Here is a 230,686-nt window from a genome sequence, read left to right as displayed (position 1 = left end):
ACTGATTTTCCTTATACGTATCCTTGAGATCATCAATATTCGTAAAAATGTTCGTTAAAAATTTAACCGGTGTGTGTATAACGCTCTGCGCCCATCCAACGGAGTCTTTGATAAATTGTTCAGGTGTAGATAAATTTTCTCTATCCCGAAGTGAATAACCGATTAAAGCAACAAGAATAATGATACCAATCAAGATAATAAATAATCGTTTTTTTCGAAAAGACGGCATAAAAACACAACCTATTCAATAGTAGGACGAGATGACACATTCGGATGGCTGCGGAAATGTTGAATGTATTCTAATGATTTACCTGTACCAATTGCCACACTATCAAGCGCATCTTCCGTTACAAATACAGGCATTTTTGTCTCATCACTTATGACTTGATCTAAATTCCGTAATAATGATCCTCCACCGGTAAGGACAATCCCGCGATCCATAATATCGGCTGCGAGTTCTGGCGGTGTTTTCTCCAGTGTGCTTTTCACAGCATTCACGATTTCCTCAACCGTATCAGCTAATGAGCCAGCAATTTCCTGAGCCGTAATGGAAATGGTCTTTGGCAAACCCGTTAACATATCCCGCCCGCGTATATCCATTTCTTCATTGTCTAGAACCTCGCCAGCTGTTCCCACGTCCAGTTTAATTGATTCGGCAGATCGCTCACCGATCATTAAATTATACGTTTTTCGAATATATTGAATAATTGCTTCATCCATATCATCACCAGCGGTACGAATAGATTGGCTTGTAACAATCCCACCTAAGGAAATAACGGCAACCTCGGTCGTACCACCACCAATATCGACAATCATACTGCCAGTAGGTTCCCAAACAGGTAATCCTGATCCGATTGCTGCAGCAAATGGTTCAGCAATTGGGAAGGCATCTTTTGCACCTGCTTGTTTTGTAGCATCAATAACCGCTCGTTCTTCAACCATCGTAATACCTGATGGCACGCAAATCATCACGTTTGGCTTTTTAGCAAACATGGAGCGATTTCGCATGGCCTTTTTTATATAATATTTCATCATGACAGCTGTTGTATCATAATCGGCAATCACCCCGTCTTTCATCGGGCGAATCACAGAAATATTTCCAGGTGTTCTGCCGATCATATTGCGTGCCGAACTTCCCACCGCTTCTATTTCACCTGTTTCAATGTTCTTTGCTACAACTGATGGTTCTCTTAAAACAACACCTTTACCTTTTACAAAAACAAGTGTGTTTGCTGTTCCCAAATCTATTCCTAAATCCTGTGAAAAACTGAATCGTCCCAAAAAAATCTCCCTTTCCAAACAAGCCATTCATTAGTTGTATGTAGCTTCAACTATAGCGATTAATTTAACGTTTTGCAATGTAGACTAACCTTTATTTTAACACGTAATAATCGTGTTTAGTACATTTTTTTAATCATAATAAGCGCCAATTTCAACAACCAGATTGAAAAATGGCGCCTATTTGCGTAGTGTCTATCATATTATACGAAAAAAAACAAAAAATAGATAGTGTTATAGTAGTGAGTGTTTAAAATCCTCTAATAGGAATTCACCTACAAATAACCTTTTTCTTTTAATGACACAAACTTTCGATCTCCAATAACGATGTGGTCTAAAAGCTCAATCCCAATCATTTTTCCTGATTCAACCAATCGTCTTGTTACATGAATATCCTCTTGGGAAGGACTGGGGTCTCCGGAAGGGTGGTTATGTGCACAAATTATGGAAGCTGCTGAACGTTTAACCGCTTCCCGATAAACTTCTCTGGGGTGTACGATAGAGGCATTGAGGCTGCCGATAAAAATGGTCTGTCTATGGATAATCTGATTCTTCGTATTAAGGAATAAAACAACAAAATGTTCCTGATTTAACCCGCGCATTTCCTCCATAATGTAATCTGCCCCATCTTCTGGTGAACGGATGACATACCGATCGCTTGGCTTATATTGATTCAATCTGTTTCCTATTTCAATTGCAGAAAGAAGCAAAACACCCTTAGCTGTACCAATCCCTTTAATTGCAGTTAGTTCTTCTATCGTTGCATCCTTTAATAAACTCAATCCTTCAAAATGCATCAATAACCGTTGTGATAGGGCCATTACAGACTCTTCTCTTGTTCCACTGCCGAGTAAAATCGCAAACAATTCCTGATTGGATAGATGGCTTGCCCCAAGCTTCAATAAGCGCTCTCTTGGTCTATCTTCTTTTGGTACATCTTTAATCATAATCGATGAAGTTGTCATCATTTTTCCCCCTTATATTTAATAATCCTATATTAGCGATTATGAGGAGTTTCAACAACTTGGTAAAATTGTGATTTCATGAGGGTTTCAGCCAATAAAATCGGAATATCTACCAAGGGGAAATGACATTTTGCATCAGGCTTTATTCCCGAAAATACAAAAACAGGTATTTGCTAAAAATGTCTGTTCAAAAAGTCAGCAAATCAACGATTAAGTTAACTAGGTTCCTAGTCATCAACGGAAAGATCTGCCGTTTATCATTTGGTGATTTTTTGAACATCTTTTTTATACCTGCTTTTGTAACCATATTAATTTAACACATGCAATTCAAATTGACGCCATTGGTCTATGAGGAAAATTTGCTCATTTGCCATATTCGTACCCTCAAATTTTTTGCGCGAATCACTTATTTGCTCAAAGAACGGTGACAATTTTTCTGCCTGTTTCGGGTAACCATCAAGCAAATTTTGCCATGCTTCTGCCGATACAGTTTCTTGAGCACTTATGGTTTTTAATGATTCATGCCACAATTCAGCAAATGACGAGATCCATTCATTCCCTGGCTGAGTAAACTGTTTTTCCGTTTCCTTCGTATTCCACTCTTTTACATAAATATCAAAATCAGCAAAATTTGCTTTTAGCGACTCCGCTTGTTTCTTCGTCTCGGCAATACCTGCTAGTAAGAAAAATTGATCATCTCTTTGCCAAATAGTAGTTGGAAACCCGGCTTTCTGGTATTTTTCAGACCACTGCGATGCATTTGCTTCGGTCGAAAAAACACCTGCCTGTAACACAAAGGCATGAATTGGTTGTAACGTAATGCTAGATAAAGTTTGCTCTGAATCCTGTGTATTTGTATCCGTATTTGAAGCCGTTGTATGTTCTATTTCACTATTAGTCCCGTCATCAATTCCATCAAACATATTCAACATAATAATCCCTAAGCAAATACCAATTACAACAGCAGAAACTGCTGCAACAATAATCGGCTTAACGTTTCCCAGCTTTTTTATATTTGCTGCGTATTTTCTATCATATTCATCAAGGGAATGGTTTCTATCAAATGTCGGAATTCGTTCGTTTTTATCTGAATCTTCCAATGCGGAGGCATGTTCATGGTGAATCATACTCTTTTTCTTCAAGTCATTGTTCCTGTTTGTTTTTGTCTTTTTACCGTTCATCCGTATGATTGGTGGCTTTTTTTCAGTCATTTACTCCCCTCACTTTGCTACTTTTTTACACTCTAGCATAGGTCTGTTAAAAAGTAAGGCGAGTTTTGTCAGTCTTGTTTAAAAATGTTCAACATAAATTTGCAAAAAGCAAGAAAAGGCTAGAATAATAGAGATTTCTGCTTACAATGTCTGCAATTCTTCGTAAACAGCTACTTTATTGCGACCCTTCCGCTTTGCTCCAATATACATCGCTCGATCAGCGTGACGAATTAACTCACTGTGGGATTCACAATGTAATGGGTATGTAGCGACACCGAGACTTGCGGTAATTGATACTTCAGTACTATTATTATAGTCTAAAATATGCTCTCTAAGAATAAATGGGATCGAAGCAATATTGACACGTAATGATTCTGCAAGTTGGACTGCCTCCGTTAAATCAGTTTCCGGAAGAAAAACAACAAACTCCTCACCTCCGTAACGTGCTATTATTGCATGCTCATAAAACAATTCAGTTAGCCGATTTGCAATTTGACAAAGTATTTCATTTCCTGATTCATGACCATAGCTGTCGTTTATTGTTTTAAAATGATCAATATCCAAAATGATTAGAGAAGCTATTTCACTTTGATCTAAGGGTAGCACTTGATAATAATGTTCCATTTGATTCTCTAAATATCGATAATTATAGAGGCCTGTTAAGCTATCTCGTTCACTTTTTGATTTGGTTTCTTCATAGTTTTTAGCATTTTCAATCGCCACTCCCAAATAGTTTGTTAGGATGTCCAAAATTCGGAAATGGTATTTCTCAAATGCCTTTTTCTGTTTTGAAACAAGGGTTACGACACCAATTACGTCATTGTCATATTCCACAGGTAATGACAAAACGCTTTCTATATGTAATGGTATTTTTTCATTGTTAATCGTTGACCATTCCTTCGCCTTCCCAAAAGTAATTGGCCTTTCTATTGACCAAACCTTTCCACTAAAGACCTCGTCTCGGTCCACTCGTTCGTAATCAGCGGTTATATTCACTTTTTTATTGCCGTCATACAGCCGTTCTAATTTCAGGTATTCATTATTATTTGTTACATAAATATATGCATAGTCTACCTGTATTAAATTACCTAATTCTTGTATAAATACATCATAAACTTCTTCTATCTCTAATCGTTTTGTTAATTGGTGACCAATTTGTCCTGTTCGCTCCAAATACCTGTTAATTTGCTGATAGGAATAGAGCAGTCTTAATATAACGGAAATACTTACAATAGGGATCCCCATATAAAAAATCGCTGCCATCCCAATCTCCGTATACAACACTGCTAAAACTAATCCCACGGGTATAACAAGCAATGAAGATGTAAGTTCCCATACTAGCCCTTTATCAAAAAACCTCATTTTTTGTTTAAATAAAAAGCGACGAAATAATTTAATAATAGATTGGTTAACGATAAAAGTTGAAATAGCATATCCAAAAACAGCTATGATATCTGTACTATCACGATAATCAAATGTTTGATGATTCCCTCCAAGCAACCAAAATACTGCCGCGGATGTCACGGAGACAGCCAAAAACATAATCATATTTAATGGAATACGATAGAGTTCTTTTTTATCTACTTTTAACACTAATAAAACTGCTATTTGCGTTAAGATAATTTCTACAAACAGTCCAAATGACAGGAATACGACAATACTAATCCCATTAACGAAAAATACGGGTTGATTGTTGATTATGATAGGAAACAAAGAAACAACACACATAAAAATGGCAAATAAAATTATATCTGTCAGATGACCTTCCATATTTAAAAAATAATATTCATGTGACAACCATAATACCAACGGCCATAGTATAAGGCAAAAACCCCAGAGCATAATTGTACTTTTTCTTGTTACCATATTCGCCATGCAACTCCTATCAAGGACTGATAATCCATTTTCTCTACTAGGTATATATACTTATTAAATGAAAAATTTCTGATAATAAAAATATATCATAATGCCTAGTTTTTTACAAAATATTTCCTAACTAACGAAATAAAATGAAATGACCCAGTAATAAAATAGCAGGCATTAGAAGGTTTATTACTTATATCAGCAATTGCATTAAGCCAGTCCTTGTTTATTAATTTGTTCTTAAACGAAGCGGAATGATATAAAGCCTCCACAGATTCTGCCCTAGAATGGTCAAATGTCGTTAACGTAATTTGTGTAAAATGCGCACTCAACTGATTTAACATCCGATCCAATTCTTTATCTCTGAAACCCGCAAAAATTAAATACCTTTCTCTGTCTGCATAATTTTGTAATACAGTTTGAATAAATGATTGAATTCCCGCTGTATTATGTGCAGCATCAATAATGATCGTTGGGTTATGATGTACCAATTCAAATCTACCAGGCAGTTGTGATTGATGAATTCCAGCTAGGGCCTTATCCCAGTTAATCGAATAATCATACCTCTCTACTAATACCAATGCCATCATTGCCAGAGACGCATTCATTTGTTGGTGGTTACCATTCATGTTTAACGATACATTCATTTTGGTTGTTGTGTTGGTCCATTCAAAACGTTGTCCATAGGCTGATTGTTCAAGAGATTTCATCTTAAATTCTTTGGCAAATTGATAAAATGGTGCATGAAGTGACATCGCCTTATGCTTCATTACAGCTAATGCTTCCTGATCCATTTCACCAACAATGACAGGAATATTTCTTTTTATGATTCCTGCTTTATGATGGGCAATCTCTTTTATCGTGTCTCCTAAAAAAGCAATATGATCCCTCGCTACATTTGTTATAATGGATAACATGGGAGTGAAACAATTTGTCGTATCTTGCAAGCCTCCCATCCCTGTTTCAATTAAGGCAAAGTCAACTCGATCAACAAAATAAACAAATGCAAGTGCCGTGATAATTTCAAATTCAGTAGGATGATTATTTGCATTATCCAACTCTTGTATGGCAGGATACATTTCCTCTACTAAAGAAATAAACGTTTTTTCCGGAATTGCCTGATCATCTAATAAAACATGTCCGGTTAAACCATCAAGGCTCGGAGATGTAAAAACGCCAACATGGTAACCATTAAACCTTAATGCATCCTTTACATAATTAATGGTTGAACCTTTCCCATTAGTCCCAGCAACATGAATCGCATTCAGTTTATTTTGTGGATTGTCGAGTAATTGTAACAAACGCTTCATTCTATCAAGACCTGGTTTTATACCGAACTTTTTCCTGTTCGCAAAAAAATTTTGTACTTGCTGAAAGTTTTCAAACATATGTACACCGCTTTTCCGATAAATTATCAAATCGTATATTAAGTATACCAAAAACAATCCAATGTATAGAAAGGAAAATAATTGTTGAACAAAAACGGATGGATCATTTATAACGGACAATTGACTGGAACTAAATTTCTTGATTTTGCCAAGTGGCTACAAAGCGCGGCATCAAAACAAGGGATCAAAACGACGATATACAAAAACAGTGAACTTTTTTCCTATTTAGGAGACAACAAACTCACTATTATCGGCGAACGGTTGTTACCCGACTTTGTTATTTTTACCGATAAAGACATTTATTTAGCTAAACAATTAGAATTACTAGGTATTCGGGTTTTTAATTGTGCCAAAACAATTGAAATAAGTGACAACAAAATTGCAACGTACCAAATTTTGGCGCAACATCATTTGCCAATTCCGAAAACAATTATAGCCCCAAAACGATTTCCGGGTTCAGGAGATTTGGAACTAGACAATTTCCAACAGGTAATCGACGAATTCGGGTTTCCGATGATCCTCAAAGAAGCTTACGGATCATTTGGTGAACAAGTTTATTTGGTGCATACAAAAGCGGAAATGGTTGCTAAAATAAAAGAAATAGACGATAAGCCATTTGTCTTTCAAGAATTAATCACCACAAGTTATGGCAAGGATATGCGCTTACACGTAGTTGGCGATGAAGTTGTCGCAGCAATGACCCGACATGCGTCAGATGATTTTAGAGCGAATGTAACAGCGGGTGGTACGATGCAAGCTTATCAACCGGCTGAACGGGAAAAAGAAATAGCTGTAGCTGCAACAAAGGCGATAGGTGCCGATTTTGCAGGAGTTGATTTATTATTTGGACCAGATAATAATCCAATCATTTGTGAAATCAACTCTAATGCGCATATTCGTAATATGTATAACTGCACAAACATTGATGTTGCTGATTATATTATTAGTTATATCAAGAATACCTTTTAAAGTCCGAAAACTATTCCCGGAAACTGACTCTTTCCCATAAGCTCTTTTCAAAATGTTAATTGCTTTTTAATTTCGTAGTTGATAGAAACTGCGACGTAGAATAGGATGACGGACTGTCGTTCCGGAAATACACTTCGCTTTCCGGAACGGCGGATGAGCAATTTCTTAGTTACATCGCATTTTATTTTTTTTGTGTAAAAAACATCAATCTTTTTGAAAACATACTTTAAAAAGCCAAATGTAAAAAAAAGCGAGGCTGATTAATCGTGGAACAGACTGGTTGGCTAGTATATAGCGAAACAGATGCAGAACAGAATAGAGACTATATTAATTGGTTTATAGAAGAGGCACGCTTACAAGAAATACATCTTGAATTAATATTACGTGAGGATCTTACAATCGGTATTTTCCAAAATCAACGGGTGATACACCATAAAAATAAAACTGTTCGCTTGCCTGAGTTTACGGTGGTTCGCACTATTGACCAATTATTACGTTTGCATTTAGAAGCATGTGGAGTGACAGTATTTAACTCCTCTCATACAGCTAGAATCTGTAATAATAAGGCATTAACACATCACCATGTCATCAATCTTCATATCCCTATGGTAGATACAATATTTAGCAAAAAACATACGTTATCAACAAATCCACCTGCTTCCTTTCCTTTTGTCCTAAAAGAAACTGGTGGAAGGGGTGGAAAGCAAGTGTATTATATTCGTAATATAGAAGATTGGAAAACTAGTCTAGCTGCCCTCTCTACAGATGAAGTAATCATCCAATCCTGTGACGTTTCACTTGGAAAAGATGTACGTGTATTTGTTGTTGGCAACGAAATTGTTGGTGCTGTATTACGGGAAAACACCAATGATTTCCGTGCAAATTATAAATTAGGCGGTTCAGCAACTTGGTATATGCTAAAACCCCACGAAATTGCGTTGATCAACAAAATCATTCATTCCTTTGACTTTGGTATGGTTGGGATTGACTTTTTAATAGCCAAAGATGGCAGCCTGCTATTTAATGAAATTGAAGATGTAGTTGGATCGCGGACACTCAGTGTAGTCAGTGATATCAATATACTGAAAATCTATATAAAACACATTAAGACTAAATTAGAACAAAAGCGGAATCCCCTATAATATGAGAATTCCGCTTCTTCTTATCCTTTTAATTCAGTTAATCGTGCTTTAACTTTCGCCTGCTTTTCCAGATAATCTTGTTCTTTTTGTTTTTCTTCATCTACAACCGCTTGTGGTGCCTTGCTAACAAACCCTTTGTTTGCCAGTTTTTTCTGCACTCGTTCGACTTCCTTATTCCATTTTTCCAGTTCGCTTTCCAACCGCTTTATTTCTTTATCAAAGTCAATTAACCCTTCAAGCGGTAAAAATAATTCTGCACCGGTAACAACAGCCGACATTGCTTTTTCCGGAACATTCACATTGAGGGCAATCTGTAGTTCACTTGGATTACAGAAACGCTCTAAATAATCGCGTTCACCTTCCAGTTCTGCCAAAACGGCTTCATTCTCCGTTTGAATCAACAGACTGATTTGTTTTGACATTGGTGTATTTACTTCTGCTCGGATGTTTCTCACAGCTTTAATAATCGACACAAGTCGTTTCATTTCATCAGCAGCTTTTTCATCGTGTAGACCTGAGCGAGCTTCCGGCCATTTTGCAATGGTAATCGATGCTCCTTGATGAGGTAGTGCCTGCCATATCTCTTCGGTAATGAATGGCATATATGGGTGTAACATACGCATCGTGTTATCTAGTACATATGCTAGAACAGATCTTGTCGTTTGCTTTTTCGATTCATCATCCCCATACAATGGAATCTTGGCCATTTCAATATACCAATCACATAATTCATCCCAAATAAAATTATACAAATGGCGCCCAGCTTCACCAAATTCATACTTATTCGTATTCCTTGTTACTTGTTCAATCGTTTCATTCAATCTTGTTAAAATCCATTTATCGGCTAATGATTTTTCACCAGTTAAATCAATATCTTCATAGGAGAAATCTTCCATATTCATTAATGAAAAGCGGGATGCGTTCCATACCTTATTAGCAAAGTTCCATGTTGATTCTACTTTATCCCAATGGAAACGCAAATCCTGGCCTGGCGATGAGCCTGTCAATAAGAAATACCTTAATGAATCAGCCCCATACTTTTCAATCACATCCATTGGATCGACTCCATTACCGAGCGATTTACTCATTTTTCTTCCTTCAGCATCACGAATTAAACCATGAATTAGCACATCTTTAAATGGCCGTTTACCAGTAAATTCTTTTGATTGAAAAATCATTCGTGCAACCCAAAAGAAAATAATATCATAACCAGTCACAAGTGCATCTGTTGGAAAATATCGTTTAAAATCTTCTGCCTCTGTATCTGGCCAACCCATTGTGGAAAAAGGCCATAGCGCAGATGAAAACCATGTATCTAATACATCCTCATCCTGCTCCCAATTCTCTATATCTTCTGGTGCTTCTTTACTAACGTAAAGCTCGCCAGTTTCTTTATGATACCATGCTGGAATACGATGCCCCCACCATAATTGACGAGAAATACACCAATCGCGAATATTTTCCATCCAATGTAAATAGGTCCGTTCAAAACGCTCTGGAACAAAATTAACTTTTTCATCACTTTGTTGTAACTCAATTGCTGCATCTGCTAATGGTTGCATATTTACAAACCATTGCGTGGACAAATATGGTTCGACAACTGCTCCACTTCGCTCGGAATGTCCAACCTGATGTGTATGGTCTTCAATTTTAAATAGTACACCTAATTCTTGAAGATCTTCCACAATTTGTTTACGGCAATCGAAACGATCTAGTCCTTCGTATTTGCCAGCATTCCCATTCATTGTCCCATCTTCATGCATCACAAGAATTCGTTTTAAGTTATGCCTGTTACCAACCTCAAAGTCATTCGGATCATGTGCTGGTGTGATTTTGACGGCGCCTGAACCAAATTCCATATCTACATACTCATCAGCAACGATTTCGATTTCGCGGCCGACAATTGGCAGAATTACTTTACGGCCAATTAAATGCTTGTAACGGTCATCTTTTGGATGTACAGCAATAGCAGTATCGCCAAGCATCGTTTCCGGGCGCGTTGTAGCAATCTCAATAAATTCGTCGCTATCTTTCAATGGATAACGCAAGTGGTAAAAGTGCCCTTGCAGTTCCTGATATATAACTTCAATATCGGAAAGAGCTGTTTTGGTTTGCGGATCCCAGTTAATTATATATTCCCCGCGGTAAATGAGTCCCTTTTCATAAAGGGTAACAAAAACTTCACGAACTGCTTTTGATAGCCCTTCATCCATCGTAAAACGCTCCCGAGAATAATCAAGACCAAGACCTAACTTCTCCCATTGTTTTCGGATGAAATCGGCATATTCTTCTTTCCAATCCCACACTGTCTCCAGAAATTTTTCACGGCCCAAATCATGACGATTTTTACCTTGCTCTCTCAATTTCGCTTCAACTTTAGCCTGAGTTGCAATTCCTGCATGATCCATTCCAGGCAGCCACAACACATCATAGCCTTGCATTCGTTTCATTCGGGAAATGGTATCTTGCATGGTCGTATCCCATGCGTGACCAAGGTGTAGTTTTCCCGTTACATTTGGCGGTGGAATAACGATTGTATATGGCTCCTTGTTTTCATCACCTGTTGCCTCAAAAAACTTCCCATCAACCCAAAATTGATAACGTCCCTTTTCAATCTCCTGGGGGTTATATTTTGAAGGTAGTGACGACTTTGGTTTTTCACTCATAAGAAATCCTCCTTTTGGTAACAAAAAAATCCTTTTCATCCAATAAAGGACGAAAAGGATATATTTCCGTGGTACCACCTTTGTTTACAAGCTGTATTACACTCGTACACTCATGCTTGATAACGGACAAGATCCGGCTTTTTCTAATTCATTCAAAAAAGCTGCATCAAGGGCGACCTTCCAAATAATCTATCCTAGGAAATTCTCAGCTCATGATTTCCCTCTCTTTAGGTGATTCATCTGTACTCTTCCCAATCATCGCATTTCATTTCATTATTAACTATTCTAGCGATAATGAATAAAAAAATCAACAATTAATATACGCATTGCACAAAACAGCTTGATTTATTCATATCATATTAAGAAGGTACTAAAAAGTGATAAGAAGAAGGTGAGTAAGTTGGCTCGTTATTATCGTTATCGGCTCCCACCATGGGCAAGGCATTGTCTTTTTGTCGTTGAAAAATGCACCCTTCCAATCTTAATTTTTCAATTAGTTCGTACCCTGTTTTTCCCAACAACATTAGACGTGTTTTTATTAGGAATACTTGTCGGGCTATTTATTGCTTTTTATTTAGAATGGATTTAACTTTCCGATTCATCAATTGACTCGGTAATTGTGTCAGTATACGCTGTCCATTTTACTGCATATGATAGCTGTCGATGACAATGCTGCAATTGTTTTATCTGATCAACTTCTGAATATGCAGTTGTGTTCTTGATATATTGCTCAACTATCGTTATGTATTTTGTAGGATCTAATAAATGAATGGATAGCAAACAGAGTTCAGTCTCTGTTAACTTATTTTCTTCTATATAAGCGAAAAACATATCCACGAGATGTTCAGCTGGATCGTCATATTGTTTGGTTACATTATGAAATAATCCAGCTAAATCAACAGCTGCATTATTAAAATGGGATTTTTCCCAATTTATAATGTGTGTGTGATGGTCATAAATAATATGGGAGAAGTCAAGCTGACCATGGCATAGAGAATAATACCAAACGGATTGATTTTGTAGATCGTATACAAATTGCTCGATTCGATTCATTAATTCATCAAAAACAAACTCAAGATCACGATATTGGGTACAAACTAACAGTTCAACAGGTGACATATACCGATTCTTTTCAAATTTCTCCACATATTGTAATAGGATTAACCTATTTTTCTTAAGTTGTGCCTGATATCTTTCAAAACTATTAATAACCTTTTCGCTGTCCATAGCTAAAGACTGCCTTGTTTGAGTATGAATCGTACCAATACTTCGGTACATCCGTTCAATTTGTTGCTTGGGTTCGATTGGATTGGACGAAAGCCATGGTGTCAGATAATAGAACGTATCATTAATCTTTTCGTGTGATTTTCCTTGTTCTGTTAAGTAGACTGGTAAAATACTTGATATGTTTTGTTTATATGACTGGTGATAGACATTTTCCCAATTGACAATGGTTTCACTAGTTAATTTACTTATTTTCAAGGCATAAGAATGGTGGGAATCTGATATTTTCAACAGATTATCTGTTATATGATCTATTGTTACTGCATTAATCCGATACGACGCTAACACTTTTCTAATATTATCCATTTCTTATCGTTCCACCTTTTGACAAACTAGATACCCCTTGACATAAGAAAAGCACAAGCGCCCGGTTAGCAACGTACAAACTGGAGCACTCTGGGACTGCACTCCGTTCGCCCCACCAAAAAGACTCGCTGTGAGCTAAAGGAAACATGCCCCTTCATAGGGGTATGCCGACGTTGGACGCAAAGTCCGGTCTTAGTCGGCCTTCCTTATTATAACAGCCGATGTCGACTTATCGTAGTGGAGGAGCGTGAAGTTTGCTAGTTGCTGGGCGCTGAAGCTGGACATGGCCTACTTTGATATGAGCATAAAAGCACCTCGAATTTTACACTTTCTTATACTTGAACAAAAACGCAAGGGGTACAACGATTATAGATGTTAGATTGACAGCATATTATTCTTTGTTTTTCTTAAAAGGAATATATAATAATTGACCTTCCGATAATGTATCATTAGCTAATCGATTTTGTTTTGCCAATTGAGGTGCCGAAAGCTTATAACGATCAGCAATTGTTTCAAGCGTGTCATTTTCCTGAACAATACACACCCGCATTCTAGAAAAGTGCTCTTCATCATCTCTAAACATGTCAGATAAATAACCAACGTCTTCTAATTCATCTTGATTATCACGATTTTCGTCGCTTTCTAACTGGTTACTAGATTCATCGCTGTCCTGGTTTTCTTGATCTTGGTTGCTTTTTAGCTGAATTCCAGATTCTTCACTTTCACGACTTTCATATAAATCCTGTGAATCCACATAGTCATTAACATCTGGTGATGCATGATAGGAATCAGCAGTTGAGCTTTCCACATAAGGAGGATCAGGTTCTGATTCAGGATCCTTTTTGAAAAATTCGGCAAAACTTTGTGACTTTTTATTTTTCCAGCGGTCTGGTGAATCTGTTTCAGCCAATCCGTCCGATAATGTCGGTGTGTTAGAGTAGTCGACTGATTCTGACTTCGTTTGCATATCCAAATCTTGACTCTCTTTTATATCAAATTCGAATGTTTGATCAGTTTCTAGCTGGTAGTCTGTCTCCTCATTTTCATCTCTCGGACTTTCTTCCTGCTCACTAATTCCATGAATTGCAATGGTAGAAATAAATTTAAGTTGATTAGAATCAGGTAATTCGTAATCGAACGAATCGATACTAACTGTCACCTCATCCAAATCACCTACACGATATGTTGGAACGGATATCTCAACAGGAAATCGATGCGAAAATTCCGTTTCCCCGTCCTCTGTATCCACTACCCTCTCAACAAATCGCCTCGCATGATAATCATCTAATTCATCCACACTATCAGCCTGTTCATCCATGTCCGCTTTTACATATTCCCCTTGAAGCTCGATTACTCCTCTAATCGAAATGTACTCATGAAAAGCTTGAATCGAAATTTCTGGATCCAAGGATATCCCCATCAGCTCGCTAACTTCCTGTCCTCTTTCAAAATAGAGAGACTCGTTTAACTCAAAACTAAAAACAGCTTGATCATTTGACAAGTGATTTCCTCCCTTCAACATATATAGCCCATCTACTTATATGCCTTATCTAACTATATGAAAACAGAATAAATTATATGCTAAATAAAAAAGCTACCCAATAATGGATAGCTAAGTAACTTACTTTTCAATTTTTGCAAATGCATTTCGTACCGCTTGGATCGTTTTTTCAATGTCTTCATCCGTATGTGCAGTCGATAAGAACAATCCTTCAAATTGAGAAGGTGGTAAAAAGATGCCTTCCTCAATCATCGCCCGATAATACTGGGCAAAGTAGTCCAAGTTAGACTGTCTGGCCGTATCATAATTAATAACCGGTTCATTCGTGAAAAAGACACCAACCATGGAACCAGCACGGTTAATATGGAGCGGAATAGCAAAATCAATTGCGGCCTGTTTGTAACCTTCAACTAGACGATCTATTTTTTGATTTAATAATTCATAGGAATTTTCATCCATTGCGCTTAATGTCTCATACCCAGCAGTCATTGCCAATGGATTCCCAGATAACGTTCCTGCCTGATAGATGGTTCCAGTTGGTGCAATGCTTTCCATGATTTCCCTTTTACCGCCAAATGCGCCAACTGGTAATCCACCGCCAATTACTTTTCCTAGACAAGTTAAATCTGGTGTTACACCAAAATAACCTTGCGCACAATTATAACCAACACGGAATCCCGTCATTACCTCGTCAAAAATTAGCAATGTCCCGTTATCCTCGGTCATCTTTCTAAGATTTTGCAAAAAGTTCTCTTGCGGAGGGACAACACCCATATTTCCTGAGACAGGCTCAACGATAACTGCAGCAATTTCCTCACCATAATTAGCGAATGCCAAACGGAGACTTTCCTCATCGTTATATGGCACCGTAATTGTATTTTTGGCAATTGATTCCGGAACACCAGGAGAATCAGGCAAACCTAATGTCGCAACACCTGACCCAGCCTTAATAAGCAGTGAGTCACCATGTCCATGATAACAGCCTTCAAATTTCAAAATTTTATCCCGTCCTGTGTAACCTCTTGCTAACCGTAAAGCACTCATTGTTGCTTCTGTTCCTGAATTCACCATGCGGACAAGTTCAATCGATGGTACACGTTCTACTACAAGTTGTGCTAATTTATTTTCCATCAATGTTGGCGCACCGAAACTTGTTCCTTTTTCAGCTGTTTCCTTCAACCTATTAACAACCCGATCATCAGCATGTCCTAAGATAAGAGGTCCCCAACTTAATACATAATCAATGTACTCATTGCCGTCAATATCTGTTAGTTTCGATCCCTTTCCATGATCCATAAAAATAGGCGACATCCCGACTGATTTAAATGCCCGTACTGGTGAATTCACACCACCTGGCATAAGATCCACTGCTTCCTTGTATGCATCCACTGATTTATCGAAACGTTTCACTTTTCATCACCTCATATGTTTATTTACTCATTCAACCACTTTGCTACATCTTTGGAAAAGTACGTGATAATTAATTCTGCTCCAGCACGTTTCATTGCTGTTAATTTTTCCATCACTAGCTCACGTTCATTAATCCAACCATTTTGCGCAGCAGCTTTCACCATCGCGTATTCACCACTAACATTATAAGCAACAATCGGTGCTTTAAAATTATTACGAACATCGCGAACAATATCAAGGTAGGACATTGCTGGTTTAACAATCAAAAAGTCTGCACCCTCATCCATATCTGATTCTGCTTCACGCAATGCCTCCAATCGATTGGCAGGATCCATTTGATAGGTTTTGCGATCGCCAAACTGTGGTGTACTATTTGCCGCATCACGGAATGGGCCATAGAATGCTGATGCATATTTAACCGCGTAAGACATAATTGGTATATTTATGAATCCAGCTTCATCTAAAGCTTGACGAATTGCAATTACAAAACCGTCCATCATATTGGATGGTGCAATAATATCTGCACCAGCTTCAGCCTGTGATACAGCCGTCTTTGCCAATAATTTAAGTGATTCATCATTATCAACGTCCCCATCGTGAATTACACCACAATGACCGTGAGAGGTGAATTCGCATAGGCATGTATCGGCGATAACAAGCATTTCGGGTGTTTTATTTTTTATTTCGCGAGTCGCCTTCTGCACAATACCATGATCATGAAATGCACCTGTTCCTACTTCATCTTTCTCATTTGGTACACCAAAAAGAATAACTGCTTTTATTCCAAGTGCTTGTAATTCATTCATTTCCTCCTCTAAATAATCAAGGGAAATATGGTAAACACCAGGCATCGATGGTACTTCATTCTTCACCTTTTCACCTTCAACAACAAATAGGGGATAAATTAAATCTTCTTTGTTTACTTGATTTTCTCTTACTAATGAACGCATCGCATTTGATGAACGTAAGCGACGATGGCGTTTAAAGTTCAATGTATTTGTCATCTTCATCTATCCTTCCTGAACGATGTAATTACTAATTCTTTCTAGCATTCCTTCGATTGTAAACTGTGTTGGAATTAAGGTATTGGCAAATCCCAGTGCTTCCGCTTTTTGTTGTGTAGTTGTCCCAATACAAACACATGGCAGTCGCTTAATTTTCTCCACATGTTTCAAGTTCATTTCCATAAATGCTTCCACTGTTGACGGACTTGTAAACGTGATAAAATCAATGATCTGTTCTGAAAGCAAGCTTTGCAGTTTTGAACTGATTGCCACATTATACGTGGTTTCATATACTTCGATTGTATCAAAGGTAATATTGTTTTTATGAAACGCATCAGGCAACACGTCACGTGATCGGTTTCCCCTAACTAGTAAAACCGTTTTGTCAGCGGTAAAACTAGCTAAAAACTCTTCCGCCATGACTTCTGCATTATACGTGGAAGGAATGAAATCAGCTTCATATCCAAATTCTTTAAGTGCAACTTCTGTTTTATGACCAACAGCAGCCAACATACTTGTTGCGAGCTGTTTATCGGCGATATTATTTTCTTTCATAATTTGAAAAAAACAACGTACACCATTTGCGCTCGTGAAAAATATCCATTGATACGTATTCAATTTTTTCAATATCGTTTGATTTCCTACTGCATTCTTACACGTAATTTTCAAAAGTGGTGCCTCTACTGGTTTTCCGCCATGTTGCTTGATCATTTCGGAAAATTCCTTTGCCTGATTCTTCTCTCTTGTTATCAGGATACTTTTACCGTGTAAAGCACAGTTCATTACTCGTCAAGCTCCTCTTTCACTTCATCGACGATATCTTTTGCTCCCCGTTTAATCAGTTTTTCAGATGCTTCTCTACCAACTGCAACGGGATCTGTTCCACGAACAACTTCTTTTAATACAGTTTTACCATTTGATGTAGCAACTAATGCCGTTAAAATAACTTCATCGCCCTCTAGATAGGCATGACCGGCGATTGGAATCTGACAGCCACCCTCCAATAAATGCAGGAACGTTCGCTCTGCTGTAACCGTTTTGGTTGTATATGCATCATTTAGTTCAGTCAACAGTGCATTAACCTCTTGATCATCTTCACGGCATTCAATCGCTAAAGCACCTTGTCCTACAGCTGGAACACAAACTTCCGGATCTAAAAACTCGGTGATAAGGTCTTCGCTCCAGCCCATCCGTTTTAGACCAGCCGTTGCTAAAATAATGGCATCATAGTCCTCTTCTTCAAGCTTGCGTAACCTTGTTTCAATATTCCCTCTTACCGATTTGATTGTAACATCTGGACGCGCTGCTAAAATTTGGGCAGCTCGACGTAAACTACTTGTACCAACAATCGCCCCTTCAGGTAAGTCTTTCAGGGCTTTATGATCTTTTGCAATATATGCGTCCCGATGGTCTTCACGTTCAGGAATCGAACCAATTGTAAGTCCCTCTGGTATAATAGCAGGCATGTCTTTCATACTATGAACAGCAAAATCAATTTCTTTATCATACATTGCCTGTTCAATTTCCTTAACAAAAAGACCTTTACCACCGACTTTTGACAATGTTACATCAAGAATTCGGTCGCCTCTAGTCACTATTTTCTTTATTTCAAATTCATTCTGTATCCCTTTTTTCTTTAATTGGTCAATAACCCATTCAGTTTGTGTTACTGCCAGATTACTTTTTCTAGTTCCAACAACAATTTTACGCATTTGACAACCTCCTTAAGTATGTTAGATATGAAAATTTGATAAGAAATTAAATAAAAAGAAGTTTATTAATAAAATTAAAAACGCAGCCGTATTGTATAAAGAAATTGACTTCCCTTGATAACCCTTCATAATCCTCAAAAATAAATATACGATATATGCACCTAATACAATCAACGAGCCAATCGTTTTTAAATCGAACCAATAGAATTCTGCATTGGCAACTTCTGCCCACACAAAGCCTAATATAATGGCAATTAAAAGCAGTGGTACACCTAGTGTAATTGCCATAAAAGAATAGGTATCAAGTCGTTTTAAATCACCAAATCGCCATATCCACTTAAAGCCTTTTTTCTGTTTTAAAAAACGGTATTGCACGATATACATGATGGACAGAAGAAAAGAGATGGTAAAGAACCCGTATGACACGATGGCAAGTGTTATATGGGTAATTAACAGTTCGTTAACTATCTCAATTCCACGTTGTTGCATGCCTTCCTCTACTTTAGTTGATAGATAGAATAATAAAATAAAAAAACCAAAAACATTGGTAAAAAACACGATAAAGTGTATGGAGAATAATTTATTGATAATCAGTGAAAAAGTTACAAGTACCCATGAATAAAAGAATAGACTATCATAAATTGTAAAGACTGGAAAAGCTGCTTCAAAAAATACTTCACTTAACAAAAAAGCGGTTTGTATAACCCAAACCATACTAAGTAACCAGAAGGCAATTTGATTCACCCTCCGGTTATGTTGTATAAAGTCGATAAAGTATCCAATCAAACTTAAACCATAAATGATAAGTATGATCTCATAAAGCCATTTTGATTCAGTCATAAAGGGAATCCTTTCATCTTACTGCGCATTCAACGTTTTTAGGTTCGGAAAGGATACATTTTCATTTTGCTCTACATTATTATTTTTTTTTGCCTGTTTTTCAATCTCAGTTTTCACGTCATCTTCTATTCCAAAAATATTCATGAATAATGCCAATGTTTCATCCGCTTTTTCACTTGCAGCCATTTCTTTTGCTTGTGTAACGGGCTCTTTGAGCAATTGATTAATAATACTTTTTGTATGTTTATTCAGTACTTTTTTCTCGCGAGCTGTTAAGTCAGGCATTTTCCGCTCAATGCTTTCCATTGTACCAGCTTGAATAGCCAATGCTTTTTTCCTTAATGCTGATATGACAGGAACTACTCCTAACGTCTTTAGCCATTCATTAAATGTGACAATTTCTGCTTCTAACATTACTTCAATTGCTTCCGCTTCCGCTTTACGTGATGCCATATTTTCATCTACAATGTGTTGCAGATCATCAATATCATATAAGAAAACACTGTCTAATTCACTCAACCGTGAATCTAGATCTCTTGGAACAGCAATATCAACAAGAAATAACGGGCTGCCTTTTCGTCTTTTCTGAATCGGTTCTAAATCTTCTTTTGTTAGTACAACAGAATTCGATCCTGTTGAGCTGATTAAGATGTCAGCATCCTTCATGACTTCCAACAGGTGATCCGACTGTTCTGCCTTTGCCTGAAATTTTTCAGCCAAATGCTCAGCTTTTTCAAGAGTCCGGTTGATTACCGTTATTTCGGTTGCCCCTGAGCCATGAAGATTTTCAGCCGCTAATTCACCCATTTTACCCGCACCAAGAATGACAACATGCTTATTCTGTAAATTGCCAAAGATTTTCTTGGCTAACTCTACAGCTGCATAACTGACAGAAACTGCCTGTTCGCCAATTGCAGTTTCTTTATGTGACCGTTTAGCAAACGTGATTGCCTGTTTAAACAGCTCATTAAAAATGGTTCCTGTTGTTTGTACCTCCTGAGCAGTTAAGAATGCCTGTTTTACCTGCCCAAGGATTTGTGTTTCTCCAAGAACCATGGAATCAAGGCCAGATGCTACACGAAAAAGATGCTCAATCGCACCATCACTTTCCGCAATTCGCAAATAAGAAGAAAATTCCTCCTTATCAACTTGAAACCATTCTTCTAAAAAATGTTTTATATAATAGCGTCCTGTGTGAACTTGATCAACGACCGCATAAATTTCCGTTCGGTTACATGTCGAAACAATTACATTTTCTAAAATACTTTTCTGATCTTTTAATCGCAACATGGCACGACCAATTTCTTGTTCAGGAAATTGTAGCTTTTCCCTGATTTCAACTGGGGCTGACTTATAATTAAATCCAACCTTTATGATATGCACTTTATTACCCCCACAAAACTTAAAAAGGATATTCAAACATAATCGTTTGCATACACTTTTCTAATCTAAATCTTATTATAACATGAAAAACCCACCATATTTTTTAAAAATGTGAACAGATTTTGAAACAATATGATAGGATAAAACGTATATTCATTTAAACTCGTTTGTACTTTATCATAACTATAATAACGAAGCAAGAAATCAATCTCCGTTACTGGAAGGGAAGCATATTATGAAAAAACAAAATTCATTTGCCGGTTACTTATTAATTGGCCTTGGGGCATTTTTCTTATTGCGCGAATTAAAACTGCCAATTGTAACTGATTTTTATTCATGGACAACACTCTTGATTATTATTGGTTTGGCATTGCTTATACATAGCTATAGTTCCAAAGATTATCAAAACTTATTCACAGGAACAATTATTTTAGGGCTTGGTATCCATTTCCACGGCGTAAATCATTACACATTTTGGATCGATCATTGGGCTGTGTATCCACTTATTGTAGGAATAGCCTTTATTGTTCGTTATTTACGGACAAAAAAGGGATTGCTCCCAGGTGTCATTCTAGTGATTGTATCGTTATTACTAATTTTCTCGATACGATTGCCTGTCTGGTTTAACTGGATCTATACCATCGTTGACCTTATCGAGAGATTTTGGCCAATTATTATCATCATTATTGGTATATATTTTTTAAAGAAAAGAAAATAACGAGGCAGTCCTCAATTGGACTGCCTCGTTAATTATAAGATGGAGCTTAGAAATGCTTGTGTTCGTTCTTCTTTTGGATCATCGAATAGTTCATTCGGTGGCCCGTATTCAATGATCCTACCGTCATGCATGTAAATAACCCAATCCCCTACTTCACGAGCGAATCCCATTTCATGTGTAACAACGACCATTGTCATCCCTTCTACGGCAAGCTCCTTCATTGTAGAGAGCACTTCTCCTACCAGTTCTGGGTCAAGTGCAGATGTTGGTTCATCAAACAGCATGACTTCTGGTTTCATTGCCAGTGCGCGGGCTATTGCTACGCGTTGTTTTTGACCTCCTGACAATGTCGAAGGATACACATCATATTTATCACCAAGACCAACCTTATCCAACAGCTTTTTACCTTCTTCTATCGCTTGCTCTCGTTTAATCCCTTTCACTTGTGTTGGCGCCTCTATAACGTTACCAAGTACAGTTTTGTGGGGAAACAGGTTAAAATGTTGAAACACCATGCCAACCCGTTCACGAACCTTATTTAAATCGTGTGTATTTTTTTCAATTTGCTCGCCTTCAATACTTATTTTTCCGCTATTTTTCATTTCTAAAAAGTTTAGGCACCTTAGTAATGTACTTTTTCCTGATCCACTTGCACCAATCAACACAACGACGTCGCTTTCATTAACTGATAGATCAATATCTTTCAGTACATGCAGATTACCAAATGATTTATTTAATTTTTCCACTTTTATCATCTCTTGTTTTTCACTCATACCGGCCCTCCTCGCTTAATCACTTTCAGCCATCTTTTTCTCAAGCATGTTAACCAATACAGTTAGTACCAACACGATAATCAAGTAATAAATTGCTACAGTAAAATAATAAGGCAAGTAGTCAAAGTTGTTAGATCCTTGTGTACTAGCTACGCCAAACAACTCTTGCATACCGATGAAAGAGACAAGTGAGGAATCCTTTATACCAATAATGAATTGGTTACCAAGTGATGGGACTGCACGGCGGAATGCCTGTGGTAAAATAATTCGCCGCATCGTTAGCCCTGTCGTCATTCCAAGTGATCGGCCTGCTTCTGTTTGACCTTTATCAATTGATTGTATTGCTCCGCGGATAATCTCAGCTATGTATGCTCCACTATGAAAGGCAAGTCCAGCTACACCAGCCCAAAACTTATCAAGCAGAACAATTTCCGTTAAACCATAATAGAGAATAAATATTTGCACAATAAGTGGTGTACCTCGAACAAGCCAGATATATGCATCGGCAATCCATTGCAATACGTGCAGATTAGAAATCTTCAATATTGCAAAAAATAGGCCGATTATAAAAGCAATTAACAATGATGCCACAGATAACTTGATTGTAATCCAAAACCCGTTTAAAAATAAGTCAAAGCTATTTATAAATACATCAAAAAAGTGTGTAATTGCAGTCAACGAATTCAACTCCTTAAAGGGACAAATGTGCACTAATTATGTGCACATTTGCTTTAGTGGTAGCAGCTATTAATTTAATTCCTCAGGTTCTTCTGTAATGTCAACACCAACCCATTCCATTGCTAATTCTTTCAATTCGCCGCTTTCTTTCATTTCTTTTAGTGCTTTATTTACAGCTTCTTGTAATTTATCATTATCTTTAGCAACTGCAACCGCTTGCTCACTAACACCAAGCTGGCCTCTGTTCTCAATCTCTAATCCATTATCAATTGCCGTTTGTCCCGTAATCGAGTCCGTGATTACCGCATCATGGTGCCCTTTTGCTAACGATTGAAGTGCGACCACATCACTGTCAACTTGCGGAATATTTTCCGTGTATTCTTGAGCCATTTCCACGTATGTGGATCCTCTAGATACGGAAATCTCTTTTCCTTCCAGATCCTCAGCTGATTGAATATCACTGTCAGGTCTTGTGTAAATTACTGGTCCAGAATAATAATACGCCCCTGAAAAATCAACTTGTTTTAGTCGCTTATCCGTAATCGTGTGACTTGCAACAGCAATATCATACCGTCCCTGCTTCACACCGGTAACGATACCAGAGAATTTGGCCTTTTGTTGAACTGGTTCCAAACCTAATTTATCAGCGATCGCTTCAGCAACCGCAATATCATAGCCGATCATTTTTCCATCTTCCATGTAACTAAATGGTTTAAATTCACCTGATGCCGCAAATGTAAGCTTCCCATCTTCAATAAGGTCATACGTTTCACTACTTTTACTATTGTCATCACTTTCATTTGTTGTGTCTTCACCAGATGTTTCATCCGAACCACATGCAGCTAACACAAGCAGAAAAAATGCGATGAAAACTATAATTTTCAGTCTTTTCATAAACTAAACATCCTCTCAATTAGTGTTTTAAGCGAATAAATAATTCCCATTGCAATTATATTCTAAATTATAGCAATAATTTTAGACACGCCCTAATCGCATTGACACCTATACAAACAAATACAAGTACATTTCTATTTATTTCATATATATATCTACCGCTCCCTTATATATGCAGTTAAATACGCCTGTATACTTGAGAATGCTTTAAATTTTCAGAAAAGTGATAAACAAAAAGGCTGCCCTATGGATCAAATATCTCCTAAGAGCAGCCTTCTTTAGGCATTTATATATATGATTTTAAAATTCCCCAAGCTTCATCTTTCCCCTCTCCAGTTTCAGCAGAAAAGGGTATAACAATATCGCTTGTTTCTACTTGTAATGTTTGGATTGTCCGCTGTAAATGTTTTGCACGCTTGCCTTTAGGGATTTTATCAAGCTTTGTTGCAATCACAATAACAGGGAGCTCAAAGTGTTTCAGAAAATCGTACATTAACACATCATCTTCGCTTGGTTCATGGCGAATGTCGGTTATCAGCAAAACTGCCTTTAAGTTGTCTCTTGTCTCAAAGTATTCCTCCATCATGCCGCCCCATTTTTCCCGTTCCTTTTTTGATACCTTAGCATAGCCATAACCGGGAACATCAACAAAATAAAACATCTCATTAATCTTATAAAAATTCAATGTTTGCGTCTTACCAGGTTTAGACGATGTCCGTGCCAAGTTTTTCCGATTAATAAGTTTATTAATGAATGATGACTTTCCAACATTCGAACGGCCAGCTAGTGCTATTTCCGGAAGTTGATCTCCAGGATATTGTTTTTTACTTACAGCACTTATAACAATTTCTGCATTAGTTACTTTCATGATTCTCCTCCAACAAGCGCATGCTTTAATACAGCATCTAAGTGATCAACAGGTATAAATGTTAAATCATTACGCACACTTTCTGGGATATCATCAATATCCTTTTTATTTTCTGCCGGGATGATAATAGTAGTAATCCCAGCTCTGTGCGCACTTAATGATTTTTCCTTTAAACCTCCGATTGGTAAAACACGGCCACGTAATGTTATTTCCCCTGTCATGGCTACTTCTTTCTTTACGGCTCTGCCTGATAACGCTGACACAAGGGCAGTTGCCATCGTAATTCCTGCTGACGGACCATCTTTTGGTACAGCTCCTTCTGGAACGTGGATGTGAATATCATATTTTTCATAAAAGTCCGGTTCAATCTGAAGCTCTTCCGCTTTCGAACGTATATAACTAAACGCAGCCTGAGCCGACTCCCGCATAACATCTCCCAATTTACCTGTTAGTGTCAGCTTTCCTTTACCAGGATAATGTGAAACTTCGATTGATAAAGTGTCTCCACCTGCTGTCGTGTATGCTAGTCCAGTTGCTGCGCCTACCTGGTCCTCTGTTTCCATTTGTCCATAACGAAAGATTGTTTTTCCAAGGAATTCTTCGATATTTTTTTCTGTAATAATAACCCGCTTTTTATCCTCGGAAATGATCACTTTAGCAGCTTTCCGGCACAGTTTCGCTATTTGTCGCTCTAGTCCTCGCACCCCAGCTTCACGCGTATACTGGCGGATTAATTTCAATAGTGCATCATCACGTATTTGTAGATTACCTTTTTTTAATCCGTTTTCGTTTAATTGTTTCTGCAATAAATGTTCTTTCGCGATATGCAATTTCTCTACTTCCGTGTAACCAGCAATCGATATTAGTTCCATTCGATCTAGTAATGGTCCTGGTATATTATTCACATAATTTGCGGTAGCGATGAATAACACATTCGACAAATCATATGTCTCTTCAATAAAATGATCACTAAAATTACTATTTTGCTCAGGGTCTAGTACCTCAAGCATTGCGGATGAAGGGTCACCACGAAAGTCATTTGACATTTTATCAATTTCATCCAACAAAAATACCGGATTAATGGTCTCAGCTTTTTTCATCCCTTGAATAATTCTTCCTGGCATTGCCCCAATATAGGTTCTCCTGTGTCCTCTTATTTCTGCTTCATCTCGAATACCACCTAATGATATACGGACAAAATGACGATTGATTGATTTTGCAATCGACTTAGCTAACGAGGTTTTCCCAACACCTGGAGGTCCAACAAGACAAAGAATCGGTCCTTTAATCGATTGCGTTAATTTTTGTACAGCTAAATATTCCAAAATACGTTCCTTTACTTTATCCAATCCATAATGATCTTCCTCTAAAATCTTGTGCGCTTTTTCGATTTCAATCGTATCATCCGTTTTATTTGTCCACGGCAGGGCCAATAACCATTCTAAGTAGTTTCTAATAACGGAACTTTCTGCAGAGCTTTGCGGAACCTTTTCATATCTGTCAAGTTCCTTCAATGCTACTTCTTTAATGCGATCTGGCATATCAGAGTTCTCAATTTTATCCCTTAGATCACTTACTTCACCAGTTTTTCCATCCTTTTCACCGAGTTCATTTTGGATTGCTTTTAATTGTTCACGTAAATAATATTCTTTTTGCGTTTTCTCCATCGATGTCTTGACACGCTGTCCTATTTTTTTCTCAAGATCAAGTACTTTTTTCTCATTGGAAATCAACTCAATTAAATGATTTAAACGGTCTTTGACATTTTCCATTTCAAGAAGATCTTGCTTGTCCTTTAATTTCAGAGATAAATGTGATGCCGTAATGTCAGCAAGTCTTCCGGGTTCATCAATATCCGAAACCGTTGCAAATGTTTCTTTTGTTATCTTTCTAGAAACTTTTGTATATTGTTCAAACTGCGCCAACAATGAACGCATTAACGCCTCTTCCTCATTTGACTTTCCATGTATGTCTTCCAGTTTATTTATTTCAACTGCATATTCATCTGTTTGATCGACAAAGCGAACAATTTCACCACGATATAACCCTTCAACAAGTACTCGGATTGTTCCATTTGGTAGCTTAAGCATTTGATTTACCTTTGCCAACGTGCCTATCCGATAAATATCTGCCGGTTCTGGGTCGTCAATACTAACCTTCTTTTGCGCCGCAAGAAAAATAGTCTGATCTCCCATCATTGCCTTTTCTAAGGCTGCAACTGATTTATCTCTTCCTACATCAAGGTGCAGCACCATTGATGGGAAAACAAGCAATCCACGTAACGGTAGGAGGGGAAGTTGGTTTGTACTGTTTGTCATTATATGTACCTCCATTTTTTGTATTTATTCTATGTAGTCCTTTTTATCTTCTTAAATTTTATAGAAATCTTATCCATTTGTAAAACAGAAATCAAGTTTAGTATTACCTTTTGTTTACGAACTAAACAAATATTTCATTACATTATGTAAACATAAAAGAGACTAGCGAAAAAGCGTTGATAAACTCCCACAAAATTTACTAAAAGGAAAGGAGTAAATAAGCTTTAAGCTAGTCTCACGTTTATATGAGTTTATCGTTAAGCACTTTCTTTAGGAAATTTTTTGTCACCTTGAGTAACCGTTCCATCATTAAAAACAAGTTTTGGACTGCCATCTTCTTCTGCTACTGTATCCTTTGTAATGACACATTTCTCAATATCTTCACGGGAAGGCAGTTCAAACATGACTTCCAACATAATACTTTCAATTATGGAACGTAAGCCACGCGCTCCGGTTTTTCGTTCAATAGCACTTTTAGCTATCTCTAGAAGCGCTCCCTCTTCAAACTCTAGCTCAACTTCATCCATTTGGAATAGTTTTTCATATTGTTTTACTAAGGCGTTTTTTGGTTTAGTCAAGATTTCAACTAATGCATCTTCATCCAATGGTTCTAATGCTCCGATCACTGGAAGTCTTCCAATAAATTCCGGAATAAGTCCGTAGCGGAGTAGATCCTCAGGTAATACTTTTGACAGTAATTCCCCTTTATCTAAATCCTGCTGACTTTCATTTGAACCAAATCCGATAACTTTTTTACCAAGTCGGCGTTTGATGATCTGATCAATTCCATCAAATGCACCACCACATATAAATAATACATTGGTTGTATCGATTTGGATAAACTCTTGATGTGGGTGTTTACGTCCGCCTTGTGGTGGAACACTTGCAACAGTACCTTCAAGGATTTTTAATAATGCTTGTTGGACACCTTCACCAGACACATCTCGTGTAATTGAAGGATTCTCTGATTTGCGAGCAACTTTATCAATTTCATCGATATAAATAATCCCTTTTTCAGCTTTCTCCACATCGTAATCCGCTGATTGGATTAATTTCAACAGAATATTCTCGACATCTTCACCCACATAACCTGCTTCAGTTAAGGAAGTCGCATCTGCAATTGCAAATGGAACATTAAGAATTCGTGCCAATGTTTGGGCAAGCAATGTTTTACCACTTCCAGTTGGACCTATCATTGCTATGTTACTTTTAGCCAATTCAACATCATCGGCATTTTTTGGTGCATTAATTCGTTTGTAATGATTATAGACGGCTACTGATAAATTTTTCTTCGCTTTTTCCTGCCCAATCACATAATCATCAAGAATTTCACAAATTTCCTTTGGCTTTGGGACTTCTTTGAATTCCGTTTCTTCTTCTGTACCAAGTTCTTCTTCTACTATTTCTGTACAAAGATCAATACATTCATCACATATATAAACACCAGGCCCAGCCACTAGCTTACGAACCTGATCCTGACTCTTTCCACAAAACGAACATTTTAATTGTCCTTTTTCTTCATTAAATTTAAACATTTTTTCACCCCTAAAAGTTCACTTCACTTTGCTCCTGAGATTTTATTACGTCGGTTTCAACTTTCTTAGCCAATCATATCAGATCATAAATAGAAAACAAAATAATATCCCTTTTCCAGTTACTCATGGAAAAATAACCTTCACTTTAATCTTTATTTTTTAATTATGGAGAAATTCATAAAAATGTCAAATCATAAGCCTGTATTTACTATATGCATTGGCAAATACAATAATCTAATCAAAAGAGAAAGTCTCTCTAAATCCTTTTCCACAGACAAAAACAAATGCCTAGATTGTATTTTTTACTTCATTCCAACATTTTTTATTTTTTTAAGTGAAAACAAGGCGCGAAAACTTCGCACCTTGTTTCTATTTTTCCTTTTTTAATTGTAAATAAACGTTGTTCTTTATCGTTGTTTATACAGTTTTGCTTTGATCAACTAAGAAATCAAGTGCCTTTTGGAACTTAAGATCTTCTTTAATTGCGTCCGTGTTTCCACCCAACATTTGTTTAAGCTGTTCAACATCTGTACCGTACATAGATGCCATTTTTTCAAGTTCTGCATCTGCATCCGCATCGGTTACTTCTAGTCCTTCATTATTGAAAATAGCTTCCAATGTAAGATTTGTTTTCACACGCTTTTCTGCATCTTCTTTCATTTGTTCACGCAATGCATTTTCGTCTTGTCCAGAGAATTGGAAGTACATTTCCAATGTCATGCCTTGCATTTGCAGACGCTGTTCAAACTCTTTTAACATGCGATCAAGTTCTGTATCAACCATTGCAGACGGGATATCTACTTCTGCGTTTTCAGATGCTTTTTCAATTAATGTTTCACGCTTTTGATTTTCGGCATCTTGTTTCTTCTGTGCTTCTAATTCTTCCTTTTTCTTAGCTTTTAGTTCATCTAATGTTTCTACTTCTTCATCAACGTCTTTTGCGAATTCATCATCAAGTTCTGGTAACTCTTTTGTTTTAACTTCATGGATTGTTACTTTAAATGTGGCTTTTTTACCTGCCAATTCTTCTGCATGGTAATCTTCCGGGAATGTGACTTCAATTTCAGTATCTTCTCCCGACTCTTTACCAACTAGTTCTTCTTCAAATCCTGGAATAAACTGACCTGAACCAATTTCTAATGAATGATTTTCACCTTTTCCACCGTCAAATGCTTCACCGTCGATAAATCCTTCAAAGTCCATCACAACAGTGTCACCTTGTTCTATTTTTCCTTCTTCTTTGACAATTAGCTCTGCATGATGTTCACGTTGATGTTCTATTTCATGATCAACATCCTCATTCGTCACCGTTACATCTTGCTCTTCCACTTCAAGACCTTTATATTCACCAAGGGTCACTTCCGGTTTAACAGTAACTTTTGCTGTAAAAACAAGGTCTTTTCCTTTTTCAATTTCTTCGATATCGACTGATGGTTGTTCAATCGGTTCAATACCGGTCGTTTCCACTGCCTTCATATAGGCATCAGGTAAAACAATGTCAACTGCATCTTGATAAAGTGATTCTACGCCAAAGCGATTTTCAAAAATTTTACGAGGTATTTTCCCCTTACGAAATCCTGGAATTTGTACCTCTTTGACGACTTTCTTAAATGCTTGATCTAATGCACGATCAAATTCTTCGGCACTAACGTCAAACGTTAATACTCCTTCATTTCCCTCTTGTTTTTCCCATTTTGCTGACATACTATTCCCTCCAAAATCTATTATTCCCATTAATTAATTGTTCACAATCATTAATTTTCAAATTACATATATGCTATATGTCTTGCAAATTTACAACCATTTTATTATAACATATTTACTAACCCTTTCAAGCATTTACTAACGGTCTATTCGTCAATGATCGATAAATATAATGCTTCACACATTTTAATTTCTTCTATGTAATGTAACGTTTTGTCATTTTTTACTTCATTCTTGTCTGGTAGATTCAAATACTGTTCACCAATAGTTATCAATGCATCAGCAATTGCAGCTGCATCTCCGCCCGGTGGCATAATTGGATAACGGACATAGGCATATTGATGTAGTATTTTTTCTAGTAAATGAAATAGTGTTGGATTAGTTTGTTCCAACTCGATGATTAATAAGAACGTTTGTTTAACCATTGTGTGTATGTTTAATTCGGCAATGTCTACTGGGTTTACGGTTAGTTGCAAACCTAGTTTATGTATATCAAACGATTGCGCAATATTCATCTCCTGCAACCATTGAAAAATCGCTGTTTTTGTAACTGGATGAATCGTATCGTCGGTCAGTAGTGGAACAATCATTTTTTGTTTTGGCTGAGCCTTTATATTTCGCATATTCTCGACCAACCGCCATTGTTTCATATGATCCTGATCTTCAATTGCTTGCACAAATTCATTTATGTACTTCATCATTTTTTCATCTTTCAATTGATCATTCATTTTTTGACTCATATCGTATAACTGCTCAAATTGTTCTCGATATGGACTTGGTACTTTTTCTGTTTGAAATTCATAATCTACTTGTTCTAGTAGTAAATTATACTGGCTTGTCTGGAACAGCAAAGTTAAATAAATATGTACATATTGAAAATAATTCTCATCTTTCTGAACAAGTAGCTCCTCACACAAGTCTTGTGCTTCATCATAATAAGCTAATTCCATCAAACAAATCAATTTCCCAATAATAATTTCATGGTTATTAACGTGATAATCTAATAACTTATTTAATTTTTTTAATGCTTCATCATATCTTTTTTCTTTAAGCGCAACTAAACTCTCTTCTTCAAGTATTACTTTCCATTTAGGAAAGAGTATTACATTATCGTGTTCGTGCATCCCATCACCCCTTTCGTTTTTACTATGTTATATTATAATACGGAATATACATACCCGAACGCAATAAAAACGAAACCTATCTGCGTTTCTTTTATATGTAAAAAAAGAAACCTATCTAAATCAGTATAGGTTTCTCTTGCTCGGTGACGTCCCAGGCAGGATTCGAACCTGCGACCCACAGCTTAGAAGGCTGTTGCTCTATCCTGCTGAGCTACTGGGACATTTCAATTATGTATGGAGCGGGTGAAGGGAATCGAACCCTCATCATCAGCTTGGAAGGCTGAGGTTTTACCACTAAACTACACCCGCATTTAGTATCAATTAAATATTAAATTTTATTTACGTTCAACATGCCCCTACATCTTCTAGTTTATTCAAGGCTGTTTTGTGCTTCGGGGCAACTCGCAGTTTACTCGGTGGATGTTTTGCTCGTGGCTGAGGTTTTACCACTAAACTACACCCGCATTTAGTATCAATTAAATATTATTCGAGTTCAACGTAGCCCGGCATCTTCTAACATATCTAAGAATTAGTAACTATAGATACTTTTTTAAGAGACAAGAATTATTATATCTACTAATGGCTTTTTTGTCAATACATAAATTCAAAATAACTGTAAAGGCTTACCAATTTCAGATGTTCCTCTAGCTATTGATAAGCCTTTACACAGTTTAAAAAGTGGTGTGGTATGTAAGCTCATCCACTATTTCTCCAGCAACTGTGTAAAAAAATACAGTTACATCGTCTTCTGTGCTCCATTCCATAAGCGCATACGTTTTTTCTTGTCTACCTTTAGGAAGGCGAATACTTCCGGGATTAATAAACAATTGATCACCAGATTTCTCAGCTCCAGCAATATGGGTATGTCCAAAACAGACAACACGAGCTCCTGTTTCTTGAGCACGATACGAAAGTGGCATTAGATTTCTCTTTACTTGATACAGATGTCCATGCGTTATATAGACATTTATATTTGCTACTGTTACAAGCTGTTCATCGGGAAATCTAGTGTCAAAATCACAGTTTCCTGCTACTTTAACAAATCCTGAAAGTTCTGGCGCATCTAAATCCAGTTCAGAATCGCCACAATGGATCATATAATCAACTGCTAAGTTTTCTTTTATTTGTTCAAGTTCGTTCGTTAGACCATGGCTATCACTAACTATTAAAATTTTTGGCAATACAATCCACCTCTTTTAATACATATAATGACATCATTCTCTTGAAAAACTACGTTAAAAATCCAGGCTCTAATTGGGAAATCGCCTTCTGACGATGACTTATTTTATTTTTCTCATCTGGTGTTAATTGAGCCATTGTTTTCATATAGCCTTCGGGAATAAAAATTGGATCATAGCCGAAGCCATGTGAACCTTTAGGTGAAAGTGCGATTTTCCCTTCACAAACTCCTTTGTGAAATGTAGTTTGTTGATTTGGTCGGGCAATGGCGAGTACACAAACAAAACGTGCGCGCCGCTGATTAAGTTGGACGTTATCTAATTCCTTTAATACCTTATTAATGTTTGCTTGATCATTTTTTTCCAGTCCTGCATATCGCGCAGAGTAGATGCCTGGTTGTCCATCCAATGCATCAATCACCAATCCCGAATCATCGGCCAGAACAGGAGTCCCCATTCTGTTTGCAATAGTTTCTGCCTTTAGAGCAGCGTTTTCTTCAAAAGTAGTACCTGTTTCTTCCACATCTGGTATTGTTTCAGGCAGATCCAAGAGCGAAATTGCATTCCAGCCAAACGGCGCGAAAAAATCATTAAACTCTTTTGCTTTTCCTTGATTTTTTGTCGCAATAATTATTTGGTTCATCTGCCTGCTCCTGTAGAATTATTTGGTGCTGTCTCTCCAATTCTATTTGCTAATTCACCTAATATTTCTTTTTGTTTTTCAATAATTTCCGACAATCCATCTGATGCAAGTTCAAGCATTGTTTGCAATTGATTCATTGTAAATGTTGCCTCTTCACCTGTCCCTTGGATTTCGACAAATTCACCGGCGCCCGTCATGACTATATTCATATCAACATCTGCTTTTGCATCTTCTTCATAATTCAAATCTAATATTTCTGTCCTGTCAGGTAAAACTCCTACAGAAGTTGCAGCCAAATAATCTGTAACCGGCATTTTAGTTAACGTTTTATTCTCCAAAAGTTTACCAAAAGCTTGTACAACAGCAACAAACGCCCCTGTAATTGACGCAGTTCGTGTCCCGCCGTCTGCTTGAATAACATCACAATCCACCCAGACGGTGCGTTCCCCAATCTTTTCTAAGTCAACAACTGCTCGTAATGACCTGCCAATTAATCGTTGGATTTCCATTGTCCTGCCACTTACTTTACCCTTAGATGATTCACGAATATTCCGTCGGTCAGTGGCTCGAGGTAACATTGCATACTCTGCTGTTATCCAGCCCTTCCCCTGTCCGCGCATAAATGGAGGAACTTTGTCTTCGATGCTTGCATTACATATTACTTTCGTGTCACCAACTTGTATTAAAACGGATCCCTCCGGATGTTTTACAAAATCAGATATGATGGTAATTGGTCGTAAACTATTTGTACTACGCTGGTCATTTCTCATATAATAACTCCTCCTTGTATCAACCATTATCGTAACATATTTTTCACTATCGCAACACGATCATACATCAGAGCTGAATTAGAAATCAGTTCAACTTTTATATTTCCCTATTCTGCATACCTCTTAATTTCCAAATAAAAAAGGAGGCTGTTCAATCCAGCCATCCCTGTTTATAATTTTTCAGTTGGTGAAATCATTTCCTTGGTTACCGGTTTATTATATTCTTCCCCATTTTCATTAAATAGTTTCTCCACATTCTCTACTTTTACCTGTACAGCTTCAACATTCTGCTGTTCCGTTAGGGTTCGAACGAGCGTACCCATAACATCATTCGATATCATTGTTTTTTCCGCATCTTCCATAATTTTTTTGTTAAAAACCAATTCCAGAACTCCACTGTCTAGTGTCGGATCAGCAGTCAGAGATACGCCGGAATTAAAAACCTGTTTTGTATTGACATTATACCCCGGACCATTGAATAACGAAGTAACTATCGAACGATAAAGTTCCTCTTCATCCGCTTTTATATGTTCGGTTATTGGGACAAAGTATTTTGAATCATTATATTCAGTAGGATAATACATGGTTACTGCTTTACTATCAATCAGATCAATTGTATCTGTATCCGTTAAATTAATACCATTTGCTCTTGAATAGCCTTCCCCAATTGGCGTTCCATTTACAGGCATTTCTTCTTGAGGATATCCATTTATGCGCAACTGGATTTTATCGACACTATCAAATTGTGTTAATGTATATGTCATTGCTTGCAGTATTTTCAATTCATTTTTTGCTTCATAATCCTCAAATTCCTTCGAGACATCTACGATTAATGTGCCATTTTCTTCTAAATCCAATCCTAGAATTTCGGTTCCTACTGGCAGAACTGCTTGAAATCCATTTGGCAACAAATTAGCGACTGGACCATCTTTAACTAAATACTCCAGCGCCTGTGAAGCAACTTCTTTTGAATCGTTTTTCGGTATTTCCAATGTTTGAGGTGCAACCATTCCATTTGCATCAATCAAAAATAATTGCCGCTCAACCGTTTCTTCGGTTGCGTCCTCATTTTCATCTGCCTTATCCTTTCCATTTTCAGCCTTCCCATCTGACTTTGCATTTTCTAGGTTATTTACCTTTTCTGCATCTTGTGGCGGATCCATCTTCTCTAATGATTGTTCCCCCTCAAAACAGCCTGTCAATATGATGGAAATGCTCATTATTCCAGCCAAAAGTAATATGCCGCGCTTCTTCATGATTTTCCCTCCTACGATGGTTTGTACTATTATATATACGAGCCCATCGTAAAATTAGACCAATCATTACAGAAAAAATATCAAGATTGCATAATCTTGATATTAACTAATGACTGCTTTTTCAATTGAAACGGTTTTAAAATCACTTATGGATGTTTTAAAAATTTCTTTCGCTATTCTACTAAAAATTGTTAAATCCCCTGTCGTATAAAATTGATGATTTGGAAACCGATTACCTCTATATAACAAATTGCGGAATTCTAAAATTGTACTTATTTCCCTGGCAGTTTCTTCACTTGAGGAAATAACAGTTACATGGCTGCCTATTACTTCTTGAATAGTATTTTTAAGTAATGGATAGTGTGTACACCCAAGTATCAATGTATCCATATGATTTTTTTCTTGTAACGGTTGTAACGCTTCCTTAACGACTTGCTGTGCTTTTTTACCTGCTATTATTCCTCGCTCCACCATTGGAACAAACATCGGACATGCTAAGGCGTTCACATGGATATCTGCCCGAATGTTCTTTAAAGATTCCGGGTATGCATTACTGTTAATTGTCCCTTCTGTTCCAATTACACCAATATAGCCATTTTCCGTAGATTTGATCGCTGCCCGTGCTCCAGGCTGGATAACACCTATTACCGGAATTGGTAATTCTTCTTGTAGCTCTGTTAGTGTAAAAGCGGTAGCAGTATTACAAGCTACAACTAACATTTTTATCTTCTTCTTTAATAAAAATTCGACCATTTCCCAGGTGAATTTTTTTACTTCTTCTTTTGACCTCGGTCCATATGGGCATCTCAATGTATCACCCAGATAAATTAATTTTTCTTTTGGCAGCTGACGCATAAGCTCATGCGCAACTGTTAAGCCTCCAACTCCCGAATCAATAACTCCAATTGCCGAATCCAAAAAAATCGCCTCATCTTTGCTGTTAGTTTTCGTGTATGCTTTTCATTTGTTCATATAATATTGTTAATAGCTCGTTTAGGGCACTTGTCTGTTCAAGTGAGAAACTTTTTAAAACTTCACCTAAATACTCTTGTCGTTTCGTAATAACCTCTTCAATAATGGTTTTTCCTTTTTTTAAAACACGTATCCGTACAACACGTCGATCATTGGTATCTCGCTTTCGTTCCACTAGTTTGTTTTTTTCCATCCGATCGACTAAGTCAGTTGTCGTACTAAATGCCAATCCATTCTTTCTCGATAGTTCTCCTATTGTTAAATCACCTTCATCAATTAGCCACTGTAGAGCAATAAACTGCGGAGAGGTGATGGGATAATTCGCTAATATTTTCCGACCATTTTGCTTGATAACACCTGCTATATAACGCAATCTTTTTTCTAAATCAGCTACCGATTCTGTTGAGATTTCATTTTTCAAGTGGGTTACCTCCCGTACATATGCTCAAACTCTTTTCTTATTTTAACACAAGAATAGTATAAGCGCCCATTTAGCAACATACAAACTGCTACTGTATTACATAGGGTTGCAGTTATTACCTGCTTAAGCGGAATAACTGTTAATTTGCTGGAATATTTCTAGCTGCCATTTCAATTTGTGCTCACCGATTACATACATTTTCATAAGCTATTAATGACTAAATAATTGCCCTTCATTCTGCAGCTCTATGACAGTAAGGAGGGGTTAACATTTGAAGGACAACGAGTATAAACCGAAGCAACTATTAACAAAACGGGAAAAGGAAGTATTCGAACTCTTAGTACAAGACAAAACAACAAAAGAAATTGCCCAGGAATTGTTTATATCTGAGAAGACTGTCCGAAACCATATTTCAAATGCTATGCAAAAATTAGGAGTCAAGGGGCGTTCACAAGCAGTAGTAGAGCTCCTTCGTATGGGGGAATTAAAGCTCTAACAAAAACCGGCTTTCGCTTAACGAAAGCCGGTTTTTTGTATCAAAACTCTTTTCGTAATGTTTATTACTTTTTAATTGCGTAGTTGATATATTATGTGCAATAACTAGAAATCAAGTTCGGAGCTTTGACAACCGCTACGGGAAAACACTACGCTTTCCGCGGGCACGGCTTCAGCCTCCGAAGCGGAAAACCGCCGCTTCGAAGTCTTCAGACACGTGCTGGGGCTGCGCTAACTCGCCCCACCGAAAACCATTGTTCCCGCAGGAGTCTACGTGTTTTCCCTTCGCTAGTAGGTGCTATTACTTGATATACATGCTATATCTACACAAAAATTAGGGAACTTCTACTAGCGGAGTCAGAATACGTAGACTCCTTGAAAATACAGTTCGATTTTCTGCGTGCGATGTAATGCTGCCGAAGCATTCCTTGTCCTATGAGAACAATGGTCTTCGGTGGGGCGAGTTAGCGCAGCCCCAGCACGAGCCCGAAGACCCCGCAGGACAAGGAAAACTTCAGTGGTATTACATCGCACGCAGAAAAAGTGGTTTTCTTTTTCAAGGAAGCGCTCTTTGCTTCCGAGGAGGCTGAGGCCGTGCCCATGGAAAGCGAAGTATTCTGACGGAGCGAATCCAAGTACTCATATACCATTGGAACGGGAAGAAAGTGTCACCAAAGAGAACTTCATTACTGCGCATTATATAGCTATTGTGTAACAAACAACAAATGTTTTCGATGGGGCGAGTAATCGCAGTCCCAATCTTTTAGTAAACACTCTTTATCAACGTTTCAGTTTTTGTTTCATAGATTCAGTTAATGCAACTGGTTTACCGGTTTCTGGATGAATATGTACTAATCGTCCTCTTCCAGTCAATGTTAGTTCTTCTTTATCATCTAATGCCATATAGTGAATGTCTACAGAAGTGTTTCCAATGCTATTCGCTTTTACATACAAGTTTATCTTATCATTAAAAAACATTTGTTTATGGTAATCACATTGTAAGTCTGCGACAACTGGTATGCCATCTTCATTCTGTGCATTATTGAATAATCCAATCGACTTCAAAAATTCAATACGAGCTTCCTCGAAGTAAATAAATGGGGATACATTATTAACATGACCATACATGTCAGTCTCTGAGAAGCGGATCTTAATTGGAATAAAAAAAGAAAACGATTCTCTCCACTTTTCCATATCCTCAATGTACGAAATTGATTTCATCACTTTCTCCTTTCCAATTTTGTTGTAAAAACAGTCACTAAAAATGTAAACGGTAACTTTTTGTACACCATTTAATTTTACTCTCTAAAAAAGGCCCTTACCATTTAGAGGTAAGGACCATGGTATTTATAAACTTAAAAACTTATTATTGCGCATTGTCACTGCCAAAGAAGTTTTTGAAAGCTTGTATATTTGTTGCCCGGTTCATTGCTGCGATAGAGGTCGTCAATGGAATACCTTTAGGACATACTTGCACACAGTTTTGTGCGTTTGAACATCCTGTTACACCGCCGTCTTCCATTAATGCTTCTAGCCGTTCACTCTTGTTCATTTCTCCAGTTGGATGCGCATTATATAGACGTGGTAATGAAAGTAGTGCTGGTCCAATAAAGTCTGATTTATCGTTAACATTTGGACAAGCTTCCAGACAAACACCACAAGTCATACACTTGGACAATTCATATGCCCATTGGCGTTTTTTCTCAGGCATACGTGGTCCTGGACCTAGATCATACGTACCATCAATCGGAATCCATGCTTTGATTCGTTTTAAATCATCAAACATACGCTCGCGATCAACAATTAAATCACGAACAACCGGAAATGTACTCATTGGTTCTAAACGAATTGGTTGTTCTAGTTTATCAACCAATGCCGCACAAGATTGACGTGCTGTTCCATTTATAACCATCGAACATGCACCACAAACTTCTTCCAAACAGTTCATTTCCCAATAAACTGGTGTTGTTTTCTCCCCATTTGCATTAATCGGATTTTGCCGTATTTCCATCAACCCAGAAATAACATTCATATTTGTTTTATAAGGAATATTAAATGTTTCCTCATAAGGAGCAGAATCTGGGCTGTCTTGTCGAGTTATGATAAATGTAACTGTTTTTTGTTCAGCCATCTTTTATTTTCTCCCCTTAGTGTTTTTTAGAGTAATCCCGCAATCTCGGTTCAATTAATGAAGTATCTACTTCTTCATAAGAAATCGTTGGAGCATTGTTTTCTTTATCAAATTGTGCAATTGTTGTTTTCAACCATTCCTCATCATTACGGTCAGGGAAATCAGGTTTATAGTGTGCACCGCGACTTTCATTACGGTTGTAAGCACCCATTGTTATTACACGAGCTAAATGAAGCATATTTTTCAATTGACGTGTGAACATAACACCCTGGTTGCTCCAGCGTGATGTGTCATTAATATTAATATTGTTCCAACGCTCTTGTAGCTCTTTAATTTTTTCATTAGTTTCAAGCAATTTATCATTGTAGCGAACTACTGTAACGTTTTCTGTCATTAATTCTCCAAGCTCTTTATGAAGCTGATAAGCGTTTTCTTCGCCCTTCATGTTCATAAGCTCTTCAAATTTATCCTGTTCTTCTTTTTGTTTAGCATCAAAAAGTTCGGATGACATATCTTCTACATGTGTATCAAGTCCGTCAATATATTTAATTGCGTTTGGTCCTGCAACGGAACCGCCATAAATAGCTGACAGTAATGAGTTAGCACCTAAACGGTTTCCACCATGTTGTGAATAATCACATTCTCCACAAGCAAAAACCCCCGGAATGCTAGTCATTTGATCAAAGTCTACCCAAAGTCCACCCATTGAATAGTGAACAGCAGGGAAAATTTTCATTGGAACTTTACGCGGATCATCACCGACGAATTTTTCATAAATTTCGATGATACCACCAAGTTTAACATCTAATTCTTTTGGATCCTTATGAGATAAATCAAGGTAAACCATATTTTCACCGTTAATACCTAATTTCTGGTTTACACAAACATCAAATATTTCACGTGTTGCAATGTCGCGAGTTACCAAGTTTCCATAAGCAGGGTATTTTTCTTCTAGGAAGTACCAAGGTTCACCATCTTTATAAGTCCAAATACGACCGCCTTCACCACGTGCAGATTCACTCATTAATCGTAGTTTATCATCACCAGGAATTGCTGTCGGATGAATTTGGATAAATTCACCATTAGCATATTTTGCACCTTGTTGATACAACGTACTAGCTGCAGATCCTGTATTAATCATGGAATTCGTTGATTTACCAAAAATAATTCCAGGACCACCAGTTGCCATAATGGTTGCATCTGAAGGGAATGATTTAATTTCATGTGATTTAATATTTTGTCCGACAATTCCTTTGCCAACACCTTCGTCATCAAGGATTGCTCCAAGGAATTCCCAGTTTTCATATTTTGTTACCAAACCATCTACTTCATAGCGTCTTACTTGTTCATCTAATGCATACAATAACTGTTGTCCAGTAGTTGCCCCTGCATATGCCGTACGATGATGCTCTGTTCCGCCAAAGCGTCGGAAATCTAGTAGACCTTCTGGAGTACGGTTAAACATAACTCCCATCCGGTCAAGCATGTTTATGATACTTGGTGCAGCATCACACATAGCTTTTACAGGTGGCTGGTTTGCCAAAAAGTCGCCACCATATACTGTATCATCAAAGTGTCTCCAGGTTGAATCCCCTTCACCTTTTGTATTAACGGCACCATTTATACCGCCTTGGGCACATACAGAGTGAGAACGTTTTACAGGCACGAGAGAAAATAAATCTACACGCACACCTGCTTCAGCTGCTTTTATTGTTGCCATAAGACCAGCCAGTCCACCGCCGACAACAATGACTTTGCGATTACTCATAATTAAAACTCACTCCCTGTTAATTGTCTTAAACTCCATAAGCAAATGTAATTAAAGCGCGTACACCGATATAACTAATTAGTAAGAATACGATTAGTGTAGCATATGTAGCAATTTTTTGTGACCTTGGTGATTGTGTAATACCCCATGACACCAAAAAACTCCACAATCCGTTTGCGAAATGGAATGTAGTTGAAATAACACCCACAATATAAAACCAGAACATTGCAGGATTTGTTAAAATACCTTCCATTAGATCAAAGTTTAGCGTTGCATTGCCAAGCCAAATTTGAATACGTGTTTCCCAAACATGCCATGCAATGAAGATAAGTGTGATAATTCCACTTACACGCTGTAGCAAATACATCCAATTTCGGAAATAACCATATCTTTTCGTATTACTCTTTGTTACGAATACAATATATACCCCTAATATTGCATGAAACAAAATTGGCAGATAAATGACTACTATTTCCAGTACAATCAAGAATGGCAGACTTTCCATAAATCCTGCTGCATCGTTAAAGCTTTCTGCTCCATACACAGCAAAATGGTTCACCACTAAGTGAACAATCAAAAATAACCCGATCGGAATTACTCCTAATAGTGAGTGAAGTCTGCGATAGCCAAACTCGCGTTGTTCCGCCATGTGTTACCCCCCTTAAGTTATGTAATATTATTTTGGTCTGCACTTGTTTCTAAACAGTAATGCCATTGTTTATTAGTTGTTCCCCTTTACTGCCTAAAAATGTACAATTTGTGACACATTTATTGTACTTCTATCTACAATGACCGTCAAGAAAACAAGACATAAATTTTTCTCTCTGTGATTATTCGCATGTTTTCGGTTATGTATAGCTTGTTATTTCGATCAGCAAAAGCTCAAAAGGAATAGAAAAGAAGAAATGAACCCTTGCGCAACTCCATAATTAAATGGATAATAAAAATAAACAAATCTCATCAATTTTTGGGGTGCAAAATAGATCGCTTTTTTAGAAAGAAAGGATGACATCAATGGCAAAGGATCAAAATTCACTATCCATTACCTTACTTGACGAGTTGCAATCATCTGGTGCTGGTTATAATGTGTTAAGATACATAAGTTTACCTGAATTATTAGGCTCTGAGGCAAACACACTCCTCTATTACATAGGAAAAGATTTGGCTCGAAAACTGGAAATACAATCATTGGAAGATGTCTATCATATTTTTGAGAAATTAGGATGGGGAAGGTTGGAACTGGTAAAAGAAAAAAGAAAAGAGCTTATTTTTAATCTTATGGCTGATTCAGTTGCAAACCGATTAAATGCTCCATTTCCCACTGAGTTCCGTATTGAGGCAGGCTTTCTTGCAGAATCACTACAATTAATTAAAGGTATATCATGTGAATGCCTAGAAGAAATCAACAAGAAAATCCTGCAAGTTGAATTTTCAGTGATTTATACATGAAAATAGTTTTTAAATAGACGAAAGGTACTGTTCTTAAAAAACAGTACCACCTTTTTTAATTTTCTTGATCATTTAAACGTGTAATAATTTGTTCTGCAGTATTTTTTGGTATACCAAGTTTTGTTAAATCCTCAAGTGACGCTTGTTTGATTTCTCCAACTGATTTGAAATGGGTTAACAGCAAACGCCTTCTCTTTTCGCCAACACCTGGTATTTTGTCCAACTCAGATTGGACTAAGTTTTTCCCGCGAAGCTGTCGATGAAACGAAATCGCGAATCGGTGAACCTCATCCTGAATTCGCTGTACGAGGTAGAATTCCTGTGATTGTCTAGATAAAGGAACTACTGTTGGTGGAAAACCATATAACAATTCACTTGTTTTATGTTTATCATCTTTTGCCAATCCACACAAAGGAACATCCAACCCCAATTCATTCTCCAACACATCTAAAGCGGCACTCATCTGCCCTTTGCCTCCATCGACAATAATTAAATCAGGAAGTGGTAATTTATCTTTTAAAACACGTGAATAACGCCGGCGAATAACTTCCCTCATCGTCTCATAATCGTCTGGACCTTCAACATTTTTTATCTTGTATTTCCGATAGTCTTTTTTATTTGCGCGACCATCAATGAAAACGATCATTGCTGAAACTGGGTCAGTTCCTTGAATGTTGGAATTATCAAATGCCTCAATCCGGTGAGGCGTTTCCACATTTAAAATCTCTCCCAATTGCTCGACTGCCTTAATAGTTCTAGACTCATCACGTTCAATCAATGAGAATTTTTCTTTCAAGGAAATGCCAGCATTTTTCGTTGCCAATTCTACTAGCTCTTTCTTTCTGCCACGTAATGGTACATGGACATCAATTTCTAATAGTTCCTTTAATATATCAGTATCACTACCAACAGGAACTAAAATTTGTTTTGGTTTAGGATGATTTTGATGTAAATAAAACCTACCAATATAACTGATAAATGTTTCCTCTGGTTCATCGAAAAATGGAAAAACAGACACATCCCGTTCGATAAGTTTTCCTTGTCTTACAAAAAAGACCTGAATACACATCCAACCTTTATCAAAACTATACCCAAATATATCACGGTTCACTTGATCATTTAAGGTGATTTTCTGTTGTTCCATCACAGCCTCAATATGATGGATTTGATCGCGCATTTCTTTTGCACGTTCAAAATTCAACTGTTCACTCGCTTCTAACATTTTACGATTGAGGTCATTTTTTATTTCCTTGTGACCACCATTTAAAAAGGAGGTAATGCTTTGGACAATCTCTTTATATGTTTCTTCAGACGGAGGTGTTTCCGAGCATGCTAGACATTGACCCATATGGTAATACAAACAAAAACGACCGGACGGGTTATTGCATTTTCTCAATGGATATAATCGGTCGAGCAGCTTTTTCGTTTCCCTAGCCGCCAATACATTAGGATAAGGGCCAAAATATTTACCTTTGTCCTTTTTAACTTTCCGTGTAATAAGCAGTCGCGGATGTCGTTCATGTGTAATTTTTAAATATGGGTATGTTTTATCATCTTTCAATAAGACATTGTATTTAGGGTCATACTTTTTGATTAAATTCATTTCCAAAATAAGTGCCTCAATTTCCGATGACGTCACAATGTACTCAAAGTTTTCAATTTCTTGAACCAACCGCTGTGTTTTACGATCGTTAGCGCCTGTAAAATAAGATCGGACTCGATTTTTTAACAATTTCGATTTTCCAACATAAATAACTGTATTTTGTCTATCTTTCATTAAATAGCAACCTGGTAATGCAGGGAGAACAGCTAATTTTTCTTTTATTATTTGATTCATTATATCCCCCTCTTAAAGAACACCTAATACAAATTAGTATAACGAAAGATAATCCCTTGCCACAATCGTAACAAGGGATTTTCTATGGTATCAATCGGTATATTGTGGACACGTTAACAAAAGATAACAAGTATGCCCAGCTTTAAATTAATTTACTACTTACGCATGTTTATTAATTAGTTCAACCAATGCTTCTTTTGGCTGAAAACCAATTACTTGATCTACAACATTTCCATCTTTAAATAACAATAATGTTGGGATACTCATGACGCCAAACTTACCAGCTGTTTCCTGGTTTTCATCTACATCAAGTTTTACGATTTGCACTTTTTCGCTCATTTCGCCATCAATTTCTTCTAACACTGGTGCAATCATTTTACAAGGTCCACACCACGGAGCCCAAAAGTCAGCTAAAACTAACCCTTCAGCTGTTTCCTTTGCGAAATTTTGATCTGTTACATGTGAAATTGCCATTTTATTTTTCCTCCTCAATCAAACATTAACTCTTTTCATGAGTATAACATCGTTCGTTGAACCTTGCGAATAGTTTGCTTGTAATGCCAGTATTTATTCACATTCATACGTAATAGAGCCTTCCCAATTATTGGGCAGGCTCTATAATTAATTATACCTTAACCTTTTCGAGTTCTTCAATTAGCATTGGAATTACATCAAACAGATCCCCAACGATACCATAGTCGGCAACGTTAAATATGTTTGCCTCTGGATCTTTATTGATTGCAACGATTACTTTCGAATTGGACATCCCCGCTAAATGCTGGATTGCACCCGAGATTCCACAAGCAATGTATAAATCCGGTGTTACCACTTTCCCTGTTTGTCCAATTTGCAGAGAGTAATCACAGTACTCTGCGTCACACGCGCCACGTGATGCTCCTACCGCACCACCTAATAGGTCGGCAAGTTCCTGTAACGGTTTAAAGCCTTCTTCACTTTTCACACCGCGGCCACCAGCTACAATTACTTTGGCTTCAGATAGATCAACACCTTCCGAAGCTTTACGTATCACTTCTTTAATAACCGTGCGAACATCCGAAATGTCTACATCTTTTGCAGTGATTTCACCTGTTCTAGATTCATCACGATCAAGTGCCGGAATGTTGTTCGGGCGAATTGTAATAAACGCGGGATCACTCGTGTTAATTTTCTTTTCAAAAGCTTTTCCTGAATAAATAGGTCTTACGAAAACCGCTTTGTCCCCGTCCAATTCAATATCTGTCACATCTGAAATTAAGCCACTTTCTAATTTACTTGCAAGTTTCGGTGTTAAATCCTTCCCGATTGATGTATGACCCATTACAATTCCACTAGGTGATTCTTCATTAATCACCGCCAAAACAGCTTGACCATATCCTTCTGATGTATACATTTTTAAATCGTCGTGTTTAATCGTGATAACACGATCCGCTCCATAGTATACCATTTCCTGGGCAATTGACTCTAATTCATTATCGCCACATACAACCCCAACAATTTCACCATCTGAATTTATTTTTTTCGCTGCAGCGATTGCTTCAAATGTAACATTACGCAATGAACCATCTCTTGTTTCACCAATAACTAGTAGTTTATCACTCATAAGTTTTTCTCCTTTCTAATATAAAGGTTTACAGTACTTTTGCATCGTTTTTAAGTAAAGAAACTAATTCTTGAACTTGGGCATCAAGTTCACCTTCAAGTACCTTACCAGCCTCTTTTTCTGGTGGTAAAAATATATCGATTGTCTTTGTTTTCGGTTCCAACTCATCTTCGTCAAGGTCAAGATCATCTATCTCTAACTCTTCTAATGGTTTTTTCTTCGCTTTCATAATCCCCGGAAGTGATGGATAACGCGGATCATTCAATCCTTGTTGACATGTGACAAGAACAGGTAAAGTCGTTTCGATTTTTTCAACGTCACCTTCAACATCCTTATCAATATTTACTTTGTCACCATCAATAGTAAGGTTAGTAATAGTCGTTACATATGAAATTCCAAGACGTTCTGCTAGTCTAGGCCCAACCTGACCGCTCGCTTCATCAATCGCCACGTTCCCAGCTAAGATTAAGTCAGCATCTTTATCTTCAAAAAACGCTTCCAAAATTTTGGTTGTCGTAAATTGGTCGCCGTCTTCCAAATCATCTTCCGTATTGATTAAAACTGCTTTATCAGCGCCCATGGCAAGTGCTGTACGAAGTTGTTTCTCTGACTCTTCATCACCAATAGTCACAACTGTAACTTCTCCGCCATGTGCATCACGCTGATTGATTGCTTCTTCTACTGCATATTCATCGTAAGGATTAATAATAAATTCTGCACCATCATCTTCAATTTGACCGTTAGATACAACAATTTTTTCTTCTGTATCAAACGTCTTTTTTAATAAAACATAGATATTCATGCGATATCCTCCTCTTTAATTCGTGTTCAACCGATATTATTTATCCTGGAAATTAGGCTTACGCTTTTCGATAAACGCTTGTACGCCTTCCTTTGCATCATTAGAACCAAATATTTCGCCAAAAGCTTTCGCCTCCGCTTTCGCTCCTGTTGCAAACTGATCAACGATCGAATACGGAATTAACTTCATTATTCGATTAATTGTTAATTTACTTTTAGCTACGATTTTTTCTGCTAGTTTCATAGCTTCGGCGAAAACTTCTTCATTTTCAACTACTCGATTTACAAGGCCCAAAGCTTGAGCTTCATGCGCACGAATAGGTTCCCCAGTTAAAATCATCTCGTACGCCTTCGCAGTTCCGACATATCGTGGTAACCGCTGAGTTCCGGCAAATCCGGGAATAATTCCGAGCGTTGATTCAGGTAATCCTAGTTTAGCATTTTCCGAAGCGATTCGAATATGACAGGACATAGCAAGTTCTAAGCCCCCACCTAAAGCCGCACCATGAATTGCCGCAATTACAGGTACATGAAAATGCTCGATTCGATCAAACAATTGCTGGCCTTTTTCAGACAACGATTGATAATCCGTGGCGTCTTGTAAAGAAGTAAATTCCTTGATATCAGCGCCTGCAGAGAAAAACTTCCCTTCGCCTTTTAGAACAACTGCTTTGATTGCTTCATCCTGTTCTATTTCATCAAGTTTTTCAGCTAGATCATTTATTAATGCACTTGATAAAGCGTTCGCAGGCGGACTTTTAATTGTTAATGTTGCAATGTGATTGTCTGTTTCATAAGCTAAGGTTCCCAAAGTTTAATCCTCCCTTTCTATTACTATCATAGCAGAAAATAAAACGACTAACTAGAAAAATGTGAAAGCGCTTTTCCTATTTTACAGAAAGTCCATTTATTAATAATCGATGGACTTGTGGAGCTTGACTTACTAAATCATATTTTTGTTCCTTCATAACCCAGTTTGTTACAATTTCATCCAAGGTGCCGAAAATCATCTGTCGCACTAGTGGAAGGTTTAAACTTTCTTGAAAAATATGTTCTTCAATGCCTTCCAAAATGAGATTATCAATAACAGCTAAATAAGGTTTTAAAACACTATTAATCTTTAAACGTAAATCTGTATTTGATTGGCGTAGTTCTAATTGTGTTACAATTGCCAAATTATGATCTTGCGCAAGTTGATGAAAGTGCATTTCAATTAATGTATGCAGTTTTTCACTCGCATTATGTTTTTTATCAATACTGATGGCGATTTGTTCAACAAACTGTCCCATTTTCTCTTCAAACAAAGAAACTAAAATATCTTCTTTGTTTGCAAAATATAAATATATTGTTCCATCAGCGACGCCAGCCTTTTTGGCAATTTTAGAAACTTGTGACGCATGGTAACCGTTTTCCGCGATAACTTCAACAGCTGCTTCAATAATTTGTTTGTATTTTGGCTTATTTTTCTTCATTTCTATCTCCTTAGTGCTACCTTGGCATAAAATATGAATGAATGATCATTCATATTTTATATTGTACCGATACAAATAGATTATGTCAATATAGAACTTGTCTTATTTTTCAGGAAAAAAGGGAGCACGAAGCTCAGACAGTTTTGCTGTTTTCTTGCATTTTTTCTTTTTCTTCATCAACTAAACTTCTTCTTAAAATTTTACCAACTGCCGTTTTTGGCAATTCATCACGGAACTCGTATATTTTGGGTACTTTATATGCCGCTAGATGTTTACGGCAATATTTATTCAGATCTTCCTCTTTAAGTTTATAACCTGATTTCAATACCACGTAGGCTTTAACGGTCTCACCACGATACGCATCAGGTACACCTGCAACAACAGCTTCCTGAACACCTTCATGTTCATATAAAACTTCCTCTACTTCCCTTGGATAAATATTGTATCCTCCAGCAATTATCATATCCTTTTTACGATCGACAATATAAAAATAACCCTGTTCATCCATATAGCCGAGATCGCCTGTGAAAAGCCATCCATCCTTCAGTACCTTTTCAGTTTCTTCGGGGTTGTTCCAATAGCCTTTCATTACTTGCGGTCCCTTCACTGCTAGTTCACCAACATCACCGATTTCTGCCTCATCTAATGAATCCGGCAAGAAAATTTTAGCGTGTGTATCAGGCCATGGAATTCCAATACTTCCGTTCACACGTTCTGTCCAAACGAAATTGGCATGGGTTACAGGAGATGATTCGGTCAATCCATATCCTTCAACTAACCGGCCTTTGGTTACTTTTTCAAACTGCTCCTGTACCTCAACCGGTAGTGGAGCTGAACCACTTATACAGGCTTCTATTGATGATAGATCATATTTTTTTAAATTGGGATGATTTAATAAACCAACATAAATTGTCGGTGCTCCTGGAAATAACGTAGCTTTTTGCTTTTGGATTGTTTTTAGAACTTCTTCCGCATCGAATTTTGGTAGTAAAACCATCTTCGATCCAAACATAATCGACATGTTCATGACTGTTGTCATACCATAAACATGGAAAAATGGTAACACACCTAACACAACTTCTTTTCCTTGCTTTGCTTTGTATAACCAAGCTTGACACATTTGAACATTTGCAACGAGATTGAAGTGTGTCAACATAACACCTTTTGGATGTCCTGTCGTTCCACCAGTATATTGTAATAAAGCTAAATCTTCTTTAGGGTTTACCTCGACTTCTGTGTAGTTATCTGATGTGTTTGCAATAATATCCTTCCATACATGGGTATCCTCGGTATGCTCAACTTTAACAACCATATTATATTGCTTTTTTTGGATAAACGGATAAACAATGTTTTTTGGAAATGGCAAATAATTCTTAATAGCTGTAACGATTGTATGTTTAACAGACGTTGCTTCTTTTACGTTATTAACCCTTGGTAATAAGATATCCATGCAAACGATAAACGTAGCACCTGAATCGTTCAATTGATATTCAAGTTCCCGTTCTTTATATAAAGGATTTGTTTGTACTACGGTTGCCCCAGCCATCAATGCTCCATAATAGCTAATTACAGACTGTGGACTGTTCGGTAACATTACCGCAACACGGTCACCTTTTTTCAAACCAAGCTGCTGCATGTAATGAGCCATTTTCTTTGCTTGTAAATAGACTTCCGCAAATGAAATTTCTTTCCCCATAAAATGAAGCGCTTTCTTTTCTTTGTATCGTTTAGCACCTTCTATCAAAAAAGCGTGTAATGGCTTCTCATCATAGGAAATACTTGTTGGTATTTCCTTTGGATAATGAGAATGCCATATTTTTTCCTCCCCCATTTAATCTCCTCCTTATACTATATATTTACAGTATAACGATTCATTTGTCTTTTTTGAAATATTTTTGTTCAATTTACTGAAAATATTTAAGTTTTATAATAAATACACAACGCCTACAACAATAAAAATAACCGCTACAACAAGTAATACTTTAGCTAACGTTTCCACTCTCGTTCTCCCCTTATCCTATACTTGCCCCAATCACGAAGGATAATCCCACTGAAATCAACATGGAAATAAATCCCACTGCCTTATTTCCTTTTCCAATCTCTTTATCGATTTTTATTGTTGGTGTTAGAAATTCAAAAATGAAATAACCAACCAACAACAATAAAAATCCAAATACTCCCCAGCCGATACTTTGTAAAAGCGTATCATTGTGTTCGATGGAGTAGCGAAAAATGTTGGCAATACCAAATATTTTCCCGCCTGTTGCCATTGCTACCGCAAAATTTCCTTTCTTGATTTGTTCCCAATTCTTATAAGATGTAACTAGCTCGAACACCGCCAAAAATACAATCGTACATAAAATAACCACACTATAGCGTGCTGCAGTCTCAACAAAAACGTTTTCCCAAAAACCATTCATCTTTGAACACTCCATTCCCCACCCACGTTACGCTGTGTGTTATTGTAATTCTATGATCGTTACACCGCTTCCACCTTCACCCATCGATCCATAACGACTATTCTTGATTCTTGGATGCCGCTTCGCAAATTCCTGCACACCTGTCCGAAGTGCTCCTGTTCCTTTCCCGTGTATAATTGATACTTTCGCATAACCAGCTAGTAATACATCATCAATATACTTTTCTAAACGGAGTAGGGCTTCTTCATAGCGCTCCCCACGCAAATCAAGTTCTGGACGCACGTGATAGTTTGACCCTTTAACAGTTGTTAATGGTTTTTCCATCGTTTTCTTTTGCTTTCCAACAGCCTGAAGATCATTTCGTTTTACCTTTACCTTCATAATCCCTACCTGAACAAGGTACTCGTCTTCATTCACTTTTTCCAAAACCGTTCCTTGTTGGTTCACGGTTAGCAATTTAATCTCATCACCAGGATGCAGTACATTTTTGGACTGTTTTTTTGGTTTGTTTGCTTGTGTTGATTGCTTGGAGGAAAGGTTCGGTTTTGCCTCTTCAAGCATCTTTTTCGCTTCGATCCATTCATGCTCTTTTAAATCAGCGGCGGATTTCATGCCACGAATCTCATCGATAATAAGTTCTGCTTCTTCCCTTGCTTTTTGTAATGCTTTTTCAGCCTTTTTCTCAGCCTTTTTGTATAATTCTTCACGCTTATGTTCAAACTGCTTCCACTCTTTTTGAATTTCATTACGCAGTTCTTCACTTTTCATTAATGTCTGATGAGCTTCTTCATAGTCCTTCTCAGCTTGTATTTGTGATCGTTCCAACGAAGCAATCATATTTTCAACACTTTTCGAATCGACACCAACTTGATCTTTTGCGCGTTCTATTATGGAATCATTTAATCCTAACCGCTTAGAAATTTCAAATGCATTACTTCTTCCAGGAACACCGATTAATAATCGATAAGTCGGCTGCAATGTTTCCACATTAAATTCCACCGAGGCATTAATCACATTTTCTCTGTTATAGCCATATGCTTTTAATTCTGGATAATGAGTCGTTGCTATCACACGCGCATCCCTTGATACCACTTCATCTAAAATAGACATTGCAAGTGCTGCACCTTCTTGTGGGTCTGTTCCTGCACCAAGTTCATCAAATAATACCAATGTCTTATTATCAACTTGTTCGATAATATTAACGATGTTTGTCATGTGTGAAGAAAAAGTACTTAAGTTTTGTTCAATCGATTGTTCATCACCAATATCAGCAAAAACATTTTCAAAAACAGCCATTTCGCATCCATCATATGCAGGGATTTGCAGCCCGGATTGCGCCATTAAAGTACATAAACCAATCATCTTCAAAGTTACTGTTTTCCCACCAGTATTAGGTCCAGTAATTACGATTGATGTATAATCTTTCCCTATTTCAATATCGTTGGCAACCACATTATCAGTCGAAATCAAGGGATGATGTGCCTGCCTCATCTTAATAAAACCTTGATCATTCATCTTCGGCATTGCTGCTTTCATTTGCTTACCTAGCTTAGCGCGGGCAAACATAAAATCAATTTTAGCTAGCACAGAAACATTTTCGAGTAAAAATGTTTCGGCTCCAGCAATATATTCACTTAACTCACGCAAAATACGCTCTATTTCCTGTTTTTCTGCCACTTTAGCTTCTTGCAATTGATTATTAAGATCAACAACAGCTTTTGGTTCCATGAACAACGTTTGTCCTGATGCAGACTGATCATGCACAATCCCACCAATTGCCCCTCGGTACTCTTGCTTAACCGGCAACACATAACGGTCATTTCGAATCGTTATGATCGCGTCAGAAAGCATGTTACTATTTGATTTTGTGTAATTATCTAGTTTATCGCGAACCCTTGATTCATACGTGCGAATGGAAGAGCGAATACTACGCAATTTAACTGATGCACTGTCCATCACTTGTCCATGATCATCGATACAGCTTTTTATCTGACGTTCCAACTCACGTAAAGGTGTAATCTGTTCAACTAGTCCCTCTAAAATGGGCAGATTTTTCTCTAGTTTTATGACAAACTCTTTGACTTGTCTCCCACCATAAATCGTATTGGCAACATCAAGGCATTCACTAGTATTTAATATACCACCAATGACGCTTCGCTTAACGCTTGCCCGTATATCAGATATACCACCAAGTGGGATCGATAAATTTAGTCGTTCTACTTGTCCAGCTTCATCCGTTTCTTGTTGCAAAGTTTTCACTTCCTGCAAACCTGTTGCTGGCTTTAATAAGGACACAAGATCCTTTCCCAGTGATGTTGCGGCCTGGTTAGATAGATATTCCAATATTTTATTAAATTCAAGTACTTGGAGAATACGTTCATTCATTCCTGCTTACTCCTTTATCATTTCTTACGGCTCATAAATTCCATTAGTTTCTCTTTTGACCATGTGTTGATAATTGTTTCTTTCCGTAACCAACCGCGTCTTGCAGTACCAACGCCATACTTCATATGTTCAAGCATATGAAAGCTGTGTGCATCTGTATCTATTGCGATTGCCACACCCTGTTCCTGTGCTTTTCGTACCCATTCAGCAGATAAATCTAACCGATTTGGATTTGCGTTTATCTCCAACGCCGTCCCCGTCTCACTTGCACGTTCGATTAATTTATCAATATCAATAGCATAACCATCACGTCTGCCGATCAGTCTTCCAGTCGGATGTGCAATCAACGACACGTATGGGTTTTCCAACGCAGTATATAACCGTGCCATAATTTTTTCTTTGGACTGACTGAAGCTAGAATGGATAGCACCGATAACGAAATCCATTTCTTGCAAAAATTCATTACTAAAGTCCAGTGTCGCATCTGGTAGAATATCCATTTCTACCCCAGCAAAAATATGAATATCTGCGTATTTTTCGTTTAACTTCGCAATTTCTTCCCGTTGCTTTCGTAGTTTTGCTTCATTCAAGCCATTTGCCACACGTAAAAATTTAGAGTGATCGGTAATAGCAATATAGTCATATCCTTTTGTTCGGGCTTGATTCACCATTTCTTCTAGCGATTGCGCACCATCACTCCATGTTGTATGCATATGCAAATCACCACGAATATCCGCTAGTTGAACAAGGTCCATTTTTTTCGAGAAGGCATCAACCTCACCAGTATTCTCTCTGAGTTCTGGAGGTATGTAGGTTAATCCGAAATGCTGAAAAAATTGCTCCTCCGTTTTAAACGTCAAAATTTCACCTATTTCATCAAGTTCAATCCCATACTCATTGATTTTTTCCCCACGGGATTTTGCTAATTGTCTCATAGCAACATTATGATCTTTTGATCCGGTAAAATGGTGAAGGGTTGACGCAAATTCTTCTGGTTTCACAATTCGAAAGTCTATATTTATATCAAAAACATCATCAATGGTAACCGATACTTTGGTTTCCCCACTTGCTATTACATCCTTGATATTGTCGATTCCCAACAGTGCATCCCTAACTTCAAGTGGTTTAGTCGTTGCAATGATAAAATCTAAGTCCTTGATCGTCTCACGCATGCGTCGTAAACTCCCAGCTTGTGAAAATATTTCGATTGCTGGGATTTCTTTTAATTGTGCTTCCACTTGTTCAGCAAGTGGAAGCATTGTGGCTATTGGCAACCGTTCTGGCCGATTATTTGCGTCTTCCAATGCTTGTATAATTTTTTCAACTGACTTTTTACCAAAACCAGCAAGCTGTTCTACCTGTCCACTTACACAAGCTGTTTTTAATGAGTCAGCATCTGTCACACCAAGTTCCTGGTACAATTTCGCCAGTTTTTTACCACCAAGGCCTGGCAGGTTTAGTAGCGGTATTAATCCATTTGGAACTTCTTTTTCCAATTGACTTAGTGTTGCAGATTCTCCTTGCTCTAGAAATTCAGTTATAACATCGCCCGTACCTTTACCAATGCCTTTTATTTTCGTAAAGTCATCTATTTCAGCTAATGACCGATCGTCCCGCTCAAGAGCTTGTGCTGCTTTTCTATAGGCGGAAATCTTAAATGGATTTTCCCCCTTTAATTCTAAATATACTGCAATTTGTTCAAGTAACTTCAATACATCTTTTTTATTTTTTGTCATATTAAATTTCACCCGCTTCACTCGTTCATCTTTACGCAAAAAGACTGATTCATTTTAGGTATATCTATTGTACATGAGATACAAATGGATAGCCTAGTATTTTGAATCAGCCTCTTTATCGTCTAAAAATCAAACAAACTTTCTATGTGTGTAAACCACAAATCTTTTAATTGCTCAGATAATATTGGCGTATGTTCAATAATCAGCTGTGCAATAAATGAATTACTTATCCAAGATTGCACATTGCCAACAGGAGTTAGCGCTAATATATACAATACGATAAACAGTAGCAAATATATTTCTAGAAACCCCAAAACCGCGCCCAATATACGATTAACGGAATGCAATATAGGTAATTCGGCTACAAAATCAAGCATGGAGGCGATAATTTGCAAAATAATTTTTACTGCGAAAAAGATAATAGCAAAAGCGATTGCGTTGTAAAAAGCAACTTCAAGTGGCAGCGATTGTAAAAAAACAGCCCATGAACTATCACCGGAAAGTTCTGGATATGGTATCCAAAGTGATAATTTTGATGCCAAATCATCATAATAAATTACCGCAACAATAAATGATACAATAAAGCCGATTAAATGAAATGCTTGTAAAATGAAACCTCTTTTTAACCCGATTAAAAATCCAAAAAGTAATAATATTATTAAAATGAAATCGACCATATGTTACTTATCCTCTTTCTTATTTATTGAACCTAACAGTTTAGCGTAGTCTTCTTTTAGTTTTAAATAATCATTCATTGAATTAACTGCTGTTAAAACAGCTAATTGAGTCGTATCCAAATCTTTATTGGCCGCTTGGATTTCATGCATTTTTTGATCGACTAAACTAGCAACAAGACGAACATGGTGTGCTGGTTCAGTTCCTACAATTGTATATGATTTATTATGTATTTCGACCGTTATTCGTGTTCTATCATTCTGGGTCACACGGCTACCCCCTCAGAAAAAAATTATTCACTTTATCTTAACATGAAGAATGCATTTAGGAAACTAAAGAATAAACCTTTTAAAAATGTTAAATCCTTTGCTATAGTGGTCATAAGCAATTGAATGGAGAGATAAATATGCCACAAAGCGTTCACGTTATTCCGCTTACAACCATTAAAGAAATGCAGCAATATTATGCAAATTCAGTCACTGATACGCCACAGGGTGCTGTCTTTCGGGCTAAAACACCAAATGCAGTTATAACCGCTTACCGGTCTGGAAAGGTCCTCTTTCAGGGCAAAGATCCGGAAAAAGAATCAACAAAATGGGCGAAAGACAATGGAGAGAAATCTGCGAAAAAGAAGAAGCATATTACAAATTCAGCCCACAAAAACTCACCACCAACTAGTTTATTTAAAGCTTCCCATATTGGGTCAGACGAGGCTGGAACAGGTGACTATTTTGGTCCAATAACCGTAGCATGTGCAGCTGTTAATGCAAATCAAATTGAAAGATTAAAACAAATTGGTGTCCAAGACTCTAAAAATCTGACAGATAAAACGATTAAACGAATAGCAAAAGAAATAGTAAAGCTTGATGTTCCCTATTCACTGTTAGTATTGCGTAATGAAAAGTATAATGCACTAAAAAACAAAGGTTGGTCCCAAGGGAAAATGAAAGCCATGCTCCATCATCATGCTATTCAAAATGTATTGGAAAAAGTTGACGGATTGAAATTTGAAGGAATCCTTATCGACCAGTTTTGTGAACCAAGTTTGTATAAGAAGTATATTGCCAGTGAACAAGAAAAAATCACGGATAAGACATATTTCATGACGAAAGCTGAGTCCTATTCCATCGCAGTTGCCGCTGGCTCAATTATAGCTCGAACTAGTTTTTTAAATGAAATGGATAAACTATCCGATAAACTCGGCATCACATTGCCAAAAGGCGCTTCTAATCGTGTTGACCAAGTAATTGCTAACATAATAAACGAAAAAGGACACGATATACTAACGACTTGTGCCAAAACACATTTTATTAATACAAAGAAAGCAGAAAAATATTTATAAATCATTCAACTTTCGGAGCAATAAAATAGGATCAAACAGTTAGCTGAGGCAAAATTGGAACGTTCTAATAATTGCCTTGACAACCTTGGTAAACATAAAGATTGTTTTCTAAAAGATTGGAACTGCGATTACTCGCCCCATCGAAAGTATTTGTGGTTTTGTGCACAAAAGATATAGAATACGACACAACTTTTGCGTGACTCCCCCTCATTCTATATAAGATGAGTGCTAATCCAGCGCTGCGGAAAAATACTCGCTTTCCATGGGGAACGCTTCAGCCTCCTCGGAAGAAAACCACTTCCTTTGGTGTCTTCAGACTGTTCCTTGTTCCATTGAACTTTGAAAAGGCATCCTTGAATCTTCACCGCACGAAGAAAATGTGTATTTCATTTTCGAGGAGTCTCGCATTTTTCCGCAGCTTGGAATAGCTTTCTGTTCAAGGGAGTAAAAGTCTGTATAACATTACTTAGATTCCATGGCTTTCCCCTGTCGATAATCAGAGCACCACTACCAGCGTAGGCAGAATACGTAGACTCCTGTGGGAACAGCACGTGTCCGAAGACCCCGCAACGGCGGTTTTCCGTGAGGAGGCTGAGGCCGTGCCCACGGAAAGCGAAGTATTCTGCCGGAGCGAAAGTCCAAGCACTCAACATCATAAGAACAAAAAACGTCCCGAAAGAAAATTTTCACTGTGTCGTAGTTTATATCAAAATGTGATTAATCCAAAGTCAACTTGAGCAGTGAATCTCCATCCTTCCTCATTTTATCAAGGCTTATTTGTCCATTTCACGCTGCGAAAGTTGAGTGAAATAGATGAAAAAACCTGGTATGGGCAGTGAATTGCCCTTACCAGGTTTATTTTTTACGACCTCACATATGCATGACATGCTTCATTAACTGCTGCAACGATTGCTTGATAGGATTCTTCTACTTCTTCATCTTTCAATGTTCGTTCAGGATCCTGATAAAGCAATCGATAAGCAACCGATTTTTTCCCATCTGGTAAATGTTCTCCTGTATACACGTCAAAAATCTGAATATCTTTCACCAAATCTTGATCTGTCTTTTGAATCACGTTTACAACATCACCAGCTTGTACATCTTCATCCAATACAAAAGCAATGTCACGGACGATTGATGGATATTTTGGTATTGGTTGATAACTTTGATTGTTATCATATTCGTTAATTACTTCATCCATATTGATATCAAAAACATATGTTTCATTTAAATCCATTTGTTTTTCTTGTGTTGGATGAAGTTGACCGATAAATCCAATCACATTGTTATTCATGACAATTTTCGCACAACGACCAGGATGCATATCAGGTAATTTTGCTTGTTCAAAGGTAACTGGAACCTCTAAGAAATTAAACAGGCCTTCAATAATTCCTTTTGCCACATAAAAATCAACTAATTTCTTTTCTTGCTGCCATTCGTTTTCTTCCCAAAGGCCAGATAACACACCGGCTAAACGTAATTTTTCAGCTGGTTGTTTCGTCGTTTCTTGCTCATTTGAAATAAAAATCGAACCAAGTTCAAAATAAGCAATATCTGCCTGATTTCTAGCCAGGTTATACGATACAGTCTGTAATAACTCAGGAAGTACACTTAAACGCAAATATTTATGATCTTCACTCATCGGCATGGCCAGCTTAACTGGTGACAAATTATCATCTCTAACTTCTGGGCTGATTAACTTCGAAACATAATCATCGCTTGTCAGTGAATATGTGATGGTCTCCATCAGGCCGGCACCTTGCATGAAATTTTTAACTTGTCGTTTAAGCCATTGACGTTGTGTTAGTGCACCTGCTTGTGAGGCCCCAGCTGGTAATGTGAATGGCAAGTTATCATATCCATAAATTCGTGCCACTTCTTCAAGCATATCTTCAAAAATAGTAATGTCTCCGCGACGAGTAGGTATGTTGATATGGAAATGGTCATTTTGTTGGCCATACGAAAAACGTAATTTCGTTAAAATGTTTGCAATTTCCTCCGTTGTAATCGTTGTACCAAGTCGTTTGTTTATTTCATCCGTATTAATATCAACTTCCTTTTCCGAATGATCTAACTCGTCAACAACTACTGGACTATTTAACACAGTCCCACCTGCATATGTTTCTAAAAGTTGACATGCCCGGACACCTGCACGTTTCACACGATTTGGATCAACGCCTTTTTCATATCGTGAGCTAGACTCACCACGTAAGCCAGTCTCCTTTACAGTTTTTCTGACTGACGTAGAGGCGAAATATGCCGCTTCTAATAAAATCGTTTTCGTTTCGTTGTGTACTTCTGTGTTTGCACCACCCATTACTCCAGCAAGCGCAACTGGGTCTTCTCCATTGGTAATGACCAAATTTTCAGGTGATAATTTACGTTCTTGTTCATCTAGTGTCACAATTGTCTCATTTTCAGTTGCACGTCGAACGACAATCTCATTTGAATTCAAACGATCATAATCAAAAGCGTGTAATGGTTGACCATATTCAAGCAATACATAATTCGTAATATCAACGACATTATTGATTGGTCGTATCCCTGCTGCCATTAAATAATTGCGCATCCAAAGTGGTGATGATTGAATTTGTATGTCCTTCACGATAAAGGCACCATAAAAAGGATTCAATTCCTTATCTTCTACCTGAACCGAAACATAATCATCAGCATGTTCGTCTGCTTGATTAACTTTTTCTTCTGGCAAATGGATTGGCTTATCCAAAATGGCCGCCACTTCATAAGCAACTCCTAACATGCTTAAACAATCTGCTCTGTTAGGTGTTAATCCTAAATCTAAAATAGCATCATCAAGATTTAAAAGTGGTGTAACATCCTGGCCAATTTCTAGATGATTTGGGAAAACAAATATTCCATCTGCCACATCCTTAGGAACGTACTTCTCCTGAATTCCCAGTTCTTGCAATGAACAAATCATGCCGTTTGATTCAATGCCTCGCAATTTTACTTTTTTAATTTTGAAATTCCCAGGTAAAACGGCTCCTGGCTTTGCCACTGCAACTTTTTGTCCTTGTTGAATATTTGGTGCACCACAAATAATTTGCAGCAATTCGTCTTCACCTACATCAACTTGACAGAGATTCAATTTATCTGCGTTTGGATGTTTATCACATTCTTTCACATACCCAACAACAACATCCTTGCTTTTTTCAGCGACATATTCAATGCCTTCCACTTCAATACCGCTTTTCGTTATTTTCTCTGCAAGTTCTTCCGGTGTATTATTGTCGATATCTACATAATTTTTTAACCAATTTAATGAAACTAACACAGCTTTATACCTCCTTAAGCATTATGATATTGTTTTAAGAATCGTTTGTCATTTGTGTAAAATTGACGAATATCATCAATTCCGTATTTCAGCATTGCAATTCGTTCCGGTCCCATACCAAAAGCAAAACCAGTGTAAACGTTTGGGTCATATCCGGCCATTTCCAGTACATTTGGATGAACCATACCAGCGCCTAAAATTTCAATCCAGCCTGTGCCTTTACAAACGGAACATCCCTCACCATGACAAACTTTACAGGAAATATCCATTTCTACCGATGGCTCCGTAAACGGGAAAAAGCTTGGACGTAGGCGGATTTCTCTATCTTCCCCGAACATTTTTTTAGCAAATACATCTAAAATTCCCTTAAGATCACTCATCCGTACATCCTTATCAACATATAGTCCTTCAATTTGGGTAAATTGATGGGAGTGTGTTGCATCATCAGTGTCTCGACGATAAACTTTACCTGGACATATCATTTTAACTGATTTTTTTCCTTCATATGCCCGCATTGTTCGCGCCTGTACCGGTGACGTATGTGTTCTTAATAATAATTCGTTTGTGATATAAAATGTATCTTGCATATCGCGGGCAGGATGATCTTTAGGTAAGTTTAATGCTTCAAAGTTAAAATAATCCGTTTCTACTTCCGGACCTTCCCTTACTTCAAATCCCATACCAATAAATAAATCTTCAATTTCCTCGATCAGGTTGGTTAATAAATGTGAACCACCAACTTGAACAGGACGACCTGGCAGTGTCACATCAATTGTTTCTTTTTCCAGCTGTTGCTCTAAGGCTTGTTGTTCAAGTGTCTCACTTTTTTGCTCAATTGCCTCCGTGATTGATTCACGAACACGGTTAGCAATCTCCCCTACTACCGGACGCTCTTCCTTAGATAATTTCCCCATACCTTTTAAGATCCCTGTAATCGATCCTTTTTTTCCTAAATAAGTAACACGAATAGCTTGAAGTTCCTTGCTGTTACTCGTTTCAGCAATACGTGCTAGTGCTTCTGTTTGTAACGCTTCTAATTGTTCCTTCATTGAACAAACCTCCTTTTTAATAGCAAAAGCAAAAAAGCCTCCATCCACAAAAAGGGACGAGGCTTTGAATTCGCGGTACCACCCTTGTTGACACAATACTACTGTGTCCAACTTAAGCTTGATAACGGATAAGATCCGGTACACCTTTACTTGAGAACAAGGTCCAAGTGTCAGCTCCAGAGTGAAACATTAACAAGTAAACAGTAGAAATGCTTTCAGTCTAGACATTTCCTCCCTAAAACCGCTTTTTTCTCTTGTTAACAGGCTCTTTCATAGCTTCATTTACAAATTTCTTTTATTATAGATAAAATTTCAGGATGTTGCAATCGTTAACTCTTAATATAATACATTAATATTCCTGCTGCAACACTGGCGTTTAGGGACTCTGCTTTTCCATAAATCGGGATTTTCACACAACTATCTGCCAATTCCAGCACATCTTCATGAATACCTGATCCTTCATTTCCAATGATTAATGCTGTTTTCGGACTAGGCTTTATTTCTAAATAAGAAGATGAGTTCGTTAAAGCAGATGCCCAAACTGTGAAGCCATCCATCTTTAATTGAGGGATTTTTGTTAATAAGTTTGTTTGAAAAATGGGAATATGAAATAACGACCCTTGTGTAGAACGAACCACTTTATCATTGTACATATCAACAGTATTATCACCTAACACAACAGCATCAAACCCTGCCGCATCTGCAGTTCGGATCATTGTTCCCAAATTTCCGGGATCTTGTATGGCATCAAGAATTAACACTTGTTCGAACATTTCTTGATTGTAATTTTTCATCTTTACTACTGCTGCAATTCCTTGTGGTGTTTGCGTGTTTGAAATATGGTTAAAAACAGGTGAGCTTACAACAGCAACAGGATATTCCACTGCAAAATCAGGCATTGGTATCCCCTCTTGCAGAATGATCTCCTTTATCTCCCAGTCACTTGAATGTACTTCTTCTACCAAATGAAAACCTTCAATTAAAAATGTTTTTGTTTGGTTTCGATCTTTTTTCCTTTTCAATTTATTCCAAAGTTTTACTTTATCATTTTGCACCGACGTAATCATTCCATCGCATCCTTCATTTATTGTATGTTAATCATACATATTCCACCATAAATCGGTCAAACTATCCATAATCCTATATGAAATAAAGGGGTGAAATGATTGGATTTAAATTTACGGAAAGCTATTTTATCGAATATCGCTAAAAATGATCAAGAACAATTAGAAGCAACAATCGTTGATGCTGTTCAGAATGGCGAGGAAAAAATGCTTCCTGGTTTAGGTGTTCTCTTTGAATTAATCTGGAAACATTCAGACCAACAGGAAAAACAGGAAATGGTTGACGCTTTAGAACAAGGTGTCAAAAACGCAACCGCTACAGGTTAACATGGTGTTATATAATGATAGATGCACAAACAAGCATCTATCATTTTATTTTCTCAAAATAAATAATTAGTCCCGCAAATATCCTTCACAATCTAAAACACCTCAAAAATCACCAGCTCTTTTTAGTGCAATTTCCAATAAATTACTTAATGGCAGGTATAAAGAATTAGTTTATCATTTTTAATTCAAAATATCATAGCATCTTAAGACCTAGTTAATTTTTATTAAAATATGGAACAATTTGACCAATTTTTTTATGAATGATATATAATTATTCATACATTATTGTTATAGGCTAATTGCTTAATAATAAAATAGTAAGAGGGTAGAGAAAGCGAGGGGAATTTGTACAATGGATGAAACGTACAATGCAGAAGAAAAAAAGAAAGGGTTTTCCAAAAAAATTATTGCAATAATTGTTGCAGCGTTACTAGTAGTTGGTGGCAGTGTGGCTGCTTTCGTATTAATTACTGGTTCTGACAAAGCACAATACTTTACAGCCGAGAAAAACACAATCGAATTTATGAAGGAAAGAATAAATGAACGATATCAATCAGAATTTGATTGGCGGAAGCAAACAGAAGAAAATCCAATCGAAGCAACAATCGAATTATCAGCTGATTATAACGACCCAACTAGTGGGGGTTACGGGATGATGAACCCACAGGAAATTATCAATAATTCATCACTTACGCTGACAACACAAACAGACTTACAAGAAAATCAAGTTGCAGCTGATATTCAAGCGAACTTAGGTGAAATGGAAATTGGTGATATTAACTTTTTCCTTGATGCAGATAAGTTAATGCTCGGTCTTCCTTTTCTTCAAGAAACACTACAATTAAAAGATAAAGATTTGGGTAAGTTACTACATGAAGCAGATCCGACATTCCCAGAAGACGAAACAATTGACTTTAATTCTTTTTTTGAAATGGCAAAAGGCTTACCGGAAGATGATCAAGAGTATTTAACAGAGGAATATATCACAACCATTTATGATGAAATCCCTGACGAAGCATTTGATTCAACAGATGAAACAGTGAAGGTTGACAAAGAAAGTTTTGATACGAAGAAGATTACCCTTCACCTTTCAGAGCAAGAGGTAAAAGATATCCTATCATCAACCTTGAAAAAAGCGAAAGACGATAAACGATTAAAAAAGATCATCAAAGAGCAAATGGAAATACAACAATTTGGTTTAAGCTCAGAATTTGCTGGCGTCGACATTGATCAAGAAATCAAAAATTTTGAAAAAGATCTTGATGAAGCAATTAAAGGCCTAAAAGACGCTCATATTCCCAAAGGATTGACGTCAATTATCTGGGTCAAAAATGATTTAATTGTTAAAAGAGATTTCACGATCGGTGCAGGTCCAAATAAGGATGAAATTGGTACCCTAACAATTACAGGTACACACTTATTAAACGATGAAACGCAAAAATTCGACTATGAATTTACAGCGGGCGATGCTACAAGTAAGGAGTCCATGACTTTAACGGGAGATCTATCATGGAAGGATAATAAAGCTGACGATACTATTAAACTAGTAGCAGGAAACACAGAATTAAGCTATGATGGAACGGAGACATTAAAGGACGGTAAACGCGACTATGAACGTGTATTTTCCATAAACAGTCCGGACTTTGGAATGGGTAGCTTAAATTGGTCTGGTGTAGCAACGTATGATAATGATAAAATGAACTCAGAAAATACGTTTGCAGTTGAAGCGCCAGGTGTGACGCAGGATATGTTCAGCCTTCATGTAGCAAAAGATGCAAAAACAATTAAAAAAGTGGAAGCACCTGATAATTCCAGCTTAAAAGATCTTGGCAGTATGTCAGTAAATGAGATGATGCAATATTTTGAATCAGACGTAATGCCACAATACCAACAATGGCTTATGGGCATTTTGGGGGCTGGCGGCGGTCTTAACGGGCTTTAAGTTTTAACAAGGAAGTGGCACCATGCTGTTTATAAACCATTTATTTCTGTTTATCAAACACGATTTTAAAAAACTACGGAGGAAGTGGCCATCACTTCCTCTTCTTTTGCTTTTCCCTATTGTCATCATCACTTTATGTTCAATCATGATTGTTTCGTTTATTGACCAAGATGAAAGGGATCCGATTCAGATAGGGTTAGTCGATTTGGATCAATCCAAAGAAACGCAATTGGTTGTAAAATTAATTGAAGAATCCTCTCAATTAGGCAACTATATTTCGATTAACGCATTATCTAAAGAAAAAGCCGACAGCGATTTGAAGCAAAATAACCTTAGTGCATACATAACGTTTCCACAAGACTTTACTGAACATCTTTATCACGGTAAATCTGTTGCTTTACATATTACTGGAAACCCGAATAAACCAACGGAAAGCTTTGTGATCAAAGAACTACTTGATAGCGTTTCCCGACATATTCGAGCTGCACAGGCGAATATTTTAACCATTAATTTTTTTGCAAAACAATTACCAATGGGGACTGATGAACTTAATGACATGTTATTTGACCAATTTACTAGTTTTGTCCTTTATACAATAGGCAAAGATAAGATACTTGATGAAGAAACTGTAACCAACCGGGCAACAAATACACCATTACATTATTACGCACTCGCGAGCTGGTTTATTATCGTAACCATTTGGTTGATTGCCTTCTATTCATTTCTAACGCGTGATGACCATGTACGAATGAAACAGCGGATGCGTCTATATGGCGTTTCAGCTTTGCAACAGCTACTGGCGAAAATCATAACGACGCTTACTGTTACTGCATTTTGTGCGGCATTTGTCCTATATGCATTCCAACAATTTACAGACATTACATTATATAAAGAAGACTATGGTCGAATAGCCATCATTACACTTTTATATAGTTTCATCTTTTTACAAGGTTTGGCACTGATCGAAACGATAATCCAAACACAAAAGTTACGTTTGCTTATGCAATCACTGTTTACAGGATTTACTTTATTCATTAGTGGCGCTATTATTCCGTCATTGTATTTTCCAACCTATTTACAAACATACTTACCATACAGTTTCTCTAACCAAGCTTTCCATTGGTTACAAGAAATTGTTTTAAATGAGCGTTTTTATGCTGATTATTTGCCACTTTTATGTCTAACATTGGCTGGTTTCTTCCTTTTATCTGGTGTGTCTTTGTGGAAGGAGCGTGTTAATCGATGAAACCTATTATAGAGACACGCTTAATCCATTGGAAAAAACATTGGTTAAGCATTTTATTTTGGCTCTTGATCCCAATTGTTGCAACGGTTGGAATCACAAAGGTAACCGACACAATTAAAGATGATAGCAAAGTTCCCGTTGGCATTGTTTTAGAAAATGAAACTGATGCGGCATTGGAGTTGCTTCGTGAAATCAAAGCGACTCCATTCATAAGCGTTTCTCAATTTGACGAAGCAAACGCCTTGTACCAATTAAAAAAACATGAATTAGATAGTGTCTTTGTGATTCATGATGATTTTGAACAAAAAATTCGAAACAGTAATCGCAATCGGTTACTGACAAGTTATCAGTCTGACCTTTCATTCGCCTATACCCCTGTGAAAGAAATGATACTATCCTACGTACAGCAGGAAACAGGAAGATCAAAGGCGGCGTATGTTGTTCAGGAACTCATCGGGCATTACCAGTCAAACAAGCAGTGGACTTGGGATGAAATTGTAACAAAATCCAAAGAAATTCAAGAGGAGGAGAACTTATTAGGAACATCATTTTCCTTTGGTAACACAACCACTGTACCGACAGATAAAATGCAGACGTTAAATCTTTGGGGCTTGTGGGCTATTTTCTGCCTGTTAGCAACACTATTATTATTTGACTGGGTTATTACGGAACAACGTGCAAACGTACTACAACGGTTCGCTTTTACCCGTTATTCATGGAAAAACTATCTTACAGGAAACTTTTTTCTGTATACGATACTATTTTTCATTACCGATTTACTAAGCATTAGTCTTTTTTATATTTTGTTTCAAGAGCAAATTTCTCTGTGGAGTTTGTTGAGCTTTCGAATTATCTTGAATTTAGTAGCATTTTTACTGGCAAGTCAATTCAAACATCCATTCATTTATTATACATTCTCTTTTGCAATAACACTGTTTGTTGCAATTTTTAGTGGGGCAATCTTACCAACCACAGGCATTGTTGATAAATCGGCATGGATTCATATGTTTAACCCCATTGAACCATTTCTGACAGGTGGCGTGATGAATCTTTCATCATTGATCATCATAATACTCGCAATATGGTGGTATGTAAGGAAGGAGAAAACCGATGCTTAATATTGATTCATTATCAATGAAATACGGCAAAAAGCAAATTTTGAACGCTGTTTCTTTTTCAGTCAAACCAGGTGAAATTGTTGGGCTTGTGGGAGAGAATGGTGCAGGAAAATCAACGATGTTAAAAATTTTAGCCACCTTGCTGAATCCAACAGCTGGATCAATCAAGTTAAATCACGATACATACAAACAGAGCCGAAAAAAAGTCCGAAAACAAATTGGCTTTGTCCCGCAAGATATTGCATTATGGGATGAATTTAGTGTGGAAGAGAATATGGTCTTTTTTGAACGATTAGCCTGGAAACATAAAAACAGACAAGAGTTGAGACAGCTTTGCTTGGACATGAAATTAGAAAAATGGAAAGAACCTGTTAAAGCATTGTCTGGTGGGATGAAACGCAAATTAAACTTGGCAATCAGCTTAATCCATGACCCATCATTATTACTTTTAGATGAGCCAACCGTTGGAATTGATTTAAAATCTCGAAAAGAAATAGGTGCTTACTTAAGTGATTTGGCCAAAAAGAATGATAAGATAGTTCTTTATACATCCCATGACATGGATGAAATTATTAATCTATGTGACCATGTTTACTGTGTTGGTAATGACCCATTTTACCAGCAAGTATTACAAGAGGCTGGTAAGGAAACGATTAAATTGTAACAAAGATATTGCCTTTATCATCGTTTGAGAGTAAACTAAATATAGTTTAGAAGGGGGATTTTTAAGTATGGAAATAAACGAGTTACAAGCAATGATGCAGTACCAAGCAATGTCGATTCTCAGATCAGCTGATCATTCGTTTTCCGTTAACTCCCCTATCGTTGACTTAGCTTTTAAACAAATGTTACAAGAACAGCTAAACAACAGTGCAGAATTACGTGATAACGCAGATCGGCCAACAAATAAACCAAATTACCAACAAGCAATGTCATCTGCAACGATGGATCCATTTTCTGCTATCAATAAGAATCCCGTATCACCAGCTGATTACGATTCTCTTATTGCTACAACAGCTAAAAAGTATGGTATTGATCCAAAACTTATCCATTCTATCATCAAAGCGGAATCGAACTATAATACTAATGCCAAAAGTAATGCTGGAGCACAAGGACTAATGCAATTAATGCCGGGAACTGCCCGAGGTCTCGGTGTTACCAATCCGTACGATCCACGTCAAAATATTGAAGGCGGGACAAAATACATAAGTCAAATGCTTGAACGCTATAATGGCAACACGGAATTAGCTATTGCAGCTTATAACGCCGGACCTGGCAATGTTGATAAACATCAAGGGATCCCACCGTTTGGAGAAACGCAGAATTACGTAAAAAAGGTTATGAACTCCTATTTTGCCTAACAATGATGGTAAATAAAAAAAGATCGATAGCTGCCGATGCTATCGATCCTTTTTATTTAAGCTAAAATTATTTCGTCTACTTTATCCCGATCTAATTTTTTAATTGCTTCCACAATTAACTTAACCGCGTTTTCAAAATCATCACGGTGTAAAATTGCTGCGTGCGAATGAATATACCGTGTAGCAATCGTAATCGACAAAGATGGCACGCCATTTGCTGTTAAATGGATAGATCCAGAGTCTGTTCCGCCTCCTGCCATTGAAGTAAACTGATATGGAATATTGTTCTCATCAGCTGTGTCCACAATGAAATCACGAACACCCTTATGGGAAACCATTGATGCATCATATAAAACGATTTGTGGGCCTTCACCAAGCTTGCTGTCTGCGTCCTTATCTGAAACCCCTGGCATGTCTCCTGCAATACCAACATCAACACCAAAACCGATATCCGGATTTATTTTATGTGCCGCAGTCCGTGCACCACGTAAACCGACTTCTTCTTGAATGGTGCCAACACCATAGACAATGTTAGGATGATCTTGATCTTTTAACTGCTTTAATACTTCGATTGCTATTGCACAGCCAATTCTGTTGTCCCAAGCTTTAGCCAGCAACATTTTTTCATTTTTTAATGGTGTGAATTCAAAGTAAGGTACAATTGAATCTCCAGGACGAACACCGAAATCCATTGCTTCCTCTTTACTTACTGCACCAATATCGATAAACATATCTTTAATTTCGACAGGTTTTTTCCGAGCTTCCGCCGATAAAATATGTGGTGGTTTTGAACCAATAATTCCAGTTACATCGCCTTTACCCGACATAATTGTTACACGTTGAGCTAGCATTACTTGACTCCACCAGCCACCTGTAGTTTGAAAATATATGTAACCATTGTCATCGATTCGAGTTACCATAAAACCAACTTCATCTAAATGACCCGCAACCATTATTTTAGGACCATTTTCATCGCCTGCCTTTTTAGCAATGAGACTTCCTAAGTTATCTGTATAAACTTCATCAGCAAATGGTTTAATGTATCCTTCCATCACATCTCTTACTTCTTTTTCATTACCAGGAATTCCCCTAGCATCTGTCAGGTCTTTTAACATGGTCAATGTTTCATCTAATTTTGCCATATGTACGAAATCCTCCCTTTTTAGTATATTATTATTATAACTTTATTGTGAAAAATAACAAAACAATTTTGCTTTAATATCCTTGATCCTGTCGTTCGTAGTTTACTTCATTTTTCTTTAGATAGGCTGTATATACTGATTTTTCGTCAAATCCGATTGTTTGACCAAGTTGTAAATAACATTTGAACATGTTTTGATAATTTGTTTGTGTCGGATCCTGTTTAAATGAATTACATGCCTCAAACACTTGATTAAATTGTTCTGTTTCATTGTTTGAATTTTGCTCTGTAGCAAGCGGTTCGTATTGGTATCCACTATCGATTCCTAATGACAAAATAAAATGGAGACCATCCACATATTCAGCTAAAATAACTTCTTCTTCACTTTTTGATTTTGTACTCCAAAATTTAAAGCAGCGAGTTTCATTGGCAAGTTCACCAATTTCAACAAAAAGTGCAAGTATTTTTTCCTGAAATAAATCCTTTCCTACTACATTTTGGTTTGTTTCAATATAAGAATCCAACTGTTTTTGCATGGTAAATAATTTTTGCCAATTCATGATAGTATTACCCCTTTACACTATTTTCTACGATTGTAACACGAAATTTACGGTATTAGTGAAACCTGAATGAATTCTAATACGTACAAGATGATAACGAAGAAAGGGAGACGGGTAAAATGATTGTACTATTGTTTCGGATATTGATTCTTATCGCGCTAGCCTTTCTTGCATACACGGTTTTTCTCTATTTTCAAAATCCAATGCGTAAATTAAGGATCGCTAAGGACAATATGGGTTTTTTTATACTTGACGAGGAACAGAATAGCAAAAAGAATTTGCAATTTGTTTATAAGGGCTGTTTATTCGAAGGTGAAAAATATTTGGGGGCAACGGAACAATCATTTGAGGTTGTTGATATTCATATATCTACACCTGAACCAATCGAATTGCGTGGATTAACCCGTGATGATTTATATTTCCTGGAAAAGGAATTATTAATCCGCTACCCCTATGCCCAAATCGAATGGAAGCATCCGATTAATAAGTTACTGATAACCCCTGTAGACTAAGAACTGTCTTAAGCTACAACTTCGTAAAAAAATGCTCACATCTTGTGAGCATTTTTTTACGTGCTTACTTGGAAAAAGTCCTGCCATTTAATAATAATTTCCTTTTTTCTTAGTAAGTAAATAAGTGGTAGCAGCGCAACTAAAAATATGGAGATATATAAAGGGGATAAGCTTGCTATCCATTGGCCGATCGATGTATAAACAAATGCTAATGGAATATTTGATAGTAATGAGGATTTTGCATAGTCTTTAAAGCCCTCTGTGATTTGGATAAGACATAGTGATAGAAGATGAAAATGAATAAATGGTACAAGCCTTAACACAGCAATTTGTGAAGTTGTAAAATCCGAATGTTTCCCAATTATTTTTTGCTTCATGTTTGTAAGTCTGTTAAATGTTTTAGGCATCCGGCGAATGATTCCATAAAAGATAACACTTGATAAAGTAATCCCAATGAGCGAATATACGGTACCAGCTACGGCTCCAAATAAAACACCCCCAGAAACACAGATAAATACAACAGGAAGAAAAAATAATGGACGTAATAAATGAAAGCTAATGAATAAAATGGGGGCAAATAGTCCACCTGTTCCGATAATCGTCAGGAGATAATTGCCAAGAAGTTCCATAACCTGCCTCCTTTACAACCAAGCATATGGCATACTTTTTCCATAACGATTAGTACATGTATATGACAAGAGACGAGCCTTTATGACACGGATAGAAGAATAGCTAGCGCAACATGAAGAACGATAAAAATTGGGACACCTAGTTTAAATGAAAGATGTTTTGTTTTATGATGAAATAGCTTCATCCCAAGATAGGAACCTATAGATCCTCCAATAATGATTGTTAACCATAACATTTTTTCAGAGATCCGCCATTGGTGCTTTCTTGCCTTTTGCTTATCTAAACCCATCAAGCCAAAGCCAAATACATTTATAATGAACCAACAAACATAATATAGACTAATTTCTTCCATTTGTTTCCCCTCACATATGTAAAAATGACCAAACCCTGCAAGAGCTTGGTCATTTTCTATCATTTACTTAAGTGCTGCTTTAGCTTTATCTGCTAATTGTGTAAACGCCTGCTCATCATTAATTGCAAGATCAGAAAGCATTTTACGATTCACTTCAATCCCAGCAACTTTTAATCCGTGCATTAATTTGCTGTAAGAAATATCATTCAAACGTGCAGCAGCATTAATACGTGCGATCCAAAGTTTACGGAATTCCCGTTTCTTTTGTTTACGGTCACGATATGCATACTGACCTGATTTCATTACTTGTTGTTTCGCTGTTTTAAATAGTGTTCTTTTTGAACCATAATAACCTTTTGCTAGTTTTAATACGCGTTTACGACGTCTGCGCGTAACTGTTCCACCTTTTACACGTGGCATATGTTTACCCTCCTAATACAAATCCAATTGTATCTCAAATTTAGTTTAGATTTTCATTTGTACATCTCTTATTTATAAGGAAGCATTTGTTCAATACGTTTGTAGTCACTTGAAGATACAAGTGCAGATTTACGTAATTTGCGTTTTTGCTTTTGTGATTTATGTGCAAACATGTGACTTGTATAAGCGTGTGAACGTTTCAACTTTCCTGAACCAGTTCGTTTAAAACGTTTTTGTGAACCTTTATGGGTTTTCATTTTAGGCATATAGTTTTCCTCCTAGAATTATTTTTCATTAACTGGAGCGAGCATCATAAACATATTACGACCTTCCATTTTCGCTTTAGACTCAATTGTGGAAATATCTTTTACTTCCTCAGCTAAGCGGTCTAAAACTTCCTGGCCAAGCTCCTTATGCGTAATTGCACGACCGCGAAAGCGAACCGATGCTTTTACTTTATCGCCTTTTTCAAGGAATTTTCTAGCGTTCTTTAATTTTGTATTAAAATCATGATCACCAATTCCTGGTGTAAAGCGTACTTCTTTGACATTAATGACTTTTTGTTTCTTACGTGCTTCTTTTTCTTTTTTCTGTTGCTCATAGCGGTATTTACCATAATCCATGATTCGACATACTGGTGGTTTTGCATTTGGAGCTACAAGAACTAAATCTAAGTTTCTAGTTGAAGCAATATCCAATGCTTCATTACGTGATTTCACTCCAAGCTGATCACCATTTGCGTCAATTAAGCGTACCTCTCTAGCACGAATTTTTTCATTAACGTTCATATCTTTGCTAATAGCCAGCCACCTCCATCATATTTTTAAAGCTGATAATCGTTGACAAGTTCTGTTTACATTAAAAAAGTGCCGGTACAATATGCACCCACACGTTCTCCATTTATCTATTCAAAGAAATTCGGTACCAGTCAACAGCAATATATGCGTCGAGCAGGTGAGAAGCGGGTGCTCCTACTTGTCTCAGATCATTAAGTTTTTATTCAACTTTTATAGAATAACATCCATCATTAAGTTCGTCAACCAAAATCTTTTTATTACCCTATTGCTTAACTATAATACCATACTTTCTGCTAAAAAACAAAATAATGGGGTCCGTCCCTTCACACGAATAATTAAAACATTCATGTGATAGAAGCAAGACCCCCTCTGAATTATTTTCGTAATGTTTTCTCTGCAATTTCTGTTCTAATCAATTGTTCAAACTCATCATATGGCATTGTTTCCGATTGTTTTTCACCATATCTTCTCACGTTAACTGCATTGTTATTTACTTCATCATCCCCTACAACTAAAGCAAACGGAATTTTTTGTGTTTGAGCTTCACGTATTTTATAGCCAATCTTCTCATCACGTTCATCCGCCTCAACACGTACTCCACCAAACTTTAGTTTATCGACAACTTTTTTGGCATAGTCTAAGTGTGCTTGTGGGGATACCGGAATAACTTTTGCTTGTACTGGTGCTAGCCATGTTGGAAATGCGCCTTTGTATTCTTCTAATAAAAAGGCAACAAATCGTTCCATTGTCGAAACAACCCCACGATGGATAACGACTGGGCGATGTTCTTTTCCGTCCTCACCGATATATGTTAGATCAAAGCGTTCTGGTAACTGGTAGTCAATCTGAACAGTTGATAATGTTTCATCTTTACCAATAGCTGTTTTCACTTGTACATCAAGCTTCGGACCATAAAATGCTGCCTCACCAATTGCTTCCACATAATCGACGCCCATTTCTTCCATGGTTTCTTTCAGCATTGATTGAGCTTTTTCCCACATTTCATCATTATCGATATATTTTTCTTTATCTTCGGGATCACGGTAGGACAGGCGGAAGTAATAGTCTTCAATTCCAAAGTCTTGATAAACCTTTTGTACAAGTTCAACAACACGGACGAACTCATCTTTCAACTGATCTGGCCGGGCAAAAATATGGGCATCATTTAATGTCATGGCGCGGACTCGTTGCAAACCTGCTAAAGCACCAGACATTTCGTAGCGATGCATCGTACCCAGCTCAGCAATTCGAACAGGCAAATTACGATAACTCCACAATTGATTTTTAAATACCATCATGTGATGCGGGCAATTCATGGGACGTAACACTAATTCCTCGTTATCCATTTCCATTACAGGGAACATATCATCCTGATAATGATCCCAATGTCCGCTTGTTTTATAAAGATCGACATTAGCAAGTACTGGTGTATATACATGGTCGTAACCTAATCGCTCTTCTAGATCAACGATATACCGTTCAACTGTGCGGCGAATCGTTGCGCCTTTCGGTAGCCATAGTGGTAATCCTTGACCAACCTTTTGTGAAACTGTAAATATCCCCAATTCTTTACCTAGCTTACGGTGATCACGTTCTTTTCGTTCTTCTAACACACGTAAATATTCATCAACTTGGCTTTGTTTTTCAAAAGCTGTGCCGTAAATCCGCTGAAGTTGTTGATTGTTACTATCCCCACGCCAATAAGCCCCAGAGATGCTTAATAGCTTAAACGCTTTAATCTTGCTAGTTGATGGGACATGGACGCCGCGACATAGATCGAAGAATTCCCCTTGCTTATAAATCGTCACTTGTTCATCTTCCGGAATGGCATCAATTAATTCAAGTTTTAGATCATCGCCAATTTCACGAAACATTTCTTTTGCCTCTTGCCTAGATACTTCAACTCGCTCAATTTCTAAATTCTCATCAACAATCCGTTTCATTTCTTTCTCGATTTTCGGAAGATCTTCAGGTGTTAAGGTATGTTCCATATCCATATCATAATAAAAACCTTCCTCAATTACTGGGCCAACACCAAAATTAACATTCTTATATAGACGTTTAATTGCTTGTGCCATCAAATGTGCTGCTGAATGTCGTTCAATTTCAATTCCTTCTTGATTTTTATACGTAATAATCTCCATTGTTCCACCTTGAGATAATTCACGCTTTAAATCATACAATTTACCATCTAACTTAATGGCTAACGCCTGTTTTTTTAATCCTGGAGAAATGGAACTAGCTATTTCTTCTCCAGTTGTTCCCACGGGAAATTTTTTCTCAGCTCCATCTGGAAAAATAATTGTCATTTCTGCTGCCATGATTATCGCTCCTTTTTATCGAATTAAAAAACGCCCATCCCTCTGCACATTTGCAAAGGGACGAGCGTTGGTCACGTGGTTCCACCCTAATTCCCGTAGTTACTACGGCTTCATAAATCTTTAACGCAGATGATACGCCACTATTTACTATAGTTCAATAGCAGAGTTCAAAGGTGGTAATCATTTGGTTGTATATTGGAAGCTTTCAGCCGTTTGACTTCCATTCTCTTCTTTATACAATAATCAAACGATCATATCCTTATCGTTACTGTTTCAGTGATAAATAATATATAAATTGTATTATAGCCTTTCAACAAAGGAAAATCAAGCCCTTTTTCATCGTTTTTTCGAATGAAATGAGAATGGAAAATTTTTAACTGGCTCAAAATCCACCTTTTCCTCAAAAACATTGATTACAGTTAATGTTTTTGGTTCTGACGGATGATCGCCATATATCTTTATTTTCCGTGGTGCCATCGCTACCAATGGTGCTAAATTCAATTCATCTTCATCAAGCCCAACAATATACAAAGGCTCTTTCTGCATTAATGTACGCAGTTCCATTTGAGAGAATCGTTTTCCATTTGCTCTAAAAAACGAAAATGTACTACCTTGTAAAACATGGACAACATGATGTGCCGACTCTTTCTTTGCGATATATTCACGCAACATATTTACAAATGCTTGATGATCTTCTTCTCGTTTAAATTCATCAATTGCAAGGCCTACATAATGGACTAATTGATCTTTGAAAACCTTCAAGCGGAACTTAACAATCGAATCATAATGGATTGTTGTCGTGTTTTTTATATTTGCAATGAATAAGGAGTTTAATAATTTACTCGGATCCTTGTTTTTTCTAACCTGTAGACTATCATCATCCTCGCCAGAAAAAATCCAATGTGTTAACTCCATAATGCGCTCGATCTCGTCTGTGCTCGTATAATAATAATAATCTTCAATAATGTGTTTTATCATTGCTTGTAACCGATGAATCAGAAAAACATCAGCCATTGCTTTTGCGATTGTTTCTATTGATTCATTGCCTGGTAAATGATATTCCAGTTGTAACTGATTCCCCCAATCTTTATCTGTTTTCCAATGCAACTCAATTTGTTTGTTATAACGAAATAAATGCTCGCAAAAACTGATTACTTCTTTGTCAGAACCAAAATAAACTTCCAGCAACAACATCACCCTCACCCAAGACCAAACTGTTACATTATATGGACAAATACTTAAAAAAATGTATGATCCAGATAAACTAGTAACAATAGCAAAAGTGTCGGCTGAAAACTTTGTAATAATAAAATAAGCTAACAAGAACGGTTGTACCATTCTCTGTTAGCTTTTGCAGTTAATCACGTCGATTCTCACCAAACATGGATACTTCTTTACTCACTTGCTTAATACGCTCAATAATTCTACCGGCTTTCACTTTTTCCACACCACCACGATTAGATATCGCTAGCTGCTCACCTAATTGCTTTATACTATAATTGGACGTAAAGAAGACAGGTAACCGTTCCATCATCCGATACTGTAAAATGGATCCCAAAATTTCATCCCGGAACCAGGCAGATTGTGTTTCAGCTCCAATGTCATCAAGCATAAGAACATCCGTTTTTTTGAAAAAGTCTATTTTCTTATTAATAGAGTCATCCTTGATTGAGCCTTTCATTTCTCTAACAAACTCCGGCATATAAATGAGCATCGATGAAATGTTTGCTTCCTTTAGTTTATTTGCTATCGCCCCAAGGAAGTACGTTTTCCCAACACCAAACGGACCGGAAAAATAGATCCCTTTTGCAGGTACACCCGCGTGTATTTGATCTAAAAAATTACTTGTTTCGCGGATTGCGTCTTTTCTCGCTAGATCAAACTCGATATTTTCATATGCAGCATCAAGAATTTCTTTAGGCATGTATAAGCTCTGGATCAGATTTTGCTGATCTTTTTGCTTTTCATGTGCTACAAGTCTATAGCATTTTTCATAAGATAGATGTATTTCATTGTTTTCCACTGCCAAAATCGGCGAATATCCTTTAATCATATTGATACATTTATCAAAAGATGGACATCTGTCACATTGCTTAGATTGTGTTTTACTTTCATACAGTTTCATAAGATTTTTATTAATTTCTTTCGTTGTTAACTGGGGATTTAGTGCAATAAATTCCTTGATTTCTGGATCTGCAAGAACCTCCTGCTTAATTCTGGAATAGTTTTCTTGAAAATTTTGGTTATTCTGCAGCCATTTCTTTAAACTTGATTGAATCGGTTCCACTAACATCATCCTTGCAAATGATTATTTTTGTTGCTATTTGAATGTTTGCGTAGAAGTGCTAAAATTTCTTCTTTTTCTTTTTCATCATCAACTTGGTTCATATTCTCTTTTTGTTTTACCGGTTTTGCCTGCTTGTCTTCCCGCTCTTTAAACCAATCGGGGACGACCTCATTTGAAACGGGTTTTCGATAATTTTGCTTTTTGGAGTATCCTGTTTGGTATTTATTTTTCTCTTTCTTGGCAAATGCCATCGCTTCTTTTGCTGTTCTCAAATTTGCCCGTGACCAATGACTAGCAATCTTTTCTAAGTATGCTTTTGATAATTTCATGTTCGATTGAAGTAAAACATAATGAATGAGCACATTCATGACTGGTGATGGTAAACCTTGTGTCGTCATAATTTCACTAATTATCTTCAAATCCTGTGCTGATGCATGATTTCCGCTTGATAAATCCTCTAGTAATTGCTTTGGTGATATTGTCTCTAGCTCATGAACTAGTTGTTCTTCCTTTGTAGCTGGTTTACTATTTGCTTGATTTTCTATTGGTTGATTTAATTTGTCCGTTAATTTTACAACGGCTTGATTATGTTTTGTTTTAAACAAGTCGTGACATGCACCCTTAAATTCATCAACATCTAACCGGTTTTCGTCTGTTAAAGCCCACATTACAGCTTTTTCTACTTCATGTTCTGCTAAATCATACAATACCATCATCTGTGATATCAATTTTCGATTTACAGCCGTTAAGATATATTTTTCTGGAATCATGCGTTGCTTGAGCATTTGCTTCATCCAGGTAAAATCGAGTTGTACTTCATCTTCATTATAAGAAGCTTCGGACTTTACATGGTCAACAGGTTGAAAATGTGGTTGAAATGTTTGAAAGACATCATTAAATGAAGCAGTTATATTTTCGCCGTTTTGTTTTGCCGGCTGCTTAAAATAGTGACCTCTTAACACATGATACTTATCTTCTCCAAGGTGATGATACAATAGCTGAGTAAGCATGGGATCTTTGAAAAAATCACTTGGTGAAAATGGTTGTAAAAGTTCATACGTAAAATAATCATTTTCGTCTGTTTGATGTTTATAAGTCTTTAAGAGCCCAATTCCCTCTAGCTTTCGTCTTGCTCGATAAATATCGTCTAACGGTAAATCTAAATAATTCATTAATGTATGATGAGTTTGTGGCTCATGATCTTGTTGCAACTCTATTTCATGCAGAAGTGTCTGGTACAACATGACAGCAGTTATCCCAATCAGAGGTTGGTATAAATGGGTTAATGATTTTGCATACCCTTCCGGCAAATCCCCTTTTTGCAAAACAATATACCCTTCAATAGGCAAAATCTTTCCAATAAAACTCAATCCTCTCACCTCTATAAACAGACAAATAGAAAAGCTCCAAGTCGCTTTTCTATTTGTCTGTCTTAATTAAATCTTTTAGTTCATCTAAGAAAACACTTATATCTTTGAATTGGCGATAGACAGAAGCAAAGCGCACATATGCTACTTCATCAACTTTTGAAAGCCGGTCCATAACCATTTCTCCAATATCATTACTAGGAATTTCAGAAACCCCTGAGTGACGCAATTCTCTTTCCACTTCAATTGCAATACCCTCGATTTTCTCTAGTGGTACCGGTCGCTTTTCGCATGCCTTGATTAATCCACGAATTAGCTTTTCCCTACTAAATTCTTGTCTTGCTCCGTCCTTTTTCACAACAATTAATGGAACTTCCTCAATTCGTTCAAATGTCGTAAAACGAAATCCACACTGTTCGCACTCTCTGCGCCTGCGAATAGATTGCCCTTCCTCGATTGGTCGCGAATCTAAAACCTTGGTACTTTTATTTTGGCAATTTGAACACCGCATCTAGTTCAACCTCATTTCGATAGACCTATTCTCATAATTTATTCGATTAATGGAAATATTTCATTAAACTCATTATATAATCGTTGAATTAATCTTGAACTATATGCAAAATCAAAAGGCAATAAAGACTCTGTTGTAACGGAGAAATCAATGGCAGTCTGATAAGGTCTAACCATAATGATCGTCACAACAATAAACGCTTTTTTCCCTTTTACTACTGATACACTTAATTCTCCATGCTCTTTAGAGACTGCGTTAATTTTAAAAGCGTCAGATTGCATAAAAAATTGTTCAACCGTATCCAATCCTTTATCTTTCGTCGTTTTATAATAATGGGTTTGTAGTAATGAATCCCAATGGTTTTCACTTGTTTCTGCATGATTGTTAAAATATTTAACTACTCTCTGTTTAAATGACATCATTACACCCCATTTTAAACGATAACGTATCACTTAGAAATTCTATATTACCTTTTATTTTAACATGTTTTATGAAAATCGACTATCAAAAATCATAAATAAAAAGTTGATCACACATCAGGATGATCAACCCTATTTTATAAATCAGTATTATTTTGTACAAAGCAGCGAAATTGATTTACCTTAACAGGACCCATTCCACGCGAAATTTCCAATTTTTCATATGTTTTTGCTTCCAACGATTCAACAATATGAAGTACTGCAACATTTGGGTCAATAATGCTACCACATGTATAGACGTCAATACTTGCATAACCATGTTCCGGAAAACTATGAATGGTTAAGTGTGACTCAGAGATAATCACAGCCCCACTTACACCATGAGGCGCAAATTTATGAAAAGTAACTTCGCGAATCTCTGCTCCTGCTTTTAATGCTGCATCAACAAAAATTTGTTCAATAAGACCCATGTCATTTAATTTATCAATATTGCATTCCCATAATTCAGCAATTACATGCCTACCCATTGTATCCATAATTAATTTTCCCCTCAAAACATATATGGTTAAAAAGACTCCTATATGTTATAAACATCCTGCCACGGGGGATCGTTAGTCCAAAAAGGTCCTAATCCTTAAGCAAATGTTTAACATTTCATAATTTCATAGAAGTTTATGAAGAAGTATAAACTGTTTCAAGGGTTTTTGCAATGAAGAAAGCAAAGGAAAATCAGTACTATGACTGAATTTCCTTTGCCACTACATTCACTAAATAATTAAGAGATTTTTACTTGTTCCTGTTGCAAACAGCTCCCGATGAATTTTGTTAAATCGATCACCCGATGTGAATAACCCCACTCGTTGTCATACCAGGCTAATACTTTCACCTTATTATCTTCCATTACCATTGTGGTTAATCCATCAATAATTGCAGAATAATCGGTTGTTGTATAATCAATTGAAACAAGTGGTTCTTCACTGTATTTTAGGATTCCTTTAAGTTCATTTTCGGCTACTTGTTTAAACACATGATTTATATCTTCAATTGTCACCGATCGTTTAACATCTACAACCAAATCAACTAATGACACATCAGGTGTAGGTACTCGCAATGCCATCCCATGTAATTTTCCATTTAAATGCGGTAATACTTCACCTAACGCCTTCGCTGCCCCTGTTGATGTTGGTATAATCGATTGTGTGCACCCTCTTGCTCTACGTAAATCTTTATGTGGATTGTCAATGTTTTTTTGATCGTTGGTAAACGCATGAACCGTTGTCATCAAACCATTCTTAATACCAAAGTGATCATCTAATACTTTTACAACAGGCGCTAGACAGTTTGTTGTACAAGATGCATTGGAAATAATATGATCTTCTGCCGGGTTATAAGTGTCTTGATTAACACCCATTACAATCGTTTTATCTACCTGTTTACCAGGGGCAGTGATAACTACTTTTTTAGCTCCTGCCTGTAAATGCAATCCTGCTCCTTGTTTGGAATTAAATTTTCCAGTTGCTTCAACTACGATGTCAATGGCAAAATCATTCCATGGAAGTGTTTCTGGTTCTCGAGAATTGACAAGTAATACTTCTTTCCCATCGACTTCAAGCATATTATGAAGCGCTTTCACTTCCCCGTCAAAAATTCCGTGAACACTGTCATACTTAATTAAATGGGCAAGTGTTTCTGGAGGATAATTTGCATTAATCGCAACAACATCTAATTGGTTATCCTTAATCGCCTGACGGAAAACCATCCGCCCAATACGACCAAATCCATTAATAGCAATTCGTGTTTTATTCATTTGTAGTCCTCCTATATATGTTATACTCTTTTTATCAATTGTTACAAATAGTATAACACATTAATCGAAGAATGTGCTTATTAAATTTAATTGTTTTTGACTACCTTCTAAACGATTGTTGTTTTACACAATAGATATATAATGCGAAATAAGTGCTATGGTGATTTCGCATAGATTGTCGCTATCCGCCCCGCAGCCCGTATACACTTCGCTTTCCGGGGGGGCGGCTGGAGAGCCTCCTCGTGCTAACGCACTGCGGGGTCTCACCTATGCCTCTCATCCCCCAGGAGTCTACGTGTATACGGGCTGCTTGTGAGTGAAAATTTATGCTTTAAAACTTCCTTGACAAGCATCAAAATAATTGAATTAAGATGACAAAATACAACACCAGTGAAGGAAAACACGAAGACTCCTGCGGGAAAGCGAAGACGATGAGACCCCGCAGTGAACGGTTTTCTCACGAGGAGGCTCAGCGCGAGCCCGCGGAAAGCGAAGTGTTTTTCCGGAACGGTAGTCCATCATCTCAATTTGTGTCGCATTTTATATCAACTACGAAATAAAAAAGCAACAAACATTACGATATTAAAAAAGCTCAGGCTACGGGACCTGAGCTTTTCCAGTTATATCGCGTTCCATTCACTTAAAAATTTCTCTAATTGTTCATAAGACTGGTACTTTGTTCCATTGTTATCAATTACCGCATCAGCCATCGCGGCTTTTTTTGACACTGGAATTTGTGACTCAATTCGCTGCCTTGCTTCTTCTTCTGAATAATGGTTACGATTCATTAACCGTTCTAACTGAACATGCTCATCAACATATACAACCAACGTTTTATCAACGTAATGGGTTAATTTACTTTCAAAAAGTAATGGTATATCAAGAACAACACACGTTGCACCTGCTTCTACAAATCCGTCTCTTCTCTGCAACATCTTTTCTCGGACGGCAGGATGAACAATATTATTTAACAGTTTTCGTTTTCCTTCATCCGCAAAAATAATAGAACCCAATTTCTCTCGATCAATAGTTTTATCATCACGTAACACATCTTGTCCAAACATCTCCACTATTTGGTTATACGCTTTTTCTCCAGGGTTCACGACTTCTCGAGATAGTTTATCTGCATCAACTACTGGAATATTATGGTCATCGAACATTAGAGAAACAGTACTTTTTCCGCTCGCAATACTCCCAGTTAAACCGATGATTAGCGCCATTTCATCATCTCCTTACTATTTTTGACATGACATACAAAGATGTGTTCCTCTGCCACCGATTTTCATTTTGACGATCGGTTTGCCACATTTCTTGCATGCCCGGTTTTCCTGACCATATACAAATAACTCTTGTTGAAACATTCCCATTTCACCTTGTCCGTTTACATATGAACGGATCGTTGTACCACCTTGAGCAACTGCTTCTTTCAAGGTTGCAATCGATGCTATTTGGATTGTTGATACTTCTTTTTTGCTTAATTTACTCGCTTTTTTCAGCGGATGGACCCCTGCTTTAAACAGTGTTTCATCAACGTAGATATTACCCAGTCCTGCAACGATTGTTTGGTCCAACAATACAGATTTAATAACACGGTCCGTTTTCTTTAATTTGTTATAAAAATAGTCAAATGTGAAACGCTCATCAAATGGATCTGGTCCTAATTGATTAAGTGGTTTCTGGTCAAACTCTTCCCCTTTAAGAAAAACATGCATCGTTCCAAATTTACGAACGTCATTATAATGCAGCTCTGTATCATCTGAGAAGCTAAAGATGACATGTGTATGTTTTGTTAAAGGTTCAGTTTTTTGATGGACACTGTATTTCCCCTCCATACGTAAATGAGAAACAAGGACATAATCATCTAACTGGAAAAGCAAAAACTTTCCCTTACGAGTTATATCGTGAATCGTCTGACCCTGTAAAATAAGTTTAAATTGCTCTACGTCATCAGGTTGTTTCACGATATTTGGCCACAAGACGGATACATATTCAATTGTTTTCCCCATTACTAATCGTTTTAATGTATTTTTAACTGTTTCTACCTCTGGTAATTCTGGCATGTCGTCTTTTCCCCTTACTATTTTGCATCAAACCAGCTTTTTCCATATTCATACTCTACTTTCAGTGGTACATCAAGTTCAACGGTATTTTCCATGACAGCTGGTACAATATTCTTTAGCTTTTCTACTTCATCTTTAGGTGCTTCAAGAATGAGTTCATCATGTACTTGTAGTAGCATTCTTGCAGTTAACTTTTCGTCAATTAACCTTTCGTGTAGGTCTATCATAGCTTTTTTAATAATATCTGCTGCACTTCCCTGTATTGGCGTATTCATAGCTGTTCGTTCCGCAAATCTCCGTTTATTAAAATTTCGACTTGTAATTTCCGGCAAATATCTTCTGCGATTCATTAATGTTGTTACATAGCCTTTATGTTTCGCGTCCTGAACAATTTCATCCATGTATTTGCGAACACCTGGATAACTATCCAAATAGCGTTCAATAAACTGTTTAGCCTCTTTCCTGGTAATTCCTAGGCTTTGTGAAAGTCCGAAGTCACTAATACCATATACAATGCCAAAGTTTACCGCTTTTGCATGACGTCGCATATTTGCGGTTATTTCGTCTTTTCCGGCATGAAACACTTCCATCGCTGTTTGTGTATGGATGTCCGTATTATGCTGAAACGCATCAATCAATTTTTCATCTTTCGCAATGTGGGCTAAAACACGCAGCTCAATTTGCGAATAATCAGCAGCAAACATGATCCAATCCTCTTTTATGGGTACAAAAGCTTGACGAATTTTTCTTCCTTCTTCTAAACGAATGGGAATGTTTTGCAGGTTAGGGTCAATTGAACTTAATCGTCCTGTTTGGGTTAGAGCTTGATTGAATCGTGTATGAATTTTATGGGAATCCTTATCGACAACTTTCAATAGTCCTTCCACATATGTTGATTGCAATTTACCCAATTGTCGATATAGCAACAGTTTAGGAATGATCTCATGCTCGTCCCTTAATTGTTCTAATACATCTGCAGCGGTCGAGTAGCCTGTTTTCGTCTTTTTAATTACGGGCAGTCCAAGCTTTTCAAATAGAATTGGTCCGAGCTGTTTAGGTGAATTTAAATTAAATGTTTCACCTGCAAGTTCATACACTTTGTTTTCGATGTCATGTAATCGTTGTTTTAATTCAATCCCCATATTTTCAAGACGTTTTACATCTACTAAAACACCAGTATGCTCCATTTCTCCAAGGATGATAGCAAGTGGCATTTCTAGTTCCCTAAACAATTCATATTGCTCATTTTGCTTCAACTGCTTTTCCATGTCCGCTTTGATCGCAAATAAAAGATTTGTTTTTCGAACAACATGGTCTGCGAGCTTTTCTTGCTCAGGTACTTTAAGTTTTGCACCTTTTCCATAGACCTCTTCATCAAATAAAATCGATTGATTCCCCATTCGATGCCCAATCGCTGGTATGTCATGATGATTCTCTGCTGGATTTAGTAAATAGGAAGCAAGCAACATATCAAATGTGATTCCCTTTATTTCCATATCAAGATTCAATAATGCTACTAATGTTTTTTTCGCATCAAATACATACTTTTTCTTTGCTGGATCTTCTGCCCATTCTTTGAATACTTTCGATTGTGCTGCTATTTCTGTTGGAACAAAATATGCTTGCTTATCATTAACGATTCCGATTCCTTCAACTGGCGCCTGATGGTAGTTGTCACTAAGCATTTCTACAACGATCGCTTCTTCACCTGTAAAACTATCCGGTGTTAATTCATCGACTACCGTATAATCAATAGCAGTCAATTCTACAGCTTGTTCGGTTACTTCATCTGCTTCCCCTGTCAGTCTATTTAATAAAGACTGAAATCCCAAATCCTTAAACATAGCACTGACTTTGTTCTGTTCGTAGCCATCATAAACAATGTCGTTAACTGTTACATCGATCGGTGAATCACGGTTAATCGTAACAAGCTCCTTACTCATAAAAGCTTCTTCTTGATGATTAGTTAAATTCTCTTTCAACTTTTTACCACTAATCTCGTCAATATGATTGTACACTTCTTCTAACGTCTTATATTGTTTCACTAGCTTTGTTGCTGTTTTTTGTCCAACACCTGGTACTCCTGGGATATTATCGGAATTATCCCCCATCAATGCCTTTAGATCAATAATCTGATCTGGTGTCACTTCCATTTTTTCCATCATAAATGTTGGTGTAAAGGATTCGACATCACTAATCCCTTTTTTCGTTAAATTTACGGTTACATTATCTGAAACGAGTTGCAATAAATCTTTATCACCCGAGATCACCGTGACGTCCCAATCTTCCTCATTGCCTTTTTTTGATAAAGTTCCGATAATATCATCTGCCTCATATTGGTCAAGTTCATAATGAGAAATATGGAAGACATCGAGTAGTTCTTTTAGGATTGGAAACTGTTCCGACAATTCTGGTGGTGTTTTCTGTCTCCCGCCTTTATACTCTTTATATGTTTTGTGGCGAAATGTCGTTTTCCCTGCATCAAATGCCACAAGCATGTGTGTAGGCTTTTCGTCTTCTAAAATTTTTAATAACATTGTTGTAAAACCATAAACCGCGTTCGTATAAACACCTTTATCGTTATTTAGTAATGGCAATGCAAAAAAAGCGCGATAAATAATACTGTTTCCATCAATTAGTACTAGTTTTTTTGACACACTACTGCCTCCTCTGTCCAGTTATATATTTGCAAATTTTATCTGCGTTTTTGTAATTCATTTACCTGGTTCTCCAATTTACGGATTCGTTTTTGTAAGTTATAAACAATCGGTAAATATGCAATGATGATGATAATTATTATTCCGATTCCATTTATCTCCATGTCCTGAGTGACTCCTCTCATGTAACATGCACTATTTATTTCATTATACCAGTTTCGCTAAGCTTTTTAATGTAAAAAGGCTAACTTTATTTCCGTAGTAAAGTTAGCCTTAAGTTATTTTTTAGGAATATAAACATCAAAGGTTGTACCCTTATTTAGCTCACTAGCTGCTTTTATCTCACCATTGTGAACTTCTACAATGTGCTTCACAATGGCTAGCCCTAACCCAGTTCCCCCAGTATTCCGACTTCGAGCTTTATCAACACGGTAAAAGCGTTCAAATATTCGTGGTATCGCGTCCTGTGGAATACCTATACCAGTATCTGCAACAGAAATTCGAATATGTTCTTCACCTTCACTTATCATAAAAGATATCTTCCCATGTTCTGATGTATAGCTGATCGCATTAGCCAAAAGATTAAGAATCACCTGCTTGATGCGATCTTCATCAGCCATAATTGCCAATCCTTCTGCTAGAGAAACGGTTAATTGGATTTGTTTTCTTTCCGCTTGTTGTTTAATCATTGGAAGAACCTTGTGAGCTAGTTCTTCCATATTTACTTCTGTAACATGTAAACGGAATTCATCTTTTTCCAACTTTGATAGTGTTAACAAATCCTCAATTAATACTTGCAGCCGCTTACTTTCCTCAAAGATAATACCTAAAAAGTTTTCACGCGTTGCAGCATCATTTGCCGCACCATCCAATAATGTTTCAGCAAATCCCTTGATCGAGGTAATCGGCGTTTTTAGTTCATGGGAGACATTTGCTACAAAATCTTTGCGCATGATCTCCAATTTTTTTAATTCTGTAATATCGTAAAAAACGAGTACAGATCCTTTTAACATCTTCTTTTCATTAAAGATAGGTGCACCAACTATTTCGATATACTTTTTGTCTAAGCCCTTTATTTGCGTAAATGACACTTTGACGGTTTCCTCATATAGATACGTTTGTTGAACAGTCTGATGAATCTTTTCATTCTCTAATACATCATAATATAAGTAACCAACGTAATCACGTGATGTTCCGCCAAACATTGATATAAATTTCCGATTCACAAGGTGTACATAGCCTTTTTCATCAATTAAAACTAAACCACTTTGCGTGTTATCAATAACAGTAAATAATTGTTTCTCTTGCATTTCTTCCTGAATAGAGAGTTCGCTAAGGTTTCGAGCTAAAATGTTTATTTTACTGCTCAGCTCACCAACACTGCCAACTGCCGGATGATGAATACGCGCACGGTAATTTCCTTTTACAAGTTCATCAACCGTTCTTGTAGCTTTCTTAATTGGCTTCATATATTTTTCGAAAACATGTAGTAATATAATAACTAAAACAATAAATTCAATGATTAAAACAGAGAATAAAATAATATATGCATTTGTTAATTGGCTAATTACTGCACCAGTGGCAATGACAAGCAATAAAATACCAATCATATATGTACGAAGTGGTTTACTAAATAGTGCACGCACGTTTAACTCGGCCCCTCCATTTTATAACCAAGTCCCCGAACTGTTTTCAGGTACATTGGACGTTTTGTATCTGGCTCAATTTTTTCCCGCAGATGGCTGACATGTACATCAACAATTCGTGTATCCCCTGCATAGTCGTAATTCCAGACGGCACTTAATAATTGGTCCCTTGATAATACTTTTCCTCTGTGATTGGCCAAATAATGCAAAAGCTCAAATTCTTTACGAGTAAAGGTTAACACCCGATCATGCATTTCAGCCTCATATCGCTCGGGAAAAATTGTAAGATCCCCAATCCGGATAAACCTATGATGGGCGGCTGGTCCTATTCTAGTCCTTCTCAATATCGCATTTATCCTGGCAATTACTTCTTTAGGGCTAAACGGTTTTGTTAAATAATCATCTGCACCTAACTCCAAGCCAGCTATTTTATCTGACTCGTCATCTTTGGCTGTCAACATTAAAATAGGTGTATCTATTTTATTTTGCCTTAAATACTCACAAACCTCCATCCCATCCATTTTGGGAAGCATCAGATCAAGCACAATCAGGTCAAAGGCTTGCTGTTTTACTTTTTCGATTGCAGCCAATCCATCGAAAGCAACCTCAGTTTGAAATCCCGCCTGTTCAATATTAAATTTTAATAACGTAACAATTGATTTTTCATCATCAACAATCAGAATAGTTTGCTTCATATCATTGCCCCCATTTTAATGAACAACCCGTGATATGTTTATCTTACATGGAAGTGTTGATTATGTGAATAGCTAAGATCGTAAAGAATTTTTTACAAAGGCATAAGCTATAAAAAATATCACATAGAAAAAGGCTGCTCCGAGTATAGGAAGCAGCCTCAAACAATTCATTATGATTTAGTCCATATTTTTAATTAATTCATTACCAAATTCAGAGCATTTGACTTCTTTTGCACCATCCATTAGACGAGCAAAGTCATACGTAACAACTTTAGATGCAATTGTTTTATCCATAGCTTTTGCGATTAAATCTGCTGCTTCTCTCCATTCTAAATGCTCTAGCATTAACACTGCAGAAAGAATAACAGATGATGGATTTACTTTGTCCATTCCAGCATATTTTGGTGCTGTACCATGTGTTGCTTCAAAAATGGCATGTCCAGTATCATAGTTAATATTTGCTCCTGGTGCAATGCCAATGCCACCAACTTGTGCTGCCAATGCGTCAGAAATATAATCACCGTTCAAGTTCATTGTTGCTACAACGTCAAATTCTTTTGGACGAGTTAAAATTTGTTGTAAGAAAATATCAGCAATCGCATCTTTTACGATGATCTTACCTGCAGAAACAGCCTCATCTTGTGCTTTATTAGCTGCATCTTTACCGTCTTTTTCAACAATGCGATCATACTCTGCCCATGTGAACACTTTGTCACTGAATTCCTGTTCAGCAACTTCATATCCCCACGCCTTAAAAGCACCTTCTGTAAATTTCATGATGTTACCTTTATGAACAAGTGTAACACTTTTGCGCCCTTCGTTTAGTGCATACTGAATACTAGCGCGCACTAGACGTTTTGTACCTTCTTCAGACACAGGCTTAACACCAATACCAGAAGTCTCTGGGAAGCGGATATTATGTACATCCATTTCATTTTCAAGGAAATCAATTACTTTTTTCACTTCAGGGGATCCTTTTTGCCATTCAATACCAGCATAAATGTCCTCTGTGTTTTCACGGAAAATAACCATGTCCACATCTTCAGGACGTTTAACCGGTGATGGTACACCGTCGAAATAGCGAACTGGACGCAAGCATGTAAATAAATCCAATTCTTGACGTAATGCAACGTTTAAAGAACGAATTCCTCCGCCAATTGGAGTTGTAAGTGGTCCCTTAATTGCAATTTTATACTCATCAATTGTTTTAAGTGTTTCGTTTGGCAACCATTCACCTGTTTTATCGAATGCTTTTTGACCTGCATATACTTCAGTCCATTCGATTGATTTTGTATCATTATATGCTTTTTTAACTGCAGCTTCGATAACTTTACGTGCAGCAGCCCAAATATCCGGACCAATTCCATCTCCTTCAATAAATGGGATAATCGGACGATCTGGAACGTTCATTTTTCCATTCTCAACTGTGATTTTTTCTCCTTGTGACATAACATTTACCTCCTAGTTCATCTTGTACAACTACATTCTATCATATTTCGTTCATACGTGATAATAGCCGGCAACACACCGGCTACTTTATGCCATAAAAAATACTTAAATAGACCTTTGCTGTTTAAAACGTCTTTATTCTGTTAAAAATGTTATTTACGATTTTCAATTGCTACATAGTCTTGTGTCTTTGGTCCAACATATTCAGCACGTGGACGGATCAAGCGGTTATTTGCATATTGTTCCAAAATATGTGCTAACCAGCCGGAAACACGGCTTGTGGCAAAAATTGGTGTGAATAGATCGTGGTCAATTCCTAAACTGTGATAAACAGATGCTGAATAGAAGTCAACGTTAGCAGGAAGACCTTTATTTTCTTTGATGTATTCTTCAATTTTAACCGACATGTTATACCATTTCGGTTGACCTGTTATCTTCGTTAGTTCTTCTGACATTTTCTTTAAATGTTTCGCACGTGGATCGCCACTGCGGTATACACGGTGACCCATACCCATGATTTTTTCCTTATTCGCAATTTTCTCTTTAATATATGGAATCGCATTTTCTTCTTCGCCAATTTCCGTTAACATTTTCATTACACGTTCATTGGCTCCACCATGAAGCGGGCCTTTAAGTGCTCCGATTGCTGCAGTAACACCAGAATAAACATCTGATAATGTTGCGACACAGACACGTGCAGTAAATGTTGATGCATTTAATTCATGATCAGCATGTAGCACAAGTGCCTTATTTACTGCCTCTACTTCAATGTCTTTTGCTTCTTCACCATTCATCATATAAAGAAAATTAGCAGCGTAACCTAATTCTTTTTTCGGTTTAACCGGATCTTTTCCTTGACGAATACGTGCAAAGGCTGCAACAATTGTAGCCATTTTTGCTTGCAGACGAACTGCTTTTCGTTTATTTGCAGCTTCTTCCATTACATCTGCTTCTTCGTCATACAACCCTAAAATGGATACAGCTGTTCTTAATGCTGCCATGGGATGAACAGTGGATAGATCATAAGAGCGTAAATGTTCAATAACTGCTTCTGGAAGCTCCATATTTTCAGCAAGATCTGCTTTAAATGCATTCAATTCCGTTTTAGTTGGTAGTTTTAAATTCCATAATAAATAAACCACTTCTTCAAAACTGGAATTCTCTGCTAGATCATCAATTCTATAACCAACATATGTAAGTTGATCATCAATAATAGAACTAATTGACGATTGAGTTGCTACAACCCCTTCAAGCCCTTTAGTTGTTGTCATAACAAACCCTCTCCTTTTCTATAATTTACTCATTCGCTTATGACAAATCGTTATAAAATATGTTTTACAATATTTCTTATAAAAATACAACATTGTCATCCCCATGAACAATTATAAAGTAATCTGAAAGCAATGTGAATCGAAAGCGATTAAATTCAGCAATATTTTTCACGAAACGTTCACTTTTTAACTAAATACCGGGTAAATATCCATTTGTTTACAACTGTTAATCAGATTCACTGACACATAACCTCTTTCATACGTCTAATTCCCGGTATTAATTCATAAGTAAATAAGTACAAGGTTTAAACGAATTGACGTTGTAATGAGGTGAAAGAATGTACAAGCAACTCACTTTTCAACTATTAAGATCCCTGTTTGTCTTAGCTATTATCCTATCTATCATTTTCTTTCTAAAATACACTTTTATGTATCTTTATCCAATTTTCCTTGCCACCCTATTTTCATTTATGATTAACCCTGCAGTCACATTTTTAGAAAGGAAATTAAAATTCCCGCGGACATTAGCTGCAGTAACCATTATCATATCCGTATTTGCTTTCGTTCTTGGTAGTATTATTTTATTAATTACGGAATTTATCCAAGGAACAACATATTTAGCGGAAGTTATCCCAACCCACTTCAAGGCGTTAGTTCATTATGGAGAGCAATTTATGGAATCAAAGATATTGCCGGTTTATCATAAAGTCATTTCATTTTTCCATACATTAGACCCATCTCAGCAGAAAACCATTCAGCTTAATTTAGAGCAAATCACTAATAAAATTGCCACATCCGGTACAGTGTTTTTAAACAATATTTTGTTAAAAATCCCTGTTGCTCTAAGTGTAATACCTAATTCTTTCGTTGTGTTAACGTTTATTATTTTGGCTACATTTTTCCTGACAAAGGATTGGTCAGCGCTACAAAAAACATGCACAAACCTTATTCCTACTTCTGCAAATGAATCAATCAAACACATTTGGAGACATTTAAAGAGAGCATTATTTGGCTTCGCTAAAGCACAAATAATACTCATAAGTTTAACTGCACTAATTATTTTTATTGGGTTACGGATACTTGATGTTGACCACGCACTAACGATTGCTTTAATCACTGCTGTTGTTGATTTATTTCCATATATTGGAACTGGGATCATTTTTATTCCATGGATTGTCTATAATTTTCTTGTTTCAAATTATATGATGACCATTAGCATATCAATTCTTTATATGATCATTATTATTGGGCGGCAAATTCTGGAGCCAAAATTATTATCAACATCCCTTGGGGTCAGTCCACTCTCCGTACTTATTGCCGTTTTCCTTGGCATGCAAATATGGGGATTTTTCGGATTATTACTAGCACCAATACTGTTAGTTTTGTTAAATGTGCTCTATCAATCCGGCGTTTTTAATCAGTTATGGTATTTTATCAAAGGTTAAATTACCATTTACGGTAAATAATCGTTCCTTTGTTCATTTTGTTCTTTATGAACCGTTGCAACCAACTTCTGAAAGGGATTCTTGTCCAGGGCAATACGAGCAGAAAGCCGATTGTATCTGTTATAAATCCAGGTGAAAACAAAAACACAGCACCAACAAAAATACATATACCGTCAATAATTTCTGCGGTTGGTGCATGCCCTTGGGTCATTAGCTGTCTAGCACGCATCCATGTCTCTGTTCCTTGTTGTTTAGCGATAGTCACACCAACAATACCTGTTAAAAGAATTAGAAAGACAACCCACCACGGTCCAATAATGCCACCTGCCCAAACGAACACACCAATTTCGAGTGCAGGGATAATTAATAGTGCAAGTAATAACCAGCGCATATTGCTCATCCTTTCATTTTTAAAAGAGGCTATTTCTAAAAGATTGGGACTGCGATTGCCCCATCGAAATCATTTGTTGTTTGTTACACATTAGATATAAAATGCGATATAGAATGCGACACAGTGAAAATTCCCTTTTGTAACATTGATGATGGAATGCCTGAATTCCGCTCCGGCAGAATACTTCGCTTTCCGCGGGCACGGCTTCAGCCTCCTCGGAAGAAAACCACTTCCTGCGGGGTCTTCAGACTCGTGCTGTTCCCGCAGGAGTCTACGTATTCTGCCTCCGCTGGTAGTGTGGTGCTCTGATATCGACAGGGGAAAAGCCATGGATTCTAACGTTACACGGACTTTTCCTCCCTTGAACAGAAATTCACTTAAGCAATAGCTGAATGTAATGAGTTTATTAAATCACGACACCAGTGGAGGAAATACACGTAGACTCCAGCGGGAGGAAAGGCCTAGGTGAGACCCCGCAGTGCGTTAGCACGAGGAGGCTCTCCAGCCGCCCGCGGAAAGCGAAGTGTATTTCCGGAACGGCGGGAGAGCAATTTCCTAGCTGTGTCGCATTTTCTATCACTACGAAATTAATAAGCAACAAACGTTACGAAAAAAACCTTAAAAAAGTTGGCTGCTAAACCTATAAGTTGATAGTACTATATTCTCTAGTGAAAAAAATGAAGGGATAATTCCCTTCATTTTTTTATTATACTTCATACTATAATGAAAAAGATCTTCGTTTATAATACACTCGCATGTCCTTTATAAATGTCACCTTTTGCAGAGTCCATTGTAATATCTTCTCCATCTTTTAGTAAATCAAAGACATTTTCCACACCAACAATTACAGGGATGCCCAGGCTTAATCCGACCACTGCAGCATGAGAAGTTAATCCACCTTCTTGTGTGATGATTCCACCAGCTTTCTCTATCGCTGGCATCATGTCTCGATCCGTTCCATATGTGACAATAATATTACCTTCATCAACGTTCGCTAAAGCTTCATTTGCATTTTTTGCGACCGTGACTTTTCCATATGCACTTCGTCGGCCAATTCCTTGTCCCTTGGCAGCTACATCACCAATCACATGGATTTTCATTAAGTTTGTTGTACCAGATTCGCCTACAGGTACACCTGCTGTAATAATTACTCTACTACCACGCTCAAATAATTTCGTTTGTAGCCCACGATCAATTGCAACATCAAGCATTTCATCAGTGGAGTTTGCCTTACCACCCATAATAGCATGCACGCCCCAAACTAATGCTAATTGCCTGTTAACGTGCTCGGAAAATGTGACTGCAACGATCGGCGCTTTTGGTCGGTATTTAGAGATCATCCGTGCTGTATGACCACTTTCTGTCGGTGTAATGATTGCACTAACCGATAAGTTCATTGCCGTATGTGTTACCGATTGACTGATCGCATCTGTTATCGTCATATCAACTGATTTAGATCGATTGGCTAAAATCACCTTATGATCTAATGCTGTTTCAGCCTTTCGGGCAATATTGTTCATGGTTGCTACGGATTCTACCGGATAATGACCTGCTGCTGTTTCTCCAGAAAGCATAATCGCATCCGTTCCATCAAAGATTGCATTGGCAACATCTGACGCCTCGGCACGTGTAGGACGCGGATTACGCTGCATCGAATCAAGCATTTGTGTCGCCGTGATAACAACTTTACCAGCAGTGTTACATTTATGAATCAATTCTTTTTGTACGAGTGGTACATCTTCAGCAGGAATTTCCACACCTAAATCACCACGGGCAACCATAATCCCATCACTAACTTCCAAGATATCATCAATATTATCGACGCCTTCTTGGTTCTCAATTTTAGGGATAATTTGAATGTGTGTTGCATTGTGTTTTTCCAGTAATTCTTTTATTTCAAATACATCAGAGGGACGGCGAACAAATGAAGCAGCAATGAAATCGATACCCTCTTGGATACCAAATTCAATATCTTTTGCATCCTTTTCTGTAATCCCAGGTAATTTGACCTGAACATTAGGTACATTGACACCTTTTTTGTTTTTTATAGTTCCAGAATTAAGTGCTTTTGTTTTAAGTTCATTTTTGGTCGTATCGATTTCCATCACTTCTAATTCAATTAGTCCATCATCTAATAGAATCGTTGATCCTTTATGGACATCGTTAATTAAACCCGGATACGTAATTGAAAAGCGATCAGCCGTACCTTCAACTTCTTCCATCGAAACATATACACTATTTCCTTGGACTATTTCGGCTTCACCGTTCACGAAATTTCCCGTTCTAATTTCCGGACCTTTTGTATCTAAAAGGATCGCAACAGTTTGTCCTGTTTTCTCCGCAGCTTCTCTAATGTTTTTAATCCGATTTCCATGTTCAGCAAAATCGCCATGGGAAAAATTCAACCGTGCAACATTCATTCCTGATTCGATCAATTTCTCCAGTGTTTCTACTGATTCTGATGCAGGTCCAATCGTACATACGATTTTTGTTTTTCTCATTTTACTTCCTCCATTATTCATTCGTTAAAAATTAAATCGATAATTCCTTTGATAATTGATACATATCAAAATTAATATGATGCGCACTTGACAATACTTCCTGAATATCGTGATCGACTAGTTGATTATTCTCTATTCCAACCATCCGTCCGGCCTTGCCAGCTAATAATATATCGACCGCCCGAGCTCCCAAACGACTTGCCAGCACACGGTCTGACGCAGTTGGTGACCCGCCACGTTGAATGTGGCCTAGGACGGTTACCCTTGTTTCAAGCTGAGTCGCTTCCTGGATTCGTTCTCCATAGGAAAAACCACTGCCGACTCCTTCCGCTAATACGATAATACTATGTTTTTTTCCACGTTCATGACCGCGCTTGAGTCGATCGATAACCTCTTGAAATTCATCTGATTTCTCTGGTATTAGGATACTTTCCGCTCCATCAGCTAACCCTGCCCATAAAGCAAGATCTCCGGCATCTCTTCCCATTACCTCGATAACATAAGTGCGTTCATGCGATGTTGCGGTATCCCGTATTTTATCAATTGCCTCAATAACGGTATTTAGTGCAGTATCAAAGCCAATGGTAAAGTCCGTACCAGAAATATCGTTATCAATGGTACCGGGTATACCAATGCATGGGTAACCCTTTTCTGTTAACTTTTGAGCACCATGAAAACTGCCATCTCCTCCAATAACGATTAATCCATCAATTCCATGTTTTTTTAATTGAACGATACCTTTTTCTTGTCCTTCATCGGTTTTAAATTCCTCACATCTAGCTGAACGTAATATGGTGCCACCCCGCTGAATAATATCGCCAACCGAACCTATTTCCATTTTTTCTATATGTCCATCAATCAAACCCTGATAACCATTTTTAATTCCGTAAACATCAACACCGTGGTAGATTGCCTTTCTGACGACTGCACGAATTGCAGCATTCATACCTGGTGCATCACCACCACTTGTTAAAACACCAATCTTCTTCATTCTCTCACCTCAAAACGTACAATATAATTACACTAGCTATCTTACTATATAAAGATAATCGTAACACATGAAGAAAGCAATTATTTTCCACTATTATAACGATCTTTAAAAAACAAGTAAGAGATTGACAAGTGTCAATCTCATAATTAACTTGGAAGAACATATCTTCCTATTCTGTCTCTTTATAATCACCAATTTGCTTATATTTTTCCCATCTTTTTTCCAGTAATTCATCAGTTGATAATGCAGTTAAAGTCGCTAATGATGTTTTAAGAACCTGATCAATATTTTGTGCTTGTTGCTCCACATCACGATGGGCACCGCCTTTAGGTTCTGGAATAATATTATCGACAACACCTAGTTCTTTCAAATTATACGATGTGATTTTCATTGTTTCTGCAGCCTTTTGTGCAAGATTTGAGTCCTTCCACAATAATGCTGCTGCACCTTCAGGAGAAATAACAGAGTAAGTAGAGTTCTCCAACATATGTATCTGATCACCGACACCTAAACCCAATGCACCGCCACTTCCACCTTCACCAATAACAATACAGACAATCGGTACAGTTAAACCGGCCATTTCCATTAAATTTCTAGCGATTGCTTCACTTTGTCCGCGTTCTTCAGCCGCTTTTCCTGGGTAAGCACCTTTTGTATCAATAAAACAGATAATAGGTCGATTAAACTTTTCAGCCTGTTTCATGTGACGTAGAGCCTTACGATAACCCTCCGGATGAGGCATTCCAAAATTTCTGCGAATGTTTTCCTTTGTATCTTTCCCCCGCTGATGACCAATTACTGTAACTGGTTTCCCCTCATGGTAGGCAATTCCAGCCACGATAGCCTCATCATCCCCATACAAACGGTCACCGTGAAATTCAATGAAATTTGTAAACAATTTATCAATATAGTCTAGTGTTGTGGGGCGCGCTTGGTGTCGAGCCATTTGAACACGATCCCATGGTTTTAAATTCGAATATATGTCGTTTTCCAACGTTTCTAATCGTTTCTCTAAAGTACTGATTTCTTCAGACAAATCTATCTCACTATCTTTCGTGAAATTTTTCAATTCTGCTATTTTTTCCTTTAGGTTTACGATCGGTTTTTCAAATTCCAGCACTTGTTTCACGCGTGCTCCCCACCTTTCTGATGCATCGCAAGCATTGTTGATAGCATTTGCTTGAGATCATTCCGATGAACAACCTGATCTAGTTGTCCATGTTTGAATAAGAATTCGGCAGTTTGGAAATCATTCGGTAATTTCTCACGGATGGTCTGTTCGATGATACGTCTACCAGCAAACCCGATCAAAGCGCCCGGCTCAGCAAGATTATAATCACCTAGTGAAGCAAAACTCGCTGATACACCACCAGTTGTTGGATGGGTCATAACAGAGATCATCAAACCACCCGCATCACTAAACCGTTCAATCGCAACAGATGTTTTGGCCATTTGCATGAGGCTTAATGCACCTTCTTGCATTCTAGCACCACCAGAAGCAGTAAAAATGACGAATGGTAATCCATCGTTTTTCGCATTTTCAATGGCCCGGGCAATTTTTTCCCCCATTACTGAGCCCATACTGCCCATTCTGAAACTTGAATCCATCACACTAAAAGCAGTTCTTTGGCCTTCGATCATACCCTCGCCTGTTACAACACCTTCATTTAATCCTGTTTTAACACGGTCCTTTTCCAGTTTTTCTTCGTATCCTGGAAAGCCCAGTGGATTGCCGGAAACAAGTTGCTTGTCCCATTCATGAAATGTGCCTTCATCAAACAAACTGGCAATTCTTTCCCATGCATTTAATGGATGATGGTACCCGCAATTCGGACAAACATAATTATTTTTTCTCATTTCTTTACGATAATAAATTTTATGACATCCATCACATTTTTTCATTAATCCCTCTGGAACGTCCAACTTTCCTTGTTCACTTGGAATGGATGCATATTTCTTTTTCTTGCCAAAAAAATCTTTAAGCAAGGTTATTCCTCCTTTTTCAAACCAAAAGCGATAACGTCCGGTTAGCGACGTATGGACTAGGCTGAGCCGTATGATATAACGATTCGGAAATAAAAAGATTGTAAAAAATCGTTAGGTTAGCAATGAAATGTTACCGTTCACTGGAATTGGATAACGGTAGAAATAATACTTCAATTGCTTCATATTGCTGCTCTTCATAAGCTTGAACAAGTTCAACATAAAACATTTTATCATAATGACGCTTTCCAAGCGTATACGAAAATTCCTCCATTAAGTACCAAATTTTGGCTAACAAAAGATTTTCGACCTTGTCAAATAAATACGTAAAAAATGTAAAATGTTGCGTATTATCATCCATACTGGTATCCTGTACTATTTTCCTTAGCTCATTTATATCAGCTGTTGTCACATGCTCATATGCAAGTTTTGCCGCTTCCTTTTCAATGATTTTTTTGGCCAGCTTCAATTCCGCTTTTGTTTTATTTTCCCGTAGTATAAAAGAAGATAAAAGTTCTACTGTTTGGTAAGGGCGATAGGTGCTTAGATAGGTACCTTCACCATGTCTTGTTTCGATTAAACCTATTAATTCCATAGCCCTTAATGCCTCTCTAACAGACGATCTTCCTGCTTGTAGCGTTTCGGCTAGTTCACGTTCGGACGGGAGCTTATCACCAGGCTCCAAATCATTAATATCTATAAACTTGCGAATCTCTTGTAATACACCTTGATAAACTTTTTGCTTTGGTGACATTGGCACAAGCCTATTTCACTCCTTTTACCCTCAATCAATCGTCAATCGCCGTTAATTGCCTCGTCTTGTCGGCGACATCTTCTGGATCAACTTGAATTCTCGCTACACCAGATTCCATTGCGGCTTTTGCGACACTTGATGCAACTAATGGTGCTACCCGAGAATCAAATGGAGCTGGAATAACATAATCTTCATTTAGTTCTTCTTCTGTAATAAGTGATGCAATTGCTTCTGCTGCAGCTACCTTCATTTTTTCATTAATCCGTGTTGCTCGTACATCAAGCGCACCACGGAAAATCCCAGGAAAGGCCAATACATTATTAACTTGATTCGGAAAGTCAGATCTTCCCGTACCGATTACTCCTGCACCAGCTTCTTTTGCATCCTCCGGCATTATTTCCGGTTCAGGGTTTGCCATTGCAAAAATAATTGGGTTATCATTCATTTTGCCAACCATATCTTTAGACAATAAACCACCAACGGAAACCCCAATAAATACGTCGGCACCTTCTAGTACCTCTTCTAAATTTCCTTCTCTTTTTTCTTTATTTGTCATTTTAGCAATGCGATCTTTCACGTCATTCATGCCATATGATCTTCCTTCAAAAATAGCACCCTTTGAGTCACACATGATCATTTCACGAACGCCAAAGTTATATAATAGCTTAATAATTGCAATTCCTGCAGCACCGGCTCCATTCGCAACAACTCTAATATCGGAAAATGATTTTCCAACTAGTTTTAATGCGTTAATTAATCCGGCGACTGTAACAATCGCAGTTCCATGCTGATCATCATGAAAAATTGGTATGTTCGTTTCCTTTTTCAATTTCTCTTCAATGATAAAACAATTTGGAGCCGCAATATCTTCTAAGTTGACACCACCAAATGTAGGTTCCATTAATTTTACTGTTTGGACAATTTCATCAATATCATGGCTGTCTAAACAGATTGGAAAAGAATCAACACCAGCAAAGTTTTTAAATAGTACAGCTTTCCCTTCCATAACAGGCAAAGCTGCTTCCGGGCCTATATTACCCAGACCTAATACAGCAGATCCGTCACTGACAACCGCAACCATATTACCCTTCATCGTATAATCATAAACCGATTCTTTACGATCATGGATTTCTTTACAGGGTTCTGCAACCCATGGTGAATACGCAAGGCTTAAATCTCTGGCATTACGTACCGAAACCTTGGATTCTGTAGATAATTTCCCTTTATTCTTTTTATGCATATGTAGTGCTTCTTCCCTTAAATTTGCCACAGATTATCCGCTCCTTTAAGCATTAAAGTATTGTGAAAGAATTTACAAATTGGTCTGACCACTTGATTATTTCATTATAACAGATGCCATAGCTGTGTAAAGTATTGTATATGGACGAACAACTTATTTTTGTTTATCCAGCGCTACATTTTCTTGACCAAAATAGTCTCGTAATTTATAAATACATTCATTAACCGGATTAATGTCGTACATACTTGCTAATTGATACGTTTTTTTCGTTTCCAGTGTATAAATAATTATCGGCGTACTTCCTGGGAATAAATTAGCAGTTTCTTTTACATTACGTAATGCTTCTTCACTATTTTGTTCACTGAGTTTAATGAATAGTCGTTCATGCTGTTCTTCTGTTATTTTCACCTCTTCGAATGGGTATGCTTCCTGAACAATCCATTGCACTCGATTATTTCTTGATTCTATTTTCCCCGTTATAAAAATAAGTTTTTCCTGCTCAAGCAACGCTCTAATTGATCGAAAGACATCAGGGAATACTACTGCTTCCATATCCCCTGTTTCATCACTAATTGTTAAAAATGCCATCGGATCGCCACGTTTTGTACGGATTGTCTTACTAGATTGAACAATGACCGCACTCTTGATCTTTCGCTTGCCAATCAACTGTTGTGCCCTACTCATTGGAACATAACCGTAGTAAACAAGTGCTTTGCGATAGGTTGCTAAGGGGTGACTGGAAACATAAACACCTAATAATTCTTTTTCATTAGCTAATTTCTCCATTATATCAAGGTCTTCCATTTTAATATAAGTTGCTTCAAGCTCGAGCTTATCTTGGAATAATGATGCTTCATCATTAAACTCCCGAAACAGATCGCCTTGCTCCATCGCTTGGTCGATTGATGCCAGCATGCTTGCTCTATTCTTATATATCTCGTCAAAGGCTCCTGATAGAATCAACACTTCCAATACTTGGCGGTTTACAATACTTAAAGAGACACGCATACAAAAGTCAAATAGATTTTTAAATGGTCCTTGTTTTCGAGCATGAGCTATTTCATTAACAACCTGATTTCCGATACCTTTTATCGATAATAGTCCCATGCGAATGTTTTTACCATCAACGGAAAACATTCCAAAGCTTTTGTTAATTGACGGTGGTAATACAGATAAATCAAATACTTTAGCTTCCTTCATATAAATGTGTACTTTTTCCTGTTGATTAACTACGGCATTCAAAATTTGTGTAAAAAAGCTAGCTGGATAATGTGCTTTTAAATATGCCAGCTGGTACGTAATCATACTATAGGCAACGGCATGACTCCGGTTGAATCCATAATTGGAAAATTTGACAATCCACGCAAAAATCTCTTCGGCAACCGTCTGATTATAACCATTCGCCAGGCATCCCTTAATAAACGTTGCCTTCTGTTCATCCATTACTCCCTGCTGCTTTTTACTGACAGCACGTCGTAAAATATCAGCCTCTCCCAATGAAAACCCAGCAATTTTGTGTGCGATTTGCATAATTTGTTCTTGGTAAACTAGAACGCCATATGTTTTTTCCAAGATTGATGCTAAGTCTGGATGCGGATAAATAATTTTCTCCTGTTTATGCTTACGGGCAATATAAGTTGAAATATATTCCATTGGCCCTGGGCGATACAGTGCATTAACAGCAACAATATCCTCGAATGCTGTTGGTCTTAATCTTGTCAGAACCTGTTTCATGCCTTGTGATTCTAATTGAAATATCCCATTTGTTTTTCCTTTTTGTAATAGAGAAAAAGTCTTTGCATCATTTTCTGGGAGCTGATTTAAATCAACTACTTTCTTTGTTCTATAATAAATGGTTTGAACTATTCGTTCCAATAGGGTTAAGTTGCGCAACCCTAAGAAGTCCATTTTTAATAAGCCAATTGTTTCCAAATGATTCATTGAAAACTGTGTTAAATAGATATCATTCGCTCCGACTGTTAGTGGCACATGTTCCTCAAACGGTTTCTCACTAATTACGACACCAGCTGCATGTGTGGAAATATGCCGTGGTAGACCTTCTAATATAGTTGCTATCTTAAATAACGCCTTTAATTTCTCTGATTGTTTAATATATTGCTTTAAGTCTTCTGATTCATGTACATATTCTACAAGTGTTTTTTTTGCCTGGACAGGAATTTCCCGTAAAATGAATTGTGCATCCTGTTTATCGATTCCAATTGTTTTAATCAATTCCCTTACTACGGAACGGGCTGCAAATGTGCCGAACGTAATAATTTGCGCTACATGATCAGCTCCATATTTATTTCGCACATATTCAATTACCTCATCCCGTCGATGATCGGAGAAATCAATATCAATATCCGGCATTGTAATTCGTTCTGGGTTCAGGAATCGCTCAAATAATAAATTATATTTAATTGGATCCACATCCGTTATTCCTAGAACATAGGCAACGAGCGAGCCCGCTGCAGATCCTCGCCCAGGCCCGACCATAATATGGTTCGCTTTTGCATAAGCAACAAAGTCCCAGACAATAAGAAAATAATCGCTAAACTGCATGGATTTTATAACAGCCAATTCATATTGCAAACGGTCGTAAATTTCACTTGTTACCGTATCATATCTCTGTTCCACCTTATTCCAACATACCTTTGCTAAATAGGTATGGGCATCCAACTGTTCAGGAATCGGAAACGAAGGAAGCATACGCGCTCCTAAATCAAATGTTACCGTACACTTTCCACAAATTTGTTCCGTCATATATACTACTTCCGGCCACGCTTGAAACAATGCCGTCATTTCTGATTCGGATCGTAAATGATGCTGCTTCATGGCAGGATTGGTCATCCTTAATGGCCATTCTTTCCCATTCTTCATTGCTTGTAAGCAGTCATAAGCAATATCATCAGTCTCATTCAGATAACGAACATCGTTAATGGCTACAACGGGAATTTGATAGGTAGCATGAAGTTTCTTAAGTGAAGTGAAGTCCACTTTTTCACTTACTAGCCCATGTTTCTCAACACCCAAGTAAAAATCATCACTATCAAAGGAAGCGCTCCATGTGTCAATGTATTCTTTCGTTTTTTCCAGTGTTTCCTGTTGTAATATTGACGATATCGAATTTTGTGATGTTGGTAAAATACCGATAACTCCTGTTGTAAAGTTAATCAAGTTTTCTTTCTCAATGGCATCATAGTGATTCGTTTGAAGATAAGTGGATAACGATACAAGCTTCTGATATCCTTGGTTATTTTTTGCCAATAGGATACAAGTGTCTATTGCCCCGTCTGCAGTTTTCACATTTACAATCATACCGATAATCGGTTTTATTCCCTGTTCTTTGCATGCTTGATAAAATGAGATAGCCCCGTACAAAACTTGCTCATCCGTCAAAGCAAGTGCTTGAAAACCCAAATCTTTAGCTTTTTCCACTAATTTGTCAATGGTTATGGTGCTATTCATTAAGCTGTATCCACTTCTCACCTGCAAATGGGTAAATGATGACATATAATATCCCGCCTTTTCTACTTCTTATTATAGCTAACATAAGAATGGGATGCATGTACGAACTATCATACTAGAAACATATCTTGTCCTTGTAGCGCATACAATGAAGGAAGTATGCCTAAGGGGAGAGCGTTAGGATGGAAGAACGGTTTGTTGCATCATTCATACATTGTTTTTTTATTGCCTTTGGTGTCATTATTGGTGGATCAATTATTGGAAGCATTGGTTCTTTTGCAACAGGTGATGCCCCGTTACCAGCTATGAGCAGAATTGCTAAGGGGTTACGTATCTGGGCCATCGTTGCAGCAATCGGAGGAACATTCGATGCAATTGCTAATTTCGAAAAAGGACTCTTAGATGGACAACCAATCGATGTTTTCAAGCAAATATTATTAATTTTATCGGCAATGGGCGGCGTAAAATCAGCAATTATCCTAATTGGCTGGCTTATTCAGGAGGATGTTACCTAATGCATATCCCACCATACCATAAAAGAGCAAGCTGGCAGCGTTTTTTCGTTGGTGCGATGATAGGGGCGGTTGTTGCTTATTGTATGTTTGCATATATGTACAATTCTATGTATGAACGGTTGCTTGAAAAAAACCTTGATCTACAGTCGGAAGTAACCGAATTAAAAAATTATAACGAAGCACTAAAGAAAGATAAACAGGATTTAAATGAGAAATCCAAAGAAAAATTAACGATAGATTCAATTGAAATAACCGTTACGAATCCAAAAGAACTAGATTTAGATCGATTGGTAACCCATCAATTAGAAGAAATGATCAAGGAAGAAATTGAAGATATAATTGGCCAGGATGTCAGTATTATCGCAGAAAGTGACAAACTTTTAACCGCTACCATTGAGAATAAAGAATTTCCAATTGACGATTTTACGTATTTTTTTGAAGTAAAAAAGTTAGCATTTGCGCAAACGGTTAAAATTGAAGTAGAGGGTAAAATTTCCAGCCAAACATGAACATTTTATGAAATTTTCTAAAAATCTGTGGTGGAATTAAATTATTTTCGTTAAACTTAATCTATAATAAGAGATTGTTCAAAAAGGCACCAAATGATAACGGTAAAACACTTCGTTGGCTTGCTTCTAATTTGGGACTTTTTAAACACACTATAAGATCAACTTTCATACACTATTTTTATCCCACATTCACGGGTTGTGTCGTTTCATTTCGTCATGACTTATACATCGAACATTCTGGAAGGGAGCGGTTTATATGTTAATCATGCCACAAAGGCAAATTAGAGATGAAAAGATCAAACAATTAAAATCTGGGCAAACGGCATACGCTGAGTCAGATGAACTTATCCGGTTAATAAAACGCGATATTATGAAACTTGATTTACACGTACATTGTGATCAAACAAACACTGGATGCTGGTTCATTCCACTTCACGAACAAATTAGCAGTTAAGTATACACATAGCAGAAAAGTGCTGATTTTTACATATATCAGCACTTCCGTTTTTTTATCCTATAGTGACAAGCCACAAAATCTGCTTGAACTGTTTTCACGTTACTTGTATGACTTACACACCTCATCAAGGTCTCGCACAACCTGTTCAGTATCTTCCCAGGTTAATACAGATGCTCCCGCTGCCATTGGATGTCCGCCACCATCGTATTTTGCTGCTATTGTGTTAATTACAGGGCCTTTAGATCTCAGTCTTACACGAATTTGATCATCTTCTTCAATAAAAATGACCCAAGCTTTAATTCCGTCAACATCACCTAACACCCCGACTAACTGCCCTGTCTCCATCGGTTCGATATTATATTTATTCAATAAACCTTTTGTTAGTTTAATTGTACTCATCCCTGATTCAGTAAGGGTAAAGTTTTGTAAAATATAGCCTCTTAACCTAGCGATATTATCGTTGATCTGATAGATACCATCGTATAGACTCGTACGATCAAAATTATATGTCACAAGTTCTGCCGCATATTGAAAGGTTTTTTTCGTTGTACTCGGAAATAAAAATCTGCCTGTATCTCCAACGATCCCACCATAAATTAGCCTTGCCGCCTCGTCGTTCATGTGAAACCCTTTTTCTTTTGCATATAAATATAAATCATAAATTATTTCACTCGTTGAGCTTGCTTGTGTATCCACCCACATCATGTCCCCATACATATCAACATTGGGATGGTGATCAATTTTAATCAGCATATCCCCCATGTCATAACGGTCATCATCGATACGGGCTGCATTAGCCGTATCACATACAATTACGAGAGCTCCATTATATACGCTGTCATCGATTGTATCCATGCGTGCTAGAAAATGTAAGGAAGGATCCTCTTCGCCAACCACATACACTTTTTTCATTGGAAATGTCTGTTTAATTAGTTCACTTAAACCCACCTGTGAGCCATATGCATCCGGATCTGGACGAACATGACGATGGATAATAATTGTTTCAAATTTATGAATTGCTTGGATAATTTTATCGAAGTTCATTTTATTTCTCCTAACTATCAAATAGTGGTTTCTTCTAGATTAATTGGTTAAAACAAGCTACAATAGGTAGTGAATCATTTTATTTTCACATGAATCTGTTACAGGAGAGAGTGTTTATGGTAATATTCCCGATTATAATTGTTCTGGCACTTGTTCTATATATTTACTATAAAGTATCTATATTGAGAAGCAAAGACAAATTAACACAAAGCTATTTTAACGCTAAATCACGAATATGTCTTGGTGTTTTTGTATTGTTTTTTGGCATTAACCAATATTTATATTATCAAACAAAACTATCATTATTTATTGGAATTGTCTTTGTGATTCTCGGCGGTATGCAGTTTAACCTGGGCTTTAAGGAAACAAAGCACTACCGAAAAGAGTGGAGACGTTTAAATCCGGCAGAGAAATAGCTGACTACCTTAGGATAGTCAGCTTTTCATTTGTTTTGACATATCCGCCTCCGACACTTAGAACATCTACGTTTTTATCGATCAATTAATTGTGCCATTAACAACCCTTTTCCAACTAATTTCCGTTCTTGAAAGACTTCTACATCGATTTTAGCGTAAATTCTTCCGATATCTAATAGTTTCGGTTTAATGATTAATTTACTATCAATCTGGACCGGTTTAATAAAGTATACTGTTATATTTTCTACAACGAGGTCACCTTTTTTAGCCTGTAATAGCAACCGGCTGCTTGCTTCAGTCACTAGTGATGTAAATACTCCATTTGATAATGTTCCCAGCTGATTGGTCATTTGCGGTGTTACTTCCGTTTGGAAAACAGTCTGATCTTCTTCAAGTGCATAAATATTTGACGAAACAATATCATCAATTGTTTCCCCCACTTGTGGCTGGCGTTGGATTTGTTGCAGTGCCTTTAACACATCTTGACGAGAAACAAGTCCTTGTAATTCATACGCTTGATCAACAATAGGAACAACCTCAATCCCTTCCCAGACCATCATATGCGCTACATAAGCTAATGACGTTTTAGCTTGAACGACTAAAGGGTTCTTTGTCATCACTTTTTCCATTGCCATTTTCTGATCCTTACCTATGATATCCCTCGAAGTTACCATCCCAACCACACGTTTTTTTTCATCAACTACCGGGAATCTTGTATGAGTGGATTTCTCATTCAATTGATACCATTTTTCTAGCGGATCTTTTTCATTCAGATAAAAAGCTTCATCATACGGTGTCGAAATATCATCAACAAAAATAATTTCTTTTTTAATCAGCTGATCATATATGGCCCTGTTAATCATTGCGGCAACTGTAAACGTATCATAACTTGTCGACATGATTGGAATTTGCTTTTCATCTGCCAAGTGTTTAATATGATCGGCCGTATCAAATCCGCCTGTTATTAACACGGATGCACCTTCATTTAAAGCTAATTCATGTGCTTTAACCCGATTTCCAACAATTAAAAGTGAATTTGCTTCTGTATAACGCATCATCGCCTCAAGTTGCATCGCACCTATAACAAATTTATTTAAGGTCTTGTGTAATCCTCCGCGACCACCCAAAACTTGTCCATCCACGATGTTAATAACCTCGGCAAATGTTAATCGTTCAAAGTTTTCCTTTTTCTTACGCTCAATCCTAATTGTGCCAACACGTTCAATCGTACTGACCAACCCTTGATTTTCGGCTTCTTTAATGGCGCGGTAAGCTGTACCCTCACTTACATTTAAATCTTTCGCAATCTGCCGTACCGAAATCTTATTCCCGATACCTAGTGATAAAATATGTTGTAATATCTGTTCGTGCTTTGTTGCCATCTTTGCTCACCGACTTTCAACTGTACTAGTCTTTATAATTAACTTTATTATACAGTTGATTCGATGTAACCTCAATGATTATGGGTTTGTCTAAGTCGTTCACGTTCCTGTTCCATAACTGGCGGTTTGGTCATGCGTAATAGTGTAGAAAGATTCGCACCAATTACAAGCAGAAACAGAATAAGCCAAGCTCCCCAAAAAACACCCTCTAATTGTGTGGTCGCTTGTGGTATGAGCGGCCAAGCAAAATAAAGAAAGAAACACGCTAATAGCAAACGTAAAAAAGCATAATGACGCATCATTAGCACCTCCATAATTTAATTTATGATCGGTGAAATTATTTCATGCGTATCGTTATCGGGATAAGCGTCTATTCTTCTACATAGTACGTTGTGAGCGTAACAATCAGATAAACCCCATTCGCGTTTTTATCTAAATTCAAGGTATTAATTGTAATCAATCGTTTACTACCTTTTATAGCAGTTAAAAATGCATTCATCTGATCTAGCTGATTACTTTCTGCCTCTAAAGAAAACGTGGTACTTCCCACACCACTCGGTAATTGGTTTCCCTCTTCATTCGAGGTATCTACCGTCTGGAGCAACTGAATGGTGACATTTGCTTCATCTGCCATTATTTGTACGTTTTTCAGCAGGTTATCCGGTTCTTTTTGAAAGGGTATTTTTAGTTCTTCTGTTGTTTGATTACCTTCAACAGTATCACCTGTCGGTTGGTCAGCTATTTTCTCATATTGCTTTTCAAACATCGCCACTTCTTTTTTTGCTGCCTCTAAATCAGCTTTCATTGGCCTAATAATATTTAAATACGTAATTCCATATATGATAAGGGCTGCACACACAAGTCCAATTAGAATAATCGTATGAAGCTTTGACCACTGTTTACTCATCGCTATCAAGCTCCTCTATTAAAAGTTCCTTATCGAATGTTGTAGTTAGCGTTGCTTGATAGGCAGATTCAACCTTTTGGACATTTGTCAATTGCGTATCTTGGATAAACGTCTGTTTCAAAAGTGTCGAAACATATGCCGCCGTATCATCAAGTGTCGCAAACTTTGCTTCGATAACAAGTTGGTTAGCCTTATTTTCATAATGAATAAACTGGTTTGAACTTGGTAAAAGTCCAAGAATATGACTATATAACGCAACATTTGGTGTCGATTCAGATTGTATAGTCGAACTATTTTGCTCCATTTCCTGCAGCTGTTGTTCGTCAGCTACTTGTTCATGATGTTTCTTTAATGCGGTTGCAAACTGATCACGTTTTGTTTGTTGGTTGTCGATTTTCTCAGCATATTGATCCTTTTGAAATAACAACACCGCAGCAATACATACCATTAAAACTACAAACACGATCACTAATACAAGTGGAGCAACATATTTCTTTGGCTGTTTGGTTAAAAAGTTAATCTCCGTATTCATCATTGCTCCCCTTTTTCACACATCTTGTTTTAGTGCTAGACCAAGAACATCGATATATTTTTTCGGCAATTCTTCATTTTGAAAGTAATGGATTGGTATAGTTACTGTATTCATTAGTGCCGTTTGAACAGCAGATAAAAACGGGAAGTCCCCAGATAAAAGCAACTTATTAATCCGTTCCTCCCCTTTCGTAATCGAATATTGGTAAAAATCAATAATACGATTGATTTCAGTTATATATTCATTAATAGTATCCATCGCTTTATCTTCACTTGGCGTTTCAACCATTTCTATTTTCATATGCCTTGTAAAAATGGCTTTATGTTGCTGGAAAACCGTTAATACAAGTGCATCGCGATCCCAGTGGATAAGTAGGATGTGCTCCTTTTCATCCGGCTGATGCAAATAATAATATCGGTAAACCGCTAGCGATGTAAGATCCGCAACTACTGGTTTCAGTCCAACTTCTTCAAAAATAGCTACAAAGGCCGTTATTTTCTCTTTGGGATACGCAAATAATAAAATCTCTCTATTTTCCCTATCATTGTCCAAAAATTCAATTGCTAAAGCAGGATTTGCAAATGGTAAATACAAGCTATTACCAATTTGTGTATTTACATATCCCATTGCTTCTTCTTTGGATAATGCTGCAGGAATCTGTAATTTCCGAACAACTACAGTATCGTCTGGAAGCGAAAAATACAGCTTTTTTCGCTTCCATTTTTGCTGATGTACAAGAAGATTTACCGCTTCTAAGAAAGCAGATTTGTTAGCAATTGTTCCGTCTTTTATTGTACCGTTTGGCAATTCTACTTCCCCATATGTAACTAAACCACTGCTGGAAGCATTTTTATGAAATGTATAACGTAACGAATGATTTGTGATAACCATATTTACTCTGCCATTATTCATCAAACCCATGTTGTCACCTGCTTATAAAAGATTTAAATACCAGTTTAATAGAGAGTCACCGTAAAAATAGGTTACAATTGCCGCCACAACTATATATGGCCCAAATGGAATAGGCTGTTTACGTTCAATCACCTTAAATAGGAGCAACAGCATGCCGATAAACGCACCAATCACACAAGCGAGGAAAAACGCTAGTAACACCTTTTGCATTCCCAACACAATTCCTAGAACTCCAAACAATTTCATATCCCCCGCTCCCATACCGCCACGGCTAACAAGGATTACAATCGCAATAACAGCAAAACCAATTAAGGCTCCAACAATTGCTGACCACCACGGATCAAGGGGTTCAACGTATCGCATCACGATAAAAAGTGGTAAAAAGAACAGTAATAGCTTATCGGGGATCAACATGTATGTAATATCAGAAACGAAAATAATGATCAACATCGACATCAATAATAATGCCATGATTAACTCCAAATGCAAACCAAATAAAACGTAACTACATGCAAACAGAAATCCAGTTGCTATCTCGATTATGGGATAAATCGGGGATATTTTTACCTGACAATGCCGACATTTCCCTAGCTGCAGTAGGAATGATAATACAGGGATAAGCTCATACCAGGAAAGCGTTTGTTTGCATTGTGGACAGATTGAGCGATCATTTGCAAAAGGCTGTTTCGTGGGTAAACGTAGACCAACGACGTTAAAAAATGAACCGAAGATTAAGCCCAATAGGAAGAATAAAAAAATTAGCGAAGTGTCCATTCACAGTTCTCCTTGCAATAATATAGTGAATAAAACGCCCTGTCACAGTCGGTGCAAGGCGTTAAAATATTATGATTACGATTCGTTAATTAGTGTTAATCTTCGGATGGCTTTCCAATATCACTTGTGTATTCGAATGTTCCATCTTCATTTTTCTTTACAGTACCCTCACCATATGTTTCTTCTTCTTCACCAGGAACTTCTGGAATTTCTTCTAAATAACCTTCATCTTTTAATTCAGAAACCTTCATATCATCACTAAACTCACCATTAACATCAGCCAACCTTGCAGCATTTAATATTAAATCAATATTGGCTTGTTTAGCATCGTTTTCTGATTTACTGATAACGTTCCCAACTGCTGGAATCGCAATCGCTAAAATAATTCCCAAAATAACGATGACTGCTAGTAACTCTACCAACGTAAATCCTTTTTCCTTTTTCAATATTTTCTTCATTCGTGCAAACACAAAAATCCCCACCTTTTTATAATGATAGAAAGCTATGAGAACTTAATTAGTCGGTTGCACTACTCACTCCTGACTATCCAAAGTGCCCAGATTAAAGATAGTCTATCATCGCGCCCTACTTTAGTCCTATTAAGATTATAATTGATTACTAGACAAAAATCTATATTATTCTATTGAATATTTCCAAACAGCGAAAACATCGGAATAACCACTGCCGCAATAATACTGCCGACAATTACGGTCAGGATAATAATCATAATTGGTTCGATTAATGTTTTGATTCGATTGGACAATTGTTCCACTTCTTCTTCGTAAAATTCTGCAGCCTTTGACAACATATGGTCTAAAGTCCCGGTTCTCTCCCCAATTTGAATCATTTGGATGACTAGTGCAGGAAAGGCCCAATGCTTTTTCATTGGTTTTGTAATCGATTCGCCTACTTCAAGGGATTTACGTGCCTTTTCAAGCACATCTTGCATGACACGGTTTCCAACAACCTTTTCAGTTATTTCAACAGATTGTAAGATGGGTACGGAACTATTAACCAACGTACTCAGTGTTTGTGTCATACGGACTAATGCCCCTTTATGCACGAGTACACCAAGAAAGGGGAGTTTCATTTTTATCACATCAATACGATAAATGAAAGCATTATATTGCATAAGATACTTATATACTAGTAAGCAAAGTACAACTAAAACGAACAATAACCACCAATAAGAACCTGCCCAATCACTTAAGGTCATAACGAATTGCGTGAAAGCTGGTATTTCCCCGCCAAAGGAATGAAACATACTAACAAATCGTGGTACGACAAATACTAATAAAAATAAACTAAGTAAAAGTGTTATAACACCAACAACACTTGGATACAATAGCGCAGAAATAACCTTTTGTTTGTTTCGGTACGCTTTCTCATAATAATCAGCCATTTGATTTAAAATTTCATCTAACTTTCCACTAGCTTCTCCTGCACGGATCATGTTAACAAGTAGTGTTGGGAAAACTTTTGGATGACGTTCTACAGCTTGGGAAAGGGCTTGTCCCTGCTCAAGCTGCTTGTTAATATCTGTAAGCGCGTTTTTTAATGAATAATTTTCCGTTTGCATCATCATCGTTTTGGTAGCGTCTGAAATAGAAATCCCTGCATGAATTAACGTAGCATATTGCCGAAGAAAGATAACAAAATCCTTATTTTTGATCTTTTTATTTAAAATAATGTCTTTGTTCCATGGTTTGGTTTCATCGATAGCAAAAATGATCAACCCGTTTTTCTCCAGTTGAAACAGTGCAGCTTTTTTGGAATCCGCTTCAATTTTCCCTGTTATTTTTTGCCCCGAAATTCGTTTGCCAGTATATTGATAGTTCATCTAATACAAACCCCTCTCCTGCATAAAAGGAGCAGCTGTTTCATAAGCGATTTTATCTTCTTGAAGCAACCGTTTTAGATCCATCTCAAGTGTGTGCATTCCTAGTTCTCTCGACGTTTGCAACACATTTTGGACTTGAAACAGCTTTTCATTACGAATTAAATTTTTCACTGCTGACGTATTGATTAAAACTTCTGTAGCAACAATCCGTCTCATATTGTCTTTTTTCATTAAGAGCCGTTGCGAAATAACGGCTTTTAAGACCGTCGATAATTGAATTCGCACTTGAGTTTGCTGTTCCGCTGGGAAGACATCAATAATTCGTTCGATTGTTGATACAGCGTCTTGCGTGTGTAAAGTTCCTAATACTAAATGTCCAGTCTCTGCAGCTGTAATCGCTGTTGAAATTGTTTCTAAATCACGCATCTCCCCAACGAGAATAACGTCAGGGTCTTGACGCAAACACGCTACAAGTGCACCCTGAAAACTATTAGCATCAAAACCAATTTCACGTTGATCAATAATAGATTGATCATGTTCATGCATATATTCAATCGGGTCTTCAAGCGTAATAATATGCTTTTTTAATGTTTTGTTCATGTAATCGATCATCGAAGCTAGGGTTGTACTTTTCCCACTTCCTGTAGGACCGGTTACAAGTATTAACCCTTGTGGCTGATAAATTATTTCTTTCATAATCGACGGTAAATGCAATTCATCAATTGACGGAATTTCCGTCGGGACGATCCGGATAGCAAGTGACAATGCACCTCTTTGATAAAATGTATTGATTCGAAACCGTGATACATGACTAATTCCATAGGAGAAATCCAATTCACGCTGTTGCTCCAATTGAGACCATTGGTTATCAGGAATGATCGCTTTGACAATTTGTTCCGTGTCAGACGGTTCCAATTTTTTTGTAGCTTGCTCCGTCAACTGTCCATTTATTCGAAAAATAGGGGCCTTTCCAACCGTTAAATGCACATCAGATGCTTTTTTTTGACATGCATCAATTAACCATCTATCAAACTGCTCTTTCATTCTTTTACCCCCTTACACCCTAATCGAAACCTGCAAAATTTCTTCCATTGTTGTTAACCCTTGTTTAATCTTGTCTAACCCATCCTGAATTAAAAATGCCATCCCCTGTTCTTTTACATAGGATCGAATATCAGTGATTGATTTGTTATTCAACAACATACTTTTTATTGTTTCATCAACCACCAATACTTCTTGAACTGCTAATCTGCCCCGGTAACCACGCTGGTGACAGCTACTGCAGCCTTTTCCATAATAGACATGCTCTACATCCACACAATTTTTCGAAAAAATCTCTGCTTCCATTTTGGTTGGTTCCCGCTTTGTCGCACAGTCCCGACAGATTTTACGGACTAAACGCTGGGCTACGATACCAGTCAATGAGGAGACAACTAAATAGGGTTCAATTCCCATATCAATTAATCGTGGAACAGTATCAATGGCACTATTAGTATGCAATGTACTAAACACTAAGTGCCCTGTTAAAGACGCTCGAATTGCAATTTCGGCTGTTTCCTGGTCACGAATTTCCCCAACCATGATAATATTTGGGTCTTGTCGCAAAATAGAACGCAAACCACTAGCAAACGTAAGCCCGATTGCACTATTAACTTGGACTTGGTTAATTCCCTCTAACTGATATTCAACTGGATCTTCAACTGTAATAATATTAACGTTTTCTGTATTCAACTGGTTGATTGAAGCATATAATGTTGATGTTTTTCCTGATCCTGTTGGACCTGTTAATAATACAAGGCCGGACGGATTCGTTATTAATTGTTTGTACTTTTTACGATTTTCCTCTGAAAAGTTTAACTCATTTAAGTGCATTAAGGCATTGTTTAAATCTAAGATACGGACAACAACTTTTTCGCCATGAACCGTTGGCAGGCAGGATATCCGTAAGTCTACTGGTGTGACACCTACAGTAGTTTTAATTCGTCCATCTTGTGGAAGCCTTGTTTGGGTAATATTTAAATCTGCTAGAATCTTAATCCGGGCAACTAAAGAATTCTGCATTTGCTTTGGAATTATTTTTTCAGTCTGTAATTTACCGTCAATCCGGTAACGTACGTGAACGTTTGTTTCTTGTGGATCAATATGGATATCACTTGCCTTTAATTGAATTCCTGTATTTAGTAGCTGATCCAACAGACGAATAACTGGTGCTTCATCATTTTCATTTGTTTGATCAATTACCATTTCTGATTCATTTTTAAAGTAAAATTTATTGATCGCATACAAAATATCATCTTTTGCTGCAATTACTGGCGATATACTAAAACCTGTTCCCAATTCCAAGTCATCGATAATGTAATAATCCATGGGGTCTTTCATCGCAAGAAGTAGTGTATTATCTTGAATTTTTAATGGCATAATGTAATTTTTTTGAGCGACTTCTTTTGAGACAAGTCCTAAAACATGTTCATCAACTGGATAACGATATAACGAAACATGGGGAATCCCTAATTGGAATTCCAACACTTCGATTAGTTGTCGCTCTGTAATGTATCCACGCTCAAGCAATGCATCTCCTAACTTTTGATCGTTTCGTTTATTTTCTAGTGCTTCATTTAGTTGATCATTCGTTATTAGACCCGCATCTTGAAGTAAGTCTCCTAAACGTTTGCGTGTTTTCACGGCAATCACTCCTCTGCAAAATGAATGGTAATTTTATCATCAATCTGTTTTTCCTTATCAAAGGCTATACCGGTACTTCTAAAAGTAATTATCACCTTTGTATCAGATTTCTCTATCATTTTGTAAGCTGAAATTTGATACGCATGATTTGAATCAATTGTGGGGGGATTTGGCTCTGGAAGTGTTATTTTATTTGGATCTTTAATCTCCTCATCTTGTATATACTTGTCTACCAATTCACGATAGTAATCAACTCCCATTTCAGCAATAAGCTGTGCATCAAGCGTTTTCTCTACTATTGTTACCTGTTTTGTTGTGTTTGTAACTTGATGAAACTGAGTTAAAATAAACAAGAGAAATAGTGTAATGATCATTAATGTAATAACGAATGCTGCTCCACGCTGATTTTTAAAATTATTCATCTACATCACCTGAATGGCCCGAAATATACGTATATGATTCACTGACCTTTTTATTAGTAGCGGTATAAATCTGAATATTTGTCCGGTATAAGTCCACATCTTTTTCTTTACATATATGTAATTTTACGGAGTAGTCGTTATCATTCAACGTATAGGATGAAAGATTACCTAATGAACTCTTTTTAATTGACGAATACGTAGGACAAATAGAAATCGTTCCTGTCTTCTGATCAATGATGCTTGCATTTTTCACATCATAGGCCACTTGTCCTAGTAGATTACTAGCCACTAATTCATTATCCGTGTTAACTGTCCATTTCATAATTTGTGGGAAAATCGGCAAAAAAACTGCAATTACCATTCCCAAAATCGCAATTGATGCTATAATTTCAATAAGAGTAAACCCACTATTACTTTTTCTATCAATTTTTCTAGTCAAAAGAGCTCACTCCTTTCATTGTGGCTTTTTTCTTATTATATCATCTTATTGGATGTGAAGAACATGAATTTTCGACAATATAAAAACGAACACGGAATGACATTAGTAGAGTTGTTAGCTGCACTTAGTTTATTTATTATCGTTATTACACTATCATCAACTCTAGTCATGGAAATGTTCAATAACCAAAAAGAAGCAAGTGAAAATATTTCATTAAAACAGGACACAAACGTTTTAATTAATACAATGAGAGGAAAATATCTTTCCGGTGATGAACTTTGTTTTAATGGAAAAGATAATTTAACCATAACCCATTTAACTATATCTAACGGTGAGGAGCCGCTCAAGACGATTAATCACTGTGTCAAAAACCTTGATTATAATAAACCTTTATCGGTAAAAATAACAACAACTAATAATTCAGGAAATAATTTTTCTTTGGAAACTACTTGGAATCATAAAGATGATCACGACTTATATATTGATGCTGGTAAAGAAGAAAGTGAAAATGTCCCATGCAAATTTAGAGGATCTATTGTGCTGGATAAGCTAATCTTAAAAAAAGGAAATTGCAACAATTACTATGAGATAATAGGATCTCTAGTAGTAAGAAATAACACCATTGTAGAGGAGAATGTCAAACTTAAAATATCCGGTGCTGCACACTTTAACAAGAATATTAACCTATATAATAAAGCCAAGGTCATAACAAGCGGGAGCATCCAAGTTGACGGAAAAGCCCTTTGTGGCAATCAAGAAATTCGTGATCACAAAAAATCTACGTTACAGTGTAAGAAAAAGACGTGAGCAAATCTAAGTAGTACAGCATTTGTAAAGAAAACTGTACTTAACAATGCGAATAGAGTATAAAATGGTTTTAACACTTCTATTTTTAGAATATATGCTCGTGCGATGAAATGCTGCTGAAGCATCTTCATGGTAAGCGAGTATTTTTCCTTATCACTGGATTAGCCCTTACCTTATAAGGATTAGAGGAAGTCACAGTAAAGTAGGTAGCAGTTTCTATCAATAGCAACAAACTATGTGAGAAAAACGGTTCTTAGTTAGCATAAGATAGCAGTCCTTTTAGCATAGGTGTATTAGTTATTATGATGTTTTGTTGTTTAAATATATACATGCTGTTATACAAAAAAACAGCATACCAATTGATATGCTGTCTTTCGCGTTATTCCTTATATTTCTCCGCGTTATCTGACTATTCGAGCTAACTCAGCTCACGTTTTTCTTATAATTCCATCGCTTCTCCAATTTTTAATGCTTTTCCCTTTCCAGTCTTAACTTTCTGAGCAAAATCATCTGGATCCTGTTCAATCACCGGGAATGTATTATAATGTATTGGTACGACAGTGTCGGCTTGAATCCAGTCTGCCGCAATGAGGGCGTCTTCTGGTCCCATTGTAAAATTATCACCGATTGGCACGAATGCAACATCAATATCATTCATGTCACCGATTAATTTTAAATCACTAAATAACCCCGTATCTCCGACATGATAAATTGTCTTCCCTTCAACGGTTAACAATATTCCAGCAGGCATCCCAGTATATATAATAGTTCCATCTTCCTCGGTATAAGAAGATCCATGAAATGCTTGCGTAAACTTCACTTTACCAAAGTCGAATTCATGTGCACCACCAATATGCATTGGATGTGTGTTTAATCCTTTTCCACCTAAGTAATTAGCCAGTTCATTTGGCGCAACCACTAATGCATCATTTCGTTTGGCTATTTCAACGGTATCCCCAACATGATCATTGTGTCCATGTGTAAGCAAAATAACATCTGCTTTGATAGTGTCAGCATTCAAATCACACTTCTCATTCCCCGAAATAAACGGATCAAATAAAATCGTATGTTTATTTGTTTCCACTTTTACGACTGACTGTCCATGAAATGATACGTTCATTAAAATCGCTCCCTTTCCTAAAAATCTCCTACATTAATACATTCGATAAAACTTTCCTATTTCCTTTACCCGTTTAGTAGTTTTTCCATGCTTTTTCATATAGTTGAATCAAGTTTGGATCGATAAGTGTGTTTTGTTTTAAATCAATCGTGTCACCGTCCTCATTTTTAATTACCTTATCTTCATCTTTTCCAAATTTAGTTAAGTTAGACAGTACATCGGTTGTTAAAAACCTCGTGGGAACAGTGATATCAATCGTATCTAAATTAATTTCCTTTCTACTTGCCATTACAAAGCCCCAATTTCCAAAGCTGGGAACGTCGACATGAAGATTATTTACCTGTAATCCTGTTGACTCCACCGTTTTTGATATCGTCCAATATACTTTTGTAGCAAAAACAGGACTTGTTGATTGAATCATCGCTGCACCGTCTGGTGATAAGTGATTACGTACAAGTGAATAAAATTCTTTCGTATAAAGCTTGTTTAGGCTCTCGTTATTTGGGTCAGGAAGATCAATAATGATGACATCATACCACGCGTCACTATCCTCTAAAAATTGAAAAGCATCTTCGTTAAAAATGTCCAACTTTGCATTTTTCAGTGAACCCTCATTAAGCTCAAGCATTTGCGGATTTGTATTTGCTAATTCAATAACTGCCGGGTCAAGATCAACAAGTGTTATGTCCTCTACATCATCATATTTCAAAATTTCTTTAGCAGCGACGCCATCACCACCACCCAGAACCAAAATATGATCATGTGATGTAGCAGCACTCATTGTTGGATGAATGAGTACTTCATGATACCTGTATTCATCAGTTGAGCTAAGTTGCAGTGACCCATCCAAATACAATCTTGTATCTTCTTGGTCTTTGGTTAAAATGATCTTTTGATACTGACTTTCTTCCATATGAACAATTGGATCCTTATACAATTTTTGTTCAAACGTGAAGGCCATTTCTTCTCCAAAAAATAAACCTACAACTAATAAAACTCCGATACATAGTCCAATAACGACATGTACAAAAAAGTGCCGAATCTCTTTGCGAAACAACCACAAAACAATCATGGCTACAACAAGGTTTATGCAACCAACGAAGAACGCTGACTTCACCATACCCATTTGGGGTCGTAAAAAAAACGCAAATAATACTCCACCAACAAGTCCACCAGCATAGTCAGAGAATAACACACGTGCAGTACTTTTATTTAGTGTCACACCTATTTCATTTGCCTTCCGAATAAGGATTGGTAACTCAACCCCCGTTAAAGCACCAACGAGAAACGTAATCAAATATAAATAAAAAGCATCCGTTCCAGCTGGTGCAAAAGCGGTAATTCCAAACATCGTAAAACTGGAAAAACCGCCAATAATGGCCACACCGAACTCAATCCAAACAAAGGCAAGAATTAAATTTTTCATCACACGTTCACTGAGGCTTGCCCCAATACCCATACCAGTTAAAAACAAGGAAATGGTCAGTGTGTATTGTTTTACCCCGTCACCCAATATGTACGATCCTAATGCTCCGAATAACACTTCAAAAATAATCCCACAAATTGATACAATTCCTGATGCCCAGTAAATAAACTTACTTTTCCTGATTGCTTGCTCGTCCATCTATCCCACTCCATACCCATAAATAACGATGCGGTCAAGCACATATGGCTGACCGCTACTATTTCTGTTATTTCATTTTCTTTTTCTTTATGTAATGGATGCACCAATTACAAAACCAAGTCCAACCGAAACACTCATAGAGATTATCCCCACAGCAATATTATTTTTAAGCAATTGTTCCTCGACTGAAAATTTCCTTGTGAACAAGTCATATAATAAATATGCAATCATTTGTAATAGAACACCATATGCTCCCCATATAAGGGTTTCATAAATTACAGTGCTATGGTAAATCGCAAATGCTAAAATGATACAGATACCGATTATTTTTCCGGCGATTGATAATGCGACTGCATGGTTACCTTTGAGAACCTCATCCATATCTTTGTATTTTCTTGTCATAAATTCAAATATAGCTAAACCGATCATTACAATCACAATTGATAGTACAAAATAAACAAATGTTGCTACAAACGGTCCCATTCTCTCACACTCCTTTTATTTTCCTGCTCCTGGCCCGCCACCTCTGAATGACGTTCTTCCACGACGCTGTCCGTCCGGGTGGTATTCTTTTCCAGTATAGCCTCCATAACATCCTCCTGATTGACAAGTTTGTGCCCTTCTGCTGCTCCAATTGTTACCAAACATGCCATCCAAAAGCCTAAATGTAAAATATGTACCTAAAAAACTAGGTGAATAATTTCTGCGTACGAATTCATCCGCTGCAACTTCAATTAAAAGCACATCACGATCATCTTCACTTTCCTTTAAGGTAACAAAATGATTTGGATAAATGAATATCTGCTGATTATCTTTTACTTCACTTGTTTTATCCGGTTCCATTGCAGTAGTAAGTACGGATGCTAATTCGTCAAGTTCAAATCGATTAGTTGCAAAAACTTCAGCTTGTTGATTACCTTCACCTGATACTACATCCATTAGGGGGAAGTTGGCTTCAATAATGTCATCAACTTGATTGCTTGTATTCCCTTCAATTTTATCTATAAGTTCTTGCTTATCCGGCTCTTCTGGAATATCATCTGCTGTAATCGATACTTCATCTGACATGCCTCTTTCTGAGAATTGCTGGTAAGGGGATGAACAAGAGGCAGCTATTACCATTATGAATAATAAACCTATGAATACACTCCATTTTCTTAACAAACAGGATCCCCCTTTCTATTCAAGAATGAGGGACAGCCTTTTAACAAAGGTTCTGTCCCCTGTTTCATTCTATTCATGTATGTCCAAAGAAATTCATCACTTGAATCTATTTGAACAACCTTTATTCATCTTTACCCATTTTCTTTTTGAGTGCAGCTAGCTCATCATCAACACTATTTTTTTCTAACTCTTCAAATTCATCGTCTAATGTACGACTGGATTTTGATAGATCTTCACTTGTTTCTGCTTCTGCTTCAAATTGCATTACTTTTTCTTCCATACGCTCGAATCCCTGTTTTGATTCATCACCGCCAATAGATGACATCGTTCTATTCATTTTAGTACGTGTCTTAGCTGATTCAGCACGTGCTTTTAATGAATCTTTTTTCAATTTCATTTCCTGGTATTCTTTTTTCATTTCATCTAATTTTTCTCGTGATACATCAGCATCATTTTTTGCGCGTTCCCAAGATTCTTTTAACATTTGCGCTTGACTTTCATGGTCATTTTTATCCTGTAATGCACGACGAGCTAAATCTTCGTTCCCTGATTCAATTGCTTGCTCCGCCTGTTTTTGTCGTTTGTCGACCATTGCCTGTGCATCATCAGCCTTGCGTTTTAACATTTTTTCATTAGCAACTTGTTTGGCAACAGAAGATTCTACCTCACGAATATCTTCGGCCATGTCCCGCATGAATTGATCCAACATTTTTACCGGGTCTTCTGCCTTATCAAGCAAAGAATTCAATTCCGAACTTACCACCGTTGTTACTCGTTTAAAAAATTTAAACATTTAAATATTCCTCCTTTATTCTGATCCAGCTAAAATTTTTAATTCATATGATTCAATTGGATAGCCATAACTCACTTCAATTTCCGTACCCCATGATTCAAGACTTAAGAAATGTTCTTCATCCTCATCACTATAATCAGCATAGTCTGTTTCGGTACCGCGGAGATTTGCACTTCTTCCCTCACCAACTACTCTGGCAGTCCCGCGCTCCTCTAAATAATACCGTTTATTATCATATACTAATTCTTTTGGATATGGCTTTGAAACAGGCAACTGTATCTTTTTATACATCCCTACCTCTAATTCATCATCCATTTCGGCTGATAACCAAATTGTATCATGCCCTTCAAGTAATTGATAACCAAACCATTCGTAACCACCATCACGGTAAGTAATTTTACCAACAACCTCATAGTCCCTTAGATCATATGTTACGATATCACCAATCTGAATGGATAATACTGTTCGTTCTTTTGGTGCAGGTTTCGTTTGTTTTTTTGAAAATAGATTACCAAACAGCCCCACATAGTCACCTCTTGTCTCTTTAAAAATATAGTATTCTCTATGTAATACGACCTAATTAAATTTAGGTTTCACTTTTTTTCAATTTTATTTTAGTAGCATCATTCCTTTATGAAAAGAAATTAAACTTTGTTATACTGGAGATATTCTACATATGAGGTGAATTCAATGACAAATCGTATCGAAACACTTGCAGCAGAGATGAAGAGAAATAATTTAGATAGTATGTTTGTAACGTCAACAGCTAATTTTTATTATTTAAGTAACTATTATACAGACCCACATGAAAGGGTGATTGCTGTTTACTTAAGCCGTTTTCATGATCCATTGTTAATTGTGCCGGCGATGGAGGAAGAAGATGCGAAAAGGGCTGGTTGGAAATTTGAAATTCTCGGTTATAGTGACAATGAAAACCCGTGGCAATTATTTCAGTCATTTTTGAAAAAAACAAACAACATGCCACAGTCAATTGGAATCGAGTATGATCAAATCACACTGGAACGCTTCAATGAAATTAAACAAATTTTGCCGCAAGCATCCATTGTTAACGTCCAAGAGATACTTGCCAACTTACGTGTAATTAAAAGCAAGAAAGAGTATACATTATTGAAACAAGCAGCCCAATTAGCTGACTTCGGAGTGGAAACAGGGATAAAGGCAATCCAAGAGGGCGTAAGTGAATTAGAAGTGATTGCGACAATCGAATACGAATTGAAAAAACAAGGGATTCAAGGAATGTCATTTTCAACAATGGCTCTTTCCGGCACCCAAACTGCCTCCCCACACGGGACACCCGGAATGAAAAAGATTGAAAAAGGTGACCTTGTATTATTCGACCTTGGCGTTATTTTTGAAGGGTACTGTTCCGATACCACAAGAACGGTTGCTTATAAATCTATTACAGATGAGCAACGGACCATATACAACACGGTACTCGCAGCAGAACAAAAAGCAATTGAAGCATCACAATTAGGTACTGCTGTTGGAAAAATTGATTTAGCTGCACGGAATCATATCGATCAAGCCGGTTATGGAAAATATTTTACCCATCGGATTGGACATGGATTAGGAATCGAAACGCATGAATACCCATCCATGCATAGCAATAATGAATTAACCTTAAAAGAAGGTATGTGCTATACTATCGAACCAGGGATTTATGTTCCAAATACTGGCGGTGTCCGTATTGAAGATATGATTTACATGACAGCCAAAGGGCCAGAACAGCTAACCAAATCACCAAAAGAATTACAAATTATTGAATAAGAAAAGCGCAAGCGCCCTTACAGACTAAGAGCGTGAGCATAATAGCGCCACAAATTTTATATTTTAAGAAAATGAGGCTTTCCCTATTAGGGTTAGCCTCATTTTTTATAACAGCATTATTTTTCCAATAACGATTCTGTTGTATCATAATGCAAGCCATGTGATTCTGCGACAGCTTGATATGTCACATAACCATCTAATGTATTAATTCCCTTCCGTAATGCTTGATTATCTATGCATGCTTGTTTATAACCTTTGTTTGCCAATTGCAATGCATATGGGACGGTAACATTTGTTAATCCGATTGTCGATGTACGCGGAACAGCACCAGGCATATTTGCTACTGCATAGTGAAGAACACCATGCTTCGTATATGTCGGATCATCATGGGTTGTGACATGATCACTTGTTTCAACTATTCCACCTTGATCAATCGCTACGTCGACAATTACGGATCCATCACGCATCGTTTGTACCATTTCTTCTTTCACTAATTTGGGTGCTTTTGCTCCAGGAATTAATACCGCACCAATAACAAGATCAGATTCTGCAACTGCTTCACTAATATTCATTGGATTTGACATCACCGTATTAACAGATGATCCGAATAAATCATCTAGCTCCCTTAAACGTTGCGGGCTTAAATCGATAATCGTCACATCAGCACCTAGACCAACAGCTATTTTCGCTGCATTTGTACCAACAACACCACCGCCAATAACGGTAACTTTTCCGCGTTTCACACCAGGAATACCTGCAAGCAGAATCCCTTTGCCACCTTTGGATTTTTCTAGGAATTGTGCACCAATTTGCGCTGACATTCTTCCTGCTACTTCACTCATTGGCGTTAATAGTGGCAATGAGCGGTCCGGGAGTTGTACAGTTTCATAAGCGATCCCAACTACTTTTTTGTCAATCATTGCTTTTGTTAATTCTGGTTCATTTGCTAAATGTAAATATGTAAATAAGATAAGGCCTTCATAAAAATAATCATATTCCTCTGGTAATGGTTCCTTTACTTTCATAACCATTTCTTGTGACCAGGCTTCCTTTGCAGTCGGTGTGATAATTGCACCTGCATCTTTATACTGTTCATCCGTAAAGCTTGATCCCAATCCAGCACCGGTTTCCACATATACATCATGACCTGCGCTTTTTAGCGATAAAACTCCAGCTGGCGTCATTGCAACCCTGTTTTCGTTATTTTTTATTTCCTTTGGTACCCCTATTTTCATTTCAACTACCTCCCCTGGATTTCCTATTTTCTATCCCAAGTTATCGGGAACTTCACTACTGTCCTGAAAGCACTTTCATTGTAACAAAGTTTTTCTGAAATTGCATCAAAAGTTTCTTTATTAACGATACCGATTAATCACGTCCAGTCCACCAGTTATTTCAAAAATAGAACCTGTAATCATATCAGAATCCTTATCACATAAAAATAGGATAGTCCGTGCAATATCCTCCCCTGTTCCCGGTCTGCCTATTGGTGTTGAATCATCGTGTTGTTTTCGGCTTTCTGCAATACGTGATTCTTTCATTTCCCCAACAATATTACCTGGACACACCATGTTTGAAGTAATTTGATATTCCGCTTCCTCAAAAGCAATTGTCTTTGTTAACGAAACCAAACCACTTTTAGCTGCGGCAAAAGCAGAACGGTATAGCCAGCCAGAAGCACTATTTGCACCTTGAAATCCATAGTTGATAATACGTCCGAAATGTTGCTCGCGCATGAACGGAATCGTCAATTTTAATAAATAAAATACCGCATCCAGGTTCCCACCAATCATGTCATGCCATTCATCTTCCGTATAATCAAGTAATTTTTTCCGTTCAAATATAAACGGCCCTGCATTATTAATCAAATAATCGATCCCACCGTAATTTTTCACTGCCTCATTTACTAAATTTCCAATGTCATGTTTCTTCGTTACATCCGCTTGAACAATTGATAACGAATCACGATAGGCAGCCAATTCATTCTTTACCTCATTGGCTTTATCATAATTATTTCTATACGTGGTTGTGACGCTATGTCCTGCCCGCAAAAAAGCCTCGGTAACCATCCTTCCTAATCCAGATGTCCCTGCCGTTATTAGTGCATGTCCCATTTTGTTCCTCCTCTACAAAAAATCTAAGGAAGTGAACCACTTATCATGAATGGAATTATACCATAATATACTAAATTAAAGAAGGAAACAAAATATTAATCCACCCCATATTACTGGGATGGATTAGATGGGCCATTATTTTTTTTGATTATTAAATGTGTGAATACTTCTGTTATTAGATAAATTTTCTTTATCTTCTATAACACCACTTTGATAACTTTCTATTAATTGATTTTTTACCGATTCAACGCCTTTTTTGTCTTCAAAAGGAATGTTTTTCTTCGTCAAGCTATCACCTCCGTAAGACTTAGTATGTACACAAAACTGTAACAAAAAAGCGGTTTTTCTTTCCAGTTTTAACAAGTAGATTATAGTGTTGTAACAAAGGGTAAATAAATTAAAAAGGGGAGATGCAAAATGAACTTTGAATACAAAAATATTGTCGTTGCCGTTGATGGATCTAAAGCATCAGAAGCTGCGTTTAACAAATCATTAGATATTGCGAAACGAAATAAAGCAAGGCTGATTCTCACCCATATTGTTGATTCCAGGACATTTGCAACTGCCGAAGCATACGATCGTACATTAGCAGAACGCTCCGAAACTTATGCGAAGGAATTATTGGATGGATATATGAAAAAAGCAACGTTAGCAGGTATTGATGATATTGTCCGTTGTGTAGAGTACGGTTCTCCAAAAGTTAAAATTGCGAAGGATGTGGCAAATAGCTTTCAAGCAGATTTGATTATTTGTGGTGCGACTGGGATGAATGCTGTTGAGCGGTTTTTAATTGGTAGCGTATCGGAAAGTATAACTCGTTATGCTAATTGTGACGTGTTGGTAGTCAGGTAAGTACAAAAGCGCCTCCTTTTTATTGAAGGCGGCGCTTTTAGTGTTTATCCAAATCTTTTGTTATTTCCTGTACAACGTGTGACAGTTCAGGAAGAATTAACTTCTCCATAGCCAATTTAACAGCACCAGATGAACCTGGTGTTGCAAATATCGCAGTATGACTAATTACTCCAGCAATAGCACGGGAAAGAATCGCTGCTGATCCAATATCTTCTTGATAACTGAGCATCCGAAAAATTTCGCCAAAACCAGTCATTTCCTTATCAAGCATGCTTTTAACTGTTTCTATTGTTACATCACGAAAGGAAATCCCTGTACCACCATTTGTTAAAATTACATCAACAGCTGGATTCTCAGAACCAATTTTAATCATTTCTTGAATTGCCGCGCTTTCATCCGGAACAATTTCTGCTGCCTCAACATGATGTCCCGATTGCTCAAGGAATTCCATCATTAATCTTCCGCTTTTATCGGTATCCTTTGTTCTTGTGTCACTAATTGTGATTACCATACAATTTACGGAACGATGTGTAACATGATGTACCATAAACACACAGCTCCTCTCTTTTAGTTATGATGTTAGACGCACTGTATCACGGGCAATCATCACTTCTTCATTTGTTGGGATTACCATTACCTTTACAGGGGAATGTGGATAATTAATAAACATTTCCTTACCATGAACATTATTTAATGATTGATCCCAGTATACACCCATAAATTCTAACCCTGTTAACACTTTTTCCCGGATTGTTGCACTATTTTCTCCGACACCCGCGGTAAAAATAATCGCATCTACTCCTGACATTCTTGCTGCATAGGATCCTAAATATTTGTGAATGCGGGCTGCAAAGACTTCCAAAGCTAGTTCCGCGCGATCATTCACGTCTGCCTGTTCTTCAATATCCCGTAAATCGCTAGAAAAACCAGATAACGCTAGCATACCACTTTGCTTATTTAATACATTAATAACATCATCTGCAGATTGTCCTGTTTTCTCCATAATATACGGGATTAAAGCTGGGTCAATATTGCCGGATCGCGTTCCCATTGTCACTCCTGCAAGTGGTGTAAAACCCATTGACGTATCAATTGATTTCCCGTGTTCAATAGCTGCGATACTTGCACCATTTCCTAAATGACAAGAAATCAAGCGTAGTTGATCAAGTGGAATTTCCAGCATTTCCGCAGCCCGTTGTGATACGTATTTATGTGATGTACCGTGAAATCCATATTTTCGTATACCATATTCTTCATAATATTCATACGGCAGGCTGTACAAATACGATTTTTCTGGCATGGTTTGGTGAAACGCTGTATCAAAAACAGCAACCATTGGGACGTTTGGCAAAACTTCCTGAAATGCTTGAATACCTGTTAAGTTTGCTGGATTATGGAGTGGAGCCAATTCAGATACTTCTTCAATTTCGTGAATAACCTCATCCGTTAATTTAACAGAATCGGTAAAACGTTCCCCTCCATGGACAACACGGTGACCAACGGCACTAATTTCATCCAATGAGTGAATAACCCCTGAAGTTTTTAGCCGTTCTAATAACCTTTTGACCGCTGCTTCATGACTAGGTATATCTGCTTCCAGACTCTCCTTTTCTCCATTGACCGTAATGGTGAAAATAGGACTCTCTAGCCCAATTCGTTCAAATACGCCTTTTGCTAATACCTTCTCATCAGGCATTTGAATCAATTGAAATTTTAATGAGGAACTCCCTGCATTTATAGCTAAAATATTACGCATTTTGATTCAACCTCTCACACTAAATAATTTGCAAACCAACTGTTCATTTGATCTAAAATATCATTCATTGCCTTCGCATTTTTTAACGATGGTAGTTGTACTAGCAATGGTTGTTTCGGTGAACTTGTTTGGTTGCCCTTTTTTTGTAACACAAGAATACTTTTTGCACTCTTCTCTGATTTAAACGCACTTTCTGGTAGACGTAAAACCCCAATTATATGAGCATTTTTCTGTAGATAAGCATGAAGTTTATCCGCTTGATCACTATTGAATAGAAAATCTGGAATGACAAAAATTAAATATCCACCATCATTTGTATAATTCATACTTTGTTCAATAAACAAATGATGCGCATAAGAATGCCCTTCGTTCGCTGATAATTCATAATCATTTGCGCGTATATCATCCGGATAATATCCAACAGGCAAATCAGCGATGACTAAGTCAACCGGATCTAACAAAAACGGACTTAAGCTATCCTGATGAAAAAATTCAATATTTGCTTTTTGTAAATTAGCATTTAATAACGAAAGCTTAATTAGCGTTGGATCCACTTCACTACCAAAAGCTTCTGTTGGTTGCTTTAATTGTTTTACAATAGTTGTCAATAAGCTTCCTGTACCGCAAGCGGGATCAAATACGCGAAGTTTTTCGTGTCCTTTCGTTACTTTTTCAGCAAGATATCCGATTAATAATGCTACTGTTTCAGGTGTCATCAAATGTTGTTGCTGTGTCGAATCTTTCATCCCTTTTAAAATAGCCAGTTGGATTGCCTTACGAATCTCTTCCGTCTCAAAGGAATGAAACGACAAATTCTTTAACGCATGCTGGATTTTTTGCGCTACTATATCATCCACATCATCGGTTATATCCTGGTAAAAAAGACATTCCAGTGTGGTTGCTAAACTATCTAAGTATGGTTCATTTTTATTTTGCTGGATCATTAATGATGTCTGATCAATCCAGTCGAAAAGTTTTTCTACATTTGTTTTTTCCATCTGTCCATCCTCCGTTCCATCTAAGCTTTATCATTGTAACAAAAGATGGGTGCGTCTGTACAAATTAATGAACCTGGTAATTAGAGAAACTTATTTAGTGGAAATAAACAAAAAGCCTCCCTTACTATTTAAAAGCAAGAGAGACTTTAATTTAACTATTTAGCGCTTTTAGCTGCTTCAAGTGCTTTTTGATAATCTGGATGATTCGTTACTTCGTCTACATATTCAACATATGTAACCTTATCGTTTGAATCAACCACAAAAACGGCTCGGGCAAGCAGTCGTAATTCTTTAATTAAAACACCATACTTTTCACCAAAATCAGCGTCACGATGGTCTGACAACGTATCAAGGTTTTTAATACCGTTTGCTGCACACCAGCGTGTTTGCGCGAATGGTAAATCCATACTTATGGTTAACACCTGAACCCCAGGAATCTTCTCAGCTTCTTCATTAAAACGTCTTGTTTCTTCTGCACAAACGCCAGTATCTACAGAAGGTACAGCTGCAATTAATTTCACTTTACCTTGATATTTATCCAATGATACTTCATTAAGTTCATTTGATAATACCGTAAAGTTTGGTGCACTATCCCCTACTTTGATTTCTGTGCCAAGAAGTGTGACAGGATCTTGATTGAATGTAACATTTGCCATACGAATCATTCCTCCTATTTTTCTTTATCTTCACTTCTTATTATGAATAATCTGCCAGCAAGTGTCCATTATCATGCCCCTAAAAGTTGTAACAGTTTTGTGAACGGTCATAATTTTAAATGTAGTTCCGTTTTATATATCATAAATTGATTGTTGCTCTTTATCTTCGTCTTCTTTTTCTTTATTTTGCTTTTTTGGTTTCTTTGATTGTCCGGATTCTTTTAACATTTGCTGTATTTTTTCCACTACCTGAGGAGCAAAATCCAACATTTTTTCCACCAAATGGGTATTCCCATCAAGGTGCACCATTTTTATTCCTTTGGCACTTACAATTAAAAATGCAACCGGAGTTATGGATACACCACCACCACTACCTCCACCAAATGGCATCCCTTTTTGCTCGCTGCCACCTTGGTCAGACCCTTTCTTTTTTCCACTAAAATCACTTCCACCGGCAGCAAAACCAAAACCAACTTTTGAAACTGGAATGATCACACTTCCATCTGGTGATTCAACTGGATCACCAATAATAGTGTTTACTTCAATCATATCTTTCAAATTTTCCATTGCCGTCGTCATTAATCCTTGTATTGGATGTTCACTCATTTTGATTTTTGATCCTCCTTTAAATCAATGCTTCTTTTTTTCGAAACGATGATTTCCGTATCACTTTAATAAGTGCGTGTATAGCTTGTCCTATTCTAATCGATACCATACAATCAAATTTTGAATAAATAAATTTACCTTGAAAATAGGGAGTAACTTGCAAATCCGGTGTACATTTTATCTGACTTAAATTGTCTAGTAATCCAATCATAAATCCCTTTACTGTCCATATTCCACCAGCTGCTATCCCAGTTCCGCTTGCCTCCCCAGTACCAAAATCGGTATACCATTCTATGTTATGTACAGATAGACGATTTAAAAAAATCCGGGTCGCCATCACGACATCATTTACCATTTCAAAAAAGTTTTGGACAGCATGATAAATGTATTCGAGGCTTTCTTTAAAGTTTTTATCTTTAAATGTATCCTTCCACGAATTCGAGGTATCCAACTCTGACAGATCAATTCTTCTTTTAAATATTCGAATTCCGTACAGCTTTATATAGGCATGAAGTATTTGTTTATCCTCAAGATATTCAAGTGAAACTACTATATATACTCTTGACAGAATAAGTACAATGCAAATGATAATAAATAAAGAAATTATAATCCAAATCAAGACTATCAACTCCATAGAGGAACCCAGCATTGCCACTGTTTTAACGAATGCTGACTTTACCCTTTATACTTAAGCACTTTAAAAGAATTCCCTAAAATGTAAAAAAGTAAAACAATTCCTTCCTATTCTGTTACTTCTATGCTATTTTTAACCAAAAATCGCAACTAAACAGAAAAAATGATAAACTTATCATAGGAGTTTAAAATTATTTCAATAATGGAGGCAGCGTTGACAATGCCAAACCGTAAAAATATTTACTTTTATTACAAACAAGAAGCCGAATTAGAGAAGGAACTTGAACCTTTATTTGCTTTAGCCAAAAGGAATGGATTTACAATTGTTGATCACCCAGAAGATGCTAGTATTATTATAAGTGTTGGCGGTGATGGTGCATTTTTACAGGCAGTCCGAAAAACAGGATTTCGTCAGGATTGTTTATATTCAGGAATAACACGATCAAACGAAACTGGTTTATACTGCGACTTTAATATGGATACCTTTGATGAAATGCTGTACTCGATGGAGAATGAGGAAATGGAAGTTCGCAAGTTCCCTGTCATAAATGTTATGGTTAATAATGAAACATTGTCTTATTGCTTAAACGAAGTCAGTATCCGATCGACGATTATAAAAACAATTGCCATGGATGTATTAATAGATGAACAATATTTCGAGACGTTTCGTGGTGATGGACTAATTGTTGCAACCCCTACAGGAAGTACGGGCTATAACAAATCAACAAACGGGGCTGTGATCGATCCAAAAATCCCTTGCTTCCAAGTTTCAGAACTAGCTTCACTTAACAACAATCGGTACCGTACACTTGGTTCCTCGTTTGTATTGCATCATGATCGAAAATTAACATTGGAAATTATTCAAGATGGAAATGACCATCCTATCATTGGTTTGGATAATGAAGCATTTCCGATCAAGAATATTAAAACCATTAACGTAACACTCAGTGAAAAAGTAATTAAAACAGTAAAACTTAAAAATAATTCATACTGGGATCGTGTGAAAAGAACTTTTTTATAGAACAAGTGAAGGGCTGCCCCTATGTGTGGCAGCCCTTAGCCATTAATTTTTAATTTTGTTGTTATTATTGATATCCGCCGAATTGTTGTTCAGCCATTGTAACGAGTCGTTTCGTAATTTCTCCACCAACTGAACCGTTTGCTCGTGAAGTAGTATCCGCACCAAGTGAAACGCCAAACTCTTGAGCAATTTCAAACTTCATTTGATCCAATGCTTGCTGTACTCCAGGTACAACTAATTGGTTTGAATTATTGTTTGAAGCCATGTGTTCATCACCTCCTTGGTACTCATATAATGTGTAACATGGAGGGTAAACATACACTTTTTCTATTGGTAGTTCTTGTTAGTTACAGACGTTTTTTACAATAAACCCGCAAATTTTTGCACATTGTCACGGTTGTTTGTTAACTTTACAATTTCAATCCCTTCGACGGCTTCTTCCAGTAAATCCGTAAAATCCACTTGATTTTCAAAGTAATTCACTTTTTCTCGTCTTGGTCTTGTCTTCGGTGATTTCGGTACAAAAATCGTACAGCAATCTTCGTATGGCCTGATGGAAATATCATACGTATTAATGGTACGCGATACCTTAATAATATCGTTTTTATCCATAGCGACTAATGGTCTGATAATCGGAATTGTTGTTACTTCATTGATCGTGTTCATGCTCTCCATCGTTTGGCTAGCAACCTGTCCCAAGCTTTCACCGGTCGTAATCGATAAGATATTTTCCTTGTTACAAACCATCTCACTAATTCGAAACATCATCCGACGCATAATTGTCATTGCATATCCATCAGGCATTTCGCGAAATACTGTCTGTTGCAATTTCGTAAACGGCACAATATGCACTTTCACAGTATTTCCATATTCAGTTAAGCTTGTTGCTAGGTCCAGAACTTTTTGCTTCGCACGTTCGCTCGTAAAAGGTGGAGAATGAAAATGAATTGCTTCGATTTCCACACCGCGTTTCATTGCTAAAAATCCGGCTACAGGACTATCAATTCCACCAGAAAGCATAAGTAACGTTTTTCCCGAAGTTCCCACAGGCAACCCACCCAAACCAGGAACTTTACTGGAAGTTATATAAGTTGCTTCTGTACGAATTTCTATTTTAATTTCCAAATCTGGATGGTGTACATCCACTTTATACCCTGAAGTATTGCTTAACAGATATCCACCGATTACTTGATTCATCTCTTGTGACCGAATCGGAAAATCTTTATCGATTCGTTTGACAGACACCTTAAATGTACGAACAGTTCCGTTGTCCTGAAGTGCGTATAATGCTGCATCTTTTATCGCCTGTTCATCATTTTTTACTTTAACCGCTAGGCTAAGACTTTGAATACCAAATACTTCTTGACACTTTGCCATAACAGGTTCCGGTGCTTCACCGTTCAAGAGGACAAACATTCTTCCCTGTGTTCGTTTAACCGTTACATTCGGAAATTCTTTTAATTTTCGTCTTACATTGTTTTGTAACTGAACGATGAATTTTTTTCTGTTTTTTCCTTTCAAAGCCATTTCACCGTATCGGATTAATATATGATCAAATTCCATTTGTATCTACTCCATAACTTCTTTAAATTGATGAATTGCTTGTTTTAACGCATTTAAAAATATATTTATTTCTTCTTTCGTGGAATCATAAGATAAACTTACTCTAAGGGCCGAGGTGGTTCTTGCTTGATTAAATCCACAAGCTGCTAAAATTTTACTTTCATCTGTTTGTTTTGATGAACAAGCAGATTTGGTTGAAATATAAATATGCTGTTCACCCAATATATGAATCACTACCTCAGGTTTTATTCCAGGAACAGAAAAGTTGATAATATGTGACGCTGCAGCTTTTGGTGTATTTACTTCAACACCATCCATGTTAACTAACTCATTACAAAGATAGTTACTCAATTTCAACATTGCAGTCCCATCGTTTTTTTGCCTATCTGTAATTAATCGTAATGCTTTTGCCATCGCGACGGCGCCAGCTAAATTTTCCGTTCCAGACCGAATACCTTGTTCTTGATTACCACCATGAAGCAAAGAAAAAAGTTTAACCCGTTTATTTACATATAATATGCCCGTTCCCTTTAAACCATGGATTTTATGTCCTGACATCGTACATAAATCAATCCCACTTTCAGATAAATTCAATGGCAGTTTACCTAAACCTTGTACATTATCGACATGAAAGAACAGTTTTGGATGCTCTTTAGCAATTAAGCCAATTTCCTCAATTGGTTGAACAGATCCAAGTTCATTATTCACATGCATGATACTAATCAAAATTGTATCTTCGCGAATAGCATGAGTTAAATCCTTAACTGATACTACACCATTTTGGTTAACAGGTAAATAGGTTACCTCAAAACCTAATGTCTCTAAAGCTTGGCATGCTTCCATTACGGATGGATGTTCAATCGTTGTTGTAATAATATGTTTACCTCGAGTTTGATACTGCAAAGCAATTCCTTTAATTGCGGTATTATTGCCTTCTGTGCCACCAGAAGTAAATATAACCTCATTCGATTCTACCTGCAATATTTGTGCTACCTGTTCTTTTGCTGTTAATAACAGTTTTTCCGCCTCACCACCAAATTGATGGATGGATGAAGGATTAGCGAAATAAGTTTCAGATACTTGCTGAAAACTCTTTAATACTTCTGGATGTGGTTTTGTTGTAGCACTATTATCTAAATAAATCATTCATTTGACTCCTAACTTGTTATACTTACTAGGCTCTTTTCATAATGTTTGTTGCTTTTTAAATTTCGTAGTTGATATAAACTGCGACGTAATGAAGTTCTCTTTGGTGACACTTTCTTCCCGTTCCAATGGTATAAGAGTGCTTGGATTCGCTTCGTCAGAATACTCCGCTTTCCATGGGCACGGCCTCAGCCTCCTCGGAAGAAAACCACTTCCTGCGGGGTCTTCGGACACGTGCTGGGGCTGCGCTAACTCGCCCCACCGAAAACCATTGTTCCCGCAGGAGTCACCACCCTCCACTCACCCGGACTAGTGAAGTGGTAGGAATAATTATAGAACACTTACCGCTACTGGTAGTAAATGTAATACCAGTGGAGGAAATACGCGGAGACTCCTGCGGGAAGAGAGGCCTAGGTGAGACCCCGCAGTGCGTAGCACGAGGAGGCTCAGCAGCCGCCCGCGGAAAGCGAAGTGTATTTCCGGAACGGCAGTCCGTCATCTCAATCTATGTCGCAGTTTATATCTAATGTGTAACAAACAACAAATGTTTTCGATGAGGCGAGTGATCGCAGTCCCAATCTTTTGGAAAACAGCCATATACTAAAACTCGATCAATAAGCAAGGCTGACTTAAGGAAAGGATATTTGAATCCTACTCCGTAAGACAGCCTAAAAGTAGATCTTTTTTCTCTATGTTAGTTTAAAACCTCTTCTTCCTGGAATGCTTCAATTCGTTTTAATGCACCGGGCTCAATTTCTTCTAATGCCTTAGCCGCCTGTTCAAGTGATAATTCATATTCATATGATCGAAATAAACGTTCAGATTCAGCTAACTTAGCTGCTAGAAGAGGGTATTGACTACGATATCGGTTAGCATATTGAATTACTTGCTCCGTTAAATAGGCCTGGTCAAGCATCATATCTGTTTGTTCAACGACAGTATCAATTGCCTTCTCCGCTTCGGTTATTGCATGTTGCACTTCGGTAATATCCAGTGGTTTTTTTTCTAAAGTCTTCAAAACTTGGGCATTTTTTTCGTTTGCCGTTTCAGACAAATTCCAAATAAACGTTGGTACACCCGGGATATTACTCTTATTCAGTTTTCGCAACGTGTCATTAAGCTGGTTTTTCACTTCTGATAACTTCTCTTTAGCTTCCAATTCATCTTTTCGCAAAGCACGAATACGTTTTTTAAATGCTTCAAGTTCCGCTTGTAATGATTCTATTTGTTTAAAACCTGCTTCAATCATTTCACGCAATTCCATATGAGACGTATCTTCATTCTCGATTTCTATTGATAATTCATCAAATTGTTTTCTCAGTTGGGAAATCGCTTTGTCTAATGTTAAGTATTTTTCCATATCCCCATCTTCAAAATAATAGGCTTGTTTTAATTCCTCAACTTCAATTTTTGTCTCGTGAAAAGATGTACTTAACTCATCCAACAAATGACGATAACTCGGAATTTGTGTTTCAATATAGTTTTTAGCGATGGCTTCTTTTTCCAGCAGCACATACATTTCTTTTATTCTTTCTTCCAGTTCAGGAATAATTTGTCTCGCATCTTCTAAATCACCTTTATCTAAAGAAGTAACACAATCTGACAAACGTCGTTGGTAGTTATGTATTTCTTTTTCAAAACCAAGATGTTCAACACGATATCCATCATCTTTCATACCTTTAATTCCTGTAAGTAACTCATCTAGTTGTGCCGGTAAGTCGTGTTTACATGACTTATAAATAGTAGGAAAATCATTAATTTGCTGCCGAATCGTCGCAAACTCCACCTTTAATTCGTCAACAAGTTGTTGTGCTTCATGATAATCGCCCGATTGAGTAAATTCATGATATTGTTTCAACCGCTTTTCAAGTTCATCAATAGCATTATCAAAATGAGCATCAGCCTTGCCATATTGATAACGATGCTGGGAAAGCTTCTTTCTAAGTTCCTTCATTTCCGGTTGAATTTGCTCTATTTCTAATCGACTCGTTTCTTCTGACTCCAGCAGTTGATCTAATTCCTGCAATATGTTTTCAATATCACTTTCGATCGATTGTAATGTTTGATCAGCCTTACGTAAAATTTTCTTAGCTGTTGAGAAACGATATCTGTCTGCAGCTTCTTCCGCATCTAATAAGTACTCTTCAATGTCTGGCAATTCGCGGGTTATAATGTACTCCCAGCGTTCTTTCCAGGTTTCAAACTTAACTTGTGTCTCGCCTGATAAATTTAGATTTTTAATTCGTTGCAGTTCGGAAGCAATATTCCGGTTCATAATATCCATTTTCCAGCTTTCTTGCCGATCAACAACATCATATACCCGTTTTCGTAAAATAAGGCCAACAATAATTAATGCGATTATAACTAGTATAGTTCCAATGATATATGCCATAAAAAGCCCCCTAACTTATTCCTTCCTGTATAAGAGGATTAATTCCCCTTAGACTCTATTTTTAAAAACAGGTATCTATTCTATTTTAAAAAATGTCGACTCTATCATTATTATATTTATGATACCATGTATACAACAATTTTGGCTAAAAAAATTCAAATAAATTAACGATTTGACAAATTTTTTATCTGTTATTGCAAAAAAAAGAGAATGGCCCCAATATGCAAGCCAATTTCTCTCATCCCCCCCCTATGAAACGATAAAATCCAGCCATTTATGTATCGTTCTTACATACTTTTTCACAAACATATGATGTGATTGCTCACCGATCACTTGATTTTTCCATTCATTTTGCAAAACATATGGTGTAATTAACATTCCTTTTAATTGCATAAACAAAAATTCCCGATCCATATATTGCACTTGCTTTTCTTCCAATATCGAAAAAAATGCATTGCTCAAATAATAATTTTCTTTTGCTATATATGTAACTGCCATTTCCCGGACAAAAACGGAATCAAGGGAGAGTTCACGTAAAATAAAGCAAGAAAATTGGTGATTATTTTGTCTATATTGTATAATTGTCTCCACTACCTTCTTTAGTCTTTCAAGCTTTGAATCCGCCTTTGATAGTTGCAATGTTTCTTCAACCGTTTTAAGGTAGGTTTCATAATATTGCGTTACACCATGTTCTAAAAGGCCTTGCTTGCTTTTAAAATAATAGCTGATTAATGAAACGTTAACACATGCTTTATCAGCTATATCGCGCACTGATGTACCGTCAAACCCCTTTTGGTAAAACAGAGCGGATGCTGCGTCAATTACTTTTTGTTTTGAGGGATTATTTTTCACTATTTTCATCTCCTTACTTCATATTTACGACAAAGTGGACAATTATCCTGCAAGTTCTTCTCGACATTAACTGCATACAGTTGTCGAAATTCATCTACAGAAAGGAAAATGTACTATGTTTCATGTAAAAAATTATTCTGGAAACAAAGTGGATGATTACGAGTTGGTTTTAAAACAGTTAAAAGCACTACTAGATGGCGAACCAGATTCCATTGCTATATTATCTAACGCCTCAGCATTATTAAATCAATTCTTGGAAGATGTCAATTGGGTTGGGTTTTATATCTGGAAAGAAGATGAGTTAGTTCTCGGACCATTTCAAGGCCTACCTGCATGCATCCGAATCCCGTATGGTAAAGGAGTTTGCGGAACAGCCATAAGCGACCGAAAAACGCAGCGGGTAGCCGACGTCAATCAGTTCTCTGGACATATTGCTTGTGACAGTGCCAGCAGATCCGAAATTGTTGTACCACTGATTGTAAATGATGAAATATATGGTGTCCTTGATATTGATAGTCCAAGTACAAATCGCTTCGATGAAACAGACGAAGTTTACATTGAGAAGTACGCTCGAATTGTAGAAGACTTTTTGAGTTAATCTATTGTGCAAAAAACAGCAATCTTTCATAAACAGACATGCTTACTTATACAAACACAAATGTTGCGTTCTTTGTTAAAACGCAACATTTCGTGTCTTCTAATCTTTTATCAACACATTCTCATTAACAACACAATTTTTTCCTATGCTTTTCGCTTCGTACAGGGCCTTATCAGCCTGGATAAAAACAGCTTGAACAGAATCATTTGATTTATCGGACCACGTTGAAACACCACAAGATAACGTAATCATCGGGTCTGTATCATGTTCCGCCTGTTTTCTAATTTGACTAGCCATTTTAACGCCATCATCAATGCTTGCGTTTGGTAGATAAATTGCCAATTCCTCTCCGCCCCACCTGGCAGGGATATCATTTTTCCCTAAATGCATTTTGATAATTTTAGCAACTTGTTTAATTACCTCATCCCCTATATAATGCCCATACCGGTCGTTAACCTTTTTAAAATCATCAATATCAAATAAAATTAACGCACCTTTTTCACCTGTTGTAATATGTTCTTGAATCTTTTCATCCAAATAATTTCTAGAATACAGTTTTGTAAGATAATCAGTAATTACTGCACTCTCTAGCCTATCTTTCAAAATTGAATTTGCCAATGCTAAAGTAGAATGCTGAATCAATGATTGCATTAATTTAAAGTTATCAAACGAGAAAAAGTAGCCTTCTTCGTGCATAATAATAATAACACCATGTATCATGCCGGAATGGAGCATAGGAATTGCCATTACAGAACGAAATGGCAATTCTATTACCACATTTGTATAATCACCACTAAAAATGGGCTCTTTATTGGACTTCATTTTATCAAGAATGTGTTCTGTAAAATCGAAGCCTTCTTTAGAATAAAAAAAGTCTGTACTGCCGGATAACATATCAAAGTTATTTCCCTTTTCTTCTTGATAATAGGCAAAACCAACTTGTGATGCGCTACAAACATCCACAATTTTTTGCTTGACAATTGCAGTGATCTCGGAGCGCTTTAAATTAGAATTTAATTTATGTGTCACATCATTAATCATTTTCAAATCAGTAACCAAGTGTTTAGAATGCAAATAAAGCGTAACATTCTCGATTGCTTTCCCAGCAACGCTTGCGAATTGCATTATAAACGTAATCTCTTCTTCTGGAAAATTGACAATTTGTGGGGTGATAATTTGCAACACACCATAAACACCCTGATTCCCTTTCAACGGCGCATATAGGCAAGTGTTTTTCGTATGCATTCTATCTTCCAATTGTACTTCTCCAGTCATAAACGCTTGTGTACTAACACGTTTTGTCGCATCGTCACTGTATTCGATTGTTCTAACCGGTAAAGAACCTTCTACATCGTAGTCTTGTGACAGTAGCAAGTAAAAGGTAAAGTCTGGATAAAGTTTTTTTAACGCATTCGTAATTTCTGTCAAAATATCCTGTTTATTTGTTAAAGCATAAAAACGCGATGTCAAATCAAACAGGAATTTATCCTTTTTACTGTTTTCTTCATTCCTATTATGGTAATGAATAACGCGAAGAAATTGTTCGAGTTGTTTTTTCAATGAGTTGAGTAATTCAACTGAGACTAATTCACCATGTATCGGGATGGATACAAATATAATACTAGTGTGTTCATTATTTGGTCTTAATGGAATGACGAATGAATTTGATAAATCCGGTGTCTCCTGAAGTACCCGCTCCCCGTTCACCTGAATAATGGAATGATCATAGGTCTTAAATTCATCATCGTTAAAAAGAAGTGTTTTGAACACCCCCTCCGTGTGTCCACCTGTTAGCTCATATGATTTGTTCCAATTATTATAAACATAAATAGCGACATGTGAAAAATGAAATAGTTCCTGTAACTTCAACGTAAGAATGGAAAGCAGATTATCATAGGAATGATTCGGACTACTTAAAATGAGTTCATAAAATATGCCGCGTAACTTTTCTTGTTGCCTATCATTTGCTATCATATTATCACCTATCATAAGGATAATTTAGAACGTCCTTCTCTTTAATTTTTATTATATCGGATCTAGATACATTTTCCTATATAATAATCTTTATTTGTTCAAATTTTATAGTTTACGATGAAATTATTGACTTTCATTGTTAAAACTTATATACTAATCGTTGTGTAAAATAAAAGCGGCCTAAGTGAACTGCGTTTGAGATCATTTTGTTCCTCTTCATTATTTTTTATGAGGTGTATCGTGTAACTCTCTGCTGCTGGAGCGATGGTACATGAAAACAAAATGAACAAGCTGCTGGAACACGGTTTTTATTTTTATGCAAATAAAATATAAAGGAGGAAATGTCTTATGGCACGATATACTGGATCCGTATGGAAGAAATCCCGTCGTCTTGGCATTTCATTAACTGGAACTGGTAAGGAATTAGATAAACGTCCTTACGCTCCCGGGCAACATGGCCCAAACCAACGCAAGAAAATTTCTGAATATGGCTTGCAACAACAAGAAAAACAAAAACTTCGCTTCATGTACGGTTTAAACGAACGTCAATACAAAAACACGTTTAATGAAGCTGGTAAAATGAAAGGTATCCATGGTGAAAACTTCATGATTTTACTTGAATCACGTTTGGATAACCTTGTTTATCGTTTTGGTCTTGCTCGTACACGTCGACAAGCACGTCAGTTGGTAAACCATGGTCATGTGACTGTAGATGGTAAACGTGTGGACATCCCATCATATCGTCTAAAACCAGGTCAAGTTATCGGTCTACGTGAGCGTTCACGTAACCTAGATATCGTTAAAGAAGCTATTGAAGTGAATAATTTCGTACCTGAATATGTTTCATTTGATGCAGATAAATTAGAAGGTACTTATACTCGCTACCCTGAGCGTTCTGAGCTTCCAGCTGAAATTAACGAAGCACTTATCGTCGAGTTCTACTCTCGTTAAGCTGAATACCATCAAAAAGCCTCTAGAAATCTTTCTAGAGGCTTTTTGTATTAAGCTGTTTTCTAATAGATGGTGGTTTTTGACACAAAAGATATAAAATGCGATGTAGTGATAATTCTTTTTGTGACGCTTTCTCTCACTCTAATGTGGGTTGAGTGGCTGACTCTGATCTCTGGAAACATCAGCCCGAGCGCGGGAACATCAACCCGAATACGAGAACATCAGCCCGAGTGCGAGAACATCGACCGGAATCGCGGAAACATCAGCCCGAGCGTGGGAACATCGACCGGTGCGTGGAAACATCAACCCGATCAAGACTGCGGCGGGAGAGCAATTTCCTAATTACGTCGCTTTTTCTATCAACTACGAAATTTAAAAAGCAACAAACATTACGAAATGATAATAGTCAATTCACCTATCGTTTGATGTTAAAGTAAAATAAAACGGGTATCCCGTTACTCCGGATACCCGTTTTATTTTTATGCATAACGAATTAAAAAGTACTTCTTCTTCCCTCTTCGGATAACCGTAAATTTATCCTCAATTCGGTCATCAGAAGTGACAGTGTATTGTAAATCTTGATTACGTTCACCGTTGATGTAAATCGCACCGTTCTTGATATCTTCTCTTGCCTGCCGTTTAGATGAGGAAATGGAAGCATTCACCAGCAAGTCAATTAGTCCAATTTCCTCTTTTCCTATTTTATACGTTGGAACATCTTTGAATCCTTGCTCAATATCATCTGCAGACAGTTGCTTGACATCACCACTGAATAACGAAGCAGATATTTTTTGCGCCTGATCAAGTGCTTCTTGACTATGAACCATTCGAGTGACTTCCTCTGCCAATCGCTTTTGTGCCAGCCGTTTTTCCGGATGATTTTCTACTTCCTCTTGCAATTGCCCCAATACATCTTGTTCCAAAAACGTAAAGTAATGCAAAAACTTGATGACATCACGATCATCTGTATTGATCCAGAACTGGTAAAATTCATATGGGGTCGTTTTTTCTGGATCCAACCAAATAGCCCCGCCAGCAGTTTTGCCGAATTTCGTACCGTCTGCTTTGGTAATAAGTGGAACAGTTAATCCGTATACTTTAATTTCTTCATCCGGTTGTGCATTTGTCCGGCGAATCAGTTCCATTCCAGCAGTAATATTACCCCATTGATCACTACCACCGATTTGCAATGTACAATTTTCTTGTTCATACAGTTTGAGAAAATCAAGTGATTGTAAAATCATGTAACTGAATTCTGTAAAAGAGATACCTTGTTCGATTCGTGCTGAAACCGATTCTTTAGCAAGCATGTAATTAATCCCGAAATGCTTACCGGCATCACGTAAAAAGTCGATAATCGTCATACTTGCCAACCAATCATGATTATTGCGGGCAACCGCAGCATTCTCTCCATGATCAAAATCAAGTATATGCGCTAATTGCTGTTTAATTTTCTCGCTGAATCCTTTGACAACAGCAGCATCATTTAACGAACGTTCAGTTGATCGACCACTCGGATCACCAATCATTCCCGTTCCACCGCCAATCAAAGCGATTGGTTTATGACCGGCTTTTTGAAATCTTTTTAGCATTAATACAGGAACTAAATGGCCAATGTGCAAACTATCTGCCGTTGGATCAAAACCTGCATATAATGTAACCTGATTATTTTGTAAGTATTCTTCCAAACCATCATTATCAGTTGTTTGATGAACCAATCCACGATGTTTCAGATCCTGTAAAATATTCATTCACTTCACACTCCATTGTAGATAATTTGTTAGAAAAACTCGGCATTCGCCTCACCTATAGCCGCTTCCGAAATTTTTCCTTATAGCTTAATCCTATAAAATTTTATACTTTCTTAAAGTGCAAAATAAAAAACCTCATCCCTTAAGTTAAAAGGGACGAGATTTTATTCGCGGTACCACCCTTGTTGCATAAATATGCCACTCTGGGGTTGTTAACGATGATCACACCGTTTTCTTCGGAAGACAACAGTTAGAGTCCTAAACTTGTCTTGTCTATCATGAAAAAAGAAAAAGCTCCAGATTGTAATTCGTTTGCAAATATATACCAGCTTCCACCCGCCGCCAGCTCTCTTAAACAGGGAAATGCAAATCTACTTCGATCCTTCAAAGCCAATTTTATATAAGATTATTATTAATTGTTACCATACATTCAGATAAAATGCAACAGTAAAATCCTTTAGACTGCATAATGGCTTAAAAACTATACTATTTCCTATACTACAGAAATCGCACTTATGCTATAATATAGTATGGAATTTTAGGAGGTTTTTATTTTGAACATGAAACAAATGCTTCATAAATATTTCCAAAAGTTTAAAAAAATATGGGAAACTGGGAAGATCCAGCGTTCTTCTCGTGTTACCTACGATGTTTCCTGGAATATTATTTTATTTTTTATTATTGTTGGTGCAGTTGGTATCTTCTTTGCTTGTGGTGTGGGTGCGGGCTATTTTGCTTCCCTGGTAAAAGATGAACCAATCAGAAGTTACACCAGTATGGAAAAATCTATTTATAATTATGAAGAAACGTCGAAACTGTATTTTGCCGAGGATAAATACATAGGAAATATCCGATCTGATTTACATAGAGAAGAAGTTGCCCTAAAAAATGTATCTGATAATTTAATACATGCCGTTATTGCAACAGAGGACGAAAGTTTCAGAGAACATAAGGGGATTGTACCCAAAGCAATCGTTCGCGCCATTGTTCAAGAAGCAACAAACGCTGATGTGAAAACGGGTGGCAGTACATTAACACAGCAACTAATCAAAAACCAAATATTGACAAATGAAGTTTCCTTTGAGCGAAAAGCAAAAGAAATACTATTGTCATTGCGATTAGAACAATTCTTTGAGAAAGATCAAATTCTAGAAGCCTACTTAAATATTATTCCTTATGGGCGCGATGCATCTGGACAAAACATTGCCGGGATCCAGACCGCCGCTAGTGGGATATTTGATGTTGACGCGAAAGATCTAAATTTGTCACAAGCAGCATATTTAGCGGGGTTACCTCAAAGCCCTTCCTATTATACACCGTTTCTTAATAATGGCGGATTAAAAGATGAAGCCGATTTACAACCTGGAATAAATCGTATGAAGTCTGTCTTAGAACGAATGTATGATGAAGAATACATTACAAAAGAGGAATACACCAAAGCACTTGCATACGATATTATAGCAGATTTTAAAGAGGCTACCGATTCTTCACTCGAAAAATACCCATATTTAACTTTTGAGCTTGAAAAACGAGCAACAGAAATCCTTGCCAAACAATTAGCTAAGGATGATGGGTATACAGTAGATGATATAGAAAATGATCAGGACTTAAAAGAAGAATATAAAATTCTTGCAGATCGGGAATTACGACAAAATGGCTATGAAATACACTCAACTATTGATAAGAAAACGTATGATGCGTTCCAAAAAATAGCAAAAAACTATAAGGGTTATGGCCCTGACCGTCCCGAAACGATTGAAAATGAAAAAGGTGAAAAGGAAGAAATAATGGAACCTGTCCAAACAGGTGGTATTTTAATAGAAAATAAAACCGGAAAAATTCTTAGCTTTGTCGGTGGACGTGGTTACTCTGATAATAGTCAGCTAAACTATGCAACAGATGCGGAACGACCTAATGGTAGTACGATGAAGCCAATACTTGTATATGGACCCGCAATGGAGGCAGGTGCTGTTCAACCAGGATCACCTATTTTAGATTATAAAACTACTTTTGCTGGCGGCTATACACCGGGAAACTATGCAGGTGGATATCACGGCATTGTGTCTGCACGACAAGCATTGGCACAATCCTATAACATCCCTGCAGTTAACGTATATAGTAGAATTATCAATAATGACCCAGTATCACACTATTTGGAAAAAATGGGTATTACTACGTTGACAGAGGGGGATCATTACAACCGTTCTTTAGCACTTGGCCAACCAAAATATGGGTTGACTGTTGAGGAAAATGTGAATGCGTTTGCTACCATTGGTAATAATGGTAACTTTGTCGATGCTTATATGATCGATAAAATAGAGACAAGAGATGGCGATGTGATTTATGAACATAAAGCTGAACCAGTGGAAGTATTTACACCGCAAACAAATTATCTAACACTTGATATGATGCGCGACGTTATTCGTAGTGGTACAGGGGGATATCTCAATTCCCAATTACAGAATCCCAGTGTGGACTGGGCTGGTAAAACAGGAACATCCCAAGACTGGAAGGATACATGGTTTGTTGCCACAAATCCGAATGTAACATTTGGTACATGGATGGGCTATGATACCCCGAAAAGTCTCAGGTGTGGCGGATGTTCGTTGAGTTATAGTAATCGCAATATTAACTTATGGGCAAAACTTATTAACAAAGCTACTGAACTTAACCCTGATTTAATCGGACCAGGGAACAATTTCAAACGTCCAGATGGTATTGTTTCCCGCAGCTACTGTGCTATTTCTGGGATGCTGCCATCAGAATTGTGTCAAAAGGCAGGATTAATTAGATCAGATTTATTTAACGCAAAATATGTTCCTACCAAAACAGATGATAGTCTTATAGGTAGTGGAAGTTTAGTGCAAGTTAATGGGAAAACGGTAGCCGCCGGACCAAAAACACCAAAAGAGTTTACAAGTGGAAGTGGTCTCGCATTTAATCCAACATTTTTAAAACGTGAAGGTTATGACCAATATAGTGATTTATCTGTTTTATTCCCTCGCACAAATCGAGATCTATGGGAGAAAATAAGTACAACAAGCTCAGGCGTGAGTAGCAGCACGATTAACAATGATGGCAAACAACCTGGAGCGCCATCATCTGTTTCAAGCTCTGGAAACAAAATAACGTGGGCAAAATCAAGCAGTGCGGATGTTGTCGGTTATCGAGTCTATCAGGCAGCTAAATCCGGTGGAGCATTCTCACTTGTTGGGAGCACAACATCTACGGGGTATTCGGTGCCAAACAACGGTACAGTGTATGTTGTCAAAGCAGTTGATTATTTTGGATTAGAATCTGCTGCTTCAAATCAAGTTGAACTTGGAAATGTTTCTGATCCTGACAATGAAACTAGCAAAGATAAACAAAATAAAGAAGAGCCAAAAGAGAATGATGCAAGTACTGATGATACAGAAAACACAGATAATGGTGCTGATGAGGAAAACAATGAAGGCACTGCAGATAACCCAGAAGATACTGCTAATAATTCCGAAGAAGAAGATAGCTAAAAAAAGAAGGGATGGTTCCCTTCTTTTTTTGTTAAATTTTTGCCCAAAGTTTTCAGCCTTTCACTAAAAATCCAGACTACAATCCTGTATAATGAACTTGTATTGTATTGTTAATCAACTAATAGGTGGTGAATAAATGAACCATACGAAAACCTATCATACGATAACACGTGACACAATTCAAGGACCCGTTATCATTGAAGGTCCCCTATCATCAACTGAACTTAAAAACTATCATTTTCATGAGGATTTAACAGCTTTTCGTCCTGCCCCTAAGCAATTTGAGGCTATTTTAGGAATTGCTGACTTTCCGGAAGGTCGACTTATTGTTGCCAGGACAAACGATACCATTATCGGTTATGTCACATATTTACATCCGGATCCACTGGAGAGATGGTCCGAATTTAAGATGGACGACCTTATTGAATTAGGTGCTATCGAAGTTATCCCAAAATATCGAAGTGCAAAGATCGCCTCTGGTTTGTTACAGGTTTCCATGATGGATGACTATATGGAAAATTATATTGTGATATCGACTGAGTATTACTGGCATTGGGATTTAAATGGCACAAAACTAAGTGTCTGGGATTATCGTAAGGTGATGGAAAAAATGATGGCAGCCGGAGGACTATCCCCTGCCCCAACCGACGATCCCGAAATTATTTCTCATCCCGCCAACTGCCTAATGGTGCGAATTGGTAAGCATGTGCCTGACGATTCAATTAACCAATTTGATACATTACGATTTTTACAAAGGCACCATTATCGAAATATGAGGGAGGGATTGTAATGCTTGTAGAAAAAATAATGAAAACAGAAGTTCAGACGTTACCGCCAACTGCAACAATTGCTGAGGCATTGCAACTATTGCAAAAAAACCGCATCCGACATATCCCAATTATCGATGCAAAAGAACAAGTAATTGGGATTGTCTCTGATCGTGATGTTCGTGATGCTAGTCCATCCATTTTCAGTAAAAACTCGCAACCACATGAGTTAAAAAATGAAATTCAGACGATTATGAGTCAACCAGTTGTAACCATTCACCCACTTGATTTTGTTGAAGAAATAGCTAGTATTTTTTATGAGGAGGAGTTTGCTTGTCTTCCTGTTGTTAGTAACAATAAGCTAATTGGCATTGTTACGGAAAAAGATATGCTTCATACATTAATCCAATTAACCGGAACAAATGTACAAAGTTCACATATCGAAATTAAGGCACCACACAAACCTGGAATATTGCCTGAGGTGACCGCAATATTTGGAAAACGCAAAACAAACATTGTTTCTGTTCTTGTCTATCCCTATAAGGATGATCCAAACTATAAAATATTAGTTTTTCGTATTCAGACCATGAATCCTTTGCCAGTAATTCAAGATTTGCGCGAAGCTGGTTATGAACTGATATGGCCAAACGATCAATTGGGGACACAATCATGACATGCAAGTCCTCGTTTGTTTTTTCTGATGCCTATTTAGATTATCACTTTCATTCGGATCATCCTTTCAACCAAAAGCGAGTGGTATTGACAAAAGAATTACTAGAGGAAGCGAACACACTTGATCAAAACGATATAATCAAGCCACGAGAAGCAACAGATGATGAACTAGCATTGTTCCATGACAAAGCATTTATTCAGGCTGTAAAAAAGGCTAGTATTGGAAAACTAACCGAAGATGAAGGTCTGGAATTTGGGCTTGGCACCGAGGATACACCAATGTTTACCAATATGCATGAAGCATCCAGTTTCCTTGTTGGTGGCACGTTAAATGCTGTTGATGCCGTACTAGAGGGTAGATCCCTTCATGCACTTAACTTAGGTGGCGGGCTTCATCACGGATTTAAACGAAAAGCATCTGGATTCTGCATTTACAATGATGGTGCAGTTGCAATGAAGTACATTCAACAAAAATATGATGCAAAAATTTTATACGTTGATACAGATGCACATCACGGGGATGGGGTACAATGGGCATTTTACGAAGATCCAAACGTTTGCACATTCTCCATCCATGAAACAGGACGATATCTTTTCCCCGGCACAGGTAATGTTAATGAACGCGGCATAAAAGCAGGACATGGATATACCTTTAACATACCTATCGATGCCTTCACGGAGGATGAGTCATTTTTACAAGTCTATGAATCCGCTTTCAGGGAAATCTGCGACTATTTTAAGCCAGATGTGATCGTAACACAAAATGGTGCGGATGCCCATGTTTATGATCCATTGACACATCTTTGCGGGACAATGGCTATTTATGAAAAGATACCAATGTTGGCACATAAATTGGCCCACGAGTACTGTGGTGGAAAGTGGATTGCGTTAGGTGGTGGCGGCTATGATATTTGGCGTGTTGTCCCACGGGCATGGGCGCAGATTTGGAATATCATGAAAACAGGTAAGCCACAAATAGACTACATTCCAACTACATGGCTATCCAAATGGCAAGCGCAAGCACCTGTAACACTACCAAAAACTTGGCACGACAGCAAAAGTATTGTACCGGAAATACCGAGAAAAGCAGAAATCACGGAAAAAAATGCGAAGTTTCTGCTTAGTGCGATGAAATATACGAGAAATCAACAAAAGCATAGATAAATACAAACGGGAGATGACTAGTTCGGGTCATCTCCCGTTTATTCATCCTTCTGTTCCGCATCGTTTTCCAATATTACAATTTCAACGCGTCTATTTTTGCTCCAATTCTTTTCGGAATCATTTGGTACAATTGGTTTTGTATCACCATAACCAACAAAAGAAAACCGTGATTCATCAAAATTATTTTGTTTAATCAAGTATCGAATAACACTACTTGCCCTAGCACCAGATAATTCCCAATTTGATGGATAACGGAAATTAGAAATAGGCCGACTATCTGTATGACCTTCTACTTTAACATGGTTAGGAATCCTTTTTAAAAGCGTCCCAATTTTATTTAAAAAGGGTTTACCAGAATCAAGAATGGCTGCTTCACCGGAATCAAATAGAATACGCTCCTGTAGTACCAAAACAACACCACGTTCTGTTCTGCTTGCTGATATGACATTATTTAGCTTGTTTTTGTCTAAATATTCCTCAACATCTTTCATTAAGTTGCTCAACGAATCCTCTTTTTGAGAACCTTCGTCATCCCGATCATTTTTATTTTCTAACTGTGTCGGATTCTCAAATTCATTCGAATTCTTACCACTTTCCTGATCACTCGTGTTTTCAGTTGGATTATCCATCGGTACCGGTGATGGGTAAAAATCAAAAATCATCCGATTACGAAAGGATTCAGAAATAGCATCAAATTTAGCAGAATCAACCTGTGACATAGAGAATAGTAGAATAAAAAAGACAAGGATTAGGGTAACCATATCTGAATAAGTCACCATCCATTTCGGTGCACCATTATTCTTACTTTTCTTTATTTGTCTACGCTTCATGAACGCTCTCCTCCACGAACGCAGATTCATCTTCCTGCTCATCTATTTGTTTCGATTCGCTGGGAAGAAAAGCACTGAGCTTTTCTTCTAAGATTCTCGGATTTTGTCCGGATTGGACACCAATAATCCCCTCGATAATAATTTGTTTTATAAAAACCTCTTCTTCTGTTTTACCCTCTAATTTACTTGCCATTGGGATAAATACTAAATTGGCAAGTATTGTTCCGTAAAGCGTTGTAAGTAATGCTACAGCCATAGAAGGTCCTAATGTAGCCGGATCCTGCAAGTTATTCAGCATTAAAACTAACCCGACTAGTGTTCCGATCATTCCCCATGCAGGTGCATATTCACCCGCTTTTTCGATGATTGCTCGTCCTTTATAATGACGTTCTTCCATTGCTGTAATTTCTGCATTCATAATATCATTAATAACTTCTGGTTCAATCCCATCGACCGCAAGCAGTACACCTTTTTTAATGAACGGATTATCTACCTCATCCAACTCATTTTCCAACGCCAGTATACCTTCCCGTCTTGCCCGTTCCGATAATCGTACAAAGAGCTTGATTAATTCCGGAAGTTGTTGATTATTTTGACGAAATGCTTCTTTTAACACTTTTCTCGCTAATTTCATTTGTTCCATTTTAAAATTGATCATTAACGAGGCAATTAATCCACCAATCACAATGAAAATGGAAGAAACATCAAGAAATGTAATCGCTCCTTGACTCCCGCCTTTTGTCAAAATAGCGAGCATAATCATGATAAATCCTAACGTAATGCCAATTGGAGTTAATATATCTCTTTTTCTCATACTCTATCTCCCCAAATCCAGATGAATAAGTCAGTTCTATACTTACTCTTTATATCGGCATTATTTTTGTTTTGTTGAGTCTCTTTCGATAATTCGATGTGGTAAAACAACTTTTTTCTCGGTTACTTCTTCTTTGTTCATGTATTTTGTCAATAGTCGCATTGCAACGGCTCCAATATCATACATTGGTTGTACGATAGTTGATAGTGTTGGACGTACCATTGTTGCAAGTCTTGTATTATCAAATCCAAAAACTTCAAGATCCTCTGGTACATGATAACCTTTATCCTGTGCACCATGGATAACACCTAATGCCATTTCATCAGAGGCTACAAAGATAGCAGTTGGCTGTTCAGAAAGTGCCAAAAGCTGCTCTATAGCTTCTATCCCTGAATCATAGGAATAATCACCCTTTACCATATAGTTGTCGTTGAATTCGATTCCAGACTCCTTCAACGCTCTTCTGAAGCCTTCATATTTTTGCTGATTAATATTTGTTCCATCTTGACCGGAAACAAAAGCAGGATGTTTATGGCCTTGCTCGATTAAAAACTTTGTTGCTTCAAAAGCGGCAACTTCATAATCAATATTTACAGATGGTATTGTCTCCGTTTCGTCATATGTTGCTGCTAGGACGACCGGAACAGAAGACGTTTTAAATTGATTGACATGTTCTTCCGTAATATTACCACCCATAAACAAAATACCATCAACCTGTTTTTCAAGCATTGTATTGATCAGTTGCAATTCCTTATCTTTATTTTGGTCGGAATTGCTTAAAATGATGTTGTACTTATACATCGTTGCAATGTCTTCAATTCCCCTAGCTAATTCAGCGAAGAAAATACTTGATATATCTGGAATTATTGCTCCCACTGTCGTTGTTTTTTTGCTTGCCAATCCACGGGCAACAGCGTTCGGGCGATACCCTAACCGTTCAATTGTTGCCAATACTTTTTTTCGTGTTACTGGTTTTACATTTGGGTTTCCATTGACAACTCGTGATACAGTTGCCATGGAAACATTCGCTTCCCTTGCCACATCATATATTGTTATATTCATTTGTGCATTTCCTCCTAAAATTAAACGTGATACGTTCACATGATATATATATCATACTTTACCACAAAATGATGGTTTAAAAAATAAAAAGGCTGATCAAGGATATGATCAGCCTTAAACTTCTAAGAATGGGTAGAAGTTTTTATATGCTTTTCCAACTCATTCATAAACGTTTCGAACATTGGTATATCCATTTGCTGCGCTGAATCTGATAATGCTACAGCAGGATCTGGATGCACTTCAGCCATTACCCCGTCCGCTCCAATCGCTAAAGCGGCTTTTGCTGTTGGCAGTAACAGATCCCTGCGGCCTGTTGAGTGTGTCACATCAACCATAACAGGCAAGTGTGTTTCTTGTTTCAAAATTGGCACTGCCGAAATGTCAAGGGTATTCCGTGTAGCTTTCTCATATGTTCGTATGCCGCGTTCACAAAGGATAATATTTCCGTTTCCACGAGAAATAATATATTCTGCAGCATTGATAAATTCAGATATCGTTGCTGACATCCCCCGTTTCAGTAATACTGGTTTATCAACATCACCAGCCGCCTTCAGTAATTCAAAGTTTTGCATATTACGAGCGCCGATTTGAATAACATCAACATAATCAACAGCAGCTTCGATATGTGCAGGATTAACGATCTCACTTACAACTGCCAAATCGTATTCGTCCGCCACCCGTTTTAAAATCTTCAACCCTTCAACACCGAGCCCTTGGAAATCATATGGGGATGTTCTCGGTTTAAAAGCACCACCACGCAATAACTTAACTCCTCGTTTTTTCACCGCTTCTGCTACATGTGCAACTTGTTCGTAGCTTTCTACGGCACAGGGACCGAAAACAAAATGGGTTTGCCCATCACCAATCTTCTCCCCTTTAATGTCGATGACAGTATCATCCGGTTTCTTTTTCCTTGAAACAAGCAATGCCTTACGATGGTCATCTTCTTGTAATTCCAGACTTGCCTTAAAAATCTCCTTGAAAATATGCTCTACTGTAGAATTTTCAAATGGGCCTTCATTATGATCGACAAGATGATTCAGCATATCCCGCTCACGTACCGGATCAAATCGTATCATGCTCTGCTTATTCTTTATATCACCAATTTGCTGCACCAGCTCTGCACGCTGATTAATAAGTTCTAACAACTTAAGGTTTACGTTGTCCATTTGAATACGTAATTGTTCCATTTCATTCATATCTCCGTCGCCCCCTAAATTTAGTATGGTAGAGTATTGAAAATTTAATAATTAGAGACCATTATAGCTAAAAATTTTTTCTTTGTCATTAAAAAGTTTATAATAATAACTATATTCTTTCTAGAAAGGGATTTTTTATTATGGAAGAACGCATTTTTGCACTCGATATTGGCACGCGATCAGTAACTGGAATTATACTTGAAAAACAAAATGAAAGATTTACCCTTATTGATTATTATACCAAAGAACATAAGCATCGATCCATGCGTGATGGACAAATACATAATGTTGTTGCGGTAGCAGAAGTAATTAAAGACGTAAAAGAAGCGTTAGAGCGAACACATGGTAAATTAACATCAGTTTGTGTCGCTGCCGCCGGAAGAGCACTCAAAACAGTTCAGGCGACAGCAGAAATAGATTTAAATCAACAACCAATTGTTGAAATGGATACGATTAAACATTTGGAACTAAGCGCTGTGCAAGCCGCACAAATAAACTTAGCATCACATGAAGATAGCACTGATTCTATAAACTATTATTGTGTTGGCTATTCCGTGCTTCACTATATGCTTGATGGAGAAACAATTGGCTCACTGATTGATCAAAGTGGTCAGCAAGCGACAGTCGAAATTATTGCAACCTTTTTACCAAAAGTCGTGGTTGAATCACTTTTAGCCGCATTGGTTCGAGCAGATCTGGAAATGGAAGCTTTGACATTGGAACCTATTGCGGCAATTCATGTGCTTATACCAGAATCAATGCGCAGGCTTAATGTAGCATTAGTTGACATTGGTGCAGGTACAAGCGATATTGCCATAACTGACAAAAGTACAATTGTCGCCTACGGAATGGTTCCAATTGCCGGTGATGAAATAACAGAGGCAATTAGTGATACATATCTGTTAGACTTTACCAAGGCGGAACAGACGAAGCGTTTAATCGTAAATAATGGGGAAGATACGGTAGAAGATATATTAGGCTTTGACACGCAGATTACCTATGACACATTAGTAAGCGATATTGCCCCAGGGGTAGAAAAGCTGGCAAATGGAATTACGGAAAAAATTATTCAGTTAAACTCAAAGTCTCCAAAAGCTGTCATGCTTGTTGGTGGTGGAAGCCTAACCCCAGGTATAACACAAGCACTGGCAACTAAATTACAATTGCCGGCGAATCGTGTTGCTGTAAGAGGGATAGACGCAATCCCAAACATAACAAAAGCGGACAATCTACCTCTAGGGCCAGATTATGTAACACCCATTGGTATCGCAATTGCGGCTAAACAAAATCCGGTACATTACGTTAGTGTTGACGTTAACAACAAGACCATTCGTATGTTTGAAATGAAACAATTAACGGTTGGCGATTGTTTTATCCAAGCCGGTATTGAAATCAACAAATGGTATGGCAAGCCTGGTATCGCTTCTATTGTTACTGTAAATGGCAAGGCAATCACATTACCTGGGGAATATGGGAATGCCCCAATAATCCGGTTAAACAACAGACCGTCAAGTGTTGATAGCTTTGTTGCGAACGGTGATAAAATAACAATCGAAAAAGGTCAAGATGGAAAGAGTCCGCATGTTTCGTTAGCAGAACTAATGGGAGAAACCCCGACATTAATCATTTATTACAATGGTGTAGCATACCCATTAAAGACAACTTTTTACGTCAATAAAGAACGAAAAGGCAAGGACTATATCCTAAATGACAAAGATCAGATTGTAGTACATCAACTACGAACAGTTCAGGACTTTATTGACACGCTACGTTCTGAAGAGCGTCATGCCATTAGCTCCTTTTATGTATATGTAAACGATCAGAAAGTAACATTAAAAGGCAGTGAAGCACAACTACTTGTAAACGATAAACAGGCTAATTTAAATCAGGTTTTAAAAGATGACGATCAGCTAGTAATGCAGGCAACAAAAACACCAACTGTTGAAATTCTACTTAAGCAACTTGATTTGCCTTATAAAGATTCCATTAAAATAACATTTAATGATCAGCCAATCGTAATAGAGCAGCAACTCACACATATTTACAAAAATCAACAAGAGCTAACTAAAGATTCGTCTCTTGAGAAAGGTGACAAACTGAAAATCACACAACAAGACATTACGCCTTATATTTTCCAAGATGTTTTTCGATATGTTGATATTGATTTGTCACAGGCGGCAGGTGGTTTTAAACTTTATAAAAATCAGCAGTCAACAACATTCCATGAAACGATTAAACATGGGGATAATCTAACAATTAAGTGGGAAACGTCATAACATCACGAAAAGGCTCAATCAAATGAATTATCATTGATTGAGCCTTTATCTTAGTAATGAAAAATTATTTCTTTTCTAACTCGTCAGCGGCTTCTTCAATTGCCTCAGCAACTTCTTCAACTGCTTCTAATGCTTCTTCCTCTTTCGTTCTTTTGTCTTGCAATTTGTTTTGAACAGTTTTCGTTAATCCTTGTGTCTTTTCAGATACATTTTTCGTTAATTGAGAAGCGGAATCTACGGCTTTATTTTTATACATTGACCCTTTTTCATAAGCAATTTCTTTCCAATCACTTGCCCGGTCTCTTAATTGAGAAGCACCTACATTGATTTCCCCTCGTAAATCTTTACCCGCTTTAGGTGCGTATAATAGTGCAACTGATGCACCAACAATACCGCCGATTAATGTTCCAATCATGAAATCTTTGCTGTTAATGCTTTGATCTTGTTGGTCTCCCATCTCAATTCCTCCTCCAAAATCATTATTTATTTTTTATTCTTTTTCCATAAATCCATCATAGCCGAACCCCACTTTACCGCCTGTGATGCCTTGTCCTGATTTTGTGAAGCAGAATGACTAATACTAGTTGAGACTTGTCTTAATGATTGATTAAAGTCTTTAACGGTTTCGCCTATTCCTTTTACACCGTCAAATAGTCCATTAAGCTTTGAAGATTTTTGATTTACATCCTCAGCTAACCTGTTCGTTTTATTTAATAACTCTGTTGTTTCTTTTGTAAGTCCTTGCATTTGTTTTTCCATGCCCTCCAACGTATCTGCAACGTTATTTAAAGTACGTCGGGCTGCCACCAAAGTAACTGCCACATATGCTACCAATACAGCAAAGGCTACAGCAGCAATAAACGCGGCAATGGCTAATAAGTATTCCATCTCCATACTCAGCTCCTTCTAAATATATGTATTTTATTATAAACAGTAATGTTGATTCGTAGTCATAAACTAATTTTTAAACTTCGCAACCAACATTTACTAAATACCCTAATTAACGTAAATGAAACGTTAAAAAGTGGGATCACTTCTACTATACAGGTTTGTCCTAATAAATTCGACAAATATGTATGTTTTTTCGTGTCCATTTTAAAAATTTTAATGTAATTACTACGCTTGTATACACATTGACTGAAAAAAGAGCCTTAAACTGCAGACTCTTCTACGTTACGCGTTTTTTAATTTTGTATTATTTTTATGTTTTGTTAATTGTTCTTCATAGGCTTGTTGGAATTTCTGAATGTCCCCAGCACCCATAAAGATTAGCACACTATCTGAATGAGTAAGCAACGTTTCTGTATGGGATAAATCTAATATAGTACTGTCGTCAACTAGCCTTTGCAAATCATGAATCGTAAGTTTTCCACTTTCTTCCCGTGCTGAACCAAAGATGTCACATAGATACACTTTATCAGCTAAGCTTAGACTGTCAGCAAATTCTTGCAGAAATGTCTTTGTGCGTGTAAATGTATGCGGCTGAAAAATAGCGACAATTGATTTATTAGGATATTTTTTCCTTGCTGAATCAATCGTTGCTGTAATTTCCTTTGGATGGTGTGCGTAATCGTCAATTAAAATTTGATTACCTACTTTTTTCTCGGTAAATCGACGCTTCACTCCTTGAAAAGTGCTAATGTTCTTTATATCTTCAGCACGCATGCCTTCATAATGACAGATGGCAATAACGGATAGAGCATTTAAAATATTATGATCTCCATAAACAGGTATCGTAAATGTATCGTAAAACGTATTCCTTACAAATACATCAAATTCAGTACCATTTTCCGTTTCATTAACATGTTGTGCTTGAAAATCATTCGTATCCGCAAACCCATAATATACAACTGGAACTTTCGCTTGGATTTGTTGTAATTTCTCATCATCACCGCAAGCAATAATTCCTTTTTTCACACGATCCGCCATTGATTGAAAGGCATCAAATACATCGTCAATGCTTGTAAAGTAATCTGGATGGTCAAAATCAATGTTTGTCATAATTGCATAATTAGGTTCATATTGCAGAAAATGCCTGCGATATTCACATGCTTCAAATACAAAATACTTACTTTCGACATGTCCTTTACCTGTACCATCCCCAATTAAATATGAAATTGGATACGTTTCATTTAATACATGGGCAAGTAATCCTGTTGTCGATGTTTTCCCGTGAGCACCAGTAACTGCGATACTCGTGTATTGCTTCAGCCATTCTCCTAAAAACTCATGATACCGGTAAAAAGTATTCCCGTTTTTCTTTGCAGCTTGAATTTCAATGTGATCATCGGAAAAAGCGTTCCCGGCAATAATCGTGTATTCATCTTTGATGTTATCTTCTGAGAAAGGGAGTATGGGAATGTTTTTTTGTTCCAATGCTTCTTGCGTAAAAAAGCGCTTTTCCACATCAGATCCCTGCACTTTTTCCCCTGAATCATAAAGTATATGGGCAAGTGCGCTCATTCCTGTTCCCTTAATACCAATAAAATGGTAAGTTGTCATAAAAAAGAACCTCCAAATATATGTGTAAAAAGGATTAGCCATCCATTTGTTTCTCAGGCAGCTATTACATAATTATAGCAAATCTCTGTTAGGTGTGAAATAATTAATTTTGCCGCGACCATTTTTACTCCACTTTATCCTACCCTAAATCTCTTGTTTACAATAATCTACTGGTTCAAGTCGTGGATTCGATCGATAACGTCTTCCTTCCTTTGCCTCTGGTGTACCATTAAGCAATACATTATCTCCAGTAAATCCGACCTTAATTCGCAATAAACTACCACCCACACCGTACATATCAACTGGCACTCCTAATTTTTCAAAATACTCGATCCGTTTTTCAGTGAATCCTCCACTGACAACGATATTCACATGGGAGTGTCCCTCGTCATCCAATGCCTTTCTTAATGCAAAAATAAGTTCTGGACTTACACCACGCGGATCAAAGGTACCCATTAAATGATGGTTCCTAAGAAAATATTTATCGACCAATGTACGTGATGTATCAACCCGAACACCTTTTAAATCCTTGCCAAATGCCCGTGCAACCTTAAGCGCGTCTGTAATAACATCATTGTTGTAATCGACTAGTGTAACAAGTTCATCTTCCGGATACATTTCATGATAGGCTCTTGATGCTGCGACTACATCACCTCGAAACATTTGAATCATTGCATGTGGCATCGTCCCCATACCTTCTTTTCCCCACCATTCGTTCATGGCATGAGTAGCTTGTGCTGTGGAACCGCCAATAAAGGCTGCGTATCCATCACCAGCTTGTTGTGTGAAGTGATCGTCACGGTCCCCCATGAAAATAATCGGCTTTTGCTTACCAGATGATCGTGCTGCTTTTACGACATTATATACATTTGTAGCTACTGATGTTCTTCTTGCCAAGATTCCATCTATAATACCTTCGAGGAAACCAAAGTTCTGGTATGGACCTGAAACGGTCAAAACTGTTTCATACGGACTGATCTTGTCTCCATCTTTTAATGAATTAATTTCTAGCTTATCTGGTTCTTCCGCAAACGTATGTAATAATGCAATTGCTTCGTCGGTTCCGCATAATACTGCATTTTCTTTTTGAAAGAATTGCATTGTTACGTGGTTGTTCGGGAGTTTTTGCTCAGCCATTTCTTTTGTTTTCAAAAAATATACGGCCGAAAACCAACCTTCTTTGATCCGTTCATCAAATTTGAACGTTTTATTTGTTAAACGCTTTATCTTTCCATTTAATTTTTGCGTGATTTCCTTCATCAATTCGTTTCCCCTTGTACGATAAAATTACCTTTATCCTTTTTATATGAAGCGTATATAACATAAGGTTGTTTTCGCATTGTTTGTTGCTTTTTTAATTTCGTAGTTGGTATAAAATGCGACGTAACTGCTGGGCTCTTTTCTATAAGTACGCGCATTTGCCGCCGTCCGGGATCGCTCCGGGTGGATGCTTTCCGCGGGCACGGCCTCAGCCTCCTTGCCCCGGCGAGGGGTATGTCGACGTTGTCCGCAAAGGACGGTTTTAGTCGACCCTCCTTTTCAAACCACTCTGCGGGGTCTTCGGACACGTGCTGGGGCTGCGCTAACTCGCCCCACCGAAAACCATTGTTCCCGCAGGAGTCACCACCCTCCACTCACCCGGACTAGTAAAGTGGTAGGATGCGACTTTATAGAACACATACACCTACAGTTACTGGTAGGAAATACACGTAGACTCCTGCGGGAAGAGAGGCCTAGGTGAGACCCCGCAGTGCGACGAGCGATGCTTCCACCGAATAAGCTTCGAGTTGCGAGGAGCGATACTTCATCGAAATTACTTGCAACTCAGGCGAGCACCCTAGCACGAGGAGGCTCAGCAGCCGCCCGCGGAAAGCGTAGTGTATTTCCGGAACGGTGGGACAGCAATTTCTTAGTTACTGCGCATTTTATATCTATTGTGTAAAAAACAACCATCTTATAAAAGACAGCCTAAAATATAAGAATTTCCCAGTTATATCTTATCATATAAAAAGTCATATAATTCTACAAGGATTATAGTAGAAATAATTATTCCTGGGCTTTTTCTAGTTGTGCATTGGAAATAAGCACTTCTCTTGGTTTACTACCATTTTGTTGTGCGATGATGCCCTTTAATTCCATTGTATCCATTAAGCGCGCGGCTCGATTATACCCGATTTTGAAATGACGTTGTAATAAAGACGTGCTTGCGCTATTTTGCTGTACAACAAATTGGATTGCTTGTTCAAGCAAATCATCTTCCTCATCATCGACCGCTATTTGTTCTAGCAATTGTTCCTGTTCAAACAAATAATTTGCTGGTGCAATCGATCTCGCATATTTTGTGACCCGCTCAATTTCGTCATCAGAAACAAATGCACCTTGTAAACGAACACTCTTGCCAGCACCATTTTCAACAAACAGCATATCACCTTTTCCTAATAATTTCTCAGCCCCGCTTGTATCAATAATCGTTCTCGAGTCCACCTGTGATGAAACACTAAACGCAATTCGTGTCGGAATATTAGCCTTGATCAACCCAGTGATTACATCTACTGACGGGCGTTGAGTGGCTAATAATAAATGGATTCCACATGCTCGGGCTTTCTGAGCAATACGACTGATGGCATCCTCAACATCCTGAGGTGAGACCATCATTAGATCAGCCAATTCATCGATGACAATTACGAGAAATGGCATTTTCTCATCCGTTTGATTTTGCTGTCTCATTTTTTGATTGTAACGCTCAATATCTCTGACACCCTCACGGACAAATTTTTCATACCGTTCCTCCATCTCATTAACAGCCCACTTCAATGCTTGTGTTGCAGCTTTTACATCTGTTATTACTGGGGCAACAAGATGTGGTATTGCATTAAATGGCGCAAGTTCTACCATTTTAGGATCGATCAACAAAAATTTAACGTCTTCATGACTTGCCTTATATAAAAGACTAACCAATATGGTATTAATGCAGACACTTTTACCTGATCCGGTTGCACCAGCAATCAAACCATGCGGCATTTTGTTAACGTTCGTAATTAGTGGTGAGCCTTCGATTGTCAAACCTAATGCTATAGTCAAGGGAGAACTACTATTTCTAAATTCATCCGTTGCAAAAATTTCTTGCAGACCAACCATTTGTGCAGTTTGATTTGGAATTTCGATGCCGATTGTGTTTTTCCCAGGTATCGGCGCTTCTATTCTGATATCCTTTGCTGCCATATTCAATTTCAAATCATCACTTAAATTTTTCACTTTACTAACTTTCACACCCATTTCAGGATGTACTTCAAACCTTGTTACAGATGGACCTTGTGTGGCATTAACAACTTTGGCATTCACATGAAAATGTTTCAGTGTTTGTTCCAGAAGCTCTTGTTGATTTAAAACCCACAATTCATCCTGCGTACTTTTTGGATCTGGATCGTTTAACAAATGATAAGGAATCGCACTGTTTGTTTGAACTGAACTACGATTATTTGCCCTTTGCCTTCGTTGCTTCCATTTTTGTTTGTCATTCGCACTCATCATGACATTAAACGGAACACTACCTTGTTTATTTTCATTTTTTTCTGTGCGTCTAGACTGTGAGCGTTTCGACTGTTTGTTCGTATTTCGCTTTAGGTTCAATTGATTTTCTACAGCCTTATCCTCGCCCGATTGTTTTAATATCGGATCTTCATTTGTTTCGTCATGGTTTGGCATTTCACTTTGATTTGGACTAGCTTTTGGTAAAACTTCTTTCTGCTGAACTGGTTCTGGGTTTGCGTCATTTTCTTCTATCAAAAAAGCAGGCTCTGAAAATTCTTCCCTAGTATCCTTGTCTTCTATTTCTGATAGATTATTTTCGTAAAACGTAATCGTACTTTCTTGATGAGCAGGAACAGCAATAGGATTATTTTTACTTTTGCCTTCATCTTGTATGGGAGTTGAATTCTCATTAACATCTATTTTACTTTCTTCTGTCACTTGCTTTCGCACAAAAGCAGGAACATTTTCCATCTCTTTTTCTTCTTCCTTCTCCTTTTTCCGCTTATGGTACCCATAAATTGGTGACGGGACTTCTGTTGGATGAAAAGGCTTTTTGTGCTCCGGTTTTATGACCGGTTTGTTTTCTATTTTATTATCTGCCTTTTCTTGAACGGGTTGCTTGTTTTCCATTCGTTTTCGTGCAAAGGCAGGCTTCTCTTCTTTGTTCTTGTTTGAATAATCAGGAATGACCGGAAAACGAAATGATTCTCTATTTGGATACTTATGCATCACCTTGGTATGTATTTCTTGTTCGGTACGTTGATTATGTTTTATTGGTATCCTGTTTTCTTCAGGCGTCTTATCAGGTTCATCAACTTCCTCCGTGAAAAATAGATCGAGTATTTTCTTTTTCCATTGTTTCCACATATATTTCACTCATTTCATCTTTAAAAATCTACTACCCTATTTTATCAGTTTTTCTTAGTAGTGTGTTAATGTATCATAAAAAAACAACCTATGTCCTAAGACGTAGGTTGCTTTGGGTAAGCTAAGTTTCCGGATTTTAAAAACGACCATTTCCGCTTTGTTTGTTGCTTTCTGTCCCTGCAGCCCGTAATATACTTCTCTTTACAGGAGGTCACGTATACAGACTGCTTGTGAAGAAATATATGCTTATCTCTTTCCTTCAAAACAACAATTTTCTAGAAAACAGCCTTAAAAATCAAACGCTTCTCCACTTTTGTAACTGTCCTCCAGCACGTAAATGCCTTTTTCTTTTGGAGCATTTGGCAAGCCTAATTCTTTTTGCGAACATATCATACCATTCGATGGAACTCCGCGTAATTTTGTCGGTTTAATTTTAAGTCCACTTGGCATTACCGCTCCAACTTTAGCTACCACTACTTTCTGACCTTCATCAACATTTGGTGCACCACATACAATTTGCAATGTTTCATCACCTACATCAACTTGACAAACGTTCAATTTATCTGCATTTTCATGCGGCGTTTTGCTGCTCACATAACCAACAACGAACTTTGGTCGTAAATCAAAGTCAAGCGAATCATTCAAACTATTTTTTGCGAAAAAAGATTTTAGTTTGTTAAGCAGATCTTCTGTTAGGGTGATTTTGCCTGTATCAGGTAACTCAAAGTGGGTTGATGCTTGAAAAATATTATAGCCGAGCACTGTTCCTTCCACATCGGTGATTTTTGTCACATCACCAAACTGTTCCTGTTTCACTGCATAGCGATCCCCATCCTCTAGTGGGATGATTAACACATCGCCAATTCCTGTTGGATTATAAAACACATCCACTTGCGTTCATCCTTTCTAATTCTTCTCTGGTCTGTTTTTAGCCAAAATAAAGATTGGCTCTAAGTGTTTATCTTCATATATGAATGACAACGATGTGATTGGAATTCTTCCTTCGGCGAAAAACTTCATTGTCATCTGTGCTAATATATCATACCCTGTTTTATTTTGAATGTCAGCAATTATCAAGACATCTTGGTGTGGGACTGCAATCGCTAGTTCACCTTTACTGTTTGCTTTCATTTCTTCTAAAAATGCTTCATTTAAAATTCTACTTGCATCATATCCATCCTGTTTCGCAACAAAATAAAAATCATTATCTGCTACAGTATCTTTTTTATAGTCTGTTGACAGTGAACGAATGTTAAATGTTGCGATTTCATCGATGCGATCCAATGTCCAGCCTTCTTTCTCCAACATCGGCTGATCAATTAATCGATAGGACTTACCTAAATCCAAGGCATAAAAAATTCTTGTTTCTGCAGTATGATCTTTGGTAATCAGGGTTGTCCCGGCCTTTGTTTCAGTGGGAAATGATGTTGCCCGAATAACTGGAAAGATGTTTTTTTCCATTCCATTCAATTGGTAATCCTCATGCATTATGCGAAGCGACTCCGAAATATGATCGACTAATTCATCAATCGCTTGGTCTCCACGCTCATTGTATTTAGCAACAACATTAGGTAGTGTGATTTTTACACCTTGCTTTGAATCTGCCCACTCAATTCGGAGTGTATCGTTATCCCTGTTATATGTGATGTTGTGTTGAGAATTGGCGAGTCGTTCTTCTAAAATCTTTTTCAGTTTTATACTAGTCATTTTCATCGATATTCCTCCTACTTGGAAGCATTGTACTAGTTTGGTAAATCGCTAATAAATGTCATGATTTCTTCCTTTGTTTTCCGATCTTTACTTACAAAACGACCAATTTCTTTCCCGTTCTTAAATGCAATAAAGCTTGGAATACCAAAGACATCATACTCTTGGCATAATTCAATAAACTGATCACGATCTATCATAACAAAAGTAAAGTCCGGATAGGCATTTTCAATCTCTGGTAAAATCGGTTCTATTACACGGCAATCAGGACACCAATCCGCACTAAAAAGAGTAATAACTGGGCCCTCTTGCAAAAACGCGTTCAATTGTTCTATCGATTCTAATGTTTTCATTCTCATCATCCTCCAATGTAATAGTATCTTTGTTTTCCTCGCAGTTCAAACAATAGCTGTCTTGTTTTATCACAGGTCGAATTTTCATCTATTTATTTTTCTTCTGGATCAGCTGGTATACCGATAGACCGTGCCATTTTCATTAATTCCAAGGCGTCGCTATCCATTTTATCTTTTGAAGTGTAGGTTGTTATTTTAACGCCTCCAATACCAACTTGCATTTCATAACCATCCCCCTCATCAGGCAAAACGTGAATATAGCCGAATTTGTCGTCGTCTTCAAATGATTCATTTAATAATGCATCATCACGTTGAACTGATTGAAAGTTTAATTGGCTTTTTAGAGTTTCTAAATCGTTGTAGAAAACGATGTATGTTTGATCACCGTCTTTTAAAATCACATTACTTTTGGATTCCTCATCTATTACTAAATGATCAGGCACATAGAGGGAAAAATTATTTAATTGCTGATTTGGTATTATTTCAATTTCTTCCGCCCTAAATGCTTGTTGGGCCGCTTCCTTTGCATCGTTTATCGCATCCTCTTCTGATTTTGTACTACAACCGCTTATGATTATAATAACGAGCAAAAAAACGATTGGTATTGGTTGTTTTATTTTTCTCACTGTTCTATTTCCCCCAAATTTCACTAGTTCTGACAACAAGCAACTAATCCGTATCGATCAATTATAAACGTAATGTCCTACTTGTTTGGCCGGACAAGTTTTTAGTTCTTTATACCCCTACTATCATACTATGATTACCTAATTTGACAAGGCTTGATTTTTCAATCCTACCGCAGAAAGATTGCATTGTTCAAAAAAGTCTTTAAAATAGAAGTGTAATCAGTATTTAGTTTTGGGAGGGGATTTATAATGGAATTAACCGTATATTTAGCTGGACAAATTCACGATGACTGGCGCGAGGATCTCAAGAAAAAAGCTGAAGCAAAAAAGCTGCCGTTAACATTTGTGGCTCCACAAACAAATCATGATCGTTCAGATAATATCGGTGAAGATGTGTTGGGCGTGCAGCCAGGCAATGTTTACAAAGATGACGCAGCTTCAAGTATTAATAATTTAAGAACACAGGTGTTAATACAAAAATCAGATGTTGTAATTGCGCTTTTCGGGGAAAAATATAAACAATGGAATACTGCAATGGATGCAAGTGCCGCGATAACAATGAATAAGCCAACAATTATTGTGCGACCAGCATCACTAATTCATCCATTAAAAGAACTAACAAACAAGGCAAACGTAACGGTTGAAACAGTTGACCAGGCTCTTGATTTACTAAACTATATTTACGAATAATTTGTTGTAGCAGCGGAATCTGTTCCGCTGCTTATTTAAAATCGGTTGTTAAACTCCCATTGACCACGTAGAAGCTTAACTACATGTGTAAACATTTCTTTTCTCGTAATCAATTCATTGGTAAAAATCCCGATTGCACCTTCATTTTTCCTAACTTCTTGTTTCATCGCAAATCCATCCATTACATCGCCCAGTTCATGACCTTTTGTTAATTGCGCATTAATTTCTTCAGGTAACGGAATTCTCGCGCCACTCGCAGTATAAATGTTTTTTTCCTGATCAACAAGTGCACCCCAATTACACAAGTATAGTTGATCATCAACGTACATGACGCCACCTTCAAGGCCAATTCCTATTGCATCCGGATTCTTTTTAACGCATTCCATCGCCCGATTAATCGCTCCTTCTTTTGTCTCCTCATCAGAAAATGGTTGAGCGGAAACACTTGAAGATGCGCTAATCGTAACAATAGAATCGGTTGGGAATACCTCTTCAACTGCATTCATTTTGGTAGGATTTTTAGAGCCTACTGAAATTTTCATATTCGTTCCTCACATTCAAGAATGCTGCCACCCTTCAAAAGGCAGCAGCATAATTCTATGTTATTTACTGCGAATTTGTTCGACAGTATTTTGATCTGTTGTTTTAACAAGTTTAACTAAAAGCTCTTTAGCTGCTTGATAATCATCTACATGAACAATCGATGCCGATGTATGGATATAACGTGAACAAATACCAACAACCGCTGATGGAACACCATCATTAGCAAGATGAACACGACCTGCATCCGTACCGCCCTGAGATACAAAATACTGATACGGAATATTGTTGGACTCGGCTGTATCTAAAATAAATTCCCGCATTCCTGTATGGGTGATCATCGAACGATCAAATATTCTTAGTAAAGCACCTTTCCCCAATTGGCCAAACTCTTTTTTCTCACCTGACATATCATTTGCAGGGGAGGCATCAAGTGCATAAAAGATATCAGGCTTGATCATGTTTGCGGCAACTTGTGCACCACGTAAACCTACTTCTTCTTGAACTGTTGCACCAGAAACCAATTGATTTGGTACGGTTTCATTTTGCAACTCTTTTAAAAGTTCAATTGAAAGTCCACAACCATAGCGATTGTCCCATGCTTTAGCTAAGATTTTTTTTGGATTAGCCATTGGTGTAAACGGACAAATTGGCACGATCGGCTGTCCTGGTTTAACACCAATTTTTAATGCATCATCTTTATCATCAGCACCAATATCAATCAACATATTTTTCATTTCCATTGGTTTTTTTCGTTGTTCTGGTGTCAAATTATGCGGTGGAATTGATCCGATAACGCCGATAACCGGTCCTGTTTCCGTCATGACTTGTACACGTTGTGCCAACATGACTTGATTCCACCAGCCACCTAACGTCTGAAACCGAAGCATACCATTTTCGGTAATTTGGGTAACCATAAAGCCGACTTCGTCCATATGACCCGCTACCATAACTTTGGGACCTTTACCGTTTTTGACGCCAAAAACGCCACCCAAATTATCCTGAATGATTTCATCTGCGTATTTTTCCAATTCCCCTTTCATGAACTTTCGGACGAGATGTTCATTTCCAGGTGCCCCTTGTAATTCGGTTAATGTTTTGAAAAGATCCAATGTATCTTGTTTCAAATTATTCTCCCCCATTACTTGTTTTTTGGTAACTCTTTTATGTACTAGCTACATTATAACGGAAACACCCATGCCGTTTCCACTTATCACTATACACTGGTTTTTATTTTCTATTTTTTATCATTTGCGGTATACTAACCAATGAAGTGCTATTTCTTCGGCTCTAAATTCATAGCTTGAGGTGATAAAATGGGAATGAAAAAAGCAGCATTAGCAGCAGGATTAGGTGTTGTCGTCGGTTATCTTGCCAAATATCAAGTTGATCAATTACAAAAATTAACACCAGAAAAAGCTTTAAAACAAGCTAAAGAAACATTTAAGAGACAAGGACCAATAAGTGGCTCATGGATTTACATGAAACCTGAAGAGGTTGAAAAAAATGGTCTATCATACAATGCATATCGCGGAGGCGTAACACGTAACATCGATGGTGAAAACAAACAATTTGAATTTCATGTTGATGTTGAAACAGGCGCCATAATTGATTCTATTCAAACAACATAAATGTTGGAGCTGCTCTTAATATAGGAGTAGCTTTTTTTATTGAAGGCTGTTTTCTAAGAGATTATTGTTCTTTGATCGAAATGGATATTGGACTTTGCTTTGATACGTTGGCTCGGGTTGATGTTCTCGCTCTCCGGTTGATGTTTCCGCTCTCGGGTCGATGTTCTCGTTCTCGGGTCGATGTTATATCAACCACGAAATTAAAAAGCACCAAACATTACGAAAAGAGCCTTGTTGAACAATGTACCAAAATCCATAAAAGGAGCTATCCACATGGGATAGCTCCTTTATTTTATTTGTACTCGTAACGCTCTCGTTTAACCTCGTCTACTTTTTCACCGACATCATTAAACTTAATCGCACGGTAATATGCATCATGATAAAACGTATACCAAGCATGCTTCTGATACCCGATATTCATCCACTTTTCTTTTTGATGAACGGATGTTACAGGATAATCATCATATGCTAAGGCCCACAATTTGTTTTGATGGGCATGTGTTGGCATAATATCAGCCATATGAATAAAGTTTTCCTCACCGTCATCAAAAACAAGAATACTGTGACCATCACTATGGCCCCCAGTGTGAATCATTTTGAGTCCTTCAACAATCGTGATTTCATTTTCAAACGGCTCGACTTGCTGCTGTATCGGTTTCCAATTCATTTCCCAATAAGTATTCACCGATCGAATATTCGGATTACGCATTTCATTCCATTCAACAGAGGAAACGTATATCGTAGCATTCTCAAACACCGGAACAAATGATTCACCGGCTATTTTTGTCAGCCCGCATGCATGATCAAAATGCAAGTGAGTCATTAACATTGCATCTATATCTCCAGTTGTTAACCCCAATTGTGACAATGATTTTTCAATTGATGATTCTTCAAGCACGCCAAAATTTCGTAACTGCTTGTCCGTTAATTTACCATGTCCCATCCCAGAATCGACGATGAAATTTTTCCCATCGATTTGAAGTAAAATTGGGTCTGTTCGTAATTCAATTTGGTTTTTCTCATTGTGTGGATACTTCTTTCCCCATAAAGCTTTCGGGACAACTCCAAACATGGCTCCCCCATCTAAAAAGTTAACGCCACCATTCAACCATGTTAATTTTGCTCGACCAATCTGTAATGTCTCCATTGTTCCTTCCTCCTTTTCCCTACTCCTAGTTTAGCTAAAGTATATAAATCGCGCAAACGCTGCCATTTATAACATAAAAAAGAACCCGATCAACGAGTTCCTAATAAATAAAAATATAATTATCCTATAAAACTGGCACGACAGCGATAAATCACATGTCCCTTTTCGGAAAACTTCTGTTCATATTCGGTCATGACATTGGTCGGATCCTGGAGTTGATGCAAGTCTAAACTAACATCTTCAAGTTTCATACCAAATGCCGAAAAACTGACTAATGAATATTCAAACAGGCCTCGATTATCTGTTTTCAAAACAACTTCCCCAGTTGAATTCAATATAGTGCGATACTTTTCTAAAAACGTATGAAAACTTAATCGCCTTTTTTCATGTCTATTTTTGGGCCATGGATCAGAAAAGTTCAAATAAATCGTACTAACCTCATCCCCGGCAAAAACGTCGCACAGTTTGTCCGCATCCATATTTACTAACAAAATGTTGTCTAACTCGGAATCAATAATTTTTTGTGCTGCTGTGACAATAACACTTTTGCTGAGCTCGATGCCAATAAAATTCACATCTGGATATTGTTCTGCCATCCCAACTAAAAACCGGCCTTTACCAGTACCAATTTCTAAATGAATCGGGTTTTCATTACCGAAGACAGCCTGCCAGTTAGCTTTATGGTTCATTGGGTTTGCTTTCACTAGCTGGTTATTTTTTGCTAAAAAGTCATCAGCCCATGGTTTATGACGTTGACGCATATTTCATACCTCTCTTTTCTAGAAATCACCAATTATTTTTTATCATGAATTTTACAAAGATGCCAACACTATCAGATATGAGGTGATTAATAATGACGTTAACCGTTCATGATCAATTAACGCTTTTGCACGATATATTAGGTGAACACACGGAAGACTGCAGTGGTGAAGTATCGGAATACCAGCAAATAAAACGATTGGTTCAAGCAATGATGGCAAAAAATAGTATTACCGATGATCAGCTTCTTCAATTACTACCTGAAATTTATAATTATGGCCGGCAAGGTGAAATAGCCCAAAACTCACCTGAACATATAACGGCAAATAAAAACAATATCGAAAATTGGATGAGTGCGATAACAAACACTAGTTTAGAATAGCTTCATATACATGTGTATTTAGGTCACGTAAATCACGTAGACGTTCTTGAACTTTTTCACTTTCGTTTCGTTCATTATGCCACAGCAAATAACTTAGTGAATCAGCTAGTAAATACCAATACATGCGTTCAATTAGCTTCTTATCATGTACGACGCCATATTGTTTTAGCCAGCTATTCCAGTCCTCCATTGGGATATACCATTTTAGCAACACCCCAAAGTCCATAACTGGATCAGCTATCATGGCATTATCCCAATCAATTAGATAAAGTTGTCCATCTTTAGTTAACAACAAATTATTATGGTTCAAGTCGCAATGGCATACAACTTGTTTCTGTTCTCTTGTAACAGGTAATAACTGCTCCAAGTAGTTTAAAGCATCCTGAACCTCGGCAAATTTTTGCACGAGGTTGTTTGCATGTATTTGTCTTTTAAGGTTTTTAAAATTTTCATCGGGTGTTATCGGTCTTTTCCCTAAACGCATAAGCATATGAAGTAATTCAGATGAGTGGTGAATTTTATGTAAAAGTTCAGCCACACGTGGATGTTGCATTTCTTCTGGCTTTAGCTCTCTTCCTTCAATCCATTCTTGCGCAGTAATAACGTCCCCATTTTCCATCCGTTTCGTCCAAATCAATTTGGGGACGATACCTTCAGCTGATAGTACCGCCAAAAACGGTGATGAATTTCGTTTAAGGAAAAGTCGTCTATTCTGATTTTCAGCAATATAAGCATCGCCTGTCAATCCGCCTGCTGGTGCAATATTCCATTCCTTACCTAATGCGTGGTTTAGCCAATTCACCGTTCATTCCTCAAATCTCTAGTTTCTTTTTATAGTCCAATTACTTATTTTATAACGATCTTAATAAAAATACAACAATGTTAGCAGATTAACGATAAACATTTTTAAAAAACGCTGTTTATCAGTTCAATTATGATAAATTTGTACATATACTATCGCTCATCATCCATAGAAAACGTCGTGGTAGTTTCCTCTTCCCATTCCGGGCGTTTTACTGATGTGGTCTGGCAATGCTTTAGCAAGGCATCTGCAGCTTTTAATTGGCGGCTTTTTAATGGCGATTTCAGCTTTCTTTTTTCCTCAAACCATTTCTCATACCCTTGCTTACCAATTATATTCGTATGGTACGATTCAGATTCCCCGATAATATGATTTGTGCGGGACAGAACTACCTTTTTTACTGGAAATTGAATATCATATTTACTCAAAATACTTTTTATAATTTGTTCCGTGCGCTTTAAAGCAAGTATCGGACTTAAAATTTTCGATTGCACATGGTTCATCTCCGCAATCCATGTCCTTTCGTCAGTCGCCATTATTAAGTCTGCTTTTGTTTCTTCTAATAAATAGATGATCTCTATCCCTATTGGACTAATAAAAATGACTTCTCCATCAATTGGGGCATTTTTTAGCCTAAAAGTTGGATAATACATTAACAAATACGTATCGGGAAAACGTTGCAAAAAATACTTTAGTGTCGCATCATAATAATAAGCTTTTGCCATAAACGATAGTTCCGTCACAGTTGAAGATGCCCATTTTAATTGAATTGGGTACAGTTTATCCAAAAAGTACTGTTTTAACTCATGCTTCGTTTTTGGCAAAACCTCTTCCTGTACAGGTTCTTCCTCAACAACCCCCCGCTTAAAAAACGCCTTCCATTTTGAAAAAGTAGAGGTATGATTGGTCGAATTGATATCCTGCCTATCTTCATCAAGTGTCTCGTATTGTTCATTTTGTTCATTCCACAAACCGTTCAGCTTATTCCAATTCTCCTGTTTCAATCGAATATATTGGCTTGGATAGCGGAACACGTTCCAACCGTATCGGGAAACATAATCTTCAAACTTGATCAGTTGTGCCATTGTTTTCACCTCTTAAATTATATCTGGTAACAATTTTATATTTCGGATCTTGTTTAGGGTAAATTTGATATAGTGCAACCTCTTTAACCGTTAACAAATAATTTTCTCTTTTAAAGCGATCCTTCAGCTCTATTATTTTCTGTTCATCAAGCGGACCATTCCATTTCTTAGCAAGTGTTATATGTGGACGGTAAGCACGTTGTTCAGGTTTAAATCCGAACTCCTCCATGGATGATTCAACTTTTTCATGCAACAAGGTTAACGATTTATTCTTCCTCACGCCTGCCCAAAGGATACGTGGTCCTTTTGGATTGCCAAATGTACCTATATCACCGACTTCAAGTACAAATTGTGGAAGACTTTCAATATTTCGTAGCGCTTTTTGTATCGATTGAATCGTAACTCTCTCCACTGAACCTAAAAATGTTAACGTAATGTGCAAATCATGTTTATTTGGCCACTGTTTGTATGGCAGCTGGGACCTAAGATCTTGTTGCCAACTGGAAAATGTATTTTCTAACTGTGAAGTGATTGGTATCCCAATGAAATAATGTGATGTAGTTGTCATCATGAATCTCTCCTACTTTTTTAATCGTACTAAATAATAAGAATATGTATGGTTTATTCACATTTTGTTGAATATTTCCCCTTTCGATCTGTTGAAAATAGGTGTAAACTAATAGTAACGTCAGAGATTCACTTTGCACCACAGGTTTAATGATTACATTAAGGAGTGGTTTTTTGAATCAACCAACATCTCGAATGCTAACCAGAGTAAAAGCTGTCTACCTTTACATTAGAGAGAATGGAACGGTAACTACAACTGAATTAGCCGATGAATTTGGAACGACAGATCGCACCATTCAACGAGACTTACACGTATTAGTTTACAATGGTCTCGTTAACAGCCCAACACGCGGCAGATGGAAAATAACAAATAAAAAAGTAAAAATATCCTAAGAATGATTAAAAACAAGGCTGACATATTTCATGTCAGCTCTTTTCTTTTTTAAGTGAAAGACAGTAAGATAGCTCTTCTTCCGTTAGTTCACGGTATTCTCCTTTAATAAGTGTTCCATCAAGTTGCAGTTCACCCATGCTTAAACGTTTTAGATAAGTCACTTTCTTCCCTACTGCTTCAAACATTCTTTTGACCTGGTGATATTTTCCTTCTGTAATGGTCAGTTCAATTTCAGAGATGTCTCCCGCTTGAAGAATGATAAGTTCTGCTGGTTTCGTTTTATATCCATCTTCAAGCACAATTCCTCGTTTGAATAAAACAATATCTTCATCTGTTACAAGGCCAGAAACCCTTGCAGCATATGTTTTTTTTATTTTCTTCTTTGGTGATGTTAACTGATGAGCAAGCTCTCCATCATTAGTCAATAGCAATAGACCTTCTGTATCTTTATCAAGTCGTCCAACAGGAAATGGGTTGAAGTGCTGGTGGCTCTCACTTAGTAGATCTACAACTGTTCTTTCCTTGTCATCAACCGTTGCGGAGATACATCCCTGTGGCTTATGTAACATGATATAAAGATACTTTTGATACTGAACACTTTTTCCATTCACTATAATGATATCCTTAGCCGGATCAACATGTACACTGCCATCTTTTTGAACTAGATCATTAACCGTTACCTGTTTCTTTTTAAGTAAACCCTTAACGTCCTTTCGACTACCAAACCCTGTATTTGCTAATAGTTTATCAAGTCGCATAAACAAATCTCCTTACTTAAAAATTCGGTCCAATACACGAACACGATCTCCAAGCGTTCGTGCCAACAGTGTTGATTTGTAAGCAAACCATAAATAAACCAGTCCACCAACACCAACACTGATTAATAACATTAGAACAGCTGCCCATCTACTTTCTTCATAAGGAAGAAACAATCCGCCTATTATCTTCATAATCCAGATAACTACAACCATGATCATCGTAAAAATCAAAATTAACAATGTGCGCTTATACACCTGTTTGAATGAAAACTGAACGGATTGATGAACACGCAATAAGTTTAAAATAACTGCTATGCCTACCGCTAGCCCTGTCCCAAATATGGCACCTTTTGCTCCAAACATATGGATCAACTGGATATTAAAAAGTACCTTAACTAATAAACCTGCTGACAAACTTACAACAGCAAATCGTTGTTGATTAATCCCCTGTAAAATCGAAGCAGACACTGTAAACAATGCAAACAGTAATGCTACAGGTGCATACCAGCCTAATAAAGGTCCAGTTAATCCAATGTTATTCAATCCATATAAAGAACCATAGGCAACATCAGACAATACAGATAACCCAACAGCAGCAGGAATAACTAATACAAGCACAATTTGCAATGCTTGATTGATCTGCTGATATAATAATGGACGATTATTTTGTGTGAATGTCTTAGTTAAAGCGGGAAGAATAGCTAATGATAGTCCTGTAGCAATCGTAACAGGAATAATGATTAACTTATGTCCGTAAAAACTAATCGCGGAAAATGCTGTCACTGCTATGTCACTCTGTCCAATTGCAACCATTGCCCGGTTAAATGTGAATTCATCAACCAATTGATACAACGGTGTCGCAATACCAACTAAGACAAATGGACCAGCATACCGGAATAACTCAATAAAGAGATCTTTCGTCGGAATTTCATGTGTAAAACGTTGCTGTTGTAATTGTATGTCGATATGTGGTTTTCGTTTACGCCAATAAATCCACAAGACAAAACAAGACGCCAGAGCACCGATAAATGCAGCAAATGTTGCAAATCCAACTGCTACAGGAATAGTTCCATCAAAAATATGCATTACAATAAAAACAGATACGAGCAAAAACACAATCCGAACAATTTGCTCAATCACTTGAGAAACAGCTGTAGGCCCCATTGATTCATACCCTTGAAAAAATCCTCTAACAATACTCATTGCCGGTATGAGCAATAAAGCAAAACTAACCATACGAATGACAGACGCAACATCCTCAACAGAGTTTGCTAAATCATCATCCGTTATAATCCACGGTGCCAGCAAATCAGCTCCAAAAAATAGTGCTAAGAAGGCAATAAATCCAGTAAAAGCCATGAGGGATATGCCTGCCCGAAACATGCGCATGCCTGTTTGATAATCATCTAATGAATTATATTTAGAAACAAATTTGGAAACGGCTAAAGGTACACCGACTGTAGAAATACTAATTAAAATATTATACGGGATATACGCATATTGGAACAACGCCCCGCCCTGATCTCCAACTATTTCATTAAAAGGAATAACATAAATCATTCCTAATAATTTTGATAAAAATGTCGCACCCGTAAGTAACATGGTGCCTCTGACGATATTGTTCGACATTATTTCACCTGCGTCTTCATATTATTTCTATCCTAAATTATTCTATCATAGATAAGCCCTGGTAGGATAAAGTTTCCTTATATATATTCGTTTATTTCTTTGCTAAACGCACGTCTCATAAAAAATAGGAATTTTAGTTAAAAAATGATAAGCTAATTCAGAAAGGAATGAGGATAGTTGTCATATGATGTAATTGTAATTGGTGGAGGTCCTTCTGGATTAATGGCTTCGATCGCTGCAGCCGAGAATGGGGCCAAAACGATGTTAATTGAAAAAGGAAAAAAATTAGGAAAAAAGCTCGCAATTTCTGGCGGTGGACGTTGTAATGTCACAAACAAACTTCCACAAGATGAAGTGATTAAGCACATCCCTGGAAACGGAAAATTTTTATATAGTCCATTTTCTGTTTTCAATAACTATGATATCATTGATTTTTTTGAAAATATGGGAGTAAAACTAAAAGAAGAGGATCATGGACGAATGTTTCCGGCCTCGAATTCAGCAAAAACGGTTGTTAATGCATTAATAAACAAACTTCATGATTTACAGGTTGAAATTAGGATGAATACAATTGTGAACGCTGTTCACTATGATGAAAAGAAACATACCATCATTTTATCAGATCACGATAAGGTCCAAACAACATCCGTCGTAATCGCTGTTGGTGGAAAAGCCGTCCCACATACCGGTTCAACTGGTGATGGATATGCATGGGCAAAAAAAGCTGGACACACGATCACCGATTTATACCCAACTGAAGTTGCATTAACATCAAACGAAAATTTCATCAAAAGTAAATCTTTACAAGGGCTTTCATTACGGGATGTCGCATTATCCGTGTTAAATAAAAAGCAAAAACCGATTATCACCCACCAAATGGATATGCTGTTTACCCATTTTGGTGTATCAGGTCCTGCCGTTTTGCGCTGTTCTCAATTCGTTGTCAAGGAGTTAAAAAAAGGCAGAGATCAGGTTCCAATGGTCTTAGATGTTTTACCAAACGAAAATGAACAACAATTGGTTAACAGAGTCTGGGAAGATATGGATAACCACCCGAAAAGAACAGTCAAAAATATGCTGAAAGGAATTATTCCAGAACGATTACTAATTTATATCCTTACTAAGAATAATGTACATGAAGAAGAAAAAACAGCCAACATTTCAAAAGATACAGTTCGTTCCATTATTTATGATATGAAGCATTTTTCCTTTCATGTTAATGGATCACTGCCACTTGAAAAAGCATTCGTCACTGGCGGTGGCGTATCCATTAAAGAAATCGTACCAAAAACGATGCAATCAAAGATGATGGATAGGTTATATTTTTGTGGAGAAATATTAGACATTCATGGATATACGGGCGGGTATAATATCACTTCAGCGCTAGTAACTGGTAGGCTTGCGGGAACAAATGCCGCAAATGAAGCAGCCTATTAGATATAATACCACTTTTGGTATGTCATTCCTTGTATTTTTTATGTTACAAATGCCAACCTAATAATGTCTGGGGACAAAAATCAAGGGGGATCTGGGACTATGCAAAAGAATGGAATGTGGATACCTTTAATCGCTTCTGTTGGAGTTGGAGCAGCAACTTATTATTCGATGACCAAAAACAATCAGGGATTAGGTCAAACGATGGAAAAAATGGTTCCATTTGTTTCACAGATGGGCGCCAGTGGAAATAATAATGGAAACACTAATGGCAGTCAGGGAAATAGTCAAAACAACAGCCAAAAGTTAGGTCCCTTTGGAATGAGTTAGACGTGCAAAGCGTGTCACAAAAATGACACGCTTTTTTCAAGCAATAAATTTCATTATATACATTATAAGTCCTACAATTATATAGTGGGATAAAAAGTTTAGGAGGGATTTTCCATGGAATCACGTTTAGATTATTACTCAATTGCCCCTGAGGCTGCAAAAATAATGGTGCAATTTGAGAAATATGTGAAATCAACAAATCTTGATTCAACGTTACTGGAACTTGTCAAAACACGTGCCTCACAAATAAATGGCTGTGCATTTTGTTTGGATATGCATACAAAAGATGCACGGGCTAATGGGGAAACGGAACAACGTCTATATGCATTAAATGCCTGGAGAGAAACAGACTTTTATACCGAAAAAGAACGTGCAGCATTAGCGTTAACTGAAGCAATCACACAAATTTCCACTAATCACGTGACAGATGAATTATACAAAGACGTACGAGAACATTTCGATGAAAAGGATTTCGTTGATTTAGTTTATGCGATCAACACAATTAACAGCTGGAATCGCCTAGCAATAACAACGCGAGCTGTACCAGGTAAATACCAACCTGCAAAAAAATAAATTCATTAAATAAAAGCTGTCCTGAATCTATTTTAGTGCGTGTTCAAAAAGGAGGATAAAAAGGACCAAGAAGTTCGAGGCAGCGTAGCTTTGATTACCGGAACGTATGGTGTTAATACGTGAGGAACGGAAAAGCAAGCTAACGAAGAAATTCGATGTGTCATTTTTACCAGACTTTTTGAACATCCTTTTTTAGGACGGCTTTTTATTTATCAATACAATCATTACCATCACAAAAACTTCACAACTAAAACCGGCAACTTGTGATTGTTATCACAGAACTTGCTTGCAAGAAGTCCTATCATAACAATTGAAAGATAAAACGTTTCTTAGGAGTGATTACTGTGGAAAAAACGGTAGAAACATTCGATGGATGGTATGCTTTACATGATTTTCGAACAATTAACTGGGAAAAATGGCAACAAGTAAGTGAAACAGAAAGAAAATCAGCATTAGATGAGTTTAATGCATTACTTAAAGACTGGCAGCAAATAGAAGATGATAAACAAGGAAGCCATGCAATTTATTCAATCGTTGGTCAAAAAGCTGACATTATGTTTATGTTGCTTCGTCCAACAATGAAAGATCTAAACAAATTAGAAAACCAGTTCAATAAAACCGCACTAGCACATTATACGATTCCAGCCTTTTCATATGTTTCCATTATTGAAAAAAGCACCTACACAAAACGGCAGACTGATCCATATGAAGATCCTGCAATGCGTGCAAAACTATATCCGACAATCCCAAAAACGGAATATATTTGTTTTTATCCAATGAGTAAACAACGTGGTGAATCAACAAACTGGTTTACACTTTCAAAAGAAGAACGCGGACGTATGATGTTCGAGCACATTGCAACCAGTAAACATTATACTGATGATGTAAAGCGGATTATCACTGGTTCCATAGGATTTGATGATCACGAGTGGGGCGTATCATTATTTTGTGATGATGTACTTAAATTCAAAAAGTTGATTTATGATACTAGATTTGATGAAGTTAGTGCTAAATACGCTATTTTTGGAACCTTTTTCATTGGTATTTATTTACCTAATGAAGAAATGGATTCTTATTTTCAAATTTAATTAAGTTTTTCAAAAAGCAAAGATTAGCTTATATATGGTCTTTGCTTTTTTTATTCGATTAGGTTCCCTTAAATACTATGTTCAACGCTTTGTTTAAGAATATGTAAAAAGGGCAAGAATTACGATTCATCGTATTTCTTGCCCTTTAATTGCCTGGCGGCGTCCTACTCTTGCAGGGGCAATGCCCCAACTACCATCGGCGCTGGAGAGCTTAACTGCTGTGTTCGGCATGGGAACAGGTGTGACCTCTCCGCTATTGCTACCAGACCTACATCTTGTAAGTCATTCTTGTTTAAAATTAAAGATAAAATATATTATATGCATTTTCCGACGAAAATACAAGTATATTTGTACCCTAAAAACTAAATAAGAGTTTTTCAAGCAACGAATCAAAAAGAAATATAGTTAAGTCCTCGATCTATTAGTATCCGTCAGCTCCACGTGTTACCACGCTTCCACCTCGGACCTATCAACCTCATCGTCTCTGAGGGATCTTACTCACTAGAAGTGATGGGAAGTCTCATCTTGAGGGGGGCTTCATGCTTAGATGCTTTCAGCACTTATCCTTGCCACACGTAGCTACCCAGCTATGCTCCTGGCGGAACAACTGGTACACCAGCGGTGTGTCCATCCCGGTCCTCTCGTACTAAGGACAGCTCCTCTCAGACTTCCAACGCCCACGACGGATAGGGACCGAACTGTCTCACGACGTTCTGAACCCAGCTCGCGTACCGCTTTAATGGGCGAACAGCCCAACCCTTGGGACCGACTACAGCCCCAGGATGCGATGAGCCGACATCGAGGTGCCAAACCTCCCCGTCGATGTGAACTCTTGGGGGAGATAAGCCTGTTATCCCCGGGGTAGCTTTTATCCGTTGAGCGATGGCCCTTCCATGCGGAACCACCGGATCACTAAGCCCGACTTTCGTCCCTGCTCGACTTGTAGGTCTCGCAGTCAAGCTCCCTTCTGCCTTTACACTCTGCGAATGATTTCCAACCATTCTGAGGGAACCTTTGGGCGCCTCCGTTACCTTTTAGGAGGCGACCGCCCCAGTCAAACTGCCCGCCTGACACTGTCTCCGAACCGGATCACGGTCCTGGGTTAGAATGTCCGTACAGCCAGGGTGGTATCCCACGGGTGCCTCCACCGAAGCTAGCGCTCCGGTTTCCAAGGCTCCCACCTATCCTGTACAAGCTGTACCAACATTCAATATCAGGCTACAGTAAAGCTCCACGGGGTCTTTCCGTCCTGTCGCGGGTAATGCGCATCTTCACGCATAGTATAATTTCACCGGGTCTCTCGTTGAGACAGTGCCCAAGTCGTTGCACCTTTCGTGCGGGTCGGAACTTACCCGACAAGGAATTTCGCTACCTTAGGACCGTTATAGTTACGGCCGCCGTTTACTGGGGCTTCGGTTCTACGCTTCGCGCCAATGGCGCTAACGCTTCCCCTTAACCTTCCAGCACCGGGCAGGTGTCAGCCCCTATACTTCGCCTTTCGGCTTCGCAGAGACCTGTGTTTTTGCTAAACAGTCGCTTGGGCCTATTCACTGCGGCTCCATGTAAATGAAGCACCCCTTCTCCCGAAGTTACGGGGTCATTTTGCCGAGTTCCTTAACGAGAGTTCTCCCGATCACCTTAGGATTCTCTCCTCGCCTACCTGTGTCGGTTTGCGGTACGGGCACCTGTGACCTTGCTAGAGGATTTTCTTGGCAGTGTGGAATCTGGAACTTCGGTACTCTAGTTCCCTCCCCATCACAGCTTGAAATTGTTGGACGGATTTGCCTATCCAACTTTCTAACTGCTTGGGCGCACACATCCATCGGTGCGCTTTCCATATCCTTCTGCGTCCCCCCATCGCTAATAGCGGTCATGAGGTGGTACAGGAATATCTACCTGTTGTCCATCGCCTACGCCTTTCGGCCTCGGCTTAGGTCCCGACTAACCCTGAGAGGACGAGCCTTCCTCAGGAAACCTTAGGCATTCGGTGAAAGAGATTCTCACTCTTTTTTCGCTACTCATACCGGCATTCTCACTTCTAAGCGCTCCACCAGTCCTCACGGTCTGACTTCACAGCGCTTAGAACGCTCTCCTACCATTGTTCAAAGAACAATCCGCAGCTTCGGTGATACGTTTAGCCCCGGTATATTTTCGGCGCAGAGTCACTCGACCAGTGAGCTATTACGCACTCTTTAAATGATGGCTGCTTCTAAGCCAACATCCTGGTTGTCTGGGCAACTCCACATCCTTTTCCACTTAACGTATACTTTGGGACCTTAGCTGGCGGTCTGGGCTGTTTCCCTTTCGACTATGAACCTTATCACCCATAGTCTGACTCCCAAGTCTAAGTAGCTGGCATTCGGAGTTTGACTGAATTCGGTAACCCGATGAGGGCCCCTAGTTCAATCAGTGCTCTACCTCCAGTACTCTTTGCTTGAGGCTAGCCCTAAAGCTATTTCGGAGAGAACCAGCTATCTCCGTGTTCGATTGGCATTTCACCCCTACCCACACCTCATCCCCGCATTTTTCAACATACGTGGGTTCGGGCCTCCTGTCAGTGTTACCTGACCTTCACCCTGGACATGGGTAGATCACACGGTTTCGGGTCTACGACCGCATACTATATTCGCCCTGTTCAGACTCGCTTTCGCTTCGGCTCCGTGTCTTCCACTTAACCTTGCATACGATCGTAACTCGCCGGTCCATTCTACAAAAGGTACGCCGTCACCCATTAACGGGCTTCGACTACTTGTAAGCGCACGGTTTCAGGTTCTCTTTCACTCCCCTTCCGGGGTGCTTTTCACCTTTCCCTCACGGTACTGGTTCACTATCGGTCACTAGGGAGTATTTAGCCTTGGGAGATGGTCCTCCCAGATTCCGACGGAATTCCTCGTGTTCCGCCGTACTCAGGATCCACTCCGGAGGAAATTCCTTTTCGATTACAGGGCTCTTACCCGCTATGGCTGATCGTTCCAGATCGATTCATCTAAAGAATTTCTTGGTAACTCCAAAGGAGTGTCCTACAACCCCAGAAAGCAAGCTTTCTGGTTTGGGCTGATTCCGTTTCGCTCGCCGCTACTTGGGAAATCGCGTTTGCTTTCTCTTCCTCCGGGTACTGAGATGTTTCAGTTCCCCGGGTCTGCCTCTTGTATCCTATGTATTCAGATACAAATACTGCTCCATTACGAACAGTGGGTTCCCCCATTCGGAAATCCTCGGATCGAAGTCTACTTACGACTCCCCGAGGCATATCGGTGTTAGTCCCGTCCTTCATCGGCTCCTAGTGCCAAGGCATCCACCGTGCGCCCTTATTCACTTAACTATTATATTAAGATTAAGAACTTAAATTTGATGTCGTTGAATGTCTTACTCTTATTTAGTTTTCAAGGTACAAAGCGAGAGATTCACTCTCTCAAAACTGAACCAAACAACCAAGTACGCCCTTACCGAGGAGATCATCTGAAATGACCTCACTCCGCGTTCCTTCTAATAATCCTTAGAAAGGAGGTGATCCAGCCGCACCTTCCGATACGGCTACCTTGTTACGACTTCACCCCAATCATTGGCCCCACCTTCGGCGGCTGGCTCCAAAAGGTTACCTCACCGACTTCGGGTGTTGCCAACTCTCGTGGTGTGACGGGCGGTGTGTACAAGGCCCGGGAACGTATTCACCGCGGCATGCTGATCCGCGATTACTAGCGATTCCGGCTTCATGCAGGCGAGTTGCAGCCTGCAATCCGAACTGAGAATGGTTTTATGGGATTTGCTTGACCTTGCGGCTTCGCTGCCCTTTGTTCCATCCATTGTAGCACGTGTGTAGCCCAGGTCATAAGGGGCATGATGATTTGACGTCATCCCCACCTTCCTCCGGTTTGTCACCGGCAGTCACCTTAGAGTGCCCAACTTAATGCTGGCAACTAAGATCAAGGGTTGCGCTCGTTGCGGGACTTAACCCAACATCTCACGACACGAGCTGACGACAACCATGCACCACCTGTCACTCTGTCCCCGAAGGGAACACTCTATCTCTAGAGTTTGCAGAGGATGTCAAGACCTGGTAAGGTTCTTCGCGTTGCTTCGAATTAAACCACATGCTCCACCGCTTGTGCGGGCCCCCGTCAATTCTTTTGAGTTTCAGCCTTGCGGCCGTACTCCCCAGGCGGAGTGCTTAATGCGTTAACTTCAGCACTAAGGGGCGGAAACCCCCTAACACCTAGCACTCATCGTTTACGGCGTGGACTACCAGGGTATCTAATCCTGTTCGCTACCCACGCTTTCGCGCCTCAGCGTCAGTTACAGACCAGAGAGTCGCCTTCGCCACTGGTGTTCCTCCACATCTCTACGCATTTCACCGCTACACGTGGAATTCCACTCTCCTCTTCTGCACTCAAGCCCTCCAGTTTCCAATGACCGCTCGTGGTTAAGCCACGAGATTTCACATCAGACTTAAAAGACCGCCTGCGCGCGCTTTACGCCCAATAATTCCGGACAACGCTTGCCCCCTACGTATTACCGCGGCTGCTGGCACGTAGTTAGCCGGGGCTTTCTGGTTAGGTACCGTCAAGGTACCGCCCTATTCGAACGATACTTGTTCTTCCCTAACAACAGAGTTTTACGATCCGAAAACCTTCATCACTCACGCGGCGTTGCTCCGTCAGACTTTCGTCCATTGCGGAAGATTCCCTACTGCTGCCTCCCGTAGGAGTCTGGGCCGTGTCTCAGTCCCAGTGTGGCCGATCACCCTCTCAGGTCGGCTACGCATCGTTGCCTTGGTAAGCCATTACCTTACCAACTAGCTAATGCGCCGCGGGCCCATCTGTAAGTGATAGCAGAAGCCATCTTTCAACTTCTCCTCATGCGAGAAAAAGTATCATCCGGTATTAGCCTCGGTTTCCCGAAGTTATCCCGATCTTACAGGCAGGTTGCCCACGTGTTACTCACCCGTCCGCCGCTCGATCCACAAGCATCCACCCGAAGGCTTCAGCAAGTTTCACGCGCTCGACTTGCATGTATTAGGCACGCCGCCAGCGTTCGTCCTGAGCCAAGATCAAACTCTCCAAAAAAGTTTGTATGTGATTAACACCGATCAATCACATCTCAATGTCTTAGCTTTTAGAAGTGTTACCTTCTAGTTTTTTAAAAGAAAAACGGTTTGTGTTTTTCTTGACATACTGGTTGTTTTGTTCAGTTTTCAAAGAGCAAATATTCAGCTGCTTATCTCGACAGCGTTATTAATTATAACACTCATGATAATGATTGTCAATAATACAAAGTTTATCATTTTAATTCATAATGTGTCGCTGTTTTTCAGCAGCAAAATATATAATACGCTCCTCAAAGATAAAAGTCAACACATATTTTCACTTTTTTTATCAAAAGCACCTAGCATAAAAATCATCAACTAAAAACTACTAGTTATTATAGAATAACTTCTCCATCCCACTCTAACATTCCACCAGCCATACTAGACACATTAAATCCATGTTCATCCATATATAAGGCGGCATTCATACTTCTTCCTCCAGATCTGCATACAAGAACATAATGTTTATTTTTATCTAAATCTTTAATCGCTTGCGGAATCTTATTTAGTGGAATGTGCTTTGCATGTTCAATCATTCCTTGAGCTACTTCTTCATCCTCCCGTACATCGATAATAACGGCATTTGTATCTTTCTCCATCACTTCTTCTACTTCATGTGGTGTTAGTTCATTGATATGATCCATTATTTCAATCCTTTCCAAACAATATTTTCACTATTCATCATACGTTCGTCATGAATAACATGCAAGCAGATAACACAAAATAACTTTACATTACCAATGAATGGAGACAAACAATGAAACGAATTACGCTACTCCTGTTATTTTTATCTCTTTATTTTTCATTACCCGTTTCTGCCGTTACAGAAACAAATAATCAAAAAACAATATTGATTGAATCTTATAAAGAGGATGTTACCGGTGATGGGCAAAAAGAAGAAATTCAATTAAGTGGTATCCTGTTTAGTACGGATAGTGGATATTTCCATAATATATGGGCAGATATTAAAGGGCCGCAAAAAAAGCAATGGAAAATTAACTACGAAGGTGGGTATAAACCATCACTTCAATTTAAAGATTTAAATCATGATGGTGTTCGTGATCTATTGTTTCAAAGTGATTCAGGGGGAAATAGTGATTTTCACTTTTATCAAATTAATACATTAAAAATGGAAAAACTTAAGAAGCTATCATTACCAAAATCAATTTCCATATCAGGGAGTTTTCAAAATGGGTTTAAAGCAACTTTAAAACTTGATCCGAATAAGAAACCGATAAAAATGGACCTTCAGAACCGAGCATCAGAATATATCCGTTCTGGAATTTATGATGAACAAGGAAAATTACTAAATGAAATGAAGCTTATGATTGAACCTATTTCATTCTTTGAACCAACGTTTATTAGTAAAAGTAAAGGATACGGATTAAAAAGTTATCAGCAAGTTAGTGGGACTTCTCATATAGATCAACTTGGCACAATTGAAATATTATGGTATTTCGAGGATAATAAATGGATTAAACTGAAACAAAAATGGCGATCTGAAAGCAACAATTGAATTAACAATCAGCTAACATATAAATAGATCAAGTCACGGTTTTCGTTTTGTTAAAATCGTGGCTTTTTATTTTCTTTCGATCGCATAATTTTACAATCAATCCAATTCTTTTCTAATATATTGATAGGCGTATTTCAACAAATATTAAATAAAGAAGGAATATGTATGGCAAAATTTATTATTATTGGTGCAGGCATATTGGGTGCTACTACTGCATATCAGCTTGCTCGAACAGGTGCCGAGGTCACGATAGTAGAACGTAACAATGATGGAAGGGCAACAGATGCAGCGGCAGGCATTGTGTGTCCATGGTTATCACAACGCCGAAATAAGGCATGGTATCATTTAGCAAAAGGTGGAGCTCGAATATATCCTCACCTTATCAAGCAACTTGCAGAGGACGGTGAAGAAGAAACTGGTTATGCCCGGGTTGGAGCGATTTCGATTCATACAAACGAAGATAAATTAATTGCTATGAAACAACGGGCATTAAAGCGTCGGGAAGAAGCGCCAGAAATTGGTGATATTACATTACTTGATTCCTATCAAACGAAAAAAACGTTCCCATTGCTTGCGGATGGGTATGGATCAATCCATGTAAGTGGCGCTGCACGTGTTAATGGACGCGCACTACGAAATGCCCTATTAAATGGTGCCAAAAAACATGGTGCAACGATTATCGATGGGGATGCCCAGTTGCTATATAAAGGGAGACAAGTTACTGGTGTTAACGTCAATGACAAACCACTATTTGCTGACACTGTTATTGCAACTAATGGCGTTTGGATGAATGAACTATTAAAGCCCTTAAATATTACATTTAATGTCACTTCACAAAAAGCACAAATCATGCATTTAAAAATGGCTGAATCTACCAATACTGCAAATTGGCCAGTTGTGATGCCGCCAAACGATCAATACCTTGTTACATTTGACGATAATCGAATTGTCGTTGGTGCAACACACGAAAATGATGTTGGCTTAGATTATCGTACTACTGTTGGTGGAATCAATGAAATTTTATCGAAAGCTTTAGATGTTTTTCCCGGTTTAGCAGAGAGTTCCGTGCTTGAAACTAGAGTTGGTTTTCGGCCGTTCACACCAGGGTTCCTTCCCGTAATAGGACCGCTACCCAATTATAATGGACTTATTCTCGCTAATGGTCTGGGTGCTTCTGGTCTAACGATGGGGCCATTTATTGGTACTGAATTAGCTAACTTAGCACTTGGAAATAAATTGACGATTGATATCAAAGATTACAATGTTGCTGGGGCTATAAAGTGATATTTCATTTACTTGATTAACAAAATTTAAATGAGGCACTTATAATAACTGCCCAAATTAAAAAGGATCTCTACCGTTACTGATAGAGATCCTTACTTCATTTAATTTGCTACAATATTTACAAGTTTTCCCGGAACAACAATTACCTTTCGTACTGTTTTTCCTTCAAGCCATTCCTGTATCTTCTCATTTTCAAGTGCCTGCTTTTCCAAGTCATCCTTGGTAATATCTTTAGCAACACTCATTTTTGAACGAACTTTACCCATTACCTGCAAAACAATTTCAATTTCATCTTCGGTTAGTTTTGCTTCATCAAAAATTGGCCATCCTTCATAACTAATTGTTTCCGTATGACCTAATTTGCTCCACAATTCTTCACTGACATGTGGTGCTACAGGAGAAAGTAATTTTACAAACCCTTCCACATACGCTTTTGGAAGCTTATCTGCTTTGTAACCTTCATTCACAAATACCATCATTTGAGAAATACCCGTGTTAAAATGTAAGTTTTCAAAGTCCTCGGTAACCTTTTTAATCGTTTCATGGTATACCTTATCTAACGAAGAATCACTTCCATCAGTTGTAATTTTTTCCGAAAGTGCTCCATCTTCATTGACGATCAAGCGCCAAACACGGTCAAGGAATCGGCGTGCACCATCCAATCCATTTGTTGACCATGCAACTGCTGCATCAAGTGGACCCATGAACATTTCATACAACCTTAGTGTATCTGCACCGTGAGATCCTATAATTTCATCCGGGTTGACCACATTCCCTTTTGATTTACTCATTTTTTCATTGCCTTCCCCAAGTATCATTCCCTGGTTAAACAATTTCATAAATGGTTCTTTCGTTGGTACTACCCCAATATCGTATAAAAATTTATGCCAAAAACGGGCGTAAAGCAAGTGTAATACCGCATGCTCCGCCCCACCAATATATACATCAACAGGCAACCATTCTTTTAGCGCTTCAGGATCGGCAAGTTTTTCCGGGTTGTCTGGATCAACAAAACGCAAGAAATACCAGCAGCTTCCTGCCCATTGTGGCATTGTATTTGTTTCGCGGCGGCCTTTCATTCCTGTTTTAGGATCTACAACATTAACCCATTCCTCACTATTTGCTAACGGCGATTCACCGGTACCGGATGGTTTTATTGCTGTCATTTGTGGTAATTCAAGTGGCAACTCCTCTTCCGGCACTGCACTCATAGTACCGTCTTCCCAATGGATGATCGGGATTGGTTCTCCCCAATAACGCTGTCTAGAGAAAAGCCAATCGCGCAAACGATACGTTACTTTCTTTATACCATGATCATTTGTCTCAAGCCATTCGATCATTTTTGCAATAGCAGCTTCTTTATTTAATCCATTAAGGAAATCAGAGTTAACATGATCACCATCACCTGTGTATGGTTCTTCAGAAATATTGCCACCTGCAACTACTTCCACAATTGGCAGTTCAAATTTTGTTGCAAATTCATAGTCACGTTCATCGTGCGCTGGAACTGCCATAATTGACCCAGTACCATATGTTATCAATACATAATCGGCAACCCAAATTGGCATTTTTTCTTTGGTTGCCGGATTGATTGCATATGCCCCTGTAAATACACCTGTTTTATCTTTTGCTAAGTCAGTTCTTTCCAAATCAGATTTTGTTTGCACCTCATCAAGGTAAGCTTCTACAGCATCGTTTTGCTCGTCAGTTACGATTTTTTTCACCAATGGATGTTCTGGTGCTAAAACTGCATAAGTTGCACCGAAAAGTGTATCCGGTCTAGTAGTGAAAACTGTTATTTCCTCATCATGGCCATCTATAGCAAACGTTACTTCGGCTCCCTCTGAACGACCGATCCAGTTGCGTTGCATATCCTTAATGCTTTCTGACCAGTCCAGTTCTTCCAAATCCTCAAGCAATCTATCAGCATAAGCAGTGATTTTAAGCATCCATTGTTTCATTGGTTTACGTACAACTGGATGGCCCCCACGTTCACTTTTACCATCGATTACTTCCTCGTTAGCAAGGACTGTCCCAAGTGCTGGACACCAGTTCACTGCTACTTCATCCATATAAGCTAGCCCTTTTTCATAAAGCTTCGTAAAAATCCACTGGGTCCATTTGTAATAATGTGGATCAGTTGTATTAACTTCCCGATCCCAATCATAAGAAAATCCTAGTTCTTGAATTTGCCTGCGAAATGTATCGATGTTCTTTTTGGTAAATTCAGCAGGACTGTTTCCTGTATCAAGCGCATATTGTTCAGCTGGCAAGCCAAATGCATCCCAGCCCATTGGATGCAATACTTCATAACCTTGCATTCGCTTCATTCGTGAAAAAATATCTGTTGCTGTATAACCTTCCGGATGCCCTACATGTAATCCGGCTCCTGATGGATAAGGAAACATGTCTAATGCATAAACCTTATCTTTGTTTGAATACGTATTTGTCTTAAATGTTTTGTTTTCTTTCCAGTACGCTTGCCATTTCTTCTCAATTTCCCGATGATTAAAACTCATCTGTTTTTCCTCCTTGTCGCGAAGTATGCCCTATATAGAAAAAGCTCCTCATCCCTAAATAGGGACGAGAAGCTATATCTCCCGTGGTACCACCCAAATTAACGTAAAAACATACGTTCACTTTGTTTCCTTAACGCGGATTCACGGTAAGAACTACTTCCATTTCGCTCTTACAACTTAAAGGCGAGTTCATAAACTTATCAAGAACAGTTTGCACCAACCACTGTCTCGCTAAACTTGAATAAATTTATTACTACTCCTTCGCATCGCTATTTTCATTATTATATCGAATTTTAATTAATTAAAACTGCTTTGTCAAGGAAACAAGCAAAATTAACTTCATTTACCCTAACATATGGCTCATTACGCGTAACTGCCACTTTCTGTATCAAATAAATTGTTGCAATTCCGGCTAAGCACACTGACAAAACTTTATGCTAAAATTAACGTTCATACTAATGTAAAAGGAATGACAGATTATGATTAAAAATATTATTGCCTTTTCACATCAATTGTTGCTTGAGTCAGTGCAAGAAGGGGATATTGTAATAGATGCAACAGCTGGGAACGGACATGACACGCTTTTTCTCAGTCAGCTAGTCGGAGAAAATGGTTCTGTACTGGCGTTTGATATTCAAGCTGAGGCAATTGCTGCGGTAAAGCTTAAGGTGGCGGAACAACAGATCAGGAATACGCGTATTATTCATGAAAGTCATGAACATGCAGTAGCATATTTAAACGAAACAGAGCAAATTGGTGGCGTCATTTTCAATTTAGGTTACTTACCCGGAAGTGATAAATCAATTATTACCCATGGTGAGTCAACCATCAAGGCCCTAACCGGCATGTTACAATTTTTGAAAAAAGGCGGGGTAATCGTCTTAGTAGTTTATCACGGCCATGAAGGCGGAGTTCAAGAAAAAGACGCCATTCTTAACTATGCTTCCAAGTTACGTCAACAAGAATTTAACGTATTACAATATGGATTTATCAACCAAAGGAATACCCCGCCATTTATTATTGCCATTGAGAAAAAATAACGTCCGCGCGAAGGGACCCTAACCCAATAACCTAGAACAGAATTTTATCCAATTAATGACGATTCAATGCGCAAACTATGCCTTGAATCGTTTTTAATCAAATAAACGGTGATACATTTTCGTGTTCCAATGAAAAAACCTTGCCTTTCGCCCGCTTGCCTGTAATAAAGCGTTTGTCATCTCTTTTCCGCCATCAAGTTTTTTTACCTTAGGGTCTGCTAAATATAATCCCACTAATCCACGATGGACAAGTTGGTGAAATTCACGATCCACTAAAGATTGAACTTGTTTTTCCGTTTGTTCCATAAAATAAACAAAACGCTCGATCATTTTTTCCCGAGTCGGATAATAGCTGCAAAAATTCAGATCCCCTTCCCGCTCGTCTTCTAACTGATCAATATAATAATCCAACAAAATATGTAATGCCTGCATATTGGGAAAATAGCTGTAATAAATCTGATGGGTCAATTTTGACGTTATTTCCCCTCCTAGCGTGTAGGAAACAAGACAGAAAATGCCCAACGTTGAACCGGCAGCTGCTGCGAATTCGTACCAACTTAAGGATTCACGATTATTCGTATTATACCAATTAACTAGGCGCGGAATCCGTTCATCAAGGCGGACATGCTTGTGAACCTGAAGATCACCATACATCCGTTCCAGCATAAGCACCTTATCTTGAATAATCGAATAACCATCCAACTTGCTTACAATTTGTTGACATGTTTGAACAAGTTCAGCCAAATACCCTTCATCTTCCTGATCTTCCCGTAATTCATAATAATTTTTAAGCGAATTCCCCGGTGTCAACGCATCAATCATAGACTGATGTAACAAGCGAAAGTCAGCCGGGTCCATCGATGTACTGCGGTCACACAAATTATCCAGGTAATCACTAATCGTTTGGTATGCTACGATAAAACGAATTGCTTGCTTCCATTTATCCCCTGCCAACAAAGCATAAACAGCTCCTCCCTGACAATGAAATCGTTTGGAGGCTATACTAGCAAGCGCTTGTGTACGCAGTTCCTCATTTGGTATTTGTTCAGCACGTTTTGTCCAATAAACTAATTCCTGTTTCACCGCCGGGAATATTTTACGATATACTGCCGTCATTAATGTTACTGCGGTATGTGGTACATGTTTTCCCAAACCTTTTTCCTCCGTTCCGAAAAGACCAGACACCATTCATTTAGAAAAATTTGTTATACTACCTATATCATCATATTTTTTACATAGGTTCAACTTTGGAGGTTTTTAACATGATTAGCCACTATAAAGATAGTAAACCAAAAATCGACAAATCTGTTTTTCTCGCAAAAGACGCTTCTATCATCGGTGATGTCACGATTGGCGAACAATCAAGCATTTGGTTCAATACCGTTATTCGGGGGGATGTTGCTCCGACACAGATTGGCAAACGAGTAAGTATTCAAGATCTATCCATGGTCCACCAAAGTCCAGGTAACCCCGCCATTGTTGAAGATGACGTAACAGTTGGTCATCAGGTTACATTACATGGCGCGACCATTCGAAAAAACGCCCTAATTGGTATGGGTTCGATTATATTGGATGGCGCAGAAGTTGGAGAAAATGCTTTTATTGGAGCTGGAAGTCTGGTCCCCCCAGGCAAAAAAATTCCGCCACATTCCTTAGCGTTAGGCAGACCAGCCAAAGTAGTCCGCAGCCTGACGGAAGAGGATTATACAGAAATGGATCGAGTCCGCAAATCTTATGTAGAAAAAGGCCAATACTATAAACAGCATACAGATTTAGGTATTGATTTTTAGGTTTCATATTCGTAAAAAAGTGCCGATATAAATGGTATGACAGTTAAATACTATAGGAGTGTACAAAATGCACATTACACTATTCTTCATCTCCTGTTTAATTGCAATCTATTTTATATTTTTAGGTGAAAAAGTTTCAAAAAAATGGGTCAGTCGTTCATTTAAATTATATGCAGTTCTTTTTACAATTTCCGCGATCTTAATCGGTTCTACCTATATAAGTGAGCACAAAACGGCGTTTATTGCTGCAGCAAAAGAACTTTTACCAATTTCTAATGAACCAAAACTAGTTGAGCCTGCAGAAGCAATGGTCTCGCAGCGCACGATAAAAGAATCTGTTCGGTTACAAGCACCATTAATTGGCCAACTACCTGAGTTACCACGTGGCTGTGAAGTAACAAGCCTTGCCATGCTTCTTAACTATCACGATATTGATATGGGAAAAATGGAACTAGCAAAACAAGTAAAACAGGATCCAACACCATATAAGAAAACGGATAAAGGCGTTTATTTTGGTAATCCAAATAACGGTTTTGTTGGTGATATGTATTCCTTCACAACACCTGGGTTTGGGGTATATCACAAACCGATTATGGAACTGGCTGGACAGTATGCAGGTGAACGCGTTCTTGATTTTACGGGACAAGACTTCGGTGAAATTATCAACCAATTGAATCAGGAGCGTCCGGTTTGGGTAATTATAAATGCTACATATGACAAGCTTCCTGAAAAACAGTTTACGACATGGCAAACCCCAGACGGTCCAATTAACATTACAATGAAAGAGCATTCTGTGTTAATAACGGGCTATGATCAGGACTATATTTACTTTAACGATCCATTAAAACGAGATAAAAAAGCACCTATTGAGGAATTTAAAGCTGCATGGGTCCAAATGGGAAAACAGGCAATAACGATATTATAACCGTCATTGCCTGTTTTTTATAATGATATTTGGTTTAATATGAATCACATTTAACCGTTTATTTCGCTGAAACTGGGTCAACTGCAAAATCTGGTTTACTCAATTCAGCAATATCAAATTTATTTTCCACAAAAATTTGATGCCAAAGCATGAACATTAACACGGTCCAAATCTTCCGGCTGTAGTCACCTTTTCCTTGACAATGCGCTTCAAGCAGTTCAAGAATAAATGATTTATGCAGCAAGTGATCTGTCTGGCTTTCATGGATTAACTGTTTTGCCCAGCCATTCAACTCATTCTTTAGCCAATGACGAATAGGCACAGGAAAGCCGAGTTTTTTACGGTCAAGCACGTGATCTGGAATGATTCCACGTGATGCTTCACGTAAAATACTCTTTGTTGTCCCATTCGCAATTTTTAAGTTGACCGGTATTTCACTGGCGACACGGAATACCTCTTTATCCAAAAACGGCACACGCAACTCAAGTGAATTCGCCATTGTTGTCCGGTCCGCTTTTAGCAGAATATCCCCGCGCATCCAGGTATGAATATCAACGTACTGCATTTGATTAACCAATGGATAATCGGCAACATTATCAAATAACTTGCCAGTGATCTCGCGATAAGACAAATTTGCATTATAACGCTTTAATATTTGCTGTTTTTCTTCATCCTCAAACATTTTTGCATTGCCAATATAACGTTCGCGAAGTGGTGTTGTGCCGCGCTCTAGAAAACTTTTTCCTTTTACACCTTCAGGAAGCACGTCCGCAACCTTTGCTAATAGATTCTTGGCAGGTTTTGGAATGGAATGAAACATTTTTAATGACTCTGGTTCACGATAAATGTTATAACCGCCGAACAATTCATCCGATCCTTCACCAGATAATACAACCGTTACATGTTTCCGAGCTTCCCTAGCAACAAAATACAATGGAACACAAGCTGGGTCTGCCAGTGGATCATCCATATGCCACATAATTTTCGGCAGTTTTTCCACGTACTCCTCAGGTGAAATAATATACGAGATGTTTTCTACATTTAGTTTATCAGCCGTTTCTTTGGCAACATCAACTTCAGAAAAACCCTCCCGTTCAAAGCCTACAGAAAATGTTTTAATGTTCGGATTGAACTCCCTTGCCATCGCAACGATTAACGTAGAGTCAATACCACCTGATAAAAATGATCCAACTGGTACATCGCTTCGCATATGAACATTTACCGAATCATACATTACGTCCTGAATACGCTTGATCCAATCTTGTTTGTCCATTAAAACAGGATTAAATGTCGCATGCCAATAACGGGTAAAGGAGATTGCTTGACCAGGCTTTTTCACAAAATAATGACCTGGCTCCACTTTCTTAATTCCCGTTGTCATCGTCAATGGCTCCGGCACGAATTGGAAGCTTAAATAATGCTGCAATGCCTCATCACTAACTTCTTCATTTTCCATCATTAGTGTAATACTTTTTTTCTCTGAAGCAAAAATAGTACCCTCTTCTGTTTCCCGGTAAAATAATGGCTTAATACCGAATGGATCACGCGCGCCATAAAATGTTTCATTTTCCTTATCCCATACTAAGATGGAAAACATCCCACGTAGATAACTGAATGCCTGTTCTTTATGTTTGGCAAATAACGCTGCAATTACTTCGGTATCCGATTCTGTTGCGAACTGATATCCATCTTTGACTAAATCCTCACGTAATTCCACATAATTATAAATTTCGCCATTAAAAATAAGCCATATTTTTTCATCATTGTAGCTTAATGGCTGTTGGCCGCTTTCTATATCAATAATACTTAAACGTCTAAATCCAAATGATACATATTCATCATGAAAATAACCTTCATCATCTGGCCCTCTGTGGGTGATGATATTGTTTTGTTGTTCAAATAAATGGATTGCTTCTTCATTTGGCATACTCGGATGATTGCGGATCATCCCAATAAATCCACACATGGCTCTAGCCTCACTCTCAAGATTCGTAATTATACCTTTTAGAGTATATCATAAATGGTTTTTTATTTCGATATGGAAAGGAGCTGATTCACTATCAAGTAATTCCAACTCTTCAATCCAATCGATAGCATATTTTTCAGTATGTTCAACTTTTAAATATGTACAAGCAACTCACGTATACTGTACGAAAAACACAAATCACGCCCCCCATTTTTAGGAAGACGTGATTTTCATTTTAAAAACGATCTATTTTATTTCTCCGCTAATGCCTTCAATTCCGCTACCTTATCTGTTTTCTCCCATGGGAATAAGACATCTGTTCTGCCAAAATGTCCGTATGCGGCAGTGTTTTTAAAGATTGGCCGTTGCAAATCAAGCATACGGATAATGCCTGCCGGACGTAAATCAAATAATTCTCGAACTGCTGCAACGAGTTTTTCTTCCGTAACTGTTCCAGTACCGAATGTGTCAATCGCAATGGATACGGGTTCCGCAACGCCAATCGCATAGGCAAGCTGCACTTCACACGTTTTAGCAAGGCCTGCAGCAACAATATTTTTTGCTACATAACGAGCGGCATATGCTGCTGAGCGGTCCACCTTAGTCGAATCTTTTCCACTGAATGCTCCTCCGCCATGACGGGCATAACCACCATACGTATCAACAATTATCTTTCTTCCTGTTAGTCCAGCATCCCCTTGTGGTCCACCAATAACGAAGCGGCCGGTTGGATTGATGAAATATTTTGTTGTTTCATCTAGTAAATTTGCTGGTACAATCGGATGAATAACATGCTCAATTAAATCCTTTTCAATTTGTTCGGTTGAAATGTCCTGGTGATGTTGTGTAGAAATGACAATTGTATCTACTTTAACAGGATTGTCATTTTCATCATACTCTACCGTTACCTGTGTTTTTCCATCCGGACGTAAATAAGGTAGAATTTCATCTTTTCTTGCGTCAGCTAATCGTTTTGCCAATTTATGCGCGAGTGAAATCGGCAATGGCATCAATTCTTCTGTTTCATCACAAGCAAAGCCAAACATTAACCCCTGATCACCTGCACCGATCGCAGCGATTTCCTCATCAGACATCTTTCCTTGACGTGCTTCCAATGCAGTGTCCACTCCACCAGCAATATCTGCTGATTGTTCATCAATTGCTGTCAGTACTGCACATGTTTCAGCATCGAAACCAAACTTAGCTCTTGTGTAACCAATATCCTTTATTGTCTGTCTTACAATTGCTGGAATATCTACATACGTACTTGTTGAAATTTCCCCTGATACTAATACTAAACCAGTTGTCACCGTTGTCTCACAAGCTACTCGTGCATTCGGATCTTTTGATAAGATTTCATCCAAAATAGCATCTGAAATCTGGTCACAAATTTTATCCGGATGTCCCTCTGTTACCGATTCAGATGTAAATAAACGACGATTTGCAGCCATTGGCTTAAATCTCTCCCTTTATATCGTGGTACGGAACTCCTCTGTATTTATCAATTATATAAACTCCCTTTAAAACAAAAAAAGCCTTTCCTACTTGTATGAGGAAAGGAGTTGTGGCCTTTCGCTCTTATTGTTCAAGGAAATATCCTTGCATCAGATTAGCACCTTTTCACAAATGTGATGGTTGCTGGGGTTCATCGGGTCTGTCCCTCCACCAACTCTGAATAAGAGAGTGTCCGTTCACGTTTTATCGTACCGAAATCGTTGTGATGTGTCAACTTTTTCAAAGGACAGCACAACATTTTAAATAAAATAATATATTAGTATGGACTAATTAAATAAATGTGTTATACTAATAAACAGATTTAAAAGAAAACCGTTTCATGGCTCTATAAAAAAATCCATCAAAAAGGAAGGTATCATATATGAAATCGATGGAACGATCAACCGTATCGGATGAACTTTTAGCGCAAGGGAATATCCAGCACAATTTATCGGTACCTCAGCTAGTTGAAAAAATCTTAGCAAGGAACGAAGGAGTATTGACAGCAACAGGTGCAATTCAAGCAACAACAGGAAAATATACCGGACGTTCACCTAAAGATAAGTTTATCGTGAAAGATGACATTTGTGAACAGTTTATTGATTGGGGTCTTGTAAACCAAGCAATCGATGAAGATAAATTTAACCAGCTATACGAGAAAGTCATAGCTTATTTAAAAGATAAAAATGAATTGTATTCCTTTAAAGGATTTGCCGGTGCAGATAAAAAGCATCGTTTGCCAATTCAGGTAATTAACGAATATGCATGGCATAACTTATTTGCTAGACAATTATTCATTACACCAACTGAAGAAGAGTTAAAATCGCATCATGCTGAATTTACGGTGGTTTCTGCACCAACATATAAAGCAGACCCAGCAATTGACGGAACAAATTCAGAGACGTTTATTCTCGTTTCCTTCAAGCGACGGATTATTTTAATCGGCGGAACAGAATATGCGGGAGAAATTAAAAAATCAATTTTCTCTGTAATGAACTATTTACTACCACAAAAAAATGTACTTTCGATGCATTGTTCCGCGAACGTTGGTCAAGAAGGAGATGTTGCCTTGTTCTTTGGTTTATCCGGAACAGGTAAAACGACATTATCAGCTGACCCTTATCGCCGTCTGATTGGTGATGATGAGCATGGCTGGAGTCCTAATGGTGTGTTCAATATTGAGGGCGGTTGCTATGCAAAATGCATCAATTTGTCCAAGGAAAAAGAACCACAAATTTTCAACGCAATACGTTTTGGCTCTGTCCTGGAAAATGTCATCATTGACAAGGAATCTAGATTGCCGGATTATGACAACACTGTACTGACGGAAAATACCCGGGCAGCATACTCACTGGAAAACATTGATAATATTGTAACACCTAGTGTCGCTGGTCACCCAAACACGATTATCTTTTTAACTGCTGATGCTTCCGGTACATTACCACCAATCAGCAAGTTAACAAAAGAACAAGCGATGTACCATTTCTTAAGTGGATACACAAGTAAACTTGCCGGGACAGAACGTGGGGTTACAGAGCCACAAGCGACATTTTCGGCGTGCTTTGGTTCACCATTTCTACCGTTAGCACCGTCCACTTATGCTGAAATGCTTGGTGAAAAGATTGATCAGTTCCATTCTAATGTTTTCTTAGTAAATACAGGCTGGACTGGTGGTTCATACGGTGTTGGGAATCGCATGAAACTTTCGTATACAAGGGCAATGATACATTCTGCCTTGGAAGGTGAATTAAATACCGTTGAAACAGTAAAAGATGACATTTTCGGATTAGAAATGCCAATGCATGTTCCTGGTGTACCTGATGAAGTACTAATACCGAAAAACACCTGGGCTGACAAAACAGCCTATGATGAAGCAGCTAAAGTACTCGCAACTAAATTTCATGAAAACTTCAACAAATTCACGCAAGCAAGTGAAGATATTATGCAAGCAGGCCCTATTTACAAGCCTGAATAATAATTGTTTACTCATCCTTTATGGATATTTAATAGTTTCAAGAACAAGCAATGGCTTTGGTTAGTTGTCAGCTTGTTGTAAAACTGAAAAGCGAACTAGTCAGCATCATTCTGACAACCGGTCTCCATATGGAGGTCGGTTTTTTTATTTGGTAGCTTTTCTATGGATTGTTACTACTACTCTCCTTTCCACGGGTGACTAGTAAACCCAGCGTCAATGTTGGTGCATTTTAATTTCCTTTTCCCTAGGCGTTCACACATTTTCTACAAAAACATACACTATGTTGAAACACCCATTTGAAACGGAAAGGAACGATTTGCATGAGAAAATTAACGTATTTTATGCTCTTTTCCAGTATAATGCTCATTTTCCTAGCAGCTTGCGGCTCTAATCAAAAAGCCGAAAACACATCTATTAAACTTGCTGAAGTAACCCGTTCATTATTTTATGCACCACAATATGTTGCCATCGAAAAAGGGTTTTTTGAAGAAGAGGGATTAGATGTGGAACTCCAAACAACCTGGGGTGGTGATAAAACGATGACAGCTCTGTTATCAGATGGTGTAGATGTGGCTCTTGTTGGTTCTGAAACATCAATGTATGTTTACGGCCAGGATTCAAAAGACTATGCTGTTAATTTTGCCCAATTAACACAAACAGATGGTACATTTTTAGTTGCGAAAGACCCACACCCTGATTTCACGTGGGATGAACTAAAAGATAGTACATTTTTAGGCCAGCGCAAAGGTGGGATGCCACAAATGGTTGGTGAATTCGTACTTAAGCAACATGATATTGACCCACATGCAGACTTAAACTTATTACAAAATATTGAATTTGCCAATATCCCAGGTTCCTTTGTGTCTGGTGACGCAGAATATGTTCAACTATTCGAACCAACTGCAAGTATTTTTGAAAAAGAGGGAAAAGGCCATATCATTGCATCTTTTGGTGAAGAATCCGGCCAAGTGCCATATACCGTATTTATGGCAAAAAATAGTTATATTAGCGAGAACGAAAACGACATCAAGAATTTTACAAAAGCGGTATACAAAGCACAACAATGGGTTCAAGACAACGATGCTGAAGCGATTGCAAAGGTAATTCAGCCATATTTTGAGGATACAGATATTGAGATGCTAGCTTCATCGATTGAACGGTATAAAAATCAGGGATCTTTTGCTACTGATCCTATTTTAGATCAGGAAGAATGGAACAATCTAAAGGCGATTATGGAAGAAGCCGGGGAACTGCCAGAAGAAGTATCCTATGAAGATCTGGTAAATACAAAAATTGCTGAGGAAGTTATAGGTAAGTAGGAGGGAATTGTTCATGTCATTTCTTACCTTAGAACATGTATCGCACCATTATTTTTCAAAAAAAAGCTATACAAAAGCATTGGATGATATTTCTTTTTCAGTCCGTGATGGTGAATTTGTTGCCTTGCTTGGTCCAAGTGGTTGTGGCAAGTCAACGATTCTTTCTATTATTGCTGGCATTATGGAGCAAACTACCGGTGATGTTTTACTAGAGGGAAAATCCTTACGTGAATCGAAACTAGCAATTGGCTATATGCTGCAACAAGATTATTTGTTTCCGTGGAAAACCATTATCGATAATGTCCTAATCGGGCCGAAAATCGGACGTAAAAAAATAAATGATTCTAAAGAGGAAGCCTTACAACTGCTAAAAGAAGTTGATTTGCCAGCAGTTGCGAATGCTTATCCAGATTCATTATCAGGAGGGATGCGTCAACGTGTTGCCTTAGTGCGTACATTGATCACAAATCCAAAGATCTTGTTGTTGGATGAACCATTTTCGGCACTTGATTATCAAACGAAGCTTAAACTGGAAGACTTAGTTTCCAAACTTTTACGATCCTATCATAAAACAGCAATTTTGGTAACGCACGATATTGGCGAAGCTATTTCTATGAGCGATCGAATTCTTTTAATGGATGCTAATCCTGGTTCAATTGCTAAAGTGTTTGAGGTTCCAATTGAATTACGTAATGAAACACCGTTTTTAGTCCGCAGACACCCAAAGTATCAGTTGTTATTTGATAGGATTTGGGATGCGCTGAATGATAATGATTCAACTTCTAATAAAAAGGTGGTGCCTAATACTGATGCAACAGAAACCTGATCACCACCTTTTTGAAAACTATAAAAATAAATTAAAGCGTGAAAAAAAGATTGTTTTTTCATGGCAAATTATTATTTTAATTGGTTTCTTTGCGCTATGGGAAATTGCCAGCAGATTATATTGGATTGATCCATTATTGTTTAGTTCACCATCAAAAATTGTGAACCAATTAATTGATAAATTTTCTGATGGTTCGATAATCCCCCATGTGCAAGTAACATTGATTGAAACAGTGCTCGGATTTATTATCGGAACTATACTTGGTATCTTGATAGCTACCATTTTATGGACTTCACGCAGACTATCTAAAATTATGGATCCTTATTTGGTAATCGGAAATGCAATGCCTAAGGTTGCACTTGGACCAATCATTATTGTTGCACTCGGTCCTGGTTATATTTCGATCATTGCGATGGGTGCAATAATCTCCGTCGTCATTACGACACTTGTTGTTTACTCCGGATTTAGGGAAGTTGATCCGAACTATGAGAAAGTGTTAAAAAGCTTTGGAGCCACTCGTTGGCAATGTTTTAAAGAAGCAATATTTCCAGCTACACTCCCGACCATGATTTCCACCTTAAAAGTTAACGTTGGGCTTTCTTGGGTCGGTGTTATTGTAGGTGAGTTTCTCGTTTCGAAGGAAGGACTAGGTTATTTAATTGTCTATGGGTTCCAAGTTTTTGATTTCACATTAGTTATGTCCAGTTTGATTTTAATAGCAATCGTAGCAGGTATCATGTACAAAATTGTAGAAAAAATGGAAAGCTGGCTGATCAAGCATACAGGTTAACGACAAAACGCCTGCACTTCATGCAGGCGTTTCGTTTGTTAGAAAAAAGCACTAGCGTTTTTCTTTATGTGCCCCATACAATGTGTTAGCACACCATCTTTCATGATAAAGCTAAACAGATCATTATGCTTCACATCTTTTGGAATAGCATTCAATAATACAGGACCATCCGTTTCATAATAAGTATTCTGCAATGTTAGTTCGTCAATCTTTGCAAAATACACATTTTTAATGATATTCCCACCTTTTCCAGCAACAAAGTATTGACCAATATAACGAATAGATTTCACTATTCCACCAGTTTCTTCCATAACTTCACGTATTGCTGCTTGATCCGCCGATTCATCATTTTCTACTTTACCACCTGGAAATTCTAATCCCCTGTCTTTGTGCTTTGTTAATAACCAATCATCATTAAATTTACAAATCACCCAAACATGCTTAGGGTCATTTGAAAATGGATGATTAGCAAAAGAAAGTTTAACCTCGTTATTGTAATAATCTCTAAATGTATTCATTCGTTCAACTGCCTTCATTTCATCAAAAGTTAGTAAGAATAATCAATATTCGTGATCTTCCAGTCATCTTTACTATACGTGAATATCAATTCAATTGTGTAGTTACCATGTAAATCGGAACTGTTATGTTGTATTACCTTTGCTTGATTCTGTTTTAATTGTATCATACGAAAGTCATTTTTTTCATTAAACCAGGCTGGTGTTTCTGTTGGAACAATATATAATCCGTCGGGCTGTTCATTATAAAAAGCGTCAATGTATTTTTTTGCTACCTTTTCAGAAGCAACCTTTTTAAACGCCTTACTTAATTCCTCCTTGGTTTGATAATTCCTTACTTTGTAATAATCATCCGTTTTTTGAACTAGTAATGTCATGAATTTGTTCGTCTTAGCGATAACTTTTTTAGATAACGATTTATAAGCGGTTTCTGTTTGTTTGTTTCGTTTTATCGGATTTACCTTTGAGACTGATGTAACTGATACCGTATGATTCTCAGCACTATTATATTTAATTGCAGAAGCAGTTTGTATGCCAGATGTCTGGACAATAAATAATAAAGTTAATATGATAACAGTTGTACTAATCTTCCTTATAAGTTTCATACATGCTCCCCCTCCAAGTTGTATGTATATGTTACTTACAATACGTTATTCCTTTTTTTAGAGAGGGATAAACATTTATTTCCATCTACAGTGCAAGAAGTAGGGAACTTGATACATTTAAATCAAATTCCCTGGTACACTACAATTGTCTGTCCGATAACACTCCCATGTTATCAATATGTGTTCGGGTTTCATCATCACCAAGTTCATAAATCATTTGAAACGCCTCAGTCATACCATTATCATAATCATCATTCGATTCATCATTGTGGTATGGCATAATCGGTACATGGGCACGAAAAAAAGCACGAAAATCCGCGTCATCCATATCATTCATTTTATGCCGTAATGCACTTGCTTCGTCTTCTGTTGCATAGATAACCAGTTCTTCATTATTGTGATATTTCATTTGGGATATTTCCCTGCTTCCCATATTAATATAAAATTTCTTCTTTTCTTTTTCCATATCCACACCTCCTGTTCTTAATGTGGCTAAAAAAATAAGAATCATGTATGGAAACAGAAGCAGTAGATTTCGTTTTCAGCGGTTAAATTTACACAAACAAAAAATCAAATTAGGACCAAAAAGCCCATCAATACCTGTCATTGATGGGCGGATAAAATTTATTGAATTGCGGAAGATGGTTGTGTTCGATTAGCAAAAATACAACGACCTTTTCCATGGGGAATACACATTGGTGTTCCAAACATCGGGTCAAAGGTTACGTCACATTTCATTTGAAACACTTCATGTACTAAGTTGCAAGTGACAATTTCTTCTGGCTTTCCTTGAGCAAAAACCTTTTTGTCTTTAATTGCAACAATATGATGTGCATAGCGACAAGCAAGGTTTAAATCATGTAACACCATAACAACAGTACGCCCATCTCTTTCGTTTAGTTCGAATAAAAGGTCAAGTACATCAATTTGATGTGTCATATCTAAATAAGTTGTCGGTTCATCGAGTAGAATGGTGTCTGTTTGTTGTGCCAACGTCATTGCAATCCAAGCTCGCTGGCGCTGTCCACCAGACAATGAATCAACGGAACGGTCTTTTAATTCAAGCATGTTTGTAGCTTCAAGCGCATGATTAACAGCATTTTCGTCGTCCTTTGACCAGGATTTCAAAAAGCCTCGATATGGGTGTCTGCCTTGTTTAACGAGCTCCATTACCGTCAGTCCCTCTGGTGTAACAGGACTTTGTGGTAGGATTGCCAGTTTTTTCGCTACTTCTTTTGTACCCATTTTAGCAATATCCGAGCCATCAAGCACGACATCTCCACCTTTTGGCTTGAGTAACCTGGCCAATGACCGAAGCAATGTTGATTTTCCGCAACCATTTCCACCAATAAATACGGTAATTTCACCTTTAGGTATTGTTATATTTAAATCATCAATAATAATATCTTCACCATATCCGAGTGTTAAATCATTCGCTGTTAACGTTTGCATCGGAATCTCTCCCCACATCCTACATGAAAAAAACCTACACATTTATGTATGGTCTCTTTTCAATAAGTATTGTATCTCTAGTTTATTTGCTTTTGAATGATTAGTCAATGATTTTGAGAATCTTTATCAATTAGTTTCTGAAACTTCTGTGACAGAAACATCAGAACAATAACGATTTTTGTCAAGATTGTTTTCTAAGAAATTGTTGTTTTGTCACAACAGATATAAAATGCGCAGTAAGTATTATGTTGGTTTCACATTGTTTGTTGCTTTATGCCCCGCAGCCCGTATACACTTCGCTTTCCGGGGGCGGCTGGAGAGCCTCCTCGTGCTAACGCACTGCGGGGTCTCACCTATGCCTCTCATCCCCCAGGAGTCTACGTGTATACGGGCTGCTTGTGAGGACATATATGCTTTAATATTTCCCTTTAATCAAGCATTAATAATGGTAATAATACGAGAAAGCCAACACTAGCGCAGGAAATACACGTAGACTCCTTGAAAATAAAAATCCATTTTCTGCGTGCGATGTTACGCTGTCGAAGCATTCCTTGTCCTGCGGGAAAGCGAAGACGATGAGACACCAAAGTGAGCGGTTTTCTCACGAGGAGGCTCATCGCGAGCCCGCGGAAAGCGTAGTGTATTTCCGGAACGGTGGGACAGCAATTTCTTAGTTACGTCGTATTTTCTAGCTACTACGAAATTTTGAAAAGCAACAAACAATGCGGAAACAGCCTTTGCCAATTAACTGCTTAACCACTTTGCCAATTCGGTTCGTACCAATTTATTGGAGGCGTTTCTTGGAAGATGATCAACAAAATGGATTTGCTTTGGTAATTTATATTTGGCTAGTCGTTTTTTTGCATAGGTAATGATTTCTTCCTTTGTCACTTTTTCATCTTGGGCAACGATAAACGCAACGGGTACTTGTCCCCATGTATCATCATCACTGCCAACAACACCAACCTCACTGATTTGAGTCATACCGGAAAGAACGCTCTCCACTTCGGTTGGATAAATATTTTCGCCACCAGAAATAATTAAATCTTTTCGTCGATCAACGACATATAAAAAACCTTCCTCATCTACATATCCTAAGTCACCTGTAGCCAACCAGCCGTCATGAATAGATTTTAAAGTTGCCTCTGTTTTGTTAAAGTAGCCGTTCGTTACCATTGGACCTTTGACAAAAATTTCACCGACGGGACTTTCTTCTGTCTTGGCGATTCTTAGTTGTGCTGGGACTAGTGGTTTACCAGACGAACCAATTTTATCCAATGCGTCTTTAGGACTTAGTGTAACAATTTGGGACGATGTTTCGGTCATACCATACGATTGAAAAACGGGAATATGGCTGGCCTTTGCCTTTTCCAATAATGGTCTTGGAGCAGGACCACCACCTAGCAACATACAGCGAAATGTCTCTGGATAATGCTCCTCTCCAATTAAGTTAACTAACCGCTGCAGCATTACTGTAACAACAGAGACAATTGTCACTCCCCGTTGCAAAATAGCATCATGCACAATTATTTCATCAAATTTTTCTAGTATATAGACAGGCATCCCATAAATAACACTTTTGATAAAAATAGATAAGCCACCAATATGAAAAATTGGCAATGTGGCGAGCCACTTATCATTGGCACTTAATCCCAGATTTAATGCTGATCCAATTGCACTCCACCAATGGTTACCGTACGTATGGATAACTCCTTTTGGGAAACCTGTTGTTCCAGAAGTATAGATAATTGTAAACGTATCATCCAAATTTATCTCTGTAAGAAGCGCTACATCCATTTCCAATAGATTGTCTATTTCTGAAAAGGTCTTTACTGACACAGGTAAATCCATTGCATCTTCTTCAAGACTGTCAGATGTTAATACAAGCGAAATTGCTGCATCATCGATCTGATATGTCAATTCTTCCTTTGTTAAACGCGTATTCAACATGACCGACACAGCACCAATATAGCTTAATGCATGGATTGCAATTACCATGGATGTATTGTTGTCCGATAATATTCCAATATGCGCTCCTTTTTTCACCCCACTACTCGCTAGCTTTTTGGCAAAGGCTTGGCTTCTTTCTTTTAATTTCAAAAAGGTAATTATCTCTCCATTCACATGCTCTATTGCTGGTTGATCTGGAGAGAGATAAGCTTGTTTGGTTAACCAGTGCGGGATAACCTCCGACATGATTCAACACCTCTATTTATCATTGAAAAACCTTTGCCAATTAGCAAAGGTTTTCCGAGAGTTAATTTATCCATAAATCAAGGGAAACGCGGGAACTGATCCCAGTCAGGTTTCCTTTTCTCCTTAAATGCATCGCGTCCTTCTTTCGCTTCATCAGTTGTATAGTAAAGAAGGGTTGCATCCCCGCCCATTTGCTGCAAGCCTGCAAGACCATCTGTAGCAGCATTAAAGGACGCCTTTAAGAAACGTAGAGCAGTTGGTGATTTTTCAAGAATTTCTTTACACCATTGCAATGTTTCTTCTTCCAATTTCTCTAGTGGTACGACCTTGTTGACCATGCCCATTTCATATGCTTCATCAGCGTTATATTGACGACATAGATACCAAATTTCACGTGCACGCTTTTGTCCAACCATTTCAGCAAGCAGGCCTGCACCATAACCAGCATCAAAGCTACCCACTTTAGGTCCTGTTTGTCCAAAAATAGCATTATCTGCAGCAATTGTTAAGTCACAGCAAATGTGTAGAACATGTCCTCCACCAATTGCATAACCTGAAACCATTGCAATAACCGGCTTCGGAATCGTCCGCATTAACCGCTGTAAATCGAGTACGTTCAAACGCGGAATTTGGTCTTCTCCAACATATCCGCCATTACCGCGAACCGTTTGATCACCGCCAGAGCAAAATGCTTTATCCCCTGCTCCTGCCAAAATGATCACGCCAATTGACGAGTCATCACGAGCATCGGCAAACGCATCAATCATTTCGTTTACTGTTAAAGGTGTAAACGCATTATGAACGCGCGGACGATTCATGGTAACTTTAGCGATACCATTGTATTTTTCATAAACAATTTCCTTATATTTTCTTGCTTGTTCCCATTGTACAGTCATAGTTTTCCTCCTTCAGAATATGTTGCTATGTAATTGGCAACGAGTGTTGGAAAATAAACTCCAATACTATTTTACCAAAAAAATTGGATTGTTCCACGTGAATTGCATGACCAGTATTTTCAACAACTGCTAAACGGCTATTTGGCAGGCTTTCGCGCATCTTTTTATTTAATTGTAGAAATTTTTCATCTAAGCTGCCAACGACAAGTAAAACAGGCACATCTAATTGTTCAAGAGATCCCCACCAAGAGGGTTGTACACCGGTCCCCATATACCGAAGTGATTGTGAAAGGCCTGCCTCTGATTGCGCAAGTCTTTCCACACGAACTTCCTGTTTTAGATTAGTTGGTAAGTTCAGCTGTGTTTGAAAGAGTGGAATATTCTCCCAAAAGTCGACAAATGCTGTAATACCCTCTTTTTCAATTTTTGTTGCCAGTTCTGTATCATGTATTACCCGTTTTTCTCGTTCTAAAACATCCTCTAACCCAGGCGATGAGCTTTCTAAGGTTAAGGATTGGACATGAGATGGGAACATCATAGCAAATGTTAATGCTGTGCGGCCCCCCATCGAATAGCCTACTAGATGAATACTTGTTAACTGTAAATGGTTCAGTAATTTTTTTACATCTTGGCAACACTTTTCCATCGTACGTGGAGTCTCTGTATTCGTTTTCCCATGTCCAGGTAAGTCAATCGTAATTACTTCAAACGTATCCTGCCATGCCGCAACCAATTTTTTCCACGTTTGGCTGCTGCCAGTAAACCCATGCAGCATGACAACAGGCGGCCCTTCACCAGTTCGCTCAAACCAGTAGGATGCATCATCTATTGAGAAATACACATGATCAATCCTCCTGTTCTTAATTTGTGTTCAAAAAGTGCATGTGAAGTTTAAGAAGAACACGGGATTTGTGAACCCCGCATCCTACCTTTTCAAGATTTCAGTTTCAATGGCTTGCCAACGATCACGATGCCACACAGCGTTTGCTTCGCGGTCTGTTTTTACTTCAATTACAGACAACCCTTTATTGTTATAACTTGAATCTAGTGCGTTTTTTAACTCAGATTCATTCGTCGCATTGCGATACGTCCCGCCATACATCGTAATAGCTTGTTGAAAATCAATATCAATTGGCGTTCCAAATAATGCTTCGAAATGTTTTTTATCATTTACTTGTGGTAAAAAGGAAAAAATCCCTCCACCATTGTTATTGATCAAAAGAATTGTAACCGCTAGATTGTAATGTTTGGCAGCCAAAAGACCGTTAAGATCATGGAAAAATGACAAGTCGCCAAGCAATAATGTTATATGTTTCCCATTAGCAGCTGCGCCCAATCCGCTTGAAACCATGCCATCGATCCCATTCGCCCCTCGATTAGCAAGCACCCTAACATTCTTGTCTGTTGTCATAAAAAAGGTATCTAAATCCCTAATCGCCATACTGTTTCCAACATACAAATTGCTGTTATCAGGCAGGACATCTAGCAGACAACTTACAGCATCGCCTTCTGTCAATGCGTTCCCCCTAGAATCAGCCGTTAACTGTTTTTTAGCAATTTGATTCATATCCTGCCATTCATGTAACCAGGAAGAATCAAAACTTACACCCTTTGCAATTCGAACTAAATCTTCACAAAACAGCTTTGCATCAGCATAAATGAATTCAGTAGCATTACCAGCTGGTTCACGGTATCCGGCATTTTCCTCGACAACGAATTGTTCAGCATCTTTATGTTCTTCTACATAAAATCGATACGTTTTAGCTACAGGCATGGCACCAAATCGAATTATAAAATCAGGTTTAAGTTGTTCTCGGATTTTTTTATGACGTAGGAAAGCATCATATCCTTCAATAATATGATCTTTTTGGTGCTGACCAGATCTTACCCCTGACAATGGATCCGCTAAAATTGGCAGTTGTAACACGGATCCTAGCCGAGTTACAGCTTCTGGAAAATCATCGTTTGTTTGTGGTCCGCAAACAATCAACCCTTTCTGTTTCCGCTGCAGTTTTTCAAGCAATTCATGTACCTGTTCCGGATGTATCCGCTTTGCTCCATCAAGAGTAGGATAATAGTTTTGCTCTATTTGTTTCCCCCATAAACCTTCCAATGAGAAATCTGGGATGAGTGGCTCCCGTAATGGAAAATTCAAATGAACTGGTCCGCTGTTACCTTCCTTTGCCATGTGAACTGCACGTGCAGCTTTGCTCCGTACATAATCAAGCATTTTCGGATTGCCTTCTGGTAAAGCCATTTCGTTAAACCACTTCACATAGTCACCATACAACTTAATTTGTTCAATCGCTTGCGGTGCACCGACATCACGCAGTTCATGTGGCCGATCAGCTGTTAAAATGACTAAAGGCACTCTACTATAGTGAGCTTCAACAATAGCTGGAAAATAATTCGCGGCAGCCGTTCCAGATGTACACAGGAGAGCTACTGGGCGTTTATTTTGTTTTGCCATTCCTAAAGCAAAAAAGGCTGCAGATCGTTCATCAATAATGATCCACTGGTTCATTTTAGGATGTTCCGCCATTGTCATTGCAAGCGGCGTTGATCGTGAGCCAGGCGAAATAACAACTTCCGTAAGTCCACTCTTAACAAGTTCATCAACAAAATTTGCAATATATCGTGTTAGTGTTTCAGTATGTTCCATTTTTTTATCCCCCTAAAACGGAAAGCATTGGTGTCAATTTAATCATCGTTTCTTCATATTCCGCCTCTGGATTGGAGTCTTTTACAACTCCGCAACCCGCGAACAACGAGGCTTCATCCCCTTGGATTAACCCCGAGCGAATTGCTACAGCAAATTCACCATTTTGGTTACTATCCAGCCAACCAACAGGTGCCCCATACCAACCTCTATCCAACTGTTCATTTTCCCTAATGAAAGATAAAGATTTTTCGCGAGGAACACCACCTAATGCTGGAGTTGGATGTAACTTCTTAATTATATCAAAAATACTATAACCATCTTTAAGTGTTGCCCTAACTGGCGTGTATAGATGTTGCAAGTTCTTTAAAGGATAGACAACAGGTTCATCTGGCAGTTGAATATTTGTACAATAGTCTTTGATCGCATGCCTAATCATTTTTACAACAAAATCATGTTCGTCCCTATTTTTGGAATCAAGGAGCAATGTTTGGCTGATTTCCCTATCTTCATCAGCTGTTTTACCTCTTGGTGCTGTTCCAGCTAAACACGTGGAAAGTAATTGCTGATTTTCTAATTTCACAAGTCGTTCTGGGGTTGCTCCAATAAAACAATCATCATCATGTTCAAAAGCAAACACATAACTATTCGTTTGAGTAGTGATTAGTTTATTTAGAACGGGTGTGATTTCTGCCTCTTTCGTTAGCTTTAACCGCATTTCACGAGCAAGCACTATTTTTTTGGCTTCATTTTGTTTAATTTCATCTGTTGCCGCTTTGACAACTTGTTTCCATTGATCCGGAGCGATTTCTTGCTTTGATTCGAGTTTGGCCTCATTTGGGAATTCTCTTGTTTCATGAAGCAACCCTGCTTCCATTCGTTTTAACTCGCTTGCAAGCTGTACAGGATGATCATCTTTTGTTGCTTGTGTATTAATCGTTATAAAATAATTAGTCCTATTTTTGGTTAATGTAAATTGTGGAATTTGAAATTCGCTATTCTTAAATTTTTTCCATAATGCTGATTTTGCCTTTTTAGGGTCAAATGCCATACCGCCTAGGGCAATTAATCCCGTACCTGGTGTTTGATATGGATTGTGAATGGTCGCATTTTCCACCTGTTTCCTCCATTGTCTTTCCGTTTCCTGAAACCGATTATCGTTTGCTACAATAGGACAAACGTTGCCAATTCCGACTAAATAAAAACCATCGGCAGTACTTGACCAAAAGGTACGATCCATATTCGAGTCTTTTGCCGCTTCAAAAAATTGGAGCGGATCGATTTCTTTATTAATTTTTTTTGTAAAACTGACTAGTTGCGTTCCATTTGTCGCTTTGGCCTGAACAATTGCCTGATCCAATAACGATTCCAACAACACTTCTTTCGTTTCAATCATCTATCTAAACCTCCGTTGCACGTACAAGTCATAAACTTCCTTCTCTATTTTATTCTCTTTTACACGGTTTCTCAAGGAATGGACCATTACTTAACCAAAAAGCAGAGAACAATGATTGAGCAGGTACCAGTTTCATTTTCCTGTTTGTTCATGACGATTTTGTGACATTTAGTAATTGACACCCCCTATCGAATTGCCTAAACTTAATATGATATTGATGAAAATTCAGGGGGAGCGCATTTATGCATTCGACGACAATTAAACAAGCCTTAAATGAAAAAGAAGGCTTTCAAATTTGGTGGCGCTTGTTACGACCACATACATTAACTGCATCATTTGTTCCTGTATTTGTTGGGACTATGCTTGCATACATTGATGGATCCATAAACATCATTTTATTTTTAGCAATGTTAATCGCATCTATGCTTATTCAAGCGGCAACAAATATGTTCAATGAATACTATGACTTTGTTCGAGGCTTGGATAATGAGGAATCTGTCGGTATAGGTGGAACAATCGTACGTGATGGAATATCAGCTAAGACAGTTTTACGGTTAGCGTTCATTTTCTTTGGGATTGCAATTATGTTAGGAATTTATATTTGTATGGTTTCAAGTTGGTGGATAGCGGTCATTGGTATAGTATGTATGCTGTTTGGCTATTTATATACAGGTGGTCCTCTACCAATTGCTTATACACCTCTTGGCGAATTATTCTCCGGATTTTTAATGGGTACTGTCATAATCGGTATTAGCTATTTTATCCAAACATTGACAATAACGGGGACTGTTATTCTAGTATCCGTTCCTGTTGCAATTTTTATTGGAAGTATAATGATGTCCAATAATATTCGGGATTTAGACGGTGATAAAGAAAACGGACGAAAAACAATTGCTATCTTACTTGGCAGAAAAAATGCCATCCGTTTTTTGAGTGGCCTATTTGTTATTGCTTTTGGATTAACAGCATTTTATATTATTGATGGGATGTTACCAGTCTGGTCGATTATCGCCTTTTTAAGTGTCATAAAAGCCATTGAAGTTATTAAAAAATTTCAAGGGAAGACAAAACCCCTCGAAATGTTACCGGCAATGGTAGCTACGGGTAAGACAAATACAATTTATGGATTTTTATTAGGAATCTCATTGCTATTAAGTAAGTTATTCTAATTTTTACAGGGGGAATAATTTTATGGAATTAAAAAATACGTTAATGAATTCACTCGGAATCGAAGTCCAAACACTTGATAAGGATCTAGTCATCATGACAATGCCTGTTGATCACCGAACACATCAGCCGGCAGGTTTTTTGCACGGTGGAGCAAATGTTGCACTTGCAGAAACTGCAGCAAGTGTTGGTGCATATAACCATGTAGATCCGGAGCAGTTTAGTGTGTTTGGTATGGAAATTAACGCCAACCACATAAAAAGCAAGCGTGATGGTGTCGTAACCGCAAAAGCAGTTCCACGGCATATTGGAAAAACAACAATGGTTTGGGAAATCAACATTGTTGACGAACAGGAAGAACTTATTTGTATGTCACGTTGCACGATAGGGGTTGTACCGAAAAGGACTACTGGTAATTCCACAAAAAAATAAACAGCAAATTACTTTTCAAACTGATAAAATCATTGTATAATTAACCTTACAATTATATATCGATTCCATCTTCGGGGCAGGGTGCAATTCCCGACCGACGGTAATGAACTTTATTTGTTCTAAGTCCGTGACCCGCTTGAGCCAAGTCTCGGCGGCTGATCTGGTGTAAATCCAGAACCGACAGTTACAGTCTGGATGGGAGAAGATGTCGAGCCGTTTTCTGGTGCATTTTGTTATGCGCTATTTATTCCTGTATATGAAAATATACCCTAAAGCCCCGATTAGGCACGCTTTAGGGTTTTTAGTTTGCACAGAAAAAGGGCCTATCCTTCATCACGAGATGTGGATCGATAACAGATGAAGGAGGAATTCGATGATGCAATCTGCAAACACGCAATCATCAAAATTACTTAAACTTATTATTCTAGCATTATTAGGAACCATATCACTCTTACTATTTTTCCTAAACTTCCCGGTATTACCAGGTTTTGGTTACTTAAAAATTGATTTTAGTGATGTGCCAGCATTAATTGCTGCTTTAATCTTTTCACCGCTTGCCGGGGTAATTGTAGAGGCAATTAAAAATGTCCTTTATATGGCAATTGGCGGTGGTGAGCCTGTGGGAATAGTCGCGAATTTCTTAGCCGGTGTCATGTTTGTCGTTCCTGCAGCTGTTTTATATCACAAATTCAAAGGTGTCAAAAGTATTGTATCTGGTTTAATCGCTGGCACAATAATAATGGCAATTGGAATGAGTATTTTAAATTACCTCGTTATTTTACCAATCTATGCATTATTTATGGGCATGGAAGAGATGAATATCGAAAGTGTTAAATGGTATACCGTAACGGCAGGAATTCTACCGTTTAATATAATAAAAGGAATCATCGTTGGAATATTATTCGTTCCCCTCTTTGTTAAAATGCGTAGCTGGATTGAACAAAAGCAAGCTAACACCATATAAAGTTTTTAAAGCTGGCCAAATTTAGGCTGGCTTTATTTATTTTTGCATTATTTGCTGCTAGTGAGTGCTTTAATATTAAGATTCTTTTCATAATGTTTGTTGCTTTTTAATTGCGTAGTTGATATATAATGCGACGTAACTTGGTGTGACTTCCTATCGTCCTGTCTAAGATGAGTGCTAATCCAGCGCTGCGGGAAAATACTCGCTTTCCATGGGGAACGCTTCAGCCTCCGAGGAGGCTGAAGCCGTGCCCGCGGAAAGCGAAGTATTCTGCCGGAGCGGAATCCAGACACACAATTATCATTAGAACGAGAGAAAATGTCATGAAAGAGACTTTTCACTGTGTCACATTTTATATCTATTGCGTCAAAAACAACAAATGTTTTCGATGGGGAGAGTAATCGCAGTCCTAATCTTTTAGAAAACTGATTAATTTTAAACTAACTTCAAATCAATAATTGTAGGGCATAAAGAAATGCAGAAGGAATATTTCATCCTTCTGCATTGTGGTTTACAACTGATTATTATTCATCAATATTGATAGATAAGTTACCATCTGCCGTTTGACGTGTTTCGTTGCCGTAGTCATCGACAACTTTTACTTCAATGACGGCACCATCTGCTTTTACATTATTGGTTGCTGTCCAGTATCCAACATAATGTCCATCAGAAGTTTCACGCATTGGCAATTCTGTTGCATTGTTCCCTTGTGTATTTGTTAATGGCATATGGATAAAGAATGTTGCATCCAATCCTGGCTCACTATCAAATTCAATTTTCACGCTTTCACCGGCTTGAAGGTTTACATCATCTGTCGGTGTCACGTTTTCGATTACTGGTGCATTGTATTTTACATCAAGCGTAACTTTCTGCTTCGCCTTGTTTCCTGCTTGGTCTTTGGCGACTACTTTAATCACGTTTTCACCATTATCAAGCAAGATACGTTTTGCATACTTTCCGTCGGTAACTTTGGCCTTTTTACCGTTCACTTTAACCCAGTCAACGTTAGCATCAGCAACAATTCCTTCAACAGTAACTGTTTCACGATTTGTTTTACTTCCATCTTTAGGGTTATCAATTGTCAACTCTGGTTTTTCTGTATCCAATGTTACGGTAACAGGATCCGATTCACCTGTTTCTTCACCATTTACCATGGATATTGCGGTAAATTGATTTTCCCCTTCTGTAAGTTCAGCTGGAATCGCAAATTTACCATCATCCCCAACTTCAACTGTATCAACTTCTTCTCCGTTATTATTCAATTGTATAGTTGTTGTAGGAGATGCAGTTCCTTCAACAGTTATATCAGTTTCATTTGTTATAAAGTTTTCCGTTGGCGAAGTAATAGCAGGTGCACTTACTTCATAACTTACCAGAGCACGTATCATATAGTTACCCTCCGCAGCAGGTGATGGTGACCATGTACCACCTACCAATTGATAGCTTCGTTCCGCATTGGTTCCATCTTCATCCGTTGCAAGACCTGGTGTATTCGGATTAGGATGAGTTTGAATGTAAACCATATAGAAATCGCCATCAACGACAATGTTATGCTCGCTTAAATCAACAACTGTCCACTCTCCATTACGCAATGCCTCAGCATCGATTGGACCAGCAATTTTTTCACCTGGTTGACCGTCTTCACCAGATGCATCCCAAACTTCTACTGCGAATTCTGTACCACCAGGAACTGGAAATTCTGTGTCCCAGAAGCGGAACACGCCATCCGTAACGACAGCAGATTCTTTGCCCTCTGGTAAGGACATTTTTACTGCCCAACCATTTCCAGCGTCATAAAATGCCCGTGCGTTTTCGGCTGACCCATCGTCATAACCGATTTCTCCACCTGGATACGTGTAGAATGGATCAAGTTCAACATCTACATCAAGATCCTCATCTTCAACTGTAATTTCAATTTCTTTACTGTGGTAATCACGTGCCAACACTTTAAGTGTGTAGGTACCTTCATATGCTGTTATTGAGTAATTACCTTTCCCATCCGTTTTTACTGGTGTAACATTGGCATCTTCAACAAGGAGGATTGTAGCACCTTCAATAGGCTCACCTGTTTTCTCATCCGTAATTGTACCGCCAACTGTTCCCTGCGGAATTTCTTCCAATGTGAAATCAGCTTCGGCAACACCGTCATCCTCTATAGTTACAGATTGTTGTTTTGAACTAAAACCATAGGCCTCTGCTTGCACTGTGAATTTCCCCGCAGGATGTGTTAACGAATACGATCCATCATCAGGATCTGTATTAACGGAACGCCCACTTTCCAAAACACTTACTTGTGCACCGATTGGCAATAGTGTAGGATTAATTACATCCTCTTCCACAGGAGGATTCTCTTTTTTAGGTATTTCCGGCTTAATTTTAGCTGGATTTACCTTTTCTTTTAATGCTGCTTTATCATTGCTTTTAATAACACCAAGGCCATTATTTGTCTTGTGCTTTTTACCGTGATGAATACCAAGCCCTAGTCCGTTCCCTCTATTTAAACCAAGTCCAAGACTTAAGCCGTTTCCTTTATTAAGTCCTAACCCTAGGCCATTTCCTTTACCATGATTCTTTCCTATTGATACGTTACTACTTTGAGATGTATCAGATAAAGCGATATCGTCAATATACCATCCTTCTCTTGTAACACTACCATCTGAAGTTACATTGAAACCGATATAGATTCGTTGACCGCTATAATCTGATAAATCAACTTCTGCACTCTCCCAGTCATCTGTTGTTCCTTGTACACGTGTTAATTGTGTCCATTCCTCTTGGTCTGTTGAAACAAACACATGACCGAAATCATAAGCTCTTCCTGAAGAGTACATTTCCAAATCATGCCATTGGTTAAACTGTAGATACGTATTGCCTTCTGGTAAATCAATTGGTGGCATGACAAGTGTTGCATTCATACTGCTGTCATAATCACCAGCCAAGTTCGTTGCGTAGACATTGTCACCGGATGCTGCATTTTCCGGTCCAGATGTTGGTTCGCCACGTTCCCAGCTGTTGTTTTCACCGAATGTTGTCCAGCCAGTAGCTTCAGCTTCAAAATTTTCCTCATATCCAACTGTAATACCTGAATTAACAGTTACCGTATATGCATCACTTTCAACTTCATTATTTCCAAAATCATTGATAAACCATTTATAGGTAAGTGAGTCTTCCTTAACCTGATCTCCAGGAATAGTAGCCGCATATTCACCTGACTTAAAATCACCAGATGTACGTGCAGCTTTAACTGTTTTCCACTCACCATTCGTATCTTGGTACTGTAATTCCACGGATCCAACACTGATATTATCTGTAGCCTTTACAGATAAATTTAAATCCATTCCAGCATATGTTTCTGCAGGTGCAGTATGCTCGAATGCCGGTGCCTCTGTATCTTCACCTTGCTTCGTTACTTGCCCCTTTAATGTTCCAATTCCACTGTCAAGGGAGGAAACAGCATTATATACATTGACTAACCCATAGCCATATCCATTATTTGGTGTTTCCGGATATTCATCGTCTGTCAAAGGAGTTGCCGTATTTAGTAAAACTTCTTCCATTTCATCAATGGTAATGCTCGCATCAACTTGACGCAGTAATGCTGCTACACCTGATACAGCAGGACCTGCCATTGATGTACCACTCTTTCCGCCATATTCGCTTCCTGGTACGGATGAACGAATTCCAACTCCTGGAGCAGATATATCTGGCTTAATTTCATCGTATGGAGAAGGTCCTCGTAAAGAAAATCCTGCAAGTGCATCATTGCTATCTGTCGCCCCAGTTGCAAATGACTCTGGATAATTTGCAGGTGTTGCAACAGATCCTGGTCCACCTGGATTAAATAAATCTGTATTTCCCGCTGAAAACTCTGGGAAAATTCCGGCGGATCGCCAATTAATGACAACATCGCGGTACCATTCATCAAGACCTGGTCCTCCACCCCAAGAATTATTAACAACATCTGGAGCCATATCGACTCTAGCATTTCCTTCTGTGTCTGTAGGAGCTAAAATCCATTCGGCAGCAGCCAATAGATCAACATCCGATCCGCCATCTTCGGTAAAAGCTTTAACGGCAATAAACTCTGCACCAGGAGCAACCCCAATTTGGTTTGATCCATCCGGTTCACTGCCAACCATTGTGCCGGTTACGTGTGTTCCATGACCAATATCATCATATGGTTCTGCCTCATTAACAGTTGCATCGAACCAGTTAAAATCATGATCAACTTCACCAGTTGCTGCATCAAAACCACGATATTTTTCCTTAAGTGCTGGATGGTCCCACTGAACACCTGTATCAATGCTAGCTACAACTGTTCCTGTACCATCAATTCCCATTTCCCAAACTTGTGGGGCACCAACACGTTCAACGCTCCATTCCACATCTGACTCAGAAGGTTTAGTGTCTTTTGCTATTGATGTTTTCGCTTCTTTCGTTGCGGTAGTGAACAATTGACGTGTTTCGTTCGGTAATATTTTCTCAACCTCATTGTAAGTTGCTATTTTTTGTGCTACTTCTTTTGTTGCTGTAACTGCCATTCCATTGACAATGTAATACGACTTTATCTTCTCAACTTTTCCGTTATCAGCTGCTTTTTCAAGGTAATCAGTAACTTTTCGCTGCGACTCTAACGACGTTGATTTTAATTCTGATACAACGGCAGAACGTTGAATAAGTTCCGTTTTTTTAGCTGTGATGTTTGCCTTACTTGCATCCTTTTTCGCTTGTTCAGCGACTTTCTTCGTATCTGCCTTTTCCTTGAATTTTACTAAAAACGTTACTTTGTCATCCTTTTTAAATTCATCTAGCAAGCGATCGCTTACTTTTACTTTTGCAACAGTTTGGGAATCATTTAATGACTGGTGTACCTTGCCATTTGTCTCAGCACTTGCCATTCCGGGTGCAAACAATGAAAATGTCATGAGTAATGACGCGGCAATACTACTTGCACGTCTTTGCCGTTTTTTCTTTTTCAAATCCTTTTCCTCCTCCCGATTTTTGAAACTGTGCTTCTTTACGGTTTGTCGTCGTTGCTCTATTAACAAAACAAAATCTAGCAATGACGACATGAAAAAGACATCCTTCCCCCCTTTCTCTAGTGGTAAATCGTGAGAGTTCTGTGATGTCTGAAGTGCATTTTATGTGATTCTAGCTGTTAAGGAAACTATAATTGATAATCTGCGAAAAAGGTGTCGAATTGTGTCGCTTTAAATCAGAATTTTCAAAATTGATAGATAAGTACTGTCCCTCATATTTAAGGTGCAGACAATATGCCTAGTTGCTGCATATCGATATCTTTGTTAACGATCGTCGCAAAGCCATTTTATTAAGCATGTGACTATAAAACTACTTATCGCTTTTTTTCTTTAACTATAAAAAATGCGCTGATACACCTAGAAAATAATTCCTTATTTGTTCAATAAATAAAAAAATAGATAGTAACTAGTTCCTTTTCACCTGATTCGCGTGGAAATTTGTCTTTTAAAAGATGATTTAGTCACATTACCAATGATATAATGGAAGCCAAATGACCTACTGCTTCATTTCGAGAAATAAAAAAAGCCTTAATTCTTATAAAAAGAACTAAGACTTGATGTTGCTAACATTTTATTTAATCTTCCAGTGGGTTTAAACTTTCTTCTCCTGTTAGAGAGGCTATCATTGTAACTAGTAATTCAATTTCCTCATCAATATCTTTTAAACTTGATGTTTCAACTGGTGAATGCATATAACGCAATGGCAGTGATACAAGGGATACCGGTACTCCGCGACCAGTTAACCGCATTTTATCTGCATCTGTTCCAGTCATTCTGGGTGTTAATTCATATTGCACATGCATGTTTAATTTTCTAGCAGTTTTTTCTAGCAGTTTATTGATTTTAATGTTTATTGGGGCACCTTTTGCAAGTACCGGCCCTTTTTCTAAACGGACATCCCCATGTTTATTTTTATTTACACCAGGATAGTCTGTAGCAAACGTTACATCGCAGGCAATTGCCATTGTTGGCTGAAGACCGGCTGCTGCAAAGTACGCGCCCCCCATGTTTGTTTCCTCATTAACCGTACTTGCGGCATAAACACCAACCTGGCATCCTTTTTCAGACAAACGGCGAAGAACCTCGGCAACAATAAATGAACCAGTGCGATTATCTAAACCACGACCAGATATGTAGCGATCCATTAATATTTCTGGTTCGGTTTTATAAACAGCAAGATCACCAATTTGCACGTATTTTTCAGCTTCTTCTTTTGTTTTCCAACCACAGTCAATAAATAAATCCTCGAGGCCAAAGTCATCTTTAAGTCCCCCATGGTGCTGTGCATTAACCCCGATCACACCGGTTATTGTCTTGCTAAGCCCCAAAACAGTAGTCTTCATGCCGACCGCCGCTTTCGGGTTAATTCCTCCCATTTTGTCAAAATGCAAAAAGCCGTCTTCATCAATTCGATTAATCACAAGTGCAATTTCATCACAATGTCCAGCAAGTAACACTTTAAATGGTGCATCAGGATTCAGTACACCAATTGCATTACCAGCATTATCGGTTTTAATTTCATCTGCAAAATCCTCGACGTAATCAATCCATTTTTTCTGAATCTCCATCTCATTACTTGATGGTGAAGGTGTATGTAATAATTCTAATAAAAAATCCCTATTTGCTTGTTCCATATCGTTTCCTCCTCGATTTAAAAGTTAATTTTTTCTATAACAATCATAGCAAAATTTTAATATAGAAGCACTTTTGTTTACGAATTCTTACTTATTGGGTAGACTTTTAGCAGACAGTGAATGGAAGGGAGCACATTACAAATGAATTTGAACCAATGGTATGAAAAAGGAATGTCACCGGATACATATATCGAGTCAATGGAAAAACATAAAAATACCCTTTTACATATTTATGATCACTTTACACCACCTGAGGATAATGGGTCGACACGATCAATAAAAGATAAAAACCTACGCGTAATTGTTTTAACAGAGGATTGGTGCGGCGATGCAATGTTAAACATACCAATTCTGCTACGTCTAGCCGAGCAAACAAACATGCCTGTTCGGATGTTACTGCGCGATCAAAATTTAGACTTAATGGATCAGTACTTAACAAATGGAAAATCGCGCTCAATCCCAATTTTTATCTTTATTGATGAAGAAGGAAATGAAGTAGCTAAATGGGGACCGCGTGCCGAAAACATTCAACACTTTGTGGAGGATTCTCAAAGCAATTTACCTGCTAAAGATGCAACAGATTACAAGGAAAAATTTCAGGAAATGTTATTATTTATGACAAAATCATTCCGGGATAATACAGACTTTTGGGATGACGTTTATCAAAGCTTAAAAACGACATTAAAAAATAGTTAAATCCAAACTCACTCTACTCGAGTGAGTTTTTTCATTTTCGCGCAGTATAACTTAATAGGACCTTTGTCTATACTAATCAAGAAATACTGTTTTCTAAAAGATTGGGACTGCGATTACTCGCCCCATCGAAAACATTTGTTGTTCTTTACACAATAGATATAAAATGTGACGTAAATTTGCGTGACTTCCTTCCATCCTGTATAAGATGAGTGCTAATCCAGCGCTGCGGAAAAATACTCGCTTTCCATGGGGAACGCTTCAGCCTCCTCGCTCGCAAAGAACGCTCGCTGTGGGGTCTTCAGACTGTTCCTTTTCCCATAGGACTCTGAATAAACATCTTTGAATCTTCACCGCACGAAGAAAATGTGTATTTCATTTTCGAGGAGTCTCGCATTTTTCCGCAGCTTAGAATAGCTTTCTGTTCAAGGGAGTGAAAATCTGTGTAACGCAAAATTGCATGGCTTTCCTCTTTCGATAATCAGAACACTACTACCAGCGTAGGCGGAATACGCAGACTCCTGCGGGAATAGCACGTGTCCGAAGACCCCACAGGAAGCGCTCTTTGCTTCCGAGGAGGCTGAGGCCGTGCCCGCGGAAAGCGAAGTATTCTGCCGTAGCGGGGTCTAGCATTCATCCTACTTTAGAGTGAGAGAAAGCGTCACAAAAAAGAATTTTCACAGTGTCGCATTTTATATCAACTACGAAATTTAAAAAGCAATAAACATTACGAAAAGTGCCTTAGGAGAACCGTAATACTAGCTATAAATGAAAATTTTGTTACTTATCTCTTAAAAATATGGATTTCTTTAGACATAAGGTGAAAAACATGAACATTGAAGTAATTAAACATATTTATTTTCGACTACCGGTTATTGTTCGGTTGTTAATAACTATTTTTGTTGTCATGATTTTTTTCGGTATCATTATTCATTTTGTTGAACCAGCACAATTTCCTTCTGTTTTCGATGGTGTATGGTGGGCATTTGTAACCGGGGCAACAGTTGGTTACGGTGATTATGTTCCACTAACATTTTTCGGAAAAATCATCGGCATTTTGTTAATTTTATCTGGTGGTGGCCTGTTAACCTTTTATATCACACATATCTCTTCAGCAACTATTCAACATGAGCAGGAACTTTCAAGAGGAAACGTTGCTTTTAAAGCGCGTGATCACGTGATTTTTATCGGATGGAATGAACGAACAAGGCAATTAGTCAAGTTAACATCAGACCATGACCCCAGTATTGAAATCGTCCTAATCGACCGTACACTGAATCATTTGCCATATAAACAATTTCCAGTCCATTTTATTCATGGTGATGCAAGTGAAGATGCAACACTGCAACAAGCAAATATTGAGATGGCCGCACATATTGTTATTGCTGCGGATCATACAAAAAAAGAACGGCGGGCTGATCATAACACGATTTTGACAACAGTGGCAGTAAGAGGAAATAACAAGGAAGTACCAATCATTGCTGAAATCCTGTCTAAGAGTCAAATTGAAAATGCGGCACGTGCAGGAGCATCCACGATTATTCGATCGAACGATTTTATGAGTGTTTTACTTTACCATGAGCTATTCAATAAAAAAGAATCCGAACCATATGAAACCATTTTGCAGCTTTTATCCAGCCAGCATTTTGTACAAATAACATTGCCAAAAGAACTAGATGGAAAAGCCTTTCAAACAGGCGTTGTGTATTTTTCCGAAAAACAACACATACTACTTGGACTAATCCGCAAGCAAAAGTGGGAAATTAATCCACCTGCTGACTTCAAGCTGAAAGAGGATGACACCTTAATAGCAATGTCATCCCATCAATAGTCACTAATTATTTTTGCTTGATATCGTAATTTATGTTAAAATGTCTTATTGTGTAAAAGGAATCGAATAAGATATAGGAGTTGTTCAGCATGACAGACAAGTTTGAAACTGGTCAGGTTTTACAAGGAAAAGTTACAGGAATTCAACCATATGGTGCTTTCGTTGCCTTAAATGAGGAAACACAGGGCTTAGTTCATATCTCTGAAGTAACACACGGTTATGTAAAAGATATTCACGATCATTTAAAGGTTGGAGATGAAGTAAACGTTAAAGTGTTAAATGTTGATGAGGAGAATAATAAAGTATCATTATCAATCCGCGCAACAGAAGAAGCACCAAAGAAAAATACAAAAGCACCAAAAACTCAGACTGCAAAACCACAACAACAAGACAGTGGATCAAACGGATTCAATACATTAAAAGACAAATTAGAAGAATGGATTGAACAATCTAAAGAACGTGAAGGAACATTCAAGAAATAAGGTGTAAAAAGAGGCAGACTCAAGTTTATATTGACATTTTGTTGTCAATTTCACTCGAGCCTGCCTCTTTTTCACTCTTTATAGACGTACATTCTTGATTTAACAGCTTTCATTCGGTAAATTTAAAGTGAATGCTTTTTTAGGAGGATAAAAATGACACATATAACATTTTCATATGAAAAAGTACTTTCGTTTATGGATAAATCTGAAATTGAGAACCTAGATCAATTCGTTTTGTCTGCACACAACGCTATCCATAACAAAACAGGTGCAGGTAATGACTTTTTAGGCTGGGTTGATTTGCCCGAGTCCTATGATAAAGAAGAATTTTCGCGAATTACGTCAAGTGCAAAAAAAATTCGCCAAGATTCAGATGTGCTACTTGTCATCGGAATTGGTGGATCCTATCTAGGGGCGCGTGCAGCAATTGAAATGTTAAATCACTCTTTCCAAAATTTGCTGTCTGATAATGAGCGAAACAGCCCGCAAGTAATCTTCGTTGGTCATCATATGAGTTCCACTTACATGAACGATTTGTTTGATGTCTTGGAAGATAAAAATGTATCCATTAATGTTATCTCAAAAAGCGGTACAACAACTGAACCAGCGATTGCCTTTCGGATATTCAGAAAATACTTAGAAGATAAATATGGAAAAGAAGAAGCAAAAAAACGTATTTATGCAACTACCGATAAGGAAAAAGGTGCATTAAAAACATTAGCAGATAAAGAAGGCTATGAGTCGTTCGTGATTCCGGATGATGTCGGTGGCCGCTATTCCGTTTTAACTGCTGTGGGACTCTTGCCAATTGCTGTAAGTGGTGTGTCAATCAACGAGATGATGCAAGGTGCCAATGACGCAAGAAAAGATTTGGCTGACCCTACCTTAGAAAATAACCCAGCATATCAATACGCAGCAGTCCGAAACATTTTATATAATAAAGGAAAGACAATTGAGATGCTCATTAACTATGAACCACAATTGCAATATTTTGCCGAATGGTGGAAACAATTATTTGGTGAAAGTGAAGGAAAAGATCAAAAAGGCATTTTTCCGTCATCTGCTAACTTCACAACTGACCTTCATTCATTGGGACAATATATCCAAGAAGGTCGACGTGATTTATTTGAAACGGTTCTTTACGTTAGCAAGGCAAAACATGAATTAACTCTAGAAGAAGACGAGCAAAACTTGGACGGACTTAACTATTTGGCTGGCAGAACAATTAGCGATATTAATCAAAAGGCATACCAAGGCACACAATTAGCTCATACAGATGGAAATGTCCCTAACTTAACCATCGAAGTGCCTGAACTAAATGCATACACGTTTGGCTATTTAGTTTACTTTTTTGAAAAAGCATGTGCCATAAGTGGATATTTATTAGGAGTCAATCCATTTAACCAACCAGGTGTTGAAGCTTATAAGAAAAATATGTTTGCCTTATTAGGTAAAAAAGGCTTTGAAGAAGAAAAAGAAGCTTTAGAAAAAAGGCTTTAAAGTTTGATCAATGTTTTATATCAAAAAAAGTTGCAAAGAGTTCGCTATTCGGATGATGAACAACAACAAAAAAATAAAAAGTTTTTACCAAAAAAGGGTTTATCTTTTTTGAGACCGGGTAATACTATTATTGTAAGACTTTCTCGTATTCCCCCTGTAAGCAAAGCGTATAAGCGCTTTGCTTTTTTTTATTCATTTTTACGATATAATAGTATTAAAAATGGGATTATTTGGAGGGCTATTAATGGGTAATTTTGATTTGATACACAATCGTAAAAACACACGGTCCGTAAAATGGGACTTGCTAGATTCCATATTCCAATCGTCTGACGTATTGCCGATGTGGGTCGCTGATATGGATTTTAAAGCACCACAGGAAGTAGTCGATGCAATCGTTAAGCGGGCAGAACATGGCATCTTTGGCTACACAGTTATTGATCAGGATGTAAAACAGGCAATTGTAAACTGGGTAGGTAAACGACATAATTGGCCTATCAAACAAGACTTCCTTACGTTCAGCCCTGGTGTCGTAACAAGTTTACATATGGCTGTTCAAACATTTACCGAACCAAATGACAACATTTTAATTCAAACACCTGTCTATACGCCATTTTATCATGTTATTGAACAACATGGTCGTAATGTAATTAAGAATCCGCTTGCACTGCAGGATAATCATTATCAGATTGATTTTGTGGACTTTGAAGAAAAATTAAAATCTGGTGTAAAGGCATTTATTCTCTGTTCCCCACACAATCCAGTTGGACGTGTTTGGCGTGAAGAGGAGTTGCAAGAAATGGCTCGGCTTTGCTTGAAATATGACGTCACCATTATTTCTGATGAAATCCATGCTGATCTTACTTATCCGGATTACCGCCATATTCCAATTGCCTCTCTATCAGCAGAGATTTCCGAGCAAACCATTACATGCATGTCACCATCTAAAACATTCAATTTAGCAGGATTACAAGCATCCTATATTATTACGGAAAGCAAAGAGAAACGCGAGAAATTGACTAACCAGCTTAGTATTCAAGGTCATGGTATGCTAAATACATTAGGTAACACTGCATTAGAGGCTGCCTATACTTACGGTGAAGCTTGGCTCGATGAATTAAAACAAGTGCTTCAGGAAAATCACGATTATGTTGTAGACATGTTTAACAAACATACAAGTTTAAAAGTGATTCAAACGGAAGGGACATACTTACTTTGGATCGATTGTAGTTCATTACAATTGGATGCCGATGGGCTGAAACAGTTTATGATTCAGCAAGCAAAAGTAGGGCTAAATGAAGGGGTTTCCTATGGTGAAGAAGGAAAAATTTTCATGCGCATGAATATTGCCTGTCCCAAAGCTATTTTAGAAGACGGGGTTAAACGAATCATTGATGCGGTTAACAACTAGTAAAACTTTTCGTGAAATATGTTATTTCACCGATAAACAAACAGCTGCTTGCTCTTTATATTGAGCAAGCAGCTGTTTATTTATCTTTTTGTTTTTCATTGAATTCTGTTGGATCTGTCGGTGTTTTTTCCTTACCTGCTTTTGGATTTGCCTTTATTTCACCACATGCGACTCTTGGCCCTGAATCCCCACTCGGCTGACTCACACCATCATCTTGCTGCTTATGGATAACAATTGACGTTCCATCCTCTTTTAACAGCGACTTTTTACCATCTAAAAGTGTTGCACCAGCAATCATCAGCTCCGCATCGGCAAGGCCATCTGCATCAGCCTCAATATTTGGCATATCGCCTAAGTGTGCCCCCTCAGGAGACATTAATCCATGCTCTTTCCCTTCTGGATCATAATGATTTCCAGCACTTTTAAAATCGGGACCTTTGCAGCTTGGGAACTCATGGACATGAATCCCATGCAATCCTGGTGTTAACCCTTCCAACTTTAATTTCACTTTAACACCATCAGGTTGCTCTGTTAAAGCAGCCGTTCCAATCAAATCACCTGACTTATTATACATATCAACAGATCGTGCTGTCTCTGCATCATCACCTTGACATGATGAAACAAATAAGATGAGAAGTATAACAATAAAACGCATGTAAGTTGCTCCTTTTGTATCCACTTTTTACTAAGTATCAACAAAAAGAACCCCTTCTATTCAATACGAAAGGGATTCGTTACTTTCATTTATCATCATTTGTATGATTTGTATAATTTGTATGATTTGTTTGATTATACTGTTGGTCTACTTTACGAGCTTCTTTCTTGGAATGTTTGTAAAAAAAGTACATTACGACACAAGCTACTATCATAAATACTAGAAACTCAATAATAGCTGGAATGTATTCTGATTTATCATCTGGAAAATAAAGAAATTCCATCATTGTCACTCACGTCCTTCTACTAGATTATAGCAAACTTTAATCATTCACTAAAGGTAAAACACCAATTATTAGCCAAGCAATTCATTTTTTGGCACAATGAATGTATAAGAGAGTCAAAAAGGAGGATAAAAAGGACCGAGAAGTTCGAGGCGGCGTAGTTTCGAGCAGCGGAATGTATGCATTTAAATACATGAGCAGCGGAGAAACAAGCCAACGAGCTTCCACAGGAAGTGGTGACTTCGACGTTCGACACAGGACGTGTCGGAACTTAGTTGAAGTTCCCCTTAACGATGTGTCATTTTTACCGGACTTTTTGAACAACCTCTATGAAGGAGATGGTAAATATGACAGTTCATGTTGGGGATATTGTTCGAGCCCATTATAATTCTGGAGTCTACATAGGAGAAGTACAGGAAGACAGAGGAGAACGATTTTTGGTTATGGTGTTAGCCGTGATGAAACACCCAATGCAAGGTGATTTGCACCATCCGGGAGTTATCGATGATAGTGTTTTCTTTCACGAACGAAAAGCTTTAGCACATTACGAAAAAATGAACGTCGATAAAGCAGTCGTTTACCCGTACGACGATGAAATTCCTGATTATCATACATCACTGAAAACTGCATTAGCAACAATGAAAGAAAAACTAATAAAGAAAGATAACAACTTTAGCCAGGAAGCACTCAAGAAATTACAAGATATAGAAGAAAAATACTATCACAAAAGCTACTACAAATAAAAATTAGGACGGCCTATAGCAGGTCGCCCTTTTGTTATTAAGTTGGAACTTTTAGGTTTCTTTTTTTCTTTTCAGGTTTTCCGTAAATCTTTGTTGTAATTTTTGGTGCATAATTAAATAACATCATCCCAATAAATGCTGATGCTACGATATAAATACCACCAAAAACTTTTATCGACCCAACCGCTACACCTGCAATAACAACGGAAAATTCACCACGTGCGCACAAGGACAGACCAGCCCTTAACGACACACGCTTGGAGAGTCCATATAATTTTCCACCTATTGTACCTACCAGAACTTTAGCGATTACTGACCATACAATAAGGACTATAAGTAATATCGGTAGCGGGATACCATTTCCTAGATTGATGGTTGTCCCAAAATAGACAAAAAAGGTTGGAAGCATAAGGTTTTTGATTGGTGTAACAGTTCCCTCTATCCGCTCAATTTTACCAATCTCAGCTAACATGACACCTGCTAAAAACGCCCCAAGTACTTCGGATAGTCCTAGAAACACTGCTAAACCACCATAGGTAACAGCAATTCCAACTAGTAATACAATTTTAAAGTCCTCATCTTCAATTTTAAGCAAAAATTCCTCAAATCGTTTAAATAATGTTTTACTTAATAAAACAGCCACCAATGCAAGCCCAACTATTTTTCCTAATAGAATCATTAAGTCTGACCCAGAAAAAGTATCTCCTGAGCTTAACGCAATCAAAATAGCTACAATAATTGGTGCTATTAAGTCTTCAAAAATCAGAATTCCTAACACGTATTCCGTTTCGACGTTAGCCATTCTTCCCTTGTCATCTAGAAGTTTAGCTGTTATGGATGAACTTGTTGCATAGGCCAGACCGCCAATCAAAAAGGAAGAAAACCAATCCATGCCAAATCCGAAAGCAATGATCATCGTTACACCTAGACTAAGCCCAACGTCTAATAAACCAGAACTCCAGATCTTTTTGGCAATGCCGCCTAAGCGTTTTGTATTAAATTCCAATCCCAGCAGGAAGAACAGTAACACAATCGCAATTTCACTTGCAAAGTGCAATATCCCATGATTGTCAAAAAAGCCTGCTAATGCGATCCCAAATAAAATATACAAAATAACATTTGGGAAGTTTGTTCTTAATCCAATAAAACCAAGTAAGAAAATTCCTAATAAGATCATTCCTGCATCTAATAAAGCCGGAAGTTCACTAAACAAACTGCATCATTCCCCACCCTTACAAAGCTCTGTTAACGATGCTATCTGATCATCTTTTCCAACTGACATAAGTACGTCTCCTGGTTTTAATGTTGTGTCAGCCTCTGGGATGGCGATAACATCCTCTCCATGTACAATACCAATTATCGTTGCACCGGTTTTATTTCGAATATCTGACTCCTCAATGGTTTTAAATACAAGGGAAGATTTTTCTTTCAACGTGATATAGTCAACGATAATCTGACTTTTAAACATGCGCATTTTTTCAACGTCAACAGGTTGATAGGTTGCCCCTAATAATTGTGCGGCCAGTTCCCTCGTCTCATCCGGGGTTAAATCCATCGCAAAATCTGCTTCTTCCCCATCCGCATCCTCGAAGAAATAAAGTTCCCGTTTTCCAGTATGATGAACAATAATAACAAGCAAATTATCCTCAGATGTTTTAAATGAGATTTTCTGACCTATTCCAGGCAATTGTGATACAGATACATTCATATTGTCACCTCATATTCCATTACTAATCTATTCTAGTATAGACTTTAACCGTTAATTAATGATTTGTAAATGCGATATTTTAATCGGAAAAATAAAAAGCTAGAGGAATTGAATTTCTCTAGCTTAAACTTCACTATTCACCTAAATGTTCTTTTATAACCGCTTCGACACCTTCAAGTGCGTCAGCTTCGTCATTACCAGTTGCGATAACCTTAATTTCGGCATCTTTTGGAATACCTAAAGACATAACACCCATGATTGATT

Annotated in this window: 215 protein-coding genes, 2 tRNA genes, 3 rRNA genes, 1 pseudogene, 3 riboswitches and 5 other annotated features (2 of these 229 only partly in view); of the genes and pseudogenes, 57 read left to right on the top strand and 164 right to left on the bottom strand. The window is 37.8% G+C overall.

All coding sequences use genetic code 11. From position 1 onward, the window contains the following. The 6 genes from mreC to C8270_RS11745 form a co-directional block, all read right to left on the bottom strand. Positions 1–229 carry the start of a rod shape-determining protein MreC gene (mreC, locus tag C8270_RS11770; protein WP_106497018.1) on the bottom strand. Its footprint begins 647 nt before the window's first position, so only the first 229 of its 876 coding nucleotides appear in the window; it begins with the start codon at positions 227–229; its stop codon lies off the left edge, out of view. Between the two features lie 11 nt (positions 230–240). Then, a complete protein-coding gene (locus C8270_RS11765) occupies positions 241–1,281 on the bottom strand; it encodes a rod shape-determining protein (RefSeq protein ID WP_106497017.1) in 1,041 nt (346 codons plus the stop codon). Positions 1,282–1,553: 272 nt separating this feature from the next. Then, positions 1,554–2,243, bottom strand: coding sequence for a RadC family protein (gene radC, locus C8270_RS11760; protein WP_106497016.1), 690 nt, complete (start codon positions 2,241–2,243; stop codon positions 1,554–1,556). Between the two features lie 308 nt (positions 2,244–2,551). Further along, positions 2,552–3,454, bottom strand: a complete 903-nt coding sequence (locus tag C8270_RS11755) for an SPOR domain-containing protein (RefSeq protein WP_106497015.1) — start codon at positions 3,452–3,454, stop codon at positions 2,552–2,554. A gap of 141 nt (positions 3,455–3,595) precedes the next feature. Beyond that, positions 3,596–5,167, bottom strand: a complete 1,572-nt coding sequence (locus C8270_RS11750) for a sensor domain-containing diguanylate cyclase (protein WP_158701703.1) — start codon at positions 5,165–5,167, stop codon at positions 3,596–3,598. A gap of 257 nt (positions 5,168–5,424) precedes the next feature. Continuing rightward, positions 5,425–6,705, bottom strand: a complete 1,281-nt coding sequence (locus tag C8270_RS11745) for a bifunctional folylpolyglutamate synthase/dihydrofolate synthase (RefSeq protein WP_106497013.1) — start codon at positions 6,703–6,705, stop codon at positions 5,425–5,427. Between the two features lie 84 nt (positions 6,706–6,789). On the opposite strand from C8270_RS11745, the gene C8270_RS11740 reads away from it, so the two are divergent. Then, the gene (locus C8270_RS11740) at positions 6,790–7,674 is read left to right on the top strand and encodes an ATP-grasp domain-containing protein (RefSeq protein ID WP_106497012.1); all 885 of its coding nucleotides are present in this window, start codon (positions 6,790–6,792) and stop codon (positions 7,672–7,674) included. Between the two features lie 266 nt (positions 7,675–7,940). Beyond that, positions 7,941–8,816, top strand: coding sequence for an ATP-grasp domain-containing protein (locus tag C8270_RS11735; RefSeq protein WP_106497011.1), 876 nt, complete (start codon positions 7,941–7,943; stop codon positions 8,814–8,816). A gap of 20 nt (positions 8,817–8,836) precedes the next feature. Here C8270_RS11735 and C8270_RS11730 read toward each other — a convergent pair whose 3' ends face one another. Further along, complete coding sequence (locus C8270_RS11730) at positions 8,837–11,482, bottom strand: valine--tRNA ligase (protein WP_106497010.1); 2,646 nt, start codon at positions 11,480–11,482, stop codon at positions 8,837–8,839. A 42-nt stretch (positions 11,483–11,524) separates the two neighbouring features. Next, positions 11,525–11,750 (bottom strand) — a binding site (T-box leader). Between the two features lie 132 nt (positions 11,751–11,882). On the opposite strand from C8270_RS11730, the gene C8270_RS11725 reads away from it, so the two are divergent. Beyond that, the gene (locus C8270_RS11725) at positions 11,883–12,071 is read left to right on the top strand and encodes a hypothetical protein (protein WP_106497009.1); all 189 of its coding nucleotides are present in this window, start codon (positions 11,883–11,885) and stop codon (positions 12,069–12,071) included. Here the strand turns inward: C8270_RS11725 and C8270_RS11720 are convergent. The 8 genes from C8270_RS11720 to hemA form a co-directional block, all read right to left on the bottom strand. Beyond that, positions 12,068–13,072 carry a hypothetical protein gene (locus C8270_RS11720; protein WP_106497008.1) on the bottom strand — a complete coding sequence of 335 codons (1,005 nt, stop codon included), beginning with the start codon at positions 13,070–13,072 and terminating at the stop codon, positions 12,068–12,070. The two genes, C8270_RS11725 and C8270_RS11720, sit on opposite strands and share 4 nt — an antisense overlap. A 391-nt stretch (positions 13,073–13,463) precedes the next feature. Further along, complete coding sequence (gene spoVID / locus C8270_RS11715) at positions 13,464–14,573, bottom strand: stage VI sporulation protein D (RefSeq protein WP_234028551.1); 1,110 nt, start codon at positions 14,571–14,573, stop codon at positions 13,464–13,466. Positions 14,574–14,693: 120 nt separating this feature from the next. After that, a complete protein-coding gene (gene hemL, locus C8270_RS11710; RefSeq protein WP_106497006.1) occupies positions 14,694–15,983 on the bottom strand; it encodes a glutamate-1-semialdehyde 2,1-aminomutase in 1,290 nt (429 codons plus the stop codon). Positions 15,984–16,006: 23 nt separating this feature from the next. Beyond that, positions 16,007–16,987, bottom strand: a complete 981-nt coding sequence (gene hemB, locus C8270_RS11705) for a porphobilinogen synthase (protein ID WP_106498525.1) — start codon at positions 16,985–16,987, stop codon at positions 16,007–16,009. A gap of 6 nt (positions 16,988–16,993) precedes the next feature. Continuing rightward, entirely contained in the window at positions 16,994–17,770 is a 777-nt protein-coding gene (locus C8270_RS11700; RefSeq protein WP_106497005.1) for a uroporphyrinogen-III synthase, read from the bottom strand. After that, positions 17,770–18,699 carry a hydroxymethylbilane synthase gene (gene hemC, locus C8270_RS11695; protein WP_106497004.1) on the bottom strand — a complete coding sequence of 310 codons (930 nt, stop codon included), beginning with the start codon at positions 18,697–18,699 and terminating at the stop codon, positions 17,770–17,772. Before hemC ends, C8270_RS11700 begins: the two co-directional genes overlap by 1 nt. Before the next feature lie 21 nt (positions 18,700–18,720). Next, a complete protein-coding gene (locus C8270_RS11690) occupies positions 18,721–19,539 on the bottom strand; it encodes a cytochrome C assembly family protein (RefSeq protein ID WP_106497003.1) in 819 nt (272 codons plus the stop codon). A gap of 18 nt (positions 19,540–19,557) precedes the next feature. Next, entirely contained in the window at positions 19,558–20,922 is a 1,365-nt protein-coding gene (gene hemA / locus C8270_RS11685) for a glutamyl-tRNA reductase (RefSeq protein ID WP_106497002.1), read from the bottom strand. Positions 20,923–21,157: 235 nt separating this feature from the next. Here hemA and C8270_RS11680 point away from each other — a divergent pair, with 235 nt between their 5' ends. After that, positions 21,158–21,640: a LiaI-LiaF-like domain-containing protein gene (locus C8270_RS11680; RefSeq protein ID WP_106497001.1), complete on the top strand. Its 483-nt coding sequence runs from the start codon at positions 21,158–21,160 to the stop codon at positions 21,638–21,640. Positions 21,641–21,672: 32 nt separating this feature from the next. Here the strand turns inward: C8270_RS11680 and C8270_RS11675 are convergent, their stop codons facing one another. The 16 genes from C8270_RS11675 to C8270_RS11600 all read right to left on the bottom strand — a co-directional run bounded on the left by C8270_RS11675 (position 21,673) and on the right by C8270_RS11600 (position 36,774). Continuing rightward, positions 21,673–22,413 carry an amino acid ABC transporter ATP-binding protein gene (locus C8270_RS11675; RefSeq protein ID WP_106497000.1) on the bottom strand — a complete coding sequence of 247 codons (741 nt, stop codon included), beginning with the start codon at positions 22,411–22,413 and terminating at the stop codon, positions 21,673–21,675. A 15-nt stretch (positions 22,414–22,428) separates the two neighbouring features. Then, positions 22,429–23,091 carry an amino acid ABC transporter permease gene (locus tag C8270_RS11670; RefSeq protein ID WP_106496999.1) on the bottom strand — a complete coding sequence of 221 codons (663 nt, stop codon included), beginning with the start codon at positions 23,089–23,091 and terminating at the stop codon, positions 22,429–22,431. A 69-nt stretch (positions 23,092–23,160) separates the two neighbouring features. Beyond that, positions 23,161–23,985, bottom strand: a complete 825-nt coding sequence (locus C8270_RS11665; RefSeq protein WP_106496998.1) for a transporter substrate-binding domain-containing protein — start codon at positions 23,983–23,985, stop codon at positions 23,161–23,163. 286 nt (positions 23,986–24,271) lie between these two features. Next, complete coding sequence (yihA, locus tag C8270_RS11660; protein WP_106496997.1) at positions 24,272–24,853, bottom strand: ribosome biogenesis GTP-binding protein YihA/YsxC; 582 nt, start codon at positions 24,851–24,853, stop codon at positions 24,272–24,274. Continuing rightward, positions 24,850–27,171 (bottom strand): endopeptidase La, encoded by a 2,322-nt coding sequence (gene lon, locus C8270_RS11655; protein WP_106496996.1) that lies wholly within the window; start codon positions 27,169–27,171, stop codon positions 24,850–24,852. Before lon ends, yihA begins: the two co-directional genes overlap by 4 nt. Positions 27,172–27,428: 257 nt before the next feature. Next, complete coding sequence (clpX, locus tag C8270_RS11650) at positions 27,429–28,706, bottom strand: ATP-dependent protease ATP-binding subunit ClpX (RefSeq protein WP_106496995.1); 1,278 nt, start codon at positions 28,704–28,706, stop codon at positions 27,429–27,431. Positions 28,707–29,123: 417 nt separating this feature from the next. Then, a complete protein-coding gene (tig, locus tag C8270_RS11645) occupies positions 29,124–30,410 on the bottom strand; it encodes a trigger factor (RefSeq protein WP_106496994.1) in 1,287 nt (428 codons plus the stop codon). A 146-nt stretch (positions 30,411–30,556) separates the two neighbouring features. After that, entirely contained in the window at positions 30,557–31,534 is a 978-nt protein-coding gene (locus C8270_RS11640) for a tetratricopeptide repeat protein (protein WP_106496993.1), read from the bottom strand. A 147-nt stretch (positions 31,535–31,681) separates the two neighbouring features. Next, positions 31,682–31,755: transfer RNA gene (locus C8270_RS11635), tRNA-Arg, on the bottom strand. A 14-nt stretch (positions 31,756–31,769) separates the two neighbouring features. After that, positions 31,770–31,843, bottom strand: a tRNA-Gly gene (locus C8270_RS11630). Between the two features lie 362 nt (positions 31,844–32,205). Further along, positions 32,206–32,715: a metallophosphoesterase gene (locus tag C8270_RS11625; RefSeq protein ID WP_106496992.1), complete on the bottom strand. Its 510-nt coding sequence runs from the start codon at positions 32,713–32,715 to the stop codon at positions 32,206–32,208. A 49-nt stretch (positions 32,716–32,764) separates the two neighbouring features. Continuing rightward, positions 32,765–33,355, bottom strand: a complete 591-nt coding sequence (locus C8270_RS11620; RefSeq protein ID WP_106496991.1) for an XTP/dITP diphosphatase — start codon at positions 33,353–33,355, stop codon at positions 32,765–32,767. Beyond that, the gene (gene rph / locus C8270_RS11615) at positions 33,352–34,125 is read right to left on the bottom strand and encodes a ribonuclease PH (protein WP_106496990.1); all 774 of its coding nucleotides are present in this window, start codon (positions 34,123–34,125) and stop codon (positions 33,352–33,354) included. The genes C8270_RS11620 and rph overlap by 4 nt, the downstream gene beginning before the upstream one ends. A gap of 170 nt (positions 34,126–34,295) precedes the next feature. After that, positions 34,296–35,381 carry a GerMN domain-containing protein gene (locus C8270_RS11610; RefSeq protein WP_106496989.1) on the bottom strand — a complete coding sequence of 362 codons (1,086 nt, stop codon included), beginning with the start codon at positions 35,379–35,381 and terminating at the stop codon, positions 34,296–34,298. Positions 35,382–35,483: 102 nt separating this feature from the next. Further along, positions 35,484–36,299: a glutamate racemase gene (racE, locus tag C8270_RS11605; RefSeq protein ID WP_106496988.1), complete on the bottom strand. Its 816-nt coding sequence runs from the start codon at positions 36,297–36,299 to the stop codon at positions 35,484–35,486. 22 nt (positions 36,300–36,321) lie between these two features. Continuing rightward, on the bottom strand, positions 36,322–36,774 hold the full coding sequence (locus C8270_RS11600) for a MarR family winged helix-turn-helix transcriptional regulator (RefSeq protein WP_106496987.1): 453 nt from the start codon (positions 36,772–36,774) through the stop codon (positions 36,322–36,324). A gap of 271 nt (positions 36,775–37,045) precedes the next feature. Here C8270_RS11600 and C8270_RS11595 point away from each other — a divergent pair, with 271 nt between their 5' ends. Continuing rightward, positions 37,046–37,270, top strand: coding sequence for a helix-turn-helix domain-containing protein (locus C8270_RS11595; protein WP_010651078.1), 225 nt, complete (start codon positions 37,046–37,048; stop codon positions 37,268–37,270). A gap of 779 nt (positions 37,271–38,049) precedes the next feature. On the opposite strand, the gene C8270_RS11590 is transcribed toward C8270_RS11595, so the two are convergent. From C8270_RS11590 to C8270_RS11575, 4 genes are all read right to left on the bottom strand, one after another. Then, on the bottom strand, positions 38,050–38,490 hold the full coding sequence (locus tag C8270_RS11590) for an acyl-CoA thioesterase (RefSeq protein ID WP_106496986.1): 441 nt from the start codon (positions 38,488–38,490) through the stop codon (positions 38,050–38,052). Positions 38,491–38,635: 145 nt separating this feature from the next. After that, complete coding sequence (gene sdhB, locus C8270_RS11585) at positions 38,636–39,400, bottom strand: succinate dehydrogenase iron-sulfur subunit (protein WP_106496985.1); 765 nt, start codon at positions 39,398–39,400, stop codon at positions 38,636–38,638. A 16-nt stretch (positions 39,401–39,416) separates the two neighbouring features. Then, complete coding sequence (sdhA, locus tag C8270_RS11580; RefSeq protein WP_106496984.1) at positions 39,417–41,168, bottom strand: succinate dehydrogenase flavoprotein subunit; 1,752 nt, start codon at positions 41,166–41,168, stop codon at positions 39,417–39,419. A 28-nt stretch (positions 41,169–41,196) separates the two neighbouring features. After that, on the bottom strand, positions 41,197–41,817 hold the full coding sequence (locus C8270_RS11575) for a succinate dehydrogenase cytochrome b558 subunit (RefSeq protein WP_106496983.1): 621 nt from the start codon (positions 41,815–41,817) through the stop codon (positions 41,197–41,199). Between the two features lie 365 nt (positions 41,818–42,182). Between C8270_RS11575 and C8270_RS11570 the strand changes: the two genes are divergently transcribed. Beyond that, positions 42,183–42,617 (top strand): YslB family protein, encoded by a 435-nt coding sequence (locus C8270_RS11570; RefSeq protein ID WP_106496982.1) that lies wholly within the window; start codon positions 42,183–42,185, stop codon positions 42,615–42,617. A 55-nt stretch (positions 42,618–42,672) separates the two neighbouring features. On the opposite strand, the gene uvrC is transcribed toward C8270_RS11570, so the two are convergent. From uvrC to zapA, 12 genes are all read right to left on the bottom strand, one after another. After that, positions 42,673–44,454 (bottom strand): excinuclease ABC subunit UvrC, encoded by a 1,782-nt coding sequence (gene uvrC, locus C8270_RS11565; RefSeq protein WP_106496981.1) that lies wholly within the window; start codon positions 44,452–44,454, stop codon positions 42,673–42,675. 159 nt (positions 44,455–44,613) lie between these two features. Next, positions 44,614–44,928 carry a thioredoxin gene (gene trxA, locus C8270_RS11560; protein WP_106496980.1) on the bottom strand — a complete coding sequence of 105 codons (315 nt, stop codon included), beginning with the start codon at positions 44,926–44,928 and terminating at the stop codon, positions 44,614–44,616. A gap of 151 nt (positions 44,929–45,079) precedes the next feature. Further along, positions 45,080–46,054 (bottom strand): electron transfer flavoprotein subunit alpha/FixB family protein, encoded by a 975-nt coding sequence (locus tag C8270_RS11555; protein WP_106496979.1) that lies wholly within the window; start codon positions 46,052–46,054, stop codon positions 45,080–45,082. Between the two features lie 28 nt (positions 46,055–46,082). Then, positions 46,083–46,856: an electron transfer flavoprotein subunit beta/FixA family protein gene (locus C8270_RS11550; protein ID WP_106496978.1), complete on the bottom strand. Its 774-nt coding sequence runs from the start codon at positions 46,854–46,856 to the stop codon at positions 46,083–46,085. Positions 46,857–46,892: 36 nt separating this feature from the next. Beyond that, positions 46,893–47,666 (bottom strand): enoyl-CoA hydratase, encoded by a 774-nt coding sequence (locus C8270_RS11545; protein ID WP_106496977.1) that lies wholly within the window; start codon positions 47,664–47,666, stop codon positions 46,893–46,895. A gap of 76 nt (positions 47,667–47,742) precedes the next feature. Then, positions 47,743–48,327, bottom strand: coding sequence for a TetR/AcrR family transcriptional regulator (locus C8270_RS11540; RefSeq protein WP_106496976.1), 585 nt, complete (start codon positions 48,325–48,327; stop codon positions 47,743–47,745). A 133-nt stretch (positions 48,328–48,460) separates the two neighbouring features. Next, a complete protein-coding gene (locus tag C8270_RS11535; protein ID WP_106496975.1) occupies positions 48,461–50,158 on the bottom strand; it encodes a long-chain-fatty-acid--CoA ligase in 1,698 nt (565 codons plus the stop codon). A 181-nt stretch (positions 50,159–50,339) separates the two neighbouring features. Beyond that, positions 50,340–50,747, bottom strand: a complete 408-nt coding sequence (locus tag C8270_RS11530) for a DUF350 domain-containing protein (protein WP_106496974.1) — start codon at positions 50,745–50,747, stop codon at positions 50,340–50,342. A 39-nt stretch (positions 50,748–50,786) separates the two neighbouring features. Continuing rightward, positions 50,787–53,132, bottom strand: coding sequence for an endonuclease MutS2 (locus tag C8270_RS11525; RefSeq protein ID WP_106496973.1), 2,346 nt, complete (start codon positions 53,130–53,132; stop codon positions 50,787–50,789). 17 nt (positions 53,133–53,149) lie between these two features. Next, complete coding sequence (gene polX, locus C8270_RS11520; RefSeq protein WP_106496972.1) at positions 53,150–54,868, bottom strand: DNA polymerase/3'-5' exonuclease PolX; 1,719 nt, start codon at positions 54,866–54,868, stop codon at positions 53,150–53,152. Between the two features lie 122 nt (positions 54,869–54,990). After that, complete coding sequence (locus C8270_RS11515) at positions 54,991–55,545, bottom strand: CvpA family protein (protein ID WP_106496971.1); 555 nt, start codon at positions 55,543–55,545, stop codon at positions 54,991–54,993. A gap of 3 nt (positions 55,546–55,548) precedes the next feature. Further along, positions 55,549–55,812 carry a cell division protein ZapA gene (gene zapA, locus C8270_RS11510; RefSeq protein ID WP_106496970.1) on the bottom strand — a complete coding sequence of 88 codons (264 nt, stop codon included), beginning with the start codon at positions 55,810–55,812 and terminating at the stop codon, positions 55,549–55,551. Between the two features lie 137 nt (positions 55,813–55,949). Here zapA and rnhC point away from each other — a divergent pair, with 137 nt between their 5' ends. Continuing rightward, positions 55,950–56,885: a ribonuclease HIII gene (rnhC, locus tag C8270_RS11505; protein WP_106496969.1), complete on the top strand. Its 936-nt coding sequence runs from the start codon at positions 55,950–55,952 to the stop codon at positions 56,883–56,885. Between the two features lie 862 nt (positions 56,886–57,747). Here rnhC and pheT read toward each other — a convergent pair. The 3 genes from pheT to C8270_RS11485 form a co-directional block, all read right to left on the bottom strand. Next, complete coding sequence (gene pheT, locus C8270_RS11495; protein WP_106496967.1) at positions 57,748–60,177, bottom strand: phenylalanine--tRNA ligase subunit beta; 2,430 nt, start codon at positions 60,175–60,177, stop codon at positions 57,748–57,750. A 14-nt stretch (positions 60,178–60,191) separates the two neighbouring features. Continuing rightward, a complete protein-coding gene (pheS, locus tag C8270_RS11490; protein ID WP_106496966.1) occupies positions 60,192–61,226 on the bottom strand; it encodes a phenylalanine--tRNA ligase subunit alpha in 1,035 nt (344 codons plus the stop codon). Positions 61,227–61,275: 49 nt separating this feature from the next. After that, positions 61,276–61,509 (bottom strand) — a binding site (T-box leader). 46 nt (positions 61,510–61,555) lie between these two features. Further along, on the bottom strand, positions 61,556–62,293 hold the full coding sequence (locus C8270_RS11485) for a TrmH family RNA methyltransferase (protein ID WP_106496965.1): 738 nt from the start codon (positions 62,291–62,293) through the stop codon (positions 61,556–61,558). 99 nt (positions 62,294–62,392) lie between these two features. Between C8270_RS11485 and sspI the strand changes: the two genes are divergently transcribed. The 6 genes from sspI (at position 62,393) to C8270_RS11455 (ending at position 68,284) form a co-directional block, all read left to right on the top strand. Next, positions 62,393–62,617, top strand: coding sequence for a small acid-soluble spore protein SspI (sspI, locus tag C8270_RS11480; protein ID WP_106496964.1), 225 nt, complete (start codon positions 62,393–62,395; stop codon positions 62,615–62,617). Positions 62,618–62,969: 352 nt separating this feature from the next. Then, entirely contained in the window at positions 62,970–64,559 is a 1,590-nt protein-coding gene (locus C8270_RS11475; protein WP_106496963.1) for a DUF6583 family protein, read from the top strand. A gap of 22 nt (positions 64,560–64,581) precedes the next feature. After that, on the top strand, positions 64,582–65,805 hold the full coding sequence (locus tag C8270_RS11470; protein ID WP_106496962.1) for an ABC transporter permease: 1,224 nt from the start codon (positions 64,582–64,584) through the stop codon (positions 65,803–65,805). Further along, positions 65,802–66,923 carry an ABC transporter permease gene (locus C8270_RS11465; RefSeq protein WP_106496961.1) on the top strand — a complete coding sequence of 374 codons (1,122 nt, stop codon included), beginning with the start codon at positions 65,802–65,804 and terminating at the stop codon, positions 66,921–66,923. The genes C8270_RS11470 and C8270_RS11465 overlap by 4 nt, the downstream gene beginning before the upstream one ends. Then, entirely contained in the window at positions 66,916–67,587 is a 672-nt protein-coding gene (locus tag C8270_RS11460) for an ABC transporter ATP-binding protein (protein ID WP_106496960.1), read from the top strand. The genes C8270_RS11465 and C8270_RS11460 overlap by 8 nt, the downstream gene beginning before the upstream one ends. A gap of 67 nt (positions 67,588–67,654) precedes the next feature. Next, complete coding sequence (locus tag C8270_RS11455; protein WP_106496959.1) at positions 67,655–68,284, top strand: lytic transglycosylase domain-containing protein; 630 nt, start codon at positions 67,655–67,657, stop codon at positions 68,282–68,284. A gap of 56 nt (positions 68,285–68,340) precedes the next feature. Here C8270_RS11455 and C8270_RS11450 read toward each other — a convergent pair whose 3' ends face one another. Then, positions 68,341–69,426, bottom strand: a complete 1,086-nt coding sequence (locus C8270_RS11450; protein ID WP_106496958.1) for a M42 family metallopeptidase — start codon at positions 69,424–69,426, stop codon at positions 68,341–68,343. 73 nt (positions 69,427–69,499) lie between these two features. Further along, entirely contained in the window at positions 69,500–69,985 is a 486-nt protein-coding gene (locus C8270_RS11445) for a dUTP diphosphatase (protein ID WP_106496957.1), read from the bottom strand. A gap of 119 nt (positions 69,986–70,104) precedes the next feature. On the opposite strand from C8270_RS11445, the gene C8270_RS11440 reads away from it, so the two are divergent. Further along, positions 70,105–70,497 carry a sigma-w pathway protein ysdB gene (locus tag C8270_RS11440; RefSeq protein ID WP_106496956.1) on the top strand — a complete coding sequence of 131 codons (393 nt, stop codon included), beginning with the start codon at positions 70,105–70,107 and terminating at the stop codon, positions 70,495–70,497. 56 nt (positions 70,498–70,553) lie between these two features. Here the strand turns inward: C8270_RS11440 and C8270_RS11435 are convergent, their stop codons facing one another. From C8270_RS11435 to citZ, 21 genes are all read right to left on the bottom strand, one after another. After that, complete coding sequence (locus C8270_RS11435; protein ID WP_106496955.1) at positions 70,554–71,126, bottom strand: TVP38/TMEM64 family protein; 573 nt, start codon at positions 71,124–71,126, stop codon at positions 70,554–70,556. A gap of 80 nt (positions 71,127–71,206) precedes the next feature. Beyond that, positions 71,207–71,542, bottom strand: coding sequence for a DUF1294 domain-containing protein (locus tag C8270_RS11430; RefSeq protein WP_442785801.1), 336 nt, complete (start codon positions 71,540–71,542; stop codon positions 71,207–71,209). Continuing rightward, on the bottom strand, positions 71,543–71,899 hold the full coding sequence (rplT, locus tag C8270_RS11425; protein ID WP_106496953.1) for a 50S ribosomal protein L20: 357 nt from the start codon (positions 71,897–71,899) through the stop codon (positions 71,543–71,545). It abuts the gene before it with no gap. A 68-nt stretch (positions 71,900–71,967) separates the two neighbouring features. After that, positions 71,968–72,165, bottom strand: coding sequence for a 50S ribosomal protein L35 (gene rpmI, locus C8270_RS11420; protein WP_106496952.1), 198 nt, complete (start codon positions 72,163–72,165; stop codon positions 71,968–71,970). Between the two features lie 18 nt (positions 72,166–72,183). Further along, positions 72,184–72,687 carry a translation initiation factor IF-3 gene (gene infC / locus C8270_RS11415; RefSeq protein ID WP_106496951.1) on the bottom strand — a complete coding sequence of 168 codons (504 nt, stop codon included), beginning with the start codon at positions 72,685–72,687 and terminating at the stop codon, positions 72,184–72,186. 66 nt (positions 72,688–72,753) lie between these two features. Continuing rightward, positions 72,754–72,882, bottom strand: a sequence feature (ribosomal protein L20 leader region). A 188-nt stretch (positions 72,883–73,070) separates the two neighbouring features. Beyond that, positions 73,071–75,017: a threonine--tRNA ligase gene (gene thrS / locus C8270_RS11410; protein ID WP_106496950.1), complete on the bottom strand. Its 1,947-nt coding sequence runs from the start codon at positions 75,015–75,017 to the stop codon at positions 73,071–73,073. 336 nt (positions 75,018–75,353) lie between these two features. Further along, positions 75,354–76,355, bottom strand: coding sequence for a putative sporulation protein YtxC (ytxC, locus tag C8270_RS11405; protein ID WP_234028549.1), 1,002 nt, complete (start codon positions 76,353–76,355; stop codon positions 75,354–75,356). Positions 76,356–76,374: 19 nt separating this feature from the next. Next, positions 76,375–77,304 carry a primosomal protein DnaI gene (dnaI, locus tag C8270_RS11400; protein WP_106496949.1) on the bottom strand — a complete coding sequence of 310 codons (930 nt, stop codon included), beginning with the start codon at positions 77,302–77,304 and terminating at the stop codon, positions 76,375–76,377. A gap of 5 nt (positions 77,305–77,309) precedes the next feature. After that, complete coding sequence (locus tag C8270_RS11395) at positions 77,310–78,674, bottom strand: replication initiation and membrane attachment family protein (RefSeq protein ID WP_199794674.1); 1,365 nt, start codon at positions 78,672–78,674, stop codon at positions 77,310–77,312. Between the two features lie 49 nt (positions 78,675–78,723). Next, a complete protein-coding gene (gene nrdR, locus C8270_RS11390) occupies positions 78,724–79,182 on the bottom strand; it encodes a transcriptional regulator NrdR (protein ID WP_106496948.1) in 459 nt (152 codons plus the stop codon). 38 nt (positions 79,183–79,220) lie between these two features. Then, positions 79,221–79,601 carry a cytosolic protein gene (locus tag C8270_RS11385; RefSeq protein ID WP_106496947.1) on the bottom strand — a complete coding sequence of 127 codons (381 nt, stop codon included), beginning with the start codon at positions 79,599–79,601 and terminating at the stop codon, positions 79,221–79,223. Between the two features lie 137 nt (positions 79,602–79,738). Then, positions 79,739–80,137: an adenosylmethionine decarboxylase gene (gene speD / locus C8270_RS11380; protein ID WP_106496946.1), complete on the bottom strand. Its 399-nt coding sequence runs from the start codon at positions 80,135–80,137 to the stop codon at positions 79,739–79,741. 239 nt (positions 80,138–80,376) lie between these two features. Continuing rightward, the gene (locus tag C8270_RS11375) at positions 80,377–81,408 is read right to left on the bottom strand and encodes a glyceraldehyde-3-phosphate dehydrogenase (protein ID WP_106496945.1); all 1,032 of its coding nucleotides are present in this window, start codon (positions 81,406–81,408) and stop codon (positions 80,377–80,379) included. Between the two features lie 620 nt (positions 81,409–82,028). Beyond that, entirely contained in the window at positions 82,029–82,628 is a 600-nt protein-coding gene (gene coaE / locus C8270_RS11370) for a dephospho-CoA kinase (protein WP_106496944.1), read from the bottom strand. Positions 82,629–82,643: 15 nt separating this feature from the next. After that, positions 82,644–83,468, bottom strand: coding sequence for a DNA-formamidopyrimidine glycosylase (mutM, locus tag C8270_RS11365; protein WP_106496943.1), 825 nt, complete (start codon positions 83,466–83,468; stop codon positions 82,644–82,646). 17 nt (positions 83,469–83,485) lie between these two features. Further along, on the bottom strand, positions 83,486–86,125 hold the full coding sequence (gene polA, locus C8270_RS11360) for a DNA polymerase I (RefSeq protein ID WP_106496942.1): 2,640 nt from the start codon (positions 86,123–86,125) through the stop codon (positions 83,486–83,488). Between the two features lie 38 nt (positions 86,126–86,163). Then, on the bottom strand, positions 86,164–86,289 hold the full coding sequence (locus C8270_RS20685) for a hypothetical protein (RefSeq protein ID WP_267894848.1): 126 nt from the start codon (positions 86,287–86,289) through the stop codon (positions 86,164–86,166). 114 nt (positions 86,290–86,403) lie between these two features. Beyond that, on the bottom strand, positions 86,404–87,771 hold the full coding sequence (gene pnpS, locus C8270_RS11355) for a two-component system histidine kinase PnpS (RefSeq protein WP_106496941.1): 1,368 nt from the start codon (positions 87,769–87,771) through the stop codon (positions 86,404–86,406). Between the two features lie 2 nt (positions 87,772–87,773). After that, entirely contained in the window at positions 87,774–88,466 is a 693-nt protein-coding gene (locus tag C8270_RS11350) for a response regulator transcription factor (RefSeq protein ID WP_106496940.1), read from the bottom strand. Between the two features lie 177 nt (positions 88,467–88,643). Continuing rightward, a complete protein-coding gene (icd, locus tag C8270_RS11345; RefSeq protein ID WP_106496939.1) occupies positions 88,644–89,915 on the bottom strand; it encodes an NADP-dependent isocitrate dehydrogenase in 1,272 nt (423 codons plus the stop codon). 152 nt (positions 89,916–90,067) lie between these two features. Continuing rightward, entirely contained in the window at positions 90,068–91,186 is a 1,119-nt protein-coding gene (gene citZ / locus C8270_RS11340; protein WP_106496938.1) for a citrate synthase, read from the bottom strand. A gap of 338 nt (positions 91,187–91,524) precedes the next feature. Between citZ and ytvI the strand changes: the two genes are divergently transcribed. Further along, on the top strand, positions 91,525–92,631 hold the full coding sequence (gene ytvI, locus C8270_RS11335; RefSeq protein ID WP_106496937.1) for a sporulation integral membrane protein YtvI: 1,107 nt from the start codon (positions 91,525–91,527) through the stop codon (positions 92,629–92,631). Between the two features lies 1 nt (position 92,632). Here the strand turns inward: ytvI and C8270_RS11330 are convergent, their stop codons facing one another. The 8 genes from C8270_RS11330 to dnaE all read right to left on the bottom strand — a co-directional run bounded on the left by C8270_RS11330 (position 92,633) and on the right by dnaE (position 104,004). Continuing rightward, entirely contained in the window at positions 92,633–93,022 is a 390-nt protein-coding gene (locus C8270_RS11330) for an FxsA family protein (protein WP_106496936.1), read from the bottom strand. Positions 93,023–93,762: 740 nt separating this feature from the next. Next, positions 93,763–95,523 carry a pyruvate kinase gene (gene pyk / locus C8270_RS11325; RefSeq protein ID WP_106496935.1) on the bottom strand — a complete coding sequence of 587 codons (1,761 nt, stop codon included), beginning with the start codon at positions 95,521–95,523 and terminating at the stop codon, positions 93,763–93,765. Between the two features lie 31 nt (positions 95,524–95,554). Beyond that, complete coding sequence (pfkA, locus tag C8270_RS11320) at positions 95,555–96,514, bottom strand: 6-phosphofructokinase (RefSeq protein WP_106496934.1); 960 nt, start codon at positions 96,512–96,514, stop codon at positions 95,555–95,557. Between the two features lie 169 nt (positions 96,515–96,683). Further along, positions 96,684–97,643 (bottom strand): acetyl-CoA carboxylase carboxyl transferase subunit alpha, encoded by a 960-nt coding sequence (gene accA / locus C8270_RS11315; RefSeq protein ID WP_106496933.1) that lies wholly within the window; start codon positions 97,641–97,643, stop codon positions 96,684–96,686. Beyond that, on the bottom strand, positions 97,640–98,500 hold the full coding sequence (gene accD / locus C8270_RS11310; protein WP_106496932.1) for an acetyl-CoA carboxylase, carboxyltransferase subunit beta: 861 nt from the start codon (positions 98,498–98,500) through the stop codon (positions 97,640–97,642). Before accD ends, accA begins: the two co-directional genes overlap by 4 nt. 130 nt (positions 98,501–98,630) lie before the next feature. Further along, positions 98,631–99,251, bottom strand: coding sequence for a FadR/GntR family transcriptional regulator (locus tag C8270_RS11305; RefSeq protein WP_325034800.1), 621 nt, complete (start codon positions 99,249–99,251; stop codon positions 98,631–98,633). A 34-nt stretch (positions 99,252–99,285) separates the two neighbouring features. Then, positions 99,286–100,491, bottom strand: a complete 1,206-nt coding sequence (locus C8270_RS11300; RefSeq protein ID WP_199794722.1) for an NAD(P)-dependent malic enzyme — start codon at positions 100,489–100,491, stop codon at positions 99,286–99,288. A 153-nt stretch (positions 100,492–100,644) separates the two neighbouring features. Beyond that, a complete protein-coding gene (gene dnaE, locus C8270_RS11295; RefSeq protein WP_106496929.1) occupies positions 100,645–104,004 on the bottom strand; it encodes a DNA polymerase III subunit alpha in 3,360 nt (1,119 codons plus the stop codon). Between the two features lie 137 nt (positions 104,005–104,141). Here dnaE and C8270_RS11290 point away from each other — a divergent pair, with 137 nt between their 5' ends. The 3 genes from C8270_RS11290 (at position 104,142) to C8270_RS11280 (ending at position 105,437) form a co-directional block, all read left to right on the top strand. Then, positions 104,142–104,474 carry a YtrH family sporulation protein gene (locus tag C8270_RS11290; RefSeq protein ID WP_106496928.1) on the top strand — a complete coding sequence of 111 codons (333 nt, stop codon included), beginning with the start codon at positions 104,142–104,144 and terminating at the stop codon, positions 104,472–104,474. After that, positions 104,474–104,983, top strand: a complete 510-nt coding sequence (gene ytrI, locus C8270_RS11285) for a sporulation membrane protein YtrI (RefSeq protein ID WP_106496927.1) — start codon at positions 104,474–104,476, stop codon at positions 104,981–104,983. Before C8270_RS11290 ends, ytrI begins: the two co-directional genes overlap by 1 nt. 265 nt (positions 104,984–105,248) lie before the next feature. Continuing rightward, entirely contained in the window at positions 105,249–105,437 is a 189-nt protein-coding gene (locus C8270_RS11280; RefSeq protein WP_234028548.1) for a hypothetical protein, read from the top strand. A gap of 102 nt (positions 105,438–105,539) precedes the next feature. Here C8270_RS11280 and C8270_RS11275 read toward each other — a convergent pair whose 3' ends face one another. Then, the gene (locus tag C8270_RS11275) at positions 105,540–106,484 is read right to left on the bottom strand and encodes a DHH family phosphoesterase (RefSeq protein ID WP_106496925.1); all 945 of its coding nucleotides are present in this window, start codon (positions 106,482–106,484) and stop codon (positions 105,540–105,542) included. Between the two features lie 116 nt (positions 106,485–106,600). Here C8270_RS11275 and C8270_RS11270 point away from each other — a divergent pair, with 116 nt between their 5' ends. After that, complete coding sequence (locus C8270_RS11270) at positions 106,601–106,900, top strand: YtpI family protein (protein WP_106496924.1); 300 nt, start codon at positions 106,601–106,603, stop codon at positions 106,898–106,900. Between the two features lie 74 nt (positions 106,901–106,974). Here the strand turns inward: C8270_RS11270 and C8270_RS11265 are convergent, their stop codons facing one another. From C8270_RS11265 to C8270_RS11210, 13 genes and pseudogenes are all read right to left on the bottom strand, one after another. Next, positions 106,975–108,282, bottom strand: coding sequence for a DRTGG domain-containing protein (locus tag C8270_RS11265; protein ID WP_106496923.1), 1,308 nt, complete (start codon positions 108,280–108,282; stop codon positions 106,975–106,977). 71 nt (positions 108,283–108,353) lie between these two features. Beyond that, complete coding sequence (locus C8270_RS11260; RefSeq protein ID WP_106496922.1) at positions 108,354–108,581, bottom strand: hypothetical protein; 228 nt, start codon at positions 108,579–108,581, stop codon at positions 108,354–108,356. A gap of 71 nt (positions 108,582–108,652) precedes the next feature. Further along, positions 108,653–109,189 (bottom strand): hypothetical protein, encoded by a 537-nt coding sequence (locus C8270_RS11255; protein WP_106496921.1) that lies wholly within the window; start codon positions 109,187–109,189, stop codon positions 108,653–108,655. After that, on the bottom strand, positions 109,182–109,721 hold the full coding sequence (locus C8270_RS11250) for a hypothetical protein (protein WP_106496920.1): 540 nt from the start codon (positions 109,719–109,721) through the stop codon (positions 109,182–109,184). Before C8270_RS11250 ends, C8270_RS11255 begins: the two co-directional genes overlap by 8 nt. A gap of 15 nt (positions 109,722–109,736) precedes the next feature. Further along, complete coding sequence (pilM, locus tag C8270_RS11245; RefSeq protein WP_106496919.1) at positions 109,737–110,642, bottom strand: type IV pilus biogenesis protein PilM; 906 nt, start codon at positions 110,640–110,642, stop codon at positions 109,737–109,739. A gap of 12 nt (positions 110,643–110,654) precedes the next feature. Continuing rightward, positions 110,655–111,104, bottom strand: coding sequence for a prepilin peptidase (locus C8270_RS20760; RefSeq protein ID WP_325034799.1), 450 nt, complete (start codon positions 111,102–111,104; stop codon positions 110,655–110,657). A gap of 36 nt (positions 111,105–111,140) precedes the next feature. Continuing rightward, a pseudogene (locus C8270_RS20755) lies at positions 111,141–111,407 on the bottom strand (prepilin peptidase); the annotation flags it as partial. A gap of 95 nt (positions 111,408–111,502) precedes the next feature. Further along, positions 111,503–111,877 carry a prepilin-type N-terminal cleavage/methylation domain-containing protein gene (locus C8270_RS11235; RefSeq protein ID WP_106496917.1) on the bottom strand — a complete coding sequence of 125 codons (375 nt, stop codon included), beginning with the start codon at positions 111,875–111,877 and terminating at the stop codon, positions 111,503–111,505. 40 nt (positions 111,878–111,917) lie between these two features. Then, a riboswitch (cyclic di-GMP riboswitch) is annotated at positions 111,918–112,002 on the bottom strand. 45 nt (positions 112,003–112,047) lie between these two features. Continuing rightward, positions 112,048–113,247, bottom strand: a complete 1,200-nt coding sequence (locus C8270_RS11230) for a type II secretion system F family protein (protein WP_106496916.1) — start codon at positions 113,245–113,247, stop codon at positions 112,048–112,050. Beyond that, positions 113,248–114,291, bottom strand: coding sequence for a type IV pilus twitching motility protein PilT (locus tag C8270_RS11225; RefSeq protein ID WP_106496915.1), 1,044 nt, complete (start codon positions 114,289–114,291; stop codon positions 113,248–113,250). It abuts the gene before it with no gap. Between the two features lie 12 nt (positions 114,292–114,303). Continuing rightward, positions 114,304–115,929 carry a GspE/PulE family protein gene (locus tag C8270_RS11220; protein ID WP_106496914.1) on the bottom strand — a complete coding sequence of 542 codons (1,626 nt, stop codon included), beginning with the start codon at positions 115,927–115,929 and terminating at the stop codon, positions 114,304–114,306. 5 nt (positions 115,930–115,934) lie between these two features. After that, positions 115,935–116,351 carry a hypothetical protein gene (locus tag C8270_RS11215; RefSeq protein ID WP_106496913.1) on the bottom strand — a complete coding sequence of 139 codons (417 nt, stop codon included), beginning with the start codon at positions 116,349–116,351 and terminating at the stop codon, positions 115,935–115,937. Beyond that, complete coding sequence (locus C8270_RS11210) at positions 116,344–116,790, bottom strand: type II secretion system protein (RefSeq protein ID WP_106496912.1); 447 nt, start codon at positions 116,788–116,790, stop codon at positions 116,344–116,346. The genes C8270_RS11215 and C8270_RS11210 overlap by 8 nt, the downstream gene beginning before the upstream one ends. 63 nt (positions 116,791–116,853) lie before the next feature. On the opposite strand from C8270_RS11210, the gene C8270_RS11205 reads away from it, so the two are divergent. After that, complete coding sequence (locus C8270_RS11205) at positions 116,854–117,597, top strand: type II secretion system protein (RefSeq protein WP_106496911.1); 744 nt, start codon at positions 116,854–116,856, stop codon at positions 117,595–117,597. 439 nt (positions 117,598–118,036) lie between these two features. Here C8270_RS11205 and C8270_RS11200 read toward each other — a convergent pair whose 3' ends face one another. The 6 genes from C8270_RS11200 to C8270_RS11175 form a co-directional block, all read right to left on the bottom strand. Beyond that, a complete protein-coding gene (locus tag C8270_RS11200) occupies positions 118,037–118,717 on the bottom strand; it encodes a metal-dependent hydrolase (RefSeq protein ID WP_106496910.1) in 681 nt (226 codons plus the stop codon). 73 nt (positions 118,718–118,790) lie between these two features. Then, the gene (locus C8270_RS11195) at positions 118,791–120,341 is read right to left on the bottom strand and encodes a polyamine aminopropyltransferase (RefSeq protein ID WP_106496909.1); all 1,551 of its coding nucleotides are present in this window, start codon (positions 120,339–120,341) and stop codon (positions 118,791–118,793) included. Between the two features lie 87 nt (positions 120,342–120,428). Further along, positions 120,429–120,824 (bottom strand): DUF350 domain-containing protein, encoded by a 396-nt coding sequence (locus tag C8270_RS11190; RefSeq protein ID WP_106496908.1) that lies wholly within the window; start codon positions 120,822–120,824, stop codon positions 120,429–120,431. A gap of 15 nt (positions 120,825–120,839) precedes the next feature. Beyond that, on the bottom strand, positions 120,840–121,505 hold the full coding sequence (locus tag C8270_RS11185) for a DUF4247 domain-containing protein (RefSeq protein ID WP_106496907.1): 666 nt from the start codon (positions 121,503–121,505) through the stop codon (positions 120,840–120,842). A 121-nt stretch (positions 121,506–121,626) separates the two neighbouring features. Next, positions 121,627–122,298: a PspA/IM30 family protein gene (locus C8270_RS11180; RefSeq protein ID WP_106496906.1), complete on the bottom strand. Its 672-nt coding sequence runs from the start codon at positions 122,296–122,298 to the stop codon at positions 121,627–121,629. Positions 122,299–122,313: 15 nt separating this feature from the next. Then, positions 122,314–122,823, bottom strand: a complete 510-nt coding sequence (locus C8270_RS11175) for a DUF4178 domain-containing protein (protein ID WP_106496905.1) — start codon at positions 122,821–122,823, stop codon at positions 122,314–122,316. A 165-nt stretch (positions 122,824–122,988) separates the two neighbouring features. Between C8270_RS11175 and C8270_RS11170 the strand changes: the two genes are divergently transcribed. Beyond that, a complete protein-coding gene (locus tag C8270_RS11170; RefSeq protein ID WP_106496904.1) occupies positions 122,989–124,086 on the top strand; it encodes a M24 family metallopeptidase in 1,098 nt (365 codons plus the stop codon). 116 nt (positions 124,087–124,202) lie between these two features. Here the strand turns inward: C8270_RS11170 and ald are convergent, their stop codons facing one another. From ald to C8270_RS20280, 3 genes are all read right to left on the bottom strand, one after another. Further along, the gene (ald, locus tag C8270_RS11165) at positions 124,203–125,321 is read right to left on the bottom strand and encodes an alanine dehydrogenase (protein ID WP_106496903.1); all 1,119 of its coding nucleotides are present in this window, start codon (positions 125,319–125,321) and stop codon (positions 124,203–124,205) included. Positions 125,322–125,441: 120 nt separating this feature from the next. Then, positions 125,442–126,200, bottom strand: coding sequence for an SDR family oxidoreductase (locus tag C8270_RS11160; protein ID WP_106496902.1), 759 nt, complete (start codon positions 126,198–126,200; stop codon positions 125,442–125,444). A gap of 135 nt (positions 126,201–126,335) precedes the next feature. Further along, a complete protein-coding gene (locus tag C8270_RS20280; RefSeq protein WP_199794673.1) occupies positions 126,336–126,488 on the bottom strand; it encodes a hypothetical protein in 153 nt (50 codons plus the stop codon). A 129-nt stretch (positions 126,489–126,617) separates the two neighbouring features. Here C8270_RS20280 and C8270_RS11155 point away from each other — a divergent pair, with 129 nt between their 5' ends. Further along, a complete protein-coding gene (locus C8270_RS11155; protein WP_106496901.1) occupies positions 126,618–127,052 on the top strand; it encodes a universal stress protein in 435 nt (144 codons plus the stop codon). A 37-nt stretch (positions 127,053–127,089) separates the two neighbouring features. On the opposite strand, the gene C8270_RS11150 is transcribed toward C8270_RS11155, so the two are convergent. From C8270_RS11150 to C8270_RS11125, 6 genes are all read right to left on the bottom strand, one after another. Beyond that, positions 127,090–127,599 (bottom strand): MogA/MoaB family molybdenum cofactor biosynthesis protein, encoded by a 510-nt coding sequence (locus C8270_RS11150; protein WP_106496900.1) that lies wholly within the window; start codon positions 127,597–127,599, stop codon positions 127,090–127,092. Between the two features lie 24 nt (positions 127,600–127,623). After that, on the bottom strand, positions 127,624–128,808 hold the full coding sequence (locus C8270_RS11145) for an acetate kinase (protein ID WP_106496899.1): 1,185 nt from the start codon (positions 128,806–128,808) through the stop codon (positions 127,624–127,626). A 14-nt stretch (positions 128,809–128,822) separates the two neighbouring features. Next, positions 128,823–129,806 (bottom strand): class I SAM-dependent methyltransferase, encoded by a 984-nt coding sequence (locus tag C8270_RS11140; protein ID WP_106496898.1) that lies wholly within the window; start codon positions 129,804–129,806, stop codon positions 128,823–128,825. A gap of 155 nt (positions 129,807–129,961) precedes the next feature. Beyond that, on the bottom strand, positions 129,962–130,462 hold the full coding sequence (gene tpx / locus C8270_RS11135; protein WP_106496897.1) for a thiol peroxidase: 501 nt from the start codon (positions 130,460–130,462) through the stop codon (positions 129,962–129,964). Positions 130,463–130,594: 132 nt separating this feature from the next. Continuing rightward, positions 130,595–131,068, bottom strand: coding sequence for a GerW family sporulation protein (ytfJ, locus tag C8270_RS11130; RefSeq protein WP_106496896.1), 474 nt, complete (start codon positions 131,066–131,068; stop codon positions 130,595–130,597). A 19-nt stretch (positions 131,069–131,087) separates the two neighbouring features. Next, complete coding sequence (locus C8270_RS11125) at positions 131,088–131,687, bottom strand: DUF2953 domain-containing protein (RefSeq protein ID WP_158701702.1); 600 nt, start codon at positions 131,685–131,687, stop codon at positions 131,088–131,090. A 234-nt stretch (positions 131,688–131,921) separates the two neighbouring features. Here C8270_RS11125 and C8270_RS11120 point away from each other — a divergent pair, with 234 nt between their 5' ends. Then, positions 131,922–132,722, top strand: a complete 801-nt coding sequence (locus tag C8270_RS11120; RefSeq protein ID WP_106496894.1) for an NAD kinase — start codon at positions 131,922–131,924, stop codon at positions 132,720–132,722. Between the two features lie 64 nt (positions 132,723–132,786). Here C8270_RS11120 and C8270_RS11115 read toward each other — a convergent pair whose 3' ends face one another. The 5 genes from C8270_RS11115 to refZ all read right to left on the bottom strand — a co-directional run bounded on the left by C8270_RS11115 (position 132,787) and on the right by refZ (position 138,684). Further along, on the bottom strand, positions 132,787–132,987 hold the full coding sequence (locus tag C8270_RS11115; protein WP_106496893.1) for an alpha/beta-type small acid-soluble spore protein: 201 nt from the start codon (positions 132,985–132,987) through the stop codon (positions 132,787–132,789). A 95-nt stretch (positions 132,988–133,082) separates the two neighbouring features. Continuing rightward, positions 133,083–134,285 (bottom strand): tRNA uracil 4-sulfurtransferase ThiI, encoded by a 1,203-nt coding sequence (thiI, locus tag C8270_RS11110; protein WP_106496892.1) that lies wholly within the window; start codon positions 134,283–134,285, stop codon positions 133,083–133,085. A 6-nt stretch (positions 134,286–134,291) separates the two neighbouring features. After that, positions 134,292–135,431 carry a cysteine desulfurase family protein gene (locus tag C8270_RS11105; protein WP_106496891.1) on the bottom strand — a complete coding sequence of 380 codons (1,140 nt, stop codon included), beginning with the start codon at positions 135,429–135,431 and terminating at the stop codon, positions 134,292–134,294. 694 nt (positions 135,432–136,125) lie between these two features. Then, positions 136,126–137,823 (bottom strand): septation ring formation regulator EzrA, encoded by a 1,698-nt coding sequence (gene ezrA, locus C8270_RS11095; protein WP_106496889.1) that lies wholly within the window; start codon positions 137,821–137,823, stop codon positions 136,126–136,128. Between the two features lie 249 nt (positions 137,824–138,072). Next, on the bottom strand, positions 138,073–138,684 hold the full coding sequence (gene refZ / locus C8270_RS11090; protein WP_325034746.1) for a forespore capture DNA-binding protein RefZ: 612 nt from the start codon (positions 138,682–138,684) through the stop codon (positions 138,073–138,075). 106 nt (positions 138,685–138,790) lie between these two features. On the opposite strand from refZ, the gene C8270_RS11085 reads away from it, so the two are divergent. Continuing rightward, positions 138,791–139,273, top strand: a complete 483-nt coding sequence (locus C8270_RS11085) for a GAF domain-containing protein (RefSeq protein WP_106496887.1) — start codon at positions 138,791–138,793, stop codon at positions 139,271–139,273. Positions 139,274–139,372: 99 nt separating this feature from the next. On the opposite strand, the gene C8270_RS11080 is transcribed toward C8270_RS11085, so the two are convergent. Then, positions 139,373–141,247, bottom strand: coding sequence for a sensor domain-containing diguanylate cyclase (locus tag C8270_RS11080; RefSeq protein WP_158701701.1), 1,875 nt, complete (start codon positions 141,245–141,247; stop codon positions 139,373–139,375). Positions 141,248–141,595: 348 nt separating this feature from the next. Between C8270_RS11080 and rpsD the strand changes: the two genes are divergently transcribed. After that, positions 141,596–142,198, top strand: a complete 603-nt coding sequence (gene rpsD / locus C8270_RS11075) for a 30S ribosomal protein S4 (RefSeq protein WP_106496885.1) — start codon at positions 141,596–141,598, stop codon at positions 142,196–142,198. Positions 142,199–142,353: 155 nt separating this feature from the next. Continuing rightward, entirely contained in the window at positions 142,354–142,635 is a 282-nt protein-coding gene (locus tag C8270_RS20005; protein ID WP_158701700.1) for a hypothetical protein, read from the top strand. 42 nt (positions 142,636–142,677) lie between these two features. Here the strand turns inward: C8270_RS20005 and tyrS are convergent, their stop codons facing one another. Further along, complete coding sequence (gene tyrS / locus C8270_RS11070) at positions 142,678–143,949, bottom strand: tyrosine--tRNA ligase (protein ID WP_106496884.1); 1,272 nt, start codon at positions 143,947–143,949, stop codon at positions 142,678–142,680. Positions 143,950–144,098: 149 nt separating this feature from the next. Beyond that, positions 144,099–144,346 (bottom strand) — a binding site (T-box leader). Positions 144,347–144,509: 163 nt separating this feature from the next. Between tyrS and C8270_RS11065 the strand changes: the two genes are divergently transcribed. From C8270_RS11065 to C8270_RS11050, 4 genes are all read left to right on the top strand, one after another. Then, a complete protein-coding gene (locus C8270_RS11065) occupies positions 144,510–147,458 on the top strand; it encodes a transglycosylase domain-containing protein (protein ID WP_106498522.1) in 2,949 nt (982 codons plus the stop codon). 136 nt (positions 147,459–147,594) lie between these two features. Then, the gene (locus tag C8270_RS11060; protein WP_106496883.1) at positions 147,595–148,248 is read left to right on the top strand and encodes a GNAT family N-acetyltransferase; all 654 of its coding nucleotides are present in this window, start codon (positions 147,595–147,597) and stop codon (positions 148,246–148,248) included. Further along, positions 148,248–148,898, top strand: a complete 651-nt coding sequence (locus C8270_RS11055) for an acetoin utilization AcuB family protein (protein WP_106496882.1) — start codon at positions 148,248–148,250, stop codon at positions 148,896–148,898. Before C8270_RS11060 ends, C8270_RS11055 begins: the two co-directional genes overlap by 1 nt. After that, complete coding sequence (locus tag C8270_RS11050; protein ID WP_106496881.1) at positions 148,895–150,061, top strand: acetoin utilization protein AcuC; 1,167 nt, start codon at positions 148,895–148,897, stop codon at positions 150,059–150,061. Before C8270_RS11055 ends, C8270_RS11050 begins: the two co-directional genes overlap by 4 nt. A gap of 38 nt (positions 150,062–150,099) precedes the next feature. On the opposite strand, the gene motS is transcribed toward C8270_RS11050, so the two are convergent. The 4 genes from motS to C8270_RS11030 form a co-directional block, all read right to left on the bottom strand. Then, positions 150,100–150,891, bottom strand: coding sequence for a flagellar motor protein MotS (gene motS, locus C8270_RS11045; RefSeq protein WP_106496880.1), 792 nt, complete (start codon positions 150,889–150,891; stop codon positions 150,100–150,102). Continuing rightward, on the bottom strand, positions 150,881–151,705 hold the full coding sequence (gene motP / locus C8270_RS11040; protein ID WP_106496879.1) for a flagellar motor protein MotP: 825 nt from the start codon (positions 151,703–151,705) through the stop codon (positions 150,881–150,883). The genes motS and motP overlap by 11 nt, the downstream gene beginning before the upstream one ends. Before the next feature lie 60 nt (positions 151,706–151,765). Next, entirely contained in the window at positions 151,766–152,767 is a 1,002-nt protein-coding gene (gene ccpA, locus C8270_RS11035) for a catabolite control protein A (protein WP_106496878.1), read from the bottom strand. 122 nt (positions 152,768–152,889) lie between these two features. Beyond that, positions 152,890–153,966 (bottom strand): bifunctional 3-deoxy-7-phosphoheptulonate synthase/chorismate mutase, encoded by a 1,077-nt coding sequence (locus tag C8270_RS11030; protein ID WP_106496877.1) that lies wholly within the window; start codon positions 153,964–153,966, stop codon positions 152,890–152,892. A 140-nt stretch (positions 153,967–154,106) separates the two neighbouring features. Between C8270_RS11030 and C8270_RS11025 the strand changes: the two genes are divergently transcribed. After that, complete coding sequence (locus tag C8270_RS11025) at positions 154,107–156,242, top strand: cell division protein FtsA (protein ID WP_106496876.1); 2,136 nt, start codon at positions 154,107–154,109, stop codon at positions 156,240–156,242. Positions 156,243–156,306: 64 nt separating this feature from the next. On the opposite strand, the gene C8270_RS11020 is transcribed toward C8270_RS11025, so the two are convergent. The 10 genes from C8270_RS11020 to C8270_RS10975 form a co-directional block, all read right to left on the bottom strand. Next, positions 156,307–156,699, bottom strand: coding sequence for a YtxH domain-containing protein (locus tag C8270_RS11020; RefSeq protein WP_106496875.1), 393 nt, complete (start codon positions 156,697–156,699; stop codon positions 156,307–156,309). Positions 156,700–156,725: 26 nt separating this feature from the next. Further along, the gene (locus C8270_RS11015; protein WP_106498521.1) at positions 156,726–157,130 is read right to left on the bottom strand and encodes a DUF948 domain-containing protein; all 405 of its coding nucleotides are present in this window, start codon (positions 157,128–157,130) and stop codon (positions 156,726–156,728) included. 285 nt (positions 157,131–157,415) lie between these two features. Continuing rightward, positions 157,416–158,744 carry a UDP-N-acetylmuramate--L-alanine ligase gene (gene murC / locus C8270_RS11010; RefSeq protein ID WP_106496874.1) on the bottom strand — a complete coding sequence of 443 codons (1,329 nt, stop codon included), beginning with the start codon at positions 158,742–158,744 and terminating at the stop codon, positions 157,416–157,418. Between the two features lie 144 nt (positions 158,745–158,888). After that, positions 158,889–160,004: a nicotinate phosphoribosyltransferase gene (locus C8270_RS11005; RefSeq protein ID WP_106496873.1), complete on the bottom strand. Its 1,116-nt coding sequence runs from the start codon at positions 160,002–160,004 to the stop codon at positions 158,889–158,891. Next, positions 160,004–160,162, bottom strand: coding sequence for a hypothetical protein (locus tag C8270_RS20000; protein ID WP_158701699.1), 159 nt, complete (start codon positions 160,160–160,162; stop codon positions 160,004–160,006). The genes C8270_RS11005 and C8270_RS20000 overlap by 1 nt, the downstream gene beginning before the upstream one ends. A gap of 628 nt (positions 160,163–160,790) precedes the next feature. Beyond that, positions 160,791–163,142 (bottom strand): DNA translocase FtsK, encoded by a 2,352-nt coding sequence (locus C8270_RS10995; RefSeq protein WP_106496871.1) that lies wholly within the window; start codon positions 163,140–163,142, stop codon positions 160,791–160,793. A 288-nt stretch (positions 163,143–163,430) separates the two neighbouring features. Continuing rightward, on the bottom strand, positions 163,431–164,033 hold the full coding sequence (gene ytpR / locus C8270_RS10990; RefSeq protein ID WP_106496870.1) for a YtpR family tRNA-binding protein: 603 nt from the start codon (positions 164,031–164,033) through the stop codon (positions 163,431–163,433). Positions 164,034–164,048: 15 nt separating this feature from the next. Beyond that, complete coding sequence (locus C8270_RS10985) at positions 164,049–164,855, bottom strand: DUF1444 domain-containing protein (RefSeq protein WP_106496869.1); 807 nt, start codon at positions 164,853–164,855, stop codon at positions 164,049–164,051. A 29-nt stretch (positions 164,856–164,884) separates the two neighbouring features. Further along, on the bottom strand, positions 164,885–165,202 hold the full coding sequence (locus C8270_RS10980) for a thioredoxin family protein (protein WP_106496868.1): 318 nt from the start codon (positions 165,200–165,202) through the stop codon (positions 164,885–164,887). 92 nt (positions 165,203–165,294) lie between these two features. Continuing rightward, entirely contained in the window at positions 165,295–165,828 is a 534-nt protein-coding gene (locus C8270_RS10975) for a hypothetical protein (protein WP_106496867.1), read from the bottom strand. A gap of 249 nt (positions 165,829–166,077) precedes the next feature. Here C8270_RS10975 and C8270_RS10970 point away from each other — a divergent pair, with 249 nt between their 5' ends. Continuing rightward, entirely contained in the window at positions 166,078–166,518 is a 441-nt protein-coding gene (locus tag C8270_RS10970) for a YtoQ family protein (protein ID WP_106496866.1), read from the top strand. A 35-nt stretch (positions 166,519–166,553) separates the two neighbouring features. On the opposite strand, the gene C8270_RS10965 is transcribed toward C8270_RS10970, so the two are convergent. Next, the gene (locus tag C8270_RS10965; RefSeq protein WP_106496865.1) at positions 166,554–167,060 is read right to left on the bottom strand and encodes a DUF84 family protein; all 507 of its coding nucleotides are present in this window, start codon (positions 167,058–167,060) and stop codon (positions 166,554–166,556) included. A 60-nt stretch (positions 167,061–167,120) separates the two neighbouring features. Next, positions 167,121–168,185: a M42 family metallopeptidase gene (locus C8270_RS10960; protein ID WP_106496864.1), complete on the bottom strand. Its 1,065-nt coding sequence runs from the start codon at positions 168,183–168,185 to the stop codon at positions 167,121–167,123. A gap of 189 nt (positions 168,186–168,374) precedes the next feature. On the opposite strand from C8270_RS10960, the gene C8270_RS10955 reads away from it, so the two are divergent. Beyond that, positions 168,375–168,689, top strand: coding sequence for a PepSY domain-containing protein (locus tag C8270_RS10955; protein WP_106496863.1), 315 nt, complete (start codon positions 168,375–168,377; stop codon positions 168,687–168,689). A 61-nt stretch (positions 168,690–168,750) separates the two neighbouring features. On the opposite strand, the gene C8270_RS19995 is transcribed toward C8270_RS10955, so the two are convergent. The 3 genes from C8270_RS19995 to trmB form a co-directional block, all read right to left on the bottom strand. Then, positions 168,751–168,900, bottom strand: a complete 150-nt coding sequence (locus tag C8270_RS19995) for a hypothetical protein (RefSeq protein ID WP_158701698.1) — start codon at positions 168,898–168,900, stop codon at positions 168,751–168,753. Between the two features lie 81 nt (positions 168,901–168,981). Beyond that, positions 168,982–169,836 carry a YtnP family quorum-quenching lactonase gene (locus C8270_RS10950; RefSeq protein ID WP_106496862.1) on the bottom strand — a complete coding sequence of 285 codons (855 nt, stop codon included), beginning with the start codon at positions 169,834–169,836 and terminating at the stop codon, positions 168,982–168,984. Positions 169,837–169,955: 119 nt separating this feature from the next. Next, positions 169,956–170,597 carry a tRNA (guanosine(46)-N7)-methyltransferase TrmB gene (gene trmB / locus C8270_RS10945; RefSeq protein ID WP_106496861.1) on the bottom strand — a complete coding sequence of 214 codons (642 nt, stop codon included), beginning with the start codon at positions 170,595–170,597 and terminating at the stop codon, positions 169,956–169,958. 92 nt (positions 170,598–170,689) lie between these two features. Here trmB and C8270_RS10940 point away from each other — a divergent pair, with 92 nt between their 5' ends. Beyond that, positions 170,690–170,977 (top strand): YtzH-like family protein, encoded by a 288-nt coding sequence (locus C8270_RS10940; RefSeq protein WP_106496860.1) that lies wholly within the window; start codon positions 170,690–170,692, stop codon positions 170,975–170,977. Here C8270_RS10940 and C8270_RS10935 read toward each other — a convergent pair. The 3 genes from C8270_RS10935 to thpR all read right to left on the bottom strand — a co-directional run bounded on the left by C8270_RS10935 (position 170,964) and on the right by thpR (position 173,432). Then, positions 170,964–171,779 carry a phosphotransferase family protein gene (locus C8270_RS10935; RefSeq protein ID WP_106496859.1) on the bottom strand — a complete coding sequence of 272 codons (816 nt, stop codon included), beginning with the start codon at positions 171,777–171,779 and terminating at the stop codon, positions 170,964–170,966. The genes C8270_RS10940 and C8270_RS10935 overlap by 14 nt on opposite strands. A 152-nt stretch (positions 171,780–171,931) precedes the next feature. Then, positions 171,932–172,864 carry a hypothetical protein gene (locus tag C8270_RS10930; protein ID WP_106496858.1) on the bottom strand — a complete coding sequence of 311 codons (933 nt, stop codon included), beginning with the start codon at positions 172,862–172,864 and terminating at the stop codon, positions 171,932–171,934. Then, on the bottom strand, positions 172,842–173,432 hold the full coding sequence (thpR, locus tag C8270_RS10925) for an RNA 2',3'-cyclic phosphodiesterase (protein ID WP_106496857.1): 591 nt from the start codon (positions 173,430–173,432) through the stop codon (positions 172,842–172,844). Before thpR ends, C8270_RS10930 begins: the two co-directional genes overlap by 23 nt. 149 nt (positions 173,433–173,581) lie before the next feature. Here thpR and C8270_RS10920 point away from each other — a divergent pair, with 149 nt between their 5' ends. After that, the gene (locus tag C8270_RS10920) at positions 173,582–173,824 is read left to right on the top strand and encodes a DeoR family transcriptional regulator (RefSeq protein WP_442785800.1); all 243 of its coding nucleotides are present in this window, start codon (positions 173,582–173,584) and stop codon (positions 173,822–173,824) included. Positions 173,825–173,857: 33 nt separating this feature from the next. On the opposite strand, the gene C8270_RS10915 is transcribed toward C8270_RS10920, so the two are convergent. Beyond that, positions 173,858–174,583, bottom strand: coding sequence for a pseudouridine synthase (locus C8270_RS10915; RefSeq protein ID WP_106496855.1), 726 nt, complete (start codon positions 174,581–174,583; stop codon positions 173,858–173,860). A gap of 12 nt (positions 174,584–174,595) precedes the next feature. Next, a complete protein-coding gene (locus C8270_RS10910) occupies positions 174,596–176,212 on the bottom strand; it encodes a putative polysaccharide biosynthesis protein (RefSeq protein WP_106496854.1) in 1,617 nt (538 codons plus the stop codon). Between the two features lie 177 nt (positions 176,213–176,389). On the opposite strand from C8270_RS10910, the gene C8270_RS10905 reads away from it, so the two are divergent. The 4 genes from C8270_RS10905 (at position 176,390) to hemQ (ending at position 179,637) form a co-directional block, all read left to right on the top strand. Beyond that, on the top strand, positions 176,390–177,649 hold the full coding sequence (locus C8270_RS10905; RefSeq protein ID WP_106496853.1) for an NAD(P)/FAD-dependent oxidoreductase: 1,260 nt from the start codon (positions 176,390–176,392) through the stop codon (positions 177,647–177,649). 99 nt (positions 177,650–177,748) lie between these two features. Next, positions 177,749–177,976 (top strand): hypothetical protein, encoded by a 228-nt coding sequence (locus C8270_RS10900; protein WP_106496852.1) that lies wholly within the window; start codon positions 177,749–177,751, stop codon positions 177,974–177,976. A 114-nt stretch (positions 177,977–178,090) separates the two neighbouring features. Then, positions 178,091–178,549 carry a carboxymuconolactone decarboxylase family protein gene (locus tag C8270_RS10895; RefSeq protein WP_106496851.1) on the top strand — a complete coding sequence of 153 codons (459 nt, stop codon included), beginning with the start codon at positions 178,091–178,093 and terminating at the stop codon, positions 178,547–178,549. Between the two features lie 344 nt (positions 178,550–178,893). Further along, positions 178,894–179,637 carry a hydrogen peroxide-dependent heme synthase gene (gene hemQ / locus C8270_RS10890; RefSeq protein WP_106496850.1) on the top strand — a complete coding sequence of 248 codons (744 nt, stop codon included), beginning with the start codon at positions 178,894–178,896 and terminating at the stop codon, positions 179,635–179,637. 151 nt (positions 179,638–179,788) lie between these two features. On the opposite strand, the gene rrf is transcribed toward hemQ, so the two are convergent. From rrf to C8270_RS10870, 4 genes are all read right to left on the bottom strand, one after another. Then, positions 179,789–179,904 (bottom strand): 5S ribosomal RNA (gene rrf, locus C8270_RS10885). A gap of 134 nt (positions 179,905–180,038) precedes the next feature. After that, positions 180,039–182,959: ribosomal RNA gene (locus tag C8270_RS10880) — 23S ribosomal RNA — on the bottom strand. A gap of 178 nt (positions 182,960–183,137) precedes the next feature. After that, positions 183,138–184,700 (bottom strand): 16S ribosomal RNA (locus C8270_RS10875). The 16S, 23S and 5S rRNA genes sit together here, the layout of an rRNA operon. 355 nt (positions 184,701–185,055) lie before the next feature. After that, positions 185,056–185,364 (bottom strand): rhodanese-like domain-containing protein, encoded by a 309-nt coding sequence (locus C8270_RS10870; protein ID WP_106496849.1) that lies wholly within the window; start codon positions 185,362–185,364, stop codon positions 185,056–185,058. Positions 185,365–185,477: 113 nt separating this feature from the next. Between C8270_RS10870 and C8270_RS10865 the strand changes: the two genes are divergently transcribed. After that, positions 185,478–186,236: an FG-GAP repeat domain-containing protein gene (locus tag C8270_RS10865; protein WP_106496848.1), complete on the top strand. Its 759-nt coding sequence runs from the start codon at positions 185,478–185,480 to the stop codon at positions 186,234–186,236. A gap of 165 nt (positions 186,237–186,401) precedes the next feature. Then, positions 186,402–187,520, top strand: a complete 1,119-nt coding sequence (locus tag C8270_RS10860; RefSeq protein WP_106496847.1) for an NAD(P)/FAD-dependent oxidoreductase — start codon at positions 186,402–186,404, stop codon at positions 187,518–187,520. Between the two features lie 101 nt (positions 187,521–187,621). Here C8270_RS10860 and leuS read toward each other — a convergent pair whose 3' ends face one another. Next, positions 187,622–190,039 (bottom strand): leucine--tRNA ligase, encoded by a 2,418-nt coding sequence (leuS, locus tag C8270_RS10855; protein WP_106496846.1) that lies wholly within the window; start codon positions 190,037–190,039, stop codon positions 187,622–187,624. Between the two features lie 57 nt (positions 190,040–190,096). After that, positions 190,097–190,315: a binding site (T-box leader), on the bottom strand. Positions 190,316–190,518: 203 nt separating this feature from the next. On the opposite strand from leuS, the gene C8270_RS10850 reads away from it, so the two are divergent. Further along, the gene (locus tag C8270_RS10850; protein WP_106496845.1) at positions 190,519–191,079 is read left to right on the top strand and encodes a tRNA (mnm(5)s(2)U34)-methyltransferase; all 561 of its coding nucleotides are present in this window, start codon (positions 190,519–190,521) and stop codon (positions 191,077–191,079) included. Between the two features lie 93 nt (positions 191,080–191,172). Here the strand turns inward: C8270_RS10850 and C8270_RS10845 are convergent, their stop codons facing one another. Further along, a complete protein-coding gene (locus C8270_RS10845) occupies positions 191,173–192,231 on the bottom strand; it encodes a tetraprenyl-beta-curcumene synthase family protein (RefSeq protein ID WP_234028547.1) in 1,059 nt (352 codons plus the stop codon). Positions 192,232–192,341: 110 nt separating this feature from the next. Here C8270_RS10845 and C8270_RS10840 point away from each other — a divergent pair, with 110 nt between their 5' ends. Continuing rightward, positions 192,342–192,869, top strand: coding sequence for a gamma carbonic anhydrase (locus tag C8270_RS10840; RefSeq protein ID WP_106496843.1), 528 nt, complete (start codon positions 192,342–192,344; stop codon positions 192,867–192,869). A gap of 67 nt (positions 192,870–192,936) precedes the next feature. Beyond that, positions 192,937–193,794: a C39 family peptidase gene (locus tag C8270_RS10835; RefSeq protein ID WP_199794672.1), complete on the top strand. Its 858-nt coding sequence runs from the start codon at positions 192,937–192,939 to the stop codon at positions 193,792–193,794. Positions 193,795–193,852: 58 nt separating this feature from the next. On the opposite strand, the gene asnB is transcribed toward C8270_RS10835, so the two are convergent. Beyond that, positions 193,853–195,760 (bottom strand): asparagine synthase (glutamine-hydrolyzing), encoded by a 1,908-nt coding sequence (gene asnB / locus C8270_RS10830; protein ID WP_106496842.1) that lies wholly within the window; start codon positions 195,758–195,760, stop codon positions 193,853–193,855. 251 nt (positions 195,761–196,011) lie between these two features. After that, positions 196,012–197,211: a methionine adenosyltransferase gene (gene metK, locus C8270_RS10825; RefSeq protein ID WP_106496841.1), complete on the bottom strand. Its 1,200-nt coding sequence runs from the start codon at positions 197,209–197,211 to the stop codon at positions 196,012–196,014. A gap of 124 nt (positions 197,212–197,335) precedes the next feature. Next, a riboswitch (SAM riboswitch) is annotated at positions 197,336–197,442 on the bottom strand. A 194-nt stretch (positions 197,443–197,636) separates the two neighbouring features. Between metK and pckA the strand changes: the two genes are divergently transcribed. From pckA to C8270_RS10805, 4 genes are all read left to right on the top strand, one after another. After that, positions 197,637–199,229 carry a phosphoenolpyruvate carboxykinase (ATP) gene (gene pckA, locus C8270_RS10820; protein ID WP_106496840.1) on the top strand — a complete coding sequence of 531 codons (1,593 nt, stop codon included), beginning with the start codon at positions 197,637–197,639 and terminating at the stop codon, positions 199,227–199,229. Between the two features lie 320 nt (positions 199,230–199,549). After that, complete coding sequence (locus C8270_RS10815) at positions 199,550–200,548, top strand: ABC transporter substrate-binding protein (RefSeq protein ID WP_106496839.1); 999 nt, start codon at positions 199,550–199,552, stop codon at positions 200,546–200,548. 13 nt (positions 200,549–200,561) lie between these two features. Further along, the gene (locus C8270_RS10810) at positions 200,562–201,374 is read left to right on the top strand and encodes an ABC transporter ATP-binding protein (RefSeq protein WP_106496838.1); all 813 of its coding nucleotides are present in this window, start codon (positions 200,562–200,564) and stop codon (positions 201,372–201,374) included. Next, positions 201,358–202,164 (top strand): ABC transporter permease, encoded by an 807-nt coding sequence (locus tag C8270_RS10805; RefSeq protein WP_106496837.1) that lies wholly within the window; start codon positions 201,358–201,360, stop codon positions 202,162–202,164. The genes C8270_RS10810 and C8270_RS10805 overlap by 17 nt, the downstream gene beginning before the upstream one ends. A gap of 38 nt (positions 202,165–202,202) precedes the next feature. On the opposite strand, the gene ytkD is transcribed toward C8270_RS10805, so the two are convergent. From ytkD to C8270_RS10760, 9 genes are all read right to left on the bottom strand, one after another. Next, positions 202,203–202,682 carry an RNA deprotection pyrophosphohydrolase gene (gene ytkD, locus C8270_RS10800; RefSeq protein ID WP_106496836.1) on the bottom strand — a complete coding sequence of 160 codons (480 nt, stop codon included), beginning with the start codon at positions 202,680–202,682 and terminating at the stop codon, positions 202,203–202,205. A gap of 29 nt (positions 202,683–202,711) precedes the next feature. Next, positions 202,712–203,284, bottom strand: coding sequence for a hypothetical protein (locus C8270_RS10795; protein WP_106496835.1), 573 nt, complete (start codon positions 203,282–203,284; stop codon positions 202,712–202,714). A gap of 139 nt (positions 203,285–203,423) precedes the next feature. Next, entirely contained in the window at positions 203,424–203,750 is a 327-nt protein-coding gene (locus tag C8270_RS10790; protein WP_106496834.1) for a hydrolase, read from the bottom strand. Positions 203,751–203,908: 158 nt separating this feature from the next. Continuing rightward, a complete protein-coding gene (locus C8270_RS10785; protein ID WP_106496833.1) occupies positions 203,909–204,736 on the bottom strand; it encodes an ABC transporter ATP-binding protein in 828 nt (275 codons plus the stop codon). 744 nt (positions 204,737–205,480) lie between these two features. Next, complete coding sequence (locus C8270_RS10780; protein ID WP_106496832.1) at positions 205,481–206,932, bottom strand: o-succinylbenzoate--CoA ligase; 1,452 nt, start codon at positions 206,930–206,932, stop codon at positions 205,481–205,483. A 77-nt stretch (positions 206,933–207,009) separates the two neighbouring features. Continuing rightward, entirely contained in the window at positions 207,010–207,828 is an 819-nt protein-coding gene (gene menB / locus C8270_RS10775) for a 1,4-dihydroxy-2-naphthoyl-CoA synthase (RefSeq protein WP_106496831.1), read from the bottom strand. A 25-nt stretch (positions 207,829–207,853) separates the two neighbouring features. Then, positions 207,854–208,669 carry a 2-succinyl-6-hydroxy-2,4-cyclohexadiene-1-carboxylate synthase gene (menH, locus tag C8270_RS10770; RefSeq protein WP_106496830.1) on the bottom strand — a complete coding sequence of 272 codons (816 nt, stop codon included), beginning with the start codon at positions 208,667–208,669 and terminating at the stop codon, positions 207,854–207,856. Positions 208,670–208,753: 84 nt separating this feature from the next. After that, entirely contained in the window at positions 208,754–210,490 is a 1,737-nt protein-coding gene (gene menD / locus C8270_RS10765; protein WP_106496829.1) for a 2-succinyl-5-enolpyruvyl-6-hydroxy-3-cyclohexene-1-carboxylic-acid synthase, read from the bottom strand. Positions 210,491–210,494: 4 nt separating this feature from the next. Next, positions 210,495–211,883, bottom strand: coding sequence for an isochorismate synthase (locus C8270_RS10760; protein WP_106496828.1), 1,389 nt, complete (start codon positions 211,881–211,883; stop codon positions 210,495–210,497). Positions 211,884–212,125: 242 nt separating this feature from the next. Between C8270_RS10760 and C8270_RS10755 the strand changes: the two genes are divergently transcribed. From C8270_RS10755 to C8270_RS10745, 3 genes are all read left to right on the top strand, one after another. Next, a complete protein-coding gene (locus tag C8270_RS10755) occupies positions 212,126–213,052 on the top strand; it encodes a 1,4-dihydroxy-2-naphthoate polyprenyltransferase (RefSeq protein WP_106496827.1) in 927 nt (308 codons plus the stop codon). Positions 213,053–213,074: 22 nt separating this feature from the next. Further along, on the top strand, positions 213,075–213,482 hold the full coding sequence (locus tag C8270_RS10750) for a hotdog fold thioesterase (RefSeq protein WP_106496826.1): 408 nt from the start codon (positions 213,075–213,077) through the stop codon (positions 213,480–213,482). 63 nt (positions 213,483–213,545) lie between these two features. Then, positions 213,546–213,693, top strand: a riboswitch (FMN riboswitch). A gap of 165 nt (positions 213,694–213,858) precedes the next feature. Beyond that, on the top strand, positions 213,859–214,446 hold the full coding sequence (locus tag C8270_RS10745; protein WP_106498519.1) for an ECF transporter S component: 588 nt from the start codon (positions 213,859–213,861) through the stop codon (positions 214,444–214,446). A gap of 524 nt (positions 214,447–214,970) precedes the next feature. Here C8270_RS10745 and C8270_RS10740 read toward each other — a convergent pair. Beyond that, positions 214,971–219,371: a S8 family peptidase gene (locus C8270_RS10740; protein ID WP_234028647.1), complete on the bottom strand. Its 4,401-nt coding sequence runs from the start codon at positions 219,369–219,371 to the stop codon at positions 214,971–214,973. Positions 219,372–220,060: 689 nt separating this feature from the next. Beyond that, positions 220,061–221,119: a M20/M25/M40 family metallo-hydrolase gene (locus C8270_RS10735; protein WP_106496824.1), complete on the bottom strand. Its 1,059-nt coding sequence runs from the start codon at positions 221,117–221,119 to the stop codon at positions 220,061–220,063. A 141-nt stretch (positions 221,120–221,260) separates the two neighbouring features. Between C8270_RS10735 and C8270_RS10730 the strand changes: the two genes are divergently transcribed. From C8270_RS10730 to C8270_RS10705, 5 genes are all read left to right on the top strand, one after another. After that, entirely contained in the window at positions 221,261–221,815 is a 555-nt protein-coding gene (locus C8270_RS10730) for a thioredoxin family protein (protein WP_106496823.1), read from the top strand. Positions 221,816–222,641: 826 nt separating this feature from the next. Further along, on the top strand, positions 222,642–223,643 hold the full coding sequence (locus C8270_RS10725) for a potassium channel family protein (protein WP_106496822.1): 1,002 nt from the start codon (positions 222,642–222,644) through the stop codon (positions 223,641–223,643). An 89-nt stretch (positions 223,644–223,732) separates the two neighbouring features. Beyond that, complete coding sequence (yugI, locus tag C8270_RS10720; RefSeq protein ID WP_106496821.1) at positions 223,733–224,125, top strand: S1 domain-containing post-transcriptional regulator GSP13; 393 nt, start codon at positions 223,733–223,735, stop codon at positions 224,123–224,125. A 153-nt stretch (positions 224,126–224,278) separates the two neighbouring features. After that, the gene (locus C8270_RS10715; protein ID WP_106496820.1) at positions 224,279–225,625 is read left to right on the top strand and encodes a glucose-6-phosphate isomerase; all 1,347 of its coding nucleotides are present in this window, start codon (positions 224,279–224,281) and stop codon (positions 225,623–225,625) included. A gap of 244 nt (positions 225,626–225,869) precedes the next feature. Continuing rightward, complete coding sequence (locus C8270_RS10705) at positions 225,870–227,033, top strand: MalY/PatB family protein (protein ID WP_106496818.1); 1,164 nt, start codon at positions 225,870–225,872, stop codon at positions 227,031–227,033. Positions 227,034–227,109: 76 nt separating this feature from the next. Here C8270_RS10705 and C8270_RS10700 read toward each other — a convergent pair whose 3' ends face one another. Further along, positions 227,110–227,688 (bottom strand): superoxide dismutase family protein, encoded by a 579-nt coding sequence (locus C8270_RS10700; RefSeq protein WP_106496817.1) that lies wholly within the window; start codon positions 227,686–227,688, stop codon positions 227,110–227,112. A gap of 612 nt (positions 227,689–228,300) precedes the next feature. Here C8270_RS10700 and kapB point away from each other — a divergent pair. Beyond that, the gene (kapB, locus tag C8270_RS10690) at positions 228,301–228,714 is read left to right on the top strand and encodes a kinase-associated lipoprotein B (protein ID WP_234028546.1); all 414 of its coding nucleotides are present in this window, start codon (positions 228,301–228,303) and stop codon (positions 228,712–228,714) included. A 37-nt stretch (positions 228,715–228,751) separates the two neighbouring features. Here kapB and C8270_RS10685 read toward each other — a convergent pair whose 3' ends face one another. The 3 genes from C8270_RS10685 to C8270_RS10675 all read right to left on the bottom strand — a co-directional run. Then, positions 228,752–229,927, bottom strand: coding sequence for a cation:proton antiporter (locus C8270_RS10685; protein WP_106496814.1), 1,176 nt, complete (start codon positions 229,925–229,927; stop codon positions 228,752–228,754). A 6-nt stretch (positions 229,928–229,933) separates the two neighbouring features. Next, positions 229,934–230,422: a cation:proton antiporter regulatory subunit gene (locus C8270_RS10680; protein WP_106496813.1), complete on the bottom strand. Its 489-nt coding sequence runs from the start codon at positions 230,420–230,422 to the stop codon at positions 229,934–229,936. 133 nt (positions 230,423–230,555) lie between these two features. Beyond that, on the bottom strand, positions 230,556–230,686 hold the 3' end of the coding sequence (locus tag C8270_RS10675) for a phosphocarrier protein HPr (protein WP_106496812.1). Its footprint extends 133 nt past the window's final position; only the last 131 of its 264 coding nucleotides appear in the window; its start codon lies beyond the right edge, outside the window; it ends in the stop codon at positions 230,556–230,558.

It is taken from the genome of Lentibacillus sp. Marseille-P4043 (assembly GCF_900258515.1).
Taxonomy (GTDB): Bacteria; Bacillota; Bacilli; order Bacillales; family Amphibacillaceae; genus Lentibacillus_C.
The sequence above is the reverse complement of the archived record's forward strand: the minus strand, read 5'-3'. Positions and strand labels throughout refer to the sequence as shown.

Excerpts from the sequence above, each read along its gene's own strand:
- coaE (WP_106496944.1), bottom strand. The coding sequence starts at position 82,628 with ATGGCGCTAATCATCGGTTTAACTGGGAGTATTGCGAGCGGAAAAAGT.
- C8270_RS11065 (WP_106498522.1), top strand. The coding sequence starts at position 144,510 with ATGAAACAAATGCTTCATAAATATTTCCAAAAGTTTAAAAAAATATGG.
- C8270_RS11275 (WP_106496925.1), bottom strand. The coding sequence starts at position 106,484 with ATGAACTTCGATAAAATTATCCAAGCAATTCATAAATTTGAAACAATT.
- C8270_RS11460 (WP_106496960.1), top strand. The coding sequence starts at position 66,916 with ATGCTTAATATTGATTCATTATCAATGAAATACGGCAAAAAGCAAATT.
- C8270_RS11445 (WP_106496957.1), bottom strand. The coding sequence starts at position 69,985 with ATGAATTGGCAAAAATTATTTACCATGCAAAAACAGTTGGATTCTTAT.
- C8270_RS10755 (WP_106496827.1), top strand. The coding sequence starts at position 212,126 with ATGCATTCGACGACAATTAAACAAGCCTTAAATGAAAAAGAAGGCTTT.
- C8270_RS11225 (WP_106496915.1), bottom strand. The coding sequence starts at position 114,291 with ATGAAAGAGCAGTTTGATAGATGGTTAATTGATGCATGTCAAAAAAAA.
- C8270_RS11700 (WP_106497005.1), bottom strand. The coding sequence starts at position 17,770 with ATGAACTGTGCTTTACACGGTAAAAGTATCCTGATAACAAGAGAGAAG.
- C8270_RS11005 (WP_106496873.1), bottom strand. The coding sequence starts at position 160,004 with ATGAAGGAAATCACGCAAAAATTAAATGGAAAGATAAAGCGTTTAACA.
- C8270_RS11620 (WP_106496991.1), bottom strand. The coding sequence starts at position 33,355 with ATGAACCAAATAATTATTGCGACAAAAAATCAAGGAAAAGCAAAAGAG.
- C8270_RS11080 (WP_158701701.1), bottom strand. The coding sequence starts at position 141,247 with ATGATAGCAAATGATAGGCAACAAGAAAAGTTACGCGGCATATTTTAT.
- metK (WP_106496841.1), bottom strand. The coding sequence starts at position 197,211 with ATGGCTGCAAATCGTCGTTTATTTACATCTGAATCGGTAACAGAGGGA.
- C8270_RS11180 (WP_106496906.1), bottom strand. The coding sequence starts at position 122,298 with ATGTTTAAATTTTTTAAACGAGTAACAACGGTGGTAAGTTCGGAATTG.
- tyrS (WP_106496884.1), bottom strand. The coding sequence starts at position 143,949 with ATGAATATTTTACAGGATCTGAAACATCGTGGATTGGTTCATCAAACA.
- C8270_RS10930 (WP_106496858.1), bottom strand. The coding sequence starts at position 172,864 with ATGGCACAACTGATCAAGTTTGAAGATTATGTTTCCCGATACGGTTGG.
- C8270_RS10870 (WP_106496849.1), bottom strand. The coding sequence starts at position 185,364 with ATGGATCATATCAATGAACTAACACCACATGAAGTAGAAGAAGTGATG.
- C8270_RS11265 (WP_106496923.1), bottom strand. The coding sequence starts at position 108,282 with ATGGCAACAAAGCACGAACAGATATTACAACATATTTTATCACTAGGT.
- C8270_RS11260 (WP_106496922.1), bottom strand. The coding sequence starts at position 108,581 with ATGCGTCATTATGCTTTTTTACGTTTGCTATTAGCGTGTTTCTTTCTT.
- C8270_RS10725 (WP_106496822.1), top strand. The coding sequence starts at position 222,642 with ATGAACATTGAAGTAATTAAACATATTTATTTTCGACTACCGGTTATT.
- C8270_RS11570 (WP_106496982.1), top strand. The coding sequence starts at position 42,183 with ATGGCAAAGGATCAAAATTCACTATCCATTACCTTACTTGACGAGTTG.
- C8270_RS10910 (WP_106496854.1), bottom strand. The coding sequence starts at position 176,212 with ATGTCGAACAATATCGTCAGAGGCACCATGTTACTTACGGGTGCGACA.
- C8270_RS10900 (WP_106496852.1), top strand. The coding sequence starts at position 177,749 with ATGCAAAAGAATGGAATGTGGATACCTTTAATCGCTTCTGTTGGAGTT.
- motS (WP_106496880.1), bottom strand. The coding sequence starts at position 150,891 with ATGAAGCGTAGACAAATAAAGAAAAGTAAGAATAATGGTGCACCGAAA.
- C8270_RS11430 (WP_442785801.1), bottom strand. The coding sequence starts at position 71,542 with ATGATAGAAAATGACCAAGCTCTTGCAGGGTTTGGTCATTTTTACATA.
- C8270_RS10995 (WP_106496871.1), bottom strand. The coding sequence starts at position 163,142 with ATGTGGAAACAATGGAAAAAGAAAATACTCGATCTATTTTTCACGGAG.
- pilM (WP_106496919.1), bottom strand. The coding sequence starts at position 110,642 with ATGGGTTTGATGAATAATGGCAGAGTAAATATGGTTATCACAAATCAT.
- C8270_RS11305 (WP_325034800.1), bottom strand. The coding sequence starts at position 99,251 with ATGTCACCAAAGCAAAAAGTTTATCAAGGTGTATTACAAGAGATTCGC.
- polX (WP_106496972.1), bottom strand. The coding sequence starts at position 54,868 with ATGACAAAAAATAAAAAAGATGTATTGAAGTTACTTGAACAAATTGCA.
- C8270_RS11610 (WP_106496989.1), bottom strand. The coding sequence starts at position 35,381 with ATGAAGAAGCGCGGCATATTACTTTTGGCTGGAATAATGAGCATTTCC.
- C8270_RS11720 (WP_106497008.1), bottom strand. The coding sequence starts at position 13,072 with ATGGATAATATTAGAAAAGTGTTAGCGTCGTATCGGATTAATGCAGTA.
- C8270_RS10970 (WP_106496866.1), top strand. The coding sequence starts at position 166,078 with ATGGAATTAACCGTATATTTAGCTGGACAAATTCACGATGACTGGCGC.
- uvrC (WP_106496981.1), bottom strand. The coding sequence starts at position 44,454 with ATGAATCAAATAATAAAAGAAAAATTAGCTGTTCTCCCTGCATTACCA.
- ytrI (WP_106496927.1), top strand. The coding sequence starts at position 104,474 with ATGCATATCCCACCATACCATAAAAGAGCAAGCTGGCAGCGTTTTTTC.
- C8270_RS11025 (WP_106496876.1), top strand. The coding sequence starts at position 154,107 with ATGGAAGAACGCATTTTTGCACTCGATATTGGCACGCGATCAGTAACT.
- C8270_RS10780 (WP_106496832.1), bottom strand. The coding sequence starts at position 206,932 with ATGTCGGAGGTTATCCCGCACTGGTTAACCAAACAAGCTTATCTCTCT.
- C8270_RS11755 (WP_106497015.1), bottom strand. The coding sequence starts at position 3,454 with ATGACTGAAAAAAAGCCACCAATCATACGGATGAACGGTAAAAAGACA.
- C8270_RS11200 (WP_106496910.1), bottom strand. The coding sequence starts at position 118,717 with ATGAACGTATCATTTCATGGACAGTCAGTCGTAAAAGTGGAAACAAAT.
- C8270_RS11155 (WP_106496901.1), top strand. The coding sequence starts at position 126,618 with ATGAACTTTGAATACAAAAATATTGTCGTTGCCGTTGATGGATCTAAA.
- C8270_RS11555 (WP_106496979.1), bottom strand. The coding sequence starts at position 46,054 with ATGAGTGATAAACTACTAGTTATTGGTGAAACAAGAGATGGTTCATTG.
- menB (WP_106496831.1), bottom strand. The coding sequence starts at position 207,828 with ATGACTGTACAATGGGAACAAGCAAGAAAATATAAGGAAATTGTTTAT.
- trxA (WP_106496980.1), bottom strand. The coding sequence starts at position 44,928 with ATGGCAATTTCACATGTAACAGATCAAAATTTCGCAAAGGAAACAGCT.
- C8270_RS10850 (WP_106496845.1), top strand. The coding sequence starts at position 190,519 with ATGATTAAAAATATTATTGCCTTTTCACATCAATTGTTGCTTGAGTCA.
- C8270_RS10705 (WP_106496818.1), top strand. The coding sequence starts at position 225,870 with ATGGGTAATTTTGATTTGATACACAATCGTAAAAACACACGGTCCGTA.
- C8270_RS11255 (WP_106496921.1), bottom strand. The coding sequence starts at position 109,189 with ATGAGTAAACAGTGGTCAAAGCTTCATACGATTATTCTAATTGGACTT.
- rpsD (WP_106496885.1), top strand. The coding sequence starts at position 141,596 with ATGGCACGATATACTGGATCCGTATGGAAGAAATCCCGTCGTCTTGGC.
- C8270_RS11640 (WP_106496993.1), bottom strand. The coding sequence starts at position 31,534 with ATGCACGAACACGATAATGTAATACTCTTTCCTAAATGGAAAGTAATA.
- rpmI (WP_106496952.1), bottom strand. The coding sequence starts at position 72,165 with ATGCCTAAAATGAAAACCCATAAAGGTTCACAAAAACGTTTTAAACGA.
- trmB (WP_106496861.1), bottom strand. The coding sequence starts at position 170,597 with ATGCGTCAACGTCATAAACCATGGGCTGATGACTTTTTAGCAAAAAAT.
- C8270_RS11280 (WP_234028548.1), top strand. The coding sequence starts at position 105,249 with ATGCCACAAAGGCAAATTAGAGATGAAAAGATCAAACAATTAAAATCT.
- speD (WP_106496946.1), bottom strand. The coding sequence starts at position 80,137 with ATGGATACAATGGGTAGGCATGTAATTGCTGAATTATGGGAATGCAAT.
- C8270_RS10745 (WP_106498519.1), top strand. The coding sequence starts at position 213,859 with ATGCAATCTGCAAACACGCAATCATCAAAATTACTTAAACTTATTATT.
- C8270_RS11270 (WP_106496924.1), top strand. The coding sequence starts at position 106,601 with ATGGTAATATTCCCGATTATAATTGTTCTGGCACTTGTTCTATATATT.
- C8270_RS11030 (WP_106496877.1), bottom strand. The coding sequence starts at position 153,966 with ATGAATGAAATGGAACAATTACGTATTCAAATGGACAACGTAAACCTT.
- C8270_RS10730 (WP_106496823.1), top strand. The coding sequence starts at position 221,261 with ATGAATTTGAACCAATGGTATGAAAAAGGAATGTCACCGGATACATAT.
- C8270_RS11205 (WP_106496911.1), top strand. The coding sequence starts at position 116,854 with ATGAATTTTCGACAATATAAAAACGAACACGGAATGACATTAGTAGAG.
- C8270_RS11540 (WP_106496976.1), bottom strand. The coding sequence starts at position 48,327 with ATGAAGAAAAATAAGCCAAAATACAAACAAATTATTGAAGCAGCTGTT.
- C8270_RS10715 (WP_106496820.1), top strand. The coding sequence starts at position 224,279 with ATGACACATATAACATTTTCATATGAAAAAGTACTTTCGTTTATGGAT.
- C8270_RS11535 (WP_106496975.1), bottom strand. The coding sequence starts at position 50,158 with ATGGGGGAGGAAAAAATATGGCATTCTCATTATCCAAAGGAAATACCA.
- C8270_RS11115 (WP_106496893.1), bottom strand. The coding sequence starts at position 132,987 with ATGGCTTCAAACAATAATTCAAACCAATTAGTTGTACCTGGAGTACAG.
- dnaE (WP_106496929.1), bottom strand. The coding sequence starts at position 104,004 with ATGTCATCATTTACCCATTTGCAGGTGAGAAGTGGATACAGCTTAATG.
- C8270_RS11170 (WP_106496904.1), top strand. The coding sequence starts at position 122,989 with ATGACAAATCGTATCGAAACACTTGCAGCAGAGATGAAGAGAAATAAT.
- C8270_RS10915 (WP_106496855.1), bottom strand. The coding sequence starts at position 174,583 with ATGCGACTTGATAAACTATTAGCAAATACAGGGTTTGGTAGTCGAAAG.
- pfkA (WP_106496934.1), bottom strand. The coding sequence starts at position 96,514 with ATGAAGAAGATTGGTGTTTTAACAAGTGGTGGTGATGCACCAGGTATG.
- C8270_RS11590 (WP_106496986.1), bottom strand. The coding sequence starts at position 38,490 with ATGAAATCAATTTCGTACATTGAGGATATGGAAAAGTGGAGAGAATCG.
- C8270_RS11575 (WP_106496983.1), bottom strand. The coding sequence starts at position 41,817 with ATGGCGGAACAACGCGAGTTTGGCTATCGCAGACTTCACTCACTATTA.
- C8270_RS11475 (WP_106496963.1), top strand. The coding sequence starts at position 62,970 with ATGGATGAAACGTACAATGCAGAAGAAAAAAAGAAAGGGTTTTCCAAA.
- C8270_RS10750 (WP_106496826.1), top strand. The coding sequence starts at position 213,075 with ATGGAATTAAAAAATACGTTAATGAATTCACTCGGAATCGAAGTCCAA.
- C8270_RS11550 (WP_106496978.1), bottom strand. The coding sequence starts at position 46,856 with ATGAATATCTATGTTTTATTAAAAAAGACGTTTGATACAGAAGAAAAA.
- C8270_RS11085 (WP_106496887.1), top strand. The coding sequence starts at position 138,791 with ATGTTTCATGTAAAAAATTATTCTGGAAACAAAGTGGATGATTACGAG.
- C8270_RS10835 (WP_199794672.1), top strand. The coding sequence starts at position 192,937 with ATGCACATTACACTATTCTTCATCTCCTGTTTAATTGCAATCTATTTT.
- C8270_RS11015 (WP_106498521.1), bottom strand. The coding sequence starts at position 157,130 with ATGGAATACTTATTAGCCATTGCCGCGTTTATTGCTGCTGTAGCCTTT.
- yihA (WP_106496997.1), bottom strand. The coding sequence starts at position 24,853 with ATGAAAGTAACTAATGCAGAAATTGTTATAAGTGCTGTAAGTAAAAAA.
- C8270_RS11470 (WP_106496962.1), top strand. The coding sequence starts at position 64,582 with ATGCTGTTTATAAACCATTTATTTCTGTTTATCAAACACGATTTTAAA.
- hemB (WP_106498525.1), bottom strand. The coding sequence starts at position 16,987 with ATGACAAATACATTGAACTTTAAACGCCATCGTCGCTTACGTTCATCA.
- C8270_RS11020 (WP_106496875.1), bottom strand. The coding sequence starts at position 156,699 with ATGGGAGACCAACAAGATCAAAGCATTAACAGCAAAGATTTCATGATT.
- C8270_RS11140 (WP_106496898.1), bottom strand. The coding sequence starts at position 129,806 with ATGGAAAAAACAAATGTAGAAAAACTTTTCGACTGGATTGATCAGACA.
- ezrA (WP_106496889.1), bottom strand. The coding sequence starts at position 137,823 with ATGGCATATATCATTGGAACTATACTAGTTATAATCGCATTAATTATT.
- C8270_RS11440 (WP_106496956.1), top strand. The coding sequence starts at position 70,105 with ATGATTGTACTATTGTTTCGGATATTGATTCTTATCGCGCTAGCCTTT.
- thpR (WP_106496857.1), bottom strand. The coding sequence starts at position 173,432 with ATGACAACTACATCACATTATTTCATTGGGATACCAATCACTTCACAG.
- C8270_RS11060 (WP_106496883.1), top strand. The coding sequence starts at position 147,595 with ATGAACCATACGAAAACCTATCATACGATAACACGTGACACAATTCAA.
- C8270_RS11195 (WP_106496909.1), bottom strand. The coding sequence starts at position 120,341 with ATGGACGAGCAAGCAATCAGGAAAAGTAAGTTTATTTACTGGGCATCA.
- ytkD (WP_106496836.1), bottom strand. The coding sequence starts at position 202,682 with ATGAATACATTTAGAGATTATTACAATAACGAGGTTAAACTTTCTTTT.
- citZ (WP_106496938.1), bottom strand. The coding sequence starts at position 91,186 with ATGACAACAACTAAAGGGCTTGAAGGGGTTGTAGCAACTCAATCGTCA.
- C8270_RS20685 (WP_267894848.1), bottom strand. The coding sequence starts at position 86,289 with ATGGAGATAAATGGAATCGGAATAATAATTATCATCATCATTGCATAT.
- ytvI (WP_106496937.1), top strand. The coding sequence starts at position 91,525 with ATGTACAAGCAACTCACTTTTCAACTATTAAGATCCCTGTTTGTCTTA.
- C8270_RS11680 (WP_106497001.1), top strand. The coding sequence starts at position 21,158 with ATGAAAAAACAAAATTCATTTGCCGGTTACTTATTAATTGGCCTTGGG.
- rph (WP_106496990.1), bottom strand. The coding sequence starts at position 34,125 with ATGAGAAATGACCAGCGTAGTACAAATAGTTTACGACCAATTACCATC.
- C8270_RS11105 (WP_106496891.1), bottom strand. The coding sequence starts at position 135,431 with ATGATTTATTTAGATAATAGTGCTACAACAAAACCACATCCAGAAGTA.
- C8270_RS11160 (WP_106496902.1), bottom strand. The coding sequence starts at position 126,200 with ATGGGACATGCACTAATAACGGCAGGGACATCTGGATTAGGAAGGATG.
- C8270_RS11145 (WP_106496899.1), bottom strand. The coding sequence starts at position 128,808 with ATGCGTAATATTTTAGCTATAAATGCAGGGAGTTCCTCATTAAAATTT.
- C8270_RS10700 (WP_106496817.1), bottom strand. The coding sequence starts at position 227,688 with ATGCGTTTTATTGTTATACTTCTCATCTTATTTGTTTCATCATGTCAA.
- icd (WP_106496939.1), bottom strand. The coding sequence starts at position 89,915 with ATGTCACAAGGAGAAAAAATCACAGTTGAGAATGGAAAAATGAACGTT.
- C8270_RS10955 (WP_106496863.1), top strand. The coding sequence starts at position 168,375 with ATGGGAATGAAAAAAGCAGCATTAGCAGCAGGATTAGGTGTTGTCGTC.
- asnB (WP_106496842.1), bottom strand. The coding sequence starts at position 195,760 with ATGTGTGGATTTATTGGGATGATCCGCAATCATCCGAGTATGCCAAAT.
- C8270_RS10840 (WP_106496843.1), top strand. The coding sequence starts at position 192,342 with ATGATTAGCCACTATAAAGATAGTAAACCAAAAATCGACAAATCTGTT.
- murC (WP_106496874.1), bottom strand. The coding sequence starts at position 158,744 with ATGACAACTTACCATTTTATTGGTATTAAGGGAACAGGAATGAGCGCA.
- C8270_RS10965 (WP_106496865.1), bottom strand. The coding sequence starts at position 167,060 with ATGAAAATTTCAGTAGGCTCTAAAAATCCTACCAAAATGAATGCAGTT.
- C8270_RS11300 (WP_199794722.1), bottom strand. The coding sequence starts at position 100,491 with ATGCATAAAAAGAATAAAGGGAAATTATCTACAGAATCCAAGGTTTCG.
- pckA (WP_106496840.1), top strand. The coding sequence starts at position 197,637 with ATGAAATCGATGGAACGATCAACCGTATCGGATGAACTTTTAGCGCAA.
- C8270_RS10735 (WP_106496824.1), bottom strand. The coding sequence starts at position 221,119 with ATGGAACAAGCAAATAGGGATTTTTTATTAGAATTATTACATACACCT.
- C8270_RS11330 (WP_106496936.1), bottom strand. The coding sequence starts at position 93,022 with ATGCGCTGGTTATTACTTGCACTATTAATTATCCCTGCACTCGAAATT.
- C8270_RS11435 (WP_106496955.1), bottom strand. The coding sequence starts at position 71,126 with ATGGAACTTCTTGGCAATTATCTCCTGACGATTATCGGAACAGGTGGA.
- pyk (WP_106496935.1), bottom strand. The coding sequence starts at position 95,523 with ATGAGAAAAACAAAAATCGTATGTACGATTGGACCTGCATCAGAATCA.
- C8270_RS11515 (WP_106496971.1), bottom strand. The coding sequence starts at position 55,545 with ATGGTCGATTTCATTTTAATAATATTATTACTTTTTGGATTTTTAATC.
- C8270_RS11485 (WP_106496965.1), bottom strand. The coding sequence starts at position 62,293 with ATGATTACGTCGGTGCAAAATGATAAAGTAAAACTTTGGAATAAATTG.
- C8270_RS11465 (WP_106496961.1), top strand. The coding sequence starts at position 65,802 with ATGAAACCTATTATAGAGACACGCTTAATCCATTGGAAAAAACATTGG.
- C8270_RS11350 (WP_106496940.1), bottom strand. The coding sequence starts at position 88,466 with ATGAAGCAAACTATTCTGATTGTTGATGATGAAAAATCAATTGTTACG.
- C8270_RS11215 (WP_106496913.1), bottom strand. The coding sequence starts at position 116,351 with ATGAATAATTTTAAAAATCAGCGTGGAGCAGCATTCGTTATTACATTA.
- C8270_RS10680 (WP_106496813.1), bottom strand. The coding sequence starts at position 230,422 with ATGAATGTATCTGTATCACAATTGCCTGGAATAGGTCAGAAAATCTCA.
- C8270_RS11120 (WP_106496894.1), top strand. The coding sequence starts at position 131,922 with ATGCCAAACCGTAAAAATATTTACTTTTATTACAAACAAGAAGCCGAA.
- C8270_RS10785 (WP_106496833.1), bottom strand. The coding sequence starts at position 204,736 with ATGCAAACGTTAACAGCGAATGATTTAACACTCGGATATGGTGAAGAT.
- radC (WP_106497016.1), bottom strand. The coding sequence starts at position 2,243 with ATGACAACTTCATCGATTATGATTAAAGATGTACCAAAAGAAGATAGA.
- sdhA (WP_106496984.1), bottom strand. The coding sequence starts at position 41,168 with ATGAGTAATCGCAAAGTCATTGTTGTCGGCGGTGGACTGGCTGGTCTT.
- C8270_RS11745 (WP_106497013.1), bottom strand. The coding sequence starts at position 6,705 with ATGTTTGAAAACTTTCAGCAAGTACAAAATTTTTTTGCGAACAGGAAA.
- infC (WP_106496951.1), bottom strand. The coding sequence starts at position 72,687 with ATGAACGTTAATGAAAAAATTCGTGCTAGAGAGGTACGCTTAATTGAC.
- sdhB (WP_106496985.1), bottom strand. The coding sequence starts at position 39,400 with ATGGCTGAACAAAAAACAGTTACATTTATCATAACTCGACAAGACAGC.
- leuS (WP_106496846.1), bottom strand. The coding sequence starts at position 190,039 with ATGAGTTTTAATCATCGGGAAATTGAGAAGAAATGGCAAGCGTACTGG.
- tpx (WP_106496897.1), bottom strand. The coding sequence starts at position 130,462 with ATGGCAAATGTTACATTCAATCAAGATCCTGTCACACTTCTTGGCACA.
- C8270_RS11730 (WP_106497010.1), bottom strand. The coding sequence starts at position 11,482 with ATGAGTGAAAAACCAAAGTCGTCACTACCTTCAAAATATAACCCCCAG.
- C8270_RS10805 (WP_106496837.1), top strand. The coding sequence starts at position 201,358 with ATGCAACAGAAACCTGATCACCACCTTTTTGAAAACTATAAAAATAAA.
- C8270_RS11050 (WP_106496881.1), top strand. The coding sequence starts at position 148,895 with ATGACATGCAAGTCCTCGTTTGTTTTTTCTGATGCCTATTTAGATTAT.
- motP (WP_106496879.1), bottom strand. The coding sequence starts at position 151,705 with ATGAGAAAAAGAGATATATTAACTCCAATTGGCATTACGTTAGGATTT.
- C8270_RS11455 (WP_106496959.1), top strand. The coding sequence starts at position 67,655 with ATGGAAATAAACGAGTTACAAGCAATGATGCAGTACCAAGCAATGTCG.
- C8270_RS10985 (WP_106496869.1), bottom strand. The coding sequence starts at position 164,855 with ATGAAAATGACTAGTATAAAACTGAAAAAGATTTTAGAAGAACGACTC.
- C8270_RS11525 (WP_106496973.1), bottom strand. The coding sequence starts at position 53,132 with ATGAATGAACGTATTCTCCAAGTACTTGAATTTAATAAAATATTGGAA.
- C8270_RS11675 (WP_106497000.1), bottom strand. The coding sequence starts at position 22,413 with ATGAGTGAAAAACAAGAGATGATAAAAGTGGAAAAATTAAATAAATCA.
- rnhC (WP_106496969.1), top strand. The coding sequence starts at position 55,950 with ATGCCACAAAGCGTTCACGTTATTCCGCTTACAACCATTAAAGAAATG.
- C8270_RS20760 (WP_325034799.1), bottom strand. The coding sequence starts at position 111,104 with ATGGCATTATTATTGATGTCGATGTTGATCATTATTTTCGTTTCTGAT.
- C8270_RS11665 (WP_106496998.1), bottom strand. The coding sequence starts at position 23,985 with ATGAAAAGACTGAAAATTATAGTTTTCATCGCATTTTTTCTGCTTGTG.
- C8270_RS11190 (WP_106496908.1), bottom strand. The coding sequence starts at position 120,824 with ATGGGACCGTTTGTAGCAACATTTGTTTATTTTGTACTATCAATTGTG.
- hemC (WP_106497004.1), bottom strand. The coding sequence starts at position 18,699 with ATGCGTAAAATTGTTGTTGGAACTAGAAAAAGTAATCTGGCAGTAACA.
- C8270_RS20000 (WP_158701699.1), bottom strand. The coding sequence starts at position 160,162 with ATGCGCGTACTTATAGAAAAGAGCCCAGCAGTTACGTCGCATTTTATA.
- C8270_RS10815 (WP_106496839.1), top strand. The coding sequence starts at position 199,550 with ATGAGAAAATTAACGTATTTTATGCTCTTTTCCAGTATAATGCTCATT.
- C8270_RS10865 (WP_106496848.1), top strand. The coding sequence starts at position 185,478 with ATGAAACGAATTACGCTACTCCTGTTATTTTTATCTCTTTATTTTTCA.
- ccpA (WP_106496878.1), bottom strand. The coding sequence starts at position 152,767 with ATGAATATAACAATATATGATGTGGCAAGGGAAGCGAATGTTTCCATG.
- ytfJ (WP_106496896.1), bottom strand. The coding sequence starts at position 131,068 with ATGAGTGAACATCCAATACAAGGATTAATGACGACGGCAATGGAAAAT.
- C8270_RS11290 (WP_106496928.1), top strand. The coding sequence starts at position 104,142 with ATGGAAGAACGGTTTGTTGCATCATTCATACATTGTTTTTTTATTGCC.
- C8270_RS11375 (WP_106496945.1), bottom strand. The coding sequence starts at position 81,408 with ATGAATAAAACACGAATTGCTATTAATGGATTTGGTCGTATTGGGCGG.
- C8270_RS10920 (WP_442785800.1), top strand. The coding sequence starts at position 173,582 with ATGATTACATTAAGGAGTGGTTTTTTGAATCAACCAACATCTCGAATG.
- C8270_RS11230 (WP_106496916.1), bottom strand. The coding sequence starts at position 113,247 with ATGAACTATCAATATACTGGCAAACGAATTTCGGGGCAAAAAATAACA.
- C8270_RS11250 (WP_106496920.1), bottom strand. The coding sequence starts at position 109,721 with ATGAATACGGAGATTAACTTTTTAACCAAACAGCCAAAGAAATATGTT.
- C8270_RS10790 (WP_106496834.1), bottom strand. The coding sequence starts at position 203,750 with ATGGAAAAAGAAAAGAAGAAATTTTATATTAATATGGGAAGCAGGGAA.
- pheS (WP_106496966.1), bottom strand. The coding sequence starts at position 61,226 with ATGAAGGAACAATTAGAAGCGTTACAAACAGAAGCACTAGCACGTATT.
- C8270_RS11690 (WP_106497003.1), bottom strand. The coding sequence starts at position 19,539 with ATGACTGAATCAAAATGGCTTTATGAGATCATACTTATCATTTATGGT.
- kapB (WP_234028546.1), top strand. The coding sequence starts at position 228,301 with ATGAAGGAGATGGTAAATATGACAGTTCATGTTGGGGATATTGTTCGA.
- C8270_RS10795 (WP_106496835.1), bottom strand. The coding sequence starts at position 203,284 with ATGAAACTTATAAGGAAGATTAGTACAACTGTTATCATATTAACTTTA.
- C8270_RS10940 (WP_106496860.1), top strand. The coding sequence starts at position 170,690 with ATGACGTTAACCGTTCATGATCAATTAACGCTTTTGCACGATATATTA.
- thiI (WP_106496892.1), bottom strand. The coding sequence starts at position 134,285 with ATGGAATTTGATCATATATTAATCCGATACGGTGAAATGGCTTTGAAA.
- C8270_RS10740 (WP_234028647.1), bottom strand. The coding sequence starts at position 219,371 with ATGACATTTTCATTGTTTGCACCCGGAATGGCAAGTGCTGAGACAAAT.
- C8270_RS11055 (WP_106496882.1), top strand. The coding sequence starts at position 148,248 with ATGCTTGTAGAAAAAATAATGAAAACAGAAGTTCAGACGTTACCGCCA.
- C8270_RS10980 (WP_106496868.1), bottom strand. The coding sequence starts at position 165,202 with ATGAAAACATTAGAATCGATAGAACAATTGAACGCGTTTTTGCAAGAG.
- C8270_RS10950 (WP_106496862.1), bottom strand. The coding sequence starts at position 169,836 with ATGGAGACATTACAGATTGGTCGAGCAAAATTAACATGGTTGAATGGT.
- C8270_RS10810 (WP_106496838.1), top strand. The coding sequence starts at position 200,562 with ATGTCATTTCTTACCTTAGAACATGTATCGCACCATTATTTTTCAAAA.
- C8270_RS10760 (WP_106496828.1), bottom strand. The coding sequence starts at position 211,883 with ATGATTGAAACGAAAGAAGTGTTGTTGGAATCGTTATTGGATCAGGCA.
- ytxC (WP_234028549.1), bottom strand. The coding sequence starts at position 76,355 with ATGGTACAACCGTTCTTGTTAGCTTATTTTATTATTACAAAGTTTTCA.
- C8270_RS11450 (WP_106496958.1), bottom strand. The coding sequence starts at position 69,426 with ATGGCAAAATTAGATGAAACATTGACCATGTTAAAAGACCTGACAGAT.
- clpX (WP_106496995.1), bottom strand. The coding sequence starts at position 28,706 with ATGTTTAAATTTAATGAAGAAAAAGGACAATTAAAATGTTCGTTTTGT.
- C8270_RS10895 (WP_106496851.1), top strand. The coding sequence starts at position 178,091 with ATGGAATCACGTTTAGATTATTACTCAATTGCCCCTGAGGCTGCAAAA.
- ald (WP_106496903.1), bottom strand. The coding sequence starts at position 125,321 with ATGAAAATAGGGGTACCAAAGGAAATAAAAAATAACGAAAACAGGGTT.
- nrdR (WP_106496948.1), bottom strand. The coding sequence starts at position 79,182 with ATGCGGTGTTCAAATTGCCAAAATAAAAGTACCAAGGTTTTAGATTCG.
- C8270_RS10860 (WP_106496847.1), top strand. The coding sequence starts at position 186,402 with ATGGCAAAATTTATTATTATTGGTGCAGGCATATTGGGTGCTACTACT.
- rplT (WP_106496953.1), bottom strand. The coding sequence starts at position 71,899 with ATGCCACGTGTAAAAGGTGGAACAGTTACGCGCAGACGTCGTAAACGC.
- lon (WP_106496996.1), bottom strand. The coding sequence starts at position 27,171 with ATGACAAACAGTACAAACCAACTTCCCCTCCTACCGTTACGTGGATTG.
- refZ (WP_325034746.1), bottom strand. The coding sequence starts at position 138,684 with ATGAAAATAGTGAAAAATAATCCCTCAAAACAAAAAGTAATTGACGCA.
- thrS (WP_106496950.1), bottom strand. The coding sequence starts at position 75,017 with ATGGCAGCAGAAATGACAATTATTTTTCCAGATGGAGCTGAGAAAAAA.
- yugI (WP_106496821.1), top strand. The coding sequence starts at position 223,733 with ATGACAGACAAGTTTGAAACTGGTCAGGTTTTACAAGGAAAAGTTACA.
- C8270_RS11385 (WP_106496947.1), bottom strand. The coding sequence starts at position 79,601 with ATGTCATTTAAACAGAGAGTAGTTAAATATTTTAACAATCATGCAGAA.
- mutM (WP_106496943.1), bottom strand. The coding sequence starts at position 83,468 with ATGCCAGAATTACCAGAGGTAGAAACAGTTAAAAATACATTAAAACGA.
- C8270_RS11530 (WP_106496974.1), bottom strand. The coding sequence starts at position 50,747 with ATGAATGGTTTTTGGGAAAACGTTTTTGTTGAGACTGCAGCACGCTAT.
- menD (WP_106496829.1), bottom strand. The coding sequence starts at position 210,490 with ATGGAACATACTGAAACACTAACACGATATATTGCAAATTTTGTTGAT.
- C8270_RS11150 (WP_106496900.1), bottom strand. The coding sequence starts at position 127,599 with ATGGTACATCATGTTACACATCGTTCCGTAAATTGTATGGTAATCACA.
- tig (WP_106496994.1), bottom strand. The coding sequence starts at position 30,410 with ATGTCAGCAAAATGGGAAAAACAAGAGGGAAATGAAGGAGTATTAACG.